Genomic DNA, 230,686 nt, shown 5'->3' on the forward strand with positions numbered 1-230,686 from the left:
TGGAGGTCAAGGCATCACCGACGGAGGCCACCACCATCATGGAGGCCAAGGTCATCACCACGGAGGCCACCATCATGGAGGTCAAGACCATCATCATCAAGGACACAATCATGTACATGGAACATGATGAGCACAACCATCACATGAATCAAGGTCACCAATCTCAAAGCAATGAGTCGATGCAAAAGTGGATGAATGAGCATTATCCGGCACATGCTCATGAAAATATGCGTTTCACTCCAGAAGGATCCCATCAACAAGATGCGAGAATTTTTGGTGGCTTTGGACCAGGTTTTGGATATGGATACGGTCCAGGACCTTATTATGGGGGAGGACGCTTTCGTAGAATCGCGCTTCCTTTAGCAGGTCTTGCAGCTTTGTCTTTAATCTTTTAGTATGTTAACTGAGAACTGTCATTTGACAGTTCTTTCTTGTTTTTACAGCTATAAAAGGCGATAATTGAAATGGATAGGAAGCAATATGAACGTTAATTGCTCGTCTAATTTAAAAATTGAGTACAGAAGTGGGTGGCAATCCATGAGTTATACCGTATTTCTCGTTGAAGATGAACAGAATTTATCAGAGGCACTGAAAGCCTATATGGAAAGAGAAGGTTGGACTGTCCAACTATTCCACGATGGGGATAAAGCGAACGAAGCTGTCGAAGAAACCCCTCATCTCTGGTACTTGATATTATGTTACCAGGTACAGACGGTTATCAAATCTTAAAGAACATTCGTGAGAAGCAAGGCGATATTCCAGTCATTTTTATCTCTGCAAGAGATCAAGACCTCGACCGGGTGTTAGGGCTTGAAATGGGAAGTGACGACTATATCTCAAAGCCGTTTTTGCCTCAAGAGTTAATCATACGAGCGAAAAAATTGTTAACTCGTACTTACGGACAAGAATCCGAAGAGAGCAAGAAGATTGAGCTTAACGATTACACGATCGACGCTGAGGCACGTACAGTTACGGATAATCATCAACCAGAGCAACCGGTTGATTTAACTACAAAGGAGATGGATCTTATTCTCCTTCTAACTGAACAAGTTGGAAAAGCGTTATCGCGTGAAGATATTATTGAAGAAGTATGGGGAGAAAATTACTTCGGCTCTGAACGTGCTGTGGATGATGTTGTCAGACGTGTACGCAAAAAGATGCCGCGCATTCATTTGGAAACATTGTATGGTTTTGGGTATAGGATTCTTTCCTCATGATTCGCATGAATTTAACGAGAAGGATTTGGCTGTCATTTGCAGCTTTGCTCATTCTCGTTGCCGTTTCAATGGCTGTAATTTATCCGATGTACATTCAAGGAACGTTAACGGAAGAAACATATCGAATCATTGAACAAGCACAGAATCGCCAAATTAATCCGTTTAGTGGTCAGTTCGTTGAAATTGATGAAGAAAGTGCATTTATTGATCCGGAGCTTCGTGAAACAGGACATTTACTTATTGAGGATTCTGTCGTTCGGCCGTTAACGTTACATGCCATTCCGCCTGATGCGATTGACACGATTATTAACAATGCGGTCTCTCAAGAAGGTGATACTGAGCGGTATGAGCTAACGTTTGAAGGCAACACATTGTTTTATGTGATTAAACAATTCGATAGCGAAGATAACGAGAATTATCTTATTTCGTTCATGTGGGATTCTTATCGTGATAGCTTAATTAACAGTTTATGGGGGAACTTTGTTTACTTGTTGATTTTAACAACAGCGTTCACCTTGTTACCAGCCATTTGGCTAACACGATATTTGCGCAAACCTTTGCGACTGTTAGGTAATCATTTTGAGCAAATTGCAAAACGAAATTGGAAAGAGCCTTTTCATTGGAAAGGCGATGAAGATTTTCAGAAGCTATCGGACCAATTTGAATTAATGAGACAGAATTTGATCCGTCATGATAAAGCTCAGAAGACGTTTATTCAACACGCTTCACACGAGCTTAAAACGCCAATTATGGTCGTGAAAACGTATGCCCAATCTGTGAAAGATGGGATTTTACCGAAGAATACAGTTGAGGAATCGATGGACGTAATTTTGCAAGAAGCAAATCGGATGGATAAGCGTGTAAAGGATATGCTTTACTTTACGAAGCTTGGGGCGATGAAAACCGAGACGATCAACCGTGAACGAATATCATTTGGTGAATTGGCTTATCGTCTAGAGGAACGATATCGAATCCAACGTCCAGACCTTTCCTTTGTCATCCAAGGAGCAGAAATACAATTCCATGGTGATTTAGAGCAAATACAAATTCTACTCGAGAACCTCATCGAAAATGCGATGAGGTATGCAGAAACTGGTATTTGGATTAGTGCCAAGCAGTCGTTGCACCATGTTACACTGTATGTTGAGAATGATGGAGAGCCTATTCCTGAAGATGAACGACATGAGATTTTTGATCCATTTAGAAAAGGGAATAAAGGTCAATACGGTTTGGGGCTTGCAATTGTGAAGCAAATCGTTGAACTGCATCATGGGGAACATCATGTTGACAATAATAAAGGTAGAGTATCATTTCAAATGACAATCCCTGATCATGAGTAGGAGAGGAGGAGCACAGAGTTTTTGGCTCTGTCACTGACGATGAAAGGTATCTTTTATGCAAAAGTTGGAGATAAAATTGAGCGTTATATGCTCATTAGGCAATCGGTTCGCGGAATTGCAAGTAACGGAAAAGCGTTTTTAACGCTTAGACTTTCAGACGATACAGGTGAGATTGAAGCAAAGCTTTGGGGTGTCTCTCAAGAAGATGAATCAAAGTATGTAGCAAAACCGTTGTGCTCGTTCAAGGAGAAGTGTTTGATTATCGAGGACGCTTGCAACTTAAAATTGGAAGCATTCGCCCAGCGAATGAAAGCGACCAAGTGAATTTAGAAGACCTTGTGCAAAGCGCACCGTTACAAAAAAGAGATATGCAAGAGACGATTAATCAATATATCTTTGATATTCAAAATGCCAATGTGCAAAGGCTAACACGCCACCTCGTCAAAAAATATCAAGAAGAATTTATGGAAGCACCAGCAGCAACGCGTAACCATCATGAATTTATGTCAGGACTTGCTTATCATGTCGTAAGCATGTTACATTTGGCAAAATCAATTTCTAATTTGTACCCGTCGTTAAATACGGATCTATTATATGCTGGGATTATTTTACATGACCTTGGAAAAGTGCGTGAGCTATCGGGACCAATTGATACGGAATACACGATTGAAGGGAAGCTCATTGGGCATATCTCTATTATCGCTTCAGAGATCCATCAAGCAGCAAACGAGCTTGGGATTGAAGGCGAAGAAGTGATGCTCTTAGAACATATCGTTCTTAGTCATCATGGAAAAGGGGAATGGGGAAGTCCGAAACCACCACTACTTCGTGAGGCGGAAATCATTCACTACATTGATAATTTAGATGCGAAGATGAACATGATGGACCGAGCTCTACAAAAGGTTGAACCTGGAACGTTTAGTGAACGCATTATGCCACTTGAGAACCGTACCTTTTATCGACCGAAATCAATGTAAGAAAAGCGATCTGGGCAGTTCGTTGCTCGGATCGCTTTTTAGTTATGTAATTTGGTTGTCATAAGAAACTGTCCTCCTACATAGTTTTATTAGTAAAGACTTGGACAAGTGTTAAGGGGTGGACTTATGCAAATTCGTTCAAAACGAATGTTATTAACGTTAGCGGGCTTGTTTGTCGTACTTGCAATCGTACAACGATTTACTGCTGATACAGCAGTAACATCATTACCTTGGTGGGTATTTGTCGTCGTATTGGCAGCGGTCGCATCTGGATACATGTGGATAAAATCAACATTAGAAGAGAAGAAAGTATCCGATGAATGGATTGAACAAGAAGGACGCGTGTATATTCGAAGAATGGAAGATGAAAAGAAACGTAGGATGGAACATAATCATTAAAAAAAAAGACCACGACGACTCGTCGTGGTCTTTGTACTTACATCATTGGCTCAGGTAGCTGGAACCAGTCTTCATATTCGTCTTCTAAAATGTTAATGTCAGCTTCATTCATAAGCTCTTCAACAACTTCATTTGGACTTCTTGCTTCTTGTTCGTTGAGGATCGCTTCAATATCTTCACGAACGTCTTCAAATGAGTCATGACGATCTAGTACTTCAATAATGTGATATCCGTAATCGAGGCTCGATTCAACCGGCTCACTAATTTCACCAACTTCAAGTTCGAAAGCTGTTTCAGAGAAGTTCTCTTCCATAACATCTTCACGTGGGAAGAAACCAACGTTTCCGCCTGCTGGAATGCTATTTGTATCCTCAGAGTATTCTTCTACAGCTGCTTCAAAGTCTGTACCGCTCTCAAGCTCAGCAATGACATCTTCAGCTGTTTCTTCATCTTCAACGAGAATATGACGAGCTTCCACTTGGTGGAGGCTGTCCTGATTTTCTTCATAATATGCTTCTAGATCTTCTTCGCTAATCTCAACGTCTTGGAAACGAAGTTCATCAATGACAACTTGCGGAATAATAAAGTCTTCTTTAAGTTGATCAAGATCACTTACAGGTACTTGTTGCATTTGCAACATTTCCAAGAGATCTTCTTCGCTTTCCACACCGAACTGTTCTTTTACATCATCTAATTCTGCTTGAATTTCTTCTTCAGAAATACCGAGTTCATCAGCAGCTTGGTTAAAGACGTAACTTTGTATCATTTGATTAAAGGCCATCTCACCAAATTCATTTTTCATGTAGGCAACGAATTCACCTTCTGTAATCGTCTCATCATTAATTGATGCGATTTCGGCACTTTCATCAACGTCTGTAGCGTTGTTTTGCTCATCGTCGTTATTGCATGCGGCAAGCACTAATGTCATCCCTAGTGCAACCATAAGGTGTTTCTTCTTCAAAACAAACACTCCCTCATGTGTAATCATCCATAATTAGATCTATGTTCTTAGGCTACAAGACGCCCCCCAGCGATTCTAAGTAGCGTAAGCATGAATATACAGGTAAGATTTCTCAAGACAACCATAACTATACCATAAAGAAGAATAAGAAAAAATGCTTTTCTAGGTATATCGCCCAATCCAACTCGCCACTTCTACATAAGATAGCTTAAGAATGGGAGAGAGAAACAGACACAAAGACAACGTCGTTTCACTCAAGATTTTGTCCTGTTCAGACCAATATACTTCTAGAAGGGGAGATTTGATCATGAGTTACGGTGGATATGGTTACGGCGGAGGATTTGCATTAGTAGTGGTTCTTTTCATCCTTCTTATTATCATCGGTGCATCTTGGGGAGGATACGGCGGCTGCTAATTGCCGTTATACTAAAAAAAGGAGGGGATCCAAAATCCCTTCCTTTTTTTCGTACATATTAAATAATCAGTAACCTTACATACGTAGAGGCTAGTAAAATAATAATTAATACGTTAATGGTCGTAAATATGCTCGGAATTTTTTCTTCTGCAATTTCTTTTTGAACGACCATGGCATTCGTCATAGAATTAATGACGAGCAAATAACCCGCAGCAAAAAAGATAAATAAAATGACTTCCATCCATAGACCTCCAAACCCTTATCTTCAACAACTGTACCAAAATTTAAGGAAAAAAGATAGCGATACAATTTTTTCGACTCGTTGCCATGAATCGTGTAAAGTAAGGGGTAATTCAATGAAATGAGGTGCACATACATGAAATGGAAGATTGCCTTTTTTGCGTTACTTGCAATCATCATCGGAGGCTTCCTTGTTGTCGTTTTACTACTTACATCATCTTCCGACCAGCAAGCGATTCCAGAAGAACGACAGATTGAAGATGGACTTGTACCTTTATTCACCGTGGAAACAGATTTAGAGCGGGTGAATCGTTACATTGAATCAGAGTTTGATGAACCATTTACCTTGGATAGCGAGGAAGGTCAATTACGTTTACGAAGCACCTATGAAGTACTCGGTATGAATGTGGACATTCAAGTTCAATTTATCCCAGAAATAACGGAGAACGGCAATATCCGTTTAATAGAAGATGGCTTTTCAGTTGGTGCATTATCGTTACCAGCAAGTACAGTTCTTGGGCTCGTCGATGAGGCGGCTGACTTCCCAGACTGGATTTATGTAGATGCTAACGAAGGTGTTATTGATGTTCGTCTTACAGAGATTGAATTAGACAACGATCTAGTAATACAAGCTGAATCGTTTCAAGACGGTCAAATTACGATTCGAGGCAATTATTAAAAAAACGCCTCAATGATTATTGAGGCGCTACGCGTGGAGAAGAGTTTGCTGATACGAGAGGCGCAGGCTCTTCTTCAAGTGTAAGTGTGTTAAATTGATCTGTGAAATCTTCACCGTAAATATGGCGGACAACAGTAGCCACTTCAGAGAACTCCGGGTATTTCCCGTATAAACTCTTCAGTGGAAGTGTGCTTTGGAGCGTATCATGCGATTCAGATGAAAAGGATTCCATCGTCTTTAAGAACAGAGACTTGCCTTGTTCAGTTAATTGAACATAAGTATGCCTACGGTCTTCTTCTTGCTTCCCCATAACAATTAAGTTTCTTTCTTCTAACTTTTTTGAAAAATTGTACGCTGTTGAAACGTGCATTACTCCATATTTAGCAATTTCAGATAATACTGGTGACCCGAATTGATAAGTAATCCAAAGAATTTGATGTTCATTAATGTTTAACCCGTGGGGTTGTAGCCATCGTTGCCAGTCTTTCTCAACTGACTTCCAAAGTGCTTTGCTCAAATACGCAAGACGATGCTTAAAAGCAAGCGATTGTTCCCAATCTTTTCTAGCCTGGTCCATAACAGTCCTCCACAATTTGTGTCATTTCACTACACGATTCAGAAGTTTTTATAAATATTGTAAAAAGATGTCTTAGCTTTAGTATAGGTAAAAAGTATTTAAAATGGAAGAGAAAACCACAATGTCTTTAAAATTCATTGTGGTTTTCTTTAGACATTTCTGTTTTATCGGTGCTTTTTCGCAAATTCGTCCATGAAACTTTGTAAAACTTCACAAGATTCCAGAGGGACAGCGTTGTAAATCGAAGCTCTTACTCCTCCTACAGAGCGGTGCCCATTTAATCCGCTAAAGAGCTTTTCAGAAGCTTCTGTCAAAAATTGCTTTGTTAACTCTTCAGTCGGTAACGTCCATGTGACGTTCATTAATGAACGAGACGCGTTGTCGCTATGTCCTTTATAAAACCCGTTGCTCTCGTCAATCGCATGATAAAGAAGCGCAGCTTTCTGTTCGTTGCGACGTTTCATATCTTCAAGGCCACCTTGATCTTTGATCCAAGTTAATACCGTTTTCATCATGTAGATCGCAAACGTCGGAGGGGTGTTATATAACGAGTTTCCTTCTATATGTGTTTGATAACGCATAATCGCTGGGAGTTGTTCCGCATGTTCTGCAAAGCGCTCGACTAAGTCGCGTTTAACGATTACAACCGTAACACCAGACGGTCCAAGGTTTTTTTGAGCTCCTGCGTAAATCAAGTCAAAATGATCAACCGGAATTGGACGACTGAAGATGTCACTACTCATATCTGCAAAAACTGGAGCATTCCACTCTTTAAGAGGCTCATAATCTGTCCAGGCTGTTCCGTATATCGTATTATTAGACGTCAAATGAATATAAGCGTCATCTTTACTCGTTTTAATCGTATCAAAAGCTGGAATGTAAGTGTAATGATCGGCTTTAGACGAAGCACCGCTGTACGTTTGCCCGATATAATTTGCTTCTTTTTTAGCTTTCTCTGACCATGAACCGGTTAAAACGTAGTTTGCTCTCGTGCCACGCTTTAAGAAGTTGTATGGAATCATCGCAAACTGATGACTAGCACCACCTTGTAAAAAAAGAACTTCATAACGATCGTCAATGTTCATAAGCTCTTTAATAAGCGTCTTTGCTTCTTCATGCACTTGCTCGTAACTGTTCCCGCGATGGCTATGTTCCATAATAGACATGCCTGTTTGTTTATAATTCAGTAGCTCATCTTGAGCCACTCGTAAAACCGATGCAGGTAGAGCGGCAGGTCCAGCATTGAAATTATGTATTCTTTCGCTAGGCATATTCATTCTCCTTCCATTGAGTTAAGAAGGGTGGTCACCCTTCTTAATCAATTACGCCAGTCGTGTTTGTAATTGCGCTGCGATTTTTTGCATGTCGTCTGTGCTTAATTTGTCACCTTGATTTTGATCCCAGTTCGAATAAATTTCATCATCACCGTAACGTGGGATGAAATGAAGGTGATAGTGAAATACCGTTTGAGAGGCAGCTTCACCATTATTGTTGACGAGGTTCATGCCAACGCTGCCAAATTGTTCTTTTAAAGCTCTGGCAATTTTAGGTGCGTTTTTCATGAGTGCTGCAGCCGTTTCTTCTTGTAACTCGAAGATGTTTTCTTCGTGAGTTTTTGGAATAAGGAGCGTGTGACCTTTCGTTACTTGGCTAATATCAAAAAATGCCACACAGTTTTCATCTTCGTATACTTTTGTTGATGGAATGTCTCCTGCAATGATTTTACAAAATACACAGTTTTCTTCGTGTGCAGACAATGTGAGTCCTCCTTTACTACTTGTAAGTCTACTATAGCAAATCTGACGTTAATTCACACTTCAAAACTTACATCCGTTTTCAATTTTGAAGGTTAAGGGTACAATAAACATATTGGCAAGATATGGAGGGACACAATGACACAACTACTACACGTTCAAAGCGTTTCCGGCGGCTATAATCCGAATAAGCCTGTCATTAAGAAGGTTGAGTTTGGCGTTGAGCGCGGTGAGATTGTCGGTCTCATTGGCTTGAATGGCGCGGGGAAAAGTACGACGATCAAGCACATTTTAGGATTGTTAGAGCCGACAGATGGAGCCATTACGCTAAATGGGAAGACGATTGCAGATGATTTAGATACGTACCGTCAAGCGATGAGCTTTATTCCTGAAACCCCGATTTTATATGATGAACTAACGTTATGGGAACACCTTCGCTTAACAGCGATGGCATATGATCTTACCGATTGGGAAGAGCGAGCCGAATCACTATTGAAAACATACCGAATGGCAAAAATGAAACACTGGTTTCCGAGCAACTTCTCGAAAGGGATGCGCCAAAAAGTCATGATCATGTGTGCGTTTTTAGTGAAACCAGAGCTTTACGTTGTTGATGAGCCATTTCTCGGACTTGATCCTGTCGGAATCCAGTCACTACTCGATCAAATGGTCGAAATGAAAAATAGTGGTGCGGGCATTTTGATGTCTACTCACATTTTGACTACGGCAGAAAAGTATTGTGATCGTTTCGTATTGTTACACCACGGCACAGTTTACTTAAAAGGGACGCTTGCTGAACTTCGCACGCAAGCCAATATGCCAAACGCAGGTCTTGATGAGATTTATGTTGAAATGACAAAGGAAGATGATCGATGAGTATTGATCAATTGTGGCAAGAGAGGGCTAGAGAGTTTTGGTCAGTGAGTAGACGCTACATAACGCTCATGGCAAATAGCGGTTTAATGGTTGCCATCGGTGGGATCGTACTCATCATCGGCATTTACTATAATTCGTTTTTGGACTGGCTTCCAAGCACATTTCCAGTCGTACAAGTTCTAGCTGTCTTGTTTGCTTTTATGTTGACGAAGACGTCCGTGCGGACGTTTTTCCAAACGGGCGATCTCGTTTACTTGCTACCTATGGAAGCGAAGATGAATCATTATTTACAAAGCGCTCTCCGTTATAGTTGGTTTATGCAAAGCATCGTGCTTGCGCTCGTGTTGTTTTTACTCGGACCCCTTTATACCGACCGAATTGGTGAATTTAATCAATTACTCATTACATTTCTTATTCTAATTGCAGCGAAAGGATGGAATGTGTTTGCCTATTGGTCGGAGCTAAGGTATCAGTACGTTTCTCAACAGTGGAAGTTGCGATGGCTGCGATTCGCGGTAAACCTCGTATTTGTGTTTTTCGTGTTTATGCTTGAATGGTTGTTCGTGCTTGCTGTAGGGGTGGTCATGATTCTACTCTTATTCGGATATTATCGACCGTTACACGAGAAATACCGTTTGAAATGGGATCAGTTAATTTCATTAGAAGAAGAACGGCTAAACTCGTTTTACACGTTTGCGAATGCTTTCGTTGATGTGCCACACATTAAGGCAAGAGTAAGAAGACGGAGCATCCTCTCGAATCAATGGAATCGCTTAGTGACAAAGCGAAGCAATACGTACGTATTTTTGTACGGTAAAACGTTTGCACGTTCTGGTGATTATTTCGGTATTATGATTCGGTTAGCCATTGTAGGAGCGCTGTTAATTTACGCAACACCAGAAGACCTTCAAGGACTAGCTGTCGTTATTGCGATATTGTTCACGTACATTACAGGTTCACAACTAGTGACGATTTACCACCATCATAAGACGATGGTTTGGCCTGAACTATATCCAGTTCCTGAACAAGTGAGGCAACAATCGGTTCAGTCGCTCGTTCGCAATGTCATGGTCATTCAATCGATATGGTTTACAATCATTACGTTCATCACATCTTGGTCGATCTTCTATAGTATGATTGCATTGTTTATGATGCTTTTAATGGTCATTGCTTATGTTAAAGTTCAACTTCCTAAATGGTTTAAACAATCACTACGCGCGTTATCTTAATGTTGGGGAGGACGTTGTAATGGAAGCATATGAAAAGGAAGCTCTTATGGAGCTAAATGCTTGGAAACGCAAACTGGCAAAAAACCCATCGATGGTCAAAGATTGGACAAAGTCATTTCAATCAAAAATGAACGGGTACGTTCCTGACAAAGTACACGTGACGATCGGGAATGCAATACGGCAGATGATTGATACGACGATGAATACGAGTGAATACGTCCAAAAGAAAGAACCGTTACAACACATGTCATTAGAACAAAGAGACGAAGCTTTACAAAAAGCAATTGTTTCGTACCGAAGAACTGCAAGCTTGGAAGGAGCGGGCACAGGTGCTGGAGGCATACTCCTTGGCATGAGTGACTTCCCAATGTTGCTTGCCATAAAAATGCGCTTTCTATTCACAACCGCTCAGATATATGGTTATGATCCGAAGCATGTCGATGAACGTTTGTTTGTGCTAAACGTTTTTCAAATGGCCTTCTCAAGCCGCAAGACACAACGAGAAACGCTGGCGAGAATGGAGCAATGGCAGACGTTTATTGACGAGTTCGGAGAAGAGCTAACGATTGACCAAGCGATTGACTGGGTAACGTTCCAACTGGAATATCGAGATTTCATCGATGTACCAAAGACATTGCAGCTCATCCCAGGGTTCGGATTGTTTGTCGGTGCAACGATTAATTATCAACTACTCATTCAACTTGGAGAAGCTGCACAATACTGTTACCGCATTCGCTGGTTTCAAGACCAATTGAAACAATAAAGAGGAAGGCTCTGGCTCTAAAAATCAGGGCTTTTTCATTTTGGCATTTGCATGTTTCGTTTGGCTAATCCCAACATAGAGGAGAGCTTGCCGGGGTCAAGAAAGAAAGGCAGTCCATTTGGACTGCCTTTTCATTATGATTCTTTATAATAATCAATTGCTGCTTTTGCGAGTGTCTTTGCTGCGACGAGCATCGCCCGCTCATCGAAGTCAAAGAGGGGATGATGATGAGGCGCATTGTTTCTTCCGTCCATAAATGCTGCACCGGTGAAGAAAAATGAACCTTTCGTTTTTTGTAAGTAGTAAGAGAAATCTTCACTTGCAAGTACTGGTTCTCGTTCATGTACGCCATTGACATCTGTAATGCCAGAAGCGATCTTCGCGATGTAGTTCGTCTCTACTGCATGGTTAAAGACAGGAGGATACCCTCTGCCATAGTCATATTCAACAGTTGCACCGTAAGCTTTTGCTGTGTTTTCAGCTATTTCAAAGATATCTTGTTCTATTTGATTGCGAACATCTTCTTGGAATGTACGAACGGTTCCGACCATCTCGACTGAATCTGCAATGACGTTGTACGGGTTGTCAGCAATGAACTTGCCAATCGAAACCACTGCAGAGTAGAGAGGGTTTACACGTCTGGCGACGATCGTTTGGATGTTATTTACGATTTGTGAACCGATGACAACGGCATCTTTTGTCGTATGTGGAAGAGCACCGTGACCGCCTTTCCCGTTTACTTTGATCGTAAAATGGTCAGCAGATGCCATAAAAGGACCGCTACAATGTTGAACTGTACCGAGGGGATCTTGTGACCATAAATGCGTTCCAAATACAACATCGACACCATCTAAGGCTCCGTCTTTAATCATCGGTGCAGCACCACCAGGTGATAACTCTTCAGCATGTTGGTGCAGGAAAACGACTGTTCCGTGAAGCTCATCTTCGACTTGCCTTAGCGCTTTTGCTAAAACGAGCAATGTCGCCGTGTGACCGTCGTGACCACAAGCATGCATGACTCCATCCACTTTTGATTTATAAGGTACGTCTTTTTGATCTTGGATTGGGAGCGCATCGAAATCGGCACGGAGGGCAACGACAGGACCAGGATTTTTGCCGCTAATTTTCGCCACAACGCCGTTGCCACCGACATGTTCCTGAACTTCATTTCCTAATTTTTTATGATAATCTGCAATGTATTTAGCAGTGTTCGTTTCATGAAATGAAACTTCTGGATTTTCATGAAGATGTCTACGAATTTCGACCATTTCGTCAAAATGCCTGTCTAACAATTGGAACAGTTTATCTTGCATCGTGTATTCCTCCTTAAGTATTTGTCTATTGTAACATAGTAAAAAAATTAGCAATGTCTGAAGCGCAATATTATAATAAATCTGAAACTTAAATGAGCGTTGTTACGTAACTATAGTAGCAACTCATACGGAGGTAAGACATGACGACAAAATGGGCGTTACACATCGTGTTCGTAATGATTTTGTTTAGTAGTATTTTTTTGAATGTAACCTTATTAGGTATAACAGCGTTGGATTTATAGTACCACTTATTAGCGCCATGATTTTTACGTGGTTGTTAATGAGTAAGGAACCGATGAGTGCATATCTTTTCGGTGTGTTGGCTGCAGGGCTTGCGACTAGCCCCTGGGTGCCGATTCCATCATTTCTGTTATTGTTCACACCGCTTCTGTACATTGTTGGTGTGCGCCTTTTCAAAGCAAATACAGAAGAAATTGATGTGGACCGGTTATCAGCAGGCGAGAAGGTTGATCTAAATGAATCAGCTAAATTCAGTCAGGCAAGCCCTGAGTCATTTGATAACAACATTGAACAAATTCCGAATCAACAATGGATTATTTTTGATGAAGAAAAATATAAAAAACAAGCCTTTACGTTAGGTGATGAGACGAACTTCAACGTGATTTTTGGAACGCTACATTTAGATCTTACACGTGCGGACCTTCAGCATGATCATTTGGAGCTATCTATCTTAAATACGTTCGGTGACGTACGGATTATCGTTCCACGCGATTGGTCAATTGAAGTTGAATCGAATATTGTAATGGGGTCGACCCGTGCATTTAATCGATCACTTGAGGGGATGTTTAAACAAAAGACGTTACGCTTTGGTACGGAGCAAGCGTCTTTAGGGCATATTCATATTAAGCTCATTAACGTTCTCGGAAGCTCTCGATTAAAGCTTGAAAAAGAGAAAAAAAGCGCAGGACTTTTCTAGCTTTATTCTACAAAATTTGAGGTCTCCCCCACCAGTTTACATGATTTTGCCAAGTTTATTGTACTATAATAGGGTAAGCATGTAGCGTTTAACTAGTAAATGGCTCCCTGTTTTACGTGTACTGGAGGAAGCGAATGATGAAATCAAAAAAAATGAATAAATACGTTTTTATAAGTATCGTTGCGGTTTTATCAACATTCGTATTAGCGTTCGGAAGTTATGCGAGTGCGTTAATAGCGGGCAACTTATTAACGGATGAAGACAAGTTGAATTTTGCGCAAACAACGACCGTAGTAGATGAGCAAGGGGATCAAATTGCTCGACTATATATTGAAGATCGTGAGAATGTGTCCATCGATGAAATTCCTGAGCATGTTCAACATGCCTTTATCTCTGTGGAAGATCATCGCTTTTACGATCATCAAGGGGTGGATTTTATAGCGATTGGACGAGCGCTTTATCGAGATATTCTAGCGGGTGCAGCAGTAGAAGGTGGGAGTACAATTACCCAGCAACTTGCGAAGAATGTCTACTTAGAAAATGAAAAAACGCTCATGAGAAAAACGAAAGAAGTCTTAATCAGTATGAATCTTGAGCGACAGTTTTCAAAAGATACGCTACTTGAGATGTACTTGAATCAAATTTATTTCGGACACGGAGTATATGGAATAGAGCGAGCGTCTGAACAATACTTTGGAAAAAACGCAAAAGACTTAACAATTGCTGAAGGGGCGCTGCTTGCAGCAATTCCTAAAGCGCCGTATAACTATTCTCCAGCATCCGATGTTGAACGAGCAGAAAAGCGTCGAGGGACGGTACTTGCGCTCATGGAACGACATGGTTACATTAATAGCGAAACGAGAGAAGCGGCGGCTCAAACCGCTATTCAAACCGATTTACACACAGAACCTGACATGCACCCGGCTTGGTTTACGTATGTGGATATGCTCATTACAGAAAGCATTGAAAAGCACAGCATATCAGAACAACAAATACTAACAGGTGGGTACCGAATTGAAGTACCGATTCATAAAGATGTACAAATGGCGGCATATGAAGCTTTTCAAGAGAACGACAACTTTCCTGGTGAGAGTGAGCAAGTACAAGCGTCCTATGTATTGCTAGATAATGACACTGGTGCTGTAAAAGCCGTACAAGGTGGACGGGATTACGTTCGTAAAGGTTTAAACCGTACGACGATTAAGCGACAACCTGGATCATCATTTAAGCCTTTATCAGTTTTTGCACCTGCGCTTGAGAGTGGCGATTACAAACCATATTCAATGCTTAAAGACGAGAAGCTCGAGTACGGGGATTATAGCCCGAGTAACGTAACGAATGAATATCAAGGGAACATTACGATGCGAGATGCGATCGTGCAATCAACAAACACGTCAGCTGTGTGGCTCTTAAATGAAATGGGCATTGATCAAGGTCTTGAATGGGCAAACGAAGCTGTGACGCCGTTTAAAGACGAGGGTTTATCTGTTGCTCTTGGTGGCATGTCTGAAGGCGTGACTCCATTAGATATGGCAACTGCGTATACGTCATTTGCTAACGGTGGTGTGAAGTCAGATCCCTATTTTATTACTTCAATTAGAACGAAGTCTGGAAACAACTTAATTGAACCTGCAATTGAGCAACAACGGCTGCTTAGTGAGCAGAATGCATGGTACATGACGCGGATGTTAGAAGGTGCTGTAGAAGAAGGGACAGGCCGACCGGGTGAGACGAACCATGCACTTGCAGGGAAAACGGGGACAACGAACTTTGAAGGTGTAGAAGGAGCCAATCGTGATGCATGGTTTGTCGGTTACACACCGCAATACACGGGTGCTTTGTGGATGGGTTATGACAGCACAACAGAAGAGCAACATTTGCAAGAAGGCAGTGCATACCCTACGAGACTATTTAAGCAGTTAGTAAATACTGAGCCAGTCACTGAACAAGGCGTTGCGTTTATGAAACCAGATGGGGTACAAGATCTTGAATCACCGGTACAATTAGCGCAAGTCGATGATTTAGATGCGGAACTAACGTTAGAAGGAGAAGGGTTTTTAAATGTTGAACTACGGTGGACAGCAGCTGAAGATGATCGTCTCGTTTACAACATTTATGAAGTTAAAGGTGGAGAAGCAAGTAAGGTCGGAGAAGTCACTGGAAAGGGAACGTACACGGTGAACCGTGCCAATGTGTTTTCTTTAAATGACTATATGGTCGTTCCTTACAATCCACAAACCGGTCAAGAAGGTGAACCGTCTAATATTGTGGGTGTTCAATTTATGTCACTGTTTTAATTAAAGAGACCCGTATCCTTTTCATGGATACGGGTTTTGTGTTGGAGGTACGTTCACTTAATGATTGTGTGCTCAGAATTGTCACGGAGGCTACCTCAGCGTGTAGTAGGTGTAATTAGTGTAATTAGTACAACTCCTATGCTTTTGCATGCTCATTATGAGCGGTACTGCTGCAATTGATCATCAATGTCGATTGAGACTTTTTGTAACTCGTCAGCTGTGATCGTAATAGATTCAACCGTAGACGCTTGTTCTTGAATCGTGTGTGAAATGGATTGGCCGTTCGTCATCGTTGACTCAGATTTTGACTGAATCGTTATAAGCTCAGTAAGAACATTCGTGCTGCTCGTTTGTAACTCTCTAATTAACTTTTCAATATTGGCAGCCATTTCTTTCGTTGATTGAATCGTATGTTCAATGCGATTAAACGTGTCAGATAAGTCAAGTAACGTTTCTTGGCCTTCATCAATCTGCTTTTTACTAATTGTCGTTTGAGTGATCGTATTGTCGATTTTGTCGTTCATTTCTTTTAATGTCTTGCTAATTGATTTCGAAGATCGTTCACTTTCATCAGCAAGGTCACGGATTTGCTTCGCTACCACTAAAAATCCTTCGCCACTCTGTTTCGTTCGAGCCGATTCAATGTTTGCATTTAATGATAGTAGCCTCGTTTGGCTATTTACATCGTAAATGTGATTAATAATTGTAATTACTTGGTCTGAAGATTGTTTTGCAAGTTGGATCGTCTTTTCAGTTTGTTCGTGTTGATTTTTAATGGCTTGCATTTTTTGAAGTGATCGTTCTAAGTTTTCTTTGCCGACCGCAACTTTATTGTTCGATTCATCATTCGTTTGTAAAACGTGTTGCACCTCGGTATACGTGTTTTGTAAGTCGTCGTGAACCGTAGTAAACCGAGTATTGGACTGCTGAATATGTTCGTTAAGCGACGTTTGCACGTCGGAGATTTCTTGCACCGAACTCGCGATGTCTGTTGAACCGGCGTTTACTTGCTGAACAGCAGCGGCTAATTCTTGGCTTGAAGATGATAATGAACGACTTGCAGTCGTCATGTTGCTCATCGTCCCAGCTAAGTGTCGGTTCATTTCATTAAGGTCTTCAGAAAGCTTCGCTAATTCATCGTTACCATCTTCAGGCAATGGCGATCCGTCAAGATTTCCAGCAGCAATGGTCGATGCCCGAGTGGACAGTCGATTAATTTTTGACGTCATTCCAGTGATAAACCGATAGAAAATGCTTCCTGCGATCATTGTCGCAACAATACTAACAATGATTGCGACAACACCGATGGAGTGAATGCTTTCAAAGCTTTCGGTTGATGCATGCTCTGCTTGTACGAGAAAATGATCTTCCAAAATGTTTGCATGATCCATAATTTCTGAACTCAAAAACTCAAATCCTTGCCACGTTTGTTCGCTTGGGATCGTGCCGCTTTCAATATAAGAAGACATTCGCGTGTCAAACATTTGATTAAGCATTTCTAATCGATTTACAGAAGTAACTTCTTCTCGGCCATCGACATGCTCTGAGAGGGTGGAAGTGAGTTCGTTCATTTGTTCAGATAACGTTATGTATTCATTAAAGTTTGGATCTTCTCCTTCGGTGAGTTCTGTAACGATAATGTATTTTTGTTGAAACGTCGTTGTTGTTTCTTGGGCATCACGTGCCAGGTCATTCCAAAAGCCAATTTCATCGGTTTTCGAAGACGCATTTTGTAATAAAACAAAAATAATTAAAAAACCAATTAGGAAACAAAACGTGAGTACTAACAATATGGATAGCAGTTTCGAGCGAATCGTCCGTAAGCGAATAATCTCCACCCCCTTGTTATGATGTAAGCTTAAATTGTGTGAAGAGCTTCTCAAGGTCCTCTACAATTGTTGCCAATTCCTTAGAAGCAAAAGTGATGGCATCCATCGTAGCCGTTTGCTGTTCAATCGTTGCAGCAATCATCGTACTATTTGCGGTTGCATCTTCAGATGATTGTTGGATGGAATGAAGTTCGTTTGAGACGGCAGCACTTTGTTCTTTAACAGCAGTCACAAACCGGTGAATTGTAAGCGACCTTGCTTGTACGGTTTGAAACGCTTCTAAAAATTGAGCATAAGTCGTTGCCAACTCGTCAAGGACGTGAGTTCCTTCTGTAATCAAATCTGTACTTTTTTTCGATTGAACAGTGGAAGATTGAATGTTTTGTGCCATCGAAGAAATCGTTTCCGTAATTTGGTTCGCTGCTTGTTCACTTTCTAATGCGAGTTTACCGACTTCTTCAGCAACGACAGCAAATCCTCTACCAGAACGTCCAGCACGAGAAGCTTCAATGTTGGCATTTAATGCAAGCAAACTCGTTTGGTTTGAAATATTTTTGATGTTGGTAACAACGTGATGAATGTCTTCTACAGCTTGATTTAATTCCACGATTGTTTTTTCGTGGTGGTCGTTTTGGGTTCTAATGTGCAACATATGGTCAACGGACTGTTGTAATTTCTTTTGGCCTAAGAGACTTGGTCATACGATTGCTCATTGTCTGTCACGATTGTTTGTAGTGACGATGCAGCATGTTCAATCTCTTGGTCCATTATCGTAAATGTTTGTTTTGAACGATTGATCGATTCATGCAATTCTGATTGTTGTTCAGCGATATGTTGCACCGAGTATGTCACTGTTTCAGCACCTGAATTGACATCTGTAGTCGTTGCAACGAGCTCTTGTGACGAAGAAGTAATCGTTTGGCTGGCTCCTGATAACTTAACAATCATCGATCGAAGTTGATTCGTCATAAGGTTGATGTTTTGTGCGAGCTGAGACAATTCATCACGCCCTTTGACAGGGAGGTCAGCGCGGGACAAGTCACCACTTGCTACACGTCTTGCGCGATTTGAAATTTTACGAATAATCATCGAGATTCGTTGTGCAACGACCCAGAAGATCACAGAACCGATACTCGTAGCAATAACAAAAACGAGTAAACTTCCAATCACGGCTTGTTGCATCGCTGCTTGCATTTCTTGTTCGGAGCGTTCGGCATTAAGGTTAAAGTAATCTTCTAATTCACTTGCATACGTACGCATCTCAGCATTTAAATAGCTGAAGCCATCAAGGGTGCTGGAACTTGGTACAATTTCTAGCGTCACATACTGCTGTACTCTCGTATTAAACATTTCATTAAAGAACTGCAAACGTTCTAACGCCGATTGTGCTTCTTCATTTTCAATTGCTGCTTCTAAATTGAGCAAAATTGTATCCATGCGCTCATCGAGTGTATGAAAACGTGAATAGTCAGGCTCATCATACAAGTAAATGTTGTTAATAAAGATGTACTTTTCTTGGAATGTGGAAGAGACTTCTTGTGCTTGTAACGCGTAATCGTTCCATTCACTAAGTTGTTCAACTTGTGCATCCATTTGCCGAATTAAGAGAAAGATAAGAAGAAAACCGAGCAAAAAACAAAAAATTATAAACGTGAGTGCAAGGAACATTTTTGATTTCAAGCTAGTTCCATTCCCTTTCATATCCAAATCCCCCCTTTTTAGTTCATTTCAAATGTGACATTCTTCTACGATTTTATGAACGTTTTACCAAGGTTCTACACAAGACAATCATTCTTCTATATGGTAAAAAGGTATAGGACTTTGATTTTCTATCGTAAAACTTTCATTTTGGCGTACGTTTACGTGTAAGAATGGGTATGCTATGGGAATAGGCATACATAGCACTAATACTATTATCGGTAAATCATTTAATGTTTAAAGGGATTGTTTAGAGGAGTGTTTATTTGTGGGAGCTTTTAATGATCGTTTTCTTCGTGCAGCAAATGGTGTAGGAGAGAAGACAAAACCAGTTTGGTACATGAGACAAGCTGGACGTTCACAACCGGAATATCGGGAATTGAAAAAGAAGTACTCATTATTTGGAATTACAAAAGACCCTGAGCTTTGCGCTTATGTAACAAAGCTTCCAGTTGACCAGTACAACAATGACGCGGCAATTCTTTATAAAGATATTATGACTCCACTCCCAGCGATTGGCGTTGATGTGGAAATCAAAAGTGGTATTGGTCCAGTCATTCATAATCCAATTAAAAATAAAGCAGATATTGAACGATTAGGTTCACTTGACCCAGGTGTAGATGTGCCACACGTCATTGAAACGATTAAACTGCTTAGAACGCAATTGGATGTACCGTTGATTACGTTTGCTGGTGCACCATTTACGATGGCAAGTTACATGATTGAAGGCGGTCCATCGAAATCGTATGAAAACACGAAAGCAATGATGTATGGAAGCAAAGAAGAATGGGATCTTCTTATGGATAAGCTTAGTGACCTTACGATTACGTATGCGAAAGCACAAATTGCGGCAGGCGCTCAAGCGTTCCAAATCTTTGATTCTTGGGTAGGTACGTTAAGCGCAAGTGATTACCGTACATTTGTAAAGCCAACGATGGCGAAAATCTTCTCAGAGCTTAAAAAAGAAGACATTCCACTCATTACGTTCGGTGTAGGAACGAGACACTTGCTTAAGGAATGGAATGACTTAGACGTTGACGTTATTGGTCTAGATTGGCGTACTTCTGTAACAGAAGCGAGAGAGATGGGCATCCAAAAGACGTTGCAAGGAAACTTAGATCCGGCTATTTTATTAGCTCCGTGGGATACAATTGAAGCGCGGGCGAAGAAAATACTTGATGAAACGGAAAATGACCCGAGCTTTATTTTTAATCTCGGTCATGGTGTTACGCCTTCAATTTCACCGGATACGTTAAGACGTTTAACGCAATTTGTTCACGAATACAGCGGGAGGAATCAATAATGAGCAAGAAAACGATCGGTTTACTCGTTATGGCTTACGGTACACCTAGAAGCCAAGACGAAATCGAACCATACTACACACACATTCGACACGGAAGAAAACCATCAGACGAAGCATTGCAAGATTTGACTGATCGCTATGAAGCGATTGGTGGTGTTTCTCCTCTCGCTCGTATTACAAATGAGCAAATGCAAGCGCTCGAAGATCGTTTGAATGAAAGAGAAACAGACATTGAATACAAAGCGTATCTTGGATTGAAGCACATTGATCCATTTATTGAAGATGCCGTTGAGAGCATGAAAAAAGACGGCATTGAAGAGGCTGTTAGCATTGTTTTGGCGCCACACTATTCGACGTTTAGTGTGAAGTCATACAATGGACGAGCGGTAAAGAAATCTGAAGAAATTGATGGACCGACGATTCATGCCGTTGAAAGCTGGTATACGGAGCCTAAATTCATAAAATATTGGTCTGATCAATTAAAGGAAACGCTCGATCGTGTTGGTCGTGATAACTCTGTCGTCATTTTCTCTGCTCATAGCCTACCGGAGAAAATTCTTGCGAATAACGATCCTTACGTTGATCAATTGCGAGAAACGAGTCGTCTTGTTGCAGAAGCTGCTGACGTAAAGAACTATGAAATTGGCTGGCAAAGTGAAGGCAACACTGCCGACAAATGGTTGGGGCCAGATGTTCAAGATTTAACACGTGATTTATATGAAGCCCGTGGTTATGAAACGTTTGTTTATTGCCCACTAGGTTTTGTCGCTGATCATTTGGAAGTTCTTTATGACAATGATTATGAGTGCAAAGTTGTCACTGATGATCTCCAAGTGAATTACGAGCGACCACCAATGCCAAATGCTAAATCGTTGTTTATTGACGGACTTGCTGATGCGGTATTAAAACAATTGGAATACAGTCGCTAAGATGAAAGTAGCGATTATCGGCGGAGGGATCACGGGGCTCTCCGCCCTTTATGAGTTGAGCAAACATCCTGAAGTTGATGCTGAACTTTTTGAAGCAAGTCAGATGCTCGGTGGGAAGATCCGGTCTTATCATCGAGAGGATTTTGTCGTTGAGCGAGGAGCGGACTCATTTCTCGCTCGGAAGCCCGAATTAATGGCGCTCGTGTCTGAATTAGGCATTGAAGATCAGCTCGTCACAAATGAAACAGGACAAGCATTTATTTTGTATAACGAAGAGTTGCATCCAATTCCAAAGCCGTCTTCAATGGGGATCCCTTCAAGTTTAAAGCCGTTGCTTTCGACTTCGTTACTTTCAACTAAAGGCAAGATGCGAGCGTCATTGGATCTTGTTAAGCCAAAAGAAAAGTTGGATGAAGATGTAGCGGCAGGGCAGTTGTTTCGTTATCGTTTCGGTGATGAGATGGTTGACCGCTTGTTAGAACCTTTGCTTTCAGGGATTTATGCAGGTTCTTTAAATGAATTAAGTCTTGAATCTACATTGCCTCAATTTAAAGCACTTGCAACAAAGCATCGAAGCTTAATAAAAGCGAGTGAAGCAATTCAGAAGAAACAACCTGCAACGGGGACGAATACTGGACAGTTCCGCACATTTAAAAACGGGCTTATTACGGTCATAGAAGCGTTAGAAGCGAAGCTAGATCAAGCGTCGATTCATAAAGATCATAAGCTCGTTTCAATTGAGCGTGATGGCAATCAACATCGACTCAGTTTTGAGAACGGTCATGTACAGATTGTGGATGCAGTTATTATGACAGTTCCGCAACCGATCGCAGCTCTTACATTTGTTGAAGACGGGCTTTCAGAGCGGTTAGAGCGTCTACGAGGCACATCCGTTGCAACTGTTGCACTCGCGTTTCGTGAGAGTGATGTAAGTGAACGGCAGATGGTACTGGATTTCTCGTGCCAAAAGGGAACGACACCGTCATCAAAGCAGTGACGTTTGTTGATAAGAAATGGCCGACGTCTGTACCTGATGGACACGTCTTACTTCGATCGTTTGTCGGGCGACCAGGGCAAGAGGAAATTGTTAACGAGAACGATGACGTTATCGTTGAACACGTAATTGAAGGTTTGAGCAAGATGCTCAAGATTAATGGCTCACCTCTGTGGTATGATGTTGAACGGTGGCAAGAAGCAATGCCAACGTATACAGTCGGTCATAAACACCGAGTACAACAGTGGAGAGAAGCAGTTAATGGCACGTATCCCTACGTGCTTTTAGCGGGCGCTTCGTACGATGGTGTCGGTTTGCCTGATTGCGTACGACAAGGGACAAATGCGGCGAATCAAATCGTAAATCAAGAGAAAAATAATGACAAACAGTAGGTGGGCTGTCTCATAGCCCTCCTTTTTTCATTGGCAGAGGGGACAGTCCCCCGACGCTTTAACGTGCTGGGGGACTGTCCCCCAGTGCGGTAACGTTGTACTCTAGCGGGGACTGTCCCCGATGGTTTGTGTTACAATAATGACATTAATGAACGAGGTGAACGTGGATGTTTATCGATTATGTAAATATATTTATTAAGTCTGGCGATGGTGGAAACGGGATGGTTGCCTTTCGCCGTGAAAAGTACGTACCAGATGGTGGTCCTGCAGGAGGGGACGGAGGTAAAGGTGGCGATATAATCTTTCGTGTTGATGAAGGATTACGTACACTTATGGATTTCCGTTATCAAAAGCACTTTAAGGCAGATCGTGGAGAGCACGGTCGTTCAAAGAACCAACACGGGAAAAATGCGAATCCGTCGATCGTTCTCGTGCCACCAGGTACAGTCGTAAAAGACAAAGAATCAGGCGCTGTTATTGCTGATTTAACTGAACACAACGAGGAAGCTCTCGTTGCAAAAGGTGGACGTGGGGGACTTGGGAACACTCGTTTTGCCACGCCGAAGAACCCTGCACCTGAACATGCAGAAAACGGTGAACCAGGAATTGAACGAGAATTAATTCTCGAATTGAAATTGCTCGCAGATGTAGGATTAATCGGGTTCCCGAGTGTTGGGAAGTCAACATTCTTATCTGTAGCAACGTCTGCAAAGCCTAAAATTGCAGACTACCCTTTTACGACAATTAAACCTAATCTTGGTGTTGTTCAATCAGAAGACGGACGCAGTTTCGTACTTGCTGATCTTCCAGGATTAATTGAAGGTGCACATGAAGGCGTTGGACTTGGTCACCAGTCTTACGACACATTGAACGTACAAAAGTACTCGTTCACCTTATTGACGTTTCAGGTTTGAGCGGTCGCGATCCTTACGAAGATTACGTAACGATCAACGAAGAAATTAAAGCGTACAATGAGGTGCTCACAAAGCGCCCACAAATTGTCGTAGCAAACAAGACGGATATGCCAGATAGTGAAGAGACACTCAATGCATTTCTTGAGAAGTTGGATGATGACAATGTTACGGTTTATCGACTATCAACACTAAACCGTCAAGGGTTACATGCTCTGATTGAAACGATTGTAAATGAGCTTGAAAATGCGCCTGAAATCGACGCTTTTGAGAAGAGTGAAGAAGAGCAAGAAGGCGTGTTATACAAATACACGAAAAAAGAGCCATTCGTCATTACACGCGATGATGAGGGTACGTATGTGTTATCTGGTGAAGAGCTTGAACGTAAGATTGTCATGCTTGACTTAAACCGTACAGAAAGTGCGAGACGTTTCTCTCGTACGATGAGACAAATGGGTGTTGACCAGGCGCTGCGTGAACGTGGAGCCAAAGATGGCGACCTCGTACGACTTGCCGGAATCGAATTTGAATTTATCGATGAATAAGTAATATTTTGGTGGTGAGGGCTATGGCAGAAGAAATTGATCAATTTTATCTTGTTCGAGAAGATATGTTGACCGAGGCAATGCAAAAGACATTACGAGCCAAAGTATTATTAGAAAACGGTTCTGCTGAAACGATCGGTGAGGCCGTTAAACAAGTGGATTTAAGCCGAAGTGCATTTTATAAATACCGCGATGCAGTTTTTCCATTTCATACGATGATTCAAGAGAAGATCATTACCTTTTCAATTCATCTTGCTGACCGCTCTGGTGCATTGTCGAATTTGCTTAGAATTGTAGCGAATACCGATTCAAATGTTCTAACGATTAACCAGACGATTCCACTCGGCGGTCGAGCGAATATTACGCTCACCGTCGATACGAGCATGGTCAATGTGGAAATTCAACAACTGATGGCAGATATAAAAGCGATGGAAGCAGTAGAAAAAGTAGAAATCATTGGCTCTGGCGCTGCTGGAGTATAGATGAATAGAATAGAATAGAAGAGATGGAGTGGAGTTTGTGACGAATAAAGTAGCTTTTTTAGGACCAGCGGGTACGTTTACAGAAATTGCTGCCCGAGCGTTTTTGCCAGATGCAAAGCGTATGCCTTATAAAGACATTCCGAGTACGTTACATGCACTTGAAAAAAACCAAGTCGATGCAGCTGTCGTTCCTTTAGAAAATACAATTGAAGGATCCGTAAACATATCGCTTGATTATTTAATTCATAAACACGATTTTCCGATTATTGGAGAAGTGGCCATTCCAATTGCACAACATTTACTTGTTCACCCAGCCGTAAACGACTTGCATGATATTGATACCGTTTATTCGCACCCACACGCCATTGCTCAATGCCACGAATTTATTACCGGAGAATTAGATGAAGTTGAACAAAAGTTTGCAACTTCAACGGCTCAGGCGGCAAGAGAAGTGAGTGAAAATGAACATACGAACATAGCTGCGATCGCAAATGAATTAGCAGCTGAAAAATATGGATTAAAAGTAATACAAGAAAACATTCATGACTTTACGAACAATCACACGCGATTTGTTCTCGTATCGCCTAATGATGTGGCACCAAGCTTTTTAAAAGCCAATGAACAGCATAGCAAAACGAAAGTGGTCGTGACATTACCTTCAGATTTTTCTGGGGCATTGCATCAAGTGCTTTCGGCATTTGCTTGGCGTAAACTAAACTTAACAAAAATTGAATCGCGTCCAACAAAAACCGGACTCGGTAACTATTTCTTTATTATTGATGTGGAACATGCGTATGATGAGGTTTTGTTGCCAGGTGCTTTAGAAGAACTAAAAGCGCTCGGATGTGAGACTCGCGTACTCGGCACGTACCCATCACTATTTGTTCAAGTAAAAGAACGCTCGCTCTAACGAAACGAATACTCCTCGTAACTCGTGCATATCTTGTATGGGAAGAACCAATTGGTAACGGATCATACGGGTTACGGGAGGGACATTAGTTGTGAAAATTCATATTGTGCAAAAAGGCGATACGTTATGGAACTTAGCGAAGAAATATGATGTGAACTTTGAGGAACTTAAAGCAGCAAACACGCAAATTGCAAACCCTGATATGGTAATGCCTGGAATGAAAATTAAGGTTCCAGGAAAAGGCATTCAAGCTAAAAAAGAAGTACAGGTAAAGAACAAAAAGGCAGAACCTGCAAAAGACTACACGGCTAAAGAGCAGCCTGCTCCGAAAAAGGAGCAACCAAAAGCGAAAGAAGCCCCTGCAGTGAAGCCGCCGCCGATGAAAATGCCAAAGATGGAAGTACCAAAAAAAGAGTACAAAGTTGAACCGAAAAAAGTTCCTCAAAAAGAAACGAAGAAGCCTGTGCCATCAAAAATGACAAAGCCAGCTCCTGCAAAGGTTGAGAAGAAAGTTGAGAAAAAACCGGTCATGAAAGAACAAGAAAAACCGCAAAAGCCAATGCCGAAACCTCAACACAAATGCACGTTCAGCCTCAGCCGATGCCAATGCAACATCCTTGTATGGAGTCTTATCCGTCTTATGGACACATGAATTATGGTCAACCAGTACCGCCGCATTTAATGCAATATTGTTATCCGTGTGCACCTTCAATGTATCCTGGTGCGATGCCTTATCAGCAAATGGCGCCACCGATGATGCATCACGGTCACGGGTATGAATCATATCCATTTGCAGAAGGCTATAGCTATGAGAACCTTCCATATGAGTTGCAATATCAAGGCTCATATGATGTGCCGAACCATCGAGGACATGAAGGTTCAACGGCACAGATGACATCTCCGTATATGGGTTATGCTCCAGATCCATATGGTTATTATGCACAACCGATGTATCCGCCAAACTACTATCAGCCAACAAGTCCGGATGACGAACACAAAGAGTAAGTTGGAGAGCTTTCCTCTTTATAACAGGTGTATCAATTCCCCCTTTATCACATCCTAGGTGTGAGGGGGATTTTTCTTTTATGAAAAAATTTGCACTGTCAATTACAGCTTGTACAATGCTTGCTGCAGGGCTTGCCGGATGTGGTGGAAATAATAACGCTGCAGAGCAAATTCCTGACCGAACAAATTACGACATGAATTACGTCAATGATTACCGCGGAGCAGATCATGATTATGAAATGACCCGTGCAAATCGTGGAGATCGTGGGGAAGGACCAATTACTGACATGTTAACGGTTGACGATCGCACGACAAGAACGGAGCGCCATGATAGCACTCATAACGTTAATGACGGAATGGGAAGTTCATGGGCTTATGGTAATCCACGAGATGTCGTTGATAAAGACCATTATACGCAAGGTGAACGCGATGCCAATCAAGCACGCTTCCAAAAGTATAATGGTGAAACAGGGGACCATCCTGGAATGGTCAATGAACGTGGTCAATTAAACAATGATCACCATCAAGGTCACACTGCAAAGTACAACAACAGTACTGAACATGATCTTGAAAGAACGATTGACCATGCAGTAGAAAACATGGATCGCATTGGCGATAGTCACGTTGTTGTTGATGGAGACCACGTCGTCATTGCCGTACGCGGGAGTAACATTGATGATGATCTGAAGGCGAAAATTAAAAATACCGTTGAGGATCATACGAATAAAACCGTGTATGTAACCGATGATGACGAGATGTTCGGGAAAGTCCGAAACGTCACACGTGACATCCGTAATGCTGGTGGAGAAATGGTCGATGAAACAAGAGCGACTTTCGAAGATATGCTTGGTGACCTTGGTAATATGGCCGAGCGTCCGTTTGAGCGTAGTCGCTAAGCAATATGCAAAGCGCGAAAGGACTCCAGTCCTTTTGCGCTTTTCTATTTCATGATATATTTACATATTGGGGAGGAATGACAATGGCTGGACATTCTAAATGGAACAACATAAAAAGACGTAAAGAAGCTCAAGATTCTAAACGAGCAAAAGTATTTACAAAAATTACGAAAGAAATTTTTGCGTCTGTTCGTGCAGGTGGCGACGATCCTGCTACCAACCTAAGACTTCGCCTTGCTATACAAAAAGGTAAAGAGGCAAACTTACCAAATGATAATATAGAACGAACGATTAAAAAAGCAGCAGGAAATCAAGATGGGATCACTTATGAAGAAATTACGTACGAAGGGTATGGACCAAGTGGGGCTGCGATCTTTATCGACGTGTTAACGGACAATCGAAACCGGACGGTCGCAGAGCTCCGTTACGCGTTTTCGCGAAATGGGGGAAACCTCGGTGAAGCTGGCTCTGTATCTTTCCTATTCGAAGATGCTGGCATAATTGTTATTCATTTAGGCGATCTTGATGAAGAAGAGATTATGCTAGAAGCGATTGAAGCGGGAGCATCGGAATTTGAAGTTGAAGAACGCACAGCGATGATTACAACAGCTTACGGTGATTTCCATGACGTAAAACAAACACTCGTTGATGCAGGTTACGAAATTGAAACGTCAGAGCTTACAAAGATCCCAACGGTTTTTACCCAACTTAACCGAGAACAAGAGGAGACGATGGTAAAGCTCATTGATAAACTTGAAGACAATGACGATGTTCAAAACGTTTATCACAATGCTGAGCTTTCCTAAGAATACGTGTTCCCATTGAAGTGAGCGTTATGCTACACTGAAGAGAAACGATGGAAAAGGGGACAATCCATGTATGAACGTTTAAGTGGAGCGATCGTTTATCGTGACCACGAGTCTGTCACTGTCGACATTCATGGTGTCGGTTATCACGTCTACTGTGCAAATCCATTTGCGTATGAAATCAATGAGAGTGCAACAGTAAATGTGTTTATTTATACACATATCATTCAAGATGCGATTAAGTTGTTTGGCTTTAAATCAAGAGAAGAACGCGTGCTCTTTAGTCGATTGTTGCAAGTGTCAGGAATTGGTCCGAAAGGCGCTTTAGCGGTGCTTGCTGAGGGGAATTCTAAAGTTGTTATTCAAGCCATTGAAGAAGAGAATGAAGCGATGTTGACGAAGTTCCCTGGAATTGGCAAGAAAACGGCGAGACAAATGATTCTTGATCTTAAAGGCAAGCTTGACTTCGTTATGGATGAAGAACAATTGATGGCTACTGGACCGTTGTTTGCTAAAGAAAGTGACGCCTTAGATGAAGCAATGGATGCTCTAAGAGCGCTCGGTTACGGTGAGCGTGAGATTAAGAAAGCAGAGAAGGCATTACAAGGAAACGATTTGACTGCTGATGAATACGTAAGGCAAGCCCTTCGATTATTTGTTGAACGGTAAAGGGGGGGATTTAATTGGACGACCGCGTCATTTCTAAAGAAGCATTAACGAAGGAAGAAGAACAGTTAGACCAAGGGATTCGACCGCTTAGTTTTGCGGATTATATCGGGCAAGAACAAGTGAAAAAGAATTTACAAGTTTTTATTCAGGCTGCCAAACTTCGAGAAGAAAGCTAGATCACGTGTTGTTGTATGGCCCTCCAGGTCTTGGAAAGACGACTCTTGCTACAATTATCGCACATGAGATGGGCGTTAATATTCGAACGACATCTGGACCAGCAATCGACAGACCCGGTGATTTGGCCGCGATTCTGACGACGCTCGAGCCAGGAGATGTTCTTTTTATTGATGAAATACATCGGTTAAATCGTTCAGTTGAAGAAGTTTTATACCCTGCGATGGAAGACTTTTGTTTAGATATTGTGATTGGCAAAGGAACGGAGGCGAAGTCAATGCGATTGGACCTTCCTCCGTTTACACTCGTTGGAGCAACGACGCGGGCTGGCATGTTGAGCGCACCTTTACGCGATCGTTTTGGTGTGTTGAGTCGGCTTGAATATTACTCTCTTGAGGAACTAGCGTCGATTGTAATACGTAGTAGTAAGTTGCTTTCTTTAGAAATGAAAGAACAAGCAGCACTTGAAATTGCAAGACGTTCTCGTGCTACACCGCGAATTGCAAATCGACTGTTACGACGCGTTAGAGACTTCGCGCAAGTGTCAGACAGTGGAACGGCGGTTGGCTATGAAGCGACGGAAAAGGCGTTAGAGCAACTACAAGTCGATCCGCTAGGGCTTGATCCTAATGACGTGCGCTTACTTTCAATGATCGTTCAGAAGTTCAAAGGTGGTCCAGTTGGGCTAGAGACGATGGCTGCGATGGTTGGAGAGGAATCAGAAACAATTGAAGACGTTTATGAGCCTTATTTGTTACAGATCGGTTTTTTGCAACGAACACCGAGAGGGAGACTCGTGACGCCGCTAGCGTATGAACACTTTAATTTCGATAAGGGAGATGTCTAAACGTTGGCAGAGTTTCCGAAATGGCTCGTAATCATAGGCGTTACGCTCATTGCGATCGGTTTGTTATGGCAAGTTGGCGGGAAGTTTTTGCCTTTAGGTAAACTGCCTGGCGATTTTATTTTTCGCGGTGAAAATACGACGGTGTATTTCCCGATTGTAACGTCGATTATCATTAGCGTTGTTTTATCATTGGTGCTATTTTTGATCGGGCGTTTTCGTTAATCAGATGCAGGAGTGACCACGATGAAAGTAAAAGACTTTGATTTTGATTTACCTGAGGAGCTCATTGCTCAAACTCCTTTAGAAGAACGAGATACATCAAAATTGTTAATGCTGGATGCTAATAACGGTAGTATTCAGCATGAAACTTTCCAGCATATCGTATCTCTATTTGAGCCTGGAGATTGTCTCGTATTGAACGATACGAAAGTAATCCCGGCACGCGTTTTCGGTACGAAAGAACAAGGAGGCGCCAACATTGAGTGCTTGCTTTTGAAAGATGAAGGAAACGATACGTGGGAAGCACTCGTAAAGCCTGCCAAACGTGTAAAAGTCGGAACGACCATTTCATTTGGAGATGGCAGATTAAAAGCATCGTGTACGGAGATTCTTGCTCATGGAGGGCGGAAGTTGTCGTTTTCTTACGAAGGCGTCTTTCTTGAAGTTCTTGAAAGCTTAGGAGAAATGCCATTACCTCCATACATTACAGAGCGCTTGGATGAACAAGATCGTTATCAGACGGTATTTGCTAAGCGATCCGGTGCAGCAGCAGCACCAACTGCAGGTTTGCACTTTACCGAACAACTGCTGGGTGAGTTAAAAGACCGAGGTGTGAACATCTGTTACATTACGCTCCACGTTGGCCTTGGAACGTTTCGCCCGGTAAGTGTAGACACGATTGAAGAGCATGACATGCATGCGGAGTTTTACGAGATGAATGATGCAACAGCGACGGTTTTGAATGAAGCGAAATCAGCTGGACGTTCAATCGTTGCTTGTGGAACAACTTCAGCGAGAACTCTCGAGACGATCGTTAATGAACATGAAGCTTTTACAGCATGTTCTGGCTGGACAGACATTTTCATTTTTCCAGGTTACGAATGGAAAGCGATTAATGGATTGATTACGAATTTCCACTTGCCAAAATCAACTTTAATGATGCTCGTTAGTGCCTTTTCTAGTCGAGAGCACATTATGAATGCGTATAAAGAAGCCATTGCAAAGCGCTACCGCTTCTTTAGTTTTGGCGATGCGATGTTTATGAAGAAAGGAATCAACAACTAATGACAGCCGTGTATTATGAACATATTAAGACATGCAAGCAGTCTGGTGCTAGGCTTGGAAAAGTGCATACGCCTCACGGAAGCTTTGATACGCCAATGTTTATGCCAGTCGGGACGCTCGCAACCGTAAAAATGATGAGTCCTGACGAGCTAAAAGAAATGGATGCACAAATCATTCTTTCAAACACATACCATTTATGGTTACGTCCTGGAGAAGATTTGATTCGCGAAGCTGGCGGATTGCACTCATTTATGAATTGGGATCGTCCAATTTTAACCGATTCTGGTGGATTTCAAGTGTTTAGTTTGAGTAAACTCCGCGACATTGATGAAGAAGGTGTACGTTTTCGTAATCATATTAGCGGAGAGAAGCTTTTCCTATCACCTGAGAAAGCGATGCAAATTCAACATGCACTAGGATCTGACATTATGATGGCATTTGATGAATGCCCGCCATATCCTGCTGAGTACAAGTATATGAAAGATAGCGTAGAACGTACGAGTCGTTGGGCAGAGCGTTGTCTTCGTGAGCACGAAGGCAACACGACCCAAGGGTTGTTTGGAATTGTCCAAGGTGGGGAGTATAAAGACTTGAGACGTCAAAGTGCTGAAGATCTCGTGTCGATGGATTTTCCAGGCTATGCGATCGGTGGTTTATCCGTAGGGGAGCCAAAGCATGTCATGAACAAGGTACTTGAAGAAACGATGCCGCATTTACCTGACAACAAACCAAGGTACTTAATGGGAGTCGGTTCCGCGGACGCCCTTATAGACGGCGCGATACGTGGTGTGGATATGTTTGACTGTGTATTGCCAACAAGAATTGGTCGAAACGGGACGTGCATGACTTCTGAAGGTCGAAAGGTCATTCGTAATGCTGAATTTGCTCGTGATTTCCGTCCAATTGATGAGAACTGTGATTGCTATGCGTGTAAAAATTATTCAAGGGCATACATTCGTCATTTAATTAAGAGCAAAGAAGCGTTCGGTTTTCGTTTAACCTCTTACCATAACTTGTATTTCCTGCTAAACTTAATGGTGAACGTTCGTGAGGCGATTAAAGAAGACCGTCTTCTAGATTTCAAAGAAGAGTTTTTTGAGCAATATGGTTTTAATCGTCCAGATGCAAAGAACTTCTAAATGAGGGTTTGCAGTTTAAAATATTGTACATGAAAAGCAAAAAGTGGTACATGTACAATAAGGAAAGGAGTGAACATAGATGGCATTAGAACCTATTATTATGCTCGTTCTGATGTTTGCAATCGTCTATTTCCTGCTCATTCGTCCGCAGCAAAAGCGTCAGAAGCAGGTACGTGAGATGCATTCGAACTTGCAAAAAGGCGACGACATCATCACAATCGGCGGATTGCATGGAACAATTGATGCAATTGATGAAGAGAAAATAGTTTTGCTTGTTAACGATAATCGTAAGCTAACATATGATCGTTCAGCAGTACGTGAAGTAGTCAACCAAAACTAATTAAAAACCCGAAGCAGTTACTCACTGCTTCGGGTTTTTGCGTTTCTATTAACGTATTGAAGAGCGAATACCAACACCAATCATGCCTCCGACCATCGCAGTGACAAGACATAAAGAAAACAATAGAAGTTGAGAAAGCATGATGGCATTACCATAGCCGAGGTATTGAATCGTAATCGCGAAGATAACGAACATGACACCAGCTAGTAAGCCGAATAACCACCCTTTAGCCCCTGCTTTCATCGCAGCAACCATCCCGCCAATAAACGTAATAATTAACGTAATTGCCATCGTAAGGCCGCCGATTGAGTGCTCAGATATTGAACTTAACCGTAAAATTGTTGCTAAAATTAAACTGCTAGCTAATACGAGACAGAGCATCGTTAGCAATGAACCACCAATTGCTCTCGTAAAAGTGTGATCCATAGTGTTCCTCCTCTAAATTGAAGTTGTCAACGCTTGACCGTGTTCGTCTACTTAAACATATGCAGAAGTTACTTTGATAGAAGAAAAAGTTACATGAGCATACAACAGTTGAGGAATACTACTCGTTAATGAGTTATGAGGAGCGAATACATTGGAAGAGTTATTCTCAATTTTTTGGCGCATTCTTTTTTATTATTTCTTTTTGTTAATTGCAATCCGCGTGATGGGCAAGCGAGAAGTCGGTGAGCTAACACTTCTTGATTTTATTGTTTCCATTATGATTGCAGAATTTGCAGTGAAAGGAATTGAAGAGCGTAATATTGTGATTGGTGCGTTTCCGATCGTCGTTTTAGCATGTACGCAAATTATTTTGGCGTACGTGTCATTGAAAAGTAATCGTATGAGAGATCTATTAGACGGGGTACCTTCATTAATTATCGAGAATGGCAAAGTGAATGAAGCGGAAATGCGCAAACAGCGATACAACTTTGATGACTTGATGCTGCAATTAAGGCAACACGATATTACGGATTTTTCTAGAGTTGCGTATGCGATACTTGAGCCTTCAGGTGATTTGTCGGTGATCGAAATTGAAACGACTGCAGGAGATGTTGTTTTTCCTTTTCCTTTTATTATTGATGGAGAAGTTCAGAAGAAACATTTAAACCACATCGGAAAAAGTAGAGATTGGTTAGTAAAAGAACTGATGAAGCGAGGGTATACCGATCTCAAAAAAATTGCCGTTTGTTCAGGAAGTCGAAATGGTCACTTGATCATCGATGAGAAGCACTGAGTACATAGAAAAGCCTCCAGGTTAAGTGGAGGCCTTTTATCCTAACGAAACAGTGATTGAAGTATCGGCAAACGACTGATATTCTTGAAATGAAGCAATCGAAAGATAAACAGTCCGATCATGTAGACAAAAAGTGAAATGACAATGCTTAAAAGTGTACCTGAAAGCATATGGTCTGCTGTAACAAACGTTTTAAAGCTTATCGTGGCAGCGCCGACGGTGAGGAGAGTGACGATGGCGGTATTCACCCAATCTTTAATGCGTATCGTAAATCCGACAGCTCGTGAGACGCTTATGAAATGAAGCAAAGTTACGAGCACCATACTACAACAGATGGCAAGGGCAACGCCCATCATTCCAAGCTCAGGACGAGATGCTAGAAAAGCAATCGCTGTAATTTTTACGACAGCGCCAATCAAACTGTTGTACATCGCGGATTTGGCAAGGTTGAGTGCTTGTAAAATTGCTTGTAACGGGCCTTGAAAGTATAAGAATATACAAAATGGAGCCATTAGTTTTAAATAGATTGCAGCTTGGGGTGCATGATACATGAGTGTTAAAATCGGGACTGCAAATACATACAGCACAACGATTGAGATCCCACCGGACAATAAGGCCACTTTTGTTGTCTGTTGAAGCCTTCTCTGTATGAGGGTGTGGTCATTTTTGCTATGTGCTTCACTAATGGCAGGTACGAGTGAGACCGATAAGCCATACGTAATGAATGAAGGTAAGAATAGGAGTGGTACGACAAAGCCACTTAGTTCACCGTATTGGCTCGTAGCAAGCACCGTCGCAACGCCTGCAACAGCTAAGCTTTGTGCGACAACGATTGGCTCTAGGAATAAGGAGACACTTCCTACGAGTCGACTGCCAGTCGTTGGCAAGGCAATCTCCATTAAGTCTTTAAACGTTTGTTTCCCGCCTTCGAGGGCGCTCATAAAGTTTTTGCGAACTTTTAATGTTTTTTTTCGTTTAAATACGTAAATGATGTAAAGTAAAGAGGCGAGTTCCCCGAGTACAGCAGAAATCATTGCACCGGCGGCCGCAAATTCAACGCCGTATGGCAGTAAAGCACTCGTACAAATGGCTACAAATGCGATACGTACAACTTGTTCAATCACTTGTGCGATTGCAATCGGACGCATGTTTTGCATGCCTTGGAAATAGCCACGAACAACGGCAGATAATGCCACGATTGGTACAATTGGAATGATGGCAAGGAGCGGGTATAGTGCTCTTGCGTCGGTTAACATCCATTCAGCGAGAAATGGTGCAATCACGATAATGAGTAGGGTGAAGATTACACTTAGTATACCGGTTACTGTGAGTGACACGACGAGAATGCGTTTTTTTCGCACGTGATCGCCATTCGCGTCGGCTTCAGCAATTAATTTTGAGATTGCAACGGGTAAACCGAGTTGTGTTAAGGTGATGACGAGTAAAAATGTCGGAATCGCCATCATATACAAACCCATTCCTTCAGAGCCCATGATTCTAGCAACAACAATCTTATTTACGAAACCGAGTATTCGTGTTACCAACCCGGCGATAATTAAGATTAACGCGCCTGCAAAAAACGATTGCTTGGACATAACCGCCCTCCTCGATGTTAGACATTTAAGGGTTGTCCGTTTTACATATGTATGCCGAAGTTGTCCAAGCATGACTAGTTGATGAACCTGATCACAAAAGAGGTGAAGTGAAGTGAATCCGCAACAGTTTGACGTGTGGAAAGATGATTTAGAGCCTGTTTTAATTTTGAAAGTAGATGAATTTCAATTACTAGGTTACGAAGAAGCGACAAAAGAACTCGTTTGGCAAGCAGGAATCCAGAAACTTCGAAAACAACCGGAATTCGTTCCGTTTTATCAATTTGTTAATTCGTTTATGCGGTTGTCGGTGACAGATTATATGAATCATGTTACGATTTCAGCTTATCGAGGCGAGATGGACGGGATGGATTCGGGTCGTAATGATTTAGAAAGTTTACTCGATGATGTACTACGTCATTGACACTCAATTTTCTACGTCCGTATAATAGAGATATTGTGCCAAATCAACTGTATATGTTTTACATATCAGAACGTGATTGTTTTGTTCACTAAGGAGGACCTCTTATGGGTAAAAAAGGGCTGAGAATTGGTGCGTTTTTCGCCATTGTCATTGCTCTTGGCGTACTCATCGCACAAACAGCGACTGATGTAGCGAGAGATACGAATTTAGGATTAGATTTACAAGGCGGTTTTGAAGTGTTGTACGAGCTTCAGCCTGATGATGGAGAGTTGACACAAGAAGACATCCAATCAACCGCAACCGCTTTGAATCAACGTGTTAACGTACTGGGTGTATCAGAACCTGCAATATCTGTTGAGGGAGAAGACAGAATACGTGTTCAACTCCCAGGTGTTGAAGATCAACAAACGGCTCGAGAAACACTTGGTACTGAAGCTGAATTATCATTCCGTGATATTGATGACAACTTATTAATGACAGGAGAGTCGCTTCAACAAGGGGGATCACAAGCAACATTTAATGAGAACAATGAGCCGATTGTCTCATTAACAATTAGTGATGGAGAATTGTTCGGAGAGATTACGACAGAACTTGCTCAAAAATCATATCCAGAAAACTTACTCGTTATTTGGCTTGATTATGAAGAAGGAATGAGCTTTGAAGAGGAAGCGCAAAAAGAAGACCCGGCATTTATGTCAGCAGCGACGGTACAACAAACGTTAACGACAGATGCAAGTATTACGGGAAACTTTACACTTGAAGAAACAGAATTTCTAGCAGATATTTTGAATGCAGGCTCATTGCCGGTTTCTCTTGAAGAAGTGTACTCGAATGCAGTTGGGGCATCACTTGGTGAGCAAGCATTACAACAAACATTGTTTGCCGGTATGATTGGTGTGGCCTTGATCTTTCTTTATATGATCGGTTACTACCGATTTATGGGTATCATTGCGGCGATTACGCTTTCCGTTTATATTTACCTCGTTATGATTTTCTTTAATGCGATCCAAGGTGTACTGACGTTACCTGGTATTGCTGCACTCATACTTGGTGTCGGTATGGCAGTCGATGCAAACATATTAACGTATGAGCGGATTAAGGAAGAATTGAAAGACGGGAAATCAGTGAAATCTGCTTACAAAGCAGGAAGTCGTAGAGCTTTAGGAACAATTATTGACGCCAACATCACGACAATCATTGCTGCAGCAGTGATGTTTTATTTCGGAACAAGCGCAGTACAAGGATTTGCGGTCATGTTAATTGTTAGTATCCTAACAAGCTTTATTACAGCGGTCTGGGGTGCGAGACTCTTACTTGGATTATGGGTCAATAGTCGTGCGTTGAATCGTAAGTATTGGCTATTCGGTGTGAAGGGACGTGATGTTCGTGGACTTTAATATGGCGAATAAGAACATTGACCTTATTAAACATCGAAAGAAGTATTTTGGTCTTTCCATTATCATTGTATTAATCGGAGCTATTTTACTTTCAACGGTTGGTCTTAACTTAGGGATTGACTTTGAAAGTGGTACTCGTGTAGATGTTGCTTCAAGTGAGACGTTAACAGAAGAAGAAGTTGCAGATCACTTTATACAGGCCGGGGGCTATGAGCCTGATGACATTACACTTGCTGGTGATAATAATGAACAAGCATCCGCACGGTTTATCGGTGCGATGCCTCAAGAAGATGTAACGACCATTCAAAGTTACTTTATCGATGAATTTGGTGAAGAACCAAGTGTAAGTACGGTTTCACCACAAATCGGTCGAGAACTTGCACAAAATGCGATCATCGCAACGCTTATAGCGGCGTTTGGAATTGTCATTTATGTTGCATTTCGGTTTGAATTTTTATATGGTGTTGCAGCCGTCGTTGCGCTTTTATATGATGCGTTTTTCGTCTTGACGATGTTTAGCATCTTCCAACTAGAAGTAAACATTCCATTCATTGCAGCCATATTAACTGTTGTCGGTTATTCGATCAATGATACGATCGTAACATTTGACCGAATAAGAGAGAACATGAAGAAACAAGATGAAATCAAAGGGTTTGATCATCTTGCAAAAGTAGTAAACGATAGTTTACTTCAAACGTTAACGCGCTCGATTAATACGGTATTAACCGTTTTATTCGCAGCGGTTGCGATTTGGTTACTCGGTAGTTCAGCGATTATGTCGTTTGCTTTTGCGATCGTTATTGGTCTGATTGCCGGAACGTATTCTTCATTATTCCTTGCAGCTCAACTTTGGCTCGTTATGAAACATCGATCACTTGAAAGACAAAAGAATAAACCTGTAGAGGCCGAAGAATACTAAGTCAGATACCCCTTCAAGATGAAGGGGTATCTTTACCGTCCATATCTATGAGAAGGGAGTGGGGGAAGACGTGGATACAGCCACAAAGGAGCGCTACAAAAAAATAAATTTTGCTGCTTGGTTAGGAATTGTTATTAATATCGTCTTAGCACTCGTCAAAGGCATTGTTGGGGTTTTTGCAAACAGTCGAGCATTGATTGCTGATGCTGTCCATTCAGCAGCCGATGTGGTGACGTCCTTTGCCGTTTTAATTGGTGTGCGAGCAGCAGAGTTACCTCCAGATAAAGATCATCCATATGGACACGGCAAAGCCGAATCGATTACAGCCATCATCGTGAGTGTGTTACTATTTATGGTCGGTTTAGAAATTGCGATGAGTACGTTCGGGGACATCGGTTCAGAAAACCCAGTTCCTCAAATGATCGCGCTATATGTGATCATCATCTCCATCATCATTAAGGAGCTTTTGTTTCGTTATAAGCTTCATTTGGGGAGAAAGTACAATAGTGAAGCAATCATTACGGATGCATGGCATCACCGTTCAGATGCCTATTCTTCAATCGCAGCAATGGCTGGGATTATTGCTTCGTTACTTGGTGCCCACTTTGGCATTGCGTGGTTGATGTACGGTGACATGTTTGCAGGAATTCTCGTTGCTGTACTCGTTATGGTCATGGCATTTAAACTCGGAAAAGATGCGGTTCACAATGCGCTTGATCACGTTTTGCATGATGAGGATACGGTAGAGATGAAGCAAAATGTACGAAAAGTAGTAGGTGTGTATCATATTGATGAGTTTCATGCAAGAGAGCATGGACATTATGTAATTGTAGATATTAAAATAGGAGTAGATCCGACAATTTCTGTACGTGAAGGTCATGACATTGCTAAGAATGTCAAGGCAGTGCTCATGGAAGAAGAACGAGTGCGCAACGTACTCGTTCATGTAAATCCGTTAGACGAAGTGGAAGATGATGAGACTGGAGTGAACGAACAATGAGAGGGCAATGGACATTAATCTTAGGGTTAGTTGCGGCATTAATGATTTCAATCTTTGCAGTGATCAATGTAGATTCTGTAACGGTAGACTTTATGTTTACAACAGCTCAAGTGCCACTGATCTTAATTATTCTAGGCTCGGTATTAATGGGCGGTGTTATTGTTGGGGCGGTTGGACTACTTAAGGTGTATAAACTCCAACAAGAAATAAAACGTCTAAAGAAAAATCAACAAGAAGGCCGACAAGTAAGCGATCATCCAGATCCCGTTGACAATAACGACGAAAATCAAGAAAACGAAACGACATGAAAAGTTCATTGTCGTTCCGCTGTCTCTTCTGTATAATAGTTACGGTCAGGTGAGGAGGTCGCTACCGATGTTACAACCAACAACAAAGTGGGAACTGAATACTGAATCGGAATCTGCCCAAGTGTTAGCTACACAACTAGAGGTATCGCGCTTAACCGCCCACCTCCTGATCAATCGTGGATGTGATACAAAAGAAAAAGCGGAAGCTTTTTTACATATGAATGAGGATCGTATGCACGATCCTTTTCTTATGAAAGGGATGAAAGAAGCCGTTGATCGTATTCATCAAGCGATTATTGATCAAGAAAAAATTGTCGTTTTTGGCGATTATGATGTTGACGGTGTTTCAAGCACAGCGCTAATGTGTGAGACCCTTTCTAAGCTAGGTTCGAAATATGATTGGTACATTCCGAATCGGTTTACTGAAGGATACGGTCCGAACCGGAATGCCTTTAATAAGTTGTACGATGAAGGTGCAACACTACTGATTACCGTAGATACGGGAATTGCTGCTGTTGATACAGTCGCATATGCGAACGAATTAGGATTAGATGTAATCATTACTGATCATCACGAGGTAGGTCCAGAAATACCTAATGCATTTGCGGTCATTAATCCTAAGCAAAAAGATTGTTTATACCGTTTAGTGACCTTGCAGGTGTTGGTGTTGTGATGAAAGTGGCTCATGCACTTTTAGGTGAAGTTCCTAAAGACGGTCTTGATCTCGTATCATTAGGTACGATTAGTGACTTAGTCCCACTCATCGATGAAAACCGTTATTTTGCCAAACGAGGACTAAGGGTATTATCAAGACTCGATCGCCCAGGTTTGCAGGCACTTTGTGAGTTGAGTGGACTTAGCGATCCACCATTTACAGCAGAGAAAGTTGGTTTCGGCTTTGGTCCGCGTTTAAATGCTGCCGGAAGAATGAGTAGTGCAGATCCTGCTTGCCAGATTTTGCTTACGACGGATCAAGAAGAAGCCTATCATCTCGCAGAACGTATTGAACAATTAAACGTCGAACGACAACGTACCGTTGAAGAGATCACGAAAGAAGCGGTTGCGATGTCTGAGAGGCTGACCGAGCAAGATGCCATTGTCGTCGCAAACGAGAATTGGAATTCTGGGGTAACCGGAATTGTTGCTTCGCGTTTGGTCGAGAAATACCAACGACCGAGCATCGTGATCGCACTTGATTCAGAAGGTGTCGGCAAAGGGTCTGCTAGAAGTATTGAAGGCTTTGATTTGTATGAGTCATTGTCAACGGTCAGGGAGTTGTTCACCCATTTTGGTGGGCATCCGATGGCAGCGGGTTTAACGATTGATCATACGAACATTGATTTGTTACGAGCGCATTTAAACGAAGCTGTAAAACAAACGATGACAGATGAAGATTTCATAAAAACATCTCCTGTAGAATTAGAATTAAAGATGAGTGACGTGACGACGAGCTTGATTAAAGAAATTGAGCAACTAGCTCCATTCGGTGTGAAAAATCCAAAGCCGAGTGTTCTTATTAGAAACGCAGCGATCGCGCAAAAGAAAGCGATAGGCAGCGATCAAACTCACGTAAAGATGCTTCTTGAAAGTGATGGAGTAACGCTTGATTGTATCGGGTTTCGAAAAAGTTACATGAATGATGCTGTTAGCGACGATAGCCTCATCTCAGTCATTGGTGAGTTAGAAAATAATGAGTGGCGAGGGAACGTAAAACCCCAACTGATTATTCGTGATGCTGAGGTTCGTGAAACACAAGTGTTTGATATGAGAGGGAAATCGATTCAAACGATTGAGCGTTTTGATCATGAGACGAGCTATATCGTATTCCAAGATGCAATGAAAAAAACACTTACTAATTTAGGGATTGCAGAACATCAAATCATTGATGGTGAGAGTGAAAGGCTTTCTGAATCGATGACCACTTTTGTGCTCATTGATTTACCAAAGGACCTAGCTTCGCTCGAGAATGTCTTCCGTCATTTTGGAAAGCAGATGGATACACTATACGTGTTGTTACAAGACGAAACGAAAGCTTACTTTACATCGCTTCCGACGCGTGAACAATTTAAGTGGTTGTTTGCGTATATTAAACAAGAAGGTACACTTGATATTCATCGCACGATCGAACAAATTGTTCGTCATAAAGGATGGTCTGTCGATACGGTCCGCTTTATGTTTGTCGTTTTTGAAGAGTTGCAGTTTATTACGAAGCGTGAAGGACGCGTCGAGCTCAATGACACACCTTCTAAAAAAGCCTTAACCGATGCTCCAATTTACGAGCGTCATCGTAAAAAAGTTGAAGTTGAAACAACGTTGTTAATGTCAACAACTGAGCAACTAAAAACATTTTTTCATCCTTTTTTAGTTGAGCAGCCAATTGAAAGCGAGGAAATACGCAGTGGATTACAAAGCACACATTAAAATTATTGATAATTACCCAAAGGAAGGCATTCAGTTTAAGGATATTACGCCACTTTTGCAAAATGGTCCTGCCTACAAAAAGGCAATTGATGAGATGACAGAATACGTAAAGTCCAAAGATGTTGATATCGTAGTTGGTCCTGAAGCACGTGGTTTTGTTGTCGGATGTCCAATTGCATACTCTTTAGAAAAGAGTTTTGTGCCTGTTCGGAAAACAGGTAAGCTTCCACGTGAAGTCGTGACAGAAGATTATGGTCTTGAATATGGTAAGGACACACTTGCGATTCACGCTGACAGCATCAAAGAAGGCGATCGTGTGATTATTACTGACGATTTACTTGCAACGGGTGGTACGATTGAAGCGACGATCAAGCTCGTTGAGAAGCTTGGTGGCGTTGTTGTTGGATGTGCGTTTTTAATCGAGCTTCAGTATATTGATAGCCGAGCTAAGATTAAAGATTACGACGTCTTTTCGTTAATTCGTTACTCATAAACGTGTAGGGTGCCTAATTACAGGCACTCTTTTTCTGTAAGGAACTAAAAGAGCAAGCCGAAGGACTTTACAGGCAATCATTTTTTATTGATAATAGATTAAATAGAGATGTAGAGAGATTGATGAAAGGTGATTCCATGACGATCGAGCAGTTATTAGAGCGGGCAGCAGAATACATGTCACAAGAGCACGTAGATTTTATTCATCGTGCTTATTTATACGCAGAGAAAGAACACGAAGGTCAATATCGGAAGTCCGGCGAACCGTACATTCATCACCCTGTACAAGTGGCTGGAATTTTAATTGAATTGAAGCTAGAGCCTGCAACGATTGCTGGTGCTTTTTTACATGATGTTGTTGAAGATACGGAGACGAGTCTAGAGCAGCTAGAAGAGCATTTCGGTGAAGAAGTGAAAATGCTCGTTGACGGTGTAACAAAGTTAAAGAAGATCAAGTACAAATCCAAAGCTGAGCAACAAGCAGAGAACCACCGTAAGATGGTTGTGGCGATGGCAAGAGACATTCGTGTTATTCTCATTAAATTGGCAGATCGTCTGCACAACATGCGAACGCTTAAGCATCTACCTGCAGAGAAGCAGCGCAGAATCTCTAACGAGACGCTTGAGATTTTTGCACCGCTCGCACATCGACTCGGAATTTCCACGATTAAATGGGAATTAGAAGATATAGCACTTCGCTATTTAGATCCCCAACAATATTACCGCATCGTTAATTTAATGAAGCAAAAGCGTGCGCAACGAGAACAATATATTGATGAAGTCATGACAGACATTCGTTCTAATGTGAAAGAGTTAAATGTGGAAGCAGACATATCAGGTCGTCCGAAACATATTTATAGCATTTACCGAAAAATGACGATTCAGAAAAAACAATTCAACGAGATTTACGATTTGTTAGCGGTTCGAATTATCGTTAAGAACATTAAAGATTGCTATGCAGTGCTAGGAATTATTCATACACAATGGAAGCCAATGCCTGGTCGTTTTAAAGACTACATTGCAATGCCAAAAGCGAATATGTATCAATCACTCCATACGACAGTGATCGGTCCAAAAGGCGAGCCACTTGAAGTGCAAATTCGCTCCGAAGACATGCACAAGATTGCAGAGTACGGGGTAGCGGCACATTGGGCTTATAAAGAAGGTACACCGACCGGTGTGCAATCATTGGACAAGCTCGGTTGGTTTAGAGAAATTCTCGAATGGCAAAACGATACAACAGATGCAGAAGAGTTTATGGAGTCCCTTAAGATCGACCTCTTCTCAGATATGGTGTTCGTATTCACACCAAAAGGGGATGTCATTGAATTACCTCGAGGTTCAGTGCCGATTGATTTTGCTTATCGCATTCACACCGAAATCGGAAACCGAACGATCGGTGCAAAAGTGAACAGCAAGATGGTTCCGCTTGATCATCAACTAAAAACAGGCGATATTGTTGATATTTTGACATCAAAGCATTCATATGGACCTTCCCAAGATTGGCAGAAGATCACCCAAAGTTCCCATGCCAAAAACAAAATTAAGCAGTTCTTTAAGAAAGAACGCCGAGATGAGAACGTTCAAAAAGGCCGGGAGGCAATTGAGCGTGAATTGAAATCACAAGAGTTCAACCCGAAAGAAATTCTCATTGATGAGAACATCAAATCGACAGCAGATAAATTTAGTTTTTCTGGCGAAGAAGATATGTTTGCGGCCGTTGGATACAATGGCATTAGCGCAAAACAAGTCGTGACACGTCTCACTGACAAAAAACGTCAAGAAAATGAGCAACAAGAGAAGAAAACAGTGTCCGATGCTGTAAAAGAAATATCACCACAGACGCCAACAAGAACGAGACGCTCAGGTACGGGTGTAAAAGTAAGAGGCGTTGATAATTTGCTCATTCGTTTATCTCGATGTTGTAATCCTGTACCAGGGGATGACATTATTGGGTTTATTACGAAAGGACGAGGTGTGTCAATTCATCGTACAGATTGTCCGAATATCACAGGTTTAGGTGACGATCGTAGTCGTGTTGTTTCTGTTGAATGGGATGAAGACGACCAGAAAGTAAAGAATTACAACGTTGACATCGAAGTAACAGGGTACGACCGTCGCGGTTTGTTGAATGAAGTGTTAAATGTCGTTGCAGAGTCTAGAACGAACATTCATGCTGTTAATGGACGCTCAGACAAAAACAAAATGGCGACCATTGATATGACGATTGCAATTAACAACATCGATCATTTATATAAAGTCGTAGATAAGATTAAAAAATTGCCAGATGTATACTCTGTTCGAAGAGTCATGCAATAAAGGAGTCGACCATGAGAGTATTACTACAACGTAGCAAAAAGGCTCAAGTCGTCGTTGCAGAAGAAACGGTAGGGCAAATCGATTATGGGTACGTATTACTCGTTGGCGTTACACACGAAGATACGGTGAAAGATATCGAATGGTTAGCCGAGAAGATCGTTCACTTACGTTTGTTTGAAGATGATGAAGGGAAGATGAACCATTCGTTAATTGATGTAGGTGGAAGTGTTTTATCTGTCTCCCAGTTCACGTTGTATGGCGATGCGAAAAAAGGCAGAAGGCCTAGTTTTACGAATGCAGCAAGGCCTGACTTAGCAAATGATCTTTACGAGCAATTTAACGAAGCGATTAAAAGCCGAGGCGTTAACGTTGAAACGGGTGTGTTCGGTGCGATGATGGACGTCTCGTTAACGAACGATGGTCCAGTGACGCTAATGCTTGAGTCTCCGCAATAAAGTTTGTGAAGATAGTTGACAATGTGGAGATAGATATTTATGATAGAAAACATACATGCAGACCGTTGATGAAGAAAAGTACTAGATGATTCATGAACACAGAGAAGAAGAGGCCATGGCTGGAAGCCTTCTGTTCATCCATTTAGGAAAGACACTTCGTAGGGGCTCGTTCGAACGAATTTTTTAGTAGAGCGAGACGTAACACAGGCGTTAACTGTGCTAAGTGGATGTCTTTAATTAGACTTCAAGTTGGGTGGCACCGCGGTATACTCGTCCCTCTGAATTGTTTTTCAGAGGGGCTTTTTTATGCATTAATTTAGAAGGAGTGACGTTTCATGGCATTTAATATTCCTCGTGGCACGCAAGACTTGTTGCCAGGCGTATCAGAGCAGTGGCAATGGGTGGAGTCTGTTGCAAGAGAAGTGAGCCGGAAATATAATTACCAAGAAATTCGTACACCAATTTTTGAGACAACGGAAATTTTCCAACGTAGTGTTGGAGATAGCACAGATATCGTTCAAAAAGAAATGTACACGTTCCAAGATCGTGGTGGGAGACACTTATCGTTACGCCCTGAAGGAACAGCATCCGTTGCTCGTTCATTCGTAGAAAATAAGATGCACGGCAATGTGACGCAGCCAGTAAAGATGTACTACATTGGACCGATGTTTCGTTATGAACGACCAGAATCAGGACGTATGCGTCAGTTCCACCAGTTCGGTGTTGAAGCAATTGGAAGTGACGATCCTGCGATCGATGTAGAAACGATTGCACTTGCGATGGATTTTTACAAAGCGTGTGGCTTAGACAACTTAAAACTTGTACTCAATAGTTTAGGTGACAAAGAAGTACGTAAAAATCACCGCGAAGCGTTAGTTGCGCATTTCTCTGATCGTATTGATGAATTTTGTAGCGACTGCCAAGGGCGACTTGAGACGAACCCACTTAGGATTCTAGATTGTAAAGTTGATCGTAACCACGAACTCGTACAATCTGCACCTTCCATTCAAGAGTATTTGAATGAAACGTCGGTTCAATATTTCGACAAAGTGAAGCAATTGCTTGAAGACATCGGAATTTCGTATGTTGTTGATCCGAATCTAGTGCGCGGTCTTGACTATTATACGAATACAGCATTTGAGATTATGCTTGATGAGCCGGAGTTTGGTGCAATTACGACACTGACTGGTGGCGGACGTTATGAAGGACTTATTGAAGAGTTTGGTGGTCCAAAAACGTCAGGAATAGGCTTTGGGTTAAGCATTGAGCGCGTGTTAATGGCGCTTGAAGCGAGAAACAAACTTCCTGAAGTTGGCTCAAGTTTAGACGTGTTTGTTGTAGCTGTTGGAGAGAAAGAGAATGACAAAGCGACAACATTGCTACATGATTTACGTCAAGCGGGTATTAGTTGCGATAAAGATTATGCAGCAAGAAAATGAAAGCCCAATTTAAAAGCGCAGACCGAGTGAACGCAAGCCGGGTAATCGTCATTGGTGAGCAAGAACTCGAAAGTGGCATCGTCAATGTGAAGAACATGGAATCAGGAGAACAAGAGCAAGTTTCTTTTGAGCACCTTGTTACTCACTTAACGTCTTAATATAGAGAACAGATGAGGAGTGTGTTGAAGTGGTAGGAGTAGGAAGAACGCATTACAGCGAAGAAATTACTGAAGCAATTGTTGGCGAACACGTACAGTTAAAAGGGTGGGCACGTACACGTCGTGACCTCGGACAAGTCATTTTTATTGATTTACGCGACCGCAGTGGTGTCGTACAAGTCGTATTTAGCCCGGAGATTAACGAATCGGCGTTGGCTATTGCAGATTCAATTCGTAACGAATACGTACTTGATGTAAAAGGGAAAGTCGTTTTACGAGATGAAGAAACGATCAACGACAAAATTCCAACTGGAAGAGTCGAAGTACACGTTGATGAAGTGAAGATCTTAAACGTATCAAAACCACTACCGTTTACGATCGATGAAGACGTACAAATATCTGAAGACATTCGTTTAAAGAAACGCTACCTTGATCTTCGTCGCCCGAACATGCAACGCGTGTTCCGTTTACGCCATCAAGTGACAAAAGAAATTCGTAACTTCTTAGATCATCAAGACTTTATGGAAGCTGAAACACCGATGCTTACAAAGAGCACGCCAGAAGGAGCAAGAGATTACCTCGTTCCAAGTCGTGTTCATGAACATGAATTTTACGCATTGCCACAATCCCCACAGTTGTTTAAACAACTACTGATGGTTGCTGGTTTTGAGCGTTATTATCAGATCGTTCGTTGCTTCCGTGATGAAGATTTACGAGCGGATCGTCAACCAGAATTTACACAAGTCGATATTGAGGCATCGTTTATGGATAGCGAAGACTTGTTTAAAATGTCAGAAGCAATGATGGCGCGCATTATGAAGGCTGTACACAATAAAGACATTGTGACACCGTTCCCGCGTATGACTTACAATGAGGCGATGAACCGTTTCGGATCTGACAAGCCAGATACACGCTTTGCAATGGAGCTCGTAGAGCTTTCAGACATTGTGAAAGACAGTGGTTTCAAAGTATTTACGGGTGCTCTTGAAAAAGGTGGCAAAGTAAAAGGACTAAATGCAAAAGGTCAGGGCGACGCAATGAGTCGTAAAGAAATTGATGACTTAGCAGACTTTGCTGCAATTTACGGTGCTAAAGGCTTAGCGTGGTTAAAGGTAGACGAATCATTGGCGCTTAAAGGACCAATCGCTAAGTTCCTATCGGAAGAGATCCAAGAAGAGATGAAACGTGCGATGAATGCTGAAAGTGGAGACTTACTCATGTTCGCAGCTGATGAATCAAAAGTCGTGTACGACGTTCTCGGTGCGCTTCGTATGAAGTTCGGGAAAGAGCTAGGTTTAATTGATACAGATGCGTATAACTTCTTGTGGGTGACAGACTTCCCGCTCGTTGAATACGACAAAGATGAAGATCGTCATGTCGCTTTACACCATCCGTTCACTCGTCCAGTTGCAGAAGATGTTGAAAAGCTTGCATCAGAGCCAGAAAACATCATCGCTCATGCGTATGACCTCGTATTAAATGGCTACGAGCTTGGCGGAGGTTCACAGCGTATTCATGAACCGGAATTGCAAATGCAGATGTTTAAAACGCTCGGTTTTACGGAGAAAGAAGCGACAGATCAATTCGGTTTCTTAATTGACGCGCTTAGCCACGGGGCGCCTCCTCACGGAGGAATTGCACTAGGACTTGACCGTCTCGTCATGCTACTTGCAGGCGTTGATAACTTACGTGAAGTGATCGCATTCCCGAAAACAGCGAGTGCAAGTTGCTTACTCACTGAAGCACCAAGTCAGGTTAGTCCTAGTCAATGGAAAGAGTTGCATTTACGTCCGCGTTAAATAAACTATTTACGTTCGACGGTGCGAAAACTTGTAATAAAGTCGGATGGATCGGTTTTTATGTAAAACGTTCGTACACCTTGTGACGTATGTAAATAAAAAAAGCCAATCTCGCCTTCTTGATAGCGATAAGAAACGTCAAAAACCTTCTCAATAACAAAGGATTCATGATCAATGGTAATGCGATCATCATAAAGCACCATATCTGTATCGTAATGCTCGGTGTGCTTTTCAATTGCCCCGATCTTCTGAATGATATGGGTAATAGGTAGTCTGTTAATTGGTTCACTCATAATTTTCCCTCCTCGTTACAGTATACCCAGTGAGTAGAAAGAGTGAAACCTTTAGGTCGTTATATTCTTTACTCTTTTGTTGCAGAAGAAACACGTTCGTGCTATACTTTTTACAAGTTAAAGTCCTGTAGTGTTCGTAGCGCACTATACGTTTTGAGCCAACATTTTTTACTAGGGAGCTTGACGTTTCAATAGGAAGTAAATGCCTCGGTAGCTGGGGACTTACGGAGTATTGAACAAGGCACCCACCTGCGATTGCAGGCTTCAAAACTTGGTGATTTTATACGGCACAACGGGACTACATAGTCGAACAAGTTAACGATTGATCAAGGACCCCAATATGTGGGTCCTTTTTACGTTGTTTAGAGCAATACTATACTCCTGAAATGTCTAACCGAAGTGACTAAGTCGATTGTTCATGGCAGTAGAGAACCCTCGATTTCTTTATGAATAGAAGTGCGAGGGTTCTTATGAATTGAAAGTAATGTGAAGGTCGTCTGTTTTGCCATTCAATTACGGACGTTTCGCTGCTCTCTGTCCGAATTGTGCGTTAATTTGACCTTTCAACATCTTCTCACGAAGAGTGGCATTTCGCTGCTTGTCCATACGCTTAATTTCAAATGTTTGCATACCGTCTGCCATTTTCTCCGCAATTTCCATGAGTCGTTCAATGTCTAAGAACGAGTATTTCCTTGTGCCGCCTTTGCTACGCTCTGGAAAAACGAGTTGTCGTTCTTCGTAGTAGCGAACTTGTCGTTCGCTAAGGCCTGTTAATTCACAAACGACACCGATGGTGATGACTTTCTTTTTCTTATAGTTCATGACATCCCCGTCCCTTGATGTTATGTATGTTTCCCTAATGATAGCAAAATTCACATACTTCAAGGGGGGCATTGTTAGATTTTCTATCGAAAAATCTAAAAAAGCGACTATAGGAATAGTCGCTAATCGGCTTTTGAAACTTGTTGTAAATTCCCATTCTCATCCATACGAAAGCTTGAACTCATAAATGAATCGGTTAATGTAGATTCATCCAAAAACATCATATTTCGTGCACGATTAATGACTTGCATTAATGAATCGTGGTCTTGTTCAATCTTTTGTAAACGTTCCCGTAAGTGTTGGTTTTCTTCTGTTAGTGCTTTGTTTTGCTCGAGTACGTTAGAATCATCATGCGATTGATGTTTGTATTGCTGTAAAAACGAAATCACATCGTCAATACTCATGGATTCGCTTTGCTCTTTGGCCACGTCTGTCTGAGTGGTCGATGTCGCTTCTCTAAGATTATGATTACCAAATGTATGAGCGACTGCATTGGCCGCGTCTTTTCTTTGGTGGTTTTTACGTTCGCGTTTTGCATCTGCAATTTTGTTATCGTATTGATCACGAACGACCGCATTCCAACGGAATCCACAAGCTGCAGCTGTTCGGTTCAGTTGATCACCAACTTCTTCAAATGCTTTAAGTTGTGTGCTTCCTCGTTTAATGTGATTGAGGACGGTATCTGCAAGCAAAACATCATCTTCGTGTGACCACGCATCTTGTCGAACTTTTGTCATGAAACGTCCCTTCTTCCACTTAAAGATTCTAGTTTTACTATGGACAAACTTCGGAATCTCTATACTTCCATTCATAGAAAGAGGGCGTTTATTTTTATTTTGTGCGAGATTTAATGTTTTGTTGTGCATCGTGAAAGGCTTGTTCGTACTTGCTTTTCCCGGATAATTTCAAGTAGCGGTGATCTTTAATTAAATCTGGTAAATATTGTTGCGTGACCATTGCATGTTCATAGTCATGGGGATACAAATAACCGACGCCTCGGTTCATGCTTGTGCGCCACTATAATGAGCATCGCGCAAATGATCAGGAATCTTTGGTGAGCCGTACTGCCGAATGTCTGCAAGCGCTTTGTCTACTGCTTTATATGCTGAATTGGATTTCGGTGATAAGCACAGTTCAATGACAGCATTGGCAAGCGGGATTCGCGCTTCTGGAAAACCGAGCCGTTCGGACGCTTCAATTGCAGATAACGTCCTTGCGCCAGCTTGCGGGTTTGCAAGTCCAATATCTTCATATGCGATAACGAGTAATCGACGATTAATGCTAACGAGATCGCCTGCTTCAATTAAACGAGCTAAATAATGAAGCGCTGCATCTGCATCACTTCCTCGAATTGACTTCTGAAAAGCAGAAAGCACGTCATAATGACCATCACCATCTTTATCATGGTTAAAGTTCTTTTTTTGTGTACATACTTCGGCAATACGAACGTCAATCTTCACAATGCCGTTGTCATCTTTAGGTGTTGACAATACGGCGAGCTCTAATGCATTTAAAGAAGCCCGTAAGTCTCCATTACAAGAAGTAGCGATATGTTCTAAGGCGTCGGGGTCTACTTCTGTGTTCACATCACCTAAACCTCGTTCGCGTTCCGTCAATGCGAGCTTTAACATCGATGTGATGTCTTCAACTTCAAGAGAATGCAATTCAAAGATGTGACAACGACTACGAATCGCTGGATTAACAGAGTGATAGGGATTCGCGGTTGTGGCTCCGATGACAATTAATGTTCCGCTTTCCAAATGGGGCAGTAAAAAGTCTTGTTTCGCCTTATCCAAACGATGGAACTCATCAAGTATTAAGACGAGTTGCCCGTATAACTTCGCTTCTTCAGCGGCAATTTGCAAATCCTTTTTCGTATGCTCTACCGCGTTTAGTAACTTATACTTGAGGTTCATCGTCCCAGCGATGGCGATGGCAGTTGACGTCTTCCCCGTACCAGGTGGACCGTGGAAAATCATCGGGTGTAAAACACCAGCAGTTACCATTCGCGTGATGAGTCCGCCTTCTTCTAATAAATGCTTCTGGCCGACAACTTCATTAATTGTCCTTGGTCGCATGTTGTATGCAAGTGGGGCATGGTTCAATTGAATCACTCCATCTACTAGCGAATACACGTTCTAGTTGTTCAAAGCTTAGCACAAACATCCAAAAACAGACAAGAAGTACAGCCTTGTGTTCAATGAGTAGCGAACATGCTATAATGTCACGTAAAGCACAATGATGAACGAGCGCGTAACTACTATAGATATAAACGTTTGGTTTCTAACATTAGAGAGGTGTCCATTATGAAGATTTCAACTAAAGGGCGTTACGGATTAACAATTATGATTGCATTAGCGAAAAGACATGGTGAAGGTCCGATTTCATTAAAGTCAATCGCAAAAGATAATAACTTATCAGAGCATTATTTGGAGCAATTAATCGCTCCACTAAGAAATGCCATTTTTGTAAAAAGCGTACGAGGCGCTTATGGTGGTTATATGCTGGCAAAAGAACCGGGTGATATTACCGCAGGTGACATTATCCGAGTTCTAGAAGGTCCAATTACTCCAGTAGAAGTGATGGAAGATGAAGAACCGGCAAAACGAGATTTATGGATTAAAATTCGTGATGCGATTAAAGAAGTGCTTGATTCAACAACGCTTTTAGATCTTGCGAATTATGAAGAGGCAGATACGCAAGAAGATTATATGTTCTACATTTAAGTTAACGATAGAAAGTTGAAGGTGACAAACATGCATGACATTTACCTCGATCATGCGGCAACAACACCCGTTCGTGAAGAAGTTTTTGAAGCGATGAAACCGTACTTTGACGGCACAAAGATTGGAAATGCATCAAGCATTCATCGTTATGGACGTAAAGTACGTGTTGAAATTGATAAAGCAAGAAGAACGGTTGCCAAAAGCATTGGAGCAAAACATGACGAAATTATTTTTACGAGCGGCGGCACTGAGGCAGACAATTTAGCAATTCGAGGAACCGCGGTTGCTAATCGTGCGAACGGTCGACATATTATTTCTACGAATGCTGAACACCATGCCGTTCTTCACGTTTTGGAGCAATTAGAACGGGAAGGATTTGAAGTGACGTATTTGCCTGTGGGTGTTGACGGTGCCGTTACAACCAAAGAAGTAGAAGCGCACTTCAAGACGACACGATTCTCGTAACGATCATGCACGGCAATAATGAGACGGGCATAGTGAACCCGGTTGCTGAGATTGGTGAAATGTTACAAACTCATCAAGCTGTATTTCATACTGATGCGGTTCAATCGTACGCAGTACTTGGACTTAATGTCGAGCAATTACGGATTGATTTATTATCAGCTTCAGCTCACAAACTTAACGGCCCAAAAGGGGCGGGGTTTTTGTATGTCAAAAATCAGACAAACGTATCGCCCCTTTCGTATGGCGGTGAGCAAGAGAAAAAGCTTCGACCAGGGACTGAAAATGCTGCAGCAATTATTGGATTAGAGTCAGCCGTTTTACTAAGAGAAGCAGAAAGAACAGAGCGCTACGAACGTTATTTAACGCTTAAGAAGATGCTTTTAGAGCGACTTGATGCAAACGGCGTGAATTATGAAAGAAATGACTTTGCAGCTGACGTTACGCTTCCTCATATCGTTAACATTAGTTTCCAAGGCGTCCCAACTGAGCCTTTGCTCGCACAATTAGATTTAGCTGGCGTGGCAGTAAGTAGTGGCTCAGCATGTACGGCGGGGAGCTTCCAGCCGTCACATGTTTTACAAGCGATGTTTGGGGACGATGATGAACGTATAAAAACATCCATTCGATTTAGTATCGGATCAACGAATACAGAACAACAAGTAATAGATACGGCGGATACGCTTGCTAAGGTAACAGCGTTAATCCGTTCAAGATTGCAAACGAGGTGAATACGATGACCAAAGAAAAACACAATACTCGCGTCGTCGTCGGAATGAGTGGTGGAGTAGACTCTTCACTTACAGCAGCACTTCTAAAAGAAGAAGGGTACGACGTCGTCGGTGTATTTATGAAAAACTGGGACGATGAAGATGAAATGGGTGTCTGTACGGCAACAGTTGATTATGAAGACGTTGCTAGAGTTGCCGATCAACTCGACATCCCTTATTACAGTGTGAACTTTGAAAAAGAGTATTGGGACCGTGTTTTTGAATACTTTTTAGAAGAACACCGTAAAGGGCGTACGCCAAATCCGGACGTTATGTGTAACAAAGAAATAAAGTTTAAAGCGTTTCTCGATCATGCCATGCTTTTAGGAGCTGATTATGTAGCGACGGGTCATTATGCGCAAATCAACCGATTAGAAGACGGTACGGTACAAATGTTAAGAGGGAAAGATGATAATAAAGACCAAACGTACTTTTTGAGTCAATTAAGCCAAGATCAATTAACGCACGTGCTATTCCCACTTGGAAAGTATGAGAAAAAGGATGTGCGCCAAATGGCGCTCGACCGCGAGCTCGCAACAGCGACGAAAAAAGATAGTACGGGTATTTGCTTCATTGGAGAACGAGATTTCAAATCGTTTTTACAAACGTATTTGCCTGCACAACCCGGTGAAATGAGAACGCCTGATGGAGAAGTAAAAGGACAGCACGAAGGTTAATGTACTATACGCTCGGTCAACGTCAAGGGCTTGGAATTGGTGGCGCGGGAGATCCGTGGTTCGTTGTGGACAAAGATCTTGAGAACAACGTGCTCGTCGTTGGACAAGGGTCTAATCACGAGCGTTTACTCAGTCACGGTTTATACGGGAGTGGTTTGAATTGGATCAGTAGTGATCTTCCAAGTGAGCCAGTTCGATTAACAGCCAAGTTCCGCTATCGCCAAAAAGATCAAGACGTGTTGTTGCACGTGAAAAGTGCGGACTCCTTCTATGTGGAGTTTATTGAAGAACAACGTGCCATTACACCAGGACAGGCTGTCGTTTTTTATGATGGCGATGTGTGCCTTGGTGGGGGAACGATTGAGTCAGCCATTCGCGAAAAGAAAGATGGTATTGCATGAGTAAAAGTGCGTTCCAAAAAGCGACAGATATATGAGCCAAGGTGAAGATGAATTAGCACTCGAACAATTTCATCTTGCACTAGAAAATGAAGAAGGTGATCGTGCTGCGATTTATACAAATCTCGGCACGCTTCTTCTTGCTGCCAATGAATATGAAGATGCTTTAAAATGTTATCAACGTGCGATCCAATTGGATGAACAGCACGCTTCAGCGTATTACGGTGCCGGGAACGTTTGTTATCACGTTGATAAGTTTCAAGAAGCAATTGTGTTTTATAAACAAGCGATTAGTTCAGGACTTAATGACGACCAAAGTGTTCACTTTATGATTGGGCTAAGCTACTATCAAGAAGACCAACATGCGTTTGCACTCGCAAGCATGATGCGTGCGGTTGAGTTAGATCGTGAAGATGCTGAAGCGCATTTTTATTGTGGGCTCACTTACGCAAAGTTAGACATGATTGCTGATGCGATTAGGCATTTTGAACGAGCGGTTTCGTTAAACTCCGAACATGCAGATGCCTTTTATAACTTAGGTGTTGCGCAAATGTACTTGGAACAACATGATCAAGCGAAAGAAAGTTTTCAATCTGCACTACGTATCCAAAAAGATCATATGCTTGCGTCACACGGGTTGAAGCAAGTAATGGGATCGACAGAGTAGATAGAGAGAGGGGGGTGACGGGATGACTGTAGAAGAAATGCCGTATGTTACAGGAACGGTAAGTCAACTTATCTTTCGTAATGATGAAAACGGTTATACAGTAATGATTGTTGATGTCGAACAGTCAGAGCCGAAAGCAGAAACGCACGCAATTACCGTTCTCGGTCACTTCCCGTCTTCACCAGAAGGTGAATTGCTGACGTTTCGAGGGCAGTATACAGAACATCCAAAATACGGACAGCAGTTTAAAAGTGAAACGTATGAAAAGCACATTCCAAGAGAAGGACAGGCGCTCATTCAATACTTATCAAGTGAACGTTTCCCAAAAGTAGGACGCAAGACGGCGGCGATGATTGTTGCCCATTTAGGTGAGGCGGCACTTGATCAAATGTTAAATGACCCGACGTGTTTGCAATCGGTGCCGAGTATAAAAGCAGAACAACGGAAAGTGATTATTGAAACCCTCCAACAAGAACAAGAATCTGCACAGTTTATGAATAAGCTCATGAACTATGGATTTGGAATGGAGTTATCGACAAAAATCATTAGCCATTATGGCAATGATACGTTGCGTATTGTGGAGACTGATCCGTATCGACTCGTTCAAGATATTGATGGGATTGGTTTTTTTAAAGCAGATGAATTAGGCACACAGCTTGGCATTGAGCCACTTGATCAGAAACGTCTAAAGGCGGGACTCATGCATTCTATTGTGGCAACGAGTATGAACTCAGGACATGTCTACTTACCTGAATCAGAATGGGTTGAAGAAGCGAAACAAATATTAAATCATCGTTCACCATTTGCAGAAGAAGAGCAATTACTCCAAGCAATTGTGGACCTCGCTGAAGATGGAAAAGTCGCCGTTGATGAAGATCGCGGTTACGTTCCGTCTCTTTACTTTGCAGAAAAGGGATTATCGACAAACTTAGAGCGATTGACGGTTAATCGTGAAATTGAAAGCTTTTCTGAAGATCTTTTTCTACAAGAGCTTGGCAAAATGGAAGAACGTTACAATATCTCGTATGCCGAGCAACAAAAAGAAGCGGTACGTTTAGCATTATCCTCACCGATGATGATTTTAACTGGGGGACCTGGAACGGGTAAAACGACAGTCATACGGGCGATCGTGGAAATGTTCCAGCGTATTCGTGGCTGGTCAGAAGATGATTCGAAGAAGTCACCTATTTTACTTGCAGCTCCTACTGGTCGCGCAGCGAAGCGAATGAGTGAAACTACAGGGAGAAACGCCGTAACGATTCACAGGTTAATCGGTTGGCGTGGCGATGATTCAGAGTTTACCGAGCGGGATGAAGATTCTCCGTTAAAAGGAGAGCTACTCATCATCGACGAAGCATCGATGATTGACATTTGGTTAGCCAATCAATTGTTTAAAGCGATCCCTGCAAAGATGCAAGTCATCATCGTAGGCGATGAGGATCAACTTCCTTCTGTCGGACCAGGTCAAGTGCTCAGTGATTTACTTTCTTCAGGTAAGATTCCTGCTGTTAGACTGTCACTCGTCTATCGACAAGCAGAAGGTTCTTCAATTACAGACCTTGCACATAGCATTAAAGAAGGGCAGTTGCCGGATGATTTTAAACAACCACTTCATGACCGTGCATTCTTTCCAGGGAGCTCTGCGAACATCGTGCCACTTATTGAGAAAGTTTGCCAAAAAGCAGTTGACCGCGGGTATGCCCCTCGTGATGTACAAGTACTCGTTCCGATGTATCGGGGAGAAGCAGGGATCACTGCGCTCAATGAAAAATTGCAAGACCTGTTTAATCCGAAGAAACCAGGGCAATCCTCAATTACTTATGGCGATTTAACGTTACGTCAAGGTGATATGGTGTTGCAACTCGTTAATAACCCTGAAGAAAATGTCTACAACGGTGACCGTGGAGAAATTGTTGCGATTCGGCGTGCAAAAGACACTGATGATAAAAAAGAAAAAGTAATTATACGTTTTGATCAACTTGAAGTGGAGTATGAACGTCAAGATTTAAAGCAAGTAATGCTTGCGTATTGCTCATCCATTCATAAAGCACAAGGCAGTGAGTTCCCGATTGTGATCGTACCTCTTGTGATGAATTATCGTCGGATGTTAAAGCGTAATTTGTTGTATACTGCGATTACACGTGCTCGTGATTACTTAATTATGGTCGGTGAAGAGCGCGCTTATTCCTTTGCGATTGATCATAATGATCATCATTCCCGTTATTCTTATTTATCCGAAAGAATTGCGCATCTTAAGGAACCGATTACCAATCATAAAACCGATTCTAATCGTTAAAACTACACTCAGTGACAGTCGCCACGTATAGCATCGGCTCTCTTTGACCATTCTTGTGATTAAGAAGGTTCACAAGGAGGTTACATCATGCATTGTCCAAATTGCATGTGGAAAGATATCGGAAAGATCGGTGCAAATCAATACTATTGCTGGAAATGTTGCATTGAGCTCGTCGTGAAAGGTTCAACATTGTCCGTATATCAAGTTGAAGAAGACGGTTCACTCGTATCATTAGACGATGTGTTCTCAGAAGCTGAGCGTGAAAGCTGTATTGAACACGAGCAAAGTATGTAATATACGTTTGGCAGCTGTCCAATTGTAAATCATAGGATGGAGCTGGATGGTTCATGAACAAAACATCGTCATCCCTGCTCGTAGCAGGAATCGGTACAGTAGGAGCGGCCATTTATATGATGAACACGCATGATCGTTCTCATAAACGTTGGATGAACAAGGTGAAAAAGAACAAGCACGTAAAAATGTTGAAAAAGGCTTACAAGAATGCCTTTTAAACATTTGCCAAACCGAAGTGGTTTGGCTTTTTTTCGTTTTGGATAAGGATTCGTTAGTTGCCCATCCTAAGGAAAAGGGGGTGATTAAGTCGGAACGAAAATGGATGTACCGAGTCGCACTCGTGCTAACCGTGTTAGTAAGTTTGTACGTTTTGTATTTACTTACACCTGTGTGGAAACCCGTGCTCGTTAGTCTGTTTAAAATACTTATTCCTTTTATGATCGCTGGATTGTTTGCGTATTTATTGCATCCAGTCATTGATTATTTGGAACGACAAGGTTCTCCACGCTTTTTGTCAGTGTTTATCATTTATACAATTTTTTTCGGAGGCGGTGCTTGGCTTATTGTCGAAATGGCACCGAAAATACTTGAAGAGACGAAAGAGTTGTTGCAAACGCTACCTACTTGGGTTCGTAGTTTTAATGATCAACTGCTGACTATTCACCGTCAAATAGATACATTACCACCGAGTATTCATAATCAAATTGAAAGTGGTGTCGTGCGTTTAGAAAATGAAGGCAGTGAAATGATGAATGGCGTAGTTGATCGATTGCCGCTCATTTTAGAAGGGATCGCGTTTTTATTTTTATTGCCATTCGTCACGTTTTATTTTCTAAAAGACTTGCGGGCCTTAGAGAAAGCAGTTGTATTTATAACTCCGAAAAGGTTTCGAGAAACGGGCGAGAAAGTGGCAAAAGCGGCCGATCATGCGTTTGGAAGTTATATTCGTGGGCAATTGCTCGTTTCGATTTGTGTGGGGGTTCTTTCTGTTATCGGACTTTGGATTGCAGGTGTCCCTTATCCGATAGTACTTGGGATTATATTAGGGGTAATGGATTTAATCCCTTATTTTGGTCCGATTCTCGGTGCAATTCCAGTACTCATCATTGCACTTACCGTATCATGGCAAACGGCACTGTTTGCGTTAGTCGCAATCTTGATCATCCAACAGGTTGAAGGGAATGTCTTGTCACCAATGATTGTTGGCAAGAGTGCACACTTACATCCACTCATTATTCTGTTTGCTTTGTTATTAGGTTATGAATTCGCTGGGGTGATCGGATTGCTTGTTGCTGTACCGTTATTTGTAATCGCATCAGAAATTATTAAAGTGTTTAGACATACAAAAGGATCAGAACAAAGGGTCTGATCCTTTTATTTTGAGAGCATACCTCGAAAGGCGAAAGCTACATTTTGTGGACGTTCTGCTAACCGGCGCATAAAGTAGCCGTACCAATCTTTACCGTAGGCACGTATGTCCGGAAGCGGTAGCCGTCTTTAACGAGTTGAAGTTGAACATCATTGCGAAAACCGTATAACATTTGGAATTCAAACATTTCCCGGGGAATACCATTTTCTAATGCAAATGTTTTAACTTTTTCAATTAGTTCATGATCGTGTGTGGCAATCGCTGTATAACTCTCATTAAGCATGTGGGTTTTAATCATATCTAACATATGCTCATCGATTTTTTTCTTATCTTGAATGGCAACACTTGCGTCTTCTTTGTAAGCCCCTTTGACGAAGCGAATTTTCATTCCTTTAAGGCGGTTTGTGTCTTCCACACCAGAGTGAATGTACGCTTGTAAAACGATACCGATGTTGTCATAGTCTTTACGCAATTCATCAAGCAAATCAAGGGTTTGATCGTAATGAGCGTAATCTTCCATATCAATATTGATCATCGTGTCGTATTGTTTGGCACGTTCAAGTAAGGCACGAATGTGTTTCATACATAAACCTTCGTCTACGTCTAAACCGAGTTTTGTTAACTTTACAGAAAGATAGCAATCAATGTCGTTTTCTTTGATAAAATCTAACGCTTCCATACTTGATTGGAAGGCTTCGATTGCTTCCTCTTCTTCATAAACAAACTCACCTAAATGATCAAGTGTGATCATTCGACCACTTTCGTTTAATTCCTGCAATGGTTGTAATGAATCTTCAATGGTTAAACCAGCGACTACTTTTGAAGCACCTAATTTAAGGCCCCATCGCTTCGCATTTTTGTTTAAGAGTTTATTTTTCGACAAATATAAAAAGAAATCTCGGTTTAATTTATGCATTGCCATACCCCTTTTGAAAAGGAAGTTGACCCTTCATTTAAGAGGGGTCAACAGATCCTAATTAGAATTGATCACAAACCGTTTTCGGCTCCATGAAATGTAGGATGTAGCCAGGTCCACCAGCTTTTGTGTCTGTTCCTGACATTTTAAATCCACCAAACGGTTGATACCCGACGATCGCAGCTGTACACCCACGATTGAAGTAGAGGTTACCGACGTGGAATTCATGGCGAGCTTTCTCTAAATGATCACGGTTGTCAGAGATAATGGCTCCTGTTAAGCCGTAATCAGTGTTGTTCGCAATGTCGATGAGCTCATCGATGTCATTCGCTTTCGTAAAGGCAACGACTGGTCCGAAGATTTCCTCTTGCATGATGCGTGCATTCGGGTCAGCATCTTTGAAGATCGTCGGTTTTACGAAGTAACCTTCTGATTTGTCACCTGTACCACCTGTAACGAGAGTTGCTTCTGATTTCCCGATTTCGATGTACTCAAGAATCTTATCAAATGCAGACTCCTCACATACGGGTCCCATATACGTGCTCGCGTGTTGCGGAGCATCAATTGTTAATTCTTCCGTTTTCGCCTTCACACGCTCAATGAGTTCCTCGTAAACATCAGCGTGCGCAACGACGCGTGAACACGCTGAACATTTTTGACCGCTAAAACCGAAAGCAGATTGCACGATTGCGTCTGTTGCAATGTCGAGGTTCCCTTCGCGATCAACGATGATCGTGTCTTTTCCACCCATTTCAATAGCTGTTTTCTTTAAGAAGTTCTGCCCAGGTTGAATCTTCGCAGCTTTCTCGTAAATGCTCGTACCGACTTCTTTTGAACCTGTGAAGTTAATAAAGCGTGTTTTTGGATGTTCAACGAGGTAGTCACCAATGTCACTGCCGCTTCCTGGGATAAAGTTGACGACGCCTTTAGGCATACCCGCTTCTTCAAGTACTTCCATAAATTTATACGTAATAACCGGTGTTAAGCTTGCAGGCTTTAGAAGGATCGTGTTTCCTGCAACCATCGGACCAACTGTAGTACCCGCCATAATGGCAAATGGTAAGTTCCAAGGAGATACAGTTACACCAACACCAAGTGGTAAATAAGTGAATGCATTGTGCTCGATTGGACGGCTGTTAATTTCCGCTCCGTCTTTGTATTCGAGCATTTGGCGTGCGTAAAATTCTAAGAAATCAATCGCTTCAGCAGAATCTGCATCTGCTTCTTTCCAAGGTTTCCCAATTTCATACACCATCCAAGCAGAAAACTCATGCTTACGACGGCGAGAGATTGCAGCAGCACGGAAGAGAACGTTTGCGCGTGCTTCAGGTGTCCAGCGGCTCCATGTTTTGAACGCTTCTTGCGCTTTTTCCATTGCTTGTTCAGCTAGGTCTTGATTCGCTTTTGAAACGGTACCAATAATTTCAGAATGATTTGCTGGGTTGTACGATGTAATTTTGTCTTCGGTTGTAATACGTTCGCCACCGATGATGAGAGGGTAATCTTTGCCGAGTTGTCCTTTCACATACTGAATTGCTTCTTCAATCGCTTGTTTGTTTTCTTCAACTGTAAAATCTGTAAATGGTTCGTGTGTGTATGGGACGACCATAAGATCACTCCTTAAAGTTTATAGACTCACTGCTAGTTAATTGCAAAAACGATGCCAATTTTAAATTCGCGAAAAATAAGGCTTTTACGAATGTGAAGAACACAAAAAAGCAAAAATATTTGCGTTGAACTGCAAATATTTTTGCTTTTCCCTAACGTACTTGGAATTTTGAGAGTTTATACTGCAAATTTTGGCGACTTAAGCTAGTCGTTTCGCTGCACGTGAAATGTTGTTTTGTTCTATGTCCATGGCTTCGGCAATTAGTTGTTGTTCAACTTTCAGTAAACGTTCGGGTAATGTCTCCGTTTCTTGTAAAGGTGAGTGATGCAACGCATTAATAGGTTGAGTATGATGTGACAAATGATGGGGCAAGTGATGGAGGGTCATCGTTTCTTCGCCATTGACGACATTCAGTGCCCTTCAATGACGTGTTCCAACTCACGAACATTCCCTGGCCAATGATAGTCACGTAACGATTCCATAACTTCGCGTGAGAGTGTGTGCATGGAAACATTAAATCGTTCACGATATTTTTGTAAAAAGAAAGAAGATAAGGGGATAATGTCATCCTTACGTTCTTTCAGAGAGGGGATAAACAAGCTAACGACGCTTAGGCGGTAAAATAAATCTTTGCGTAACCGACCGTCGGATACCGCATCAATGGGATCTTCGTTCATCGTAGCGAGCAGTCTCACATCGATGGTACGTTCTTTACTTTCACCGATGCGTGTAACTTTCTGCTCTTGAATCACACGGAGCAATTTCGGTTGCAAGTGGACAGGTAATGAATTAATTTCATCGAGTAACAATGTTCCTCCATCTGCTTGTTCAAAAAGTCCTGGACGGTCAAGAGCCCCAGTAAATGCACCTTTTGATGTGCCAAATAGAATACCTTCGATAAGGCTCTCAGGGAGGCAGCACAGTTTTGCGTGACAAACGGTTCGTGACTGCGACGACTTGCACTATGAATGCTTTGTGCGAACAGTTCTTTACCTGTGCCTGTTTCACCGATCAGCAATACAGTTGAAGACGTACGTGATGCCCGTTTTGCTTGTTCAATTACTGCTTGAAATGATTGAGAAGAGCCAATCATATCGGCAAATTGATAGTGAGAGGCATGTTCATTCGTCCGTTTATCACGAAGCATCTTTTCCATTCTCGTAATGTCATTAGCAAGTTCAACTGCACCGATAATGTGCTCGTTATGATAGATTGGATATACGTGATTCATCGTCGTAATTTCAAGACCTCGTGAATTGAAATACGTTTGTTTCTGGTTTTTTGTCGATTTACCATGATGTAAGGCACGTAGTAATCGGCTTTCTTGTTCGGATTTAAAATGAAAAACATCAAGCAACGATCGACCAGCAAAGTCAGCAGTCGTCATTTCTTCAATGTTTCTCATTTTACGATTATAAATGACCGGTTCTTCGTCGCGATTAATGATGCGAACGCCGATGTCGATCTTTTCAAAAACTTGTTCATACAGTGTGTGTAGTCGCTCATCCATAGTTGTCACCTGCACTTCGTCTAGTGTAAACGTAGTGTAGCAAAATTTTTTGCATTAAAGAAGTGTGAAGTAAAAAATTTGGCAATCTTTTATCGTTTTATTCCATGAAGAGACGGCGGAATGAAGAATAGGTGTCAAGCGATCGGCAAAACTTGACATGAACCCTATTAGTCGTTGTATTATAAGAAAAGATATGAAAGAACACGATGAAGGAACGAGTAAATGACGTGGCATTGATCGATAGAGACATTCTCCTTAGGCTGAAAGAGAGTGCATGCCCTTCATTGAAGGCTACTCCTGAGTGCAAGTAAACCTTGCCGTTTGCAGCGTTAATGCAGCAGAGTGAGGCACACATCCGGTGTGCTTAACAAGGGTGGTACCGCGAATAGATGCTTCGTCTTTTGGGACGGGGCTTTTCTGTGTTTACAAAACGATTGGAGGTCATATCAATGAAATCTTTAACATCTGCTGAAGTACGCCAAATGTTTATTGACTTTTTTAAGGAAAAAGGACACGACGTTGAACCGAGTGCATCACTCGTTCCTCACGAAGATCCATCGCTTTTATGGATAAATAGTGGTGTAGCAACACTTAAGAAATATTTTGATGGACGAGTGGTCCCTGAGAACCCTCGAATTGTAAATGCACAAAAATCAATTCGTACGAATGACATTGAAAATGTCGGAAAGACGGCAAGACATCATACGTTTTTTGAAATGCTCGGGAATTTTTCAATTGGAGAGTACTTTAAGAAAGAAGCGATTGAGTGGGCTTGGGAGTTTCTAACGAGTGAGAAGTGGATTGGTTTTGACCCTGAAAAACTTAGTGTTACGGTCCATCCTGAGGACATGGAAGCTTATGATTATTGGAAAATAAATATTAAACTCCCTGAAGAGAGAATCATTCGCTTAGAAGAGAACTTCTGGGACATTGGTGAAGGACCAAGTGGTCCGAACTCTGAAATCTTTTATGATCGTGGACCTGCTTATGGCGATGACGAAAGTGACCCAGAGCTATATCCGGGTGGAGAAAATGAACGTTACCTAGAAATTTGGAACCTCGTATTTTCTCAGTTTAATCACAACCCTGATGACACGTACACACCACTTCCGAACCAGAATATCGATACGGGAATGGGTCTAGAGCGAATGGTTTCGGTGATTCAGGATACGAAGACAAACTTTGAAACCGATTTGTTTATGCCAATCATTAAAGAAACTGAGAAAATATCTGGGAAGAATTATGGGAATGATGAGTTGGACGACACAGCATTTAAAGTGATCGCTGACCACGCCCGTACGGTTTCGTTTGCCATTGGCGATCGGGCACTGCCTTCAAATGAAGGAAGAGGCTATGTTCTTCGTAGGTTATTGCGCCGCGCTGTTCGTTACGCTCAAGCGATTGGTATCGATGAGCCATTCATGTACCGCCTCGTTCCAATCATCGGTGACATTATGAAGTCTTACTATCCTGATGTGAAAGAAAACGAAGCTTTCATTCAAAAAGTCATTAAGAATGAAGAAGAGCGTTTTCATGAAACGTTAGCAGAAGGTCTTGCGCTTTTAAACGATGTTATTGAAACGGCGAAGGCTAAAGGTGCTAACCAAATTGATGGACGAGACGTATTTAAACTTTATGATACGTACGGTTTCCCGGTCGATTTAACCGAAGAGTACGTTGAAGAAGCAGGCTTTTTAATTGACATGGATGGGTTTAATGAAGAAATGAAAGCCCAGCGTGCGCGTGCACGTGCTGCTCGTAAAGAAGACGGTTCAATGCAAAGTCAAAATGAAACGCTACGAACGCTTACAAAAACGAGTACGTTTGTCGGTTATGACGAAACAAAAGTTTCAGCCAATGTCATTGCGATTGTCCAAGGGGAAGAATCAAAAGAAGTCATTGAGGCTGGAGAACGTGCAATCGTCTTATTCGACCAAACACCGTTTTATGCTGAGAGTGGTGGACAAGTTGCTGATACTGGAATTATTTCTGGTGACAATTTTGAAGCGACTGTCGAAAATGTATTGCGTGCTCCAAATGGACAACCGATGCACGAGGTGACGGTAACGAGCGGAACGTTGCAACTTGATCAAACAGTGACGGCATCGATTAACGATAAGGCACGTGCAAAAACAGAGAAAAACCACAGTGCGACACACTTGTTGCATCAGGCGTTAAAGGATGTACTAGGTGAACATGTCAACCAAGCAGGATCTTACGTTGGTCCTGACCGTTTGCGGTTTGATTTCTCGCATTTCGGGTCTGTTACAGCTGAAGAATTATCAGAGATTGAGCAAATTGTTAACAACAAGATTGCAGACAATATCACTGTTGTAACTGAGCAAACAAGCATTGAAGACGCAAAAGAAAAAGGTGCAATGGCTCTGTTCGGTGAGAAATATGGTAGTGTCGTTCGTGTTGTTCACATTGGCGATTATAGTATTGAGCTTTGTGGAGGTTGCCACGTTCAAAACTCTTCAGAAATTGGATTGTTAAAGATCGTTACTGAAACAGGGATCGGTGCTGGTGTTCGAAGATAGAAGCGGTAACAGGTACGGGAGCTTACGTCTATATGAACGAGCAACTTTCGTTGTTAGACGAAGCAAAAGAAGCATTAAAAGTAAAAACAACAAAAGATGTGCCTAGAAGAATCGTTCAATTAAACGATGAGTTAAAAACGAAAGATCGTGAGATTGAATCGTTAACCGATAAACTTGGCAACATGGATGCATTAAAGATTTTAGATGATAAGCAAGATGTAGACGGTGTTCCAGTCGTGGCTGCAATTGTTGAAGATCGTGATATGGATGCGCTTCGTTCAATCGCAGATGAATTGAAACAAAAACTAGATTCTGGAATTGTCGTTTTAGGTACGAGTAAAAATGGGAAAGTTAACTTAGTCACAACCGTAAGTAAAGACCTTATTCAAGCAGGTTACAAAGCAGGAGAGATCGTTAAAGAGACAGCGAAACTTTGTGGCGGTGGCGGCGGTGGCCGACCAGATATGGCACAAGCAGGTGGAAAAAACCCTGAAAAACTACAATCAGCGATTGAAGCTGTGCCTAGTATCGTGCGTTCCATTTCATAAATCTTGTAAATCATGTACAATAGGGTCAAGTTATGTTGGAAAATCGAGAAACGAGGTGGCCTTCTATGAGCTCGAAGGATAACACAGTCAAGTTTAATGTCCAAGATGAACAGGCGGAAGTAAACGTACAAGAAATATTATTTAACGTTTATAATGCGTTGGAAGAAAAAGGATACAACCCTATCAACCAAATTGTCGGATATTTACTATCGGGTGATCCAGCGTATATTCCTAGGCATAATGATGCCCGCTCATTAATTCGCCGCCTCGAACGAGATGAGCTTATTGAGGAGCTTGTGAGACATTATTTGAAAGGTACCGATTAAACCGAATGAGAACAATGGCTTTTGATATTGGAGATAAGCGAATTGGTGTTGCCGTTAGTGATTTACTCGGACTAACGGCACAAGGACTCGACACAATTCAAGTTCGGTCCATAAACTCTTCATTAGATGAGATGGAGCAACTCATTCATGATAATGAAGTGACAACGGTTGTGGTCGGTTATCCGAAGAACATGGATGGTACGATTGGTCCTCGTGCCGAAAAATCAATAAGGTACAAAGAAGCTCTAGAAGAGCGACTAAATGTTACGGTGAAGCTGTGGGACGAACGTTTGACAACAATGTCTGCACAACGTACTCTCTTAGAAGCAGACGTTAGTCGCTCTAAACGAAAAAAAGTCGTAGATAAAATAGCGGCTGTCCTTATACTTCAAGGATTTTTAGACAATACTGCACACAAAACAAGCCTTTAAAGGATAAAAGGAGTAATTATCATGTTAGAAGAAAATGAGCGTATCGTATTACCAGACCCGGATGGTGAAGGGGAACATGTATTTGAAGTTATGTTCACGTTTGAAGTCGATGATAGCGAAAAGCAATACGTTGTCGTAACGCCTGTCGTCGAAGACGATCAGGAAGAAGATGAAGAAGTTGAGATTTTCGCATTTGAATACGAAGAAAGTGCTGAGGATCCGGAAGGATATACGTTGCACCAAATTGAGTCTGATGAAGAGTGGGAAATGGTTGAAGAAATGATCAACACACTTCTAGAAGACGATGAAACGTTGCTTGTTGATGGTGAAGCCGAAGACAAGGAATAATGAACGGATCGTCCCGGCCCAGGAATTTTTCTGGGACCGGGATTTCTGTTCGTATTGCAGTAGAACTATAGAAGCTTAGGTGGGGGAGGGGACCCTCTTGACAGAAGAATCGAAGGAACCAGTAGATGAGGTGTCAAGGCAGGTGGAGACTGCGCGTAAAGTACGTAAAATCGTAGTTATTGCATTAATTTCTATTGTTTTACTCGTAGCAGTCGTAATTTTATCGGGATATGTTTATTTGCAATCAGCCGTCTCAGCGATGGATGAAGAGGACGAGTCGACGGTAGAAGTTGAGATACCGATCGGATCATCAACAATGGGGATTGGCCAGATTCTTGAAGAAGAAGGCTTAATTACGAACGCAACTTTTTTTAGATATTACGCTCGTTATCAGAACTATTCTGGATTTCAAGCAGGGAATTATGAGTTAAACCGCGCCATGGATCTTGAAGAGATTATGACGTCACTTCAAGACGGGGTATATATGGAAGAGTACGCGTTTACGTTTGTGATTCCAGAAGGACTCCAGTTAGAACAAATTGGTGAACGAATTGCTGCCGAAACGGATTACGATGAAGAAGAAGTTTTAGACGTATTAATGGATGAAGACTTTAGCGAACAGTTAATGGAAGAATATCCGTTATTAACTGAAGAAGTGCAAGACGATGATGTGCGTTATGCGTTGGAAGGTTATTTGTTTCCTGCATCGTATGACTTTCTAAGTGAAGATACACCGGTCGAAGAGATCATTGAAGCGATGGTCGCTCGGATGGCTCAAATTTATGAAACAATTGTACAAGACTATAGTGAGGAAGAAGGAATTGAAGGTCCAGCTGCTGAATTAAGTGTTCATGAAGTTTTGACACTGGCTTCAATTATTGAAAGAGAAGCGGCAACTGCAGAAGACCGGAGGTTGATTTCAGGAGTTCTTCATAATCGCTTAGAAGAGGGTATGCGTCTAGAAGTCGATCCAACCGTTGCTTATGCGATTGGTGAACATCGTTACATGACGAGTTACGACGATCTAGAGACAGACAATCCTTACAATACGTATCGTTTTAGTGGTTTGCCTCCAGGACCGATTGCCAGTCCTGGTGAGGACTCTATTCGAGCGGTATTTGAGCCTACTGACAGTGAGTATTTGTTCTTCTATGCACGTTTTGGTGGAGAGGTCATTTACTCAGAAACGTATGAAGAGCATAATGAAGTACACCAACAATACCGTGATGAATGGATTGAAGGTCAAGCTGATGATGAGGAAGACGACGAATGACGATGGATCGGTTACAATCGTATTTACACGAAGTTCATCCCCGTTTAAACGAGGATGAACTTCTACAAGAAATGGAACAACATGCTTTTGAACACCACGTTCCCATTATTGATTTAGAAAGTGCTCGTTTTTTACAACAGCTTATCGCATTAAAGGGTGTTACACGGATTCTAGAATTAGGGTCTGCGATAGGTTATTCAGCAATTACGATGGCACATGCGACTGCTCAAGCACAGTAACGACATTTGAGCGAGATGAAACCCGCATACAAGATGCACGTGCATTCCTTCAAAAAAGCGTTACAAAAGATCAGATTCAACTTATTGAAGGAGATGCTTTTGAGCGGATTGAAGAATTACAAGGCTCCTATGATTTTTTGTTTGTGGATGCATCAAAAGGTCATAACATACGCTTTGTAGAAACGTTCTCGCCGTATTTAAAGCCAGGTGGTCTGATGGTTGTCGACAACGTCTTGTTTAAAGGGTGGACGTATGAACCGTCAGAGGCTCCGAAACGACTACAACCACTCGCCAAAAAAATGGCGTCGTTTAACGAATGGTTACTCAAGCACTCACAGTTTAAGACGACAATTCACCCGATCGGTGATGGTATGGCAGTCGCAATTAAACAGTAAGTATGTATTTTTATTACTGATTAATGGTAAATTATTGCAAAGCAATTGTATTTTCGTAATAGAATGCGTATGATGAAATTCATATAAAATAAGAGAAGAGTCACGTTCTTCTTAAAGATTTAGAGGAGTGAAAGGCATGGCAGAGGATAAGAAGTATTATATGACAGAAGAAGGTTTACAAAAGTTAGAAGAAGAACTTGAGCACCTTAAGACGACGAGACGTCAAGAAGTTGTCGAACGTATTAAATTGGCACGTGATTTTGGCGATTTATCGGAGAACTCCGAGTATGATACAGCCAAAGAAGACCAAGCTTTATCGAAGGTAGAATTAACCAAATTGAGAATATGATTCGCAACTCTGTCATCATTGAAGACGATGGCAACAACGATGAGGTAAGTCTAGGAAAGTCTGTAACGTTTAAAGAACTTCCTGATGGTGATGAAGAAGTGTATACGATCGTAGGGAGCGCAGAATCCGATCCTTTAGAAGGAAAGATTTCGAACGACTCACCGATGGCACAAAGCCTTCTCGGTAAGCGTGTTGGCGATGTAGCGAACGTATCGACGCCTGGTGGCGACATGGAAGTCGAGATTATTAACATCCAATAGTTGAAATTCCGACAAATGGCTCTATCATCTGATTGACAAATCCTTTATAGTAGAAGAGAACATGAATTGCTTTTCTTAATCAAAGAAACATTGTAATGAAGGTGATTGCTCAATGGATGAACAAAACGAGTACCGTAGTAGTCGAAACGATTTAAGAAAGAAACGTACGATGAACCGGATTATGAACGTATCAATCGGTGTAGTTGTTGTCCTTATTGGCTTTTTCATGTATCATTTGCTCTTTTCTAGTAGCGACGAAGTCGCAGACGAAGAAGAACCAGCACCTGAACAGATTGAAACCGACGATGAGGTTGATGAGAACGACGATGCAATAGAAGAGAGTGACTCTGAAGAGGAGCTTTCTGAAGAAGAGTTAACAGAGCCGATCGAAGAAGATGAGGTTAATGAAGACGGTGAAGGCAATGATGGTGACAACGATGCACCGCTTGGACCTCCTGAAGATGGCAACTTTGAACCAGTAGGCACAGAACAAGAATCGCTTGATTTTACGTTTACTGAGGGTACACAAAACCGTTATGAAATGATGCGTGCCATTGAGTATGCAACAGGAATTCCTGAATCAGATTGGGATTACCTCGATCGAATTGAGAATAATGGTGGCGTTGGTCAAGCTCTCGGTCGTATTTTCTATGAAGGGGTTCAATATGAGATTGAAATGGAATGGGTTGAAGGTGAAGGTTGGATGCCGTTGAACGTTTCAATCGGATAATAGAGATGCCTGGAATTGCTCATACAATTCCAGGCAATTTTAAGGTATACATACATGTTCTTACTAAGAGAGGATGGAAAGTGTGAAAATCGGTATTATTGGAGCTATGGAAGAAGAAGTTCGTACAATCGCCGCGAATTTAGAGAATCGTAAGGAACAAGAAATTGCTGGTTGTTATTTTTATGAGGGTAATTTATACGGCAAAGAAGTTATTCTTATGCAATCAGGAATCGGAAAGGTAAACGCTGCCATCGGTACGACATTGATGATTGAGTTGTATAAGCCTGATGTTGTCGTGAACAGTGGGGTTGCTGGTGGGTTGGATCGCACGATGAGTGTTGGCGATTTAGTGATTTCGACAGAAGTTCGTTACAATGACGTTGATGCGACAGTCTTTGGATACGAGTTCGGCCAAGTGCCAGCCATGCCAGCTGCTTATAAGGCAGATGAGAAGACGCACGAAGCGGTTCTTGCTGCTGCAAAGAAAAACCGAATTGACGTGAAATCAGGCCTCGTCTTATCTGGAGATTCGTTTATGAATGATGAAGAGCGAATTGCGATGATTAAAGAAGCGTTTCCTGATGCATTATGTACGGAGATGGAAGCAGGGGCTATTGCACAAGTGGCGCATCGTTTCGGGTGTCCATTCCTCATTATCCGCGCTTTAAGTGACATCGCAGGGGACGAGGCAATTCACTCGTATGAATCGTTCTTAGATACGACGGCCAAAATTTCTGCAGACCTTGTACAAACGATCATTCAAGATTTGCAATAATTACCTGCTAAAACGCGACTCTTTGCATGCTAGAATGATAGTGACATGCAAGGAGGGCTAATCGATGAAGCAAACGGATCGTAAAACAGTTCGAATTAAAGACTATCAACGATTTGCGATGATTTTTCTGATGCTTGCATTGTTTTTATCGGTTGGGTTTTTGTTGCCTGAACCGTCAGAGCAAATGCGAACGTTGCCAGGAATAACCTTATGGATGACTGCACTCATAGGAGCAATACTTTGTATGGTCGTGAGCCATCGCTTTCAAAGCCAATTAGATAAAGAAAATCAGCAATAAAGATATATTCTTATACATTAAGACCTAATCCATTTACGTGGGTTAGGTCTTACGTTATTTTCAAGAAGTGTTGAAGAATTCGAGCGGTTAACCCCCAAATATGTCGACCTTCATATTCATAAAAAAGTTCCGGTATGGATGATTTACGAAATTGATAGTCTCGTCCGCCGGCGATTTTTTCGTAAGGGAAGTCGTCCGGTGGATCAGGTGTAATTGGAATGATAATTTGATCTGGATGTTGATTTCGAAGGCTTGCAATTGGAACTGTGAACAATTCTGCCACTTCTTCGTTAGGGGCTAACGTGACATCATCAATCATAAACACGTGGGGATAGACCACAATTCCGTATGCGGTTAACCATCGGTCTAATTCGCCGATATGTGCGGCTTTCGCTCTTGGGATACCTGTTTCTTCACTTAGCTCACGCACGGCCGCTTCACGTGACGTTAAATCTGACAGCTCCATCTTTCCTCCAGGAAAACAGATGTCTCCAGGTTGTTGGCGCATTTTTTGGCTACGAACTTGGAAGAGAAGATTAGGCTCACCATTCATGTGCATAATCGGCAAGGCAACCGCAAACTTACGTGCGGTGTCTTCTCCAATAACACCAGGTAGGCGCTTTCGAAGTGCATTGTAATTGATCATTTCGTCCACTAAAGTCAGCCCTTTCATCGGAATAGTTCTGCAAGAAAGTCGTGCAAATAAAGACGATGCGTCATGCAACATGCATGCGCACCGTACTTCTATGTTATGCGTTTTATACGTATTTTTCAAACCACATGATGATTTCTTCAAGTCTTTTTTTACGTAACGTAGGAGGACCACTACGACTTAATTCGTGATTGGCGTTAGGGAAGCGAACAAATTCCGTTTCCTTACCGAGATGTTTAAGCGTAATAAACCATTGCTCGGCTTGTTCAATTGGACAGCGATAATCAAGTTCTCCGTGTAAGATCAGAAGCGGTGTTTCCACGTCTTTAGCAAACTTTAACGGTGAATGATTCCACAGTTTTTCTGGATCTTCATGTAAGTGAGCACCAATTTCCCACTCTGTAAAGTAAAATCCGATATCACTAACACCGTAGAAGCTAAGCCAGTTCGAGATTGAGCGCTGAGTAACGGCTGCTTTAAAGCGATTCGTCTTCGTGACAATCCAGTTCGTCATAAAGCCACCATAGCTTCCTCCTGTAACGCCGAGGCGGTCGACATCAATCCAATCGACGGATTCAATCGTTTGATCGACAGCAGACATAATGTCCCGGTAGTCATCACCACCGTAATCTCCTCGTACAAGATCAACAAAGGTTTGGCCATAGCCATAACTTCCTCGAGGGTTCGTATACAATACACCGTATCCTTTTCCTGCAAGAGCTTGTAACTCATGAAAAAAGGCATATCCGTACATCGCATGCGGGCCACCGTGGATTTCTGTAATGAGTGGGTATTTTTCTCCTTCTTTGAAATCATATGGCTTTAAAAGCCAGCCTTCAATGGTTGTTCCATCATGGGCAGTAAAGGAGAGTGTGGTCGGTTCTATAAGCTTTACATCTTCTAGTAATGATTGATTAATCTCAGTTAATCGCTTTGGTGCTTCTTCACTGAGAAGGTAATAATCACCTGGTTCAGTTGGAAAACTAATACCTGCAATGACTTCGTCTTGTACGTGATTGTAATGAAAATCAAAGACGTGAGCATCTTCTAAAAATACGGGTTGCAACGATTGATTTAAGTCGATCGTGTATAGCCCAGTTCGACCGTTACTACTCGCTGTAATGTACAGAGTGTCGTTTGTTTTCCATAGAAAGCCTGGGCTACTGCTGCCGCTATTAAAATCAGAAATCATACTATCTGGAAACTGCATGTCATAGTCTTTTGTCAGATTTATGGTATTGCCATCTTTAACGACATATAATTCGTTTTGAGTCGCACCTGCATGCGTTTTTGTATTGCCGACGTAAGCAAACGATTGCCCATCTTGTGACCACGCAGGGAGGCCGTAGGTTCCTTTTCCGTCTGTCACTTGTTTGCTCTTATGTGTCTCTAAATCAAGCTGATAGACGTCACTAACGAGCTCATAGTCGCTGTAACGATTGGCAGTGTAGCTAATGACGTTTCCGTTTGGGTGCCAGCTACTTGCATTGCGGTCGTAATCTTCTTTCGTTAGTTGCGTAGTTTCTCTCGTATCAATGGTGTATAAGAACAATTGCAGAACCGTATCATCATGAAAGCCTTTTGCATCGGATTTGTATTTTAGTCTTGTTACGCGAAGAGGTTCTTTTGCCTTCTTTTCCTGTGCTTCTTTTTTTCTCTTCTCGTGTGCGTTCGCCTTCGTTATAGACGATTGTGCCTGTAGCGACAGGTGCACTAAATAAAAGCTGTTGACCGTCGGGAGACCAAATTGGTGCACCAGCACCGTGACGTAAAAAGGTTAATTGTTGAGGCTCCCCACCTGTTGTCGGCATCATCCACAGCTGGGACGTACCACTACGATTTGATAGGAAAACGACAGATTTTCCATCTGGTGAGTAATGAGGGTTATGATCTTTTACATCACCAAATGTCCACGCATGGCTAATCGCTTGTTCTTGCAATTGTCCAACGTATAAATGACTATTGTAAGACTCTTGTTCGTTAACAGAGGTTTGTACATATATGTATTGATTGCCATCTGGATGAATTTGGATGTCAGAAATACGTTTTAATTCTGACAAATCATTAATCGTAAGTGCTCGCTTTTCCATTTATCATGTCCCCTTCAAAAATAAAGTCAATTCACACTAGTTCTCATTTTAAAAGAAGAGATGTCTCATGACAACGGTTATTTAGAAAGTCGAAATAAAATTTTCGTTCATTTACACGAAAAACTCTTCACATCGATTTGTTCGTGCTCGAATATCCTCCAGTCGTGATTGCATAAGTTTATACACGATAGGTCGAGGAGGCAGAGGATGAATTCATATTGTAATGAAGTTTTATTACACGATATTTCATTAGAACATCAGATGCGTTCACAGGTGGATATAGAGACGCTAGTTGAAAGCATTCAGCTAACAGGGATTGTAACACCATTAATCGTTGAAAAAGCAAGTGAACATGATTATATCCTCATAGATGGTCATCGCCGTTACGAAGCATTGCAGCTGCTCGGAATAACGAGCGTCCAATGCTTAATCTATCCAATCACAAGTGCAGGAAATCGATTGTTACGCCAGTTACTGCTTGGCCTCAATTCAAAGTCGCTAACGAAAAACACGATGATTCAATTGATTGTCAATTGGTTAGATGCGGCTCAAGAAGAAAAGGACGCTCAGTTGAAGAGGTTGTATTTAACGAACAAGGTGAAAGGCAAACCGTCCGATCAATGGATCCGCAATTTGAACGTACATCAAGATTTGAAGAATTTCCTGATCCATAATTACCGAGAAAACAAAATTGAAGTTGAAACATTGCAAGTCGTTGCGACAGTCAGTGCGTTACCAGGATTTCGTGAGCTCGATAATCGCGTGAAATTGAAAGTCGTCGAAATTCTTGTGAATGAATTCTAACGCATACGATTTCTTAAGGACTTAATGATATTGTAAAGAGGATATGTAAATAATTACAAAATACCCATTAAAAGAGAATGGTTTAAGGGGCGGTCTATTTTAGGAGTAACCGCAATGTTTACCACCGTTCAATTTCGTGGTCAACACCAACACCAGAACCGCCAATACCATCTATTTGTGGGAAGGTGTACGTGGCGAATCAGTTCGGTAGATCAGTTAGTGTTATGGATACAGTTACGGGTCAGGTGATGACAACGATTGACTTGAATGGGATTCCTCTATATTGGTTATGATTCCAATACAAACTGAATTTTTGTCTCTTTAGCATGTATCATTGAACTCGTCATTATTGATCCTGACACACATACAATTACGGATCAAATTCAGGTAAATGTAACAACACTTAGCGAGGTACTATTTAATTCGAGTTTATATTTTTATTATGTTGTGTCTCCAGGAAATAATGAAATTTTCGTTTATGATGGAACGACGTTTGAGGAAGTTGGGCGAGTTAATGTAGCAGTTCCTGTCTCTTTAGCGATTGATAATAACATGGGTCTAGTTTATGCGCCAGCTACCCGGTCAACTTATGTGTCTGTGATAAACGGAAGTGCAGAAATTGCACAAATCGTTGTCGGGGCAGCTGGGAATGACCCAGTAGAAATTGCTTTAAATTCAACGACGAGACGCGCCTATGTATCGTTACGAGGAAATAACAGCATTGCCGTCATAGACACAGTTACGAATACAATTATTACAACGATCCCTTTGGGATTGATATTAATCCGGTTACGATTAAAGTGTATGTGACTTTAACGAATGGTGAGTTTGTCGAAACTGATTGGGTTACAAACACGGTCACGAATCGAATTCAGGTGAGTAATTATTCTAGATCAGTTGTCATTGACTATGAACGAAACATTGCCTATGTTGCAACATCGATGAAAATACTGTTCGACAATTGATCTAACAACATTTTCCGTAATTCAAACGACTGAAGTGGGTAGAGCGCCAAGGAGACTAGCGCTATATCATTACGAATGCTAGTAAAAACAGAGAGACACCGATCAGGAAAGGGGCTTTTTGTGATGAGGAGGTTTTATGTTTCCTCACAATACATCTCTGTACATGAGTGTATAAGTTCACACAATTTTACGTTTATCGAGGTATTTATGAAGTCGTAAAAACATCTTTCCCAAATGTGTCACCACCCAAGCTGTGTGTCGCATAGGATGAGTTGAGGTGACTTGGGGAGGGATTACTATGTCTGGAATTCTTGCAGGCGCTGCATTGCTTATTAAGCAATTGATGATGTTCGTATCGTACGTGAAGAATCACGCGTTCCCGCAGCCGCTTTCTAAAGAAGAAGAGAAAGAATGTCTTGAGAAGATGAAAGAAGGGGATGAAGAAGCCCGTAACAAGTTAATTGAACATAATTTACGACTAGTAGCGCACATCGTAAAGAAATTTGAAAGTACGAAAGAAGACACAGAAGACTTAATCTCCATTGGAACGATCGGACTGATAAAAGGAATTGAAAGCTATTCCCCGAACAAAGGGACGAAGCTTGCGACATATGCAGCACGTTGTATTGAGAATGAGATCCTCATGCACTTACGTTCGTTGAAAAAGGTACGTAAAGATGTTTCCATTAATGAACCCATCGGAGCGGATAAAGAAGGTAATGAATTAAGTTTACTCGAAATCCTTCAAGACGACGCCCCTGATGTTGTTGAAGCGCTGCAGCTTAAAATGGAGAAAAAACAAATTTATGAGTGTATACATGTATTAACCGATCGAGAAAAAGAAGTCGTCATAGGTAGGTTTGGTCTTGGGGAAGACGAGGAACGAACGCAAAGGGAGATTGCGAAGGATTTAGGCATATCAAGGAGCTATGTATCCCGAATTGAAAAACGAGCCTTATTAAAGCTATTCCAAGCGTTCTATAAGAAACAAAAGGGAGAGCAAGTCTAAAGAAAGAGAAAAGGACAGAGCCGAGTCATCGGCCTGTCCTTTTTTAACGCTATAAGTAAACTATTCGTTAACAGCGTCTTTAAGTTGCTTTCCTGGGCGGAATGCAGGGTTCTTAGTTGCTGGGATTTCAATCTCATCACCAGTTTGTGGGTTACGTCCCTTGCGAGAAGCACGCTCACGTACTTCAAAGCTTCCGAAACCAACTAGTTGAACTTTGTCACCAGTTTTAAGCGTGTCAGTAATGTTGTCGAATACTGCGTCTACAGCTTTTGAAGCTTCTTTTTTGGAAAGATCTGCGTGTTCTGCAACAGCATTGATCAAATCAGTCTTATTCATTGAAATAACTCCCTTTCATTACAGTTTAATCCGGGTACACTACAAATTTACTCATGAAACCTTGCTATGTCAAGTGTTCAAGGGATATTTAAGCCAATTGAAGTGATTAAAACCAGTATTGCCGAGTTTGAATCATTTCAATCGTATGCCCGATAACTCTCTAAATACTTATCGCGTAGAGATTTCTTCAGCCTTTGAATTGTCTCGCTCTGGCTTAAGTTCCTCCGGATAGCTATCGTGTAGTTCGTCGAATTGTGTGTTCTCCCATAATTCAACACCGATGCGGTGTGCGGACCTTGAAATAATCATTGCGGCAACAGGTGCCGTCAAAAAAACGAATAAAATCGTGAAAAAGAGTGAAAAGAGGAGCGTTCCTCTGCCCATAAACGTAATAAATGTTCCTATGATGATTAAGATTACACCGAGTGTAGCACTTTTTGTAGCTGCGTGCATACGCCCGTAAATGTCTTTGAGGCGTATGATCCCAAGCGAACCTATTAAGCTTAGTAGCAACCGCCAATGATGAATATACTAATGAGAATCTCGATCAATGACGACACCTCTTTCTAAGAATTTTGCAAGAGCTACGGAACCGATAAATGCTAGAATTCCGATAATCATCGTAACTTCTACATAGGCAGTTGAATCTTGTTGGATCATAATAATGCATATCAAACCAATTAAATTGAGACCAAATGAGTCAAGTGCAACAATTCGGTCTGAAGTTGTGGGACCGATTAACGCACGAATTAAACAAAGACCGATTGAGATGGACAAGATCACGAGACCAATATCCATAACTAGCTCAAACATCACTCGCCCACCTCCCTTATGGCACGTTCAAAACTATTCGTGATGTCGTCAATTACTTTCTGTCTGTCATCGACGTGCATGCTATGGATATATAGCGTCCTTGCATCGGATGAATAGTCCATTGTTAATGTTCCTGGAGTTAATGTGACGAGCATAGAGAGGACAGTAATTTCCCAATCATACTTTAACGTCGTTGGTACAGCTATAATTCCAGGCTTGATGTCTTTATTTAGCCGAGGATTTAGTACAATCTTGATCATGTCGTAATTAGCTGTGACGAGCTCTTTAATAAACAAGCCGACTAATTTAGTGAGTGCCCATACTTTTCTCATGTAGAAGGTTTGATTGAGTGCACCTCTTAAAAAGTATACAATGATCGCTCCAATTACAAAGCCGATGAGTAAATCGGAACTATGATAACTTTGTTGTAAAGAAGCCCAAAGTAGCATGATTAAGATGTTAATTAGAAATTGAAATCCCATATGATCTACTCTCCTAACACCGAAGTGATATAAATCGTTGGATCTAGAATCTCATCGGCAATTTCCGTTGTGAACTGTAAAACAGGTTCTGCACCAAAGCCAATGACGACTGTTAAGATGACGAGTGGAGCAACGGAGTAAAGGAGTTTACGTACTGAGACTTTTTGTCTTTCTTCATCGTGTTTTGCTTTGCCCCAATACACAAATTTCATGATTTTAATCATCGAATAGAGTGTGAGGAGACCGACAAAGAGTGCAACCGCAACTACGATATAATTTCCTTCCTCAAGACCACCTAACACGAGCGGGTATTTTGCAAAGAAACCAGCAAGAGGCGGAATGCCAGCAAGAGACATCGCTGCGATGAAGAACAACCAAGCGAGCCATGGGTGACTGGAAAGAATACCGCCCATCTTTTTCAAATCGGACGTTCCAGTTATTTTTTCAGTAACACCTGCAAATTGGAATAAAGCAGTTTTTACTATGCTGTGATGTGCAATGAAATAAATCGCACCGGCAATTGCAATCGGTGAAAAGATGCTAAAGCCCATCATAATATAGCCATACTGACTAATGCAGTGATATGCAAGAATGCTCTTATAGTTATAACTAGCAACGGCACCAAGAACTCCAAGGATCATTGTAAATGCAGCCATAACGAGAAGTACAGTGTGCGTAAAGTCAGGGTCGTGATTAAACACGACCGTGAACATACGGATGATCGCGTACAGTCCAACTTTCGTCAGCAAGCCGCCAAATAGTGCTGCAATCGCTGTTGGAGGTCCTGTATATGCTCGTGGTAGCCAGAAGTAAAGAGGGAACAAACCACCTTTAATACCGAATACAACGATAAAGAGAACGGCGATAACGTTAAGTATGTTATCTTGTCCAAGCTCAGCGACACGAACTCCGAGGTGTGCAAAGTTTAGCGTTCCAGTCGCTGCATAAATATAAGCGACTCCTGCAAGAAAGAGCATCGATGCAAACAAGTTAATGACAAAGTACTTAAATGTTTCTCGTAGCTGAAAGTTTGTTGAACCATGTGCCATCAAAATGTAAGAAGAGATGAGCATCACTTCAAAGAACACGAACAAGTTAAATAAGTCACCTGTCATGAAAGACCCGTTAATTCCTGTTAGTAGGAAAAAGAAAAACGGGTAGAAGAAATATCGAGATCGAATCGGGCTAATCGTTTTAAAAGCAAAGAACAACGTAGATGTTGCAACGATTGCTGATACGAGCAACATAAATGCTGCTAAGCGATCGATGACTAGGGGAATGCCATAAGGTGGCTGCCAGTCACCAAGCTCCATAACGAGCGTACCGTTTACAGCAACTGCAATAAATAAAGTTATACTGCCAATTAATAATGCAATCATCGTTATTCCACTAATGATCTTTTGTGCTTTTTCATTTTTAGAGAAAAAGATCAACACGGCACCCATGATGACAGGGATTAACAGTGGCAGGAGGACGAGATTAGTCATCGTTTGACCCCCTTAATTCGTCAAGGTTATCGGTTTTATGGAATTTATACGTACGATAGGCAATAGCAAGTGAAAACGAAGTCATACCGAAACTAATAACGATCGCTGTCAAAATTAATGCCTGAGGTAGTGGGTCGGTAAATGCTTGATCATAACGGTCAACAAGAGCTGGCATTCCTTGTTTTAACCCAGCCATCGTCAATAATAACAAGTGCGCTCCGTGAGAAAGAAGTAGCAGACCCATTACAACACGTATAATACTTTTAGATAATAATAGATAGGTTCCTACCATAAATAGAACCCAATGCTTATTGACATGAGTAGTTCCATATTATGTGTCCTCCGCTATCGCCAAAATAATGATTAGAGCAGAACCACCAACACCTAAATAGATTCCAAAGTCAAATAAAACTGCAGTAGTAAGCTCAAATTCTCCGAAAAAAGGTAATGTGAAATAATCAAAGAACTGGGTGAGATAAGGTTTACCGACGATCGTTCCTATCAGTCCTGTAAGCAAAGATATTAAGATACCTGCACCGATCCAATTTGCATAATTCATCGGTAGCATTTTATTGATTTTGCGTCGGTCAAAGGTGAGGTAGAGGAGTAAGATGCTTGTCGCGAGCATCAATCCTCCGATAAAACCACCACCGGGATCATTATGGCCTGCAAAGAATAAATAAATGGAAAGTGCAAGAATTAGAAATGCCGTTACACGAGTGACATGGATAAAAAGTAAATTATTTGTTTTCCATTTCATGCTCATAAATCTTCACCCTCCTTCATTCGAAGTTTTACGAGCGTTACTACAGCTAGTGCTGCTATACCAAGAACTAATAACTCAAGTACTGTATCAAGACCACGGTAGTCGACGAGAACGACGTTAACAACGTTGTAACCACCGGCAAGATCTGCAGAATTTTCGACTTGATAGTTTGAGATTGGAATTAAGTCATGTCCTTGCTGATAAGCGTTAGCGCCGAGAGCAACTGCAGTAACTGTAATACCAACAGCAACTGAAATTATTACTCTTGGGAATGCAAAGGTTGGTTTGTCTTTTTCTTTCCTGAGACCAGGAAGGTGGTAAAACGCAAGCATAAATAAAATGACAACGACAGTTTCAACGAGCAATTGAGTCATCGCAACGTCCGGAGCTCGGAAGATAACGAAAAACAAAGCAATATAGAAACCGACAAAGCGAGAACAGCAACAGCAGCAACACGTTGTTGGATAAATGGAATGGCTAATACAGATACGATAAAGAACAGCACTAAAATTGCTTCATAAACCGTAATTTCACTCATTCCTGCAAGATTGAGCCCGAAAGCATCAAACTTAAACATTGTGTACATGACAAGAAAGATTAAAAATACAGAGATAAAGGATAGGTAGTCCCGTAATCTTCCGGTCATTTGTAGCTTTGTAACGCCTGTTGAACTTGACACAAGCCCTTTTAATCCATAGTCATAGAGACCGTTGACTGGATCGCGCTCTCGCTGATAAATAGAAAGGTTCTGCCATTTTCTCATCGTGGCATACAACAGTGAACCTAGAACAACAACGGCAATCGTCATAAACAGTTCAAGTTCCCATCCGTGCCAATGGTAAATGTCAACATTAAATGCTGGATGATCTTGAGGGACACCTTGCATAATTGATGCGATAGCTGGTTCTAATAACACTGGTGAAATGATATTTGGGAAGATCCCAACGATCACTACAATGGTTACGAGAATAATTGGACTGATAAGCATCCCGATTGGTGCTTCATGAACGTGCTTTGAGAAGTTCTCGGGTTTAAATTTGCCACCAAACGTACGGAAAACGAATATGGCACAATATAAGAATGTAAATATACTCGCGACCCACCCGACGATAGGGAACCAAATGGCTGCACTTTCAATCGAGAAGATGCTGTACTCGGTCACATCGGTGAGTGCCATAAAGAATTTTTCTTTACTTAGAAAACCATTAAAAGGTGGCAATCCAGCCATTGAAGCCGCACCAATTACAGAAATCGTGAACGTCGCAGGCATGATCGTCATAAGCCCGCCGAGCTTTCGGATGTCTCTTGTACCGGTTTCATGGTCAACGATTCCAGCGGCCATAAAGAGGCTACCTTTAAATGTTGCATGGTTAAAGAGATGGAAGACGGCAGCTAATACTGCACCAGTGTAGATTTCATTAGGAACATCAAAATAAAGTGCTGCAGACCCGATGCCTAGTAAACTCATGATCATTCCGAGCTGACTGATCGTAGAGAAGGCGAGTATGCTTTTAAGATCTTTCTGACGAACGGCCGATAGTGAACCGTACAATAACGTAATCAAACCGAAGCTAGATAGAATCCAGAACCATTCTGCTGTTCCACCGAAAAATGGTGTAAACCGCGCAACGAGGTAGATTCCTGCTTTTACCATCGTGGCTGAATGTAAGTACGCACTAACGGGTGTCGGCGCTTCCATGGCGTCAGGTAGCCAAATATGGAATGGAAACTGTGCAGACTTCGTAAATGCTCCTACGAGAATTAAAATCATTGCAGCCAAGAAATACGGATGGTTAACTGCTGTATCCGCTTGAGCAATCATCTCTTGAATACTAAGTGTACCGGTAATAATGGATAGCAAAGCAATACCACCGAGCATTGTGAAGCCACCAAAAACCGTAATAAGTGTAGATTTTTGTGCGCCTTCAATTGATGCTTCGCGTTTATACCAATAACTAATGAGAAGCATTGAAGAAAGACTCGTGATCTCCCAGAAAACATATAAAACGAGGATGTTATCACTTAAAACAACCCCGAGCATTGCACCCATGAATAATAGGAGATATACATAAAAGTTATGTAATGCCTCTCGTTTCTTATTAAGGTAGTAAATGGAATAAAGAACGACTAAAAAGCCGATTCCGGTTATTAAGAGAGCAAATAAAAGCCCCCATCCATCTATAAAAACGGAAAAGTCCATTCCGAGCGTTGGGACCCATGAAATAGAATGATAATAGTAGTTGCCATTCATTACATCAGAAATGAATGTTAAAAAGTATCCAAACAACACGAGAGGAACAACAAATACGAACCAACCCGTGTGAACGGAGCGTAACCATTTGTAGAGCAGTGGGATGAAAATCGCTGCAACAAATGGTAGAAGTACTGCGAAAAGCGTTAGCGACATGGACTCCGCCCCTCCTTATTCATCATAAGATAACTAATTATTAGCTTGCGCCAATTTAAAAAAAGTATAACCTATGCTCTACCTCCCTTGCATTAGTAAACATTCGCTTTCTATCTGTGCCATTAAATAGGAACAAAACGATTCACTTTCGTGGATTTAGTTCTAATTTCCTATAATGGGTATATTTCCAGCATTATACAAGTAGAAAGCAATCGAATTAAAAATAAGTAGTGCACCTTGTGCACTACTCAAGAAGGTATACCCCTATTATCTTCAATTCAAACTAATGGTTAAGAGCGGGTGTAAGCGATCGCCGTTCTACTTCAGAACGAATAATTGCGATAAAGTCATCACTTAGCCTTAAATAGAGTGCCTTTTCATATGCTTCAAGTAACATTTCATCTGAAAGGTTTCGCATCGTTAAGCCGCGATGAGCGGGTACACCTCCTCTTACATCATTGCCTCTCTTATAATCTATTATGATCCTATCACGAACCGTGAAAGCGAACAACTTCACGGTTATCCACATAATAGAGTGGATAACATGTGTGTAGAATGTTGAAATTGTAGTTTATCCCTTATAAATATTAGCGAGAATAAGTGGATAACATTATCCACAGATTTCAGAATGCAAGAATTGTCGAAAAGTAATTCTAGTTTTTCTTAAAAGTTGAGCGAAAGAGACGGTAAAGATTGAAATAACAAGGGAAAGGCGGTATACTTTCAGTTTAGTGATAACGTTGAGGAGGCGCTCTATTGTTAGGTTTTATGGTTCCTGATCAGTTTGCGGAAAGCATTTATGACATAGATTTTGAAGAGTTAAAACAACAAGGCATTAAAGGGGTTATTACAGACCTTGATAACACGCTTGTCGAATGGGATCGAGCGGATGCAACGCCAGAGCTTCTTGAATGGATCGAAATGGTACAAAGTGAAGGCTTTAAGATCACGATTGTATCGAACAACAAGAAAAAGCGAGTCGGTACATTCTCTGAACCGACGGGTGTTTCTTGGATTCACTCCGCAAAAAAGCCATTAACACGAGCTTTTCGCCGTGCTACAAAAGAAATGAATTTGACGAAAGATCAAGTCGTTGTCGTTGGAGATCAATTGCTTACTGATGTATTTGGTGGAAATCGGGGAGGCTATCATACAATTCTCGTTGTCCCAGTATCAAAGACAGACGGTTGGTTTACAAAAGCAAATCGAAGAGTAGAACGTATGGTCATGAAGCGACTTGAAAAACACAAAGAATAAAGGAGTTTTTACTTTTGAACCAGCAAATCATCTGTTCTGGATGCGGGATTCCAGTTCAAACGAAAGACAGTGACAATCCGGGGTACGCTCCTAAAGCGGCATTAGAACGGGACGTTATTGTGTGCCAGCGTTGTTATCGGCTTACCCACTATAATGAAGTGCCTGACGTTCCACTTACGGACAAAGACTTTGATAAGCTTCTAGATGATGTATCAAAAAGTGATGCATTAGTTGTAATGATTGTCGATCTCTTTGATGTTGAAGGTAGCTGGATGATGAAACGTAAAGACCTTAATCATTTACCGTTAGTGATCGTTGGCAACAAATTCGACTTGCTTCCACATTCTGTAAATGAGAATAAAATCAAGTTGTGGCTTAAGAAGGAAGCGATGAAGCGAGGGTATAAACCTGAGAAGATCGACTTGATGAGTGCGAATAAAAAGGCTGACGTTATGCGTATTGCAGCTATGATTGATCAAGTTCGTAATGGGAAAGATGTTTATATCATCGGCAGTGCAAACGTAGGAAAGTCAACGTTTATTAACCAAATTATCCGTGCGTTTGATGGGGATGAAGATCAGTTGATTACAACGTCGATTTATCCAGGTACGACACTTGCGTTCATTGACTTACCACTGGATGACGGAAGCAAAATGTACGATACGCCAGGCATCATTAACCCAAATCAAATGTACCGTTCTATTCCTCAAAAAGAAATGAAGTTGCTACAACCGAAACGTGAAATTAAACCGATTGTGTTTCAATTGAAAGAAGAACAAACACTGTTTATTGGTAGTTTAGCAAGGTTTGATTTCGTGTCAGGTGAGGCGAATCATTTCGTTTGTTACTTCCCGGAGAAATTCACACCTCATCGAACGAAATTGTCACAAGCAGATGATTTGTATGCACGTCATAAAGGTGAAACAATCCTTTCACCCCCTTCTAAGGAAGCATTAGAAGAAGTACCACCTTTAAAAGCAGAGACATTTACGATTGCCCACGACAAAACAGATATCGTCATTCCTGGTCTTGGCTGGGTAACTGTTGGTCATAAAGGAGCTGTCGTTACCGTTCATGCACCTGAGAATATTAAGGTTACCTTAAGAGAAGCAATCATTTAAGGAGGATCATATGGACAATTATGCAGTAATCGGAAAACCGATTCATCATTCCATGTCGCCATTTCTACACAATGCCCATTTTGAACAACAAAACGATGCTGCATATTATACGGCCTATGAAGTGGACTTGAGTGAGTTAGAACAAACGGTTGCAGCCTTCAAGACGTTAAAGGTTCGAGGCTGGAATGTCACGGTTCCACATAAAATCGCGATTATGCCTTTTTTAGACGAGTTAAGTGAAGAAGCGGCTCGAATCGGTGCAGTGAACACCGTCGTTCAAGTTGATGGAAAGCTGATTGGATACAATACCGATTCAAGGGGGTACCTAAACGCCCTCCTCTCCATGACTGGAGAGTCGTTAAAAGAGATGAATGTGCTCGTTGTCGGAGCGGGTGGTGCCTCGCGGGCGGTCGTTTACGGACTCCTGGATTATGGTGTTACAAAGCTTTCAGTGACAAACCGTACCGCCTTAAAGATTGAAGAGATGCAGCGTGACTTTATTGAAGTAGGAACGGTAAACAGCTTAAAGTTAGAAGAAGCCAATGAATGTCTTGAGCAGTTTGATCTTGTCATTAATACAACGTCAATCGGTTTAAACGGAGAAGACTTGCATTTTTTATCATCGAACAAGTTAAAAGAAGGCGTGTATTTAAGCGATTTAATTTATAATCCTGAAGTGACAACTTGGCTGAGTACGAACAAACATAAAGCACGTGCGATTCAAAACGGACTCGGGATGTTTGTTGAGCAAGCGGCACTTGCCTATGAATATTGGACAGGCAAACGTGCAGATCGACCTGTTATGGAAAACTTAGTAAAAAGAAAGCTGGGAATTGAACATGAAGTTAACAAATAAGCAGTTAAAATACCTTGCGGAGAAGCGAATGCATTGAAGCCGATCTTTCAAGTCGGCAAAGCAGGAGTGAATCCGAATCTTATTGACCAAGTAAAAGATGCTCTTGAAGTAAGGGAATTAATTAAAGTTAGTGTGTTGCAAAACTGCCCTGAAGACAAATCTGTTGTCGCTACGAAAGTATCGGAGAGAAGTGGAGCAGCGCTCGTACAAGTGATTGGGTATACGATTGTGCTCTACAAACCTTCAAAAGAGAACAAGCAAATTCAGTTACCGCAATAAGGAGCTACTTTATGCGCAAAAAGGTTGGCATTCTTGGAGGTACATTTGATCCTCCACATTACGGCCATCTTGTCTTGGCAGAACAAGTCCTCGATCAAACGGAAGTCAATGAGATTTGGTTTATGCCGACGAACGTACCGCCACACAAGAAAAATGAAGGAATGGCTACAAAAGAACAGCGACTTAAGATGGCTGAGCTTGCAATTAAAGACCAGGAGCGTTTTATTGTGAGTGATGTTGAGTTTGAACGTTCAGGTCCTTCTTACACGATCGATACGATTGCAAAACTTCATCGTGCTTATCCAGACGATACGTTTTTCTTTATTATTGGCGGGGATATGGTCAATCAACTAGAAGATTGGTATAAGATTGAACAATTAAAGAAGCTCGTGACGTTTATCGTTGCAGAACGACCCAATGACCCTTTATCACATGAACAAAAGATGAACCTGAGTTCATTTATGTGTCGATCCCTCAATTGGATTTGTCATCATCAACGATTCGTGAGCGGGTTAAATTGAATCAGAGCATTCGTTACTTGTTGCCAGAAAACGTTCGAGTGTTTGTAAAGGAGCATGGCCTTTATGAATAACGAAGAAATTCGAAAAATAGTCGCAGAGTTTTACCAGAACAAAGATATAAACATACGCTTGGTGTCGCTGAAACGGCAATAGAGTTAGGTGCTAGATTTGCACCAACGTTATGTGAAGCTTCGTTAGAACGTGCGAGTTTAGTGCATGACTATAAAAAGCCTTTCGGTAGAGTAGAGCTTACAGAGCTATTACAGCAGTATGAACCGAATGAGGATTTTTCCAGCTACGGTGGTGTCTTATTACACGGTCCTGTAGCTGCGTATTTATTAAAGGAAGATTTTGGGATTGAGGATGAGGAAATCTTTCATGCCGTTTACTACCATACGACTGGCAGAGCGAAGATGTCCTTGTTTGAGAAGATTATCTTCCTAGCTGATTTTATCGAGCCAGGACGTCATTTCCCTGGTGTGCATGAAGTACGTAAATTAGCAGAAAAAGACCTTGATTTAGCTGTCTTAGAAAGCTTACGTAGCACGATTCAACATTTGTCTTCAAAGCATGTATTAATTCATCCATTAACATTATCAGCATATAACGATCAAGTGAGAACAGCAAAGTAAAGGAGCGTTTACGAACGTATGAATAATAAAGAATTGTTAAAGGTTGCTGTCCAAGCAGCGGACGGTAAAAACGCACAGAACCTCATGGCATTGGACATGAAAGGAATTTCCATCCTTGCCGACTATTTTATCATTGGTCACGGAGGATCAGTAAAGCAAGTCCAGGCGATTGCCAATGAAGTGAAATCGATGGCTGAAAAAGCTGGAGCTGAAGTGAAGCGCATGGAAGGATATCAAGAAGGTCGTTGGGTACTCGTTGATCTTGGTGATGTTGTTGCGCATATTTTCCATGAGGAAGACCGCTTATACTACAACATTGAAAAACTATGGGGCGAAGCTGATCAAGTCGAGATTAGTCAAATGCTCGCATAAGGAGTGGTCACCGGTGTACCGTGAAGGTGCGAGTTATTATGATTTTCTAATGAATGAAGCGCCATATGAGCGTTGGAAAATGTGGGTCGATGAGCGATTACACATGACAAACAAAACGGGACCGCAGTCGATTCTAGACGTTGGCTGTGGCACTGGAACATTTATGTCACTTATAATGCGTGACGGTCACGATGCGACGGGGGTAGATGTGTCAGAAGACATGTTAGCAATTGCTGATTCGAAGATTCGTCGTGAGACGAATCAAGTGCCGCAATTATCTTGTCAGAACATGGCTGAGCTCTCATTGCCACAAACCTATGATGTCATTACGGTTTTATGTGATTCTTTGAATTACGTGATTGAAGAGAAAGACGTACAACAGGCGTTAATGAAGTTTTATGAGCACCTTAATCACGATGGAATGTTACTGTTTGATGTTCATTCCATTCAAAAAATGACAGAAGAGTTTCCTGGCTTTTCTTATGGTGATAATGATTCTGCACAAAGTTTAATTTGGAACAGTTACGCCATTGAAGATGTTCATGGGGCTGTAGAGCATGAACTATCATTTTTTGAAGAAACTTCATCAGGACTATACAAGCGTTATGATGAACTTCATACACAACGGAGCTTCGCTATTGATACATATGTATCTTGGTTAGAAGAAGCTGGGTTTGCAGAAATTAGTGTCGTTAAAGATTCACACATGAACGTGCAAGTGATCAAGATGAGCGGATCTTCTTCATAGCTAAAAAACAAATTGATCAATAAAATGAGACTGTAGTATACTTTTACCAAGTAACTACAGTCTTTTCCTCGTATGTCCCTTCCTTATTCTTTATTCCAACTATTGCTCACAATTTGTATCTGGAGGTGATTTCATTCGAACTTTTAAAAGAAAATTGGAAATGGTTTGTCGCCACACCGATTGTAATTGGTTTATTTGGTAGTGTTTTGTTATGGCAATTTTTATCTGAACCGGCTGTTCAAAGTAATGACGAGGAGATGCTCTTCACATCTTTAGAACAAATTGAGGGAAAAGAAGAGCTGGAACCGGAAGAAGATCTGGTGTTGCCTACAACATTATTTGTGGATGTGAAAGGAGAAGTCAGAAAACCTGGCGTCTATGAACTACAACACGATGATCGCGTAGTAGATGCTATATACATTGCCGGAGGGCTTTCGGAAAATGGGAGCGATCTTGCGATTAATTATGCGCAAAAGCTTGTTGATGAAATGGTTATTTACGTTCCTCACATTGACGATGATCTTGAACAAGGAGAAATTTGGGAAGCAAATGTAGGACAATCTGAAGAATCAACGCGAGTAAATCTGAATCAAAGCAATGAAGTAGAGCTGCAAACATTACCAGGAATCGGACCGTCAAAAGCAGCTGCAATTATTTCGTATCGCGAAGAAAATGGACCGTTTCAAACGATTGAAGAATTAACAAATGTTCCTGGATTTGGAAGTAAAACGTTTACAAATCTAGAATTGTTAATAGAAGTGTAATAATTATTTGACGAATCCATAAATAGTCATTGTTTTTCGAGATTTACTATATTACAATCAGAACATCGCATTGAAGGGGGATATAGATATGAAACAGTTTAAGCGATCTTTCGTACCACTTGCTATTGCAAGTATTGCACTTGTTGCATGTAGTTCAGATCCAACTGAAGGAGAAAGTGAAGGAACTGAAGGAACTGATACGGATTCTGGATCGGCAGAAGATTCAGAAGAGGCTGAAGAAGGTGGAGAGGCTGCAGGTGGAGAAGGGGGTAACTTTGTTTTGGCGATGCGTCTGACGCTGTTACGCTTGACCCACACCAAATTACAGACGTGCCATCTCACATCGTAACGCTTAATTTGTACGAAAATTTAATCATGTTCGATGAGGATATGGAACTTCAACCAGTCCTTGCTGAATCATATGAGCAAATTGATGATTTAACGTGGGAATTTTACTTAAGAGAAGAAATTACGTTCCATGACGGCGCGGAATTTAATGCCGATGCAGTTGTCACAAATTTCGATCGATTTTTAGATCCTGAGACAGCGTCACCACGTGCATCGTTGTTTGAGCCTATTGAATCGGTAGAGGCGATTGATGAATTTACCGTACAGATTACAACTGATGAACCTTTTGCTCCGTTAATTCCTCACTTGGCTCACGGCTCTGCTGGAATTATTAGTCCCGATGCAATTGAAGCAGATGAGAATATTACGGTAAATCCTGTTGGGACAGGCCCTTTTGAGCTTGAGAATTGGGAGCAAGGCAATGAAATCGTACTTGCTCGCTATGAAGACTATTGGGGTGACAGTGCTATTTTAGACAGCGTTACACTTAAAGTTGTTCCTGAGCAATCAACGAGAATGGCGATGATTGAGCAAGGTGAAGCACATTTTATGCAACAAATTGAACCGGCGAATGTTGGTAGAATTGATTCGTTAGACAACGTTGAAGTTGTCACGCAAGAAGGTTTTGGAATTGACTATATCGGCTTTAATACGTCGGTAGAACCGTTTGATGATCCTTTAGTTCGTCAAGCATTGTCGATGGCTCTTGATAGTGAAGCAATTGTGAATGGATTATATGAAGGTTATGGACAAGTCGCAACGAATCCATTGAATGATATCGTTAACGGTGCAAGCGCAGACGTAGAAGGTCTTGAGTATGATCCTGAGCAAGCAGCAGAATTATTAGCTGAAGCCGGCTATGAAGATGGATTCTCTGCAACGTTAATTACAAATGATGCGAACCCAATGCGCGTTCAGATCGCAGAGCTAGCACAAGATCAGTTTGGTGAGTTAGGCATTGACATTTCCATTGAGCAAATGGAATGGGGCGCGTACTTAGATCGCGTTGACAGTGGTGATACTGAAATGTTCATTCTTGGATGGTCAATCTCCTCAGGGGATGCTGATAACGGCTTGCACCCATTGTTCCACTCAGATAACGTAGGTGCTAACGGAAACCAGACGTTCTTTGAAAACGATGAACTGGATGAGCTTTTAGATGCTGCTCGTGAAGAGATGGATGAAGATGCTAGACAAGAACTTTATCAACAAGCGCAACAAATTTTAGCTGATGAAGCTCCAATGATTTACACGTTGCACACTGACTATGTGGTTGGGGTTGCAGATTCAGTGAATGACTTTATTCATTATCCGAATGGCCAATTCCCATTCTGGCAAATTTCGATTAGTGAAGAAGCTGGAGACAGCTCGTATTAATAAAAACTTTCCTTTTGGATCTAGTTCATTCTAGGTCCTTTAGGTACTTATTGGAGTGAAGTAGAATGAGCGAAACATGGAAGCTTGAAACGAAGGCGATTCATTCTGGTCAAGAGATCGATCAATCAACTGGTGCTAGAGCAGTACCGATCTATCAAACGACATCTTACGGTTTTGACAACGCTGACCATGCTGCAAACTTATTTTCACTACAAGAAAATGGAAACATCTATACGAGGATTATGAACCCGACACAAGCTGTATTTGAGGATCGAATTGCTGATCTTGAAGGAGGAGTCGCCGCTTTAGCGACGGCAAGTGGAAGTTCAGCGATTCATCTTGCCATCTTGAACATTTGCCGTAGTGGCGATGAAGTGGTGGCATCTAGCTCTTTATACGGTGGAACATACAATTTATTTAAGCATACGTTGCCTGAAATGGGTATTAATGTACGCTTTGTTGACATTGATGATCCTAACGCATACAAAGCTGCAATCACTGATAAAACAAAAGCGGTGTATGGCGAGCTAATCGGAAACCCAGATGGCAAAATCTTAGACATCGAGGCGGTTGCTAATGTCGCTCATGAAGCAGGGCTGCCACTCATCGTTGATGCCACGCTCGCAACTCCATATTTATGTCGCCCCATTGAACACGGAGCAGACATTGTTGTTCACTCTGCAACAAAGTTTATCGGTGGTCATGGAACGTCCATTGCAGGTGTGATCGTAGATAGTGGTCGTTTTGATTGGACGCATGGGAACTTCCCGATGTTTACTGAGCCCGACCCGAGTTATCACGGTGTCGTCTTTAGTGAGGCAGTAGGAGAGCTTGCGTATATTATTCGAGCGAGAGTGCGTCTGCTACGTGATCTGGGACCTGCAATTTCACCACAAAATGCATTTTTGATGTTGCAAGGCCTTGAAACATTGCATTTACGAATGGAACGACACGTTGAAAACGCAAAGAAAGTTACAGAGTATTTGGAGAAGCACTCATCCGTAGATTGGGTGAGTTATGCGGGCTCTGCAAAACATGAAAGCTACTCATTAGCTGAGAAGTATTTCTCTTACGGTCCTGGTGCTGTTCTTACGTTCGGAATAAAAGGTGGACATGAAGCTGGTAAAGCGTTCATCAATCAAGTGAAACTACACTCACACGTTGCGAATGTAGGCGATGCAAAGTCGCTTATTATCCACCCAGCAAGTACAACTCATCAGCAACTAACCGAAGACGAACAGAAGCAAGCGGGAGTTAGTCCTGAATTGATTCGTTTATCAGTTGGGATTGAACATGCAGATGATATTATTGCGGACCTTGAGCAAGCGTTTCGTGAGGTGTAATTGTTAACGACAATTCTTCGCCACACATTTCCGTGTAGCATTGCGATCATTATTGCTATACTCCTCGTTTTTATGAGTGCACAAAGCGCAATTGTCTTGTTGCTAGGTGCACTCCTTTTATTATTCTACTACTTACCTAAGCTAACCCCTCCATTAATTATCTCAACAGTTAGTAGCTTCTTGTTTATGTACATGTATACTCTCTATTTTGATGAACAAAATGAGACGCAATTACATGAAGATATGCAACAATTTCATGTTGAGTTGAACTCTCTCATTCAAGTGGACGGTAACCTTGCGACTTTTCAAGTGAAAACGCTAGAAGAGAACGAACGGGTTGCAGTGCGTTTGCGAATTGATTCGGAGGAAGATCAACACTTACTTAAGACTACAAAAGTAGGTGAGATTTGTCATATTACCGGAAAACTTATAAGTCCGGGTCCTTCACGCAACTTTCATGGGTTTGACTATGAGGAGTATCTTTATTTGCAGCGTATACACTGGACCTTATCGACAACGAGTACAGAAATGAGTTGTGAGGAACGTGCAAATCTCCTTAGTTGGGACCGTATTCATGAATGGCGACTCTATGCACTTACTGTTATTGATGAACGATTTAGTGAGCATGTGAGTGGTGTCATGACCGCCCTTTTATTCGGTGATCGCTCATTCATCGGCGTAGACGTACTAACTGCGTATCAAGACCTCGGTATTATACATTTACTCGCCATTTCTGGTCTACACGTAGGGATCGTAAGTGGGATGGCTTACTATGTGCTAAAACGAAGTGGCATTACGAAAGAGCGATCAGCTGAAATGTTACTTGTATTATTACCGGTATATGCCGTGCTTGCTGGAGGGGCACCTTCGGTAATACGGGCAGTCACGATGACCATGATCGTTTTTGCAGCGATTCGTATGCATTGGCGAGCATTTTCTGTTCATAATTTGAGCTTCGCGGCTTGTGTAATGTTAATCGTTAATCCTTACTACCTTTTTCATATTGGATTTCAGCTATCGTTTAGTTTAACGTTCTCAATTATTCTCTCCATACATTACATGCAACAACTTCGAACGAAACTTCTGCAGTCACTTTTTATTTGTGTTCTTACGCAACTCTTTTCGTTTCCAATCATCGTTTACTATTTCCATACGTATTCCCTATGGAGTTTAGTGCTCAATATCATGTATGTTCCGTTTGTATCGGTGTTTCTACTGCCTGTTTTGTGGGGCTTGTTTTTCGTATCCTTTTTTTCAATGTCATTAATGAAGTTTGGTGATCGCTTACTAGAGCATGTGCTTCAGTTTATTCATCATTTTTTTGTCTCGGTGCAACAGTGGCCTACAGGATGGACGGCATTTGGCGAGACATCAATGTTTTGGGTAGGTTTACTACTTCTATTGACGACAATGATGTTGATTTTACTAGTACGTAGAAAGCGAAAGCTACTTATGATCGTAACGGTTGGTTATGTAAGTAGTCTGCTTTATCCACTGTATTCTCCGTACTTTAGCAATGAAACCGTCATTACGTTTATTGACGTTGGACAAGGGGATAGCATTCTTATTGAACTTCCTAGGCGGGAAGGGACGATGTTAATTGATGCGGGTGGCTACTTACCGATTCCAATAGAAGATTGGGAGAGGAGGAAAGTTGCACCTGACCCAGGTAGGCAAAGCGTAGCTCCTTATTTAAAGGCGAGGGGAATCAAGACAGTTGATTATGTCGTTGCATCACATGCTGATTACGACCATGTTGGAGGTCTATTTGAAATCATAGAACAGTTCAATGTTAAGACAATCTTATACCTCATATAGAGCTTGAAGGGGAAGTTGAACAACGGTTACTTACTCGTGCATTGGAGCGAGGAGCAACTGTAAAGCTGCAAGCAAGGGGGGATGTAATTGCCACATCTAATGCGAACTTCCAGGTGCTGCACCCGAAGAAAACAACAGGCACGATTGACAATAAGAATGATCATTCGCTCGTTTTATTCGTTGAAATTGGTGGACTAACCTGGTTGTTTACTGGTGACTTAGAAGAAGAGGGTGAACGACAGCTTATAGGGGAGTACCCAACTTTGGAAGTGGATGTTCTAAAGGCTGGGCATCATGGTAGTCGAACATCATCAACAGATGCCTTTATTGAGCACATTAAACCAAGTGTAGCGGTAATCACAGCAGGTGAAGACAATCGCTTTAATCACCCTCATGCTGACGTTGTTGAAACGTTGCGAAGGCACAACGTTCAAGTCGTTGGTACTCATGAAAACGGAGCCATTCGCTTTATACACGATGGTCACTCGTGGAGTGTGGAAGTGAATATAAGTTCAGTACATTAAAAAAAGACCTTCTTAATAATAGGAAGGTCTTTCTTACGTGCTACATTCTACTTGCAAACTCAATGATAACCCCAATGACAAAAATCGTCGCGAAAAAGCCGAAGGAAACAGCCACTCCAACGATCGCATCGTTGAAATCGTTACGTTTACTTTGAACTTCTTTTTCAAAATCGTTATGCATTCGTGACCCTCCTCATTCATCGTCAAGTATAAGACAAGCATGAAAAAAAATCTACTCTTGTCATAAAAATACCTTAGTTTTTTAAGGGATGTGAAGTGTGATTTCTCACTTTTGTTAAGAGTTGTCACCCATAAAGAACGATGGCATAGGATACGATAAAAGCAGAAGCTCTTCATGATTACCGTTTGCCGGACAGTTCCTAGGTCTCTCTGGCAAGCGTTCATATAAATTGGGGCAGTGTAGAGAAATCTAGACTGCTTCTCCCATTTCTTATCATACATAATTGGTGATACAATAGATATGATGAAACGAATAAGCAAAGTGTATGCATGAAAGAGTGAGATCATGACTTCTTACATAGAAGCAAAAAAGGACATTAATCGAGGCAAGTTAAGTCGTGTCTACCTTATTTATGGAATGGAAACGTATATGATTGACGATCTTACACAATCGATTGTCAAACAGGTGTTACGTGAAGACGATGCAGAATTTAACTTGTCACAATATGATTTACGTGACACAGCCATTCAAGTCGGATTAGAAGATATTGAAACACCATCTTTTTTCGGTACGGAAAAGTCATCGTTATGAAACATGCCTTCTTGTTAACTGGCCAGAAACGTAAAGATAGTGCTGAACATGATTTACGCCAATTTGAGCGGTATTTGGACAAAGAAAATCAAGAGAATGATTATGTCATTTTTACAGTTGAAGCTGAAAAGTTAGATGAACGAAAGAAAATCGTAAAAAAGCTAAAAAAGCATGCAACAGTGGTGCAAGCAGCACCACTTGCCGGTACAGAGCTTGAACGATTCGTCAATTCACAAGCGAAGCAATACGACGTGACGTTTTTGGATGAGGCGATTACGTTATTTCTTGAAGTAACGACAGCAGATTTGCAAGCGAGAAAAACCGAAATTGAGAAATTAGCATTGTACGTAGGCCCAGGTGGGACAATTACGAAAGATACCGTCAATGAACTTGTCTCAAAAAGCTTGGAAGATAACGTGTTTACATTAATCGATGCGATTTCAAGTGGACAAGCAGAACGAGCGCTTATGATGTATCAAGATCTTGTTTTTCAAGGTGAAGAGCCGATTAAGCTCGTTGCGTTAATTGGAAGACAACTACGGATGATGAGTCTTATTATTGATATGGAAGAACGAGGGTATTCTCAACAAAAGATGGCGCAAGGTTTAGGTGTGCCACCATTTGTTGTCGGTAAGATTCGCAAGAAAACGACAGGGCTTAATCCTCGTGCGCTTAATGAGGCGCTGGCTACTCTAGCAGAAGTCGACTATAAGATGAAAACAGGTTACGCTGATAAGGAGACCGCTATGGTTACTTATATTGCGAGGCTTAGTCAACAATTACATGAAGTTTAAAAAAGACCTCTGAACAAAGTTCAGGGGTCTTTTAAGTAATAAAACGACTCGCTAGAGTCGTTTTATTATTTAGCAACAGCGTTTAGTTTACGCTCCATTTGAGACTTTTTGCGAGCAGCTTTGTTCTTATGAATAAGCCCTTTGTTCGCAGCTTTGTCTACTTTTTGCTCAGCGAGTAAAAATACTGCTTTTGCACCTTCAACATCGTTAGAATCGATTTTCTTATCAAATTCTTTGATTGTTGTACGCATCGCAGACTTAAACGCTTGGTTCTTAACGCGTTTTTGTTCGTTAACAAGAATACGTTTCTTTGCTGATTTAATGTTAGCCAAATCATTCACCTCCCCAACTTACTTCATGCTACAGATTAATACGTTTATATAAAATCATCGCATGTATCCAATGTATGACAGATGAATTGTACCAAATCCAACCGACTGATGCAAGCTGATCTTCGGATAAAAATGGTGACTAGGAAAGCCTAAAATTACATTTGATGAAGTTGAGGTGGATAACGACATGTCTGAGCAAGAATTTGATAATAGCAAAGTCACATTTTTTCGTAGAACGGATTTGGCGGTTGAAGATGAAAACGTCTTACCGAATCGTCATCGAGATGGAATCCACGTGGAAGAACATGAAGAAGATGAAATCACCATCACGAATGTAACAATCGATGAAAAAGCAGCGGAGATGACAGGGAAACAAGCGGACGGTATTTGACGTTAGAAGCATTAGGGATCAGGCAAAAAGATCCGAAGCTACAAGGAGATTTTATTAAAGTATTTAGTAGAGAGTTGATGAAATTTCTAGATGAAACAGGAATTAAGAAGACGAGTACTTGTTTAATCGTTGGCCTTGGTAACCGTGATGTCACGCCAGATGCATTAGGTCCAAGAACGGTTGATCAATTGTTAATCACAAGACACTTGCTAGAGCTTGGTCATAAAGAAGCAAATGACGGTTATCGTTCGGTTGCAGCAATTGCACCAGGGGTAATGGGTGTGACTGGGATTGAAACATCAGAAATTATTTACGGGACGGTCGAAAAGGTAAAGCCAGACTTTGTCATTGCGATCGATGCCTTAGCGGCGCGCTCCATTGAACGTGTAAATGCGACTGTGCAAATTTCAGATACAGGTATTCATCCAGGTTCAGGTGTTCAAAATGCTCGAAAAAAAATTAATGAGGAAACAATTCACGTACCCGTCATTGCCATTGGAATTCCAACCGTGGTAGATGCCGTTTCGATTACGAGTGATACGATTGATTTCCTATTCAAACACTTTGGTAGAGAAATTAAAGACCAAGATAAGCCGTCCTCTTCACTTGTGCCGAGTGGTATGACTTTTGGTGAGCGAAAGAAACTAACCGATGAAGACCAACTCGGTGATGAAGAACGAGAACAATACTTTGGCATTGTCGGGAAACTACCAGAAGCTGATAAACGCCAGCTTATTGAAGAGGTGCTAAATCCACTAGGTCACAATCTGATGGTAACCCCAAAAGAGGTCGATACATTTATGGATGATATGGCTAACGTGCTTGCTGAAGGATTAAATATCGCCTTACACGATGCCGTAACTGACGAGAACAGTGGCCACTATACTCACAATTAATTCTAGTAAATGTACAAGTTTTGGTTCTGTTCGTTCGACACGCTCATAGAATGGTAGCGTAAGGGGGAGTGCTCTTGCGTTACCAACAGTCACACGTTATTACAGTTTCAAAAAAACACATCCAGTCACTCGTCATTACAGTGATCGCGTTTGTCATCGTTTCCTTTGTTGTAATTGCCATGTTAACAACGGCAGGGAACTATAGTCGTTTTGCTTCAACGGCGGTTCACGATTTTACGTCAACGCTGCAAAGCGAATTGTTTATTCATGTGATTGGCACAGAGAATCGACATTACCTTGAAGCTGCACCAGAGATGAGTACACCGAGCCTATCAAGCGTCGCATTAGAACTAGCAACGCAAGTGAATCTAGAGGACCCGAGAACCTTTCTAGGACGTGAACTCCCCGGTTTTGAAGTGTTTGATGACACGATTGTCGTAGCAGGGGAAGGGACGGATTTAACTACGATGTCTATAGAATCTTCGCCACCTCCTGATGCTTTTATAGATCAAGAAGATGATAAGGGAGAACAAAAAGAAGTAAGACCTTCGCTCTCTCATGAAGATGCGCTCGTGCACATCGTCCATACACACAACCGAGAAGCCTTTCATCCATATAGTGGTGGTGAGAACTACGCCACCGAACAAAACATTGTTGAAGTTGGAAAAGAAATCGGAAGACATTTAGATGAAGCGGGAATTCCAGTGGATGTAAATGAAGATGACATTCACGGGATGCTCATTGATCGAGGTTTGCATTTTAGTAGGTCGTATGATGTTTCAAGAGACGTTGTTGTAGATGCGAAAAATAAAAATGACAACTTGGAGTTTTTCATCGATGTTCATCGTGACTCTCAGCCACACGATATTACGACCGCAACAATCAATGGCGAAGCATGGCAAGAACGTTTTTTGTTGTAGGAACCGACCATCCTGACTACGAACGTAACAAGGCGCTTGCAACGGAACTTCATTATCGCCTTGAAGACGAGTATCCAGGTTTAAGTCGTGGGGTGTTGGAACGTGGCGGAGCAGGAACAAATGGGGTGTTCAATCAAGACCTCTCCCCAAATGCGATGCTCATTGAAATGGGTGGCATTGATAATACATTTGATGAATTAAACCGTAGTGCAGAAGCGTTCGCAACGATTGTAGAAACGTATATTTATGAACAGTTAGAAGAGGAGGAAGGCGAATGAGGCTAAAGCGTGGCGCATCATTGCTAATGTTTGGACTCGTGCTGTTTTTAAGTGGCGTTTTAAGTGGTCATTATTATGCATATTATCAATGGGGAGAAGTGTACCATGATGAACGAGTCGTCGATGAAGAAGTGCTAAAAGAAAAATCTGAAAGCATGGAAGAACAAGGTATGAACCTTTCAGAACGTCAAGAACAGCTTCGTCAAAATGACTCGTCGAACTTCTTTTCAGATCTCGGTAAAACACTCGGAGGTTCGCCTCGCTGAGTGTTTTTTCTTGCTTTATAATTGCTGTATGTGTGTCGTATTGCTATAATGTAGGGTAGTTTTCAATTGAGGACGAGGTTCTTTAAGATCAGGAGTGATGGAATGAACAATCAAGAAAGACGAGAGCGACAAAAGAGAATACGTAACTTCTCTATCATTGCTCATATTGACCATGGTAAATCTAGCTTGCCGATCGGATCTTAGAACAAACAAAAACCGTATCAGCGCGTGAGATGCAAGATCAGTTGCTAGATGCAATGGATCTAGAGCGTGAACGAGGCATTACGATCAAACTGAATTCTGTACAGTTGAAATATGTTGCAAAAGATGGCGAGGAATATATCTTTCATTTAATTGATACACCAGGCCACGTCGACTTTTCATACGAAGTGTCGAGAAGTTTGGCTGCTTGTGAAGGCGCCTTGCTCGTTGTGGATGCTTCTCAAGGGATTGAAGCACAAACGCTTGCGAATGTGTACTTAGCGCTAGATAACGACTTAGAAATTCTGCCTGTCATTAACAAAGTCGACTTACCGAGTGCTGAACCTGAGCGCGTGAAGCAAGAGATCGAAGATGTCATTGGACTTGAAGCAGGAGATGCGGTTCATGCTTCTGGAAAAAGTGGCATTGGAATCGGCGATATTCTAGAACAAGTCGTCGAGAAAGTTCCTGCACCAACGGGTGATCCTGAAGCGCCACTAAAAGCGTTGATTTTTGATTCTCTCTATGACTCTTACCGAGGCGTGATTGCGTACATACGAATCGTAGAAGGGACTGTCAAAAAAGGCGATAAGATTCGCATGATGGCGACGGGTAAAGAATTTGAAGTCAATGAAGTAGGGATTATGACACCAAAACCAATCGCAACGCAAGAGTTGACGGTTGGAGACGTTGGCTTTTTAACAGCATCAATCAAAAACGTTGGAGATTCGCGTGTCGGGGATACGATTACGTCAGTCGTCAACCCTGCAGACGAGCCGTTACCAGGTTACAAGCGCATGAACCCGATGGTGTACTGTGGGTTGTACCCAATTGATGCAAGTGACTATAACGCATTACGAGACGCACTAGAGCGTCTTGAGTTAAATGATAGTGCCCTTCAGTATGAAGCGGAAACGTCACAAGCACTTGGATTTGGTTTTCGTTGTGGGTTCCTCGGTCTTCTTCATATGGAGATCGTTCAAGAGCGAATTGAACGAGAGTATAACATCGATCTTATTACGACGGCACCGAGTGTTATTTATGATGTGACGCTATTAGACGGATCAAAAGTTCAAATTGATAACCCGTCCAACATGCCAGATGCACAATCAGTGGATTTTGTTGAAGAACCGTATGTGAAAAGTACAGTGATGGTACCAAATGATTACGTTGGAGCTGTCATGGATCTTTGTCAGAAGAAGCGAGGCAACTTCATCGATATGACGTATATGGATGCTAATCGTGTGAACTTGATTTATGAGCTACCATTAACTGAAATTGTCTACGATTTCTTTGATCAATTGAAATCAAATACAAAAGGATATGCGTCATTCGATTATGAAATGATCGGCTATCGAACGTCTAAGCTTGTGAAGATGGACATCTTGTTAAACAGCGAAAAAGTCGATGCCTTATCGATTATCGTACACCGTGACATGGCGTATGATCGTGGGAAGATTATCGTAGATAAATTAAAAGAACTCATTCCGAGGCAGCAATTTGAAGTGCCTGTACAAGCGAGTATTGGAAACAAAGTGATCGCGAGATCCACGATTAAAGCGCTCCGTAAAAACGTCCTTTCAAAATGTTACGGAGGAGACATCACGAGAAAGCGTAAACTTCTTGAGAAGCAAAAAGAAGGTAAAAAGCGCATGAAGAACGTCGGAAGTGTCGAAGTTCCTCAAGAAGCATTCATGAGTGTACTAAAAATGGACGACCAAAAATAAGAGGTTGATTGCGATGAAACAAGGGTTATATGTTCATATCCCATTTTGTAAACAAATCTGTCATTATTGTGATTTTAATAAAGTGCTCGTCAAAAACCAACCGTAGATGCGTATGTAAGTGCTCTTCTGACTGAAGCTCATACGGCTTCGCGGGAATACGTATCAGTCCAATACGATTTATATTGGAGGGGGAACACCGACGGCACTTTCAGCTAACCAATTGGATCAGTTGTTTACAAACTTGCGTAAAGCAGGGATTAGCTGGGATGAAGCGAGTGAAGTCACGTTAGAAGTAAATCCTGATGGTGTAACTACAGAACAGCTTAAAGTTGTTCGTGCGCACGGCATTAATCGATTAAGTGTAGGTGTGCAAACCTTTGACCCAACATTGCTTGAGACAATTGGTCGGACGCATAGTGTTGCTGACGTTCATGCATTGCTTGAGAAGGCACGTGGTCTAGGGTTTAACAACATTTCCATTGATTTGATGTATGCTTTACCGGGACAAACAGAAGACAGCTGGCTTCAAACCGTTGATCGAGCGATAGAACTACAACCCGATCATATTTCTGCGTACGGGTTAAAAATTGAGCCAAAAACGCAATTTCATAACTGGCAAAAATCTGGTCAAATTGTCGCAATGGATCAAGATGATGAAGCAGATCTGTATGAGTTGCTCATTAACAAGTTGGAGAAAGCTGGCTACTTCCAATATGAAATTAGCAATTTTGCTAAGTTAGGAAAAGAGAGCCGTCACAATCTCTTGTATTGGGAGAATGAATCGTATTTAGCGCTCGGCGCTGGTGCTCACGGTTATGTTGAGCACCAGCGTTACCAAAACATCGGTCCGATTCCCCATTATTTAAAAGCGATCGAAAACGAAGAATTACCAACGAGAAAAGTAGATCGCATTTCAAAAAATGAACAGATGGAAGAAGAGATGTTTTTAGGATTACGTCTTCGAAAAGGAGTAAGCCAATCGAACTTCAATCGTAAATATGAAGTGACGATGCAATCTGTTTATGGTGAAGCCATTGAACGTTTGTTACGAGATGAACTCGTTGAGTGGGACGATGATTGCCTTCGTTTAACGGAGCGAGGTCAACTACTTGGCAATGAAGTCTTTGCCCAATTTTTACTACCAAAAGATGAAGAAGCGATTCGTTGACAAACCGAATCGCTTTTGATAAATTATTGAGTAGATTTAGCACTCAAGATATTCGAGTGCTAACAGGGGTGATAGGCGTATGTTAAGTCGTCGTCAACTATACATTTTACAAGCAATTGTAGATGATTACGTTCAAACAGCTGAACCAGTCGGCTCAAGAAGCATCTCCAAACGTGAAGATGTGGATTTTAGCGCAGCTACGATTCGAAATGAGATGGCGGATTTAGAAGAAATGGGTTTTTTAATGAAACCTCATAGTTCTTCTGGACGTATTCCTTCTCATAAAGCTATCGCCTGTACGTAGATCAACTGTTAAATGTAACAGAGAACAATCATTTAGGATTGATCACTTCTGTGCAACAACTATTTGATTCAAGAGTTTCTGAAGTGGAAGCAGTCATGAGAAAAACGGCTGCGGTGCTTTCAGAGATGACGAATTATGTATCTGTCGTATTAGGTCCAGCAATGTCAAATACGAAATTGAAACAACTTCAAATCATCCCATTATCTACGACTCAAGCTGTAGCAATTCTCGTTACGGACTCTGGTCATGTTGAGAATCGTACGTTTGATATTCCTCTTAATATGTCGTTAAGCGACTTGGAGAAATTCGTAAATATATTAAACGAACAGCTTGCTGATAGTCCGATTAAACAATGGGAAGCTTTAATGTCGAATGAAATTGAGCGTCTCCTTAGACAGCATGTAGATCATTATGAGAAGATCCATCAAGATTTGTCTGCTGCTTTTAAACCAAAAGTAAATGAACAGATTTTCTATAATGGTATGTTGAATTTGCTTGCTCAACCAGAGTTTAAAGACGTTGAGAAGATCAGGCAAATGCTAGAGTGGCTTGAAGATAAGAAAGAAGTCTATTCATTGTTAAATGCAATGAATTCAAAAGGACTTACCGTCAAAATTGGTGAAGAGAATCGCTTTGAACTGTTCGATGACATCAGTATGATTACTGCGACGTATGCCATTGATGGTGATACGGTCGGTAGTATTGGGCTTATCGGTCCTACTCGCATGCAATATGAACGAGCGATTCAAATTATTACTCAGATGGCAGACGGTTTATCCACATCATTGACGAGACTGTATCGTCACGATGCATAACATGATTAAGTTACAATAAGAGACGTGGATACGTTTGGAGGTGCCTCGCATGACTGAAGATAAGAACAACGAACAACGAGAAGAAGAGACGGTCATCGATGAACAAGTTGAAGACTCTACGGATGAGAACGTAGAAATCTTAGACGGTGACACAGAGGTAGAAGAATCAGATAGTGACGACCCTAAAGAAGTTGAGATTACGGAGCTTCGTAACAAGCTTCTACGTCAACAAGCAGATTACGATAACTTCCGTCGTCGTACGAGACAAGAGAAGGAAGCGGATGCGAAATACCGCTCTCAACGCTTAATCGAATCTGTTCTACCTGTTATGGACAATTTCTCTCGTGCTTTGAAGCACGAAGCTGAAACAGAGGAAGGTCAGAACATCCATAAAGGGATGGCGATGGTATACGACCAACTTGTTGAGGCACTGAAGTCTGAGGGCTTAGAAGAAATTCCAACTGAAGGTGAAGCATTTGACCCAACTATTCATCAAGCAGTGATGCAAGTAGAAGAAGAAGGGTTTGAAAGCAATCAAATAGTGGAAGAACTTCAAAAGGGTTATCTACTAAAAGACCGGGTCGTGCGACCTGCAATGGTGAAAGTCAACGCGTAAGCGTTTTGGCGATAGATGAATTTGATTATGATGTAATGGAGATTCAAGGAGGACATTTGCGATGAGTAAAGTAATTGGTATTGACTTAGGAACAACAAACTCCTGTGTGGCAGTTATGGAGGGTGGCGAAGCGGTCGTTATTCCTAACCCAGAAGGTAACCGTACAACACCTTCAGTTGTTGCATTTAAAGATGGAGAGCGCCAAGTAGGGGAAGTCGCTAAACGTCAAGCGATCACGAACCTAACACGATTTTATCAATCAAGCGTCATATGGGTACAGACCACAAAGAAGAAGTAGAGGGTAAAGATTATTCACCACAAGAAATCTCTGCCATTATCCTTCAAAAGCTTAAGTCTGATGCGGAAGCATACCTCGGTGAAACGGTTTCTAAAGCAGTTATTACCGTACCAGCTTACTTCAATGACTCTCAACGTCAAGCTACAAAAGACGCTGGTAAAATTGCAGGTCTTGAAGTTGAGCGAATTGTAAACGAGCCAACAGCAGCGGCACTTGCATATGGCCTTGAGAAAGACGAAGATCAAACGATTCTCGTATATGACCTCGGTGGTGGTACGTTTGACGTATCCATTCTAGAGCTTGGCGATGGATTCTTCGAAGTTAAGTCAACATCTGGTGATAATGAGCTAGGTGGAGATGACTTTGACGAAGTAATCATTGATCATATGGTAGAAGAATTCAAGAAAGAAAACGGCATCGACTTAAAGCAAGACAAAATGGCGATGCAACGCCTTAAAGATACAGCTGAGAAAGCGAAGAAAGATCTTTCAGGTGTAACGAATACTCAACTTTCACTACCATTTATTACAGCAGATGCATCAGGTCCTAAGCACCTTGAGATGAACCTTACACGTGCGAAGTTTGATGAGCTTTCTTCACACCTCGTTGAGCGTACGATGGAACCAACACGCCGTGCGATTCAAGATTCTGGTCTTTCTGCATCTGAGATCGACAAAATCATTCTTGTAGGTGGTTCGACTCGTATTCCAGCTGTACAAGATGGAATTAAGAAACTTACAGGGAAAGATCCTCACAAAGGTGTAAACCTGATGAAGTCGTTGCACTTGGTGCTGCGGTTCAAGCAGGTGTACTTGCAGGTGACGTAAAAGACGTTGTTCTTTTAGACGTTACACCACTTTCACTAGGGATTGAGACGATGGGTGGTGTATTCACTCGTTTAATCGAGCGTAATACAACAATCCCTACGAGCCAGTCTCAAGTATTCTCAACGGCTGCTGATAACCAACCGTCAGTAGACATCCATGTTCTTCAAGGAGAGCGTGAAATGGCTGGTGACAACAAAACACTCGGTCGTTTCCAATTGAATGAGATTCCACCAGCACCACGTGGTGTTCCTCAAATCGAAGTAAGCTTTGATATTGATGCGAACGGAATCGTTAACGTTCGTGCGAAAGACAAAGGCACGAACAAAGAACAATCCATTACGATCACGTCTTCTTCAGGTCTTTCTGATGATGAGATCGAAAACATGGTTAAACAAGCTGAAGAAAATGCTGAAGCCGACAAAGCTCGTAAAGAAGAAGCAGAGCTTCGCAATGAATCAGACAGCCTAATTTTCACTGTTGATAAAACGATCAAAGATCTTGGTGAAAACGTAGAAGAAGCAGACAAAGAAAAAGCAGAAGCTGCGAAAACAAAGCTTCAAGAAGCATTGCAAGGAACGGATTTAGAAGCGATCCGTACTGCAAAAGATGAGCTCCAAGAAAGTGTCCACGCTCTTTCTCAAAAAATGTATGAGCAAATGGCACAAGAGCAACAAGCACAAGGTGCTGAAGGTGAAGAGCAAGGCACAAAGCAAGAAGATGACGTCGTTGACACAGAGTTTGAAGAAGTAAAAGACGACGAAGACAATAAAGAGAACAAGTAACACTACGTAAAAAGTCAAAGTCAGGTTCGCTTGACTTTGGCTTTTTTACTTAGTGTCAACACCTTGCGGGTTTTTGTAATTCCCTGTAAGATAATCGTCATGTGAGAAGGAACGGGAGTGAAACGGAGAATGAGTAAACGAGACTTCTATGAAGTGCTCGGTGTAAGTGAAGGTGCATCAGGTGATGAGATTAAGAAAGCGTACCGTAAATTGGCGCGTAAATATCATCCAGATGTGAACAAAGAAAGCGATGCCGAGGATAAATTTAAAGAAGTAAAAGAAGCCTATGATACGTTGAGCGATCCACAAAAGAAAGCCCACTATGATCAATTCGGTCATACTGATCCAAACCAAGGATTTGCGGTGGTGGTGCTGACTTTGGTGGCAGTGGTTTTGGTGATATTTTCGATATGTTCTTTGGTGGCGGTGGCGGAAGACGCGATCCGAACGCTCCACGCCAAGGCGCTGACTTACAGTACACGATGACGCTTGAATTTAAAGAAGCGATTTTCGGTAAAGAAGAAGAAATTGAAATTCCGCGAGAAGAAAGCTGTAATACGTGTTCAGGTTCAGGTGCGAAACCAGGAACATCACCTGACACGTGTAACCGATGTGGCGGTAGCGGTCAGTTAAACGTAGAGCAAAACACTCCGTTTGGGCGTGTAGTTAACCGTCGAGTGTGTGATACGTGTGAAGGTAAAGGACAAACGATTAAAGACAAGTGTACAACGTGTGGTGGCGATGGTCGTGTGCAAAAACGCAAAAAAGTGCGCGTAAACATTCCAGCAGGAATCGATCACGGTCAACAAATGCGTCAAGCAGGACAAGGTGAAGCTGGTGTTAACGGTGGACCTCCAGGAGATCTGTATATTGTCATTAACGTAAAGCCTCACGAATTCTTCGAACGTGATGGTGATGATATTCGTTGTGAAATGCCACTGACGTTTACTCAAGCGGCACTCGGGGACGAGATTGAAGTGCCTGCCTTAAGTGGTAAAGTGAAAATCAAAGTGCCTGCAGGAACACAGTCTGGGCGTCAATTTAGACTTCGTGGTAAAGGTGCAAGAAATGTACATGGACGTGGTACTGGAGATCAAATTATTACGGTGCGTGTCATTACGCCAACGAAGCTTACAGACAAACAACGAACATTGCTTAAAGAGTTTGCTGAGGACAGTGGAGAAACCGTTGATGAGCATAGCGACAGCTTCTTCGATAAAGTAAAACGAGCATTTCGTGGTGATTGATGAATGAAGAACGAGGCTTCCTTTTAGGAAGCCCGTTCTATTTTTTAAGTGAAGAAACGAGGGATTGTTGATGCAATGGATTGAATGTCGTGTACATACAACGCATGCAGCGCATGAATTAATCGCACAACTGTTTATTACGCATGGAGCGAATGGAACCGTATTAGAAGATAGTCGCGGGAAAGATTTTACTCCGGAGCCGTGGACCGATATTATTGGAAAGCCAAAGACAGAACATTTACCGACCGATGGTGTCGTTGTAAAAGCTTATTTCCCTGATGACGGTACGCTCGAAGCGACATTAAGCGCTGTAAAAAAAGATCTCGTCCAATTAGAAGCGACAACAAATCAACCGGTCGCACAGACTGAAATTCTGCTTACGACAGTGCATGAAGAAGATTGGGCTGAGGCGTGGAAAGCGTATTACAAACCTGTGCAAGTGAGTGAGACGATGAGCATTGTACCGACTTGGGAAAGTTATGAGAAACGTCGAGAAGATGAACACGTGATTACAATGGACCCTGGTATGGCATTTGGGACAGGTACACATGAAACAACCTTACTTTGCTTACAAGCTTTAGAACATATTGTGAACGATGGGGATACAGTCATTGATGTCGGTACAGGTTCTGGTATACTTAGCATCGCAGCGGCTAAACTAGGGGCAAAGGCTGTTCATGCCGTTGATCTTGATCCACTAGCGGTTCAAGTAGCAAAGGAAAATAGTGAAGCGAACAACGTAAGTGAACGTATTACGATTGAACAACGTGATTTGTTAAGTGAATCATCAAACGAACAAAAAGCAGACATTGTCGTAGCCAATCTTCTCGCACACCTCGTCATCGCGCTTGCTCCTGATATTCACCGTCATTTGAAAGTCGATGGAAAGCTTGTAGTTAGTGGAATTATAAAGCAAAAAGAACAAGAAGTCATTGACGTGTTAAAGCAGGAAACTTTCAAATTGATGACGTGTTAGAGCAAAAAGATTGGGTCGCTATTCGTTGTAGACGAACAGAAGTTGGAGGCGAATAATGCAGCGATATTTCATTGAGCAAAACGAGTGGACGAAACAAACGGTGACGCTCACTGGTGAGCAAGCAAAGCATATTGCAAAAGTGATGCGGATGCGTGAAGGTGACAACGTCGTTTGTGTTAATAAAGAAGACCAACTTGCAGGTGTATTTCGGATACAGTCACTCGCTGAACAACACGTCATTGCCGAATTTGAAGAAGAATTGTTATCTGACGTTGAACTTGGAATTCATGTTACAATAGCTCAAGCTGATATTAAAGGTGACAAGTTTGAATATGTCCTCCAAAAAGGCACAGAACTTGGTGCAAGTCGTTTTCACGGCTTCTCTGCAAAGCATTCGGTCGTTAAATGGGATCACAAAAAAGAAGATAAGAAGCTTTCTCGATATCAGAAGATCGTTCAAGAAGCTGCCGAGCAATCGGAACGCTTAGTGCTTCCTTCAGTTATGCATTTTCCAAACGTCAATTCACTCTTAAATGATGCATATGATCATCGTTGGATTATTTCTGAAGTCGCAGCAAGAGACGGTAAGCATGATGCTTTACATGGAGCAATGCAACAGTTGCAACACGGAGACCGTTTGCTCGCAGTGTTTGGTCCAGAAGGCGGCTTTAGCGTAGAAGAGCATGAGCGACTCGTTAAGGAAGGCTTTCAGCAGGTGAGTTTAGGTCCGAGAATTTTGCGTGCCGAAACGGCATCTCCTGCATTGCTTAGCATGATCAGTTATCAATTTGAATTAATGAGGTGAAGTTTTATGCCAAGTGTGGCATTCCATACACTCGGTTGTAAGGTCAACCATTACGAAACAGAAGCGATTTGGCAGCTATTCAAAGAAGCGGGTTACGCGCAACGTGAAGGTGAAGATGAAGCGGATGTTTACGTAATTAATACATGTACAGTAACGAACACAGGTGATAAGAAGAGTCGCCAAGTCATTCGACGTGCGATTCGTAACAACCCTGAAGCTGTTATTTGTGTAACTGGGTGTTATGCACAAACATCTTCAGCAGAAATTATGGATATTCCTGGCGTCGATATCGTCGTCGGTACACAGGATCGTAAGAAAATGATTGGATACATCGATGAGTTCAGGAAAACACGTGAGCCGATGAATGCAGTCGGCAACATTATGAAAACACGTACGTATGAAGAGCTTGGTGTTCCAGCATTTCGTGATCGTACGCGTGCGAGTTTGAAAATCCAAGAAGGTTGCAATAACTTCTGCACATTCTGTATTATTCCATGGGCAAAAGGTTTACTTCGTTCGCGCGAACCAGAACAAGTGTTATCTCAAGCGAAACAACTCGTAGAAGCAGGGTACAAAGAGATTGTACTTACAGGCATTCATACTGCGGGTTACGGCGAAGACTTTAAAGACTATAACTTTGCGGCACTCCTTCGAGAACTTGAGCAAGTTGATGGGATCGAGCGCCTACGGATCTCGTCAATTGAAGCGAGTCAAATTACTGACGAAGTCGTTGAGGTCGTTAAGAAATCTGATAAGATCGTTAACCATTTCCACATTCCTTTACAAGCGGGCTCTGATACGGTGTTAAAGCGAATGAGAAGGAAATATACTACTGAATTCTATCGTGAACGCGTTGCGCGTTTGAAGCGTATCTTCCCAGATCTAGCGATTACAACGGACGTCATTGTCGGTTTTCCTGGTGAAACGGAAGAAGAATTCCAAGAAACGTATGCATTTATTCAAGAGATTGGTTACTCTGAGCTTCACGTGTTTCCGTACTCCAAGCGTACAGGCACGCCTGCAGCGAGACATCAAAACCAAGTAGACGATGAAACGAAGAACGAACGTGTGCATAAACTCATTGCTCTATCTGAGCAAATGGCAAAAGAATATGCATCAAGGTTTGAAGATGAAGTCGTTGAGGTCATCCCAGAAGAAGAAGACAAAGAACAACCTGGAAAAGGCATTTACGTAGGCTATACGACAAACTACTTGAAAGTTAAAGTACAGGCGACCGAAGAAATGGTCGGTCAAATCGTAAAAGCAAAAATTACGAAAGCCGGATATCCTCATAACGAAGCGGAATTTGTTCGTGTGATGGACGTGAAAGCGACAGCTTCAATCTAACTACTTGTATTCATTAAGAAACCTTTTGATAAAGGAGCAACTAAGCGCTCCGAGCATCAAAAGGTTTTTTGTATGAAACATTGAGATAGGTGTTTGTTGGATATAGTAATTTTCTATACTCTACCGCCTGTGATTCGCTCAATAAGCGTTGCAAAAGGGTGAATGAACGGCAACAGTACTAGAGAACAAACTAAATTGAAAATCACAGATGCGTGTGCGACTTGGGCAGCGGGATCACTCGTTAAGTGCATAACAATGTCAGAGAAGAAGCTAACAAAAGGCAAAAACAACAGTGCCCCACCAAGATTTAGCACGACATTTGCCATCGCTGTTTGCATCGCGCCTCGTCCAGCTCCGATTGCGGCAATGACTGCCGTTAAACAAGTTCCAACGTTTGAACCCATCATAATTGAGATGGCTTCATTTAAGTTTAACAAGTCATTCGCATACAATTGAATGGCGATGGCAATGGTTGCCGTGCTTGATTGAATAATAGAAGCGATTACAGTACCACCAAGTAACGAAGATAAATTACTAAAATCTTGGTTTAGAAATGCTTGGAGAATTGAGGTTGTTGCCAAGTTTTGACCCCAATTGCCCATACCATCCATCGCTAGAAACATACAACCGACTCCGCTGAAAATCATCCCGCATAAAAAGAGACTTTTATAGCGAGAAAGTAAACAAACAAAGCCGAGTGCCAGTGCAATAATACCGAGTGTTTCTCCAGATAGTACGAGGATTTCTAGCGTAATCGTCGTACCGACATTTGCGCCGAGTATAATAGCAATTGTTTGCCTAAATGGAATCAGACCAGCTGCGACGAGACTAACTGCGAGAACCATGACAGCAGTAGAGCTTTGTAATGTTGCAGTTACAGCGAAGCCGACGATAAATCCGAGCAATGGATGGCTCGTACTCGAATAAATCATCGTCTTCACTCGTGCGGGTGTGGCTCTTTCTAATCCTAAGCGAATTAGTGCAATCCCAAATAAGAAAATAAAAATGTAAACGACAATCATCATAAACGAAGATTCCATAGCCCGTCCTCCATAGTTCATCTATATGAGGACAAGAAGAGAATATTCAAAAACTGAAATAACTCTTGCAAACTGACTAAGTATGCAGTACAATTTAGTAAAATGACTTCACTAGTACAAGATCTTTATACGAAGAGGTCATGATTGTGAGCGGTACTGCGGAGGGAGGGATTCAAAATGGCTGAAACACGTATTAGAAAGAATGAGTCGCTCGATTCAGCGTTGCGCCGTTTTAAGAAAAATGTTTCGAAAGACGGTACTCTAGCTGAGGTCCGCAAGCGTAAACATTATGAGAAGCCAAGCGTTAAACGAAAGAAAAAATCAGAAGCTGCGCGTAAGCGTAAGTTCTAAGCTTTTCTAAACGAGCGTATGAAACCCTCGGTACAATTGTATCGAGGGTTTTTCACATTTTAGTACGATTTTTTGAAACCCTTAAGGGTGTTATTACGTAAATAGTGTAAAGCAACAAGTGGAAGCGCTTGTCTTCGTGCTTCTTCGTTGTGTAAAATGGTGATAACGGTTACGTAAGCGATAGAAGGGTGGGAACAAATGAGTAAGGTGCACCGAATTTCTCTGTTTTTGTTGCTGCTCGTTGCAGGAATGTTTTTGCCGTTTTTATCAAGTGCGCAAAGTGATCAAACCGTGCATGTGATCCCTGTTGAACAGACGGTAGAGCGGGGGCTTGAAGCCTTTTTAGATCGAGCGATTGACACTGCCGTAGAACAAGGCGCGGACCATATTCTACTAGAAATGGATACGCCGGGCGGCGCTGTGAACGCAGCAACGAATATCGTAGGGAAAATACAAGAGACAGAAGTTCCGATTACTACATTTGTGCTAGGTGAAAATTACGGTGCGATTTCAGCGGGTGCTTATATTGCATTGTACACAGACAATATCTTTATGCAGCCAGGTGCTCAAATTGGAAACGCGAGTGTGATTGACGGTGCTGGTAATGCAGCAGATCAAAAGGTTGCTCAAAACTGGGCAACAGAGATGCGGACAGCAGCGCAAAGTAGTGATCATGACCGACCACCAGATATTGCAGAGGAAATGGTGAATCCAGATAAACCCATTTCTTTATCTGCTGATGAAGCTGTTAACAATGGCTACGCTGAAGGAAAAGTCGACAATCGGGAAGAAGTGCTTGCGAAATTAGATCTTGCTGATGCGGAAATCGTAGAGCAAGAGATTACATTTTTTGAGACGCTAACGAGGTGGATTACTCATCCAGCGATGATTTCGGTTCTACTCGCAGTAGGTGCAGTCGCTTAATTGCCGAGTTTTTCACTCCTGGATTTGGCATTGCCGGTTTAATTGGTCTTTCATCCTTAGGGTTATTTTTCTTTGGTCATTTGTTTGCAGGATTTGCAGGATGGGAAAGTTTAATCCTTCTCATAGTCGGATTAATTCTTATAGTTATTGAAATAGTGTTTACAGGCTTTGGATTGTTTGGTTTACTAGGTGTTGGAGCTATTATCGGCAGTATTTCCCTTGCCTCCTTTGATACGTCGCAGATTTTTGTTTCGATCGGAATTGCAGTAGCAGCTGCAGCAGCGGCGGCTTTCGTGTTATTTAAGTACTTCGGTCGAATTGGTTTGATGAAACGATTCGTCTTGGCCGATCAGTTGTCAACGAAAGAATCTGAAGAGCGACACCTGACCCAAAAGCAACTCGTTGGAGAAGTTGGCGTTGCTTTAACCCCACTACGTCCAGGTGGAATCGGTGAATTTAACGGTCAGAATATTGACGTTGTCACAGAGGGAAGCTTTGTAGAGCAGGGAATAGAAATTCAAGTCGTTCGGACGAACGGGGCAAGTATTGTTGTACGAGAAAAGCTGTAAACTACAATTAAGGGGGATTTAGTAACATGGATGAACTATTCAACACAGGTAACATTATGATTATTGTAGTTGTTGCAATTGTAATCATTTTGTTCGCGATTTTGTTTACTTTCGTTCCAGTTCGTTTATGGATTGCAGCGGTTGCTGCCAATGTAAAAGTAGGGATCTTCACGTTAGTCGGGATGCGACTACGTAATGTTGTTCCAAAACGAGTTGTAGAACCTTTGATCAAAGCAAAGAAAGCAGGCCTTGATGTAACGATTAACATGCTTGAAGGGCACTATTTAGCTGGTGGTAATGTGGACCGCGTAATTAACGCTTTAATCGCAGCTCACCGAGCAAATATTGAACTTACATTTGAGCGTGCAGCAGCAATTGACTTAGCGGGTCGTGACGTACTTGAAGCGGTTCAAATGAGTGTAAACCCGAAAGTAATTGAAACACCATTTATTGCAGGTGTGGCGATGGACGGGATTGAAATTAAAGCGAAATCACGTATTACGGTACGTGCGAACATCGACCGCCTCGTCGGTGGTGCTGGTGAAGATACAGTAATTGCCCGTGTAGGTGAAGGTATTGTATCAACGATCGGTTCAAACCACGATCATAAGAAAGTTCTAGAGAATCCTGACATGATCTCGCAAACGGTTCTTAGTAAAGGATTGGATTCTGGTACAGCATTCGAGATTCTATCCATTGATATTGCGGATATTGATATCGGTAAGAACATTGGTGCAGAACTTCAAACAGATCAAGCTGAGGCAGATAAGAACATTGCACAAGCAAAAGCAGAAGAGCGTCGTGCGATGGCCGTTGCCAAAGAACAAGAAATGAAAGCTCGTGTTGAAGAAATGCGTGCGAAAGTTGTTGAAGCAGAAGCTGAAGTACCAATGGCGATGGCTGAAGCATTCCGAGCTGGTAACTTAGGTGTTATGGACTACGTTAATTTCCAAAACGTGCAAGCTGATACAGACATGCGCGAGAGCATCGGTAAAGCAACACATGATGAAACCGATCAAGATCCTCACCAAAATCGGTAACCGCAACTAACGTAGCGGCTCTCGAATAAAAGGAGGGGTCACCTGTGGATTTTATATGGATTGTGTTGATTATGTTCATCGTATCTAGTTTGATTAACATGTTCACGCAAAAACAACAAAAGCAACAACAAGAACGTCAAAAGCCTGGTACAGTTGGTCAACCACAAGATGTAAACAGGCAACCATCGCAAGGTAATCAACGGGAGCAACAACCAACACAAGAGCAGGACAATCCGTTTGGTGACCTAGGCAAACAACTTGAAGAAATGTTTGGTGGTGGACAACAACAGCGTACAGACCGCCCTACAGAGCGTCAACCCGAAGCGAATACAGAGATGTATTCTGAAGCGAGACAAAATGACGAAGTTGTTGTTAGTGATGAAATGAAAGAATATGAACGTAAACGTGAAGAAGCGAGAAAACGTCGTCTTGAAGCTGAACAACAGTTAAAAGATAAAGTTGTCAATCTCGAATCTAAGCGTCGAGTGGCTGATGCGTCTCAAGCGGTCTCCTTTAAAAACATTACGTCAAAAGACGTCGTTCAAGGTATGATTTGGTCTGAGATTTTAACCGAGCCGCGTGGTACAAAACCACATCGCATAAGAAGAACACGTTCAAGATAAGTGTCATAAGATAAAGCATCCTCATCGTAGAGGGTGCTTTTTCTTTTGTTTACAAACGAAGTGGTAAACAGCCAGTTACATACATACGAATAGATATAGGAGGGAATGTTTGTGAGCGCTATCTCAAAGAAGTTTCGCAAGCTAATTAGCAAAGGGATGCAAATTCCTATTGATGTTACGTTAGGATTGCCGAGGGTGACAATGATCGGTCAATTGCATGTCTATATTGAGAATCATCAAGGCATTCTTTCCTTTACACCAGAGCGCGTACACTTGCGTCTTACTGACGGCGAGTTAATCGTTGTCGGGCAAAACATCATCATTAAAGCAATTTTACCAGAGGAGCTCATCCTCGAAGGAACGATTGATGAAATAAAACATGTGTAATGAAAGAAGGAGGACGTGTTGATCATGAGCAAAAAAACGTGGCTCGGCACGGTTGTTACGACGGTTGAAGGAGAGGGAGTTGAATCGTTTATTAACGCATGTACGTCTCAAAACATTCAATTTATGAATGTTGAAAGGACGAGCATGACAAGCGTGCGCGCAGTTATCCTCATCGAAGACGTAAGAAAGTTAAGAAAAATCGCGCGTAAACGTGGACTCGTTATTCGTTTTTTAGAGAGAGACGGCATGTACGTGATCAAAGAGCGGAGTAAGAAGCGATTTGGGTTCATCATTGGAATTGTTGCTTTTTGTGTTGCGCTAGGTTTGCTTTCACAGCTCGTGTGGAAGGTTGATATTGAGGGCGCTTCTCCTCTCGTTGAACAAGACGTTCGGGAGTGGGCTGCACAAGAAGGCTTAAGAATTGGACAGCCTCAATGGCGATTAGCTCCAGAAGCAGACATTCAACAACGTGTAACAGAGGAAGTGCCTGGTGCTACTTGGATTGGCGTTGAAAAGATTGGGACAAAATATCAATTCAGAGTCGTTGAACAACATCTTGCTGAAGAACAAGAACAGCTTACCCCGCGTCATCTAATTGCGAATAAAAATGGTGTTATTCAACAGATGTATGTCGAAAATGGTCGTGCCGTCGTAAAGAGCAATGACGTCGTTCAAAAAGGAGAATTGCTCGTATCTGGATTGATCGGAAGAGAAGGAGAAGAAACTGCAATTGCTGCAAAGGGTGAAGTGATGGCTGAGACGTGGTATCAAGGAACAGTAGAAGCTCCTCTTCAATTAAACGGCATTGCATCAACAGGTGAAACGAAAAATCAATACACGTTTACTTGGAACGATTATTCATTTGTGTTTTGGAACAAAGATGCTGAAGGGGAATATGAAGAGTTTCATACAGAGACCGATCAGTTAACGTTACCGCTCGGGTTTGTAACGGTTCCATTACCGATCGAAAAAACGACGTATGAACAACGAGACACGATGACAATTGAGTACAGTGAAGAAGAAGCGATTGAGCATGCGGTATCAATTGGGAAGAATCATTTAGAGCAGCAATTGGACAACGATGCGAAGATCATCGCTGAAAATATTTTACAGACACAAACAGACAATGGTAAAGTTAAGCTATCCATACATTATCAAGTCGTTGAAAATATTGTACAAGTTGCGCCTATACAACAAGGAGATTGAGTAATTTGACAGAACGAAAAGTCATTGATTTGCACGTAGAAGATTCCACAGAATTGCAAACTTTGTTCGGTCCGAATGACACACATCTTAAACGGGCAGAAGAGCTTCTTGGCGTTTCCATTGTTACTAGGGGCGAAGCGCTCGTTGTGACTGGCAAGGAAGAATATATCAATCGGATTGAACGTGTCTTTTTAAAGCTGCTATCACTGCTTCGACAAGGTACGCTCATTAGTGAGCGGGATGTTATTTATGCATTGCAGTTGGACGAAGATAAGCAGCTCGATAAGTTAAACCATATGTATCAGGAAACGATTGCAATTAATGCAAAAGGCAAACCAATCGTTGTGAAAACACTCGGACAACAAAAGTATGTTCGTGCGATTCGTAACCACGACCTGATCTTTGGTATCGGTCCTGCGGGTACTGGGAAAACGTATTTGGCAGTCGTTATGGCTGTAAGTGCCTTGAAAGCTGGACAAGTAGAACGCATCGTTTTAACGAGACCAGCTGTTGAAGCGGGTGAGAACTTAGGATTTTTACCTGGTGACTTGAAAGAGAAAGTTGATCCATATTTACGCCCGCTTTATGATGCGCTTCATGACATTTTTGGTACAGAGCATACGGCAAGGTTAATGGAAAGAGGGACGATTGAAGTTGCACCTCTTGCTTATATGCGTGGTCGTACGTTGGATGATGCGTTTGTGATCTTAGATGAAGCTCAAAATACGACTCCTGAGCAGATGAAGATGTTCCTCACTCGTCTAGGCTTTGGTTCCAAAATGATCGTTAATGGCGACCTTACTCAAATTGATTTACCAAAAGGTAAGAAATCTGGTTTAGGAATTGCGAAAGACATTCTTAGTCATGTGAATGGAATTAGCTTTATTTACCTCGAAGGTGCTGACGTCGTTCGTCATACACTAGTTAAGCGGATTCTTGAAGCCTATGACACGAACGAAGAATCGTCACTATAGGGCGAATGGAGGAGAATCGCCGTGTCACAGAAAACCAACAAAAAGCAGACTGCTCTTAACAATCGTTACATTCGACTAGGGTTGTTTCTGTTACTCGGGGTTCTTCTTTACGTATCAACATTTAACAATGTTGTACCTGAGCAATTGGACATCTCATTGTCTGAACCAGCTCCACAAGACATCCGTTCTCCTATTACAATTGAACATGAAGAACAAACAGCAGAACGAAGGCGAGAAGCTGTCGCGACGATCGATCCTGTCTATACACTTCAAACGCATTATGCAACAACGCAAACAGATAAAGTGAACGCAATCTTTGATTTGGCAATCACACTTCAATCAGAGATGGAAGAAGAATCTGAAGAAGCTGACGAGCCTCCTAGTACCGATGAACAAGTCGAATATATGCAAGAAGCACTAAGTGAAAACGTTGATCAATCCATTTCTAGCGCAACGATTGAGACGCTTTTAACATCTTCAAGTCAAGAGTTAAGAACAGCAAGAGATGTGGCTAGAAATGCGATCTTTGAAGTTATGAACGATGGCATTTCTGTTGATCAAGTTCCGACGGCGCGTGAAGAAGCAGAAGAGCGGGTGTCTCGTTCTATTACAAGCAGTAGAATGCAAAGTGCTGTGTCTGAAATAACGACGTCTCTTGTAACCGCGAATTATATTTATGATGATGAAGCGACAAACGAGCAAGTCGAACTTGCGGTTAGTGAAGTCGATCCAGTATTGATTCGAGAAGGGCAACTTCTTGCGCAAGAAGGAGAAGTCATTGGTCCGGAAGCTTATGAACAAATGCGACTCGTCGGGCTTCTTGATGATAGTACGTCTTTGTATCCATACATAGGGTTGTTAATCTTTGTAGGTCTTCTTTTGCTTTTATTGCAATTGTACATGATGCAAACGAGTGCTCCGATTCATAACAGTAATAAATATTTACTTTTGTATGTTATTGTATTTGTCGTGATGCTCGTAATCATGAATTTGCAAAGCTTAATCATTCAATTCGACTTAACAGGTGTCATGTGGTTAACGCCGATGGCACTTGGACCGATGTTGCTTGCACAAATGATTGATTACCGTGTCGCGCTCTTTTCTGCAACGTTGTTTGCGATTACTGGTAGTATTATTTTTAGTCATGCAGCTGCAAGTTCGTTCCATTCTTCATTCTTAATTTATGCGATTTTAAGCGGATTTGCGGGTGTGTTTTTTATCGGTAAGCAACCGCGGATCTCAAAAGTGCTCCAAGCAGGGATCTTTGTGGCGCTAATTAACGGTTTAGCGGTTACGTTGCTCCACATGCTGAACAATCAGCAAGTTGTTTTTCAAACGTACGGCAATGAAGTAAGCTTTGCGGTGCTCTCTGGCTTTTTATCAGCGATTTTGTCTCTAGGCCTCTTGCGTTTTTTGAAACAGGTTTTAATATATTATCGAAAACGAAACTCATTGAATTAACGAATGCGAACCAACCGCTACTTCGAAAGATCTTGCTTGAAGCTCCGGGAACGTATCACCATAGTGTAATGGTTGCTAACCTTTCTGAAGCAGCATCTGAAGCAATTGGTGCAAATGGTCTACTTGCTCGTGTAGGTGCTTATTATCATGACTTAGGTAAAACGAAAAATCCGATGTACTTTATTGAAAACCAAATGCAAATTGAGAATCCGCACGATCGATTACCGCCAGAGCGAAGCAAGCAAATTATTATTGATCATCCGTATGACGGGGCAGCGATCCTTGAAAAACACAACTTTCCGAAAGAGATTGTCGATATCGCAAAGGAACATCACGGTACTACTTTATTGAAGTTCTTCTACTATAAGGCGAAAGAACAAGGCAAAGAACCTGTAGAGTCAGAGTATCGATATCCTGGACCACGGGCACAATTTAAAGAATCGGCGATTATCGGAATTGCAGATAGCGTTGAAGCTGCAGTCCGTTCAATGCCTAATCCAACAGAAGAGAAAATTCGAAACCTCGTCGATGCGATCATTCGTGATCGTCTTGTTGACCAGCAATTTAACGAATGTGATATTACATTAAAAGAGTTAGCGACTGTCGCAGATTCAATGTGTGAAACGTTGAAAGGGACGTTTCATTCTAGAATTGAATATCCAGACGATGAGCAAGGAGAAGTAAAGGAAAATGAGTGAAAACATTGATGTGATTGATGAAACAAATACGTTAACTGACGAAAGAATAGAGCTCGTCAAAAATGTAATCTTATTCTCGTACAAGCATCTTGAGCTTGATGAAACGACGGAATGTTCCCTGGTGTTCGTGCATGAAGATCGAATCCAAGAACTTAATCGTGATTACCGGAATAAAGATGCGGTTACAGACGTATTGTCGTTTGCATTGAATGACGATGAACAAATGCCAGGAGACGAGCATGTACTTGGAGATATCGTTATTTGTGTGGAACGAATGAAAGAACAGGCTGAAGAATATGAGCATTCAATTGAGCGTGAACTAGCGTTCTTAAGCGTGCACGGTCTATTGCATTTACTCGGATATGACCATATGGATGAAGAAGAAGAACGTGAAATGTTTACGTTGCAGGAGGAACTTTTAAGCGCTTATGGGTTGGGGAGAGAAGCGTAAACGTAAAGGCTTTCGCAGGTTACTACATTCTTTTGTATACGCCTTTCAAGGATTATACTATGTACTTCGTTACGAACAGAACATGCAAATCCACTTGGGCGTATCGCTTTTGATTATTGTCTTCGGCCTTATGGTCGAATTATCACCATTAAGATGGGCGATTTTAATGATTGTCATCGGTGGAGTGATTGCTCTTGAAATGGTCAATACAGCAATTGAACGAATCGTTGACCTCGTGTCGAGTGACTATCATCCACTTGCAGGAATCGCAAAAGACGTGGCAGCATCAGCGGTCCTTATCTTTAGTATGATTGCTGTCGTCGTTGGTATTATTATATTTTTTGAACCACTATTGCAATGGATCTCATAGAGGAGGAGCATACATTGACGAACCAATTACAACAATTAGCAGAAAACGCACGATCACACGCATACGTTCCTTATTCCACATTTCAAGTAGGTGCAAGTCTTGAGACGGAAGATGGTACATTATACAGCGGGTGTAACATTGAAAATGCGTCTTATGGATTGACGAATTGTGCTGAAAGAACAGCCATTTTTAAAGCGATGTCAGAAGGGCATCGAAAAATCAAAAAGCTTTATGTAACAGCAGATACGAAAGGGCCGGTTTCGCCGTGCGGGGCTTGTCGTCAAGTGATTGCTGAATTTATGGACCAAGACGGAGAGGTAATTCTCGCCAACGTAAACGGAGAGAAGCACTCGGTTACGATCCAACAATTATTGCCAGGTGCATTTGGAGCAGGAGATATGATGAACAAAAATAATCAATTTAAATCGGGATTTGTCTCATTAATCGGTAGACCGAATGCAGGTAAGTCGACATTATTAAATCAAGTTATCGGCCAAAAGATTGCGATTATGAGCGATAAACCCCAAACGACACGTAATAAAATTCAAGCGGTTTACACGACAGAAAACGAACAGCTCGTATTTTTAGATACACCAGGCGTTCATAAGCCAAAACATAAGCTTGGTGAGTTTATGGTCAATCAAGCGCTAGACACGTTAAAAGAAGTTGACGTCGTCTTATTCTTTATCGATGTCGCCGAACCATTTGGAAAAGGCGAAGAGTTTATTCTTGAATCGCTTAAAAAGATTCAGACGCCAGTATTTCTCGTTATGAACAAAATCGATAAAGTTCACCCAGAGCAATTGCTAGAGAGAATTGAAGAATATCGTCATCATTATGATTTCAAAGAAATCATTCCGATCTCAGCATTAGAAGGACAAAATGTTCCTGTCTTAGTGGAGAATCTCGTAAAGTACATGCCAGAGGGGCCGCAATATTATCCTGATGAGCAAATTACTGACCATCCTGAACGGTTTATTATTGCTGAGCTCATTCGTGAGAAGGTGCTTTATCATACTCGTGATGAAATCCCTCACAGTGTTGCGGTTGTCATTGATCAAGTGAAGGAACGCCCTGATCGCAAAACGTATGTACAAGCAACAATTGTTGTTGAGCGGAATTCTCAAAAAGGAATTGTCATCGGAAAACGTGGGGCGATGTTAAAACAAGTCGGACAAGAAGCGCGAAAGGATATTCGCAAATTACTTGGAACAGACGTGTTTCTTGAACTATGGGTGAAAGTGCAAAAAGATTGGCGAAACAAAGCGCGATTTTTGAATGAACAAGGCTATTCGAATCGAGAATAAGTAAATGTCGTGCAAAAACAATAAGATTTACTCGAAACAATGGTGATCTACTCGAAGCCATTGTTTTTTTTCGTTGGACAACTTATAGTCAACATAACGATTATGAAGGTCAGATAGAGGGTAATAACCCAAGTATTACTACTTATGAAGAATTGCACTTATGCTCATTCTAAACATATGTTACTTTAAAAGGGGTGCTTTCTTATGTTGAGTTATTGGAAGTTATTTTCTTTAACCGGGAATTTGGATTCGTACCTATTGCATAAGGAAAATGAATGCGTTGATGATGGGGAAGAAAGCTTACACGAAATAGAAGAACAAGATAGTGAATGATTACTGAGGAAGAAGCGACGACATGTTAGACAAAAGCGAAGGGATCGTCATACGGACTATTCCATATGGCGAGTCCCATATCATTGTAAAAGTGTACACGAAAGAGCGTGGCAAAATTGCTTTAATGGCGAAAGGCGCAAAGAAACCAAAGAGCCAATTTGCTGCAATTGCTCAACCGTATGCACATGCATATTTCACGTTTTATTATCGGCAAAGCATGAGCACGTTGTCACAAGGAGAAATGTTACATTCGTTCCGTCATTTGCGTGAGAATTTGGATAAAGGTGCTTATGCTGCATATTTACTCGAGTTGCTCGATGCAGCGACAGAGGAGCACGTGCCAAGTCCAGCTACGTTTTCGCTTATCCTATCGATGCTCGGTCGATTAAGAGACGGTGATGACCCTGACGTAATTAAGATGTTATTTGAACTGAAGATGACGCATTTGTTAGGGATACGCCCGCAGTTAGACGCTTGTGTAAACTGTGGCAGAACGTCAGGTGTGTTCTCGTTTTCAGTTCGAGAAGCAGGATTTTTATGTCATCATTGCATTGAGATTGATCCGTATCGTTATACGCTGGATGATAAACAAGTCAAGTTGTTACGAATGTTGTATTACGTAAAGCCAGACCAACTCGGTCAACTCGCATTAAACGACCAGAATAAGAGTGCGTTAAAGACAGTGATCGACGGCTACTATGAGTCGTATGCTGGATTAAATTTAAAAACGAAACGTTTTTTAGATCAGTGGGTGAATTGGAACCCTGAACTACCTAAGTAGCTTGTTCTTTAAAGTTGACAGTCTTAAATTTTTTATGTATGATAATTTTTACGACTAACTACATAATTCACGATGAGAAAGAGGAGTACACAGAGACTTGTCGTTTTTAGCGAGTGTGGGAAAGTGCAAGCCACGTAACGATAACTGTGGAAGGAACTTTTGAGTGAATAGAACTTAAGTGGTGCGATTTGCACAATTAGGGTGGAACCGCGGTTATTAATCGTCCCTAGCTCATTTTTTGAGCTAGGGGCGTTTTTTTGCTTTTACGTAGATGAAGAAAGGGTAGGGATTAAACACATGAATGTTCAACAAGTCATTCTTAAATTACAATCGTTTTGGGCTGAACAAAACTGTTTTATTATGCAACCGTACGATGTAGAAAAAGGCGCAGGTACGATGAACCCAATGACATTTTTACGAAGCATAGGGCCAGAACCGTGGAATGCGGCGTATGTCGAGCCTTCAAGAAGACCATCAGACGGCAGATACGGAGACAACCCAAATCGTCTGTATCAGCATCATCAATTTCAAGTCATTATGAAACCATCGCCTCCAAACATTCAAGAGTTGTATCTTGAAAGCTTAAAGGCGCTTGGCATTGATCCTTTAGAACATGATATTCGGTTTGTTGAAGACAATTGGGAAGATGCCACGCTAAATGCATGGGGTCTCGGTTGGGAAGTTTGGCTTGACGGCATGGAGATTACACAATTCACGTACTTCCAGCAAGTAGGGGGACTTGATGCGGATCCAGTCGCGGTTGAATTAACGTACGGTTTAGAACGACTCTGCTCTTACATTCAAGACAAAGAAAATGTGTTTGATCTAGAATGGGAAGCAGGCTATACGTATCGTGATATCTTCTATCAACCAGAATTTGAGCATTCGACGTACACGTTTGAAGTGGCCGACCATGATATGCTTCAGAAGTTGTTTGTGACGTACGAAAAAGAAGCAGGGATTGCACTTGATAAAAACCTCGTCTTTCCGGCTTATGACTATATTTTAAAGTGTTCACATACGTTTAACCTGCTTGATGCAGGTGGTGCAATTTCAGTAACAGAAAGAACGGGATACATTCGAAGAGTGAGAAACCTTGCTAGAAAATGTGCATCCATTCATTATGCTGAACGTGAACGTTTAGGATTCCCACTACTAAAAGCAGAGAAAAAGGGGGAAGCGTAACGATGGGTAAGGCATTAGTACTTGAATTAGGTTTTGAAGAAATACCAGCACAATTTGTTGATCTCGCACAGAATACATTTGAAGCAAACATTCGAACTTGGCTAAAAGAAAATCGCTTAGATTACGATCAGTTACAAGGATTCTCTACTCCGAGGCGTTTTGGCGTTATAGTTTCCAATTTAAAAGAAGAGCAACCAGATGCAATCGAAAAGTCTAGAGGTCCTGCAGTATCCATTGCTAAAGACGAAAACGGTGAGTGGACGAAAGCTGCAATCGGCTTTGCTAAAGGAAAAGGCTTAGATGTTGATGACCTTACAGTAGAAGAAACAGAACAAGGCACATACGTGTATGCGGTTAAAAAAGTAAGTGGTGTAAAAACGATTGATTTGTTAAAAGAAACATTTCCGTTGTTTTTAAACATTCCATTCCCTAAAAGCATGCGTTGGGGCTCAAATAAAACGAGATATGTACGACCAATTCATTGGCTCGTTGCATTATATGGGGACGCGGTCGTTGATGGCAGTGTTGCAGGCATTAAAGCTGGAAGAACGACGAGAGGACACCGCTTTTTAGGGGAAACAATTGACGTTTTGCACGCCGATGAGTTTGAAGAGAAACTTTTGAGCGAGTATGTGATCGTTGACCCAACGAAGCGGCAAGATGCAATTCGTCAACAGATCGGTTTACTAGAAGAAGAGCACAATTGGAACGTTGATGTTGAAGAAGGCTTACTTCAAGAAGTCACGAACCTAGTTGAATACCCAACAGCATTGTTTGGCTCATTCTCTGAGGAGTTTTTGCAACTTCCAGATGAAGTGTTAATTACATCAATGCGTGAGCATCAACGTTATTTTGCAGTACACAGTCAAGCAGGTGAGTTGCTGCCTTACTTTATTACGGTTCGTAATGGCGATCATCGTCATTTGGAGAACATTCGCCGAGGCAATGAAAAAGTGCTGCGTGCGCGACTTTCAGATGGTGTGTTTTTCTACAAAGAAGATCAAAAGCACTCTCTTGACACGTTAGTTTCCCGTATGGACGTTATTGTTGAACACGAGAAAATTGGAACGATTAAAGAGAAAAGTGAACGCACGAAGCAATTGGTTGAGAAGTTATCAAGTGCAATTAGTGAAAGTGGCGATGTGTCATCAAACGCGGCGCGTGCTGCTGAGCTTTTAAAGATCGACCTATCTACGAATATGGTTGATGAATTTCCAGAGTTGCAAGGCTTAATGGGTAGTGATTATGCGAATCGACTTGGGGAAAATGAAAAGGTAGCAACGGCAATTCGAGAGCATTATTTGCCAAGATTTGTAGGTGATGACTTGCCAACAGCCGTTGAAAGTGCGTTAGTTAGTGTATCTGATAAGCTTGATACGATTACGAGTTCGTTCGCAATTGGACTCAAACCAACGGGCTCACAAGACCCTTACGGCTTAAGAAGGCAAGCAGCGGCAATTGTTAACGTAACACGCCACTTTAAGCTTTCCTTTACGTACGAAGCTTTACGTGATTATGCAATTGAGATTTCTAATGCCGCTGCATATCCATCAGAAACCGAGTCGTTAAAGGATGACTTGGATGAGTTTTTCAAACTTCGCTTAAAAGCAGCACTTGAGGAGCGAGGCATTTCTTACGATATTATTGAAGCGATTCTCGTATCGCCATTCGGACGAATTGATGTACTATTTGATAAAGCTGACGTATTACAAGAGCTTCATGACACAAAGCGTCTTAAAGACGTAACTGAAGCATTAAGTCGTGTGAATAACATTGCAAAGAAGCAAGAAGGACCAGCCGATGTTCAAGTTGCTTTGTTTGAAAAAGACGAGGAACGAGAACTGTACGATGCTTACGTTTCATTGAAAGATGCACTCGGCGTGAAGCTTTTGAATGGTGAAGTATCAAGTTCATTTGAAGAACTAGAAAAACTTGCACCAGTCATTCACCGTTACTTTGAAGGTATTATGGTTATGAGCGACAATGATCAATTGAAGCAGAATCGTTTAGCACAAATGCAAGTTCTCTCATTGGAGATCAGTCGCTTTGCGCAGTTCCAAGCCCTCGTTTTACCTTCTTGATGAATACACTAAGCGGTAAAGGCGGTGATGAGCCATCGAATTGACGAGTCGACAAGAAAAGATACTAGAAATTGTAAAGCAAGAAGGTCCGATTACTGGTGAGAAAATTGCTGAAAAGTTGTCGCTTACCCGTGCTACATTACGTCCAGACTTAGCCATTTTAACGATGGTCGGGTTTCTTGGTGCAAGACCTCGTGTCGGTTATTACTACACAGGTAAAGCTGGTGCGGAAATCCCTTTAGAACAGCTAAAAAATATCCGTGTAAAAGATTATCAATCCATTCCAGTCGTCGTTAAGGAGTCAGATTCGGTTTATGATGCCATTAGCACGATGTTCCTTGAAGACGTTGGGACCATTTTTGTGTTAGATGCGAAGTCAAACCTTGCAGGAGTGCTTTCTAGAAAAGACTTGCTTCGAGCAAGTCTTGGTAATCAAGAATTAGAATCGATGCCAGTAAGCATTATTATGACGAGAATGCCTAATATTACGGTTTGTTATAAAGATGATTTAATGATTGAAGTATGTAAGCGACTCATTGAAAAACAAATCGATGCCTTGCCTGTCGTTAATCGTAAAAGTCCTAGGGAGTTTGAAGTTATCGGCCGTATTACAAAAACGACGACGACCAAGCTTCTCGTGGATCTAGTGAATCGAGATCTGCCGCTAAAGGAGGAGAAATATGACTAAATTTCAGGCGCACCCGATCGTTTATGTTGTCTCAGATTCTGTAGGAGAGACTGCGGAATTAGTCATCCGAGCGGCTGCGAGTCAATTTGGAGAGACGTCAATTGAAGTTCGGAGAATTCCTTATGTTGAAGATGAGGCAACCATTAATGAAGTAATCTCACTTGCAAAAGATGTAGGCGCAATGATTGCGTACACGCTCGTCGTTCCTGAGATTAAAGCGTACATGCAAATGTCTGCAGAACGTGAGAAAGTAGAAGCGGTTGATTTACTCGGTCCGATCCTTGATAAATTAACGACGTTGCTTCAGTTGCAGCCAAAGTATGAGCCAGGTCTCGTCTATCGTTTAGATGAAGATTATTTTCAAAAGGTCGAGGCGATTGAGTTTGCCGTGAAGTATGATGATGGTCGTGATCCACGTGGTGTATTGCATGCAGATATCGTCTTAATCGGGGTGTCAAGAACTTCGAAAACGCCGTTATCCCAATATCTTGCACATAAACGATTAAAAGTGGCGAACGTACCGATCGTACCAGAACTCGATCCCCCTGAAGAACTTTTTAAGATTTCACCAGAAAAATGTATCGGCTTGAAGATTTCACCAGAAAAACTCATTGAGATTCGTTCAGAACGTTTAAAGTCACTTGGCTTAAAGGCAGAAGCGAACTATGCAAGCCTAGAGCGAATTAAGAGTGAATTAGAGTATTCAGAAGCGATTATGGAACGCATCGGATGTCGTGTCATCGATGTATCTAATAAAGCAGTTGAAGAAACTGCCAATATCATATCGAGCTACTTTAAAGCTTAAAATAAAATCGATGCGGGAAACGAACCATTCACTTTCCGCATCTTTTCACTTGAAATCGACGAAATTCGAGCTTTTTTTAAGACAAGTATAGTCAACGAAATAAAATTCAATTATAATAGTGTAATGCGTAGAAGTGACGTCTATTATATTTTTTACGAATAGACGTTTTTTATAGAGGTATAATGCAGTTTTTGTAGAAATGGTTTGCAATGTAGGCAAGTTTGGGTAAAGAATACGAGTTAGCGATTCGTCATCCTTAGCTATTATTGTCAAAACTTATTTGCAAACTTTATTCATTTTTTGATGTGCCAAACAATAAAATCGAACGATGTGGTGGTGATCGTTGATTGTCTCATCCAATACCGGAATCGCTCATCCAAGAAGTTCGTGAACGAGCGGAGATCGTCGATGTAATTGGTGAAGTCGTTCAACTGAAGAAGCAAGGGCAAGGGCGTTACGTCGGACTATGTCCTTTCCACGGTGAGAACACACCTTCTTTTTCAGTTTCAAAAGATCGACAGCTGTATTATTGTTTTGGTTGTGGGGCGGCTGGGAATGTCATTTCATTTATGACAGATTACGAAAAGCTGTCTTTTCGTGATGCCATTATCCGCTTAGCTGAAATGACAAATGTTGATGTATCTGAAGTGGCTACAGATGAAGGGAATTCGGACGTTCATGATCCGCTTAGGCGCGCTCATGAGTTAGCTGCCCGGTTTTATCACCATTTGTTTATGAATACAGAACAAGGTCGCAATGCTTTTCAATATATGGAAAACCGTGGTCTTACTGAACAAGCGTTACTTCATTTCCAAATCGGTTACGCGCCAAATGAACGTTCGTCACTAACAACGTTACTCGAAAAGCGTGAGTTTGATGTTCAGTCACTAGAATCTGGTGGACTGTTACAGTTTCCTGAAGACGGACGAAAAGCGTATGATCGTTTTCACAACCGGGTAATGTTTCCTTTGCATGACCTTCAAGGTCGAGTTATTGGCTTTAATGGGCGAGCGCTTCACAAAGAATCGAAGCCAAGTATTTAAATAGCCTGAAACCGAACTGTTCAAGAAAAATGAAATCTTATACGGGTTTCATTTGGCGAAACAAACGGTTCGAAAGAAAGATCAACTCGTATTGTTTGAAGGTTGCATGGATGTGATTTCTGCCTGGATGGCAGGTGTTGATCACGGCATGGCAGCGCTTGGGACTTCACTCACAACACGGCAAGCGAAATTGATTCGCAAGTTAACAGAGAACGTCGTTCTCTGTTATGACGGTGATCATGCCGGGCGCGAGGCGGCTTTTAAGAACGCACAAAGCTTACAGAGCGTCGGTTGCAACGTTTTAATTTGTCCAATTCCAGATGGTAGCGATCCTGATGAATATATTCAGACACAAGGTCATGAAGCATTTCGAACACTCGTCTACGAACGTTCTCAATCGGTAACTTCGTTTAAAATCCAATCGTTAAGACGTGAGAAAAACTTACAGCGAGAAGGAGAACAACGCTTATATATCGAACAGGTATTAGAGATACTTTTAGACATCGAAAGTGCCATTGATCGAGAATATTATTTAAAGGAGCTTTCTTTTGAATTTAACCTTTCGATGGAGGCGTTGCACACTGAATTAAATGATCTTTCCAGGAAACAACACGTTCACGAACGGAGCAACCATCAGAATCGATTTGTAACGACTGAGCAGCGACCAGCTCCAATGAAATCGAAGCCTAAGCCCGAAACCGGTTAATGCCTGCGTTTCATAACGCAGAACGCATGTTATTAAAAGCGATGATTGAAGAAGAGGAATGGGCGCAAGCGGTTGAAGAAGCAATCGGTGGTAACTTCAATGTTGATCAGTACGCAGCCATCTCGGCTTATCTGTATGCCTATTATGCAGAAGGTCGTCAAGAAGGCGGTAATGAGTTTGTTATGTATGTAAAAGACCCTGACTTGGCAAGAATTGCAACAGAAATTGTTTTTGAGCCAAGTGTAGAAATGACTAAAGAAGCCTTTGAAGATATATCAACTTGGTTAAGAACTATCCAACTTGGGTAGAAATAGAAGGAAAAGAACAAGAACTTAAGAATGCTGAACAACGAAAAGATATAGAAGCCGCGGTACAAATTGGGAATCAATTGATTGCTCTTAAGAAGAAATTCGGGAGCAAACTCCCATTTAAGCGTACGAGAGTACGCTAAAATACACGCATTTTTGTAAAGTGTTTTCGTTTGGAATTGGAAGGAGGGAGATCGAATGGCAGAGAAACCATCTCGCTTAGCTGAAGGTGAATTGTCGATCGATCAAGTCAAAGAGCAGCTCGTTGAAATTGGAAAGAAACGTGGTGTACTATCCTACACCGAGGTTACCGAGAAATTAGCACCGTATGATCAAGACTCAGACCAAATGGATGAATTTTTTGAGTATCTTGGTGAGCAAGGTGTCGATTTGCTCAACGAAGGCGAAGAAGTCCCTAGTATGGATCAAGTGGCAAAAGAGACAGATCTTGATCTAAATGATTTAAGTGTACCACCAGGTATTAAGATTAACGACCCTGTTCGTATGTACCTTAAAGAAATTGGACGTGTTCCATTGCTTTCTGCTGAAGAAGAAATCAATCTTGCCAAGCGGATTGAAGAAGATGACGAAGAAGCAAAGCGTCGTCTAGCAGAAGCAAACTTGCGTCTCGTCGTTTCTATTGCCAAACGTTATGTAGGGCGGGGAATGTTATTCCTTGACCTCATTCAAGAAGGTAATATGGGTCTTATTAAAGCGGTAGAGAAGTTTGACTATAATAAAGGGTTTAAGTTCAGTACGTATGCAACTTGGTGGATTCGTCAAGCGATTACGCGTGCCATTGCTGACCAGGCGCGAACAATCCGAATCCCAGTTCACATGGTAGAAACAATTAATAAGTTGATTCGTGTGCAACGTCAATTGTTGCAAGATCTTGGACGCGAACCAACTCCAGAAGAAGTATCTGAGGAAATGGACCTTACTCCAGATAAAGTGCGTGAGATCTTAAAGATTGCACAAGAGCCAGTGTCATTAGAAACACCAATTGGTGAAGAAGATGATTCTCATCTTGGTGACTTTATTGAAGACCAAGAAGCGCTAGCACCATCTGATGCTGCAGCTTATGAGCTTCTTAAAGAGCAACTTGAAGACGTCCTAGATACACTTACTGACCGTGAAGAGAACGTACTGCGTCTACGCTTCGGTCTAGATGACGGTCGTACGCGTACACTTGAGGAAGTAGGTAAAGTGTTCGGCGTTACGCGTGAGCGAATTCGTCAAATTGAAGCGAAAGCCTTGCGTAAGTTGCGCCATCCTAGTCGTAGTAAGCGTTTGAAAGACTTTATGGAGTAGAAAGTTCGTTATGCGGGTTGCACTCCTAATACTGCAACCCGTTTTTTTCATATTACCGAGCTTTCAATCGAAATGCAAATTACGTCAAAGTAAAAATGACAATTTACGAAAACAAACGGCGGAAGACTTTTCTTTCATCTAGTTTTCGTATAAAATAAAAACCGAATCGTTTTTCTACGTATACATAAAGTTATGTTTGAGGAGGAAGGCTCGTGAAGGGACAACCATTAATACCATTCGCTATTATTGCGGGGGTTGGTATCTTGTTAATCATTACGTTTTCGTTCATCGGTTTAGGTGCTGGTGGCGACGATGCTGAAGATGGAGATTCAGGATCTGGCGATCCAGTCGAGATGGCGGATTCACTGTTTGAAGATAACTGTCTAAGCTGTCACGGTGATAATGGAGCTGGAGGTTCTGCACCAGCGATCGCTGGTATGGATGCAGAAGCTGTACTTCAAGCGATTGAAGAAGGACCAGGTATGATGCCTGCAGATTTAGTAACTGGTGAAGAAGCTGAAGCTGTAGCTGAGTACGTTGCAAATCAATAACAATGAAAAAAGGAGCCCTGTAAGGCTCCTTTTTCTATGATTGGCGTTTTTTCGTCAGGGAAAGAGGGTACAAACATGATGCACGTTAAACAGCTATCTGAGCGTTTACGTTTTATTGCCTTGAACACTCCGAGGAATACGACAGTTGCAGATATCGGAACTGATCACGCGCAACTACCCGTTGCACTAGCACTAGACGGATTGATAAATAAAGCAGTAGCAAGTGATGTCAATGGTGGACCGTTCCAAAATGCACTCCGCAATGTAAGCAACCATCAATTAACAGAACGTATTGAAGTTCGCCACGGTAATGGGTTAACAACGCTTAAAGAAAGTGATGAAGTGGATGTCATTACGATCGCTGGTATGGGTGGTGGTCTCATTTGTGACATCTTAACGAAAGGAAAACAGCACCTGTTTAATGCAAAGACGTTAATTTTACAAGCAAACGTTGCAGCAGAGCTCGTTCGATCATGGTTAAGTAACCACGGTTTCACGATTCAAAATGAAACGATGATTCAAGAAGGAGAGCACTTCTATGAAGTGATCGTTGCTGTGAAGAGTGACGATATCGCAGATCCTTATGATGGTGGTAACAAATCATTAGCGATGCGTTTTGGACCGTTATTAATGAAAGAGCAGTCGGATGCTTTTATGCAAAAATGGCACAATGAATACGCGCATTTACAACGAATTAAAGAGCAGATTGCGATTGCGAATTATCAAGATTTAAATAGCAACGAAGCGTACGTTAGAATTCAAAAGCAAATCGATCAAATTGAGGAGGTTATTCCGAATGTCAACTACAGTGCAAGAGGTCATTAACATCGTTGAAGGCTTTGCGCCAAAGTCATTGGCGGTGGAAGGGGATCCGATTGGACTTACAGTTGGGGATGCCAATGCAATCGTTACACGAGTAATGACTACGCTTGATGTGACCGAGCAAGTCGTCGATGAGGCAGTAGAAAACGGAGTGAACATGATTGTCGCTCATCACCCACTTCTATTTATCCCTTTACAAGCCATCGATGTGAACACACCTAAAGGAAAGATTGTGCACAAATGTTTAACGAATAACATTAGTGTTTATTCAGCTCATACGAACCTTGATATCGCTAAAGGTGGCGTGAACGATTGGTTAGCAGAGAAGTTAGGAATTGAAGACACAGAAGTACTCGTACCAACGGAAAGTGAAAAGCTATACAAGCTCGTAGCGTTTGTGCCGAGTGAAGATGCAGAGAAGGTGCGGGACGCGATTGGTGATGCTGGCGCTGGTCATATCGGCAACTATTCACATTGTTCATTTTCTACCGCGGGTACAGGCGCGTTTTTGCCAGGGGATGAGACAAACCCACATATTGGACAGCAAGGTGTAAAGACGAAAGTCGATGAAGAACGAATTGAAACGATTCTGCCTGAGTCGTTACGTCAAGCTGTTATTCAAGCTCTTCATAAAGCTCATCCTTATGAGGAAGTTGCCTACGATCTTTATCCACTATCACTTGCTGGCAAGACTCTCGGTTTAGGTCGATTTGGCAAGCTACGTGAAAAAACGACGCTTAAACGATTTCTAGAAGAAATGAAAGAAACGTTTAAGATAGATGGACTTCGTTATGTTGGTGAGTTGGACCAACCGATAGAAACGGTCGCTGTGCTAGGCGGCGATGGCAACAACTATTGGAAGAATGCCAAACAAAAAGGAGCAGATGTGTACGTGACTGGAGATTTAAAGTTCCATAACGCACAAGATGCTCAGAACGAAGGACTTGCACTCGTAGATCCAGGTCATCACGTTGAAGAAGTGATGAAACGTGGGCTTTTAGAAGTACTTCAAAACGAAGCAGAGAAGCGTGGACTAGTGATCGAAGTGATTGATTCTAAACTGAATACGGACCCATTTTCATTTCTATAAAAAAACACCCCGGTTGTGTCTAAAAAAGACAACTGGGGTGTTTTTCGTTATTCGTATTCTTTTTCAAACGTGATCGTGCTTCGAGTCGTATCAATGTGGCGTACGGACTGTTCAATACTTTCTCGTTTCGGTTCTAAGAAAGGAGGCAATGACAGTTTTTCGCCAAGTGTTTCGTACGGCTCATCACCCATAAATCCAGGACCGTCTGTTGCAAATTCAAATAAAATGCCTTGCGTGACACGAGCATAGAGGGAAGCAAAGAAGTGACGATCAACAAAGCCTGAGTTTGGAATTTTATGGTTGTTGAGACGATCAATCCATTCTTTTAAGACGGTTTGATCTTCAACGCGAAAGGCAGCGTGGTGTACAGTCCCATAGCCTTGTCTTCCAGAAGGCAAAACAGTATTGTGTTCGACGATTACTTGTGCGCCGTTTCCTCCTTCACCGACCTCAAATAACGTGTGTGGGGATTCTTCTTTTACTTCATTGAATTGAAGTACTTGCTCTAGAAATGCGTTCATGCCTTCTTTTTGAGACGTTCGTATATGAACTGGTCCAAGGCCAGTAATCGCGTACTCTAATGGAATCGGACCATCTTGCCACGGTGTACCGCTTAAGACGCCTTCGTTAAACTCATCTGAGATGAGTTGATACAATTGTCCGTCAAAGTCTGTGAAATCAAGTACACGTTTGCCAAACTGGAGTGCGATTGCCTTATGCTCAACGCCTAAGCGAGCGAAGCGTTTCTCCCAGTAGCGTAACGCATCATCGCTTGGAACGCGGAAGGAAGTCTTGTGAATTTCATCATTTCCGTGTTGTCCTTTAGGAATTCCAGGAAAATCAAAGAATGTCATATCGGTACCTGCTTGACCACGATCGTCAGCAAAGAAGAGGTGATACGTTTGAATATCGTCTTGGTTGACCGTTTTCTTTACGAGTCGCATTCCAAGTGTATACGTAAAAAACTCATAGTTTTTCTCAGCACTGCTCGTTATTGCTGTAACATGGTGGACGCCTTTAAGAGAATTCACGTCTAATCACACCTTTCAGGTTATCAGTTTAATTATAAACTAACAAATTGAATAAAAAAAAGCAAGTCAGAAGACTCGCCTTTTATCGTGCTCTAGATTTCATGTTTTTACGTAATGGTGGTAAAATCTTTGCACCAGAAATCTTACGTTCTCTCGTCCACGTCGATTCATCGTTAGGATCGTATTGGTCTAAGAAAAGAACAACTTCACGCGCAATACCTGTTGGGGTAGAAGCCCTGCTGTAACCGCAACTTTGTTCACGCCTTCTAACCACTCAAGCTTTAATTCACTAATATCTGCAATACGATAAGCATTCGTTTCTGCAATGTCTTTTGATACTTGAGCGAGTCGGTTCGAGTTGTTACTCATCGGATCACCAACAACGATAAGAAGATCAGCGTCTTTCGCTTGATCACCGACAGCTTCTTGTCTCACTTGTGTTGCAAGACAAATCTCATTGTGAACTTCTGCATGTGGGTACTTCTCTAACGTACGTTCCATGATGTTCTTAACATCCCATTGACTCATTGTCGTCTGGTTTGTGATGATCACATTGCCTCGTGTAAGTGCAAGGTTCTCAACGTCTTCTAACGTTTCAATGAGGTGTACGTGTTCTGGAGCGACACCAATTGCACCTTCAGGTTCTGGATGACCGCGCTTTCCGATATAGACGATATCGTATTCAAGCGCTTTTTTCTCAAGGATTAAGTCGTGGGTAACGGTAACGTCAGGGCAAGTCGCATCAATGGTCGTTAACCCTTTTTCGTCAGCAAGTTTGCGAACTTCTGGTGAAACGCCGTGAGCTGTAAAGATCACAGTACCTGTATCGACTTGCTTTAATATTTCAAGACGGTTTGGCCCATCTAAAGAGATGACCCCTTCTTCCTCAAAGGCATCCGTTACGTGTTGATTGTGAACGATCATGCCAAGAATATAGATTGGTCTTGGTAAACTTTCATCATTTGCTGCTTGGCGAGCAATAACCATAGCGTCTACAACACCGTAGCAGTACCCTCTCGGGGTGATTTTCATAACTTCCATCGCCAAGTCCTCCAATGCTTTTAGGCTACATGTAATTATACAGGTAGATGGAGAGATTGAAAAGGAAACTGACTGCTAAATGTACAGTTTTGGAGGAGGATCATCACCGGTATACCACTGATTGGCGCGTGTTTGTGACAAATCAATGTCAGAAGTCTCATTTACGTGTTCATGCGAGTCTACAAACGGAGTGTGCTCACTCTCTATTCGATCGTCTTGTAATGGTGGTTCAAATTGCTGCTGCGACTCTTCAATCATTAATTCTTGTTCATTGTTTGCTAAGGGAGTTTGTCGTGAATTTCTTCGCATCTGATTTACTTGACGAACGACACCAGGAATTTGACGCACCATCGGACCGTATCGTCGAATAACAGGGATCCATTTGGCACCACCTTGAATAATTGGCATAAAGCGACTAATTGAAGCTAAAGCGCCACCACCTGAGGCGAGTGCTGACCCTCCAAGTCCAGAAGACAAGGCGCCGCCCATTGCAGCGGGAGCAGCTCCTCCGGCAAACGGAAATGCACTTGCCATAGGTAGCGCCGAGCGTGCAGCTAACGCACTCATCGGTGGTCCCATAGGCAAAGGCATGGGAGGATATCCATACATTTTTATAAGCCCCTTTCATTACAGAGTTATCTTCAATTAGGATATGCAACGAAGAGGCGTCGGTTCTTCTTTGGGGCGTGCTATTCTTTTTAAGTTCATCTATGGTAAAATAAAATGATGTGTCGAACGTATACAAGACACGAGAACTTTGAGGTGAACACACAATGAGTGCATGGAAACGATTAAACATTCACGAGGAATTAGCAGAAAAGCTTGAAGCAGATCGGATTACCCGTCCAACTGAAATTCAAGAACGCTTAATTCCGGCTATTATAAATGGGAAAGATGCGATTGGACAATCGCAAACTGGGACTGGAAAAACGTTGTCTTTTGTTCTACCAATTTTAAGCAAACTTGAAATGAATATGGATGAATTACAAGTCGTCATAGCTGCACCAACGCGGGAGTTGGCGGAGCAAATTTACAAAGTGACGAGAGATTTAATCCAAACGGATGCTTACGCTGGTGTAAGAATTCAGCGTGTAATTGGCGGTACAGATAAAGATCGTTCGATTGACAAGCTAAAACGTCCACCACATATCGTTGTAGCAACACCTGGACGACTAAATGATCTTGTTTGTAAAGAGCGTGCCTTAAGCGTTCATCAAGTACGAACGTTAATCATTGATGAAGCCGATCAAATGCTTGATATGGGCTTTATTAAAGAAGTGGATCAAGTGGCGTCGTACATGCCTGATGGTCTACAAATGCTCGTATTCTCTGCCACGATTCCAGAGAAATTACAGCCGTTTTTGAAGAAATATATGAACAATCCTCGCCACGTACATGTGCAACCAAATACACCGTCTCCAAAAGGCTTAAAGCATTACTTAATGCCACTAAAGAGTCGTAATCGCGAGAAGTTCGCTGTAGAGATTGCACAAACGCTTCGACCATTTCTTTGTTTAGTATTCGTAAATACGAAGAAAGAAGCAGACAGCTTAACGGAACTGTTCATTGAAAACGGAATTGAGACGGAGACGTTACACGGGGATTTAAGTGCTAGAGAACGAAAACAAGCGATGCGTAAAATCGTCAAGGCATCGGTACCGTATGTCGTTTGTACGGATCTCGCAGCAAGAGGCATGGATATTGAAGGTGTGTCTCACGTCATCAATGTGCGTATTCCTAAAGAATTGGAGTACTATCAACACCGCGCTGGTCGTACTGCAAGGAAAGATTTAAGTGGGGACGTTTATACAATTGTTGATAAAGAAGATTACCCTGCACTACACAAACTACAACAACAACGGTTTTTCTTCCATTACCTCGACTTAAAGAACGGAGAATGGAAAGAAATTGACCAACTCGGAAGCGGTTATGCTCCTGGTAAAACGAAGCGGAGAACGCGCACAGACCAAGCGCCACTCCCAACAGTTAAGAAAAAAGACATCAAACCGGGATACAAGAAAAAGTTACGAGAAAAGAGTAATAGCAGGAGGAGAAAGTAAATGGCGTTACAAAAAATTGGGTCTCACGTCTCAATGAACGGCAAGAAAATGTTGCTCGGTTCAAGCGAAGAAGCAACAAGTTATGGCGCAAGTGCTATGATGATCTATACCGGTGCACCTCAGAATACACGTCGTAAAGCGATTGAAGAGCTAAACATCGAAGCAGGACGAGCGCATATGAAAGAAAACGGGATCGAGGAATTGGTCGTTCACGCGCCATACATCATTAACATCGGCAATTCTGTTAAGCCAGAAACGTTTGATCTTGGCGTACGGTTTTTACGATCAGAGATCGAACGAACAGATGCACTAGGTGGAAAACAAATCGTATTGCACCCAGGGGCGCATGTCGGCGAAGGTGCTGACAAAGGGATTGCTAAGATCATTGAAGGTCTAAACGAAGTGATTGATCCAACTCAAAACGTCAACATTGCACTTGAAACGATGGCAGGCAAAGGCTCAGAATGTGAAGAAGCTTTGATGAGTTAGCCCAAATCATCGACGGGGTAACGCACAATGAGAAGCTAACGATTTGTTTTGATACGTGCCACGTTCACGATGCAGGTTATGATCTTGTCCACAATTTTGATGGAGTCATGGAACAGTTCGACTCCATTATCGGCCTCGATCGCCTTGCAGTTTTACATGTGAATGACAGTAAAAATCCGCAAGGCGCTCGTAAAGACCGTCATGAGAACTTAGGCTTTGGGCACATCGGTTTTGATGCCTTAAATTACATCGTCCATCATGAGGTTGTTAAAGACATTCCTAAAATCCTTGAGACACCGTATGTTGGTGAAGAGAAGAAGGACAAGCGTCCCCCGTACCGTTTTGAAATCAATATGCTTAAAGAAGCGTCGTTTGATGAGCAAGTGAAAGATAAAATCTTGGGTGTGTAAAACCCTACAAACGATGACCAAATTGCGCATATAAGTCATGAAGCAGCATCGCATGTTCTTTCGATGTTGCTTTTTCGACTTTATTAATGAAGGCATAAACAGAAGCTTGGTCTTTAAGGTTAACTTTTTCAGTACGTGCTAAGTGTAACAACTTACTAGCCTCATCAATCGTAATGTCAATTCCTCGCTCGTGTGCCATGCTCACTAGTTGCTGAGGTGACATGTTTTTAATGTATTGTTGAATGATACCCATCCACAAATCGATCACATCCTTTCAAGTTAGTGTATGCAAGAATGGGCTTGGTTAGTGACAAAGAATTCCAGAAAATCGCATAATTTAGCAAATACGCTATTCATAAAATTGAAGATTTAGTATACTTACAATATACAGATTCAGGAATTGTTCATATGAGGAGAGAATAAGCATATGAAAAGTCCAGCACAACTACAAGTGATCGATGAAGAAAAGGATATTTTTCAAGCATTAAGTAGAGAATTACGCGTCATTGTAGAACAAAATGGAAGCATTAATTATAAGAATCATGATGCTCGTAATTTTTTTAATGAAACAGAGCCGTTTTTTCATTCACTAATTGGTGATGAGTGGGTAAAGGCGATGACTTTTCTTAAGCGCATGTTTGAGGATGGTAAGTCCCATGAAGCAACACTCGTTCATCGGTTTCATGGCGAAGAGTATCGTGTTTTTTATCGTGGTCAATATGCTTCTGGTCGTTTTTATTTAGTTGGACAAAGTCAACCGAGAGAACAATTAGAAGAAGCAAATGCGTTTACGCAATTAATGAAGCAACTTCCGTGTGGGATTATACGGGTGAATCACCAGTTAGCAATTACCGATTTAAATCATCAATTTGAGAACTTAGTCTTTTCTCAAAATACGTATTTACTACCAGAGTTGCCAATTGCATCATTACAATCAGAATCGGAATATGGTCGAATTATGTATGAATGCATTATGGAGACGTTTTGGACGCGTAAAGATAGTACAAAAAGGTTTGTATATGGTGAAGATGTAAGAATAGTTGCACATAGTGTGTATTTGGCTGGACATCAAGAAGTGGTCGGTTTTATCTTTGATGAAAGTGCAGAGTTAAAGTATGAAAGTTTACTCGCATATCGCCAACAGATGGAATCGGTTTCACATTTAGCAGCGGGAGTGGCTCATGAGCTGAGAAACCCTTTGTCTGTCATTCGTGGGTTTTTGCAACTGTCAGAGCTTACGGACAGTTTTCACAAGTACAGTCATACGATATTCTCAGAAGTTGATCGTATGAATGTAATTATTGAGAACTTCTTATCCATGTCTAGACGGAAGTTTGAAAGGAAATTGCAAGCGCCAATGGGGGTCATGCGCTCAGTAGAAGACATCATACGTTCAGAATGTCTTTTGAAAGATGTCGTCTTTGAAGCGAAGTTCGAAGAAACAGAACGGAAAATTCTAATGAATGAGACGATGATTAAACAGGTAATCTTAAACTTACTTCGTAATTCAATAGAAGCTTATTCTGAAGAGGCTTTGAACAAGCGTTTTAACATTCATTCTGACATCGTTAGTAACCATTATCGAATTAAAGCAGCAGACAATGGTTCTGGAATTCCAGCCGAGATCCTCAATAAGCTCGGAGAGCCGTTCACAACGACAAAAGACAAAGGAACAGGCATCGGGATATCGTTATCGAAGAAGCTTATTGAAGATCATGGCGGAACATTTAAGATTGAGAGTGAAGTAAATGTTGGTACGGTCGTAACATTAATGTTACCGTTTTACGATTGATCTTCTTCGATGAAGATCATCCGGTATTTTGTTTTTGTTGCCCGCTCTAACTGTCGTAACGAAAGGGTGGCATGTTGTTGCTCGAAGTAATAACTTTCCCCTTTTTTCACATGAAAGACGAATTGCAAGTAACGACTACGACCGACATTTTTAAGTTCTACTTTCGCGATGATTTCTCGTCCAGTAACGTAAAGTGAAGCGGCCATTCGTATAATAGCACCGAGAATCTCGAGTTTCCTAATCCAACGCCCGTGTAGAATGCGCTTATACTGTAGCGCTTTTTTTCTTAGTCGTTTGATCGATGTGAAAGAACTTAAAAGCGCTAAAGAAATTCGTTCTTCGTGAGTGAAGCCATCAAGTGACCGATTAATGAGGACATTCAACGTATGGGCATGGGCATGCTCTTCATCGATGTAATGCCCGAGCATCCGCAGATGAGAACTAAATAAAAGCAATTGCTCAATTTGCGCTCGTTCTTCATCAGTGTCATTAGGGAACAACAAGTGGTAGTAGGAACGAGCAAGTGAGTATACCGCTTTCCCATACGTGTCCGATAAGTTGAATTCTCTCATCAGTTGATAGATGGTTTCTCTTTTTACGTTAACGAAGCGCCTCGTTTGTCGGTCTTGCAAGAGCTTGTCATAGAGGATTCCGTCACGTAACCCTTTACGACTAATAATGAGGTTTTTGCCTTCTGTGTGCCTCATCAACTCTGCAATAAAGAGTCCAGCAGGGACGATATTTCCTGCTCGCTCTTGTGATAGTCCGGCAATTTCACTACGTTTTATCGGTGGAATTTTGCGTAAGTAGTGAAACGTATCATGAAGTTGAGTGTCCGTCATTTCATATTGGTGTAACCCCGACACGGGGTACTGTTGGCGTTTGCGGTGAACCGCCGCTAATTGACGAACACTTCCGCCGACACCGATTAAAGGGACACCCAGTTTCTTTAACCATGAAAGTTGCCTGAAGTGTTCATGAGCAACGTGCCGGATCCGCTTCATTGATGCTTGATCTTCGTTCCACATTTTTGCAAGTGTTAGCGCACCAATCGGGAAACTATATGATTCGACAATTTCACGATTTTTAAAATAGACAACTTCTGTGCTACTTCCTCCCATGTCAAACATGAGTCCGTCCTTAATATTTGTACTGTTAATTGTGGCTAAATACCCGTAATAAGCTTCCTCTTCCCCCGAAAGGACACGGATTGTAATCCCCATTGATTGATTAATATGTTGCAATATATCTTGTTGGTTCGTTGCTCGTCGAATGGCAGCAGTTGCGACAGCTTCCACATGATTTACATTCTGAGCATCCAAAACCGCTTTAAATTGTGTAAACACTTGTGTTAATACGATAAAACCCTCGCGTTTTAATGCATCTTCTTCATTTAAATACTCGCTTAGACGTGCAGCAATTTTTAAATTGTATAACGATCGATAACGTCGTTTTGCATCAATTCCATAAATAACGAGGCGAATGGAGTTAGAACCAACATCAATAATGGCCATTCGCTCTTGTTCAATCATACTTAAACCTCCAATCAACCATTCCGTTTACAAAGATGGCGATGTACGTTATACTACTAAAAGTAAATCGTAATGATTACGTTTGTAGTTCTTTGCTTTTTTGAATCTAGGGGGAAATAATGATGGCAAAAGCATCAACCATCGTTGAAGTAAACAATTTAACTTACCAATATACAGATCGACCCGTATTACAAAACCTGAACTTATCGATCGAAGAGGGGTCGTTTTTAGGACTCGTCGGTCCAAACGGTTCCGGAAAATCTACATTAATCAAGTGTATACTGGGCTTAATAAAACCGCAAGCTGGAAAACTTTCGTTATTTGGTTCAGAACTTCATCGTTTTGATGATTGGTCAAAAGTCGGCTACGTTTCTCAACGCGCGAATCGATTTAATGCAGGCTTTCCAGCAACTGTTTTTGAAGTTGTTTCAATGGGGTTGTTTGGCCAACTTGGTTTATTTCGTTTTATGAAACGCAATGACCGGATTAAAGTCATGCAAGCACTAAAAACAGTTGAGATGGATGCATACGCAAAACAACCGATTGGGAAGCTTTCTGGCGGACAACAACAACGGGTTCTAATTGCGCGTGCGCTCGTTAGCGATCCAACGTTACTCATCTTAGATGAGCCGACAGTTGGGATTGACGCAACTTCTGCGAGACGATTTTATGATTTGCTTCGTAAATTAAATCAAGATCAAGGACTAACACTTTTACTCGTTAGCCATGATGTTGGGACGATGACAAAGTACGTCACAAATGTTGCGTGTTTGAATAAGTCCATTCATTTTCACGGTACTGCGCATGAATTTGAAACGAATCCTAATTTATCTTCTCTTTACGGTTATGATGTCCAACATATCATTCATGAACACGAGGAAATTGCGAAATGATCGATGTTTTTTTTCAATATGACTTTTTACGAAATGCTTTAATTGCTGGAGTATTAATTGGCTTATTGCACCAATGCTCGGTGTGTTTCTCGTTGTAAAACGGATGTCACTCGTAGCTGACGCACTCTCACACATTACGTTAACGGGGATTGCCTTCCACTTATTATTAGCGAACTTCTTTGCTATCTTTTCGTTATACGATCCGATTTATATGGGAATGGTGTTCGCAGTAATTGGCTCTCTCTTTATTAATCAGTTACGCACCGTTTATGGGCACTTTAAAGAGTTAGCGATCCCAATTATATTGTCTGCTGGCGTTGGACTTGCTGTTATTTTTATTTCTTTAGCAGATGGATTTAACACGGACTTATATTCTTATTTATTCGGTAGCGTTGCGGCAGTAGGTAACAATGACTTGATGACGATTATTATCATAGCGGTTATCGTATTAGTGTTATTGTTCGTCTTCTATAAAGAATGGTTTTTCTTATCGTTCGATGAAGAGCAAGCAGCCATTTCAGGACTTAAAGGTAAATGGTTGGAGTTATTGTTTTCGATTTTAGTAGCGCTCGTCATTGCAGCGTCAATCCGTATCGTCGGAATTCTACTCGTATCGGCATTAATGACATTACCTGTCGCAAGTGCGATGCAGTGGGCGAAGAGCTTTAAGCAAATGTTCGTGTACGCGGCCATATTCGGTCAAATCTCGGTTTTAAGCGGAATCTTTCTCGGTTTTCACTTAGATTTAGCTCCAGGTGGGGTCATTGTCGTCTTTGCAGTGATCATCTTGCTTCTAAGTTTACTCAAAAATAAAATCGTAAAAGCATCATTAAATCGAAACGTTCAAAATCGATAAAGTTTGCATCATTTGCTATAATTATGATGAAATGTTTGATCTTGGAGGTACAAAATGAATGTAACTAAAGCAATTCACTCGTTGAAGTCTTCCGGATACAAGTATACTGACAAACGTAAAGATATCATTGAGTTTTTAAGTGAACGTGATGGGTATACGCCAGCTAAAGAAGTGCTCGTGTTTATGCAAGAAAAATATAACGGTTTAAGCTTTGATACAGTTTATCGCAATTTATCTCTATTCGCTGAAATTGGCATATTAGAAGCTAGTGAATGGGAAGGGGAGAAGCGTTTTCGATTAAGCTGTATCGGAAGCCATCACCACCATATGATTTGTTTAACTTGTGGAAAGACGAAGCACATTGATGCATGTCCGATGGAGCAGATGAGGTTGTCTCAAGATGATTTCTCTGTAACGAGTCACAAATTTGAAGTGTTCGGCTATTGCAAGACATGTCAATAAAGACCAATCAAGCAGAGTAGCTTGATTGGTCTTTATTTTTTGTTGAAACCAAAAATTTCCTAGAAGGTTGTCAGCATAAATCTTCATGATCCTCACATAATAGTAATGCCCGCTTGAGCCGGGTAGGGAGGGAATGTAGGTGGCAGATGATGAACGTTACAATGAGCGTCCAGAAGAAAGACGTGAAATGACGGACCCACTCATCGATAACTACAACCAAGGTTATATGGAAGAAACCTCCGCGGAAGTCAGCTCACCGAATCTAGATTACCGCATGGACCGGACAGGTCCAGGTGACAGCGATTTGGAGACAGATGAAGAAAAGGGTCGTAGCTCTGTGGGAGCTGGATTAGGTACAGCAGCGATTATTATGTCGATTGTTTCCCTCTTTTTTCTTCCTGTCATATTAGGTGCCGCTGGGATCGTAACTGGTTTCTTTGCTCGCCAGCAAGGAGCTGTCGGTCTAGGATGGTGGGCGATCGGGATCGGTGCACTCTCGATTCTCATGACATTTCTGTTTGCACCGTTTATGTAAAACAAAAGAAACCCCGTACGGGGTTTCTTTTGTTATGTCGTAGAATTCGCTGCTTCTTGATCTCGTAATTTTTGGTAATGCTCTTCAGCGAGTTTATCGACTTCTTTCTTTAATTCGTCAACCATAATTTCTTCTGGTACTTTACGGATGATTTCTCCGTGTCTAAAGAGAAGACCTTCGCCTTTTGCTCCAGCAATTCCAATGTCAGCTTCTCGAGCTTCACCTGGTCCGTTTACCGCACAGCCAAGGACAGCTACTTTAAGCGGTGCTTTTACGTGGGAAATATACTCCTCAACTTCGTTAGCGATGCTAATTAAGTCAATCTCAATACGCCCGCAAGTTGGACAAGAAATTAACGTAGCCGCATTAGATGCGAGACCGAATGTTTTCAGAAGTTCACGAGCTACCTTTATTTCTTCAACTGGATCAGCGCTTAAAGAGATGCGCATCGTGTTACCGATTCCTTTACTTAGAATCGTTCCAAGTCCAGCGGCACTTTTAATTGTACCTGCAAAAAGTGTCCCAGATTCAGTGATTCCTAAGTGAAGAGGGTAGTCAAACGCTTGTGCTGCTTTTTCGTAGGCTTCAACTGCAAGATCAACGTTTGAGCCTTCATCGAGACGATAATGTCATGAAAATCAAGTTCTTCCAAAATCGAAATATGGTGAAGAGCACTTTCAACCATCGCATCTGCTGTCGGATAGCCATATTTCTCAAGTAAGTGACGTTCTAATGAGCCAGCATTAACGCCGATTCGAATTGGAATCCCTTTTTCTTTCGCAGCTTTTACGACAAGTTCAACTTTGTCACGCTTCCCAATATTTCCTGGTTAATACGAATTTTATCTGCACCGGCTTCAATGGCCTTTAATGCAAGTCGATAATCAAAATGAATATCGACAACGAGCGGAATGTTAATGCGAGATTTAATCTCAGCAAGTGCATCTGCTGCTCGTTGGTCAGGGCATGCAACACGAACAACTTGACAACCAGCTTCTTCTAGACGGCTGATTTCAGCGACGGTCGCTTCCACATCATGTGTTTTTGTTGTCGTCATACTTTGGATGATGACTTCATCGTTACCACCGATTACAAGGTTACCGACGTTAACTGGCCTCGTTTTCGTACGATGGGTTAGTTCACTCATTATTCCTTCGCCCCTTTAATGACGCTATTCTTTATAACAGGAAGTCCTGCTTAAAAGTTTAACATATCATAAAGAAGTCAAACGGCAGTCGATGTCGATGACTTCTTGCTCTACTCATTGTAGCAACGCCTCGTGTGTATTGGCAAGCTAAGAGCGTCAACCTTAATATCTCGTTCACAATTATTGTCCATAGATAGGAAATGTATAAATCTTTCCAGCTTTTAATTGTTCATATTCAGTGCCATCATTTAACGTTTCAAAGTCTTGTTTAATGTCTTCAATAGAAATAACAATCGCTTCTTCATGGAGTTGTTCAAGTATGGTGAGTAGCGTTTGTCCACTTTCAACTTCAATGGCTACAGTATCAATAATTCGATCAGGCAGTGGAGCTATTTCTTCAACATGATCTGCCTCATCTTGTTCTACAGAATCTGCTGTAGCGGGTTCTTCATTTATAAATGAACCTTCTACTGGCAAACTCCCACGCGACAAATCATAATAGACGGCAACAGCAACGAGTAGAATTGACGCAACCCAAATCCATTTTTTCATCGTGTAACCTCTCCATTCGAATAACGACTATATAAATAACTTATCTATGTATAAGTATATGCTTGTCTTGTGGAAAAATGCTGTGAAAATATAAAAAAGCTTCAGATTTTCTTTTCATTTCACAAGACGTATGGTAGAACCGAAAAGAAGAATAGAACGGAATTTGACAGGGGGAAAACACTCCAATGAAAAAACTTTCAATTTTGGGGATGGCTGCTTTATTAATCGGATCGAGTTTCGCAGTTCCACAAACCGCGAGCGCGGATGCTGGTCCAGGAGATGTCATTGTAACGCTCGGTGAAGACTTAACACCTACTCAACGAGAGAGTTTATTAGCAGAAATGGGCAGTGATGAAAACGCCAATATTGTGACGGTCTCAAACGCAGAAGAACATGATTATTTAGGTGAATACATTCCAGCTGGAAAAATTGGGAGCAACGCTTTATCATCTGCACGCATTACGATTGAAGAGTCTGGATCAGGTGTTAATGTAGAGACGAATAACATTAACTGGGTGTCTGAAGGGATGTATGCAAATGCACTTGTAACAGCAGGTGTAGAGGATGCAGACATTTACGTTACTGCACCGTCATCTATTTCAGGTACGGGTGCATTAACGGGTATTCTAAAGGCGTATGATTCAGAAGCGGATGGTCTTTCAGAAGAACGCATGCGTATTGCGAATGAAGAAATGGTAGAGACGGGTGAACTTGGTGATCGGATTGGTATGGAGGAAGCAACAGAACTAGTCACACAAATTAAAGAAACCATTGCAGAAGAAAATGTAGAAAATGAAGATGATTTACGAGCACTCATTCAACGTATTGCTTCAGATTTAGGCATTGAATTAACAGATGAAGAACTAGACGGTCTTGTCTCTTTGTTTATGAGAATGCAAGATTTAAACATTGACTGGAACCAATTAGGAGAACAAGTGAATCAGATTCGCGATAATATTGGCGACTGGTTAAGCAAGAAGAAACGCAGAATTTCTTCCAATCAGTAATGGATTTCTTTAGTGAATTAATCGATTCGATTGCTGATTGGTTCAACTCAAATGAGAGTGAATCTTCGAGTGGTTCTTAAATAATATAATGTATAAAACCCCGCAGCGTTATGCGATTCGCATAACGGCTGCGGGGTTTTATCGTTACATGAGAAGCCAATGAATAATAATAAACGATATTCGAACAAAGGAACGTCTATTTGATGATGTGATTGTGCAGAATAAAGCATTTTTTGCTATAATAGACTTAGATATGAAACCGTTTTAGCCTTCTTTACGTATAGAAAAGAAAGCAACGTTTTGGGAGGGGTGTATAAAGATGGCTTGGTTGGATTATAGTTTTGTCGGTTTTCTCGTTGTTGTACTTGCCACGATGTTTCTAATTGGAGAATTGCTCGTGAAGTCACGAGGGATTTTTGGTGTGGTTGGTGTCGTATTAATTACCCTTTATTTTGCTCATCATTTAGACGGATTAGGCAATGCATGGGTCGTTGGGGCGTATTTGATCGGTTTAACGTTAATTCTTATAGATGGTAAGTTATTTGGAGATGGGATGGTTTCTGCACTCGGTGTAGGGCTAATGATCGTCGGTTTAGCGATTCCAGCACCAGACTTGTTGTATTCTGTTCTCGTCGGTTTTGGCGTGTTAATCGGTGGCTCTGGAGCGTTTTTATTTATGAAAGTGTTCCCTAGACGTGAACTGTGGACGAAGATGACATTTAAAGATACGTTATCTAGTGAAGAAGGCTATAATTCGATGAATGAATCGTATCGTGATCTCGTTGGAAAAACAGGGAAGACACTTAGTGATTTCAGACCTACAGGAACTGTGGAAATTGAAGGACAACCGTACAGCGCAACGACAGGTGCCAGTTGGTTGAAAGCGAACGTTGACGTTGAAGTGAAGTCTGTTGATGGTACACGGATTTTAATTGCGGAGATTCAAAAAGAAAATAAAGAAGAAGTGTAAAGAACCCTCAGTGTTGAGGGTTCTTTTTTTAAGTAAAAGAGGTGAGATTGTATGCGGAAAAAAGAATCGTATGATAATCTTTACATAATCTTTACAAACCTTTGATGATACATTAATAATTGACACGTATGATCGATTTTGGGTAAACGATCTAATACTAGGTTTTGAAGGGATGAGGAGTTTGGACGTAATGGATCTCCTGTTTCTATTTCTCGGGGGTATAGGAATCTTTTTATTTGGTATGAAGTTTATGAGCGACGGCTTAACGAAAATTGCCGGCGATCGCTTACGAGATCTTTTGGATCGCTTCACATCAAATCCATTAAAAGGAGTCCTTGTCGGGATTGTTGTAACAGTTTTACTACAATCAAGTACGGCAACAATTGTATTAACCGTTGGACTTGTTAATGCAGGTTTTATGACACTGACGCAAGCGATTGGTGTTATTATGGGTGCGAACGTTGGTACCACAACGACAGCATTCATTATCGGGATTAACATTTCTGCTTACGCACTACCGATTATTTTCTTAGGTACATTTTTTATTTTCTTCTTTAAGAACAAAAAATTGAACAACATAGGACAAGTTATATTCGGTTTTGGTGCACTATTCCTAGGGCTTGAATTTATGGGTGATGGTGTAGAACCATTAAAAGACAACGCCTTTTTTGCGGAGTTAACACTTAGCATGAGTGACAACCCAATTCTCGGTGTTATTGTCGGTACTGTGTTTACAGCTATTATTCAAAGTTCTACAGCGGCAATTGGTTTACTTCAAAGCTTCTACGATTCAGGAGCGATGGACTTAAATGCAGCGTTGCCAGTATTATTCGGTGATAATATTGGTACGACAATCACAGCTGTCATTGCTTCAATTGGAGCAAGTGTTGCTGCAAAGCGTACAGCACTCAGTCACGTTATATTTAACTTAATTGGTGCTACCGTCATTATGATTCTACTCGTACCGTTTACAAACCTTATCGTTTGGTTTGAAGAAACGTTAAACTTATCACCGCCAATGACGATTGCTTTTGCTCACGGTACGTATAACGTTGCCAATCTATTGCTACAAGTTGCCTTTATTGGTGTACTTGCAACGATTGTAACGAAATTAATACCAGGTAAGAGTGAAGAGATTGAGTACAAAGCGAAACACCTCGATCCGACGTTCATACAACGAGCGCCATCGATTGCACTTGGTCAAGCACGTGCAGAAACACTACGTATGGCGAACTTCGCTGAATTAGGATTAGAAGAAGTGCTCAAGTATCTGCATACGAACAATCGTAAAAATGCGGAGCGAACAATCCAATATGAAGAAGCGATTAACAATCTTGATCGCACGATTACAGATTATTTAATGCAGATTTCTAATCGATCACTTTCAAGTGATGATTCATTCACGCATACGATGTTACTCGATACCGTACGTGACATTGAACGAATCGGTGATCATATGGAAAACATTATGGAACTCGTTGACTATCAAATCAAAAACAAAGTAATATTATCTGAAGATGCAAAAGCAGATTTAGAAGAAATGTTTACTCTTACACGTAAAACGTTGAAAGATGCTGTTTATGCATTAGAGCATCATGATGTGGAAGCTGCTCGTGCAACCGAACAACAAGAAGATGAAATCGACAAGATGGAACGCAAAATGCGTAAGAAGCACATTATGCGTATGAACGAAGGTCGTTGTTCTGGTTCAGCAGGAATCGTATTCGTCGATATCGTAAGTAACTTAGAGCGAATTGGTGACCACTCGGTGAACATTGCTGAAGCGGTTTTAAATGAAGAGAAGTAATAGAAGGAGATGAGTGAGATGGATATCGTATGGATTGTACTTTCAATTGTTTGCTTTGCGTTAGCATGATCGGTGTGGTATACCCAATCATACCGAGTGCACCAGCGTATATCCTTTCACTTGTTTTTCTAGCTCTTTATACAGGCTTTGATTATTTTGGTTGGTTTTTCTATACAGCGCAAGGTATTCTCGTCGTTTTAATGCTCGTCATTGACTTTTTAACGAGTTATTACGGCATTACGAAAATCGGCGGATCAAAAGCTGCGGTATGGGGAAGTGTCGTCGGGTTACTTCTCGGCCCACTTCTTATTCCTTTACCGTTATTCAATTTGTTGATCGGTGCCTTTATCGGTGCGATTGTTGGAGAACTAATCGCAGGTGGCCGTAATCTTAAGAAGCTATCACAAATTGGACTTGGGTCATTGCTCGGATTTATCGGAGGAGTGATCGGTAAGTTTGTACTAATTTTTGTCGGCATGATTCTAGTAGCCGCTGCATTAATTTGGTAGATTATTAGAATTTAGCTTGCGGCATATAGTTTTGTGTGGTATATTAGCAAATGTCCAATTCATGGCGGTGTAGCTCAGCTGGCTAGAGCGTACGGTTCATACCCGTGAGGTCGGGGGTTCGACTCCCTCCGCCGCTACCAATTACATAATGACGAATATGGCGGCTGTGGCGAAGTGGTTAACGCACCGGATTGTGGTTCCGGCACTCGTGAGTTCGATTCTCATCAGCCGCCCCATGTTTGGACCCTTAGCTCAGTTGGTTAGAGCAGACGGCTCATAACCGTCCGGTCGTAGGTTCGAGTCCTACAGGGTCCACCATATCGTAATCATTCCAAATCATTAACGATTGTTAATGGTTTTTTTTATTTTATAGTAGTGTTATAAAATAACGATACTAGATTCATGAAAAAAATGTTTAGTAAATAAAGATGCAGGGAAGCAAACCTATAAGCGCACGAAGTTAATTTACTTGCCAAAAGTTAGGTGCTTTGCTAATGTAAAATTGAGGTAAGTTGAATGGCGATGACGAATGTTATTGCTACCATACTCAAATTTAACATTACAATCGATTCGTAGGAGGAGATTTATTATGACTAATTATCAACTTCCCGATCTTCCATATGCAGCAAATGCGTTGGAACCACACATTGATGAGACAACAATGAATATTCATCATGGGAAACACCACAACACGTACGTAACGAAGCTTAACGATGCGCTTAAAGGACACGAAAGTCTTGCAAGCCAATCTGTTGAGGATCTTGTAACGAACCTTGATAAGGTTCCAGAAGAGATTCGTACAGCTGTACGTAACAACGGTGGTGGCCATGCTAACCACAAGTTGTTCTGGACAATCCTTAGCCCAGAAGGTGGCGGCAAGCCATCTGGAGACCTACTTGCTGCAATTGAGAACAAATGGGGCACTTTCGATGCATTCCAAGAAGAGTTCACAAACACAGCACTCGGTCGCTTCGGATCTGGTTGGGCTTGGCTCGTTGTTAAAGGCGGCAACCTTGAAATCCAAAACACACTAAACCAAGATTCGCCACTTACAGAAGGTAAAACACCTGTACTCGGTCTTGACGTTTGGGAGCACGCATACTACCTTAACTATCAAAACCGTCGTCCAGACTATGTAGCTGCATTCTGGAACGTTGTAAACTGGCAAGAAGTTGCTCGTCGCTTTGACGAAGCAAAGTAATGGATTAATATAAGACGAAGACCAATCGGTCTTCGTCTTTTTTGTGTAGAAGCAAGAGAAGCGGTGCGCGTAGCAAGAGAAGCGGTGCGCGTAGCAAGAGAAGCGGTGCGCGTAGCAAGAGAAGCGGTGCGCGGTGCAAGAAAACCAATCAATGTAGCAATAGAAGCATGCAGGAATAATCCTCATCCGTTTTTTACACTCTCATCTATAGGGATTACATTAACGCTTACCCATGAAAATTTTCGGTGTCTGATTTGAGGGTAGATTATATCATTTCGAGAAGTCTTTTTTTGGAAAATCATGTATGATTGACCTTGCATCTGCACACGCTACTTTCGAGGTGAGGTGGCGGATGCGGTTGTGGTTAAAGAATTTAATTCCAGATTTCGTTTATCATAATAAAGACTTTAAGTTGTTACTACTTACAGGGGGCTTGTATGCATTAAGTACAGCGCTCTCTAATACGTTTGTGAACGTTTACTTATGGAAGCAATCTGAAGATATTTTAGCGATAGCTTTGTACAATTTAGCTTCGGTACTATTCCAGCCGCTGGCGTTTTTTTTAGCGGGGCGCTTGACGAAACGCCTTGATCGTACGACGGTACTACGGATTGGGGTTGGAATGCTAGCAGTATTTTATTTAGTTGTGCTACTAGCTGGAACACATGCTAGTCAAATGCTTATCATCCTCGGAGCGATTTTAGGTCTTGGTTTTGGGGTGTATTGGCTTGCGTTTAACGTGTTAACATTTGAAATTACTGAGCCTGAGACGAGAGATGTCTTTAACGGGTTTTTAGGGTTATTTTCGTCGTTTGCTGGGATGATTGGTCCGTTTACAGCCGGTATGATCATTCACTATTTTCCTGGTTTTGTTGGGTACCAAACGATTTTTGCAATTTCATTATTGTTGTTTGCGGTTGCGGTCGTGTTGTCGTTTTACTTTAAACGTAGAAATTCATCAGGTATTTTTAGGATAAGTAGTGTGTGGCAACGACGCCATGAAGATGATGATTGGAGAAGGATTCTCTTTGCCCATTTTTTTCAAGGGTTACGAGAAGGTGTCTTTGTTTTTATTATCGTGATTTGGATCTATACGACGACCGGAAGTGAGATGGCGCTTGGGACGTATGGATTAATTACGTCAGCGATTTCGTTTTTCGCATACTTTCTTGTGGGTCGCTATTTAAAAGCAAGATACCGTAAAAATGGTATTTTAATTGGTGCGCTGATGCTTTACCTCGCACTGTTTATTATTATCGGTGATCAGACATTTACCCGTTTGCTTATTTATGGATGATCATCTCATTTGCATATCCACTCGTGTTCGTTCCATATGTGTCAATGACGTATGACATTATCGGTAAAGCGTACAAAGCCGCTTCGATGCGTGTTGAATACCTTGTGATGCGTGAATGGTTTTTGAATGCTGGACGTGCGTTTTCAATTGTTGGTTTTATGGTTGCCGTTCATTATATGGGTGAAGAGCGTGGCATTATGTTTACCTTGCTTCTCTTTGGCGCTGGCCACTTGTTTTTATATATGGCCATCCGTCCGATTGCATTTGGACGAGCTGCGAAAAAACAACAAGAGTTCTCATCAAAAGGGATGGAAGATGCAGAGCGACAGTCGTAGTCACAAAATCGTCGTTTATCGCTAAAGACCCTCATGATACAATAAGAACGATTATGTTGAACACACAAGAGGGGAGCTTACATAATGGTGAATGATCGACGAAAAAATCACATCCCTTTTCGATTAAATGTGCTATTTTTCGGTGTGTTTATTTTATTTTCTGTGTTGATTTTAAGGCTAGGCTATATTCAAATTGTTGAAGGCGAGTCTTACGATTTAATGCTAAGTCAACAAGAAGAGCAAACAGCAAATGTGGATGCACCGCGGGGGTTAATGATTGATCGCTATGACAATGTTGTTGTAGATAACGATTTGCAACTATCCTTGACGTATACAAATACACCGCGTAATGATCTTGAGCGTTATGAAATTGCGCATCAACTCGTGGACTATTTAAACATTGAAGATGAGCAAATTGAATCTGTGAATGCAAGAGAATGGAAAGATTATTATCTTTACAAAGGTTCTATGGAAGAAGACGGACCGATTTCGACACACGTTTCTAGTCTAACGACAGATGGAGAAGCGAACGAATTGGATGATGATGAGTTTTATCAATTGCAATTAAATCGATTAGACGAAGAAGAGATTGCAGATAGCTTTTCATATGAAGAGCAACAAGCAGTTGTCATTTGGGCTGAGATGCTTAGCGGATACAACTATTCTCCGAATCGAATTGCAAGGAATTTAAGTGAAGAAGAAGCGCATCGACTCGGTGAAGTTTTGCATGATATGCCAGGGACGGATATTTTACGAGATTCTGAACGGATTTATCCTTACGGTAATTCATTTAGACGCCTATTTGGTGGGACAGGTAGCATTCCAGCAGAACAGTTGGATGGTTATGTTGGTCGTGGATATGAACGAAGCGACACGGTCGGCACATCGTTTTTAGAGTCGCAGTATGAAAATGTGTTACGTGGCGAAAAAGCAGTTATGCGAACGGATGCACAAGGAAATGTAACGACAGATCCTGGTCGTCGTGGCAATGATTTAATCTTAACGATTGATATGGCATTGCAACAAGAAGTAGAAGAGATTATCAATCAAGAAATGACAGGATCATTTATTGCCGATCGAGAAGCGTATGTCATTATGATGGAACCTGACACAGGAGAAATTTTAACGATTGCAGGATATGATGGTGAAAACCTGGGTGCGACGACGAGTACCTTTGAAATGGGTTCAACTGTGAAGATGGCGACGATGTTAGCTGGCTATCATCACGGAGTTGTTGATCACGGCACGGTCGTACGAGATGCACCGATTACAATTCCAAGCTCACCGACCATTCGTTCTTGGCAGACGATGGGATACATTAACGATATCGATGCCATCCGAAGATCCTCGAACATTTATATGACAGAAATCGCAATGAGGCTTGCAGATTATAACATGTCTACGAATAGTTGGGGCGCATTATCAGAGTCTTATCAAGCATTGCGAGATCATTACCGACAGTTTGGCTTAGGTACAGAAACGGGTATTGATTTACCGAATGAGTCAACGGGATTAATTGGAAACAACCAACAAGGTGAGGTATTGTTTTTAAGCTTTGGACAATATGATACGTACACACCGATGCAACTTGCGCAGTTTTCCGCAACGATGGCAAACGGAGGAAAACGTATGAAGCCTCAACTCGTTCGTGAGATTCATGAACCGAGCAACGGGGAAGAAAACTCAGGAGCGATCGTAAGGCAAAGTCAACCAGAAGTATTAAATACCGTGGACAATACAGATGCTGATTTTGAGCGTATGCAAACGGCAATGAGACAAGTGATTAGCGTCGGTGGCCAAGGAGGCGGAACGGCGAGTAGTTACTTTAATTCTGCTACGTATGAAGCGGCTGGTAAGACGGGAACAGCTCAAATTATGACGAATGGTATGAACGGAAACAACCAATCGTTCGTAGGGTATGCTCCTTTTGATGACCCAGAAGTAGCGATTGCTGTTGTTGTACCAAATGTAGCACTCGAACGTGCGGGTGGAAGACAAGGGATTGCGAACCATATTGCACGCGAATCGCTTCAAGCGTATTTCGATTTACAAGAAGATCGAAGTAATCCAGAGCAAGAAGAAGATGAAGAAGAAATATACGGAGATCCAGAAGCATAAAGGAAATAAAAATGCCATCAAAGTAGGTAAACTTTGATGGCATTTTCTAATTCGGTTAAGGTGTTGTGAATGTCTCGATAATCTCATCGATCGAATACTCATTGGTAACGTTATGAAGACCGGTTTGAATTTGCGTTTGTCGTTCTCGTTCATAAATCGGTTCAATAAATTCATTTGTTGTGCTGATGAAGCCGCTATCAACGAGTAGTTGTGCAACGTCGTCACTCGTCATCCCTTCATGTATAACGACATAAAGTACCGTTTCTTCGTTTCGTTCATCAACAATCCGTTCAGTTTCTGAGACAGGGAAATCATAGTCTCGCTCGAGCAATGCATTGTATAGTGTTTCATCGGTATAGTCATCAATTGAACTCGTCGGAGCAGTAGGACGGGTGGTTTCTGCGTTCGCGTCACTTTCGTTGTCATCTTGGAAGAAGTATTGAAACGAAATGACAACAACTGCTGCAATGAATAAGCCAGACGCAAGTCTCGTAATGTGTGAGATGTCATCGTTACGACCCTTTTAGCGATGAAGGAAGCAGATGCAGCACTTCATCTTCACTTAGCTGAAGTTGTTTTGAAATTTCTAATACTGAATGACCGTGTGAGATTTTTTCAGCGATCGTCTGTTTTAGTTGATGCAATGAGCTCGTTTGTTTGTCTTCTTTTGTTGTCGTGACTAATAATTCCTCTTCGAGTCGCTCTATTTTCGTTTGTAACGTATACACATCACCCATAAGTTGCAACGTATGCTGCTCAAACGATTGATCTTGTTTGACGTCTTGTTTTTGCTTTATTATAGACAAAATAAAGCAGAGGACGCTTAGACTTAATAAGATAATAACGACAATGTCCAACAAGATTCCCCCTTTTTTTAACGATAGTGCCATTATACTACGTGATGTGTACAACTTCATCTTGATTTATTGCCTAAAAACTGTTAGTATATGTTGGTATGATTGCGATGATAGGAGGGATACGGATGCGCGTTCAAGTAACACTTGCATGCACGGAAACGGGTGACCGCAACTATATAACAACAAAAAACAAACGTACGAATCCAGAGCGTATTGAATTTAAGAAATATAGTCCAAGACTACAAAAGCATACGCTCCACCGTGAAACGAAGTAAGCAGCAGATTTTTTGCTGCTTCTTTTTATATGGAAAAAAGGTGAGGATACGGTGAATGAAAAAGAAATTCTTCGTAAATCGATACTAAATGCTCTTAAAACAATGACAGACGATGAGTTAGAACAAAGAGCTGAACCATTATATGAGCGCTTCATGCAGCAACCAATTATTCAAGATGCGAAGACAGTGGCGCTAACAATAAGCATGGCACATGAGTTGCCGACAAGGCCACTCATCGAGAAGCTTTGGTCGTTGTCTAAAACGATTGTCGTACCGAGGGTCTCGTGCTCTAAAGCAAGACTGATGGACTTTTACATACTTTCATCCTTTGAAACTTAGTCACATCTTCGTTCGGGGTGTTAGAGCCGGACCTAACGACAGCAAAACAGATTGACAAAGCGTTAATTGATGTTACTGTCGTGCCAGGTGTTGCCTTCAACAATAAAGGATATAGAATTGGCTATGGCGGTGGCTATTACGATACATTTCTAGAGAAGTATCCTAGCATTGCGACGATTAGCTTGCTATATGATTTTCAATTACATCAGAAGGTTCATGAAGAGCCTCATGACCAACGTGTGGATTACTTAATCATTGAAGGTGATAATGGATGATAATATATAGTAGTGCAATTGCTTTGATTGCCATCGTTGCGTACCGTCTTAAGTCGTTAACGGGTTTGGGCGCGCTGACTGCGTTTTTGATCGGTGTATTAATTGCTTATTTCTTTGAAATTCAAGGATTAATCATATTAGCGTTATTTTTTATTACGAGTACGGTGTTAGGGAGGTTAAAAGCTTCCTCATTTACTCGTGAAAAGGAACAACGAACTTCGCTTCAAGTGCTCGCTAATGGCGGAGTTGCAGCTGTCGCAGCCTTACTCGTGCCTTTTTTTGGCGACATTGCGGTGTACCTTTTTCTAGCATCACTTGCTGCTGCGACAAGTGATACGTGGGCTACAGAAATTGGAAGACGTTATGGTGGTAAACCCTTTCACTTAAGACAAATTTCTAAAGATGAAATCGGACGTTCAGGTGCGATGACATTTATTGGAACGGTGGCTAGTCTAGCTGGCAGTTTTCTCATTGCGATCGCAGGATTTGCATTGTTTTCGTTACCTGCTATTTCAATTGTGATTATTACGTTGGCTGGATTTATCGGTGCGTTTATTGATACGGTCGTTGGTGCTTTTATTCAAGAAGAACGTCGTTGTGTCGTTTGCGGTGAATTAACCGAGGATAAGTATCATTGTGAAATGCAAACGGTGTTGGACCGTGGTGTACCAAAAATCACTAATAATGTCGTCAACTTTATATGTACGAGTTCGGCGGCGCTCATCACTCTGCTATTTGTATAGTGTTTTTCTTTTTAAAGCAAACTAAAAAGAAAAAGGTGATGAGCAATGAAAAGACTACTATGTTTTCTACTCGTAATGATCGTGACAGCTATTCTGTATCAATACCGCCACGTATTTATTAACAAATTACTTATGAATGAAGCGAGAAGACGTTTTATCATTTCTACGATGATGAACATTAAACCAATTCGAAGAAGAATGTTAGCACGTTATTCACCATTTCAATAGGAGATATTGTTCGCAACTATTCGTCAACTGCCTTAGTATTAGAGATAAGGGAATGAATAGATAAAGGATGAATGCAATGGAGGTTAGAGATCAAGACGTTCTCTTTTGGGAACTCGCCCATCATCTCGTTACTAAGAATAACTTTAAAGCCCTACACGTGAGTGGCGATCGTAAGCAACTATGGCTTGAAAGAGAGACCGACCACGACGTTACGGTGATCAGTATGTCTAAGATTGATATGGCGTACAGTCGTGGTCTAGAAGACCACATGAAAGAAGTGGCCAATCAATTTCAAGTGCTAAAGAAACCACCTAGAAAAAAAGAAGTGAATTACTATCATCTCTACGTAACGTCAATTGCACCAGTAGACAATTGGCAACAGAAAACGAATGAAATTCTTTATACAGATGCAAGCAAGAAGCGGCCTGTTGTCACAAAATTGTTTGCCGCTTCAATTGGAGCGCATCATGGGGATGACATCAATCGCTTTTTAGAAACCGTTCAAGCGAGTGAGGGCTTTCCGACAAAAGAGCAAATGTTGCCTGATCACGAGCAAGTAAAACAACATCAAGTGACGAGAAAGCGCATTGAAGTTCTCGATGAGTTGGAACGTGAGCAAAAAGAAATTCAAAAAGTTTTCGCCTACGGAAAGCCTAGGTTTACAATGGTGCTACTCGTACTCATCGCAACCGTCTTTATTCTGATTGAAACGCTTGCTAGTTCTCAAGATGTGTTAGCATTGATTGATTTTGGTGCAAAATACAACCCAGCGATTGATGATGGTGAAGTTTGGCGTTTTGTCACATCGATGTTTTTGCATATCGGCATTTTTCACTTGTTAATGAACGCATTAGCGCTGTTTTACTTAGGGAATGCGGTTGAGCGAATTTATGGGACCGGACGGTTTGTGTTTATTTATTTCGCGGCTGGAATTGTCGGTTCAATTGCGAGTTATGCGTTCACATCACAAGTATCAGCAGGTGCAAGTGGAGCAATCTTTGGTTGTTTTGGGGCGTTGTTATACTTTGGTCTCGTGTATCGTGACCTGTTCTTTAAGACGATGGGAAAAAGCTTGCTTATCATCTTAGCGATTAATATTGTCTTTGGAACCGTTGTTCCGATGGTTGATAACGGTGCGCACATGGGCGGATTACTTGGCGGATTTTTAGCCGCGTCCATCGTTCAGTTGCCACACGTTAAACACGGTTTACGAAGAGTCATTGGAGCGGTCTCATTGTTGGTCGTTGCAGCAGGTATATTTACATACGGGTACGTTAGTGAAGCTTCGGTTAGTTCGCTACCACTTGTTGAAATGCAAATCAGCCAAGAGTTAATGGAAGAAGAGCGTTTTGATGAGGCGTATGAAGTGATGTCTGAAGTGATTGATCATACAGAGGCTCCTGAAGCGTACTTCGTCATTGGCAACAGTGAAGTAGGGCGACATAATTACGAAGAAGCATTGCACTATTATGAGCAAGCCGTTGAAGGGAATCCAGACTTTCATGAAGCGGTGTACAATTTAGGGTATACGTACTATCAACTCGGTGATGAAGAACAAGGTCGTGAGTACGTGGAGCAAGCGATGGAGATGGACCCGGACAATTCTCATTATGAGGATTTCTATGAGCGGATGGAAGGGTAAATGAAGGAAGGCTAATAAGATGTTCTTAGGCTACTGAGAATGTCTGCGCACGTAACAGAAAAAATATGCACACACTTTAGTATGTGGTTTCTGTGGCTGCGCTTGCCGCGGGCGTTGCTTAAGCTAACTTTACTTCCGTAAGCGTCTTCGCCACGGCAGCCACTTTTTTCTTCTGCGAAGTGTATATACGAAATTACACGTAGTGTATTTCGCCAATAATTTAGATTTAAAAGCTTATGCTTAGAACGTCTCTAGAGACGTTCTTTTTTGTTGAATCAACTAACGATTAGATTATAGATCGTTATTGTTAGCCCTAAAACGGCTAAAATAATTGCGAGCCAACAGAATGCTCTGCCAATCCTGATGAACCGGTCTTCTGGAGGAAAGTATAAGAGACCGACGATTGCAAGCAGAGCACCTAATGGTAAAAACATAACGCTCCCTATGCCTAATACCAGACTGAGTACCCGGTCTCTCGTTAATGAATGAACCATATTGTCACCACCTTAACTTCTACAAGGTTTTCCCTTAAGAAACACATAGTAAACGGAAATTTAGAAAAAACAAAAAACAAGGTAGAACCTACCATAAAAAGGGAATAGGAATCAGTGAATACACTGATTGAGGTGGTTGTTAATGCAGTGGAATAAAGGTACGTTAGGATGGAAGATTTTCTTGCCGATTGGTGTTTTAGCAGTTGTTGTAATTGTTTCTGCAATGATTGTTTCCTCTCATTCAGAAGCTCATGTTTACCTAGATGAGGAACAACAAGAAGATGGTCAAAGCTCAATTTTAGGTATCGAACAAATTTCTTCGAGTAATCCACAGATGGATACGTACAGAGCGTATCGTAATGTTGGGACGTACCAAGTTGAATATTATGTTGATGTATCTACAGAAGATCATGTAATTGTTGATGCGTATGATCTATCGTTTAGAGTAATTGGTGGGACGTTTAACGGCGTACCGGAAGTACAGCATAATGATGAACGTGCGACGTTTAATGAGAGTCTAACAGCTAGCGGTGGAATTAGTAGTTATATGATTACTTTATTTGTAGACATTGAAGATGATCGTTTAGTCGTGACGTATTAAAGAAGTGTTTGTGATCTTATTAAAGTTACGACGTTTAGTAAACGTCGTAGCTTTTTTTGATCGAAATTATGTGAAGTTGCCATTCACGACCGATCTCTTCCGAACCTGCAATCTTGCTTTGGTATTCAAAACGTAGCAGTCTTAAAACAAATGACAAGTCTTCGTTTTTCTGTGCATACACATGTACGACCTAAACAAAAAGGAGCCCATAATTATGATTGCTGCGTTTATGGTTGCTGTTGCCTTTGGGGCAATGCTCGTACATCAACGTGTCACGGATGTCGAAAAATGGATGCTATTAATCGTCCTCTTGTTTGGAGGTTGTGGTTATTTAGGGTTAGTACTTGCGAACTCTTACTTTGCGTTTTTGTCGCCATCTTGGTTAAGCGGATTTTGGTCAACGTGTACGATCATCTTTATCACTGCAGCTGTCGTTGGTTATCATCCGTATTACGGTTTTTTTGGACGGAAAGATGTACGGATTTGGGCGAGTATGCTCGGGTTATTTTTCTTAACAGGGGCGCTTGTGAACGTCTGGTTCTCGCAAATCCTCACGTTTATTTTACTTCTTATTATATTTGTCATTGGATTGTTTGCAGGATTTTATTTACAAAATCTACTCTCCTTACAATGGTCGCGTTTTCGGTATTTACCTTTTGTTCCTCTCGTATTTCTAGTTTTCGCGACCGCGGGAAAGTTGCTATAATGTAGCTATGGAAGATTTTAAAAATGTGTATGATATACGTCAATTCTTAATGAAATACAACAGTGTCATTTATACGAGAGATCCAATTACCGATCTATACTTAATGGAGGAAGAACTACGAGCGCTCTACGATGTCAAACTGATTGACCCAAAGCGCTACATGCATGGCAAGTTATTGCTCGGTCGTGAAGCAGAGCGCCTTCAAGCCGAACACAACAAAAAAACAAACGACATGGAGGAGTTATGAACGTCGTAATTGGGGTGGATATTGGCGCGAGTACCATAAAGTTAGGCGCATTTACGACCTTGGGTCAATTGCAATACAAATGGTCGATCAAACAAATGTTGCATATAACGGTGAGTCAATTGCAAGTGATATTGCAACGAGTATAAAAAGTCAAATGCGCACGAGCGACAAGCTTTTAAGCATTGGTGTCGGTGTTCCAGGTTTTGTTCCTGCAAAAAGTGGCGTTGTTCACGGTGCAGTAAACGTTGGTTGGAAAGAGTACAACCTCAAGGCAAGGATTGAGCGACTGCTGGATGTTTCGGTCTTTGTGAACAACGATGCGAACCTAGCAGCGCTCGGGGAATATTGGCAAGGAGCAGGCCAACAAAGTGAAACACTCTTACTCGTAACGCTCGGTACTGGTGTTGGTGGTGGCATTATTCATCGTGGAGAAATAATAAATGGCCCAAATGGTACAGGTGGAGAGATTGGACATGTTACAATAGAGCCAGGAGGTAGACTTTGCGCGTGTAATCGACGTGGCTGTCTAGAAGAATACATAGGAACAAAAGGATTTGCGAATACGTTGCATGACAAATTAAGTGAAAAACGTAACGTTACAACCGAGCTTGAGTGGGATGACTCTGTCGAGTCCATTGTAAAAGCTGCAAAATCTGGTGATCACGTCGCACTTAAGATTATTGAAGAGTGTACGTATTATTTAGCCCTTGCTCTTGCAAACGCTGTCACGCTGATCAATCCGAACAAAGTACTGATTGGTGGAGGGATTTCAGCTGCTCGCGATTCGCTCTTTCAGCCACTTCATAAGCACTTTTCTCGTTTTGCACTGCTTGAAACAGACCCTAAGACGTTAATTGTGCCTGCAAAACTGGGTAATGAAGCCGGGATTTACGGTGCAGCAAAGCTGGCACTAGATCGTCACAGCGTAGAGACTAATCATCTGAGAGGAGAATGAATCAAATGAATAAAGCGATATCAATTGTAGGCGTACCGATGGACCTAGGACAAAGTCGAAGAGGAGTGGACATGGTCCAAGCGCAATTCGGTATGCAGGCGCAGTCGAACGAATTGAGAATTTATCGTACTCGATTGAAGACCGTGGAGATATTTTGATTGAACGTCCTACTGAGAAAGAAGCAACTCCTTCCAATTTAAAGCATTTAAATACTGTTGTTAATGCAAGTCATGTATTAAGACGTACAGTTTCTGAAATTGTAGAAAATGGCAAATTTCCACTCGTTTTTGGCGGAGATCATAGCATCGCGATCGGATCACTCGCAGGAATTACGCCACATTATGAACAACTCGGCGTTATATGGTATGATGCTCACGGAGACCTTAACACTGAAGAAACATCCCCATCAGGGAATATCCACGGCATGCCACTTTCGGTAGCGCTCGGTCGGGGAAACAAGCAGTTAACTGAACTTTTTCAAGATCATCCTTTAAAAGAAGAAAACATCGTATTAATTGGTGTTCGTGCATTAGACGAAGCTGAGAAAGAATTTATTAGAACGTCTAATATTACCGTTTTTACGATGCATGAAGTGGATCGCCTCGGAATGACTGAGGTGATGTCACGTGCGCTTAAACATCTTGAACATTGTGATGGCATCCACCTAAGCTTAGATTTAGATGGCCTAGATCCACTTGATGCTCCTGGGGTAGGGACGCCTGTTGTAGGCGGACTTTCTTATCGCGAAAGTCATCTTGCGATGGAAATGTTGCACGAGTCAAAACGCATCACGTCTTGTGAATTTGTTGAAGTAAATCCGATACTTGATGAGAAGAATAAAACAGCAGAAGCTGCCGTTGCTCTGATGGGTTCATTATTTGGTGAGAAGTTAAAATAACTGGAGGGGACAATTGTCTCATGGAAGCAAAAGAATACCGCATTGAACGAGATTTTTTAGGGGAAAAACACGTTCCGGTTGATGCTTATTACGGCATTCAAACGGTACGAGCTATGGAGAACTTTCCAATTACTGGCTATCCGCCACATCCTGCACTAATTCAAGCTTTTGGTTACGTGAAGAAAGCTGCAGCAATGGCGAACCGTGACGTTGGAAACCTGAACGAGTCACTTGCAAGTGCAATTATCCGCGCATCAGAAGAAGTCATTGAAGGACAACATAACGGTGAATTTGTCGTTGATGCTATTCAAGGTGGTGCAGGAACTTCATTTAACATGAACGCAAATGAAGTGATTGCCAATCGAGCAATTGAAATTTTAGGATACGAGAAAGGCGATTACATGAGGTTGAGTCCAAACACGCACGTGAACATGGCTCAATCGACGAATGACGCGTTTCCAACGGCAATCCATATTTCAGCTCTAAAGCTTTCCAAAGGCTTGCAAAACGCGTTAGATGCGGTCATTGATACATTAGAGAAAAAAGAAGCAGCATTTGATGATGTCATTAAAATGGGACGTACACATCTGCAAGATGCTGTGCCAATTCGTCTCGGTCAAGAGATGGGTGCATATCGTCGTATGTTAGAGCGCGATCGTGGACGGGTTCGTCGTGCACTTGATAACTTGTATGAAATTAACATGGGAGCTACAGCCGTTGGGACAGGCTTAAATGCTCAGCCAGAGTACATTAAAACAGTTTCTGAGTATTTAGCGCAACTGACGGGTCTTCCACTCGTAAGTGCGAAGCATCTCGTTGATGCAACGCAGAATACAGACGCTTACACAGAGCTATCTGGCTCGTTGAAAGTCCTTGCCATTAACCTTTCAAAAATGGCAAATGACTTGCGTTTAATGAGTTCTGGACCGAAGACAGGCATTAATGAAATTAACTTGCCTGCACGTCAACCAGGCTCTTCAATCATGCCAGGTAAAGTGAATCCGGTCATGTGTGAAGTTGTGAACCAAATTTCGTTCCAAGTCATCGGAAACGACCAGACAATCTCGCTTGCATCCGAAGCAGGGCAACTTGAATTAAACGTAATGGAACCAGTGCTCGTATTTAACTTGTTGCAATCTTTATCCATTCTTGATAATGGATTAACCGTCTTCCGAAAGTATGCACTTGAAGGCATGACTGCAAATGTGGAACATAGTAAAGAACAAGTTCATCGTAGTGTCGGTATTGTAACGGCAATTAACCCTCACGTCGGTTATGAAGTCGCTTCGAGAGTCGCAAAAGAAGCACTTTCAACCGGACGTTCAGTGAAAGAGATTTGCCTTGAGCGTGGCATTCTTTCTGAAGAAGAACTCGATGAAATTCTAGATGCACAAGAAATGACAAACCCAGGTATTGCTGGGAAACGTTTCATGGAATAATACATGACAGAGCTGTCTCGTAAATTACTTACGGGTCAGCTCTTTTTTTAGTTATTTTATGTCGGTGGTACTGTATGTTTAGAAAAGTAGGAATTCCCCATCGAGAAATTCTCCAACAATCCCTATACTAAGAGTTCATTATAGTTTATTAAGGTGGTGAAGAAGTGAAGCAATTAAAACGATTCGTCTCGTTCGTTTTTCTAATTATACTTGTTCCAGAACTAGCTAATGCAGAAGATTCAAACGATCGAGTAACTAATCTCGCTCTTGAGATGGTTGGAGAAAATCAACAAGAGTTTTTAACGTCTGAGTTTGTCCAGTATGTGTACGAAGAAGCGAACGGTATTCATCTACCAAGATTCGCAAGAGAACAACAACAAATGGGACAAGCCATCGAGCGACGTGACTTACAGTCTGGAGATATCGTATTTTTCCAAGGCTCTTCTTTGATGTCTGGGATTTACATTAACGATGGACGCTTTGTTATTGTCACGAGTGAAGGCATTTCAGAGCGCAATTTTAATCAGAGCGATTATTGGTCAGACGCCTATCATGGCGCGGTGAGATTTAGTCAAGACGAGGAGATTGATCCTGCTGCGGAACTGGCTTTAGAAAACGTTGGTGAAAACGATCAAAGCTTCATTACCTCAGAGTTTGTTCAGTTTATTTATGAAGAAGCGAGAGGGATTTCGTTGCCTCGCGCAGCAAGTGATCAATGGATTGAAGGCCGTGACGTTAACCAATTACAATCGGGAGATGTCGTGTTTTTTCAAGGTAGCTTCTTAATGTCTGGCATCTATATTGGCAATGGACAGTTTGTAATCGTAACGACTGAAGGTATTGTCCAACGAAACATGGAGACGAGTAGTTATTATCAAGATCGATACGTGGGGGCTAAACGATATGATGGTGATTCATCCACACCTACGGATCATGACATTGTGCAGTTGGCACGTGAACTCATAGGTACACCGTATAATCGCTCTGGATCAAGTCCAGAGGAAGGATTTAATTCAGGTTCATTTGTGTATTACGTGTATAAAGAAATAACCGGAAGTTGGCTTTCAAAGCGAACTCCAGCCTTGTACGAAGCTGGTATAGAAGTTGAACGGGAAAAATTACAATCAGGGGACCTCGTCTTTTTCGAAAATGATGATGGGGAGTTGATCGCGGGAATCTATTCAGAAGACGATCAATTTGTCATTGCAACGTCATCAGGTGTTGAAGAACGGCATTTGGATTACAATACGTATTACTCGGATCGTTATGTCGGTGCTGCACGCTATACCGATGATCGTTTGGAAAAATCAAATCCACTGACCTATGAGGAGCATGAGAACCCGATTGTCAGGGAGGCGATGAACCATATCGGAACGCCTTATTTAATGACCGGTAGTACGTTGGATGCATTTGATTGCTCCTTTTTTGTACAAATGGTTTTTAGGGAAGCGATGGATGTTCATTTACCCCGAATCAGTTATAAGCAATGGGAAGTCGGAGAAACGATGCTTCCTGAAAATACGGACATTAATGACGTTGAATTAGACGAAGAGTTGCGTCCTGGAGATGTCTTATATTTCTCAGGAACGTGGCAAGAAGACATTTCTCACACTGCCATCTATTTAGGAGAAGATTACATCATTCACGCAACAGGAGAAGAAGGACAGACAACGATTTCTTATATGAGTGAGTATTGGCGAGATCATTTCACCGGAGCAAAACGGTTTGATGATTTGACGATCCAGTACGACAATGAGGCGATTTTTGAGGCTTATCAATTGCTAGGCACGGATTATAAACAAGGTGGTACTGCCCCAGATGATGGTTTTGATACAGGAGGGTTTGTACAGTACGTATACAACGAAGCTTATCATTACGAGCTTCCTCGTTTTGGGAGAGAACAGTGGGAAGAAGGAACAGAAGTTTCAATCGAAGTAGCTGAACCAGGAGATCTTCTGTTTTTCCAAGGTTCGAGCATTATTCCCGCTCTGTATATCGGAAACAATCAAATGATCGTGACGACCGTTTCAAACGGTGTAACGGTGATCGATTTGACAACGAGTGAATACTGGCCACCTCGTTTGATCGGTGCAAGAACGTATGATACAGACCGACGTGACCTTGAAGTCGTTCAAATTGCAAGAAGTTATATTGATGAATCGTTTGTTGATACGTCTGCAGCATTTATTCAACAGCTCTTTCACGAAGCGTCAGGCATTGAATTACCAGATAACATCGATGATTTACAACAAACGGGTGAGAGTATCCATGTTGAAGAACTAAATGAAGGCGACCTTCTGTTTTTTGAGAATCCGAATTTAGTTGGAATTTACACTGGTGATGGTCAATTCATTACGATTGTACAAGATCAAGTATCTGAACAATCATTAGACGGAGAACAGCGATGGATTGATCGATTTGTAGAAGGAAGAACGATGAATGACGTGTGAAACGTTAGCTAATTAAACGTTCTGAATACACTAAAACGAGCTCATCGAAGCATTCGATGAGCTCGTTTTATTAAATTGCCTGATTACTGTTTGAGAGATTAGCTAGCAAAAACTTCGTTAAGTTTCGCAATCGCAAAATCAAGATCTTCTTTCGATATCGTAAGTGGTGGTGCAAGGCGCAGTACATTTTCGTGTGTTTCTTTACAGAGCATGCCTTTTTCCATTAAGCTTTCACAATATTTTCTTGCGGGTTCATGCAATTCGATACCGATAAACAACCCTTTTCCGCGTACTTCTTTAATGGCAGGGTGCTTAATTTTTTTGCACTCATCCATAAAATAATTGCCTAATTTTTCGGCACGTTGAGCAAGATCTTCTTCAATAATAACGTCCATCGCAGCGATGGATACGGCACATGCAAGCGGATTTCCACCAAACGTTGAGCCGTGCGAACCAGGTTCAAAGAGGTTGAGTACGTCTTCGTCTCCACAAACCGCAGAAATTGGCATAACTCCACCGCCAAGTGCCTTCCCGAGAATGTAGAGGTCAGGCGTAACATTTTCATGTTCGCAAGCGAACATTTTCCCGGTGCGGGCGAGACCGCATTGAATTTCATCAGCAATCATGAGCACATTTTCCTTTGTACATAACTCACGAACGTCTTGCAAAAAGCCAGTCGATGGAATGAGAATTCCCGCTTCGCCTTGAACTGGTTCAAACATAAATGCAGCCGTATTTTCTGTGATGGCAGCTTTTAACGCATCGATATCACCGTAGGGAATGACTTTAATCCCTGGAAGAAGAGGGCCAAAGTCTTTTTGGTATTCTTCATTTGATGATAATGACACGGCAGCGAGCGTACGGCCATGGAAATTATCTGTACAAACGATAATTTCAGCTTGGTTGTTGGCAATACCTTTTACACGGTAACCCCATCGACGTGCCGCTTTAATTGCTGTTTCTACGGCTTCTGCTCCAGTGTTCATCGGTAGAATTTTATTTTTACCTGTAAGGTTCGATAGCTTCTCATAAAATGGGCCAATTTGGTCGTTATGGAAAGCGCGAGAGGATAAGGTTAATCGATCGGCTTGTGCTTTTAATGCATCAATAATTTTAGGGTGACGGTGACCTTGGTTGACTGCAGAATAAGCGCTTAGCATATCAAGAAATTCGTTACCATCCGCGTCTTTCACCCAAGAGCCAGTTCCTTCAGAGATCACGACAGGAAGTGGGTGATAATTTGGTGCTCCGTAGTGATCGTGTTGTGAAATTAATTTTTTAGAATTCGACATGTATAGTCACTCCTTTTCTCACCTTTATTCTTATGCAATTTTCAAGCCAACTATAGAAGAGGTGTGTCAAAAAATGTTGGATTTGCTATAATAAAAGAATCAATTAGGAAAGGGGAACGTCCTATGGTTATGAGCCGGGAAAGTGTGTGTCATTTATTATCTTTACTTGACGTTGGCGTCCATATTATTGATCAACATGGAGTGACGATGTACTACAACGATCAGATGGCAACGATTGAAGGCATGGACCCACAAGACGTCATTAACCGGCCAGTCCAAGAGGTTTTCTCTTTCAAACGCGTTGAAGACAGCACATTGCTCACGGCGATTCATACAAAACAGAGTTCACGATCTAGAAAACAATCCTATAAAAATGCTTATGGTCATGATGTGACGACGATTAATCGGACGAGCCCATTATATGATGCAGAACGATGTATCGGTGCGGTCGAGTTGTCTCGAGATGTGACACGGTTAGAGCATTATATGGAGCAAAGTGCAACGAAGCGGCAGAGTGAACGGTTTACGTTTGCTGATATTATCGGACATTCGAAAGCGTTGCTTCGTGTAATTGAAGAAGCAAAGCGGGCTACTCGAACGACGTCTTCGGTTCTAGTTATCGGTGAAACGGGGACTGGAAAAGAGTTGTTTGCTGAAAGTATTCATACTGGAAGTGAACGACAAAACGGTCCATACGTGACCCAAAACTGTGCAGCCATCCCAGAAACGTTGCTTGAGAGTATTTTGTTTGGAACCGCTACGGGAGCTTTTACTGGCGCAAAAGAAAAGGCTGGCTTGTTTGAACAAGCGAATGGGGGCACGTTGCTTTTAGATGAGCTCAATTCCTTGCCGATGGTGCTTCAAGCGAAACTGCTACGCGTCTTGCAAGATAAGCGCGTACGGCGTGTCGGTGCAATTCAAGATCAAAAAGTCGATGTAAGGGTCGTTGCAACGATGAACGAAGACCCAATCGTGGCAATTGATGAAGGAAGACTTCGTCGTGATTTGTATTACCGTCTAAACGTCGTTAGTCTTCACGTACCGCCTCTGCGGGAACGAAAAGAAGACATTGAGCCGCTCGTTTTCTCGTTCGTTAATAAATTTAACAAGCGATTCAATTTAAAGATTCGAGAAATGAGTGAAGGTTTATGCGCCAGTTGCTCGATCATGATTACCCAGGCAATGTAAGAGAACTGGAGCATGTTATAGAAGGAGCAATGAATTTTATCGACGACGAAGATGTTTGTTTACGACAAGAGCACCTGCCAAATTATTTTGCAGTAGTAGCAGACCGTTCTGAATCAGTGACAACATCACAAACCTTTCATGATTACATGTATGAACAAGAACGACAATACTTACAACGTGCTTTACAAGAACATCATGGAAACATTTCGCAAACAGCAAAATCCATTGGTATGAGTCGGCAGACACTTCAATACCGAATCAAAAAACTAAACATAAAGGAAGATACATGATGCTTCAAAACGGTCTTTACGCAATCACAGCAGAAGAGTTGCATCCTGGACGCCCTCTTCTGGAAGTAATGGAAGAAACGCTTCAAGGCGGCGCCAAAATGATTCAATATCGCGACAAAAAGGGTTCTAAGAAACAAGTCATTGAAAATGCAAGAGCGCTTTCTGCATTAGCCAAAAGCTACGATGTTCCGTTTATTATGAACGATCATTTAGATGTGGCACTGATTATTGATGCTGACGGGGTTCATTTTGGTCAAGATGACGTTCCGCTCACCGAAGCAAGAAAGCTACTCGGACCGAACAAGCTCATCGGAATCTCTACACATTCTCTTGAAGAAGCAGTACGTGCAGAACGTGGTGGGGCGGATTATATCGGTGTAGGTCCAGTGTTTGCTACGGCTACGAAAAAAGATGCGCAACAAGAAATTGGTCTTACGTTGCTACAAGAAGTTGTCGAAGGTGTTGCCATTCCTACAGTTGCTATTGGTGGAATAAATCGGCAAAATGCATTGTCAGTCATTGAAACAGGCGTAACACAAGTTGCTGTAATTAGTGATGTGTTACAAGCAACAGCGGTAAAACAAACAGCGCAAACGTTTCAAACTTTATATGATCAGGGGAGAAAAAATGTTTAAAGGTAGCAACAAATGGATGTTAATTATACCAGGGGCGTTAATGGTTTTCCTTTTCGTCGGGGGATACTTTTATGTTTCAAGTGCAGATCGTATTGATCATGAACAATTAAAAGACACACTAACGTTAGAAGGGCACATTGAAGAAGAAACGGTATCTGTTCATTGGGACTGGGGAATGCTTCCAGATGGAGAGATTGAAGGCGAAGAGTATGTTGGTGTGATGTTTTATGATGACAACGATGAACAAATTCACGGATCAGAAGTCGTGGATGCATCGGTCACGTTATACCAAAGCGGCAACGAAACGAATGAACTTGAAGGAGATATTGTTGACGATGGTGTTATCTTCTCATTTCCAAACCGTCTAGATGCCTATACTGTATACGGGGTTGAAGGAGAAGCAACAATTGAACTTGAAACAACGGTCGATCGTGCAGAAGTGTATTACTTGCACACGTGGGAAAACCATGCAGGACAACGTGGAGACGACCCATCTTTTGAAGACCCACCGTTCCCTGGTATGGACGCTTATGATTATTTCTACTGGGTGAAAGAAATAGAGATCACGAACTAAATTGAACAGCTTAAAAAAGACTGCAGCAAATGCATTTTGCTGCAGTCTTTTTGCTGTTTCGTAAGTGCTTATAAATGATGTAAGTCTAAAGTCTTGTTTCGATTGAATGATGATTGGGTAAAGTTACCTACTTAATTGAAATTGGAGGGCTTTTTAAATGTATCGAATTACCATTGTAAACGTTGAGCATAAAGTTATTGGCATTCATTGGACGAGTGAATTAACTTCAGAAGGAGTTGAAGAAGCTAATCGTGACATTGAACGACTCATTCAACAATTCTCTACACCAGGATTTGATGTGCTCGTTTATATGCAGGATGTCACTGCGTTCAAACCAGAAACACAAAAAGCGATCGTAGCTCATCAGGAATGGCTGTTAGATGTTGGCATGCAGCGAGCAGCAGTAATTGTAAAAAGTCAAGTTGCTAAATTACAGTTAAAGCGAACGACAAGGCAATCCAAGCATAAACGAGAATTGCATTTTTTGAATGAAGACGAAGCGTTGTCATTTTTAATAGAAAACCCTGTGCATGAGCAAGTACTATAATTGAACGAATAGGTGATCGATAACATGTACTTGATCAACTTTTAGGGCGATTAAAAATTCTCCAATGATGAAGTCGGTAAACATCAAGGCAGAGTTCACACCATTCAACGTGTTGAATCTTAGAAATTAAGTTTTTTTAGGTCATCAACAAAAAATATGCAAAAATTGAGAAAGTGGATTACTATTATAAAAGAAAGAAATAAAACGATATTGAGGTCTAGATATGTGGGTAATCTTAGGGGTTATTGCAATCGTTGCAACTTTTATAAATCTTTATCTGTATAAAGCAGGTAAGGATTATAAGCTTGCTATGGCATTGGGATTGTCATTTACAGCATTAACACTTTGTGCAGAATATAGTCTCGTATCTCAGTGGGTGAAAGTCGAAGATTGGGCTGCATTATTGGATGTGGTACCGAGCATGGAACGGGCTTTATGGTTTTTGACAATGGTCTCCATCACGCTGAATATAGCACCGATCATTTTAGAGCTAAAAGGTAAGAGATAAAAACTCATGGTTACTCTATCAATCGTTTAAAAGACAAAAAACAGATCTTCCATTTTTGTGGAATTTCTGTTTTTTCTATGAATGTGATTAGTAAACGTCACTACCTTTTCGTAAAAAATAACAAAATAAAAGAAGGAATCTGTAGTTCATTGTCGAATTTGTACGATTGAGAGAGTTGACACGAAGCAAGAAAGGAAGGTGAAGCATTGGGTGGAATCGTGTATGAAGATGTTCATTCATTGTTCCAAGCGGCATTTTTAGAACGTGCGACAGATGTGCATTTTCATCCGCTTAAAGAGCAAACACTCGTCTATTTTCGGAAACAAGGGGTTTTATTGGAACATAGTCGCCTTCCACGCAAACTTAGCGACAAGCTTATTGCACATTTGAAGTTCCAGTCAGGCATGGATATTGGGGAGCGAAGGATGCCTCAAGACGGTTCGCTATCGTTTCAGTTTGGTGAAGAACACGTTGCGATTCGGCTTTCAACGATGCCCATTACCTTTGGTGAACGCTTAGCTGCTCGATTACTTCCGCTTTCAAATCAATATCAAATCGAGACCCTAACGACGGACGTTAGCGCTAAGAATCAACTGCAGCAATTTTGTACACTTACCCACGGATTAATTCTACTCACAGGGCCAACGGGTTCTGGTAAGACAACAACGATGTATGCCCTTCTTGAAGAAGTATCAAACGATCAACTCCGCCACATCATTTCTGTAGAAGACCCTATTGAAAAACCCAATCCACTTTATACCCAATTGCAAGTGAATGAACAAGCTGGATTAAGTTATGCGAACGCATTAAAGGCGGCGCTTCGTCACGATCCGGATGTGCTTATGATCGGAGAGGTTCGAGATGAAATAACCGCCAAAATTGCAGTGAGAGCCGCAATGACAGGTCATCTCGTACTCACGTCGTTACACACGAGACATCCTGCAGGTGCACTCGTTAGGTTAATGGAATTTGGCCTTAGCACAAATTATTTGTATGAAAGTGTCGTTGCTGTTGTATCACAAACACTTGTTGCTGATCCGTCAGGTAGGATGGCTTCTTATCAATTTTTAAGTGGTGAGCCTTTGCAGACGCAACTCGCACGTTGCCAAGAGCAGAATTTACTGGACCATGAATTGCCACTCGGTACGTATGTATGAAGAAAAAGTGGAAAGCAAGTGACAAAGCGAACTTTTTCTTGAATTTAAGTCGTCTGCTTGAACGCGGGTACACGTTGCATCACGGTGCCTCGTTATTAGGGATACAAGACGGTCCTTATGCGAAATCAATCATTGCGAATTGGTTGAAGGCACTCGGGGAAGGAAAGTCTTGGGGAGAGGCGTTGGAGCGATTAGAATTGCCTAACGATATTCAAGCTTATTTATTTTTTTCAGAACGATATGGACGACTAAATCGAGGGTTTTATTATGCAGGACGGATGTTAAAAGAGCGTGAAAAAATCAAACAACAATTCATGACAATTGCAAGGTATCCAATTTTGTTAATTTGGATCATCGCAATGTTATTTTCCTTTATGGTTTTCTTCGTGTTTCCTCAATTCGAAGCGTTATTTCAAACGATGGATATTGAATACCCCGCAATTACAACGATGACCTTCCTATTTTTTCAATCGATTCCTTATGGTTTTCTTCTGCTTTTGATCGTGTTCACAATCGGTGTGATCTATTATTATGGGTCATTTAAGAACAAAACGAGCCTAGAACAATATAAGTTCATACTAAAAATTCCCCTCATTAATCGACTGCTTCGTATGTATGTGACGTATTCTTTTAGCCTCCAGTTCGGGCAATTGTTAAAAGGGGGATTGCACGTTTTAGATGTGCTTACTGTGTTTGTCGACCAAAGCCGCCTGTCTATTCTTAAAGAAGAAGGAGAACGAATGAAAGAAGAATTAAACGAAGGGTTGCAGTTTTCAGACGTTGTCGTGAACAGTGGTTGCTACACAGCAGAATTTAAAGAAATTATTCAACACGGTCAGCAAACGGGAAAACTTGCAGATGATTTGATCCACTATAGTGAAATGCTTTGGAATGATTTATTACAACGTGTGCAGCAAATCACGATGACAATTCAGCCGATATTATTTCTCGTTATTGGACTGTTTATGTTGTTGCTCTTTCTGTCTATATTCTTACCGATTTTTCAATTGATAACGTCGATCGACGCCTATTAAAGGAGGGTAATATGTTAATCAATGAACAAAAGCGAAGCGAAGTGGAGCATGCACTTGAACGACTTGAACAGCGGATGCATCGACTTGAAATTCAGCAATGTTTAGACATAGAGCTGCTGCTGAAACGCATGTATGAGAGGGAACAGCGATGATGAATCTAATCCGGCGTTTTTACCATGATCAAAAAGGGTTTACGCTTATTGAAATGATGATCGTGTTGCTGATTATTTCAATTTTGTTGCTCGTCGCGGTTCCCAATATGGTGAAAAATAGCGATGTTGCACATTCAAAAAGTTGTGAAGCAACGGTCGATCTCATTCAATCTCAAGTCGGTAGTTTTTCAGTGGAATCAGGGAAGAGGGCCGAAGACATTACATTGAATGATCTATCAGGCTATATCGAGCGAACAACGTGTTCAGACGGGACAGAGTTAGAAATTGTAAACGGTATTGTGCGTGCAAAAACGTCTAATTCGTAAAGAAGGCTTTACACTCATTGAAATGGCGATTGTCTTGTTGATCGTAAGTATTTGTGCGTTCGTCTCAGTTGCTATTTCAACGGAGTTAATGAAACAACGAGCAACAGATGCTTTTATCGAGCAATTCGTCACGGATTTGTATTTTGCTCAGCAACAGGCGATGGCGAACAGTCAGACGGTGCATGTACACGTTCAGACAGAAGCGTTACTGTACGAAGTGAAGATGGATGATCGTGTGCTCCGTTCTCATCCATTTCCTGAAGACATGCGGGCAGCGGGATTAACGATGGCTCCGGATCAAATCATGTTTCGAACGAATGGTAATTTACGGTATTCAGGCTCATTTCAATTTGAAGGAAAACGTCACAATTATCGATTTGTGTTTTTGATCGGTTCAGGGAGATTTTATTATGTTAAATCAAAGTCAAGGGTTCACACTCATTGAAGTTGTCTCGGCGTTGTTGTTGCTGTCAATTTTAAGTGCCAGTATCGTACCAGTTTTGCATGCGATTTATGAAGAGAGAGCCGACGTGTCTCATGAATTTAAAGCCATATCCATGCTCATTAGTGATGAAAAGGCGACCGGAACGATGTATCAATCGTTTACCGATGGTGAAGTACAGTGTCTTTCTTGGGAGCATTGGCGTAAAAGGGAGCGATCCGTTTGTCTCGAACTTCCATGAATAATCAAGGGTTTACACTGCTTGAAACGGTGATCGCGATGATGATTTTCTTTTCAATTCTGTATGTCGTCCCTCTACTTTATGGCGCGATCCATCCTCCGCAAAGTGAACGAGGTGAGCAACGTCAAGAGCTACTCGTATTATTTCAACAACTACAAAAAGAAAGTCTTTATAGTGTGTCTTATGACATTCCAAACCCGCATCGTTTAGAAATGACGGATGTTGAAGGGACGGTGCGAACGATCCAAATGCAAAATAACCAACTGATTATGAGAGTGAACAATCAAGGTCATACGATTATGTTGAACGCTTTAGAGCGCTTTGAAGTTCGCAGAGTAAATAGAGGAGTTGTCATTACAATTACCCTTCAGAATGAGCGTCATTCGCTTTCACTTTCAGACGTGATCATCGAGAAAGGAGAATGGCTATCGGTGAAAAGGGAGCTATAATGCCGTTGATCCTCGTGTTGTGTTTTGTGTTCAGCGCGCTCGTTGCAACGCAAGCGCTTCTTTTTTTAACAGAAAAACAAATGGTTACGTCGTATCAGCATTATATGCAAGCCTCACTGCTCATCGAGAAGTCAAAAAAAGAGTGGTGGCGGCAGTTTGAACGTGGTGATGACAAGCGAGCGGGCACGTATCGCTATGATTCTGGAACAGTGAGTTATACACAAAAAGCGGCGAGTAGTGATTACGATGAAGTCGTGTTCACATCGAAAACGACTGCCGACACGACATTTGTTCATCGGTTTTACATTATGCGAATCGACGTTGAAGAAGATGAAGCGAATGAAGACGATTATGAACCTTCCAACCACGAGTTGGAAGGTCTTTTAGGTTTAACAATCGTTTCGTTTGCATAAAATAAGAACAAATGTTCTTTAAAAGGTGGTGGAGGTCTTTGCAAACCATTCTCGAGACATCGTGTGTAAAACGTCAGAAGCTTTGTATGATCTACAAAAGTGAAGGTGGTAATTTCACGAAGCGAGTCGTACGTATTCAAACGTATGACGACCGTTTAATAAATGCGTGGTGCTTTAAGAGTCAAGCGTATCGACGATTTTTACGGAAAAATATTTTGGCAATCGAACCTGTAAATACGTATGGATAAATCGTCACAAAACCGTCAATGATAAGGAAAAGGAGTTGATCTAGATGAACCCGAATCCTTATTTGAAATATCTAGTTGAATCATTTCTAAAAGGGCTAGAGAACTTTTTTTCGCATGAAACAAGTTATTGGGAGCGCAGAAAGACGCGAAAGAAAAGGAAAGTAAAGCTGTTTACAATGTTTGGAATGGTGCCGACTGCAATGAAAATTTCGTACCGTCAAGCAAGAAAAAAACAGCCGACACGTTTTATCTTGGCAAACCGCAGGGAAAAGTAATTTACAACGACACAAAAATTCATATATAATGTGAGTATCGAGATGGACAATCTTTTGAGTTTCGCAGCAAGGAGGGAACAATATGAACAACGAAATGGGCCGGATGTTCCGTGTTATGGGGTTCTGGACAGGGATCTTTGCTGTCTTGTTCTTCGTCGGGAACATGTATGAAATGGCACTTATTTTCTTTGCGAATACGGCAGCTTTTGTTGGATTAGGCTTTATGAACTTGTCAGAGCGTAATTACATTTACATCTTTGGCGCTTACTTAACACTGTTTATGGTTGTGTTTTCCGTATACTCGATTTTCATTATGGAACCGTCATTTGGCCACTAAACAAAATGAACATACATAAAAGGCGGTTTTGGCCGCCTTTTCGAATGTTCTATAGACCGTTTAAAAACGGGTTTTGTTCCGTTTCTTGTTGAATTGTTGTAGTTGGTCCGTGACCTGGAGCTACTTCTGTCGTTTCGGGAAGTTCTAGCAACTTCTCGTGAATACTTAAAAGGAGCTCTTCGTGATTTCCACCTGGAAGATCGGTTCTGCCGATCCCTCCTTGGAAAAGCACGTCTCCAGAGAACACAGTACCTGACGATGCATGATAATAAGAGACACTCCCTGGTGAATGCCCTGGAGTATGGTAAACGTCAAATGCGAAATTACCGACTTGAAGGTTTCCTTCATCTGTGATCAGCTTCTCAGCTGCCTTTACGGTGAACCCTTGTCCGTTTAGGAAGTTACTTGAACGGTTCAGTTCATCGTCTGTTAGCCAATCTGCTTCGATTTCGTGAATATAAACGGGAATGTTAAACGCTTCTCGGATATGATCGACCGCACCGATATGATCAAAGTGTGCGTGTGTAAGCAAGATGGCAACCGGTTGTAACGAAGCGTTTCGTATTGCCGTTTCAAATGCTTCACCGTCCCCACCAGGATCGAAGATGATAGCTTCTAGGTTTTCATTGTAAAGCACATAAGCATTGGTTTGCAGGGGCCCTAAGGGCACTTGAGACCATTTCATTTAATGAATCCACTCCTTTTCCTATTTCAATGCTATTGTACACAGTCGCATTGTTTTTGAAAAGGAATGGCGCTCTTACGTGTTGAACTTTACGATAACTTCTTTGTAAGGAGAGAATGAATTATGGCAATGGGTTCAATTACATTAGCGGTTGCGATTCTTTCAGCGATTGCATTAGTTAGAGAATTAAAGCGTCGTAACTTCCTTGGAGTTGCGGTTTCACTAGCGAGTATTCTCGTTTTCGGATTCTTTGGGATCATGACGCTAATTACAGGTGCTCCAGAAGCATAACGAACAAAAAGGCTGTTCACAATGTCAATGACGTTGTGAACAGCCTTTTTTATTTTTACGAACTTTGAAGGTAAAACACCCCGCCATTAATAAAGTTGAGTTCAATGGCTGGTTGGTATTGTTCTTTGATTGCCATTTGCTCTAACTGATAGGCTTCTTGATCACTTGCTTCTTGATCTTGGTAGAAACGATCAAGAAGCAATAAATCCTCTTCCATACGCCGTACAGCTTCGTCTGCCCACGCATGCTTTGTTGAAGAAAGTTCCTTTAGAACGTATTGTTTAATGCGAGCGACGGCACTTTTCGGTTGGATGAGTCCAGCCATTTTAAATGCCATTTCTGGGATGCTCGATTGAACATTACGCTTACGCAAGACGTCCATAAAGTTATCTACCGTTTCACCATTAATAAGTTGGACGCCAAATGAGCGTAATTCATCTCTTCTACGGTGACATGTGTACGAAATACGAACGTTTAAACAGAGCCAAGGATATAGTGCTGTCCGAGAATGAGGAGCAGTCTGCTCGTAAAGTCTCGTAAACCTTCCTTTATTTAAAGCAGAAGAGAAAAACTGATGCAATCTTGGTGAGCCGAAGTGAATTTTCTCAAATCCAGTTGTGCTCTCGACGTTTGTTGTCATTCGCATTTGCATCGGTTGCGGAGTTGCTCCGGTTTTATCAAGGTAATGCCAATAAAACGGTCGATTCATTAACTCTTCATCAAGTTCACGTGTCAGTTGTACTTCAATGTCTTCGGGACTTCGTGATAAAAATTGTGCACCTGACGTTGTTAAGTAGCGCTCAATGTAACGATGGACTTTCGCTTGATTCACCTTATGCACCTCCTTTTTTCATATACGTTGACAATTGTTGAAGCTTTTCTTGCGCGATCACTTCGGAGTCTTCGGAGAGCGCATCTTGAACGTAGTCTTCAAGCTTAGTGGATTGTGAGCGTTCTAAGATGTCATCGAGGTGTCCGATGACGCCTTCAAACATTTCAATTTTCTCGTAAAGAAGTCTTAGAATCCGCTCTTCGATCGTATTGCCGACGGCATAGTTTGTAATGTGTACTTCGTGAACTTGACCGAGTCGATGGATTCGACCAATTCGTTGCTCGACACGCATCGGATTCCACGGCAGGTCGTAGTTAATCATATGGTGACAAAACTGCAAGTTAAGCCCTTCACCGCCAGCTTCCGTTGCGATCATTACTTGTGCATAGTCGCGGAATAGTTGGCGCATCCAATCTTTTTTGCTTCGTTTAAAGCCTCCTCTAAAAGGAACGGACTTAATGCCGTTCTGTTGAAGAAACCACTGCAAATACGCTTGAGTAGCACGGTACTCGGTGAAGATAATCGTTTTTTCTTTGCTTTCGTGAAGTTGCTTTAGTACGTGCTCTGCTTTTGCATTTCGATTCGCTTGTTGCATCTTTGTAATTAACGGTTGTACGAGTTCCTCACTAAGAAACCCTTTTTTTAACATGTTAGACAGTGTGACGCCTAACGCTTGTTTACTTGAACACGTTTCACGTAGAAGTGTCGTCAGTGATAAACCGTGCATGTTCGTGTCTTTCAGTCGTTTCACTTCTTCATACAAGTCAATTTCCTCGTTCGTAAATGTGACCATGTAGTTTTCTACGTTGCGCTTTTTCCAGTCGATTTTCGTATCTGCTCTGCGGTTGCGGACCATCACGTGTTGAACGAGTGTTTTAATGTCGTCGTTACTCAAGTCTTTTTGGTCTTCTTTGTATTGGCGTTTGAATGATTGTTCATCGCTAAATGACCAGGCTTTAAGATTGAGACGAGATGAAACAGTTCTTCAATGCGATTTTGAACAGGCGTGGCTGTGAGTAGGAGGCAGAATCGTTTTTTTAGTTGTCGGATAAATTCATAGTTTTTTGTGCTTGCGTTTTTAAGTTTGTGTGCTTCATCGATAATAATCATGTCGTAAGGTTGTTGTAGTACGATGTCACGGTGAGGTTGTCTTTTGGCCGTTTCCATCGATGCGACAACAACATCTGCTTGTTCCCAAACATACGATTTTTTTTGTGGGATGGCAGGGATGTGGAATTTCTCGTTTAACTCGCTCGACCATTGATTTACTAGTGACGCGGGTGCTAGGATTAATACTTTTTTTACGAGACCACGAATCATATATTCTTTCAGCACGAGTCCGGCTTCGATCGTTTTTCCAAGACCAACTTCGTCTGCTAATATAGCCTTGCCATTCATGTCTTCCACAACCCGGCGAGCGGTTTCTAATTGATGCTCGTACGGGGTTAAGTTCGGTAAGTATGATGGAGCAACGAGTCCATCAAACGATGGCACAGCACGATGTTCTTCTGCTTCGAACGCTAAATTAAACATTTCCCAAGAAGCGAATGGACCGTCGTTGTCGAGGCGCTTTTGAAATTCTTGTTCCCAATCAGTAGAAAAGTCAATATCGATATACATGTACTCTCCTCATTTACGATAAAATCATTGGCAGTCGGTTAGCATGATGCTAAACTAGCAATATAGTACGTACGAGTAGTAAAGATTTCGTAGTCGCAACATACTTCATAGTATGTAATTTTCCTAAGCTTTCTATACAACTGAATCATTGGCGGATGATGACAGAGGGAGAGTTCGCAAGTTTCAAAGCGGCGCCGAAGGAGCAAGCACGACATGTGTGAATCTCTCAGGCAAAAGTACTTCTGTTTGACGCAACTCTGGAGAGTGCTCATGTAATGAGCCACCCACGAAGACACACCGATGATTGAATCATCGGAAGAAACTTTCTGGTCAACGGACAGAGCTTTTCAACGATTGTTGGAGAGTTCTGTCTTTTTTTATCAAAGAATTGTGGAGGCGATGACAAACGTGACGAATTTGCGTACAGCTTTATACGATGCACACGTAGACTTAGGCGCAAAAATGGTGCCATTTGGTGGATGGGAGATGCCCGTTCAGTATACATCGATTAAAGAAGAGCACTATGCCGTTCGAAATCATGTAGGGCTCTTTGATGTCTCTCATATGGGCGAAGCTTTTGTTGAAGGAGAGGGCGCACTAGAGACGTTACAAACGGTCATGACAAATGATGTATCAAAGCTAACACCGGGAAAAGCTCAATACTCACTCATGTGTACAGAACAAGGTGGAACGGTTGACGATTTACTCGTTTATTGTTTTGATAACGAACGTTACCTCGTGATCCCGAATGCAGCAAATCGAAACAAAGACATTGAGTGGATCAAAAAACATCAAAAACCGAATACGACGATTACAGACGTTTCTGATGACTATGCACTATTAGCGTTGCAAGGTCCGAAATCTGAAGAGGTATTACAATCACTCGTTTCTGAACCTTTGAACGAGCTTGGATTTTTTCAATTTTTAGCTGAATCGAAGCTTCTCAATACATCTGCGATCATTTCAAGAAGTGGGTATACCGGAGAAGATGGATTTGAAATTTATTGCAAATCAGAAGATGCGAAAACGATTTGGGATGCACTCCTTAAACAAGAAGTGACTCCTTGTGGTCTCGGGGCAAGAGATACACTTCGACTAGAGGCGCGTTTGCATTATACGGTCAAGAATTGTCAGACTCAATTAGCCCACTTGAAGCAAAGCTAGGGTTTGCTGTTAAAACGAAAAAGACTCAGCCGTTTATTGGTCAAAAAGTCTTGCAAGAAGAAAAGGAACAAGGTGCTAAGCGCAACTCGTTGGCATTGAAATGATTGGCAAAGGCATACCGAGAACCGATTATCCTGTGTACAACGAACGAGAAGAAATGATCGGTCATGTGACAAGTGGTACTCAATCGCCAACACTTGGTACGAATGTAGGACTTGCACTACTTGATGAAGCTTACGCTGCCATTGACACGACTGTCCGTGTTGGCATAAGAAAGCGAATTGTTGAAGCGAAAGTCATCCAAACACCGTTTTATAAACGCTAGGAGGGAAAGCATGTCAAACCATCGTTATTTACCAATGACTGAAGAAGATCGTAAAGAAATGTTGCAAGTAGTTGGGGCAAACGACGTCGCCGATTTATTTGCGGATATTCCAACAAAAGTACGTCCGGCAGCACCTATGACTATTAAACCAGCATTAAAAGAGCGTGATTTACTTAAGCACTTTACAGAGTTAAGCAATCGAAATGTGTCAACGAAGGATTTCCCGTCGTTTTTAGGAGCGGGTGTCTACGATCACCATATCCCAGCAACCGTTGATGCCGTTATTTCTCGTTCGGAATTCTACACTGCTTATACGCCATACCAACCGGAAATTTCTCAAGGTGAATTGCAAGCAATTTTTGAATTCCAGACGATGATTGCAGAGATTACAGGAATGGACCTTGCGAATTCCTCTATGTATGACGGTCATACGGCTCTTGCTGAAGCGGTCGTAATGGTTGCAGGTCATCTCAAAATGAAAAAACAACGCGTGCTCGTCTCTGACACTGTACATCCAGAAGCACGTGATGTGATTGATACGTATGTATTAGGCCCAAGATTGAATGTCGCTTCTGTGAATGAATCGAAAGGTAAGACAGACGTAAGTGACCTAAAAGAAAAGCTTGATGATGACGTGTGCGCGGTCGTCGTACAATACCCGAACTTCTACGGTGGAATTGAAGATTTAAAAGCGATTCGCGAGGCGTGTGATGAATCGGGTGCGATGATGATTGTAAAAAGCAACCCTCTCGCATTAGGTGTGTTAACACCACCAGGAGCGTTTGGAGCAGACGTTGTAGTTGGGGATACACAGCCATTTGGTATTCCTAGTCAGTACGGCGGACCTCACTGTGGCTACTTTGCAACGAAAAAAGCGTTAATGCGAAAAGTACCTGGTCGTCTTGTAGGGCAAACAGTTGATGAAGATGGAACGCGTGGGTTTGTGCTCACGTTACAAGCGAGAGAACAACATATTCGAAGAGACAAAGCAACATCGAATATTTGTTCAAACCAAGCGTTAAATGCCCTTGGTAGTTCAGTTGCGATGACGGCACTTGGAAAGAGCGGATTAAAGGAACTTGCTGTTCACAATTTGAAAAAGGCGCATTATGCAAAACAACAAATTGAAAATGCTGGATTTACGATCGTCAACGAAGGCCCTCATTTCAATGAATTTGTTGTTGATGTCGGAAGTAACGTTGTTGATGTAAACAAAAAGCTCATCGATAAAGGATTTATTGGAGGCTTAGATCTTGGTCGATTTGATCAAGCAAATGTCAATCATATGCTCGTTTGTGTAACAGAGATGCGAACTAAAGAAGAGATTGATCGATTCGTTAAAGCATTGGAGGAGAGCAAATGAGAACGAAAGAGCAACCGCTTATTTTTGAACTAAGTCGTAAAGGTCGTAAAGGCGATTCCCTTCCAGAACTAGATGTACCTGAAGTGTCAGTCGAAGAATTGCTTGAGGATTCCTACATTCGAAAAGAAGAAGCAAAGTTACCAGAAGTGTCTGAGCTTCAACTCGTTCGCCATTATACGGCGCTTTCTAACCGGAATTTTGGTGTTGATTCTGGGTTTTATCCTCTCGGTTCTTGTACGATGAAATACAACCCGAAAGTCAATGAAGTCGTCGCAAGAATGCCAGGTTTGTCTCACATTCATCCGTATCAGCCTGAAGAGCAAGTGCAAGGGGCATTAGAATTGATGCACGAATTGCAAGAGTCATTAGCTGAAATGACTGGGATGAAAGAAGTGACGTTGCAATCAGCAGCAGGTGCTCAAGGAGAATGGACTGGATTAATGATGATCCGGGCGTTCCATGAAGCTAATGGTGATGTTGAGCGTACAAAAGTGATTGTACCTGACTCGGCTCACGGTACGAACCCAGCATCGGCGAGTGTCGCTGGTTTTGATTCTGTGACGGTGCGTACGGATGAGCGAGGTCTCGTTGACTTAGAACATTTACGTGAAGTTGTTGGTAAGGATACGGCAGCACTCATGCTCACGAATCCAAATACACTCGGATTATTTGAAGAAGACATCGTGCAAATGGCTGAAATTATTCACAGTGCCGGTGGTAAATTGTATTATGATGGAGCGAATTCTAACGCTATTTTAGATAAAGCACGTCCTGGTGATATGGGCTTTGACGTTGTGCATTTGAACTTGCATAAAACGTTCACCGGCCCTCACGGAGGCGGTGGGCCTGGGAGTGGACCAGTCGGAGTTAAAGAAGATTTAGTGCCATTTTTACCAAAGCCACTCCTTATTAAAAAAGAAGATCAATATACGTGGGATTACGATCGTCCACAGTCAATCGGCCGTGTCAAGCCGTTTTATGGAAACTTCGGTATCAACGTACGTGCATATTCTTATATTCGTACAATGGGTCCAGAAGGCTTAAAGCAAGTATCTGAAGATGCGGTTTTAAACGCGAACTATTTAATGAAGCTTCTTGAGCCGTATTATGATGTACCGTACCCGCAATATTGCAAGCATGAATTTGTCGTGTCAGCAAAACGCCAAAAAGATCAAGGCGTACGTGCATTGGATATTGCAAAACGCCTGCTTGATTATGGGTATCATCCACCGACGATGTACTTCCCATTAAATGTAGAAGAGTGCATGATGATTGAACCGACGGAGACAGAGTCGAAAGAAACGTTGGATGAATTTGCTGACGCCTTGATTGCCATTAGTAAAGAAGTAGAAGAGAACCCTGATTATGTATTAGAAGCGCCGCATCACACTGTTATTTCAAGACTCGATGAAACGACAGCGGCACGAAAGCCAATTTTAAAACATGAGCAATAATAAAAACGAAGCACAAACTCACAGTTTGAGTTTGTGCTTCGTTTTAATGAGAACGTCGACGTTCTTGTTCATTTTTTAATTTTTCAGGAGTTACATCTGTACCTTCTTCGTCAACGACGGTCACATTAGAGATCGTGTCTTTTACTTGGCCACGAATATAGCGAGGTATTCTTGTCTAAGTTTCGCTTGCTCGTTCTGCTCATCCTCAGTTAAGCCAATTTCTTTGGACTTTTTGGCAAGTTCGTTAATGCGTTCAATAATTGGAATCATCGTGTGCTCCTTCCATTGATCTTTCATTTATACGTAACGATTGTAATTACATGCATACTTAAAGAGATAATTTTATCATTTGTTTGTAACGTTTGCAATAAAATGCCCTTTCTAATGAATGAAAGGGCATTGGCTTATTTCTTCTTCACTTTTCCTGTCCATTTACGAAAGCCACCCTTTAAGTAGAAAAGACGATCGTTGTTCGTCTTTTTCTTAATCATACGAGCAGCTTGACGGCTTCTTGCTCCAGAGTGGTCATACAAATACACGTCTTGGTCAGGACGAACTTCAGACAAACGTTGTTTTAATTGGGAAAGTGGAATATTCCGGGCGCCTAAAATGTGGCCGCCATCGAATTCCCTTTGTTCACGCACGTCAATTAATTGGGATTTACGGTATCCTTGAATAAATTGATCTTGCGTTAATGGGCTTAAGAATTTCGGTGTTGATAGTCTTCTAAACAAAAAAACAATCAAGAAACCAATTAATAGCCCCCATAAAATATAACTGATCACGTTCATAACATCCATGTATGTTCCCCCTACGAAAAGCTAGTACATCCTTTTCTATTATAAGTCGGAACTGCACGTTACGCAAAGGTTGTCTTCGCCGATGCAAACAAGTGTTACTTTTGCTACACTTAATAAGATTGGAGAGGTGAAATGTATGCAAAAAGAAACATGGCTTTTTCTAGAGTCAGGTGCGTGTTCCCCGTCTTACAACATGGCTTTAGATGAAAAATTGTTGCAGTGGCATAGCGAAGGGAAAATTCCACCAGTGATTCGCTTTTATGAATGGAATCCAGCATCTCTTTCTCTTGGCTACTTTCAGAAGATACATAAAGAAATCAATATTACCGCAGTAGAAGAACATGAACTAGGGATTGTGCGCCGTCCTACTGGAGGACGTGCAGTGTTGCATGACAAAGAATTGACGTATAGCGTCATCGTCAATGAAGACCATCCTAAGATGCCTGAGACAGTAACTGAAGCATACCGTGTCATTTCAGAAGGATTGCTGGAAGGGTTCAGACAATTAGGATTAGAAGCGAATCTATCGATTCCGAAAACGAAAGAAGATACCGATGCATTGAAAAACCCAACATCTGCCGTTTGTTTTGATGCTCCTTCTTGGTACGAGCTTGTTGTTGAAGGGAAAAAAATAGCAGGAAGCGCGCAAACGCGTCAAAAAGGCGTCATCTTACAACACGGCGCAATTGTGCTTGCGTTTGACGTCGATCAACTATTTAGTGTGTTCAAGTTCAAAGATGACCGCATGCGAGAACAGATGCAAAAGCGTTTCCTTCAAAAAGCCGTTAGCATTCAAGACCTAACAAGCACTGACGTAACCATCCCTCAATTGAGAGAAGCTTTTAAAGTCGGCTTTGAGCAAGGCCTTGACGTTCATTTAGAACCAATGACGTTAACGGAAGAACAAAAGCAAGAGGTAGAATCGTTAGCGATTGAGCGCTATCAATCAGACGACTGGACGTATCGTAGATAATAAAAATAAGGTTAGTACGACTCTGAAGTGATTTCAGAAAGCGTTTAGCTGCATGTAGTATTTTGAAAGCAGAATAACATTTCCAGAGCAGGTTTATGCCTTAACTAAGGACCGTACTATGGCAATCAAAGCTTAATGGTTTATCAAAAAAGAACGAGCACCCGTTTAAGTTTGGGCGTTCGTTCTTTGATTTTGTCTTGTTCAGTGCATGTATATTACGTTACTCGCCTTGTTCAGTCTTGACTACGTCTTCGTTAAAACGCTTTTGTAACGATTTCGTTAATGGTCCGACCGTTAATTTGTGATGCACGGTACCTCTAAACTCAACGATCGGAGTAATCTCACTTGTCGTACTCGTAATAAAGGCTTCATCAATGTTCTTCATATCTTCGACTTGAATGGGTTCAAAGACTACGGATTTTCCGTGTTCTTCAATATAGTCGAGAACGAGTTGGCGAGTAATGCCATTTAAGATGTAATTGTTTGCAGGGTGAGTTTGTACAACATCGCCTTTAATGATGAATAAATTCGATGAAGAGCCTTCAGTCATTAAGTCACCACGGTGCAATAAGGCTTCTTGGCAGTCGTGATCAGCGGCTTTGCGTTTGGCCATGACATTGCTAGTAAGTTTACCGTTTTAATGTCACAACGTAGCCAGCGTTCATCTTCGGTTAAGTACGTAGCAATTCCTTCAGACATCGCTTGTTGTGGTCGCTCCATTGGCTTTGTGAATGCAAAGATCAAAGGTTCAGTATGGCGCTCATATAGATGGTTACGATCAGCGGAGCCTCGCGAAAGTTGGACGTAAATGATTCCTTCGTTTAATTCGTTTTCTTTAAGCAGCTCTAGAAGGGAGTTCGTTAAGCTTTGCTTAACATCGTAATCAAACGGGATGTCCAATTCTTCAGCGCTTCGTTGAAAGCGTTGCATGTGCATTTCCATTTGGAACGGAAATCCTCCATAAATTCGAATTACCTCGTAAATACCATCACCAAAATACATGCTGCGATCATCAAATGAAAACGAAGCTTCTTCTCGATTAATGAGTTGTTCATTTATTAATACTTTCTCACTCAACTGATTCCACGCCTTTCATATGTGCTCTAATGAAGAACACATCACGATTATTCTGACTTCTATCATACCACGATTTGCTTTCTTTTCGAAGTGATGCTTTTCTTGAATCTGTCGTTGTTTGTCATGCGCCAATTCGGTACAATAAAGAATGTGATAAAAGAGTTGTGCCCAGAACGCAATTGAATGGGGGAACACACGATGGCAACAGCTAGCATGGAAGACTATTTAGAACGAATCTATCAATTGATTGAAGATAAAGGGTATGCTCGGGTGTCTGATATCGCAGATACACTAGAAGTGCATCCATCTTCTGTAACGAAAATGGTACAAAAACTTGATAAAAGTGGTTACGTCGTTTATGAAAAATATCGAGGACTGATCCTAACATCAAAAGGCAATAAAATTGGAAAGCGGCTCGTCTACCGTCATGAGTTGTTAGAAGAATTTTTACAGTTGATTGGTGTCGATGAATCGTTTATTTATCAAGACGTTGAAGGGATTGAGCATCATATTAGTTGGGATGCGATTGACCGCATAGGAGATCTTGTTCAGTACTTCAAAGACGATCCGGCGCGTCTAAACGCACTAAACAACTATCATAAAGAAGAAGAATAGATAAGGGGTGGAAGAGGTGCAGACTTACACGATGATCGTAGCCGGCGTGACGAGGCACCTGCCGATCGTCCCGATCTCAGAACATACAGCGATTGCCAGTTTCGTGATGCTTGGAGATACAGCGCTCACTAAAGCAACAGCAAAGGCGCTCGTCGATCAATTGCCAGAAGCTGATGTTTTAGTTACGGCAGAAGCCAAAGGCATTCCGTTGGCTCAAGAACTCTCGAGTTTGTTGAATCAAGATCAGTATGTTGTTGCACGTAAAACAGTGAAGCCTTACATGAGCGAGCCACTCGTACTAACGGTAAAATCCATTACGACCGATGTAGAGCAGACACTCGTATTGGATGAACGAGATGCTCAAAAGCTTAAAAACAGGCGGATTGTGCTCGTAGACGATGTTGTATCAACAGGTGAATCGATTGCGGCACTGCAAGAACTCGTTGAAAGGCAGGGGGCAACGTCGTTGCCAAAACCGCTGTACTTGCAGAAGGCAGTGCAAATGATCAACAAGATCTCATTTATCTAGAAGAACTTCCTTTGTTTCCAATTGAAAAAAAGCCGATTTAGCGGTTTGCTCCAAAAGTTCGTAAAAACAATTTTTGGGCAAACGATGCTAAATCGGCTTTTTTTATTCTTTTTGTGCAGGTGTTGGTTCTTCTTTTGGTTGGTCCTCTTTCAAGTTGATTTGAAAAAGTCCTGCTTCTTTCGCACTTAAGATTGCCATATAAACAAATGGACCTAAGATTAATCCCATTACACCAAAGAATACAAAACCGAAGTACATTGATAATACGGTCGGCAAAGCATTCATGCCAATTGAGTCTCCGAGTACTTTAGGTTCTAAAATACGACGAATGATGAGGAGAACGAGCGCTAAAATGTTCAGTTGAATCCCCATCGTGACATCACCTAAGATCATCGCTAACAATCCCCATGGGACGAGTACGAGGGCGGGGCCTACGTAAAGTGGAATAATGTCTACGACCCAAATGATGAGTGAGAGTATAAAAGCAGAGCCTGGTGATATGTAAAGAAGACTTATGTACGTGAGAATAAAGACTCCTAAGCTAAGAATAAATTGCGCTTTCCACCAGCCTAAGAATACTCGACCCATCCGGTGAAAGACGAATCGTAATTTCTCGGATGTTTCCGTTTTGAAGAAGTTAAAGAAATTCCCAAGAAGTCGAGGTAAATCCAAACTAAATAGAAACAACGTAATTAAGTAAATAAGCACTACGAAGAGCATATTTGGAATCGCAGACAAAAACGAACCGAGTAGCCCGACAAGATTGGTTGTAATGCTGAGCGCGAAATCAATCGCATCTTCTGAAAGACGCTCAAGTTCACGGGCGATTTGATACCCTTGTGGTAAATCTCTCAACAATTGATTAAATTGAATAATCAAGTCGTTCGCAAACCGTTGCAGTTCAAGTGCGTATTGTGGGAGTTGTTGTGACCAACTTACAATACTTCTCATTAGACTTGTCACTGCAAAGTACAGCCCGATTGCACTAATGGCTACAAATAACAAAAATACAATTGTAACAGGCAGAAGGCGCTTTTCAGTTTTTAACTGCTTTTTAAAGAAACGAACAAAAGGTTCAAAAATCATGGCAGTTAATAACGCTAATAGCAGCGGCATAAATGCCGAAAAATTGTAATAAACAAATAGCCCAATCAAGATCAGGGCAATAATGATTAAAATCCGTTTGACTAACGTTTTAGTTAACAACAGGTGCCTCCTTCGCTTCGTTGAAGCGCTATAATGCAAAAATCCTTATCTCTATATTATACGGCAAATTTTAGGATGTAAAATGGAATCGGAAGTTTTTTTACATAAACGTAGAAAAGCAACAAACTTTTCGTTTGTTGCTTACGTAAAGTATTCAATTTTGGAGTTGGGAAAATAATGGTCTACGTAGCGATATAGCGTATCTTTCATCACTTCTTCTTGATCTTTTTCGTACACGTATTTGTGAATTCCGTAGCGACCCCATTTTTTTCGGCGTTTCGTTTCATCAAGTTCTAATTTTGTCATCGGATAGTTTTTCTCGATGACGCGTTTGGCAGGTTGTGTAAACCGGTGTTGAATGAATTCAAAGGTAATGTTGTCGCGTCCATTACTCGGAAGTTGATTGGATAGCTTTTTAAATAAGGTCTCATAGCCTTCTTCCCAACCGTCATGTACATAAATCGGAGCGACGATGAAACCGAGTGGATAGCCTGCCTCTTGAACTTTAGCGGCGGCTTCAATCCGTTTATCAAGCGTTGATGTTCCAGGTTCGAAGTACTTTATAACAAAGTCGGCATTCACACTGAAGCGAAATCGTGTTTTGCCTCGATGATCTGCATCTAATAAATGATCAACATGTTCAAATTTCGTAACGAAGCGAAGCTTTCCTAATTCACTTTTGGCCATATGTTCAATTGCGTGCTTAAGAGAGTGAGTAATATGATCAATGCCGACAATATCTGACGTACAAGATGCTTCAAATCTTGTCTGTTCAGGCGCTCTTTCTAACATATAGTCGTCCGCTTGTTGTAAGATTTCTTCTGTGTTCACATACGTTCGAATGTACGGCTTACTTCCCATCGTCGTTTGCAAATAACAATAATGGCAATGACCCATACATCCAGTAGCTAAAGGGATCGCATATTCAGCCGACGGTTTAGACGTATCAAACTTTAATGTTTTTCGAACGCCAACGACGAGTGTTGATTTTGCGTTTCGATATTTTTGAAAATGATTGTCACCAGGCAAATTGCGGATTTGGTTGTGTGACGTAGTCTCATGTATTTCAGTTCCTAATTCTTTGAAATAATCATAGAGTTTCTTGCCTAATGGGTAGTCAAAAGCTTTCGGTTCTATATATATTCGCTCAGGCATAAATGGTTTCATGGTGTTCCCCCCTACATCGGTTCTGTCGGTGCCAAAGTAATAAGAATATGCTTCTTCTGCCTCTTCATAACTATTGAAAACCGCAAGTTCTTCAGTGATCGGATAAAACTCGTCCATTAAATAAATGGTTTGTGAAAGAGGGTCATGTGGGTCGTTTACGACGGTAGCTTCACGGATGTTTGCAACGTCTTGCGTGTGGGGATTACGGTGAATTACATAAAGCGTTTCACCTGCTTTGTAGTCCATCAGACGCTCTCCTCCTTTCTCTTTACCTAATTTGTGCGTATCTTTTATGTCGTACGCTAGGAGTGAACTGGCGATCAATCCTTACATTTCCTATAAGGACAACACGCAACTTCTTCTTTGTGCGCATAGTGTGTAGGTGTGGGGAGTTGGTGTTTCAATGCTGATTGACGGTGTCTTTGCAGGTGGTGGTGTAAAAGCCTTTGCCTTCATTGGCGCATTGCAGGCGATGGAAGAAAAGAACTTTACGTTTTCTAGAATCGCAGGTACGAGTGCAGGAGCCATTATGGGGAGCTTAATGGCTGCAGGATATACGAGCAAGGAAATTCGCGAGATGTTCGATGAAGTTGAACTCAAGATGTTCCTCGATCCTACAGCTTGGGCGAAAACATTTCCACATTTACTCAAATGGGTTGGCGTCTACTTTGGGCTTGGATTATATAAAGGCAATAAATTAGAAGAGTGGTTAGCGAATAAGCTTGAGGCAAAAGGAGTTCGAACGTTTGGTGATTTGCCAAATGATCAACTAAGAGTTGTGGCAGCAGATATTTCAAAGAGCCGAATGCTCGTTTTACCAGATGACCTTGAGCATTATGGAATCATTCCAGACTCGTTCCCGGTCGCTCGTGCGGTACGAATGAGTTGTAGTTTACCATTTTTCTTCCAGCCTGTTCGCTTGTTCGATAAAGGTGGAGCGTCATCTTTAGTCGTTGATGGTGGGATTTTAAGTAATTTTCCGATGTGGTTATTTCGAAAGCATCGTTCAAAGCGACCATTACTCGGTTTTCAATTAAATCCAGAACCGGCGGATCATGATAAAAACTCGATTACAAATGCGCTTGAGTTGTACGGTTCGATTTTTGAGACGATGCAAAAAAGCCACGATTCTAAATATATTGATTCTGTGCATGAAAACAACGTCGTGTTTATTCCGATTGAAACAGTAAGAACGACGAGTTTTTCTTTAACAGATGAAGATCGAGAAAAGTTAGTTTCCCTCGGTTATGAGACGACAAAACAGTATTTGAAAACGTGGAGTCGCTAAAAAATGCGCTGACGAAAATTATCGTCGCGCATTTTTTTCTTGCCATTAACGACCTTTAAGTGGGTCGGATTTCGCCTTTTCTTTACACTAACCGCATCGGGATTTTTATTGTTTGTTTTTCGTCGTTGTTTGTCTTGTTTGAGTGCACGCTTGTAATTCGGGTCCACCCGTTGACCTTGAACGCGTGGAAGAATAAAGCGAGTGAGAACGAAATAGAGAATGACCCCGATTACAGCAGTGATGACGAGCATTAAGAGCAGCCCAGATGGATTGAAGATCAGTTGAGAACCGAGTCCAATCACTGCAAGGAAGCTAATAATCAAAACGAAAGGGTTTTTTAGAAACGACTGCAAACGCTCATCTCCTTTTAAACGATGTTACTGCCGGCTTTTTCTGCCTTTAGTTGCTCATCGCGTTCGAGCAGTTTTTCAAAAGAAGCAATTGATACTTCAACTTGGTCGTCTTTCGGTTGTTTCGTTGTGAGAAGTTGCAACCATAAACCAGGGAGTCCGAGCCATTTTAACACAGGGATGTCTCGTAACTTGTTCGTAAACTGCAATACTTCATAAGAAACACCGAGAACGACTGGAATAAGTAACAAACGATGTACAATTCGCTCGAACAAATTATCAAATGGTACGAGCAAATAAATCATCACACCGATAATGACGGTAAATAGCATAAAGCTACTACCACAACGGTAATGCAAGCGAGAGTGTTCTTGTACATTTTCGACCGTCAATGGTTTATTCGATTCATACGTGTTGATCACTTTATGTTCGGCACCGTGATATTGAAATACTCGTTTAATGAGTGGGGTTAATGAAATCAAATAAATGTACCCGACGAGAATAATGGTCTTAAATAGACCTTCAAGTAGGTTCTGAGCGACGTGACCGGGGAATGGCCCGGATAAGAGCTCAGCTAAAAAGACTGGGACGAGCGTAAAGATGACAGTTCCGATTAAAAATGCAAACACTGCCATGGCAGCGACACCTATAAAGCTGACGATCTTAGAACGCTGCTCCTCAGTAACGATATTCTCATCATCATCGGGATGAACATCATAACGATCAGAGGCAAAGTTCATATGTTTACTTCCCATCGCTGCCGCTTCTATTAGAGCGACTGTTCCTCGAACGAAAGGAATTTTCTTTAGCTTCTGAAGTGTAGGCATTGGCTTTCGTACGTTTTCGAAGTATTCGATATCACCGGTGTTTCGCCGTATAGCTGAAACGGTTGTTTCTTTACCTGCAAACATTACCCCTTCAATCAGTGCTTGACCACCATAGGCGGGCTTTTCTTTAGAAGGAGACGTTTGTTCGTGCTTTTGTTCTTCGCTCATGTTGGCACCTATCTTTCAACTCTTTGGTTTGCTATGGTTTCTATTCTACAACAAGATGCAACTCACCTCCACGACACAGTTTTAAAAGAGAGAAAATCTACTGTGAAGAGAATGAGCACACCTCATTTGTACCATACTATGGATCAATGAGGTGAGTAAATAATGCCAACAAAACAAAATCAAAAAACAGATACGAAAGATTTGCCGTATAGCGTAAAGGTTCTCTTAATTGGAGCAGTAGGAGGTCTTTTGTGGAGTTGTATTTGGTACGGGGCTTATTTTTTTAATTTTACAGATGTCGGTCCGAATTTATTTTGGATGGCATGGTCACTCGGAGATTGGACAGAAGAGAAAACAGGTCAGTGGCTTGCTATTCTTATGATTACGATTAGCTCGATTGCAATCGCCTTTCTTTATCGTTATAGTCTTGCGAAGATTAGTAGCATGTGGATGGGAATTGGCTTTGGAGCCGTACTATGGGTGCTGATTTTTTACATTGCTAATCCGTTATTTGTCGGGTTAGATTCAGTGCAAGAGTTAAGTAATATTACAATTACGAGTACCATTTGTTTGTTTATTAGTTACGGTCTATTTGTCGGCTATTCCATTGCTTATGAAGAAGAGTTGCAAAAATACGGAGGAACATAATGGCTAGATTTCCTAAACATGTGCTAAGATAGAGGTGATGTAATCGTAAGTTTTGCGAGGAGGAACGAAAGCGAATGAAACGAGTTGACAATGTTAGAAAACAGTTTCAATCATTAGGCATCGATGCGTTTATCGTTGAGAGCGAGGCCAATCGTAGATACCTTTCGCATTTTACTGGGAGTGCAGGGGTCGTTTTTTTAACGGAAAGTGAATCATATTTTATTACCGATTTTCGTTACGTCGAACAAGCAACGAGTCAATGTGTTGGTTACACGATTGTTGAGCACAAAGGTTCGGTTGCTACGGAAATACAAGAACTTGTAAAGAAGCATAACGTGAAGGCAGTCGGCTTTGAGAAATCGTATACAACCTTTGAGAAGTATGAGTTGTATAAGCACGAATATTCGATTCCACTGGTTCCTTTAAGTGGGGTTGTGGAATCATTGCGTCAGTTCAAAGACGAAGAAGAAATTGTGACGATGAAGAAGGCTGCAGCTATTGCAGATGAAGCTTACACGCACATTTTAAATTACATAAAGCCTGGAATGCGAGAAAAAGAAGTTCGTGATGAGCTAGAGTTTAAAATGCGACAACTTGGTGCTGATGGATCATCGTTTGATATGATCGTTGCTTCAGGAGCACGAGGTGCATTGCCTCACGGTGTTGCAAGTGACAAAGTCATCGAAGAAGGTGAACTTGTTACTCTTGATTTTGGTGCAATTTATGAAGGGTATTGCTCAGACATTACACGTACTCTCGCTGTCGGAGAACCTAGTGAACAAATGAAAAAGGTCTTTGACACGGTGTTACAAGCACAGTTAAAAGGTGTAGAGCAAATTAAACCTGGAATGACAGGGCAAGAAGCAGACGATATTTGTCGTTCGTACATTTATGAACAAGGGTATGAAGGCAAGTTCGGTCACGGTTTAGGGCACGGGCTTGGCATTGAAGTTCATGAAGAACCGAGACTTTCTCCGAAAGGTAACGTCGTATTGCAACCAGGAATGGTCGTAACCGTTGAACCTGGGGTTTATTTACCAGGGATCGGTGGCGTACGGATTGAAGATGACATCGTCATTACAGAAACCGGGAATGAGCGTTTAACGACGTCTGATAAAACGCTTAAGTATGCTGGGCAAAACTAGAAAAAGGTGGATATACGAAGATGATTTCAGTAAACGATTTTAAAACAGGTCTTACGATCGAAGTAGATAACGATTTATTTTCAGTGTTAGAATTCCAACATGTAAAACCAGGTAAAGGCGCTGCTTTTGTTCGTTCAAAATTAAAGAATTTACGTACTGGTAACATCGCAGAGAAAACATTCCGCGGTGGGGAAAAAGTAAATAAAGCTCATATCGACCGTGATAAGATGCAATACCTCTACTCAAATGGAGATGAGCATTCTTTTATGAACATGGAGTCATTTGAGCAAATTGAGTTGCAAACGGAACAAATTAAGTATGAACTAAACTTCTTGAAAGAAAATATGGAAGTTCACATTACGCAATACGGCTCAGAAACACTTGGGGTTGAGCTACCTAACTCTGTAGAGCTAACGGTAACTGAAACAGATCCAGGAATTAAAGGGGATACAGCTTCAGGTGGTCACAAGCCAGCAACCCTTGAAACTGGATTCCGTGTAAACGTGCCGTTCTTTGTTAACGAAGGTGACGTTCTTGTTGTTGATACACGTAAAGGGGAATACGTTTCCCGCGCATAGTAAAGCAAAAAGCACTTTAAACGTTTCTGTTTAAAGTGCTTTTTTTGTTGCAATAAACCACATGAAGGGACAAGAGTCGTTATATATAGGCGCATACTAATTCTTAACGTTCTCTACCTTTCACAAAAAGCGGATGTCTAGATTCTTTTTACATGGAATCTGGACATCCGTTTTTTTATAGAGGGTCTTTCGTTACGCCAGTTTATTATTTGATGATTGGTTTACGTGGACACCAAGCAACGTGTAGGGAGGGTTTTGAAATAGATCGTGTGAATAATGTTTCACGATTCCCCAGCGATCGGTTTTGACAGCGACGATCAAATCGGCATTCAATTCGTTAATGCGTTTTGACGGTTTGTCGAAGGTTAGGTCAATGTTAATGACTTCAATCCCTTCATCGAGAAGATAAGCTTTGTAATCATTTAACCAAGCGGTTCGCTGTTGTATTAATTGTTGTTTTGATTGAATGTCATTTCGATCTGTGACTGAATCTTTGCGTTGATCAATTGAGTGGGCGAGGATTACGTCTTTGTTTCGTTGCTTTGCGATTGTTGCACCTTTTTTGACAGCAGCAAAGGAATGATTACCATAATCAACGTAAATGATGAGCGGTAGATTAGGCATATTTCACACCTGCTTTAATGTCTCTAGGCTTTACGACTAAACAATCGACTTGGCTTTTTTTAATCAGCCTTTTGAAATGCTGCCTTCTAACGCTTTTTCAATTTTATTGCCCCCGGTGGCTCCATGAATAATTAAATCAATGTTGTAACGAGGCACGACAGATTTAACAATTTTCTGTACAGGAAGTCCTGTATCAACAATTAGTTTAGCGTTGACACCGGCTGTTGTTGCTTTTTGGTGAAGGTGTGATAAATAGTCTGTTGCCATTTGCTTAACTTGTGGTACGAGGTTTTTATCGTACCGAGACATTGCACCATAAGCTTTCGTATTAATGATGCTACATAAATAAAGTGTCGCAGATTCATTTTTCGCAAATGAGATCGCTTCATTGTAAGCATGAAAGGTCGGTTCATTTTCACTATCTAGGCAAACTAAAATGTTCTGATACGCCATGAATTAGCGCTCCTTTCAAAATAACTAAGCGCGACAACGACTGGAATATACTAACTTGCTTTTAAGCTAACACCGCCATACACGCGCGTCAACGCTTCTTATCCGCTTTCACTCGATTTGCATGGATTTGACGACGGACTTCGACAAGGTTACTTAAAAATGGTGTTTGAATACTCGTCATCTTAGTTCTATTTACGAGTTGTACGAATAAAGTGTACAAGCAAGATCCATTTTTGAAATCATGTTAACGAGCTTATTAAAGGGTTTATTCACTATTGTGATGTTTCAGCACAAAAAATGAATGTTCCTTTTGAAACGGAGTTGAAGATTGGTGTCACTCATGATTAAGCAAAGCTTAGAATTACAGTCCATTAAAAACATCGTCGCCTTGCTTCCATACCAGTATCACCAAGAATTAACATCTGTACTCATGAACCATTTCGTTCAAGAGATTCGCCTCCGTCCAAATCAATCAATTGAGGTCGTGTTGGCTGGAGAAAGCTTTTTTTTGAGGAATACGTTATTCAATGAAGCGGATGCGACATTTGTTTTAAATCAATTAAGTCAACATTCCATTTACGCATTCGAAGAAGAATTGCGTCATGGCTTTTTAACGTTACGAGGCGGGCACAGAGTTGGGATTGCTGGAGAAGCGGTTGTGGAGAAAGGCGTTGTAAAGACAATTAAACATATTCGCACATTTAACATTCGAATTAGTCGAGCGCTGGAAAAGGTTAGTGTCCCATATCTTCAAGGCCTATATGAAGGCAGGTGGAAAACATCAATTATTGCAGGTCCTCCTCAATCTGGGAAAACGACGATTCTTCGTGACCTTGCAAAAATAATGAGCAATGGATATGAGCGTCTTAACATTCCGCCGCAGAAGGTTGCGATCGTTGATGAACGAAGTGAAATTGCCGCTTCATTTGAAGGTACACCGCAACATGATGTTGGCAAACGCACGGATGTACTGGATCGTTGTCCGAAAGCAGAAGGAATGATGATGCTTATACGCTCGATGAGTCCGAACGTCATCATCGTTGATGAGGTAGGAAGTGAAGCTGATATAAGGGCAATTGAGGAAGCTGCGAGCGCAGGTGTTGCTGTTCTTTGTAGTGCACATGCAAAATCGATGAATGACTTAGAAGCGAGAGGGATAATCAATTCAGATACGTTTGAAGGAATCCTTTTGCTCAACGATAAAAAGGAAGGTCACTTTGTGTATAAGAAAAGAGGCAAGTTGTGAGGTGGATCGGCGCCATCATTTTGTTAGTAGGCATGACTACGATTGGATTTGAATGGGCAAGACGCTTGTCACAACGATCGAAGCAAATTCGTGAATTAACGACTGCATTGCAACATTTTGAGGCAGAAGTCATGTACGGTCACACACCGCTCATTCATGTTGCTAATCGGATATCCTCAACCGTTTCAAGTCCACTTTCGCAGTTTTTTAAAGACTTTGGAACCCGATTAAAAGAAGGAAATCATGACGTTCAAAGTGCTTGGCAAGAAAGCATAGCAATCAATTGGGATAAAACAGCCATGAAAATAAAAGAAAAAGAAGCGCTCCTGCAATTTGGTCAAACGCTCGGCCAGCATGGCCGTTATGAGCAACAAAAATACATTCAATTAACACTTACACATTTACGGGCTGAAGAAATAAATGCACGAGAAGAGCAACTAAGATATGAGCGCATGGCGAAGTCTCTCGGGTTTTTAGGAGGCTTGCTTGCAATTATCGTCATGATCTAGGCAAAAGGAGGGATCGCGGTGGGATACGATGTGGATACAATATTCCAGATTGCTGGAATTGGGATCGTCGTTGCGATGATTCACACCGTTTTAAAGCAGATGGGCAAAGAAGATTGGGCACATTGGGTGACGTTAATCGGGTTTATTGTCGTTTTGTATATGGTCGCGACAATCGTCGATGATTTATTTACAAAAATCAGAAGTGTCTTTTTATTTATAGGGTCGTAATTTTATGTCTATAGACATGATTCAGATCGTTGGCTTTGGCCTAATCTCTGCGTTTTTAGCAATGATTTTAAAAGAGCAAAAGCCAGCTTTCGCTTTTTTATTGACGCTCTTTGTTGGCGCAATGATTTTCTTGTTTCTGTTGGATCATATTGTCATGGCATTCCAACTCGTTGAAACGTTAGCAACGCATGCAAACATCAATATGGTTTATTTGCAAACGATGTTAAAAATTATCGGGATTGCTTACATTGCCGAGTTCGGTGCACAGATTGCAAGAGACGCTGATCAAGGAGCGATTGCCCAAAAAATTGAACTTGCCGGAAAGGTGCTAATCGTCGTCATGGCCATCCCGATTTTTAATGTGCTCATTGAAACGGTGATTTCCTTAATTCCAGGGTAAGAAAGAGTGATGCAAGTGAAACGATTCATCACACTACTCGTTGCCACAACCGTCTTTTTTCTTTTTCCAACCACGAGCTTTGCAGAAGACGATTCACTGACGTTTCCAAATGACTCGTCAACCTATACGGAAGAGGAGCATCAAGTAGAAGCGAGAGATGAGATTACTGAACAAATGGACGAGCAACTCGATCGTCTCGGATTTTCGGAAATAGAAACGTTTTGGGAAGACATTCGACGTGATTACGAGTCATTTCTTCCAGAAAGCCAAAAAGCACCATTTACAGAATTTCTTCAAGGCGAGCATACATTTAATCCGATGGACTGGTTAAAAGCGTTGCTCAGCTACTTGTTCCATGAACTTACCGCAAACATTGCACTACTCGGTACGCTCATTTTATTAGCTGTATTTAGCATGGTGTTACGAGCGTTGCAAAATGCCTTTGAGCATGACGCGGTTAGTAAAGTTGCTTACGGCGTAACGTTTACTGTGCTCATCGTTATTAGCATGAACAGTTTTTATATTGCAATGAGTTATGCGCAAGAAGCGGTTGCAAACATGGTTCACTTTATGATCTCACTGTTGCCGATGGTACTCGCGCTTTTAGCGATGACTGGAGCGGCTACATCAGCAGCGCTCTTTCATCCGCTAATTATCGTTCTTGTTAATACGAGTGGTCTTTTAATTGAACGGTTTGTATTGCCATTGTTGTTTGTTTCCGCAATCGTTAGCGTCGTCAGTAGTATGAGTGAGAAGTTTCAATTAACGAGACTTGCTACACTCATTCGAAATGTTGCAATGGGAACACTCGGTGCGTTCCTGACGATCTTTTTAGCAACGATTTCTGTTCAAGGTGCAACATCAGCGGTTCATGATGGGGTGACACTTCGTACTGCAAAGTACATTGCCGGTAATTTCGTGCCCGTTGTAGGCGGATGTTTACCGATGCTACGGACACCGTCATTGGTGCATCGCTCTTACTAAAAAATACTATTGGACTAGCTGGTCTTGCGATTTTGTTCGTTATTACTGTTTTTCCGGCGCTGAAGATTTTAGCCTTGCGATTACGTTTCAAATTACGAGCGCGATCATGCAACCACTTGGCGGAGGTGCGCTAGGGTCAGTGATGAGTTTGTTTGCGAAAACGGTCATGTTCATGTTTGCTGCCGTTTCGGTCGTCTGTTTAATGTTTTTCTTAGCTGTAACGATCATAATATCATCAGGCAATTTAGCGTTGATGGTGAGGTGATACGAAAATGGAATATTTTCATGATTGGGTAACAACACTCATCGTATTTTTATTGTTAGCAATTATTTTGGAATTGCTATTACCAACGTCAACGATGAAGCGTTATGCGGACCTTGTTCTTGGTCTTATGATGATCGTACTTCTTTTGCAACCGGTCTTTGACCTCGTTCATACAGACCCTTCAGAGTGGTTTGATTTAAATGGATTTTCATTTTACGAAGGAGCAACTGAAATGGAAAATAAAATAAATCAAGAGAAAAGAGAAATACAAGCCGCACATGATGCATATATCTCAGAACAAGTAGCTGCTCGTCTTAGCAGTGAAGCACAAGCAGAACTTGAAGGAGAGTTCGACCTGTCCTTTCGCGCAATTTCTGTACATGAAGGAGGGATCAACGTCTTAGTAAGTGATGCGGATGACCAAAGAAATGCGTCCGTTGCAGCAATCGAACCGGTAAAAGAAGTAACAGTCAATGCGCATGAAACTGTAGAAGAGACAGTAGATGAGGATTCAATACTAAGCGAAGTGCGTGCTCGCCTTGCAGAAATTTGGGAGGTTGATGAGCAAATGATACAAATCAGCCTTGAGGAGGAGGGGCTGAATGGCTAATAAGGACACTTCAAAATTCAAAGAATTGCTCAGCCAATCATCAAATGGCCCGAAAAAAATCCGGTGGTATTACATCGTAGGACTTATCGTTCTTGGGCTATTGCTTATGATGATCGGGACAAGTGGTGACGATGAAGATGATGGAATGATGCAAAGTGATGAAGTTCAAAATGAACCGGTTGCAAAAAATACTGAACAATCCAAACCGTCAGCGAATGCTGCGACCGAATTTCAACTCATTGAACAAGCTTATGGGGAACAGTTGCAACAAGCACTAGAAACCATTGACGGAATCTCAAACGTAGACGTCGTCGTTAATGTGAAAGAAACCGAGAGCAAAGTGTATGAGAAGGATCGCAGCATCCGTCAACAAACGACGGATGAAGCAGATACAGAAGGTGGAAACCGTACGCTTGATGAAGGAACAGAAGAAGAAACGCTCGTTCTCGTTCAACAAGGGGGAAGTGAAGAACCGCTTCTGATCCGTGTAGATAAGCCAGATGTTACTGGAGTTCTAGTCGTTGCTAACGGGGTTGAGAGCATGCAAAGAAAAGAATGGGTAATAGAGGCGGTTACAAGAACGTTAGACGTTCCTGCTCACCGCGTATCTGTAATGCCTAAACAACTTGGAAAGGATGAGTGATTTGGTTTTGAAAAAACAAACAGTTTGGTTGTTAACGATGTTAAGTTTAGTTGCAGTGCTAGGAGTTTACTTCTTTGGGCCACAAAGCCCAACGACGCAAGAAGCGTCACTGATTAACGATAATCAATCGTTAGAGGATTTCGAAGGTGAACTTTGGGAGCAATATTTAGAAGAAAACCCAGATCAAGCTGTCGTCGTTGAAGAGTGGAATGGTGAAATCGAAGGTGTAAATGAAGATGAGCAGCTGACGATGAAGGAAATGAAGAAGGAAACGAAGAAACGGACAGTGTCGATGTTGCGGCAGGATTAGATGGAAGTGAAACGTTTAGTGCTTTACGAATCGAACGTGAAGAAGCGCGTAGCGAAGCACGTGAAGCGAATACGAATACCATTGCTTCAAGTGACACGACTACTGAGCAAAAAAATAGTGCTCATGAACAAAACGAAGCGCTTCAAAAAATTAGCGAGCAAGAATCAAACCTTGAACAACGCATTGCAGCACAAGGATATGAAGATGTACTCGTAATGAGTGACACGGAGGAAGTGAAAGTTTTTGTTCAAACAGAAGAACTTTCTAAAGCTGAAGTTGTAGAAATTAATCGCATTGCACAAGAGCAAATCGGTAATCGTTCTGTAGCAGTTTCTTACCATATGAATCAATAATAGAAAAGGGGAATCATTCGATCAATGATCGATGATTCCCTTTTCTTGTGATCGTTTTTCCCTAACAGGTGAAATCGCTCATCTATCGTGATATAATCAACTGATGACAAACCCTTGTAATGGTTAGAAGTTAGGAGATGGCACTTCATGGAATGGAACGACTTAACAGAAGGTGCAAAGTCAATACTAGAACAAACACGAAATTTAAAAAACGACAACATTCAAATCGTAGAATTTGAAGTTGGTTATGTGGAAGAGGCAACAGAGGAAAACCCTCACCCTGTTTCGATTCAAGAAGAAGATTATGATAGCTTAAAGCGATATACAAAAGAAAACGAATATGATGAGAGTTATCATATGGCAAGAAACAAAAACATCGTGAAGATCATTTTACTTGAAACGAAGAAGATTCCAGACAATCTCTCGGAATACCCAGTGTTCAGACATTATCGAATGGACCGTTTGCGTGAAGAGCAAGAGAAACAGCTTGAAGAACAGTCTAGTGAACAAGAGTAATGATTAGGAGGGCGACACGATGAATGAATATCAACTACTTGACCTTGAAGAACAAGAGAACGATTTAGGCAAGGTAGAAATTTCACCAGAAGTTATTGAAGTCATTGCCGGATTAGCTGCATCAGAAATTGAAGGTGTATCAACGTTAAGAGGCAACTTTGCATCGGACGTTGCCGAGCGTTTTGGTAAGAAGATGCACGGTAAGGGTGTAAAAGTAGAGCTTGGAGAAGAAGGTGTAACGATTGATGTTACCGTTGTAGCATATTATGGAATTTCTGTTCCAGATGTTGCAATTAAAGTTCAAAAGAACATTCAGCAAGCGCTTGAGACGATGACAGCCATTGCGCTTGAGAGCATCAATGTGCATGTCGTTGGCATTCACTTTGAGAAAGAAGAAGAAGCGAATGAAGCATTTGTACCCGAGCGTCTATCAGAATAATACGCTCGCAAATAAAGGAGTAAAGCATGAATCGTAGATGGGCAAGAGTTCGAGCTGTACAAGCTCTTTTTCAAGTTGAAATGACAGGCGTAAACTGGAAGGAAGCTCTCCGGTTTGCGCTTGATGAAGATGAAATTAGTGATGAGTATTTAGACGACGTGATTCCAGGCACGTTAGATAATCTTGACGTCATTGATGCACAAATCAAAGAACAGCTGCAGCATTGGACAGTTGAACGATTAAACAATGTCGACTTCGCCGTGCTTCGCTTAGCAGTGTACGAATTGATGCATCGAGATGATATTCCACCTCACGTAACGCTAAACGAAGCGATTAACACTGCGAAAGCATTCGGTGAGGAAGAAGCAGGCCGATTCGTAAACGGAGTGCTTGCGACGATCTTAAAGAACTATCCAAAAGAGGCGGGAAGTCAAAATGACAGCGAACCTGATCGACGGTAAAGAGATAGCTAAAACAACAAGATCTCGTATTAAAGAAGAAGTTGAGCAATTGATTGAGCAAGGAACAACACCTTCTTTGACAGTAATTCTTATTGGAGACGATCCCGCGTCTCATAGTTACGTTAAAGGCAAAGAGCGGGCATGTGAACAAGCCGGCATTACGTCTGTCGTTAAAAGACACCCGGAGTCATATACAGAAGCCGAGCTCGTGGAAGAAATTCGTACGCTAAACGAGGACTCCTCTGTACATGGCATTCTCGTGCAGTTACCGTTACCTAAACACATCGATGAGACTGTCGTACTCGATGAGATTTCCCCTCATAAAGATGTTGACGGTTTTCATCCTGAAAATGTCGGACAACTTCTTTCTGGTGGCGAAGGATTCGTGCCGTGCACACCCCTTGGTATTATTGAAATGCTCAAGTTAACAGGTGTTGAAATTGAAGGCAAACATGCGGTCATTGTTGGACGAAGTAACCTTGTAGGTAAGCCTGTAGGGCAGCTTTTGCTCAATGAAAACGCAACGGTCACGTATTGCCATTCAAAAACGAAAGACTTGTACAAACATACACGAGATGCAGATATTCTTATTGCAGCTGTAGGTAGACCACAAATGATCGGTGTTGAAGGAATTAAACCAGGAGCATGTGTCATTGATGTTGGTGTTAACCGCGTTGATGGAAAGTTAATCGGTGATGTGCAATTCGATGAAGCGAAAGAAATTGCTGGCTGGATTACACCCGTACCAGGTGGTGTCGGCCCAATGACAATCACGATGCTTCTACACAACACAGTGCTTGCAGCTAAAAGGTTGGGTCGCTGTAATGACAGAACATAAGCATCAATCCGTCTCACAAGTTACTAGACAAATCAAGACGTTACTTGAAACGAGTCCTTCATTGGAGCACGTATTCATTTACGGTGAGATTTCAAACTTTAAACATCATAGTCGTGGGCATATGTACTTCACGTTAAAAGACGATCGAGCGCGAATTTCTGCTGTTATGTTTGCAGGAAATAATCGCGCTTTACGTTTTCAGCCAGAAAATGGCATGAAAGTGTTCATTACAGGCAATATATCGGTGTATGAACGTACGGTCAGTATCAATTATATGTGAAGCAGATGGAGCCAGATGGAATTGGTCAACTTTATCTTGCTTATGAACAATTAAAAGGCAAATTGGAGCGAGAGGGTTATTTTGATCCCATGTTAAAAAAGCCATTGCCTCGTTTTCCTAAAGAAATTGCCGTTGTAACTTCGAAAACGGGCGCGGTTATTAGAGACATTTACACGACGATCAAACGCCGTTATCCAATTGCTTCCATTACACTTTATCCTGTAGCTGTTCAAGGACCTAATGCGGTTCCATCCATTATTCGTGCGTTAATACAAGCAGACCAAAGTCAAGCAGATGTTATTATCGCTGGTCGTGGAGGAGGTTCCATCGAGGAGCTTTGGGCATTTAATGATGAAGAGCTTGTGAAGACAACGCATTCATTAAACACGCCGATTATCTCAGCCGTTGGCCATGAAACCGATGTGACATTGCACGATTTTGTGGCGGACGTTCGTGCCGCTACGCCGACAGCAGCTGCTGAGCTTGCCGTTCCTTCTTTACAAGAATGGAACGATAAATTACTCGTTAACCATCGACGGTTACAAAAAGCCATGGACCAACAACTCGTTAGTAAAAGAGATCGGTTACGTCGTTTTCAATCTTCATATGCCTTTAAATACCCTGCGCAACTTTTACGTCAGAAAGAACAAGAGCTTGATCGTTCGTTAGAACAGTTAAATCGCGCAACAAAGCGACTTGTAACAGAACGTAAACAGTACGAAGAACAGTTACTTAATCGCCTTAAACGGGTAAACCCATATGAGCTGTATCAACAAAAATCAGAAGCGTTACAACACTTAGATGACAAACTGCACCGTGCCTTAAAACATCAGTACTCTGACAAAGCAAATCGATATGATCAATTGATTGCAAAGTTAACGATTCTTAATCCGTTAGGTACGCTCAAGCGTGGGTATTCAGCGACGTATTCTAACGAAGAACTCGTTACAAAAGCAGCCGATGTGAGTGTTGGCGACTCGATCACCGTTCATGTGCAAGACGGTCAGATTGAAGGTGTTGTCAAAGAAATACGAAACAACCCTGACGGGATGTTGAAAGGAGTAGAACACCGTGACGAATCAAACAACCAATGATGAGAAGCTGACATTTGAACAAGCAATGACGTCTCTTGAAGAGATCATTAATCAATTAGAAGCAGGCGATGTCCCGCTTGAAAAAGCGATTGATATGTACCAACAAGGCATGACACTGTCAAAACAATGCCATGAACAACTCCAACATGTTGAAAAGAAGATGGACCAAATCGTCAATGAGGATGGGGAAGTAGAGGCTTTTCAAATGAGTGAGGAGGATCGCACGTGACCAATACTGCGGTTGAGCGCTTACTACAGGAGCATGTGCCTGTTATAACGAAAACGATGATTGATCACATTGAAAGTATTGATTGCCCAAAGCAAATTAAAGAAGCGATGCTTTATTCGTTAAACGCAGGAGGAAAGAGGATCCGCCCAATTCTGCTCGTTGCCACTGCAAAAAGTTATGGCAATGTATCACAAGCGGCATACAACGTCGGAGCAGCACTGGAAATGATTCACACCTATTCACTTATCCATGACGACTTGCCGAGTATGGATGATGATGATTATCGTAGAGGCAAACCGACGAACCATCGTGTGTATGGTGAAGCGTTTGCGATTCTAGCAGGTGACGCTCTTCTAACAGAAAGCTTTGCACTCATTAGTTCAATCGCTGAAGATGAAATGACTCCTCGTGACTTATTATGGCTCACGAAGCGCTTATCTGAAGCGAGTGGAGCTCGTGGAATGGTTGGCGGTCAGGTTGAAGACATTGAGGGTGAAGACCGCTCATTAACTCTTTTAGAACTTGAATGGATTCATCGCCACAAAACCGGTGCACTCCTAGAATTTGCAGTGGAAGCTGGAGGAGTGATCGGTCAAGCACCAGAAAGAGACCTTGAATACCTTCGTTCATTTGCGAAACATTTAGGTCTTGCTTTCCAAATTAAAGATGATATTTTGGACATTGAAGGTGATGAAGCACTGATCGGTAAGCCAACGGGTAGTGACACCTCTAATAAAAAGAGTACGTATCCGAGCTTGTTAACACTAGAAGGTGCAAAAGAGAAACTCAATCAACATATCACCACTGCAGAAGATGCGCTAGAGCGGTTGTCGATTGAGGCAGATGATCTATTACAAATTCTTCATTACGTTGCAAAACGTGACCGATAAACGTGTAAACTCTTTTCGTTGGCTTTTTCGATTAAGAAAAAGTACAATAAAGGACAACACATGGATTGTTAAGGATTGAAGAATACTAACAAATCATCGCTGATTTTATAAAGAAAGTGGGGATAAGGCATGAATTTAGAAGCCATTCAAGATCCCGAGTTTTTAAGAAGTTATTCGACGAAACAATTAAAAGAACTTGCAACTGAGATACGTTCATTTCTCGTGAACAAATTATCCGTTACTGGTGGACATTTAGGTCCAAACCTTGGAGTTGTCGAACTGACGTTAATGCTCCATAAAATGTACGAAAGTCCAAAGGATAAATTTCTGTTTGATGTCGGTCATCAAGCATACGTTCATAAGATTTTAACGGGTAGAGCCGATCGTTTTGACACGCTAAAACAATACCAAGGCTTATGCGGGTACCCAAAAATGACTGAAAGTGAGCATGACGTTTGGGAAGCTGGTCATAGCTCGACATCACTTTCCGCTGCAATGGGAATGGCACTTGCACGTGATCTTAAAAAAGAACAGTTCCATGTCGTTCCTGTCATTGGTGATGGTGCGTTAACTGGTGGAATGGCCCTTGAGGCGCTTAACCATATCGGTCATGAACAAGTGGATTTGACAGTCGTTCTTAACGACAATGAAATGTCCATTGCTCCAAATGTCGGTGCGCTTCACAACATTTTAGGACGACTCCGTTCAAATGGTGGATACAAACGTACGAAAGAAGACTTGGAGTACTTAATCAAGAAGATTCCAGCACTTGGTGGTCCAATCTCGTCTACTGCAGAGCGTCTTAAAGATAGTTTAAAGTACTTGCTATCAAAGGGAATGTTCTTTGAAGAAATGGGCTTTACGTATTACGGACCAATTGATGGCCATGACTTTGATGACCTTCATCGCCATATTCAATACGCTAAGAAGACAAAAGGCCCCGTCATTTTGCATGTGCTCACGAAAAAAGGAAAAGGTTACGAACCAGCGGAACTCGACGCTAGTGGTGCGTGGCATGGACCTGGTCCTTACGCCATTGAATCTGGAGATATGCAAAAGAAGTCAGGACCTCCAGCTTATAGTGCAGTATTTAGCGATACGGTCGCAAAGATTGCAGAAACAGACGAGCGTGTTGTTGCAATTACAGCAGCAATGCCAGGTGGTACGAAATTAGACCGATTTGCGAGCAAATTCCCTGACCGTATGTTTGACGTAGGAATTGCGGAACAGCATGCAACGACGATGGCTGCAGGTATTGCAACGCAAGGGTTAAAGCCGGTGTTTGGTGTGTACTCTACGTTTTTACAACGGGGCTATGATCAGCTCGTACACGATGTATGTAGACAAAATTTAAATGTCATTTTCGGAATCGATCGCTCAGGTCTTGTTGGTGGTGACGGAGAGACACATCAAGGTGTATTTGATATCAACTATATGCGCCACCTCCCGAACATGAAGATTCTAATGCCTAAAGACGAAAATGAATTGCAGCATATGATCTACACGGCGTATAAGAACGATGATGGTCCAATGGCTGTTCGTTACCCTCGTGGTAATGGATATGGTGTTCATATGGACGAAGAGTTACAAGCTGTACCGGTTGGGCAATGGCCAGTCGTTAAAGAAGGTAGCGATGCTGTCATTTTAGCTTTTGGAACGATGCTTCCATTAGCAGAAGAAGCAGCAGAGTACATGGAACAAAACGGTGTTTCAGTGCGTGTTGTGAATGCAAACTCTGCAAAGCCGCTTGATGAAAAGCAACTCCGTGAAATTGGGGAAGAAGGCTTACCGATTTTAACGATTGAAGAAGCAGCTTTACTTGGAGGCTTTGGAAGTGCTGTGCTTGAGTTTTTACATGACGAGCAACTTGCATCGATGCCAGTGAAGCGAATGGGAATTCCAGATCGTTACATTGAGCATGGCAGTGTCGGCTTAATCTATGAAGAACTTGGGTTAACGACTTCTGAAGTGATTAATGAATTGAAACAGTTAATCCCTAGCAAAATGAAAAGAGCGTAACCATGGCGAATAAAAAAGAACGTGTAGACGTGCTGCTCGTCGAACGAGACTCGTCGATACACGGGAAAAAGCGAGACGGTCAATTATGGCTGGTCTCGTTTATTCTGATTTTGAACGAATTGATAAGCCCGGCACGAAAATGGACACGTCAACGACGCTTTATGTAAAAGGCGAAGAATGTGCATATGTAAGTCGCGGTGGACTAAAACTAGAAAAAGCCATCCAATCATTTAATCTTAATCTAACGGATCAGTTAATATTAGATGTTGGGGCATCAACGGGTGGATTTACCGATTGCGCCTTACAAAATGGTGCAAAAGAAGTCTATGCCGTTGATGTAGGATATAACCAGCTTCATTGGAAACTCCGTTCTGATGAGCGGGTGCATGTGATGGAACGAATGAACTTTCGGTATGCGGATGCGGAAGATTTCACGAGTGGCCAACCTGATTTTGCGGTTTGTGATGTTTCCTTTATCTCGCTAAAACATATTTTTCAGCCGATGGCGCGCATTCTAAAAGAGACCGGTCAAGCAGTCGTTCTCATTAAGCCACAATTTGAAGCTGGTCGTGAAGAGGTTGGTAAGAAGGGGATTGTTCGTGATGCGAAAATCCATAAACGTGTTATTCAAGAAGTGATTGATTTTGCTTTTTCGAATCAACTGTATGCGAAAGGTCTAGACGTCTCTCCGATTACAGGTGCAGGTGGGAATGTAGAATTCTTACTTTACCTGTCTAAAGTGCCAACTTCTAACCAAATAACGGATCAATTGATCAATCAAGTAGTACAAGATGCGCATAAATGATGTTCATTGTTGACGATTGTTGTTTAATTATACAATAATCGGTATAATCATCAATGAAAGTCAAACATGAAGGTGCAACTTGTACTTTCTTGTGTCAAGGAGGAAGGCAATCGTGACTAAAGGACAACGACACGTTAAAATTAGAGAGTTAATAAATACAAAACCAATTGATACGCAAGAGGAACTTGTGGATGAATTAAAAGCAGCGGGCTTTAACGTTACACAAGCGACCGTTTCAAGAGACATTAAAGAATTGCATCTTGTAAAAGTGCCAACGCTTGAGGGGCATTACAAATATAGCTTACCAGCAGACCAACGATTTAACCCAGAACAGAAGCTACGCCGGAATTTGTTCGATAGTTTTGTCAGCATCGACCAAGCGAGTCATTTCATTATCATGAAGACGTTACCTGGGAATGCGCAAGCGATTGGTTCCCTTATTGATCATTTAGATTGGGACGAGATTATGGGGACTGTTTGTGGGGACGATACGATCTTAATGATCTGCAAAGATCCCGAACAAGCACCTGTCGTATCATCCAAGTTTTTAGAGATGTTGTAAAAGGAAGTAGGTGTAGTCATGATTGAGGAGTTGACGATCCGTAATTTTGCGATTATCGATGAACTTTCTTTGTCTTTTTCGACTGGACTGACCGTATTAACAGGAGAAACGGGTGCTGGTAAATCGATTATTATCGATGCACTAGGTCTGTTAGCAGGTGGACGTTCATCTGTAGACTTTGTCCGATATGGTAGTCAAAAAGCCGAAATTGAAGGGCTGTTTCGAGTGACAAAGCACCATCCAGTTATCGACATATTAGATGAAGCCGGCATTTCAATCGAAGATGAAATGGTCATTATCAAGCGAGAGATTAATGATAAGGGCAAAAGTACGTGTCGAGTGAATGGTCAACTTGTGACACTAACAATGCAAAGAGCCGTTGGTCAGACACTAATTGACATTCACGGTCAACATGAACATCAAGAGCTGTTACAAATGGACAAGCATAGTCACATGATTGATACGTATGCCGGAGGCGATTTGCAAGCGACGAAGGATCTCTATCAACAATCATTTCGCGAGTTGCAAGAGATTCAAGCTGATTTAAAACGACTAAGAGATAATGATCGGGAAAATGTTCAGAGACTCGATTTAATTCAGTACCAGTTAGAAGAAATTCAAAACGCGAACGTCAATGGATCTGAAGATGAAGAACTAGAACGAGAGCGTTTTAAATTGGCGAATATGGAGAAGCTTTTTTCTCAATTACAACAGGCATTTGAATCTTTATACGGCGAGAGTAGTGGGCTTGAGAGTATTCGAGAAGCGATGATCTCTCTTAATGAAGCTGCTGCAATAGACAAAGAATTAAGTGATCTTGATGAGTCACTCTCTTCGAATTTTTATTTATTAGAAGAAGTGACGTTTGCTCTTCGAGATCATTTGGAGCAGCTCGACTTTGATCCTGAACGACTCAATGAAATCACAATTCGTCTTGATGAATTAAACCAACTAAAGCGTAAATACGGTTCAACATTGCAAGACGTTATAGAGTACGCAAAAAACATTGAGGATGAATCACAAGAGCTTATGCATCTTGACGAACGTATTTCTCAGTATGAAACGCGTTTAAACGAAGTTGGTATTCAAGCGGTACATTTAGCGAAAGAATTATCAACGAAGCGCAAAAACGCGGCGACACAATTATCGTCTGCGATCGAGAAAGAACTTCAAGATTTGTATATGGAAAAAACGACATTTTCAGTTCAATTCAAAAATCATTCACGAGGCTTGACGGTTCAAGCAGATGATCAAGAAGTGGTTCTCTCAGAAGATGGTGCTGAGCGTTTAGAGTTTTATCTATCACCGAATCCGGGGGAACCAGAAAAATCATTAGCCAAAGTTGCTTCTGGTGGTGAGATTTCAAGAATTATGCTTGCGTTAAAGCGTATTCTAACAAATCAAAGCGAGCGAACGTCCCTCATATTTGATGAAGTTGATACGGGCGTGAGTGGTCGAGTTGCTCAAGCGATTGGCGAAAAGATTTATGCGATCTCTTCACAATCACAAGTGCTCTGTATTACACATTTGCCTCAAGTTGCTGCCTTAGCAACAACGCACCTCTACATTCAAAAGCAAGAAGATGAAGGGCGTGTTTCAACATCTGTGACGGAGCTTAACAATCGTTCACGTGTCAATGAAATTGCCAGAATGTTATCAGGAGCAGAAGTGACGAAGAAAACGAAGGAAAGTGCAGAAGAATTGTTACAATTTGCTCGCACACATTAGGTATCATAGGTTTATTCACAACGTGAAGAACTTTTCTTTTTGTAAAACCGACCAATAAAGGTCGGTTTTTTTGTTGTTTGGCAGTTATATAAACGTCTCGTCACGGCAACATTATAAGTACGTACAAAACGTACGCGGGAGTAAGGAGTGTGAGACGATGTGTTGAATGATTGGGTAAGAAAAACAGTAGGTATCCTACTTTTAATAGCCCTTGTTGCTGTTTTATTTATAGAACCTGTTCAACAATGGACAGAACTGCCGGATGAAGTCGTTTCTGTATCTACAGGTGAGACAAAGCTTGAGATCGAGGGAACGATTCCTGCAAGCTTCGCTGTACAAGGGGAAGATGAAGAAGCAGTTACGGTCTCTACTGGTACCGTACCAATAAAGAAAATCACAAAGCTTGATCGACCTCATATTGACGTCGTACCAGGGGGACAGTCAATTGGAGTACGATTAAGCGCAAAAGGTGTTCTCGTCGTTGGTTTTCACCTTATTGAAACTGGGGAAGGTGAATCTTCACCTGCGGAAGCTGCAGGCATCAAAAAAGGAGATATCATCGTAAAATTAAATGAGCAACCAGTTGAAGATATGAGAGAAGTGACGTCCATTTTGCGTAACCCAGACCCAGCGACGTCGATTCAAGTAGAACTCATTCGAAATGGTAAAGTTATAACCAAAACGATCGATCGAGCGATGGAAGCATCTGAAGGGCATAAGCAATTAGGCATGTACATTCGTGATTCAGCAGCAGGAGTTGGAACGATGACGTTCTATGAACCTGTTACAGGACGATACGGGGCCCTTGGACATGTAATTTCAGACATTGATACCAAAGAGCCTGTGGCCATACATGAAGGTGAGATCGTTCGATCTTCTGTCCGCTCAATTTCAAAAGGGAAAAATGGTGTTCCTGGCGAAAAACAAGCTTCGTTAACGACGACAAATGATGTCCTCGGTACGATTACGAAAAACAATGCTTTCGGTATTTACGGATTGTTGCACGACTATCATGATTTAACGAATGAAGGTCAGAATGCAGTTCCTGTTGGTTATGCTGAAGAAGTTGAAGAAGGACCAGCAAAAATATTAACGGTCGTAGAAAACGAGCAAGTAGAAGAGTTTGATATTGAAATCATTCGATCATCACCACAAAACACGCAGCAACAAAGATGATCATCCGAATTACTGATGAAGAGTTACTAGAACGTACGGGTGGAATCGTTCAAGGCATGAGTGGTAGCCCGATCATCCAAAACGGCAAATTAATAGGGGCAGTTACCCACGTATTCGTAAATGATTCGACTTCTGGATATGGTTCCCATATTGAATGGATGCTTCAAGAAGCAGGCGTTACGCTTGAAGAGATTGAAGAAAAGGCTAGCTAAATAGCAGCCTTTCCATTCTACATAAGATTATTCGACAGTATACGTCATTTCATGCGCATTACCATGAAACGTGTAGCTATTTGCAAAATATAAAAGGAATTTACTAAATATCATTGATTTTCTGTATTTTTGAAGGATAATCGCACTTAAGGGAGAAATTTACAACTACCAAACGAATATTAGATGTCATAGAGGAGGCATAATGTTGGATACAATTAAAGTGTGTATTGCCGACGACAATCGTGAACTCGTACAAATGCTTGAGGAATATGTGAACAACCAAGCAGATATGGAAATTGTGGGGGTCAGTTATAACGGACAAGAATGTATTGAATCCGTTGTTGAACATCAACCTGATGTTTTAATATTAGATATTATTATGCCTTATCTTGATGGGCTTGCTGTGCTAGAAAGGTTGCAACAGAAGTCTTTAAGTAAAAGACCGAAAATTATGATGCTTACCGCTTTTGGGCAAGAAGAAGTAACGAAAAAAGCAGTCAATTTAGGCGCATCCTATTATATCCTCAAGCCATTTGATATGGAAGTCTTAATTGATAAAATCCGCGACCTTAGTGGACAAGCAACACCACAAATGGGCATGTCACACGGTGGTCGTACACATACGGCAATAAAGCAACCGACGGTTAATTTAGATCAACGCATTACGAACATCATACATGAAATTGGCGTGCCTGCTCATATAAAAGGGTATATGTATATGCGTGAAGCGATTACGATGGTGTATAACGATATCGAATTATTAGGGTCAATTACGAAGGAACTGTATCCTGATATTGCTAAGAAGTTCAATACGACGGCTAGTCGAGTTGAACGAGCGATTCGTCATGCCATTGAAGTGGCCTGGAGTCGAGGAAATATTGATTCCATCTCTCACTACTTCGGGTATACGGTTAGCATGTCTAAAGCGAAACCTACTAACAGTGAATTCATCGCGATGGTCGCTGACAAGCTTCGGATTGAACATAAAGTAAGCTAAAGAACATGAATATTTATGAAAGTTGCATACTAGATTCTTGGTATGCAACTTTTTTTTGGATGATAAACGTCATTTGCCTCTTCTCTCTAATTGCTCCTACTATGAATCGACAATTTGATTCCGGGAATAGTAACCGTAAGAAGTGAGATAAGGGGGACTTGGTGATGAGAGTTGGAGCGTTAGAAGGAATTGCTTGTTGTGTAACGACGAATCGAAGAGACGACATTCGTGAACGGGCAATTATTATAATTAATGAGCGGAATTTCACTGAAAAAAGAGCCGGGGATTTTTGTCGCGACAAGTGAAAGCAGTTATTAATATGAAAACGTCTCACACTGGTGAAAAAGTAACGAGTGGTGTCGAGCGACTAGTAAACAACGGCATTCCTGTTTTCGACGTGTCACAACCAACGAACATTGAACAACTTAAAAGCAACCATAAAATACGCATTGTCAGTAAACAGCTTTACGTGCGACAAATTGGGAAGTGGGAAAACGTCGCAAGTGTAAAAACGTACGACATTGAAATGGTTGATCAATTAAATGAACTTGCCGAGAAAAAGGCGAATGAGTCCTACCATAAACGAATGGTTAATGAAATTGATAAGATGAAATCTCAAGTTGAGCGAGTAGCAGCATTTTTTGCGGATGAAAATGTTCGTCATGACCAGGGATATCGCCCGATTTGGATCGTCGAACGTTATAGCAAGCTTAATGAAGACCTTGCCATACTTAAGCGGTTTATGAAAAGACAAAATCCTTACATTGTCGCGATTAATGATAGCTATGAGGATTTAATCAAACGAGGATTAAAACCGGACGCCTTATTCGGCACAGAGTCACAAATGGATCAAAGCATGATTCAAGACGTTTTAGAGAAACAGCGGAAGTTATGTTTTACAAAAGGGGTCTCCCGAAATAAAGAGTGTGACCAAATGATAAATCTCGGTTCTGACCTTATTTCAGCAATTGCTTACGGCTTGAAACGTACAAAAGGAGCAGTGTTCTATTTAGGGGAAGTGGAAGAAGAAGAGCGTGCTCAGTATGTGCTCGTTGAAGCGTGGAATAAAAACCGAGTTTTTCATCTCCAAGCAGCGGCTGCGATGTTTCGAAGCCGCTTGGAAGAAGATCCGTTGCATTGGATGATGACGAGGCATTCGATGCTAGGAGCAGACGGATGGATTTAATCATTCGTCGCTTCTTTGTTTTTTAGGAAACGGTCGGCAACTTTTCCGTTTTTCTTGTCACGGTGAAAAATGAAGCCACCAATAAAGCCAAGACCTAGTATAAATAAAAGTAACCCGCTTATAAATTGCAACGTTAAATTTGGAAACGGGAATAGTTGAACATTAAAGATAACATCTCTCATCCATTTAATCCCAACACCAGCTAAAAATACAGGAATGAGAAGAACGATTAAAGCGACAAAACGCAAGAAAGGCACCTACTTTCACGTTTATTCCGTTATTAGTTTAGCATACATCCAACCGTTTATGTTGACGAGGGTGCATGACTTCTGACATTTTAAAGAACTTAAACAGTTTTTGAAATCTACTACTTAATCCTACCAAATGTGAGAGAATTTATCGATTTTAGAAGGAATAGCTGGCAAACTTGAAGAAGCTCACTAAAAGAACAAAATATTTTATTGTTAGATTTTCTAACGAATGTTTGTAAGATACTTACAAGTGGAATGAGTTCTACAAAGATTGTAGCGCGTCAACGCATTATTACAAGCGCTTGGCATGGTGAGTAATAACTTATATGATGAAGAAGAACAAAGATGCGTTGGAAAGATCGTGCAATCTGAGCAAGAATATGCAATAATTTCCCAATGGAATCTCATCTCCGTGTTAACGTTTAAGACGTTTGAAAGTACACGTGTAGTAGAGGTGAAGAGGAGGATGAATGATGGAATTGTTTCACGAGATGTTTCAAGATAATTACGAGCAGGTTATTTTTTGCCAAGAGAAAACATCTGGCTTAAAGCGATTATCGCGATCCACGATACAACACTTGGGCCGGCACTTGGCGGTACGAGAATGTGGAATTATGATAACGAAGAAGATGCACTTCGTGACGTCTTGCGCCTTTCCAAAGGAATGACGTATAAAAACGCTGCCGCAGGATTGAATCTTGGTGGTGGAAAAGCAGTCATTATTGGTGATGCAAGAACCGATAAAAACGAAGGCATGTTTCGTGCATTTGGTCGTTACATTGAAGGGCTTAGCGGTCGTTACATTACTGCTGAAGATGTAGGAACAACAGAAGCAGACATGGATACAATTTATCAAGAAACTTCATATGTCACTGGGAAATCAAAAGCATTTGGTTCAGGTGGTAATCCTTCGCCTGTGACGGCTTATGGCGTGTATGTAGGGATGAAAGCGGCTGCCAAAGAAGCGTTCGGTACAGATTCATTAGAGAACAAACGAGTGGCTGTTCAAGGCGTAGGGAATGTATCGTTTGAGTTGTGCAGATACTTACATAAAGAAGGTGCACAATTAATCGTAAGCGATATTTATGAGCCTTCTGTTAAGCGTGCAGTCGATGCTTTTGGAGCTGAAGTTGTAAATGTTAATGACATTTATGATGTGGAATGTGATATATTTGCACCATGTGCACTTGGAGCTGTCATTAATGATGACACGATTGGTCGTTTGCGTAGTAAAGTAATTGCAGGTGCTGCAAACAATCAATTAAAAGAACAACGACACGGTGACCTGCTTCATGAAAAAGGTTTTGTTTACGCACCAGATTACGTCATTAATGCTGGTGGAGTCATTAACGTATACGATGAATTACTCGGTTATGATCGCGATCGCGTCATGAAAAAGGTAGAAGGTCTATTTGATTCCATGACGAAAGTGTTTGATGTGTCAAAACGAGACAAGACCCCATCTTATAAAGCTGCGGATCGTATGGCAGAAGAGCGTATTGCGAGTATCGGAGCAGTTCAAAAATCCTATCTAAAGTAAGGGAGGAGGATTTTTATGTCTTTAAATTATGACCTGGTCATTATAGGTGCTGGTACAGGGGGTACGTAGCTGCAATTAAAGCAGCTCAACTCGGAAAAAAAGTAGCGATCGTTGAAGCGAAAGAGCTTGGTGGTACGTGTTTACATCGTGGCTGTATTCCGAGCAAGTCCCTCCTAAAAAGTGCAGAAATCTATCGTACTGTGAAACACTCTGAGACATTTGGTGTGATAAGTGAACGTGCTACGGTTGATTTCGCTAAAGTCCAGTTACGCAAAGAAGCGGTCGTTCAACAACTACACAAAGGTATACAGTCATTACTTAAGAAGCATAAGATTTCAATTTATGAAGGGTACGGAAGAATGTTAGGTCCGTCAATCTTTTCACCGAGTGCTGGAACCGTATCAGTTGAAATGAACGATCGCTCAGATAATATCATCTTAATCCCGAAACAAGTACTTCTTGCGACAGGTTCAAAACCAAGAATGTTGGATGGGTTACCTAAGCAAGACGAAAATGTTTTGACGAGTGATGAAGCATTGCAATTAGAAGAGTTGCCAGCTTCTGTAGTCATTATCGGTGGCGGAGTGATTGGTGTAGAGTGGGCATCGATGCTTGCTGACTTTGGTGTAGAAGTTACGATTGTTGAAAATGCCAAACAAATTCTCATCAATGAAGATGAAGACATCTCAAAAGAGATGACAAAGCAACTGCAAAAAAAGGGGATTGTCATTCATACGAGTGCATCACTAGATGTTGACTCTTTTGAAAGTGATCCGTCTAACGTTCGGATCGACGTGACGAAAGAGGGGGAAACGTTCACGCTTCAAGCGAATAAATTGTTTGTAAGCATTGGGCGAACGGCAAATATCGACGACATTGGGTTAAAAAACACAGACATTGAAGTTGACAAAGGAAAGATTGTTGTTAACGAGTATTTACAAACAAAAGAAGAACATATATACGCCATCGGTGACTTGATCAAAAGTCCAGAGCTAGCCCATGCAGCGTCACATGAAGGAATCACAGCGGTACGGCACATGGATGAACAAGAAAACGTCCAACCGATCAGTGAGAATCACATTCCACGTTGCATCTATAGCGCACCAGAAGTCGCTTCTATTGGCTTAACCGAAAGAGAAGCGGATGCGAAAGGCTATACCGTTGCTGTTGGAAAAGTTCCGTTCCAAGCGATCGGTAAAGCACTGATTAACGGTAACCATGAAGGATTTTGTAAGGTCATAGTAGACCGTACAAGCCGGGACGTATTAGGAGTACACATCATCGGTTCACAAGCGACAGAATTGATTAGTGAAGCGGCTCTAGCTATGGTTGTTCAAGCAGCTGACATTGAAATTGGGGAGACCATTCACCCCCACCCGACTTCATCAGAGGTGTTAAAAGAAGCCGCTCTTCAAGCGATCGATGGTGCAATTCACGTTTAATGAAAGGGTGAAGGAAATGCACAAACATGAACGAGCAGGACTACAAAAAGATGATTTACTTTACATGTATCGCACGATGCTTACCGCCCGAAAAATTGATGAACGGTTATGGCTATTAAACCGAGCAGGGAAAATTCCCTTCGTCATCTCTTGTCAAGGACATGAAGCGATGCAAGTAGGGGCTGGTATGGCACTTGAACGTGGGAAAGACTATTTACTGCCGTATTACCGGGATCTTGCGATGGTTGTTCATTTCGGGATGACGATTGAAGATATTATGATGAGTAATTTTGCAAAAGAACAAGACATTAACTCTGGTGGTCGACAAATGCCAGGTCATTATGGCAGTAAAAAACTAGGGATCGTAACAGGGTCTTCTCCTGTAACAACGCAAGTCGTTCACGCTGCAGGTTACGCGCTTGCAGGCAAGATGGAAGGCAAAGATTTTGTCTGTTTGACGTCATTTGGCGAAGGATCATCAAACCAAGGTGATTTCCATGAAGCAGCTAACTTTGCGGGCGTTCACCGTCTACCTGTTATTTTCTTTTGTGAAAACAACCATTACGCCATCTCTACTCCACTAGATCGTCAACTTTCGTGTGCAAACGTGTCAGATCGTGCTAAAGGGTATGGCATGCACGGGGAGACGATTGATGGAAATGATCCAATTGCCGTTTATACAGCAGTGAAAGCCGCAGTTGAACGAGGAAGAAATGGCGAAGGACCTTCATTGATTGAAGCTGTGTCGTATCGATTAACCCCGCACTCAAGTGATGACAATGAATCGACGTATCGGGAAGCTGATGAAGTCACTGAAGCAAAAGGAAGAGACTCGATCACGACATTTGCCCAGTATTTAAAAGAACTCGGTTTCTTCACAGATGAAGACGAACAAGCGATGCATGATGAAATCCAAGCAGCTATTGATGAAGCGACAGATGCTGCTGAAGCAGCTAAATATGCGAGTCCAGAGTCGGCATTGCTTCACGTCTACGATCAGTAAAGGAGGGGACAATGATGGGTACGATGAATTTTTTACAAGCAATTAACCTTGCGCTGAAAGAAGAAATGCATCGAGACGAAAAAGTATTTATTCTTGGAGAAGATGTCGGTAGACGTGGCGGTGTATTTCTTGCAACAGAAGGGTTATATGAAGAGTTCGGAGACCGTGTGCTCGATACACCGTTAACAGAGTCAGCGATTGCTGGTGTCGGAATTGGTGCAGCGATGTATGGGATGAGGCCTGTCGCTGAAATGCAATTTGCTGATTTTATGTTGCCGGCTGTGAATCAAATCGTTTCAGAAGCGGCGAAAATTCGCTACCGCTCAAACAATGACTTTCACGTGCCGATGACGATCCGAGCTCCGTACGGTGGTGGAGTACATGGGGCGTTGTATCATTCTCAATCGCTCGAAGCGATGTTTAACAGCATTCCTGGGTTAAAAGTCGTCATTCCTTCATCTCCGTACGATGCGAAGGGACTTTTAAAGGCTGCCATCCGAGATGAAGACCCTGTGTTGTTTTTTGAACATAAACGAGCGTATCGTCTTTTAAAAGGAGACGTTCCAGAAGAAGACTACGTCATTCCGATTGGAAAAGCGAACGTTGTACGAGAAGGCGATGACGTAACGGTTATTACGTACGGGTTGTGCACACATTACGCTCAGCAAGCAGCAGCCGCTTTAGAAAAAGAAGATATCTCAACGCACGTGCTTGACTTGCGCACAGTCTATCCGATGGACCGGGAAGCAATTGTAGAGGCAGCCAAGAAAACAGGCAAAGTGCTACTCGTGACCGATGATAATAAAGAAGGCAGCGTATTAAGTGAAGTGGCAGCGATTATCGCGGAAGAATGTTTGTTTGATTTGGATTCACCCATTCAACGTCTAGCTGCGCCTGATGTGCCTGCAATGCCTTATGCATCACCACTTGAGAAATATTACATGGTTACAAAAGACAAAGTTGAGTCTGCAATTCGTGATCTGGCACAATTTTAGGAGGTCATTATGGCAAAAGAGATCTTAATGCCGCAACTTGGTGAAAGTGTGACTGAGGGTACAATTGATCGCTGGCTCGTTAAACCAGGAGACACGGTCAAAAAATATGACCCTCTTGCAGAAGTGACTACGGATAAAGTAAACGCAGAAGTTCCGTCGTCTTATAGCGGGACGGTTAAAGAGCTCGTTGTTGAAGAGAATGTAACGGTTGCAGTTGGCGATTTAATTGCGTACATCGACAGTGACGATGAAGATCGTTCTGATAAAGAGGCCGACTCGTCACAAAAAGAAGAACAGCAAGGTCAAAAAGAAGAACCTTCAGACGCTGAACCTTCTATGAAGGCTCGTTATTCACCTGCTGTCCTTTTGCTCGCGAATGAACATAACGTTGACTTGAAACAGGTCAAAGGTACAGGACGAGCAAATCGGATCACGAAAAAAGACGTCGAGCAATTTGTTGCAAACAAACCAGCGTCAAACGCTGAACCAGAACAGGCGATTGAAAACGAAACAAAGCCGTCTGTACAATCGTCTCAACCAGAAACATCGGTTACTGCAGGGGAGAAAGTACCTGTGACAGGTGTTCGTAAAGCAATTGCAAAGAACATGGTACAAAGTGTACAAGAAATTCCGCACGCCTGGACGATGGTTGAAGTGGATGTAACAAATCTCGTTCGCTATCGTAATGAAGTAAAGGACGCTTGGAAAGAAAAAGAAGGGTACACGTTAACGTACATGCCGTTCTTTATGGAAGCAGTCACACAGTCACTTCAATCGTTCCCGCAGCTTAATTCTTCATGGGAGAATGACTATATTGTCTATAAGAAAGATATTAATCTATCGGTTGCGATTGCTCATGATGAAGCACTTTATGTTCCGGTCATCCACAAAGCGGATGAATTAAATCTAAAAGGCTTGGCGAAAAACTTACAGCAACTCTCACAAAAAACAAAATCAAAGCGCTTAGAAAGTCGTGACATGCAAAACGGTACGTTTACAATCAACAATACGGGATCATTCGGTTCAGTTCAGTCGGTGCCAATTATCAATCGCCCCCAAGCAGCTATTCTATCGGTAGAGTCGATTGTGAAGCGTCCTGTTGTGAAAGACGACGATAGCATTGCCATACGTTCGATGGTAAATTTATGTTTGTCAATTGACCACCGCGTTCTTGATGGACTCATTGCAGGTCGCTTCCTTCAAGACGTAAAATCACGTTTAGAAGGATTCTCAAAAAAAGATTTGAGCTAGGCGTTTGAGTTTTTCCCTCGAAATCGTTACAATTATAGTTGAATTTAAAGCTAGGGTGACAATTCCCGTTGAGTTGAATGGACTTAAGCTTTGAAACCATGGAGAAGGGGGCACAACTTAATGGAATTCCAATATTTTATGAATGATGTTGTCAACGCAGCACGTGAAGAAATGTCTGAAGCAGGCTATGAACATTTACGTTCTGTAGAAGATGTAGACCAGACGTTACAAGAAGAGGGTACAACGCTCGTAATGGTAAACTCTGTTTGTGGATGTGCAGGAGGCATTGCTCGTCCGGCAGCCGCATACATGAGAAATTACGAAACGAGACCAACTCGTTTCGCTACAGTATTTGCAGGTCAAGATCGTGAAGCAACAGAACACGCACGTTCTTACTTCAAAGGATACGGTCCGTCATCACCATCTTTTGCACTCGTTAAAGATGGCGAAGTGAAAATGATGGTAGAGCGTCATGAGATTGAAGCCACGAGCCGATTGAAGTCGTTCAAAAGCTAGAAAAAGCCTTTGACGAGTATTGTAAATAATCTTCTGGAAGCCGCTTCCTAAACAAGCGGCTTCCGCTATGTATGAACATTGTTTAATGAGGAGTAGAGATCATGATTGATGAATTGTATGAAAAAGTTCAAGATTACTTAAACATGGAAGAAGAAATTGATTTTAAAGAGTTCCAAGCTTACTACAAAAAGGTTACGGATTATCTTCAAGCTGAAGGGCAGAACTTCGATGAAGACAAGCTTTGGAAAGGCTTATTAATCGTTGAAAGCATTGCCTCAAACGCATCGAACCGTGCGAAAGAAATTCGCAAAGGTCCTGAAGTGAAAAAGTACAAGCGTATGAACGAACGTATGAAGCTTTGGGCTCAAAACTTCACCAAGCGTCTTGCTGAACTTGGATACACAGACGAAGACATTAACGAACGCTTTCACAAAATGCTTGAAGAGCGTGAAGAAGCAAATAAAGATTCATAATGTCGTTGACAGACTTTCTTATATTGCCATATAATATAAGTTGTCTGTTCAACATGCGCCTATGGTGAAAGGGATATCACGCGAGATTCCGGTTCTCGTATTCCAGGTTCGAATCCTGGTAGCGCGCCAATCATAACCGTTCACCTTTCCTGGTTGGAAAGGTTTTTTTTATTTATGAGTTCATCGTAATTGTGGAATGCTAATGGTGAGGAGGTGTGTTCGTGTTTTTTGGATATCGTACGTTTAAGACGGCAGTTGGGGCAGGGCTTGCAATCTTTATCGCGCAATGGTTAGAGTTAGAGTTTTTTACAGCGGCAGGGATTATTACTGTCCTTTGTATTCGAGCGACGAAAAAGGGCTCTTTAGAAAAGGCATGGAAGTTGTTACTAGCTTCTGTTACCGGGTTACTCTTCGCGATGGTGATCTTTGAACTGTTCGGTTATCATCCGCTGTCTTTAACAGTATTGTTACTCTTATTTATTCCTACGCTATTAAAGATCAAGGCGATTGACGGTATTGTAACGAGCATTGTTATTTTACTACATATTTATACGATTGGTACGGTAACGTGGGAACTGTTTCTAAACGAATTATCCCTCATCCTGATCGGTATTACCGTTGGTCTTGTCATGAACTTGTATATGCCGAGCATTGACCATCAAATCTATGATGATCAAATTGAACTTGAATACCAATTTCAACGAATATTACAAGAGTATTCTAGGTACTTGCGTGATCATTTGGACGATTGGGATGGTAAGGAAATTACAAAAGCAAGTGCACTTATTGAAGAAGGAAAAGCAAAAGCGATGCGAACGATTGATAATCATTTTTTACGGCATGATGATTACTTTTATAATTATTTTGCAATGCGAGAGAAACAATTTATCATACTAGAGCGTATACTTCCGTTCATATCAGGTGTTACTCCTACGGATGAGAGTAAGAAACTTGCAAGCTTTCTTGATCGCTTAAGTGCCGCTGTGAATCCAGGGAATACGGCGCAGCAGTTTATGAATGAATTAGACGATTTAAATGAGCAGTTTCGTTCACATGAATTGCCGAAAACTCACGATGAGTTTGTGACGCGGGCGGGCCTTTTCTATATTATTCATGAGTTAGAGCAATATTTAGAGATAAAACAGAACTTTCTTCCCGACGATCAAAGAACGAAGATGATAAAGTTTAAGAAAAAAGCGTATAGACGAAAGTAATCAGAGAAAAGTAAAGAAGAAGACAAATAAGGTTGTGATCACATGTTAACTTCTTTCATTCTCCTGATTTTAAGCATTCAATCACCACTTTGGCCGATGGATATTGAGCCTGAACGTGGAGATCCCTTTATTATTATGAACAAGGCGACAAACGAATTGGCGTTTTTTCAATACGGAGATTTACTTGAGTTGTATGATGTTGCAAGTGGTAAAGAACCCGAATTAACGCCAGAGGGAACGTTTACGGTCGTCGTGAAAGCAGAAAACCCTTATTACCGAAAATCAGACATTATCGGTGGTGCTCCTACGAACCCACTCGGGACGAGGTGGATCGGTTTTGATGCACTAGAGACCGATGGACGGATCTTTGGAATGCATGGCACCAATGAACCAGAGAGCATTAAACAGTATGTTTCTAATGGCTGTATTCGTATGCAGAATGAGCAAGTGGAGCAATTATATGATGATGTGCCACTCGGAACGAAGATTTGGATTACATCTAAGGTTGATAAAACGATTCTAGAGCTAGGTGCTGAAGTTGGCATTGTGCGTAGTAGTTCAGCAAAAAGCGGACAGTGACGTTTGGTCACTGTCCGCTTTTGTTACTTCGTATTCATTAGATGAAAGAGGCTGCTCCTGCAAGGAATGTTCCGACTACAAGAACGAAAATCATCGTATAAATAATGATCTTTTGGAAAATACGTTTGCGAGGCATTACTTGATCCCTCCACCAAAAAAGTTTCGCTAACTCTATTGTATCTCGAACAGCGTATTCCAACAAGTTGATTTTTTAAAAAGAACAGATATAGTTAGACTATGAGATGTAAAGGGAGCGGTAATTGTGGAGATCGATCAACTAAACCGGAAAACACAAATTGATTATCCGAGAAATAAAAAAGCAAAAGTAGCGTCAGATGGGAGGGCGACAAACTTCAAACAGATGCTTGAAGTAAAACATAACAATCATTCAAGAGAACAGTTAAAAGAACAATTACGAGAAATTGAACGGCAAGGATACAGACTGCATGAGCAACAAACGTTACAACAATTGAAACGTTACCAAAAACTAGTACAATCATACATAAGCGTAGTCGTGCAAGATGGGTATGAGCTCCAGCAACGATTTGGACTTAGCCACAATGGACATTCTAAGCAGTATACGATCGTCTCACAGATTAATGATGCCGTAACATTACTCGGAGAGGAAGTATTGCACCAAGAAGATCGTAGACTGCATATACTAGAACAAGTCGATTACATTCGCGGTCTATTGCTAGATTTACACGGGTAGAGAGGGGTTTCAATTTATGGTATCGGTTTTATTCCTTTGTTTAGGAAACATCTGCCGCTCACCAATGGCAGAAGCCGTGTTTCGTCACAAAGTTGAACATGCAGGTTTACGTGATAAAGTAACGATTGACTCTGCTGGAACGGGTCATTGGCATATTGGAGACGGAGCTCACGAAGGCACAATGAAAATATTGAAAGAGAACGATGTTGATTCTACGAACTTGATCGCAAGGCAATTAAAAGAGCAAGATCTTTACGATTATGATCTTGTCATTGCAATGGATGAAAAAAACGAAGCAGACGTCAAGAAACTCCGTAAAGTTGAACATGAAGTAGAGATAAGTAAGTTGCTTGATTACAAAGTAGACCGTAGTGATAAAAACGTCCCGGATCCTTACTTCACGGACAATTTCGAAGAAGTGTATGAATTAATCGATGAGTGTTGTGACGCACTTTTAGCAGACGTTAGAAATCGCTTTTTGCAACAATAGATGAAGTGCACCGACGAATTTGGTTAGAATTCGCCGGTGTATTTCTTATCTTAATGGTTTGTTGCAGGTTAACCTGACGCTTTATATAAAATATCACGTAAAAATTTTGGCTCGACTGCAACGTGCAGTCGAGTTTTTGTTTATCGTTATGAGATTGAGGGTAACTTTTAACAGGTGATAAAAGATGAAAACGACCCAAGTCTTTGTATCAGGTGGAGGGGTAGGTGGTCTTACACTTGCTCTGAAGCTTGGAATGTGTGGAATATCGGTTGTCGTCATTGAACGCAATAAAAGCAAAAGCCTCTGTACAAAGGCGAATTGTTGCAGCCAAAGAGCATTGAATTGCTATCTAAACTTGGGCTTGGCGATGAGTTGTATGACGCCTCATTCCCGATTGAAAATTTGCATTCTGAAGAGTGGAAGTGGAAAGGAAATGATGGTTATCTTCGTACCAAAAGCGTTCTTAGTTATCGAACACTAGATCATGAATTTAACTTGGCAAGAATGTTGCCTCATGAAACACTACGAGAATTGCTCGTCAAAAAAATTGAGCAATTGCCGTCCGTTGAACTGATCAGACCAGCAAAGTTTAAAGGCTTTGAAGACGATGTTGCCATCATTGACCAAAAAGGAGAAAAAAAACGAATTCAAGCTTACTATTACGTAGGTGCTGAAGGCCGCTCTTCAAAAATGCGTAAGGAAATGGGAATTACGTGTGATGAGAAGAAGTACGATCATCACTTTTTAACCGCCTCATTTCCTAGACCAAAGACGTTTACCGATGGACTTGTCGTCGGCGCTCCACATACGTTTTTAGGATTGTTTCCACTGCCAAATGATTACGTTCGTTCTGTGTATCGAATTCCTCCAGGAAGTTATCGGGAGTATAAAGAGCAACCGATTACTTCGTATTATGACCTCCATACGACTTATGTACCTGAATTAAAAGACACGATGACGACAATTGCATCGTGGCGAGATGTGCAGTTAATGATCCCATATCAATTTCAATCTCCCCATTACGTAGTTGATAACAAAGCGATTCTTGGAGATGCAGCACATTCAGTGCATCCAATGGCAGGAGAAGGGATGAATCTTGCCATTCAAGACGCAGACGTTCTTAGTGATTTATTCTGTTGGATGGACGAGAAGGGAAAATGGCGTGATCAGAAATTATTAAAATGGTACGAACGTGTTCGGAAACCACGAGTTGATCAAATGATTGCTTTAAGTCATCGATCACAACTGGCGTACTCATTCCATGATCCGATTTTTAGAAAGCTTCGCACGCGTGCACTTATTGCTATGGAAGAACGGCCGTTGCTTCATTTCAAGCAAATGTTAAACGTATCTGGTTTGGGGTATTACAAAGCAAATTTGTTTGATTGGTTCAATCATTTAGATGTACTACCTACAAATAACCGATCAACGATATATCCAAAACAAAAGCGACATTTCTACACTGAGCAAGACGACTATCCTTGGAGATTCAAGTAGGAGGAAAACGACAATGCTATTATCGGAATTATCTCGCATGAACTACGCTAGAAAGTGGATGAAATCAAATGAAGCGTTCTTACCGACGTGGCACGCGTTTATCGGCTATCGTCATGGACTTTTTGATACGTTAAAAAAACCGATGAAAGCAAGTGACCTTGCCGAGCAAGAGGGTTTAAATGAAGAACTATTAAACGCCTGGATCGATACAGGACTTGCTGTTGGTCATTTAA

General features: G+C 41.7%; 232 protein-coding genes, 4 tRNA genes, 1 other RNA gene, 43 pseudogenes, 1 riboswitch and 1 other annotated feature (1 of these 282 cut by a window edge). Of the genes and pseudogenes, 220 read left to right on the forward strand and 60 right to left on the reverse strand.

Features of this window, described 5'->3' with window-relative positions:
- Window positions 1–110 precede the first annotated feature (110 nt).
- From JCM19038_RS00005 to JCM19038_RS00025, 5 genes and pseudogenes are all read left to right on the forward strand, one after another.
- Window positions 111–395: a hypothetical protein gene (locus JCM19038_RS00005; RefSeq protein WP_152549286.1), complete on the forward strand. Its 285-nt coding sequence runs from the start codon at window positions 111–113 to the stop codon at window positions 393–395.
- Between the two features lie 142 nt (window positions 396–537).
- Window positions 538–1,217: pseudogene (locus JCM19038_RS00010) on the forward strand (response regulator transcription factor).
- On the forward strand, window positions 1,214–2,557 hold the full coding sequence (locus JCM19038_RS00015; protein WP_042413309.1) for a HAMP domain-containing sensor histidine kinase: 1,344 nt from the start codon (window positions 1,214–1,216) through the stop codon (window positions 2,555–2,557). Before JCM19038_RS00010 ends, JCM19038_RS00015 begins: the two are co-directional and overlap by 4 nt.
- A gap of 39 nt (window positions 2,558–2,596) precedes the next feature.
- Window positions 2,597–3,534 (forward strand): annotated as a pseudogene (yhaM, locus tag JCM19038_RS00020) (3'-5' exoribonuclease YhaM).
- A gap of 126 nt (window positions 3,535–3,660) precedes the next feature.
- On the forward strand, window positions 3,661–3,933 hold the full coding sequence (locus tag JCM19038_RS00025; protein ID WP_042359411.1) for a sporulation YhaL family protein: 273 nt from the start codon (window positions 3,661–3,663) through the stop codon (window positions 3,931–3,933).
- Between the two features lie 37 nt (window positions 3,934–3,970).
- On the opposite strand, the gene JCM19038_RS00030 is transcribed toward JCM19038_RS00025, so the two are convergent.
- On the reverse strand, window positions 3,971–4,894 hold the full coding sequence (locus tag JCM19038_RS00030; protein WP_052360841.1) for a peptidylprolyl isomerase: 924 nt from the start codon (window positions 4,892–4,894) through the stop codon (window positions 3,971–3,973).
- A gap of 307 nt (window positions 4,895–5,201) precedes the next feature.
- On the opposite strand from JCM19038_RS00030, the gene JCM19038_RS21440 reads away from it, so the two are divergent.
- On the forward strand, window positions 5,202–5,309 hold the full coding sequence (locus JCM19038_RS21440) for a YjcZ family sporulation protein (RefSeq protein ID WP_081831493.1): 108 nt from the start codon (window positions 5,202–5,204) through the stop codon (window positions 5,307–5,309).
- A 58-nt stretch (window positions 5,310–5,367) separates the two neighbouring features.
- Here the strand turns inward: JCM19038_RS21440 and JCM19038_RS00035 are convergent, their stop codons facing one another.
- On the reverse strand, window positions 5,368–5,550 hold the full coding sequence (locus JCM19038_RS00035) for a hypothetical protein (RefSeq protein WP_042413314.1): 183 nt from the start codon (window positions 5,548–5,550) through the stop codon (window positions 5,368–5,370).
- A 135-nt stretch (window positions 5,551–5,685) separates the two neighbouring features.
- Between JCM19038_RS00035 and JCM19038_RS00040 the strand changes: the two genes are divergently transcribed.
- The gene (locus tag JCM19038_RS00040; RefSeq protein WP_042413317.1) at window positions 5,686–6,228 is read left to right on the forward strand and encodes a YpmS family protein; all 543 of its coding nucleotides are present in this window, start codon (window positions 5,686–5,688) and stop codon (window positions 6,226–6,228) included.
- 16 nt (window positions 6,229–6,244) lie between these two features.
- Here the strand turns inward: JCM19038_RS00040 and JCM19038_RS00045 are convergent, their stop codons facing one another.
- The 3 genes from JCM19038_RS00045 to JCM19038_RS00055 all read right to left on the reverse strand — a co-directional run bounded on the left by JCM19038_RS00045 (window position 6,245) and on the right by JCM19038_RS00055 (window position 8,562).
- Window positions 6,245–6,805 (reverse strand): HTH-type transcriptional regulator Hpr, encoded by a 561-nt coding sequence (locus tag JCM19038_RS00045; protein ID WP_042413320.1) that lies wholly within the window; start codon window positions 6,803–6,805, stop codon window positions 6,245–6,247.
- Window positions 6,806–6,969: 164 nt separating this feature from the next.
- Window positions 6,970–8,076, reverse strand: a complete 1,107-nt coding sequence (gene serC, locus JCM19038_RS00050) for a 3-phosphoserine/phosphohydroxythreonine transaminase (RefSeq protein WP_042413323.1) — start codon at window positions 8,074–8,076, stop codon at window positions 6,970–6,972.
- Between the two features lie 51 nt (window positions 8,077–8,127).
- Window positions 8,128–8,562 carry an HIT family protein gene (locus tag JCM19038_RS00055; RefSeq protein WP_042413325.1) on the reverse strand — a complete coding sequence of 145 codons (435 nt, stop codon included), beginning with the start codon at window positions 8,560–8,562 and terminating at the stop codon, window positions 8,128–8,130.
- A gap of 135 nt (window positions 8,563–8,697) precedes the next feature.
- On the opposite strand from JCM19038_RS00055, the gene JCM19038_RS00060 reads away from it, so the two are divergent.
- Genes JCM19038_RS00060 through JCM19038_RS00070 form a run of 3 tightly spaced genes read left to right on the forward strand, consistent with a single transcriptional unit; the run spans window position 8,698 to window position 11,427 of the window.
- Window positions 8,698–9,435 carry an ABC transporter ATP-binding protein gene (locus JCM19038_RS00060; protein WP_042359414.1) on the forward strand — a complete coding sequence of 246 codons (738 nt, stop codon included), beginning with the start codon at window positions 8,698–8,700 and terminating at the stop codon, window positions 9,433–9,435.
- Entirely contained in the window at window positions 9,432–10,664 is a 1,233-nt protein-coding gene (locus JCM19038_RS00065) for an ABC transporter permease (RefSeq protein ID WP_042413328.1), read from the forward strand. Before JCM19038_RS00060 ends, JCM19038_RS00065 begins: the two co-directional genes overlap by 4 nt.
- A 19-nt stretch (window positions 10,665–10,683) precedes the next feature.
- A complete protein-coding gene (locus tag JCM19038_RS00070) occupies window positions 10,684–11,427 on the forward strand; it encodes an EcsC family protein (RefSeq protein ID WP_042413331.1) in 744 nt (247 codons plus the stop codon).
- A gap of 134 nt (window positions 11,428–11,561) precedes the next feature.
- On the opposite strand, the gene JCM19038_RS00075 is transcribed toward JCM19038_RS00070, so the two are convergent.
- Window positions 11,562–12,740, reverse strand: a complete 1,179-nt coding sequence (locus JCM19038_RS00075) for a M20 family metallopeptidase (protein ID WP_042413333.1) — start codon at window positions 12,738–12,740, stop codon at window positions 11,562–11,564.
- Between the two features lie 280 nt (window positions 12,741–13,020).
- Between JCM19038_RS00075 and JCM19038_RS00080 the strand changes: the two genes are divergently transcribed.
- Both JCM19038_RS00080 and JCM19038_RS00085 read left to right on the forward strand, forming a co-directional pair.
- Window positions 13,021–13,677 (forward strand): LiaF domain-containing protein, encoded by a 657-nt coding sequence (locus JCM19038_RS00080; protein ID WP_193745001.1) that lies wholly within the window; start codon window positions 13,021–13,023, stop codon window positions 13,675–13,677.
- A 134-nt stretch (window positions 13,678–13,811) separates the two neighbouring features.
- Window positions 13,812–15,974, forward strand: coding sequence for a transglycosylase domain-containing protein (locus JCM19038_RS00085; protein WP_238554228.1), 2,163 nt, complete (start codon window positions 13,812–13,814; stop codon window positions 15,972–15,974).
- Between the two features lie 155 nt (window positions 15,975–16,129).
- Here the strand turns inward: JCM19038_RS00085 and JCM19038_RS00090 are convergent, their stop codons facing one another.
- From JCM19038_RS00090 to JCM19038_RS00100, 3 genes and pseudogenes are all read right to left on the reverse strand, one after another.
- Window positions 16,130–17,812, reverse strand: a complete 1,683-nt coding sequence (locus tag JCM19038_RS00090) for a methyl-accepting chemotaxis protein (RefSeq protein WP_042413337.1) — start codon at window positions 17,810–17,812, stop codon at window positions 16,130–16,132.
- 7 nt (window positions 17,813–17,819) lie between these two features.
- Window positions 17,820–18,476: pseudogene (locus JCM19038_RS00095) on the reverse strand (methyl-accepting chemotaxis protein); the annotation flags it as partial.
- Window positions 18,477–18,487: 11 nt separating this feature from the next.
- On the reverse strand, window positions 18,488–19,504 hold the full coding sequence (locus tag JCM19038_RS00100) for a methyl-accepting chemotaxis protein (protein ID WP_042413342.1): 1,017 nt from the start codon (window positions 19,502–19,504) through the stop codon (window positions 18,488–18,490).
- 265 nt (window positions 19,505–19,769) lie between these two features.
- Here JCM19038_RS00100 and hemE point away from each other — a divergent pair, with 265 nt between their 5' ends.
- From hemE to yajC, 18 genes and pseudogenes are all read left to right on the forward strand, one after another.
- Window positions 19,770–20,804, forward strand: coding sequence for a uroporphyrinogen decarboxylase (gene hemE, locus JCM19038_RS00105; protein ID WP_042413345.1), 1,035 nt, complete (start codon window positions 19,770–19,772; stop codon window positions 20,802–20,804).
- Window positions 20,804–21,733 (forward strand): ferrochelatase, encoded by a 930-nt coding sequence (gene hemH, locus JCM19038_RS00110; RefSeq protein ID WP_042413347.1) that lies wholly within the window; start codon window positions 20,804–20,806, stop codon window positions 21,731–21,733. The genes hemE and hemH overlap by 1 nt, the downstream gene beginning before the upstream one ends.
- A 1-nt stretch (window position 21,734) precedes the next feature.
- Entirely contained in the window at window positions 21,735–22,730 is a 996-nt protein-coding gene (gene hemG, locus JCM19038_RS00115) for a protoporphyrinogen oxidase (protein ID WP_052360842.1), read from the forward strand.
- Window positions 22,694–23,119 carry a protoporphyrinogen oxidase gene (gene hemG / locus JCM19038_RS24115; protein ID WP_081831496.1) on the forward strand — a complete coding sequence of 142 codons (426 nt, stop codon included), beginning with the start codon at window positions 22,694–22,696 and terminating at the stop codon, window positions 23,117–23,119. Before hemG (JCM19038_RS00115) ends, hemG (JCM19038_RS24115) begins: the two co-directional genes overlap by 37 nt.
- Window positions 23,120–23,286: 167 nt before the next feature.
- Window positions 23,287–24,575, forward strand: a pseudogene (gene obgE / locus JCM19038_RS00120) (GTPase ObgE).
- Window positions 24,576–24,598: 23 nt separating this feature from the next.
- On the forward strand, window positions 24,599–25,057 hold the full coding sequence (locus JCM19038_RS00125; protein ID WP_042359425.1) for an ACT domain-containing protein: 459 nt from the start codon (window positions 24,599–24,601) through the stop codon (window positions 25,055–25,057).
- 37 nt (window positions 25,058–25,094) lie between these two features.
- The gene (gene pheA / locus JCM19038_RS00130; protein ID WP_042413350.1) at window positions 25,095–25,967 is read left to right on the forward strand and encodes a prephenate dehydratase; all 873 of its coding nucleotides are present in this window, start codon (window positions 25,095–25,097) and stop codon (window positions 25,965–25,967) included.
- A gap of 91 nt (window positions 25,968–26,058) precedes the next feature.
- A complete protein-coding gene (gene safA, locus JCM19038_RS24675) occupies window positions 26,059–26,619 on the forward strand; it encodes a SafA/ExsA family spore coat assembly protein (protein ID WP_042413351.1) in 561 nt (186 codons plus the stop codon).
- Window positions 26,616–26,972 carry a hypothetical protein gene (locus JCM19038_RS00140; RefSeq protein WP_042413354.1) on the forward strand — a complete coding sequence of 119 codons (357 nt, stop codon included), beginning with the start codon at window positions 26,616–26,618 and terminating at the stop codon, window positions 26,970–26,972. Before safA ends, JCM19038_RS00140 begins: the two co-directional genes overlap by 4 nt.
- Before the next feature lie 80 nt (window positions 26,973–27,052).
- Complete coding sequence (locus JCM19038_RS00145) at window positions 27,053–27,868, forward strand: YhcN/YlaJ family sporulation lipoprotein (protein WP_042413355.1); 816 nt, start codon at window positions 27,053–27,055, stop codon at window positions 27,866–27,868.
- Between the two features lie 83 nt (window positions 27,869–27,951).
- Complete coding sequence (locus JCM19038_RS00150; protein ID WP_042413357.1) at window positions 27,952–28,674, forward strand: YebC/PmpR family DNA-binding transcriptional regulator; 723 nt, start codon at window positions 27,952–27,954, stop codon at window positions 28,672–28,674.
- Window positions 28,675–28,743: 69 nt separating this feature from the next.
- Window positions 28,744–29,343 carry a Holliday junction branch migration protein RuvA gene (ruvA, locus tag JCM19038_RS00155; RefSeq protein WP_042413360.1) on the forward strand — a complete coding sequence of 200 codons (600 nt, stop codon included), beginning with the start codon at window positions 28,744–28,746 and terminating at the stop codon, window positions 29,341–29,343.
- Between the two features lie 14 nt (window positions 29,344–29,357).
- Entirely contained in the window at window positions 29,358–29,519 is a 162-nt protein-coding gene (locus JCM19038_RS23180) for a hypothetical protein (RefSeq protein WP_238554229.1), read from the forward strand.
- Window positions 29,481–30,364 (forward strand): annotated as a pseudogene (gene ruvB, locus JCM19038_RS00160) (Holliday junction branch migration DNA helicase RuvB); the annotation flags it as partial. The gene JCM19038_RS23180 and the pseudogene ruvB, both read left to right, overlap by 39 nt.
- Before the next feature lie 3 nt (window positions 30,365–30,367).
- A complete protein-coding gene (locus JCM19038_RS00165; RefSeq protein WP_042413361.1) occupies window positions 30,368–30,586 on the forward strand; it encodes a DUF2905 domain-containing protein in 219 nt (72 codons plus the stop codon).
- A gap of 21 nt (window positions 30,587–30,607) precedes the next feature.
- Window positions 30,608–31,648, forward strand: coding sequence for a tRNA preQ1(34) S-adenosylmethionine ribosyltransferase-isomerase QueA (queA, locus tag JCM19038_RS00170; protein ID WP_042413365.1), 1,041 nt, complete (start codon window positions 30,608–30,610; stop codon window positions 31,646–31,648).
- Window positions 31,648–32,787: a tRNA guanosine(34) transglycosylase Tgt gene (gene tgt / locus JCM19038_RS00175; RefSeq protein WP_042413368.1), complete on the forward strand. Its 1,140-nt coding sequence runs from the start codon at window positions 31,648–31,650 to the stop codon at window positions 32,785–32,787. The genes queA and tgt overlap by 1 nt, the downstream gene beginning before the upstream one ends.
- Before the next feature lie 79 nt (window positions 32,788–32,866).
- A complete protein-coding gene (yajC, locus tag JCM19038_RS00180) occupies window positions 32,867–33,127 on the forward strand; it encodes a preprotein translocase subunit YajC (RefSeq protein WP_042359433.1) in 261 nt (86 codons plus the stop codon).
- A 48-nt stretch (window positions 33,128–33,175) separates the two neighbouring features.
- Here yajC and JCM19038_RS00185 read toward each other — a convergent pair whose 3' ends face one another.
- Window positions 33,176–33,553 (reverse strand): TIGR04086 family membrane protein, encoded by a 378-nt coding sequence (locus JCM19038_RS00185; RefSeq protein ID WP_042413371.1) that lies wholly within the window; start codon window positions 33,551–33,553, stop codon window positions 33,176–33,178.
- Between the two features lie 151 nt (window positions 33,554–33,704).
- Here JCM19038_RS00185 and JCM19038_RS00190 point away from each other — a divergent pair, with 151 nt between their 5' ends.
- Window positions 33,705–34,346, forward strand: coding sequence for a DUF421 domain-containing protein (locus JCM19038_RS00190; RefSeq protein ID WP_042413374.1), 642 nt, complete (start codon window positions 33,705–33,707; stop codon window positions 34,344–34,346).
- A 41-nt stretch (window positions 34,347–34,387) separates the two neighbouring features.
- Here JCM19038_RS00190 and spoVB read toward each other — a convergent pair whose 3' ends face one another.
- Complete coding sequence (gene spoVB / locus JCM19038_RS00195) at window positions 34,388–35,941, reverse strand: stage V sporulation protein B (protein WP_042413377.1); 1,554 nt, start codon at window positions 35,939–35,941, stop codon at window positions 34,388–34,390.
- Window positions 35,942–36,053: 112 nt separating this feature from the next.
- Between spoVB and JCM19038_RS00200 the strand changes: the two genes are divergently transcribed.
- From JCM19038_RS00200 to aspS, 12 genes and pseudogenes are all read left to right on the forward strand, one after another.
- Window positions 36,054–36,362 (forward strand): post-transcriptional regulator, encoded by a 309-nt coding sequence (locus tag JCM19038_RS00200; RefSeq protein WP_042359436.1) that lies wholly within the window; start codon window positions 36,054–36,056, stop codon window positions 36,360–36,362.
- Window positions 36,363–36,466: 104 nt separating this feature from the next.
- Window positions 36,467–37,759, forward strand: coding sequence for a protein translocase subunit SecD (gene secD / locus JCM19038_RS21445; RefSeq protein ID WP_081831498.1), 1,293 nt, complete (start codon window positions 36,467–36,469; stop codon window positions 37,757–37,759).
- On the forward strand, window positions 37,743–38,678 hold the full coding sequence (secF, locus tag JCM19038_RS21450; protein WP_152549321.1) for a protein translocase subunit SecF: 936 nt from the start codon (window positions 37,743–37,745) through the stop codon (window positions 38,676–38,678). The genes secD and secF overlap by 17 nt, the downstream gene beginning before the upstream one ends.
- Window positions 38,679–38,748: 70 nt before the next feature.
- Window positions 38,749–39,678, forward strand: coding sequence for a cation diffusion facilitator family transporter (locus tag JCM19038_RS00210; RefSeq protein ID WP_042414233.1), 930 nt, complete (start codon window positions 38,749–38,751; stop codon window positions 39,676–39,678).
- Window positions 39,675–39,986 (forward strand): lipopolysaccharide assembly LapA domain-containing protein, encoded by a 312-nt coding sequence (locus JCM19038_RS00215; protein WP_042413381.1) that lies wholly within the window; start codon window positions 39,675–39,677, stop codon window positions 39,984–39,986. The genes JCM19038_RS00210 and JCM19038_RS00215 overlap by 4 nt, the downstream gene beginning before the upstream one ends.
- Window positions 39,987–40,053: 67 nt before the next feature.
- Window positions 40,054–40,659, forward strand: coding sequence for a DHH family phosphoesterase (locus JCM19038_RS20170; protein ID WP_052360847.1), 606 nt, complete (start codon window positions 40,054–40,056; stop codon window positions 40,657–40,659).
- The gene (locus JCM19038_RS00220; RefSeq protein WP_238554251.1) at window positions 40,659–42,407 is read left to right on the forward strand and encodes a single-stranded-DNA-specific exonuclease C-terminal domain-containing protein; all 1,749 of its coding nucleotides are present in this window, start codon (window positions 40,659–40,661) and stop codon (window positions 42,405–42,407) included. The genes JCM19038_RS20170 and JCM19038_RS00220 overlap by 1 nt, the downstream gene beginning before the upstream one ends.
- Window positions 42,385–42,900 (forward strand): adenine phosphoribosyltransferase, encoded by a 516-nt coding sequence (locus JCM19038_RS00225; RefSeq protein WP_042359438.1) that lies wholly within the window; start codon window positions 42,385–42,387, stop codon window positions 42,898–42,900. Before JCM19038_RS00220 ends, JCM19038_RS00225 begins: the two co-directional genes overlap by 23 nt.
- A 137-nt stretch (window positions 42,901–43,037) precedes the next feature.
- Complete coding sequence (locus JCM19038_RS00230; RefSeq protein WP_042413385.1) at window positions 43,038–45,218, forward strand: bifunctional (p)ppGpp synthetase/guanosine-3',5'-bis(diphosphate) 3'-pyrophosphohydrolase; 2,181 nt, start codon at window positions 43,038–43,040, stop codon at window positions 45,216–45,218.
- An 11-nt stretch (window positions 45,219–45,229) separates the two neighbouring features.
- The gene (gene dtd, locus JCM19038_RS00235; RefSeq protein ID WP_042413388.1) at window positions 45,230–45,673 is read left to right on the forward strand and encodes a D-aminoacyl-tRNA deacylase; all 444 of its coding nucleotides are present in this window, start codon (window positions 45,230–45,232) and stop codon (window positions 45,671–45,673) included.
- 56 nt (window positions 45,674–45,729) lie between these two features.
- Window positions 45,730–45,954: a binding site (T-box leader), on the forward strand.
- A gap of 54 nt (window positions 45,955–46,008) precedes the next feature.
- Window positions 46,009–47,270, forward strand: a pseudogene (gene hisS / locus JCM19038_RS00240) (histidine--tRNA ligase).
- Window positions 47,271–47,299: 29 nt separating this feature from the next.
- Window positions 47,300–49,069: an aspartate--tRNA ligase gene (gene aspS / locus JCM19038_RS00245; protein WP_042413391.1), complete on the forward strand. Its 1,770-nt coding sequence runs from the start codon at window positions 47,300–47,302 to the stop codon at window positions 49,067–49,069.
- A gap of 5 nt (window positions 49,070–49,074) precedes the next feature.
- Here aspS and JCM19038_RS00250 read toward each other — a convergent pair whose 3' ends face one another.
- A complete protein-coding gene (locus JCM19038_RS00250) occupies window positions 49,075–49,362 on the reverse strand; it encodes a hypothetical protein (RefSeq protein ID WP_042413393.1) in 288 nt (95 codons plus the stop codon).
- Between the two features lie 119 nt (window positions 49,363–49,481).
- Here JCM19038_RS00250 and ssrS point away from each other — a divergent pair.
- A non-coding RNA gene (ssrS, locus tag JCM19038_RS21455) (6S RNA) lies at window positions 49,482–49,665 on the forward strand.
- A gap of 210 nt (window positions 49,666–49,875) precedes the next feature.
- Here ssrS and JCM19038_RS00255 read toward each other — a convergent pair.
- The 3 genes and pseudogenes from JCM19038_RS00255 to JCM19038_RS00265 form a co-directional block, all read right to left on the reverse strand.
- Entirely contained in the window at window positions 49,876–50,184 is a 309-nt protein-coding gene (locus JCM19038_RS00255) for a MerR family transcriptional regulator (RefSeq protein ID WP_042359440.1), read from the reverse strand.
- 122 nt (window positions 50,185–50,306) lie between these two features.
- Window positions 50,307–50,921: an RsfA family transcriptional regulator gene (locus tag JCM19038_RS24120; protein ID WP_042413395.1), complete on the reverse strand. Its 615-nt coding sequence runs from the start codon at window positions 50,919–50,921 to the stop codon at window positions 50,307–50,309.
- Window positions 50,922–51,015: 94 nt separating this feature from the next.
- Window positions 51,016–52,262, reverse strand: a pseudogene (locus tag JCM19038_RS00265) (replication-associated recombination protein A).
- Between the two features lie 228 nt (window positions 52,263–52,490).
- Here JCM19038_RS00265 and cymR point away from each other — a divergent pair.
- From cymR to JCM19038_RS00300, 8 genes and pseudogenes are all read left to right on the forward strand, one after another.
- On the forward strand, window positions 52,491–52,910 hold the full coding sequence (gene cymR / locus JCM19038_RS00270; RefSeq protein ID WP_042359442.1) for a cysteine metabolism transcriptional regulator CymR: 420 nt from the start codon (window positions 52,491–52,493) through the stop codon (window positions 52,908–52,910).
- A 30-nt stretch (window positions 52,911–52,940) separates the two neighbouring features.
- Window positions 52,941–54,103: pseudogene (locus JCM19038_RS00275) on the forward strand (cysteine desulfurase family protein).
- 5 nt (window positions 54,104–54,108) lie between these two features.
- Window positions 54,109–55,220: pseudogene (gene mnmA, locus JCM19038_RS00280) on the forward strand (tRNA 2-thiouridine(34) synthase MnmA).
- Window positions 55,221–55,251: 31 nt separating this feature from the next.
- The gene (locus JCM19038_RS00285) at window positions 55,252–55,884 is read left to right on the forward strand and encodes a tetratricopeptide repeat protein (RefSeq protein WP_042413396.1); all 633 of its coding nucleotides are present in this window, start codon (window positions 55,252–55,254) and stop codon (window positions 55,882–55,884) included.
- Window positions 55,885–55,906: 22 nt separating this feature from the next.
- Window positions 55,907–58,180 carry an ATP-dependent RecD-like DNA helicase gene (locus JCM19038_RS00290; RefSeq protein ID WP_042413397.1) on the forward strand — a complete coding sequence of 758 codons (2,274 nt, stop codon included), beginning with the start codon at window positions 55,907–55,909 and terminating at the stop codon, window positions 58,178–58,180.
- Window positions 58,181–58,264: 84 nt separating this feature from the next.
- Window positions 58,265–58,474 carry a hypothetical protein gene (locus JCM19038_RS00295; protein WP_042413399.1) on the forward strand — a complete coding sequence of 70 codons (210 nt, stop codon included), beginning with the start codon at window positions 58,265–58,267 and terminating at the stop codon, window positions 58,472–58,474.
- 53 nt (window positions 58,475–58,527) lie between these two features.
- Window positions 58,528–58,692 carry a DUF3918 family protein gene (locus tag JCM19038_RS22130; protein WP_152549287.1) on the forward strand — a complete coding sequence of 55 codons (165 nt, stop codon included), beginning with the start codon at window positions 58,528–58,530 and terminating at the stop codon, window positions 58,690–58,692.
- A gap of 80 nt (window positions 58,693–58,772) precedes the next feature.
- Entirely contained in the window at window positions 58,773–59,843 is a 1,071-nt protein-coding gene (locus tag JCM19038_RS00300; protein WP_152549288.1) for an AI-2E family transporter, read from the forward strand.
- Between the two features lie 5 nt (window positions 59,844–59,848).
- On the opposite strand, the pseudogene JCM19038_RS00305 reads toward JCM19038_RS00300, so the two are convergent.
- The 4 genes and pseudogenes from JCM19038_RS00305 to JCM19038_RS24135 form a co-directional block, all read right to left on the reverse strand.
- Window positions 59,849–60,759, reverse strand: a pseudogene (locus tag JCM19038_RS00305) (proline dehydrogenase family protein).
- 61 nt (window positions 60,760–60,820) lie between these two features.
- A complete protein-coding gene (gene pruA / locus JCM19038_RS00310) occupies window positions 60,821–62,368 on the reverse strand; it encodes an L-glutamate gamma-semialdehyde dehydrogenase (protein ID WP_042413403.1) in 1,548 nt (515 codons plus the stop codon).
- 198 nt (window positions 62,369–62,566) lie between these two features.
- A complete protein-coding gene (locus JCM19038_RS24125; protein ID WP_255343316.1) occupies window positions 62,567–62,755 on the reverse strand; it encodes a hypothetical protein in 189 nt (62 codons plus the stop codon).
- 226 nt (window positions 62,756–62,981) lie between these two features.
- Window positions 62,982–63,878: pseudogene (locus JCM19038_RS24135) on the reverse strand (sigma 54-interacting transcriptional regulator); the annotation flags it as partial.
- Window positions 63,879–64,327: 449 nt separating this feature from the next.
- Between JCM19038_RS24135 and alaS the strand changes: the two are divergent.
- The 11 genes and pseudogenes from alaS (at window position 64,328) to JCM19038_RS00365 (ending at window position 72,390) form a co-directional block, all read left to right on the forward strand.
- A pseudogene (gene alaS / locus JCM19038_RS00320) lies at window positions 64,328–66,966 on the forward strand (alanine--tRNA ligase).
- 65 nt (window positions 66,967–67,031) lie between these two features.
- Window positions 67,032–67,292, forward strand: coding sequence for an IreB family regulatory phosphoprotein (locus JCM19038_RS00325; RefSeq protein WP_042359446.1), 261 nt, complete (start codon window positions 67,032–67,034; stop codon window positions 67,290–67,292).
- 5 nt (window positions 67,293–67,297) lie between these two features.
- Window positions 67,298–67,723 (forward strand): Holliday junction resolvase RuvX, encoded by a 426-nt coding sequence (ruvX, locus tag JCM19038_RS00330; protein ID WP_042413405.1) that lies wholly within the window; start codon window positions 67,298–67,300, stop codon window positions 67,721–67,723.
- A 21-nt stretch (window positions 67,724–67,744) separates the two neighbouring features.
- A complete protein-coding gene (locus tag JCM19038_RS00335) occupies window positions 67,745–68,071 on the forward strand; it encodes a DUF1292 domain-containing protein (RefSeq protein ID WP_239575558.1) in 327 nt (108 codons plus the stop codon).
- 97 nt (window positions 68,072–68,168) lie between these two features.
- Window positions 68,169–69,344 carry an endolytic transglycosylase MltG gene (gene mltG / locus JCM19038_RS00340; protein ID WP_042413407.1) on the forward strand — a complete coding sequence of 392 codons (1,176 nt, stop codon included), beginning with the start codon at window positions 68,169–68,171 and terminating at the stop codon, window positions 69,342–69,344.
- Window positions 69,341–69,583, forward strand: a complete 243-nt coding sequence (locus JCM19038_RS24140) for a hypothetical protein (protein ID WP_052360851.1) — start codon at window positions 69,341–69,343, stop codon at window positions 69,581–69,583. Before mltG ends, JCM19038_RS24140 begins: the two co-directional genes overlap by 4 nt.
- Before the next feature lie 26 nt (window positions 69,584–69,609).
- Window positions 69,610–69,978 (forward strand): O-methyltransferase, encoded by a 369-nt coding sequence (locus tag JCM19038_RS21460; RefSeq protein WP_255343329.1) that lies wholly within the window; start codon window positions 69,610–69,612, stop codon window positions 69,976–69,978.
- A 136-nt stretch (window positions 69,979–70,114) separates the two neighbouring features.
- Window positions 70,115–70,587, forward strand: a pseudogene (gene greA / locus JCM19038_RS00350) (transcription elongation factor GreA).
- 112 nt (window positions 70,588–70,699) lie between these two features.
- Entirely contained in the window at window positions 70,700–71,317 is a 618-nt protein-coding gene (locus JCM19038_RS00355; protein WP_042413409.1) for a YrrS family protein, read from the forward strand.
- 73 nt (window positions 71,318–71,390) lie between these two features.
- The gene (gene mtnN, locus JCM19038_RS00360; protein ID WP_239575557.1) at window positions 71,391–72,092 is read left to right on the forward strand and encodes a 5'-methylthioadenosine/S-adenosylhomocysteine nucleosidase; all 702 of its coding nucleotides are present in this window, start codon (window positions 71,391–71,393) and stop codon (window positions 72,090–72,092) included.
- 64 nt (window positions 72,093–72,156) lie between these two features.
- On the forward strand, window positions 72,157–72,390 hold the full coding sequence (locus JCM19038_RS00365; RefSeq protein WP_042413410.1) for a YrhC family protein: 234 nt from the start codon (window positions 72,157–72,159) through the stop codon (window positions 72,388–72,390).
- A gap of 49 nt (window positions 72,391–72,439) precedes the next feature.
- Here JCM19038_RS00365 and JCM19038_RS00370 read toward each other — a convergent pair whose 3' ends face one another.
- The 3 genes from JCM19038_RS00370 to JCM19038_RS23190 all read right to left on the reverse strand — a co-directional run bounded on the left by JCM19038_RS00370 (window position 72,440) and on the right by JCM19038_RS23190 (window position 75,132).
- On the reverse strand, window positions 72,440–73,036 hold the full coding sequence (locus JCM19038_RS00370; protein WP_042414235.1) for a CoA pyrophosphatase: 597 nt from the start codon (window positions 73,034–73,036) through the stop codon (window positions 72,440–72,442).
- A 112-nt stretch (window positions 73,037–73,148) separates the two neighbouring features.
- On the reverse strand, window positions 73,149–74,594 hold the full coding sequence (locus tag JCM19038_RS00375) for a S9 family peptidase (protein WP_238554231.1): 1,446 nt from the start codon (window positions 74,592–74,594) through the stop codon (window positions 73,149–73,151).
- A 16-nt stretch (window positions 74,595–74,610) separates the two neighbouring features.
- Window positions 74,611–75,132: a hypothetical protein gene (locus JCM19038_RS23190; protein WP_238554232.1), complete on the reverse strand. Its 522-nt coding sequence runs from the start codon at window positions 75,130–75,132 to the stop codon at window positions 74,611–74,613.
- Window positions 75,133–75,339: 207 nt separating this feature from the next.
- Between JCM19038_RS23190 and JCM19038_RS00380 the strand changes: the two genes are divergently transcribed.
- The 4 genes from JCM19038_RS00380 to sigK all read left to right on the forward strand — a co-directional run bounded on the left by JCM19038_RS00380 (window position 75,340) and on the right by sigK (window position 77,910).
- Entirely contained in the window at window positions 75,340–75,936 is a 597-nt protein-coding gene (locus JCM19038_RS00380; protein WP_042413411.1) for a ParB/Srx family N-terminal domain-containing protein, read from the forward strand.
- 191 nt (window positions 75,937–76,127) lie between these two features.
- Window positions 76,128–76,229, forward strand: a complete 102-nt coding sequence (locus tag JCM19038_RS25265) for a hypothetical protein (protein WP_193745003.1) — start codon at window positions 76,128–76,130, stop codon at window positions 76,227–76,229.
- A gap of 154 nt (window positions 76,230–76,383) precedes the next feature.
- A complete protein-coding gene (locus JCM19038_RS00385; RefSeq protein ID WP_042413413.1) occupies window positions 76,384–76,746 on the forward strand; it encodes a YncE family protein in 363 nt (120 codons plus the stop codon).
- A 453-nt stretch (window positions 76,747–77,199) separates the two neighbouring features.
- Entirely contained in the window at window positions 77,200–77,910 is a 711-nt protein-coding gene (gene sigK, locus JCM19038_RS00390) for an RNA polymerase sporulation sigma factor SigK (RefSeq protein WP_042413415.1), read from the forward strand.
- Between the two features lie 60 nt (window positions 77,911–77,970).
- On the opposite strand, the gene JCM19038_RS00395 is transcribed toward sigK, so the two are convergent.
- From JCM19038_RS00395 to JCM19038_RS21465, 10 genes and pseudogenes are all read right to left on the reverse strand, one after another.
- Window positions 77,971–78,246, reverse strand: a complete 276-nt coding sequence (locus JCM19038_RS00395) for an HU family DNA-binding protein (protein WP_042359455.1) — start codon at window positions 78,244–78,246, stop codon at window positions 77,971–77,973.
- Window positions 78,247–78,414: 168 nt separating this feature from the next.
- Window positions 78,415–78,759 (reverse strand): monovalent cation/H(+) antiporter subunit G, encoded by a 345-nt coding sequence (gene mnhG / locus JCM19038_RS00400; protein WP_307189917.1) that lies wholly within the window; start codon window positions 78,757–78,759, stop codon window positions 78,415–78,417.
- 18 nt (window positions 78,760–78,777) lie between these two features.
- Window positions 78,778–79,059, reverse strand: a complete 282-nt coding sequence (locus JCM19038_RS00405) for a Na(+)/H(+) antiporter subunit F1 (RefSeq protein ID WP_042359456.1) — start codon at window positions 79,057–79,059, stop codon at window positions 78,778–78,780.
- On the reverse strand, window positions 79,059–79,541 hold the full coding sequence (locus JCM19038_RS00410; RefSeq protein WP_042413417.1) for a Na+/H+ antiporter subunit E: 483 nt from the start codon (window positions 79,539–79,541) through the stop codon (window positions 79,059–79,061). The genes JCM19038_RS00405 and JCM19038_RS00410 overlap by 1 nt, the downstream gene beginning before the upstream one ends.
- Window positions 79,542–79,546: 5 nt before the next feature.
- The gene (locus JCM19038_RS00415) at window positions 79,547–81,028 is read right to left on the reverse strand and encodes a Na+/H+ antiporter subunit D (RefSeq protein WP_042413419.1); all 1,482 of its coding nucleotides are present in this window, start codon (window positions 81,026–81,028) and stop codon (window positions 79,547–79,549) included.
- A pseudogene (locus JCM19038_RS00420) lies at window positions 81,021–81,358 on the reverse strand (Na(+)/H(+) antiporter subunit C). The gene JCM19038_RS00415 and the pseudogene JCM19038_RS00420 overlap by 8 nt, the downstream one beginning before the upstream one ends.
- Before the next feature lies 1 nt (window position 81,359).
- Window positions 81,360–81,794, reverse strand: a complete 435-nt coding sequence (locus JCM19038_RS00425; protein ID WP_307189918.1) for a Na(+)/H(+) antiporter subunit B — start codon at window positions 81,792–81,794, stop codon at window positions 81,360–81,362.
- On the reverse strand, window positions 81,791–82,168 hold the full coding sequence (gene mbhE / locus JCM19038_RS25270) for a hydrogen gas-evolving membrane-bound hydrogenase subunit E (protein WP_373902125.1): 378 nt from the start codon (window positions 82,166–82,168) through the stop codon (window positions 81,791–81,793). Before mbhE ends, JCM19038_RS00425 begins: the two co-directional genes overlap by 4 nt.
- Window positions 82,165–84,201 (reverse strand): monovalent cation:proton antiporter subunit A, encoded by a 2,037-nt coding sequence (locus tag JCM19038_RS00430; protein WP_373902127.1) that lies wholly within the window; start codon window positions 84,199–84,201, stop codon window positions 82,165–82,167. Before JCM19038_RS00430 ends, mbhE begins: the two co-directional genes overlap by 4 nt.
- 283 nt (window positions 84,202–84,484) lie before the next feature.
- Entirely contained in the window at window positions 84,485–84,619 is a 135-nt protein-coding gene (locus tag JCM19038_RS21465) for a sporulation histidine kinase inhibitor Sda (RefSeq protein WP_081831501.1), read from the reverse strand.
- 338 nt (window positions 84,620–84,957) lie between these two features.
- On the opposite strand from JCM19038_RS21465, the gene JCM19038_RS00435 reads away from it, so the two are divergent.
- The 14 genes and pseudogenes from JCM19038_RS00435 to JCM19038_RS00495 all read left to right on the forward strand — a co-directional run bounded on the left by JCM19038_RS00435 (window position 84,958) and on the right by JCM19038_RS00495 (window position 96,161).
- The gene (locus JCM19038_RS00435) at window positions 84,958–85,458 is read left to right on the forward strand and encodes a YqeG family HAD IIIA-type phosphatase (RefSeq protein WP_042413422.1); all 501 of its coding nucleotides are present in this window, start codon (window positions 84,958–84,960) and stop codon (window positions 85,456–85,458) included.
- A 14-nt stretch (window positions 85,459–85,472) separates the two neighbouring features.
- Entirely contained in the window at window positions 85,473–86,579 is a 1,107-nt protein-coding gene (gene yqeH / locus JCM19038_RS00440; RefSeq protein ID WP_042413425.1) for a ribosome biogenesis GTPase YqeH, read from the forward strand.
- Window positions 86,580–86,589: 10 nt separating this feature from the next.
- On the forward strand, window positions 86,590–87,435 hold the full coding sequence (gene aroE, locus JCM19038_RS00445) for a shikimate dehydrogenase (RefSeq protein ID WP_042413427.1): 846 nt from the start codon (window positions 86,590–86,592) through the stop codon (window positions 87,433–87,435).
- Window positions 87,419–87,714, forward strand: a pseudogene (gene yhbY, locus JCM19038_RS00450) (ribosome assembly RNA-binding protein YhbY). Before aroE ends, yhbY begins: the two are co-directional and overlap by 17 nt.
- Before the next feature lie 11 nt (window positions 87,715–87,725).
- Window positions 87,726–88,235, forward strand: coding sequence for a nicotinate-nucleotide adenylyltransferase (gene nadD, locus JCM19038_RS00455; RefSeq protein WP_238554233.1), 510 nt, complete (start codon window positions 87,726–87,728; stop codon window positions 88,233–88,235).
- Between the two features lie 110 nt (window positions 88,236–88,345).
- A pseudogene (gene yqeK, locus JCM19038_RS00460) lies at window positions 88,346–88,867 on the forward strand (bis(5'-nucleosyl)-tetraphosphatase (symmetrical) YqeK); the annotation flags it as partial.
- 18 nt (window positions 88,868–88,885) lie between these two features.
- Window positions 88,886–89,239 (forward strand): ribosome silencing factor, encoded by a 354-nt coding sequence (rsfS, locus tag JCM19038_RS00465; RefSeq protein WP_042359460.1) that lies wholly within the window; start codon window positions 88,886–88,888, stop codon window positions 89,237–89,239.
- A 13-nt stretch (window positions 89,240–89,252) separates the two neighbouring features.
- Window positions 89,253–89,987 carry a class I SAM-dependent methyltransferase gene (locus JCM19038_RS00470; protein ID WP_052360857.1) on the forward strand — a complete coding sequence of 245 codons (735 nt, stop codon included), beginning with the start codon at window positions 89,253–89,255 and terminating at the stop codon, window positions 89,985–89,987.
- Between the two features lie 125 nt (window positions 89,988–90,112).
- Window positions 90,113–90,751, forward strand: a complete 639-nt coding sequence (locus tag JCM19038_RS00475) for a helix-hairpin-helix domain-containing protein (protein WP_052360859.1) — start codon at window positions 90,113–90,115, stop codon at window positions 90,749–90,751.
- Between the two features lie 88 nt (window positions 90,752–90,839).
- Window positions 90,840–91,100: a hypothetical protein gene (locus JCM19038_RS22140; protein ID WP_152549290.1), complete on the forward strand. Its 261-nt coding sequence runs from the start codon at window positions 90,840–90,842 to the stop codon at window positions 91,098–91,100.
- Window positions 91,101–91,126: 26 nt separating this feature from the next.
- Complete coding sequence (locus JCM19038_RS00480) at window positions 91,127–92,476, forward strand: glutathione ABC transporter substrate-binding protein (protein ID WP_152549291.1); 1,350 nt, start codon at window positions 91,127–91,129, stop codon at window positions 92,474–92,476.
- Between the two features lie 65 nt (window positions 92,477–92,541).
- Window positions 92,542–93,819, forward strand: coding sequence for a homocysteine synthase (locus JCM19038_RS00485; protein WP_042413429.1), 1,278 nt, complete (start codon window positions 92,542–92,544; stop codon window positions 93,817–93,819).
- Window positions 93,820–95,637 carry a DNA internalization-related competence protein ComEC/Rec2 gene (locus tag JCM19038_RS00490; RefSeq protein ID WP_042413430.1) on the forward strand — a complete coding sequence of 606 codons (1,818 nt, stop codon included), beginning with the start codon at window positions 93,820–93,822 and terminating at the stop codon, window positions 95,635–95,637. It abuts the gene before it with no gap.
- A 41-nt stretch (window positions 95,638–95,678) separates the two neighbouring features.
- A complete protein-coding gene (locus JCM19038_RS00495) occupies window positions 95,679–96,161 on the forward strand; it encodes a ComEC/Rec2 family competence protein (protein WP_042413432.1) in 483 nt (160 codons plus the stop codon).
- A 40-nt stretch (window positions 96,162–96,201) separates the two neighbouring features.
- On the opposite strand, the gene JCM19038_RS21470 is transcribed toward JCM19038_RS00495, so the two are convergent.
- Window positions 96,202–96,342 carry a YqzM family protein gene (locus JCM19038_RS21470; protein ID WP_042413435.1) on the reverse strand — a complete coding sequence of 47 codons (141 nt, stop codon included), beginning with the start codon at window positions 96,340–96,342 and terminating at the stop codon, window positions 96,202–96,204.
- 429 nt (window positions 96,343–96,771) lie between these two features.
- Between JCM19038_RS21470 and holA the strand changes: the two are divergent.
- Window positions 96,772–97,727 (forward strand): annotated as a pseudogene (holA, locus tag JCM19038_RS00510) (DNA polymerase III subunit delta).
- A 65-nt stretch (window positions 97,728–97,792) separates the two neighbouring features.
- On the opposite strand, the gene rpsT reads toward holA, so the two are convergent.
- The gene (gene rpsT / locus JCM19038_RS00515; RefSeq protein WP_042413442.1) at window positions 97,793–98,059 is read right to left on the reverse strand and encodes a 30S ribosomal protein S20; all 267 of its coding nucleotides are present in this window, start codon (window positions 98,057–98,059) and stop codon (window positions 97,793–97,795) included.
- A 187-nt stretch (window positions 98,060–98,246) separates the two neighbouring features.
- On the opposite strand from rpsT, the pseudogene gpr reads away from it, so the two are divergent.
- The 14 genes and pseudogenes from gpr (at window position 98,247) to mtaB (ending at window position 111,923) form a co-directional block, all read left to right on the forward strand.
- Window positions 98,247–99,346 (forward strand): annotated as a pseudogene (gpr, locus tag JCM19038_RS00520) (GPR endopeptidase).
- A 314-nt stretch (window positions 99,347–99,660) separates the two neighbouring features.
- Window positions 99,661–100,544 (forward strand): annotated as a pseudogene (spoIIP, locus tag JCM19038_RS23195) (stage II sporulation protein P).
- Window positions 100,541–100,810, forward strand: a complete 270-nt coding sequence (locus tag JCM19038_RS00530) for a hypothetical protein (protein WP_042413446.1) — start codon at window positions 100,541–100,543, stop codon at window positions 100,808–100,810. The pseudogene spoIIP and the gene JCM19038_RS00530 overlap by 4 nt, the downstream one beginning before the upstream one ends.
- A gap of 102 nt (window positions 100,811–100,912) precedes the next feature.
- Window positions 100,913–102,738 (forward strand): annotated as a pseudogene (gene lepA / locus JCM19038_RS00535) (translation elongation factor 4).
- A 139-nt stretch (window positions 102,739–102,877) separates the two neighbouring features.
- Window positions 102,878–103,906: a radical SAM family heme chaperone HemW gene (gene hemW / locus JCM19038_RS00540; protein ID WP_373902275.1), complete on the forward strand. Its 1,029-nt coding sequence runs from the start codon at window positions 102,878–102,880 to the stop codon at window positions 103,904–103,906.
- Window positions 103,907–103,985: 79 nt separating this feature from the next.
- Complete coding sequence (locus JCM19038_RS24780; protein WP_307189919.1) at window positions 103,986–104,210, forward strand: hypothetical protein; 225 nt, start codon at window positions 103,986–103,988, stop codon at window positions 104,208–104,210.
- 38 nt (window positions 104,211–104,248) lie between these two features.
- On the forward strand, window positions 104,249–105,025 hold the full coding sequence (gene hrcA / locus JCM19038_RS00545) for a heat-inducible transcriptional repressor HrcA (RefSeq protein WP_307189920.1): 777 nt from the start codon (window positions 104,249–104,251) through the stop codon (window positions 105,023–105,025).
- 49 nt (window positions 105,026–105,074) lie between these two features.
- Window positions 105,075–105,641 (forward strand): nucleotide exchange factor GrpE, encoded by a 567-nt coding sequence (gene grpE / locus JCM19038_RS00550; RefSeq protein ID WP_042413449.1) that lies wholly within the window; start codon window positions 105,075–105,077, stop codon window positions 105,639–105,641.
- A gap of 61 nt (window positions 105,642–105,702) precedes the next feature.
- Window positions 105,703–105,939, forward strand: coding sequence for an Hsp70 family protein (locus JCM19038_RS24145; RefSeq protein ID WP_255343317.1), 237 nt, complete (start codon window positions 105,703–105,705; stop codon window positions 105,937–105,939).
- Window positions 105,912–107,548, forward strand: a pseudogene (gene dnaK / locus JCM19038_RS00555) (molecular chaperone DnaK). The gene JCM19038_RS24145 and the pseudogene dnaK overlap by 28 nt, the downstream one beginning before the upstream one ends.
- 129 nt (window positions 107,549–107,677) lie before the next feature.
- Window positions 107,678–108,795 (forward strand): annotated as a pseudogene (gene dnaJ / locus JCM19038_RS00560) (molecular chaperone DnaJ).
- A 70-nt stretch (window positions 108,796–108,865) separates the two neighbouring features.
- Window positions 108,866–109,771 carry a 50S ribosomal protein L11 methyltransferase gene (gene prmA / locus JCM19038_RS00565; RefSeq protein ID WP_052360867.1) on the forward strand — a complete coding sequence of 302 codons (906 nt, stop codon included), beginning with the start codon at window positions 108,866–108,868 and terminating at the stop codon, window positions 109,769–109,771.
- 55 nt (window positions 109,772–109,826) lie between these two features.
- Window positions 109,827–110,576 carry a 16S rRNA (uracil(1498)-N(3))-methyltransferase gene (locus JCM19038_RS00570; RefSeq protein WP_042413453.1) on the forward strand — a complete coding sequence of 250 codons (750 nt, stop codon included), beginning with the start codon at window positions 109,827–109,829 and terminating at the stop codon, window positions 110,574–110,576.
- A 6-nt stretch (window positions 110,577–110,582) separates the two neighbouring features.
- Window positions 110,583–111,923, forward strand: a complete 1,341-nt coding sequence (mtaB, locus tag JCM19038_RS00575) for a tRNA (N(6)-L-threonylcarbamoyladenosine(37)-C(2))-methylthiotransferase MtaB (protein WP_042413454.1) — start codon at window positions 110,583–110,585, stop codon at window positions 111,921–111,923.
- Between the two features lie 113 nt (window positions 111,924–112,036).
- Here mtaB and JCM19038_RS00580 read toward each other — a convergent pair whose 3' ends face one another.
- Window positions 112,037–112,963: a Na/Pi symporter gene (locus tag JCM19038_RS00580; protein WP_042413457.1), complete on the reverse strand. Its 927-nt coding sequence runs from the start codon at window positions 112,961–112,963 to the stop codon at window positions 112,037–112,039.
- A 177-nt stretch (window positions 112,964–113,140) separates the two neighbouring features.
- On the opposite strand from JCM19038_RS00580, the gene rpsU reads away from it, so the two are divergent.
- The 28 genes and pseudogenes from rpsU (at window position 113,141) to JCM19038_RS00695 (ending at window position 135,028) form a co-directional block, all read left to right on the forward strand.
- Window positions 113,141–113,314, forward strand: a complete 174-nt coding sequence (rpsU, locus tag JCM19038_RS00585; RefSeq protein ID WP_042413460.1) for a 30S ribosomal protein S21 — start codon at window positions 113,141–113,143, stop codon at window positions 113,312–113,314.
- A 198-nt stretch (window positions 113,315–113,512) separates the two neighbouring features.
- Window positions 113,513–114,238: a nodulation protein NfeD gene (locus JCM19038_RS20190; RefSeq protein ID WP_052360869.1), complete on the forward strand. Its 726-nt coding sequence runs from the start codon at window positions 113,513–113,515 to the stop codon at window positions 114,236–114,238.
- Window positions 114,181–114,807 (forward strand): NfeD family protein, encoded by a 627-nt coding sequence (locus tag JCM19038_RS20195; protein WP_081831505.1) that lies wholly within the window; start codon window positions 114,181–114,183, stop codon window positions 114,805–114,807. Before JCM19038_RS20190 ends, JCM19038_RS20195 begins: the two co-directional genes overlap by 58 nt.
- Before the next feature lie 56 nt (window positions 114,808–114,863).
- The gene (gene floA, locus JCM19038_RS00595) at window positions 114,864–115,847 is read left to right on the forward strand and encodes a flotillin-like protein FloA (RefSeq protein ID WP_370543064.1); all 984 of its coding nucleotides are present in this window, start codon (window positions 114,864–114,866) and stop codon (window positions 115,845–115,847) included.
- Between the two features lie 44 nt (window positions 115,848–115,891).
- On the forward strand, window positions 115,892–116,470 hold the full coding sequence (locus JCM19038_RS00600; protein WP_042413463.1) for a hypothetical protein: 579 nt from the start codon (window positions 115,892–115,894) through the stop codon (window positions 116,468–116,470).
- Between the two features lie 156 nt (window positions 116,471–116,626).
- Window positions 116,627–116,857, forward strand: a complete 231-nt coding sequence (gene yqfC, locus JCM19038_RS00605; protein ID WP_238554253.1) for a sporulation protein YqfC — start codon at window positions 116,627–116,629, stop codon at window positions 116,855–116,857.
- Between the two features lie 24 nt (window positions 116,858–116,881).
- Window positions 116,882–118,063 carry a sporulation protein YqfD gene (gene yqfD / locus JCM19038_RS00610; RefSeq protein WP_042413465.1) on the forward strand — a complete coding sequence of 394 codons (1,182 nt, stop codon included), beginning with the start codon at window positions 116,882–116,884 and terminating at the stop codon, window positions 118,061–118,063.
- 5 nt (window positions 118,064–118,068) lie between these two features.
- Entirely contained in the window at window positions 118,069–119,037 is a 969-nt protein-coding gene (locus JCM19038_RS00615) for a PhoH family protein (protein WP_042413469.1), read from the forward strand.
- Between the two features lie 21 nt (window positions 119,038–119,058).
- Window positions 119,059–120,498, forward strand: coding sequence for a hypothetical protein (locus JCM19038_RS00620; protein ID WP_052360873.1), 1,440 nt, complete (start codon window positions 119,059–119,061; stop codon window positions 120,496–120,498).
- Window positions 120,499–120,530: 32 nt separating this feature from the next.
- Window positions 120,531–121,196, forward strand: coding sequence for an HDIG domain-containing metalloprotein (locus JCM19038_RS23200; RefSeq protein WP_052360875.1), 666 nt, complete (start codon window positions 120,531–120,533; stop codon window positions 121,194–121,196).
- Window positions 121,189–121,647, forward strand: a complete 459-nt coding sequence (ybeY, locus tag JCM19038_RS00625) for an rRNA maturation RNase YbeY (RefSeq protein WP_042413471.1) — start codon at window positions 121,189–121,191, stop codon at window positions 121,645–121,647. The genes JCM19038_RS23200 and ybeY overlap by 8 nt, the downstream gene beginning before the upstream one ends.
- Window positions 121,625–122,017: a diacylglycerol kinase family protein gene (locus JCM19038_RS00630; protein WP_042413473.1), complete on the forward strand. Its 393-nt coding sequence runs from the start codon at window positions 121,625–121,627 to the stop codon at window positions 122,015–122,017. The genes ybeY and JCM19038_RS00630 overlap by 23 nt, the downstream gene beginning before the upstream one ends.
- A pseudogene (locus tag JCM19038_RS23205) lies at window positions 122,005–122,403 on the forward strand (cytidine deaminase); the annotation flags it as partial. The gene JCM19038_RS00630 and the pseudogene JCM19038_RS23205, both read left to right, overlap by 13 nt.
- 15 nt (window positions 122,404–122,418) lie before the next feature.
- Complete coding sequence (gene era / locus JCM19038_RS00635; protein WP_042359479.1) at window positions 122,419–123,324, forward strand: GTPase Era; 906 nt, start codon at window positions 122,419–122,421, stop codon at window positions 123,322–123,324.
- A 204-nt stretch (window positions 123,325–123,528) separates the two neighbouring features.
- Window positions 123,529–123,657 carry a YqzL family protein gene (locus tag JCM19038_RS21475; protein WP_081831508.1) on the forward strand — a complete coding sequence of 43 codons (129 nt, stop codon included), beginning with the start codon at window positions 123,529–123,531 and terminating at the stop codon, window positions 123,655–123,657.
- A gap of 22 nt (window positions 123,658–123,679) precedes the next feature.
- Window positions 123,680–124,438: a DNA repair protein RecO gene (gene recO / locus JCM19038_RS00640; protein ID WP_042413474.1), complete on the forward strand. Its 759-nt coding sequence runs from the start codon at window positions 123,680–123,682 to the stop codon at window positions 124,436–124,438.
- A 297-nt stretch (window positions 124,439–124,735) separates the two neighbouring features.
- A complete protein-coding gene (glyQ, locus tag JCM19038_RS00645) occupies window positions 124,736–125,623 on the forward strand; it encodes a glycine--tRNA ligase subunit alpha (protein WP_042359481.1) in 888 nt (295 codons plus the stop codon).
- 2 nt (window positions 125,624–125,625) lie between these two features.
- Entirely contained in the window at window positions 125,626–127,704 is a 2,079-nt protein-coding gene (gene glyS / locus JCM19038_RS00650) for a glycine--tRNA ligase subunit beta (RefSeq protein WP_042413475.1), read from the forward strand.
- Between the two features lie 34 nt (window positions 127,705–127,738).
- On the forward strand, window positions 127,739–128,392 hold the full coding sequence (locus JCM19038_RS00655) for a helix-turn-helix transcriptional regulator (RefSeq protein ID WP_042413476.1): 654 nt from the start codon (window positions 127,739–127,741) through the stop codon (window positions 128,390–128,392).
- Complete coding sequence (locus JCM19038_RS00660) at window positions 128,385–129,197, forward strand: pyruvate, water dikinase regulatory protein (RefSeq protein WP_042359482.1); 813 nt, start codon at window positions 128,385–128,387, stop codon at window positions 129,195–129,197. Before JCM19038_RS00655 ends, JCM19038_RS00660 begins: the two co-directional genes overlap by 8 nt.
- Before the next feature lie 347 nt (window positions 129,198–129,544).
- The gene (locus JCM19038_RS20205) at window positions 129,545–130,240 is read left to right on the forward strand and encodes a DNA primase (RefSeq protein WP_052360877.1); all 696 of its coding nucleotides are present in this window, start codon (window positions 129,545–129,547) and stop codon (window positions 130,238–130,240) included.
- Window positions 130,241–130,292: 52 nt separating this feature from the next.
- Window positions 130,293–130,946, forward strand: a complete 654-nt coding sequence (locus JCM19038_RS00670) for a toprim domain-containing protein (RefSeq protein ID WP_042413478.1) — start codon at window positions 130,293–130,295, stop codon at window positions 130,944–130,946.
- Window positions 130,946–131,254: a hypothetical protein gene (locus JCM19038_RS00675; protein WP_042413481.1), complete on the forward strand. Its 309-nt coding sequence runs from the start codon at window positions 130,946–130,948 to the stop codon at window positions 131,252–131,254. Before JCM19038_RS00670 ends, JCM19038_RS00675 begins: the two co-directional genes overlap by 1 nt.
- The gene (locus JCM19038_RS22540) at window positions 131,227–131,397 is read left to right on the forward strand and encodes a hypothetical protein (protein ID WP_193745006.1); all 171 of its coding nucleotides are present in this window, start codon (window positions 131,227–131,229) and stop codon (window positions 131,395–131,397) included. Before JCM19038_RS00675 ends, JCM19038_RS22540 begins: the two co-directional genes overlap by 28 nt.
- Window positions 131,398–131,452: 55 nt before the next feature.
- Window positions 131,453–132,565, forward strand: a complete 1,113-nt coding sequence (rpoD, locus tag JCM19038_RS00680; RefSeq protein ID WP_042413484.1) for an RNA polymerase sigma factor RpoD — start codon at window positions 131,453–131,455, stop codon at window positions 132,563–132,565.
- 212 nt (window positions 132,566–132,777) lie between these two features.
- Complete coding sequence (locus JCM19038_RS00685) at window positions 132,778–133,116, forward strand: cytochrome c (RefSeq protein WP_042413487.1); 339 nt, start codon at window positions 132,778–132,780, stop codon at window positions 133,114–133,116.
- A 75-nt stretch (window positions 133,117–133,191) separates the two neighbouring features.
- The gene (locus tag JCM19038_RS00690) at window positions 133,192–133,941 is read left to right on the forward strand and encodes a class I SAM-dependent methyltransferase (RefSeq protein ID WP_193745007.1); all 750 of its coding nucleotides are present in this window, start codon (window positions 133,192–133,194) and stop codon (window positions 133,939–133,941) included.
- Complete coding sequence (locus JCM19038_RS00695; RefSeq protein WP_042413489.1) at window positions 133,913–135,028, forward strand: Nif3-like dinuclear metal center hexameric protein; 1,116 nt, start codon at window positions 133,913–133,915, stop codon at window positions 135,026–135,028. The genes JCM19038_RS00690 and JCM19038_RS00695 overlap by 29 nt, the downstream gene beginning before the upstream one ends.
- Window positions 135,029–135,075: 47 nt before the next feature.
- Here the strand turns inward: JCM19038_RS00695 and JCM19038_RS00700 are convergent, their stop codons facing one another.
- The 3 genes and pseudogenes from JCM19038_RS00700 to vrrA form a co-directional block, all read right to left on the reverse strand.
- Window positions 135,076–136,059, reverse strand: coding sequence for a ring-cleaving dioxygenase (locus tag JCM19038_RS00700; protein WP_042413491.1), 984 nt, complete (start codon window positions 136,057–136,059; stop codon window positions 135,076–135,078).
- Window positions 136,060–136,141: 82 nt separating this feature from the next.
- Window positions 136,142–137,100 (reverse strand): annotated as a pseudogene (locus JCM19038_RS00705) (4-hydroxy-3-methylbut-2-enyl diphosphate reductase).
- A 75-nt stretch (window positions 137,101–137,175) separates the two neighbouring features.
- The gene (vrrA, locus tag JCM19038_RS00710; protein ID WP_042413494.1) at window positions 137,176–137,709 is read right to left on the reverse strand and encodes a VrrA/YqfQ family protein; all 534 of its coding nucleotides are present in this window, start codon (window positions 137,707–137,709) and stop codon (window positions 137,176–137,178) included.
- A gap of 164 nt (window positions 137,710–137,873) precedes the next feature.
- On the opposite strand from vrrA, the gene JCM19038_RS00715 reads away from it, so the two are divergent.
- Window positions 137,874–139,160: a DEAD/DEAH box helicase gene (locus tag JCM19038_RS00715; protein WP_042413497.1), complete on the forward strand. Its 1,287-nt coding sequence runs from the start codon at window positions 137,874–137,876 to the stop codon at window positions 139,158–139,160.
- Window positions 139,161–140,059: pseudogene (locus tag JCM19038_RS00720) on the forward strand (deoxyribonuclease IV).
- 4 nt (window positions 140,060–140,063) lie between these two features.
- Here the strand turns inward: JCM19038_RS00720 and JCM19038_RS00725 are convergent.
- Window positions 140,064–140,312 (reverse strand): DUF2624 family protein, encoded by a 249-nt coding sequence (locus tag JCM19038_RS00725; protein ID WP_152549820.1) that lies wholly within the window; start codon window positions 140,310–140,312, stop codon window positions 140,064–140,066.
- A gap of 174 nt (window positions 140,313–140,486) precedes the next feature.
- Between JCM19038_RS00725 and JCM19038_RS00730 the strand changes: the two genes are divergently transcribed.
- Window positions 140,487–141,851: a nitrogen regulation protein NR(II) gene (locus JCM19038_RS00730; protein ID WP_052360881.1), complete on the forward strand. Its 1,365-nt coding sequence runs from the start codon at window positions 140,487–140,489 to the stop codon at window positions 141,849–141,851.
- On the opposite strand, the gene JCM19038_RS00735 is transcribed toward JCM19038_RS00730, so the two are convergent.
- Window positions 141,842–143,383 (reverse strand): Ppx/GppA family phosphatase, encoded by a 1,542-nt coding sequence (locus JCM19038_RS00735; RefSeq protein WP_042413499.1) that lies wholly within the window; start codon window positions 143,381–143,383, stop codon window positions 141,842–141,844. The two genes, JCM19038_RS00730 and JCM19038_RS00735, sit on opposite strands and share 10 nt — an antisense overlap.
- A 122-nt stretch (window positions 143,384–143,505) precedes the next feature.
- Here JCM19038_RS00735 and JCM19038_RS00740 point away from each other — a divergent pair, with 122 nt between their 5' ends.
- The 4 genes and pseudogenes from JCM19038_RS00740 to JCM19038_RS00755 all read left to right on the forward strand — a co-directional run bounded on the left by JCM19038_RS00740 (window position 143,506) and on the right by JCM19038_RS00755 (window position 146,129).
- Entirely contained in the window at window positions 143,506–144,276 is a 771-nt protein-coding gene (locus JCM19038_RS00740; protein WP_042413501.1) for a metal ABC transporter ATP-binding protein, read from the forward strand.
- Window positions 144,273–145,132 (forward strand): annotated as a pseudogene (locus JCM19038_RS00745) (metal ABC transporter permease). The gene JCM19038_RS00740 and the pseudogene JCM19038_RS00745 overlap by 4 nt, the downstream one beginning before the upstream one ends.
- Before the next feature lie 54 nt (window positions 145,133–145,186).
- Complete coding sequence (locus tag JCM19038_RS00750) at window positions 145,187–145,594, forward strand: Fur family transcriptional regulator (RefSeq protein WP_042359492.1); 408 nt, start codon at window positions 145,187–145,189, stop codon at window positions 145,592–145,594.
- Between the two features lie 139 nt (window positions 145,595–145,733).
- Window positions 145,734–146,129 (forward strand): hypothetical protein, encoded by a 396-nt coding sequence (locus JCM19038_RS00755; protein ID WP_052360883.1) that lies wholly within the window; start codon window positions 145,734–145,736, stop codon window positions 146,127–146,129.
- Between the two features lie 32 nt (window positions 146,130–146,161).
- Here JCM19038_RS00755 and ispG read toward each other — a convergent pair.
- Both ispG and JCM19038_RS00765 read right to left on the reverse strand, forming a co-directional pair.
- Window positions 146,162–147,275, reverse strand: a pseudogene (gene ispG / locus JCM19038_RS00760) (flavodoxin-dependent (E)-4-hydroxy-3-methylbut-2-enyl-diphosphate synthase).
- 180 nt (window positions 147,276–147,455) lie between these two features.
- Complete coding sequence (locus JCM19038_RS00765) at window positions 147,456–147,827, reverse strand: hypothetical protein (protein WP_042413504.1); 372 nt, start codon at window positions 147,825–147,827, stop codon at window positions 147,456–147,458.
- 185 nt (window positions 147,828–148,012) lie between these two features.
- On the opposite strand from JCM19038_RS00765, the gene JCM19038_RS00770 reads away from it, so the two are divergent.
- From JCM19038_RS00770 to JCM19038_RS00815, 11 genes and pseudogenes are all read left to right on the forward strand, one after another.
- Window positions 148,013–148,834: a DUF1002 domain-containing protein gene (locus JCM19038_RS00770; protein ID WP_307189921.1), complete on the forward strand. Its 822-nt coding sequence runs from the start codon at window positions 148,013–148,015 to the stop codon at window positions 148,832–148,834.
- Window positions 148,835–149,153: 319 nt separating this feature from the next.
- On the forward strand, window positions 149,154–149,804 hold the full coding sequence (locus JCM19038_RS00775) for an NfeD family protein (protein WP_042359496.1): 651 nt from the start codon (window positions 149,154–149,156) through the stop codon (window positions 149,802–149,804).
- 190 nt (window positions 149,805–149,994) lie between these two features.
- The gene (locus JCM19038_RS00780; protein WP_238554235.1) at window positions 149,995–151,611 is read left to right on the forward strand and encodes a Na/Pi cotransporter family protein; all 1,617 of its coding nucleotides are present in this window, start codon (window positions 149,995–149,997) and stop codon (window positions 151,609–151,611) included.
- A gap of 29 nt (window positions 151,612–151,640) precedes the next feature.
- Entirely contained in the window at window positions 151,641–152,120 is a 480-nt protein-coding gene (locus tag JCM19038_RS00785; protein WP_052360885.1) for a DUF456 domain-containing protein, read from the forward strand.
- Window positions 152,121–152,183: 63 nt separating this feature from the next.
- Window positions 152,184–152,260, forward strand: a tRNA-Met gene (locus JCM19038_RS00790).
- Window positions 152,261–152,280: 20 nt separating this feature from the next.
- Window positions 152,281–152,356, forward strand: a tRNA-His gene (locus JCM19038_RS00795).
- 5 nt (window positions 152,357–152,361) lie between these two features.
- Window positions 152,362–152,438: transfer RNA gene (locus tag JCM19038_RS00800), tRNA-Ile, on the forward strand.
- A gap of 271 nt (window positions 152,439–152,709) precedes the next feature.
- Window positions 152,710–153,321 (forward strand): superoxide dismutase, encoded by a 612-nt coding sequence (locus tag JCM19038_RS00805; protein ID WP_042413510.1) that lies wholly within the window; start codon window positions 152,710–152,712, stop codon window positions 153,319–153,321.
- Between the two features lie 63 nt (window positions 153,322–153,384).
- Window positions 153,385–153,579, forward strand: a complete 195-nt coding sequence (locus tag JCM19038_RS22150; protein ID WP_152549293.1) for a hypothetical protein — start codon at window positions 153,385–153,387, stop codon at window positions 153,577–153,579.
- Window positions 153,580–153,673: 94 nt separating this feature from the next.
- Window positions 153,674–154,953 (forward strand): annotated as a pseudogene (locus JCM19038_RS00810) (MFS transporter).
- An 84-nt stretch (window positions 154,954–155,037) separates the two neighbouring features.
- Window positions 155,038–157,071, forward strand: a complete 2,034-nt coding sequence (locus tag JCM19038_RS00815) for a penicillin-binding protein 2 (RefSeq protein WP_042413513.1) — start codon at window positions 155,038–155,040, stop codon at window positions 157,069–157,071.
- Window positions 157,072–157,126: 55 nt separating this feature from the next.
- On the opposite strand, the gene JCM19038_RS00820 is transcribed toward JCM19038_RS00815, so the two are convergent.
- Both JCM19038_RS00820 and JCM19038_RS00825 read right to left on the reverse strand, forming a co-directional pair.
- The gene (locus tag JCM19038_RS00820) at window positions 157,127–157,402 is read right to left on the reverse strand and encodes a hypothetical protein (RefSeq protein ID WP_042413515.1); all 276 of its coding nucleotides are present in this window, start codon (window positions 157,400–157,402) and stop codon (window positions 157,127–157,129) included.
- A gap of 181 nt (window positions 157,403–157,583) precedes the next feature.
- Entirely contained in the window at window positions 157,584–157,928 is a 345-nt protein-coding gene (locus tag JCM19038_RS00825) for a hypothetical protein (protein ID WP_042413519.1), read from the reverse strand.
- A gap of 125 nt (window positions 157,929–158,053) precedes the next feature.
- Here JCM19038_RS00825 and rpmG point away from each other — a divergent pair, with 125 nt between their 5' ends.
- The 6 genes from rpmG to JCM19038_RS00855 all read left to right on the forward strand — a co-directional run bounded on the left by rpmG (window position 158,054) and on the right by JCM19038_RS00855 (window position 161,430).
- Window positions 158,054–158,203 carry a 50S ribosomal protein L33 gene (gene rpmG, locus JCM19038_RS00830; protein ID WP_042413522.1) on the forward strand — a complete coding sequence of 50 codons (150 nt, stop codon included), beginning with the start codon at window positions 158,054–158,056 and terminating at the stop codon, window positions 158,201–158,203.
- A 51-nt stretch (window positions 158,204–158,254) separates the two neighbouring features.
- Window positions 158,255–158,542, forward strand: a complete 288-nt coding sequence (locus JCM19038_RS24150) for a 5-formyltetrahydrofolate cyclo-ligase (protein WP_042413525.1) — start codon at window positions 158,255–158,257, stop codon at window positions 158,540–158,542.
- A gap of 17 nt (window positions 158,543–158,559) precedes the next feature.
- A complete protein-coding gene (locus JCM19038_RS24155; protein ID WP_052360887.1) occupies window positions 158,560–158,817 on the forward strand; it encodes a 5-formyltetrahydrofolate cyclo-ligase in 258 nt (85 codons plus the stop codon).
- Window positions 158,814–159,560, forward strand: a complete 747-nt coding sequence (locus JCM19038_RS00845; protein WP_042413527.1) for a DUF92 domain-containing protein — start codon at window positions 158,814–158,816, stop codon at window positions 159,558–159,560. The genes JCM19038_RS24155 and JCM19038_RS00845 overlap by 4 nt, the downstream gene beginning before the upstream one ends.
- Window positions 159,561–159,605: 45 nt before the next feature.
- Window positions 159,606–159,788 (forward strand): hypothetical protein, encoded by a 183-nt coding sequence (locus JCM19038_RS00850; RefSeq protein WP_042413531.1) that lies wholly within the window; start codon window positions 159,606–159,608, stop codon window positions 159,786–159,788.
- Between the two features lie 76 nt (window positions 159,789–159,864).
- Window positions 159,865–161,430: a rhomboid family intramembrane serine protease gene (locus tag JCM19038_RS00855; RefSeq protein WP_042413534.1), complete on the forward strand. Its 1,566-nt coding sequence runs from the start codon at window positions 159,865–159,867 to the stop codon at window positions 161,428–161,430.
- A gap of 275 nt (window positions 161,431–161,705) precedes the next feature.
- On the opposite strand, the gene JCM19038_RS00860 is transcribed toward JCM19038_RS00855, so the two are convergent.
- Window positions 161,706–161,924, reverse strand: coding sequence for a hypothetical protein (locus JCM19038_RS00860; RefSeq protein ID WP_042361368.1), 219 nt, complete (start codon window positions 161,922–161,924; stop codon window positions 161,706–161,708).
- 142 nt (window positions 161,925–162,066) lie between these two features.
- On the opposite strand from JCM19038_RS00860, the gene JCM19038_RS00865 reads away from it, so the two are divergent.
- The 7 genes and pseudogenes from JCM19038_RS00865 to JCM19038_RS00895 all read left to right on the forward strand — a co-directional run bounded on the left by JCM19038_RS00865 (window position 162,067) and on the right by JCM19038_RS00895 (window position 169,220).
- Window positions 162,067–162,525 (forward strand): DUF5626 family protein, encoded by a 459-nt coding sequence (locus JCM19038_RS00865; protein WP_042413537.1) that lies wholly within the window; start codon window positions 162,067–162,069, stop codon window positions 162,523–162,525.
- A gap of 214 nt (window positions 162,526–162,739) precedes the next feature.
- Complete coding sequence (locus tag JCM19038_RS00870; protein ID WP_042413540.1) at window positions 162,740–163,231, forward strand: hypothetical protein; 492 nt, start codon at window positions 162,740–162,742, stop codon at window positions 163,229–163,231.
- A 7-nt stretch (window positions 163,232–163,238) separates the two neighbouring features.
- Window positions 163,239–163,478, forward strand: a complete 240-nt coding sequence (locus tag JCM19038_RS00875; RefSeq protein ID WP_042413542.1) for a YqgQ family protein — start codon at window positions 163,239–163,241, stop codon at window positions 163,476–163,478.
- Between the two features lie 79 nt (window positions 163,479–163,557).
- Window positions 163,558–164,433, forward strand: coding sequence for an ROK family protein (locus JCM19038_RS00880; protein WP_052360889.1), 876 nt, complete (start codon window positions 163,558–163,560; stop codon window positions 164,431–164,433).
- Between the two features lie 5 nt (window positions 164,434–164,438).
- Window positions 164,439–165,331: pseudogene (gene rocF / locus JCM19038_RS00885) on the forward strand (arginase).
- 20 nt (window positions 165,332–165,351) lie between these two features.
- The gene (gene aspA / locus JCM19038_RS00890; RefSeq protein ID WP_042413545.1) at window positions 165,352–166,770 is read left to right on the forward strand and encodes an aspartate ammonia-lyase; all 1,419 of its coding nucleotides are present in this window, start codon (window positions 165,352–165,354) and stop codon (window positions 166,768–166,770) included.
- A 164-nt stretch (window positions 166,771–166,934) separates the two neighbouring features.
- A complete protein-coding gene (locus tag JCM19038_RS00895; RefSeq protein ID WP_052360891.1) occupies window positions 166,935–169,220 on the forward strand; it encodes a C40 family peptidase in 2,286 nt (761 codons plus the stop codon).
- Window positions 169,221–169,318: 98 nt separating this feature from the next.
- Here JCM19038_RS00895 and JCM19038_RS00900 read toward each other — a convergent pair whose 3' ends face one another.
- Window positions 169,319–170,512, reverse strand: a complete 1,194-nt coding sequence (locus JCM19038_RS00900) for an ornithine--oxo-acid transaminase (protein ID WP_042413548.1) — start codon at window positions 170,510–170,512, stop codon at window positions 169,319–169,321.
- A gap of 123 nt (window positions 170,513–170,635) precedes the next feature.
- Here JCM19038_RS00900 and JCM19038_RS00905 point away from each other — a divergent pair.
- From JCM19038_RS00905 to JCM19038_RS00975, 16 genes and pseudogenes are all read left to right on the forward strand, one after another.
- Window positions 170,636–171,990 (forward strand): annotated as a pseudogene (locus tag JCM19038_RS00905) (sigma-54 interaction domain-containing protein).
- Entirely contained in the window at window positions 171,990–172,625 is a 636-nt protein-coding gene (thiE, locus tag JCM19038_RS00910; RefSeq protein WP_042413550.1) for a thiamine phosphate synthase, read from the forward strand. Before JCM19038_RS00905 ends, thiE begins: the two are co-directional and overlap by 1 nt.
- Window positions 172,618–173,199 carry a hypothetical protein gene (locus tag JCM19038_RS00915; protein WP_042413552.1) on the forward strand — a complete coding sequence of 194 codons (582 nt, stop codon included), beginning with the start codon at window positions 172,618–172,620 and terminating at the stop codon, window positions 173,197–173,199. Before thiE ends, JCM19038_RS00915 begins: the two co-directional genes overlap by 8 nt.
- A 157-nt stretch (window positions 173,200–173,356) precedes the next feature.
- Window positions 173,357–173,746: a hypothetical protein gene (locus JCM19038_RS00920; protein WP_042413554.1), complete on the forward strand. Its 390-nt coding sequence runs from the start codon at window positions 173,357–173,359 to the stop codon at window positions 173,744–173,746.
- A 223-nt stretch (window positions 173,747–173,969) separates the two neighbouring features.
- Window positions 173,970–174,254, forward strand: coding sequence for a hypothetical protein (locus JCM19038_RS00925; RefSeq protein WP_042413557.1), 285 nt, complete (start codon window positions 173,970–173,972; stop codon window positions 174,252–174,254).
- A 206-nt stretch (window positions 174,255–174,460) separates the two neighbouring features.
- The gene (comGA, locus tag JCM19038_RS00930) at window positions 174,461–175,411 is read left to right on the forward strand and encodes a competence type IV pilus ATPase ComGA (RefSeq protein ID WP_052360893.1); all 951 of its coding nucleotides are present in this window, start codon (window positions 174,461–174,463) and stop codon (window positions 175,409–175,411) included.
- Window positions 175,408–176,445 (forward strand): competence type IV pilus assembly protein ComGB, encoded by a 1,038-nt coding sequence (comGB, locus tag JCM19038_RS00935; protein WP_042413560.1) that lies wholly within the window; start codon window positions 175,408–175,410, stop codon window positions 176,443–176,445. Before comGA ends, comGB begins: the two co-directional genes overlap by 4 nt.
- Window positions 176,446–176,456: 11 nt before the next feature.
- A complete protein-coding gene (locus JCM19038_RS22545) occupies window positions 176,457–176,597 on the forward strand; it encodes a hypothetical protein (RefSeq protein ID WP_193745009.1) in 141 nt (46 codons plus the stop codon).
- Window positions 176,594–176,923: a competence type IV pilus major pilin ComGC gene (comGC, locus tag JCM19038_RS00940; RefSeq protein WP_042413562.1), complete on the forward strand. Its 330-nt coding sequence runs from the start codon at window positions 176,594–176,596 to the stop codon at window positions 176,921–176,923. Before JCM19038_RS22545 ends, comGC begins: the two co-directional genes overlap by 4 nt.
- Window positions 176,901–177,368, forward strand: a complete 468-nt coding sequence (gene comGD, locus JCM19038_RS00945; protein WP_042413566.1) for a competence type IV pilus minor pilin ComGD — start codon at window positions 176,901–176,903, stop codon at window positions 177,366–177,368. Before comGC ends, comGD begins: the two co-directional genes overlap by 23 nt.
- Window positions 177,334–177,606, forward strand: coding sequence for a prepilin-type N-terminal cleavage/methylation domain-containing protein (locus tag JCM19038_RS00950; RefSeq protein WP_042413569.1), 273 nt, complete (start codon window positions 177,334–177,336; stop codon window positions 177,604–177,606). Before comGD ends, JCM19038_RS00950 begins: the two co-directional genes overlap by 35 nt.
- On the forward strand, window positions 177,588–178,055 hold the full coding sequence (locus JCM19038_RS00955; RefSeq protein ID WP_152549295.1) for a competence type IV pilus minor pilin ComGF: 468 nt from the start codon (window positions 177,588–177,590) through the stop codon (window positions 178,053–178,055). Before JCM19038_RS00950 ends, JCM19038_RS00955 begins: the two co-directional genes overlap by 19 nt.
- On the forward strand, window positions 178,028–178,468 hold the full coding sequence (gene comGG / locus JCM19038_RS00960) for a competence type IV pilus minor pilin ComGG (protein ID WP_081831511.1): 441 nt from the start codon (window positions 178,028–178,030) through the stop codon (window positions 178,466–178,468). Before JCM19038_RS00955 ends, comGG begins: the two co-directional genes overlap by 28 nt.
- 38 nt (window positions 178,469–178,506) lie before the next feature.
- A complete protein-coding gene (locus JCM19038_RS00965) occupies window positions 178,507–178,716 on the forward strand; it encodes a hypothetical protein (protein WP_042413578.1) in 210 nt (69 codons plus the stop codon).
- A gap of 44 nt (window positions 178,717–178,760) precedes the next feature.
- A complete protein-coding gene (locus JCM19038_RS00970) occupies window positions 178,761–178,991 on the forward strand; it encodes a hypothetical protein (RefSeq protein ID WP_042413581.1) in 231 nt (76 codons plus the stop codon).
- A 94-nt stretch (window positions 178,992–179,085) separates the two neighbouring features.
- Complete coding sequence (locus JCM19038_RS00975) at window positions 179,086–179,328, forward strand: DUF2626 domain-containing protein (RefSeq protein WP_042359225.1); 243 nt, start codon at window positions 179,086–179,088, stop codon at window positions 179,326–179,328.
- A 49-nt stretch (window positions 179,329–179,377) separates the two neighbouring features.
- Here JCM19038_RS00975 and JCM19038_RS00980 read toward each other — a convergent pair whose 3' ends face one another.
- On the reverse strand, window positions 179,378–180,013 hold the full coding sequence (locus JCM19038_RS00980) for an MBL fold metallo-hydrolase (RefSeq protein WP_042413584.1): 636 nt from the start codon (window positions 180,011–180,013) through the stop codon (window positions 179,378–179,380).
- 123 nt (window positions 180,014–180,136) lie between these two features.
- Here JCM19038_RS00980 and JCM19038_RS21480 point away from each other — a divergent pair, with 123 nt between their 5' ends.
- Window positions 180,137–180,304 carry a DUF2759 domain-containing protein gene (locus JCM19038_RS21480; protein WP_081831512.1) on the forward strand — a complete coding sequence of 56 codons (168 nt, stop codon included), beginning with the start codon at window positions 180,137–180,139 and terminating at the stop codon, window positions 180,302–180,304.
- Window positions 180,305–180,359: 55 nt separating this feature from the next.
- Here the strand turns inward: JCM19038_RS21480 and JCM19038_RS00985 are convergent, their stop codons facing one another.
- A complete protein-coding gene (locus tag JCM19038_RS00985) occupies window positions 180,360–181,136 on the reverse strand; it encodes a YqhG family protein (RefSeq protein WP_042413587.1) in 777 nt (258 codons plus the stop codon).
- A 1-nt stretch (window position 181,137) separates the two neighbouring features.
- Window positions 181,138–182,756: pseudogene (locus tag JCM19038_RS00990) on the reverse strand (DEAD/DEAH box helicase).
- 155 nt (window positions 182,757–182,911) lie between these two features.
- Window positions 182,912–183,008: riboswitch (glycine riboswitch) on the forward strand.
- 147 nt (window positions 183,009–183,155) lie between these two features.
- On the opposite strand from JCM19038_RS00990, the pseudogene gcvT reads away from it, so the two are divergent.
- The 3 genes and pseudogenes from gcvT (at window position 183,156) to gcvPB (ending at window position 187,062) form a co-directional block, all read left to right on the forward strand.
- A pseudogene (gcvT, locus tag JCM19038_RS00995) lies at window positions 183,156–184,245 on the forward strand (glycine cleavage system aminomethyltransferase GcvT).
- Between the two features lie 10 nt (window positions 184,246–184,255).
- Window positions 184,256–185,608, forward strand: a complete 1,353-nt coding sequence (gene gcvPA, locus JCM19038_RS01000) for an aminomethyl-transferring glycine dehydrogenase subunit GcvPA (RefSeq protein ID WP_042413591.1) — start codon at window positions 184,256–184,258, stop codon at window positions 185,606–185,608.
- The gene (gcvPB, locus tag JCM19038_RS01005) at window positions 185,605–187,062 is read left to right on the forward strand and encodes an aminomethyl-transferring glycine dehydrogenase subunit GcvPB (RefSeq protein WP_042413594.1); all 1,458 of its coding nucleotides are present in this window, start codon (window positions 185,605–185,607) and stop codon (window positions 187,060–187,062) included. Before gcvPA ends, gcvPB begins: the two co-directional genes overlap by 4 nt.
- A 43-nt stretch (window positions 187,063–187,105) precedes the next feature.
- On the opposite strand, the pseudogene JCM19038_RS01010 reads toward gcvPB, so the two are convergent.
- Window positions 187,106–187,332: pseudogene (locus tag JCM19038_RS01010) on the reverse strand (DUF896 domain-containing protein).
- Window positions 187,333–187,466: 134 nt separating this feature from the next.
- On the reverse strand, window positions 187,467–187,862 hold the full coding sequence (locus tag JCM19038_RS01015) for a rhodanese-like domain-containing protein (protein ID WP_370543026.1): 396 nt from the start codon (window positions 187,860–187,862) through the stop codon (window positions 187,467–187,469).
- A 136-nt stretch (window positions 187,863–187,998) separates the two neighbouring features.
- Here JCM19038_RS01015 and JCM19038_RS01020 point away from each other — a divergent pair, with 136 nt between their 5' ends.
- Window positions 187,999–188,835: a biotin/lipoate A/B protein ligase family protein gene (locus JCM19038_RS01020; RefSeq protein ID WP_042413597.1), complete on the forward strand. Its 837-nt coding sequence runs from the start codon at window positions 187,999–188,001 to the stop codon at window positions 188,833–188,835.
- Between the two features lie 220 nt (window positions 188,836–189,055).
- On the opposite strand, the pseudogene dat reads toward JCM19038_RS01020, so the two are convergent.
- Window positions 189,056–189,837 (reverse strand): annotated as a pseudogene (gene dat / locus JCM19038_RS25275) (D-amino-acid transaminase).
- Between the two features lie 273 nt (window positions 189,838–190,110).
- On the opposite strand from dat, the gene mntR reads away from it, so the two are divergent.
- Together mntR and JCM19038_RS01035 are read left to right on the forward strand one after the other, a co-directional pair.
- A complete protein-coding gene (gene mntR, locus JCM19038_RS01030) occupies window positions 190,111–190,527 on the forward strand; it encodes a transcriptional regulator MntR (protein ID WP_042413600.1) in 417 nt (138 codons plus the stop codon).
- A 16-nt stretch (window positions 190,528–190,543) separates the two neighbouring features.
- Window positions 190,544–191,056, forward strand: a complete 513-nt coding sequence (locus JCM19038_RS01035) for a phosphoribosyltransferase family protein (protein ID WP_307189924.1) — start codon at window positions 190,544–190,546, stop codon at window positions 191,054–191,056.
- Between the two features lie 102 nt (window positions 191,057–191,158).
- Here JCM19038_RS01035 and ytvI read toward each other — a convergent pair whose 3' ends face one another.
- Window positions 191,159–192,262 carry a sporulation integral membrane protein YtvI gene (ytvI, locus tag JCM19038_RS01040; protein WP_042413603.1) on the reverse strand — a complete coding sequence of 368 codons (1,104 nt, stop codon included), beginning with the start codon at window positions 192,260–192,262 and terminating at the stop codon, window positions 191,159–191,161.
- A 141-nt stretch (window positions 192,263–192,403) separates the two neighbouring features.
- A complete protein-coding gene (gene splB / locus JCM19038_RS01045) occupies window positions 192,404–193,675 on the reverse strand; it encodes a spore photoproduct lyase (RefSeq protein WP_081831514.1) in 1,272 nt (423 codons plus the stop codon).
- Between the two features lie 157 nt (window positions 193,676–193,832).
- Between splB and JCM19038_RS01050 the strand changes: the two genes are divergently transcribed.
- Window positions 193,833–194,717, forward strand: a complete 885-nt coding sequence (locus tag JCM19038_RS01050) for a patatin-like phospholipase family protein (RefSeq protein ID WP_042413607.1) — start codon at window positions 193,833–193,835, stop codon at window positions 194,715–194,717.
- Here the strand turns inward: JCM19038_RS01050 and JCM19038_RS01055 are convergent.
- Window positions 194,714–195,070, reverse strand: a complete 357-nt coding sequence (locus JCM19038_RS01055; RefSeq protein ID WP_042413610.1) for an SA1362 family protein — start codon at window positions 195,068–195,070, stop codon at window positions 194,714–194,716. The two genes, JCM19038_RS01050 and JCM19038_RS01055, sit on opposite strands and share 4 nt — an antisense overlap.
- 14 nt (window positions 195,071–195,084) lie before the next feature.
- On the reverse strand, window positions 195,085–196,062 hold the full coding sequence (locus tag JCM19038_RS01060; RefSeq protein WP_042413613.1) for a DUF1385 domain-containing protein: 978 nt from the start codon (window positions 196,060–196,062) through the stop codon (window positions 195,085–195,087).
- A gap of 162 nt (window positions 196,063–196,224) precedes the next feature.
- Between JCM19038_RS01060 and JCM19038_RS01065 the strand changes: the two genes are divergently transcribed.
- The 3 genes from JCM19038_RS01065 to efp all read left to right on the forward strand — a co-directional run bounded on the left by JCM19038_RS01065 (window position 196,225) and on the right by efp (window position 198,433).
- Window positions 196,225–196,710, forward strand: a complete 486-nt coding sequence (locus JCM19038_RS01065) for a YqhR family membrane protein (protein ID WP_042413616.1) — start codon at window positions 196,225–196,227, stop codon at window positions 196,708–196,710.
- Window positions 196,711–196,784: 74 nt separating this feature from the next.
- A complete protein-coding gene (locus tag JCM19038_RS01070) occupies window positions 196,785–197,855 on the forward strand; it encodes a Xaa-Pro peptidase family protein (protein WP_042413619.1) in 1,071 nt (356 codons plus the stop codon).
- 20 nt (window positions 197,856–197,875) lie between these two features.
- Complete coding sequence (gene efp / locus JCM19038_RS01075) at window positions 197,876–198,433, forward strand: elongation factor P (protein WP_042413621.1); 558 nt, start codon at window positions 197,876–197,878, stop codon at window positions 198,431–198,433.
- Window positions 198,434–198,625: 192 nt separating this feature from the next.
- Here the strand turns inward: efp and JCM19038_RS01080 are convergent, their stop codons facing one another.
- A complete protein-coding gene (locus JCM19038_RS01080; RefSeq protein ID WP_042413625.1) occupies window positions 198,626–199,057 on the reverse strand; it encodes a universal stress protein in 432 nt (143 codons plus the stop codon).
- Between the two features lie 63 nt (window positions 199,058–199,120).
- Window positions 199,121–199,510 (reverse strand): universal stress protein, encoded by a 390-nt coding sequence (locus tag JCM19038_RS01085; RefSeq protein ID WP_042413628.1) that lies wholly within the window; start codon window positions 199,508–199,510, stop codon window positions 199,121–199,123.
- 340 nt (window positions 199,511–199,850) lie between these two features.
- Here JCM19038_RS01085 and spoIIIAA point away from each other — a divergent pair, with 340 nt between their 5' ends.
- The 24 genes and pseudogenes from spoIIIAA (at window position 199,851) to JCM19038_RS01200 (ending at window position 218,490) form a co-directional block, all read left to right on the forward strand.
- Window positions 199,851–200,756: a stage III sporulation protein AA gene (spoIIIAA, locus tag JCM19038_RS01090; RefSeq protein ID WP_152549296.1), complete on the forward strand. Its 906-nt coding sequence runs from the start codon at window positions 199,851–199,853 to the stop codon at window positions 200,754–200,756.
- Complete coding sequence (gene spoIIIAB / locus JCM19038_RS01095) at window positions 200,753–201,265, forward strand: stage III sporulation protein SpoIIIAB (protein WP_238554237.1); 513 nt, start codon at window positions 200,753–200,755, stop codon at window positions 201,263–201,265. Before spoIIIAA ends, spoIIIAB begins: the two co-directional genes overlap by 4 nt.
- Window positions 201,266–201,283: 18 nt before the next feature.
- Window positions 201,284–201,493 carry a stage III sporulation protein AC gene (gene spoIIIAC, locus JCM19038_RS01100; RefSeq protein ID WP_081831515.1) on the forward strand — a complete coding sequence of 70 codons (210 nt, stop codon included), beginning with the start codon at window positions 201,284–201,286 and terminating at the stop codon, window positions 201,491–201,493.
- Window positions 201,494–201,497: 4 nt separating this feature from the next.
- A complete protein-coding gene (spoIIIAD, locus tag JCM19038_RS01105; protein ID WP_042359090.1) occupies window positions 201,498–201,893 on the forward strand; it encodes a stage III sporulation protein AD in 396 nt (131 codons plus the stop codon).
- A 9-nt stretch (window positions 201,894–201,902) separates the two neighbouring features.
- A pseudogene (spoIIIAE, locus tag JCM19038_RS01110) lies at window positions 201,903–203,142 on the forward strand (stage III sporulation protein AE).
- A 7-nt stretch (window positions 203,143–203,149) separates the two neighbouring features.
- The gene (gene spoIIIAF / locus JCM19038_RS20220) at window positions 203,150–203,752 is read left to right on the forward strand and encodes a stage III sporulation protein AF (protein WP_052360901.1); all 603 of its coding nucleotides are present in this window, start codon (window positions 203,150–203,152) and stop codon (window positions 203,750–203,752) included.
- The gene (spoIIIAG, locus tag JCM19038_RS01120; protein ID WP_042413631.1) at window positions 203,745–204,395 is read left to right on the forward strand and encodes a stage III sporulation protein AG; all 651 of its coding nucleotides are present in this window, start codon (window positions 203,745–203,747) and stop codon (window positions 204,393–204,395) included. Before spoIIIAF ends, spoIIIAG begins: the two co-directional genes overlap by 8 nt.
- Window positions 204,396–204,402: 7 nt before the next feature.
- Window positions 204,403–204,705: a hypothetical protein gene (locus tag JCM19038_RS23225; RefSeq protein ID WP_238554238.1), complete on the forward strand. Its 303-nt coding sequence runs from the start codon at window positions 204,403–204,405 to the stop codon at window positions 204,703–204,705.
- Window positions 204,706–204,716: 11 nt separating this feature from the next.
- A pseudogene (locus JCM19038_RS22550) lies at window positions 204,717–205,058 on the forward strand (SpoIIIAH-like family protein); the annotation flags it as partial.
- 147 nt (window positions 205,059–205,205) lie between these two features.
- Window positions 205,206–205,574, forward strand: a complete 369-nt coding sequence (locus JCM19038_RS01135; RefSeq protein WP_042413637.1) for a hypothetical protein — start codon at window positions 205,206–205,208, stop codon at window positions 205,572–205,574.
- Between the two features lie 19 nt (window positions 205,575–205,593).
- Entirely contained in the window at window positions 205,594–206,013 is a 420-nt protein-coding gene (locus JCM19038_RS01140) for an Asp23/Gls24 family envelope stress response protein (RefSeq protein WP_042413639.1), read from the forward strand.
- A 26-nt stretch (window positions 206,014–206,039) separates the two neighbouring features.
- Complete coding sequence (gene nusB / locus JCM19038_RS01145; RefSeq protein WP_042359094.1) at window positions 206,040–206,474, forward strand: transcription antitermination factor NusB; 435 nt, start codon at window positions 206,040–206,042, stop codon at window positions 206,472–206,474.
- Window positions 206,449–207,312, forward strand: coding sequence for a bifunctional methylenetetrahydrofolate dehydrogenase/methenyltetrahydrofolate cyclohydrolase FolD (gene folD / locus JCM19038_RS01150; protein ID WP_042413642.1), 864 nt, complete (start codon window positions 206,449–206,451; stop codon window positions 207,310–207,312). The genes nusB and folD overlap by 26 nt, the downstream gene beginning before the upstream one ends.
- Window positions 207,299–208,686: pseudogene (xseA, locus tag JCM19038_RS01155) on the forward strand (exodeoxyribonuclease VII large subunit). Before folD ends, xseA begins: the two are co-directional and overlap by 14 nt.
- Window positions 208,664–208,915, forward strand: a complete 252-nt coding sequence (gene xseB, locus JCM19038_RS01160) for an exodeoxyribonuclease VII small subunit (protein ID WP_255343319.1) — start codon at window positions 208,664–208,666, stop codon at window positions 208,913–208,915. The pseudogene xseA and the gene xseB overlap by 23 nt, the downstream one beginning before the upstream one ends.
- Complete coding sequence (locus JCM19038_RS01165) at window positions 208,912–209,805, forward strand: polyprenyl synthetase family protein (protein WP_042413646.1); 894 nt, start codon at window positions 208,912–208,914, stop codon at window positions 209,803–209,805. Before xseB ends, JCM19038_RS01165 begins: the two co-directional genes overlap by 4 nt.
- Window positions 209,806–209,934: 129 nt before the next feature.
- A complete protein-coding gene (gene dxs, locus JCM19038_RS01170; protein WP_042413647.1) occupies window positions 209,935–211,824 on the forward strand; it encodes a 1-deoxy-D-xylulose-5-phosphate synthase in 1,890 nt (629 codons plus the stop codon).
- A 2-nt stretch (window positions 211,825–211,826) separates the two neighbouring features.
- Window positions 211,827–212,629, forward strand: a pseudogene (locus JCM19038_RS01175) (TlyA family RNA methyltransferase).
- A gap of 112 nt (window positions 212,630–212,741) precedes the next feature.
- Window positions 212,742–213,191, forward strand: coding sequence for a transcriptional regulator AhrC/ArgR (gene ahrC, locus JCM19038_RS01180; RefSeq protein WP_042413650.1), 450 nt, complete (start codon window positions 212,742–212,744; stop codon window positions 213,189–213,191).
- 18 nt (window positions 213,192–213,209) lie between these two features.
- On the forward strand, window positions 213,210–214,919 hold the full coding sequence (recN, locus tag JCM19038_RS01185) for a DNA repair protein RecN (RefSeq protein ID WP_042413653.1): 1,710 nt from the start codon (window positions 213,210–213,212) through the stop codon (window positions 214,917–214,919).
- 159 nt (window positions 214,920–215,078) lie between these two features.
- Window positions 215,079–216,307, forward strand: a pseudogene (gene spoIVB / locus JCM19038_RS01190) (SpoIVB peptidase).
- A 205-nt stretch (window positions 216,308–216,512) separates the two neighbouring features.
- Window positions 216,513–217,304, forward strand: coding sequence for a sporulation transcription factor Spo0A (gene spo0A, locus JCM19038_RS01195; protein ID WP_042414274.1), 792 nt, complete (start codon window positions 216,513–216,515; stop codon window positions 217,302–217,304).
- Between the two features lie 164 nt (window positions 217,305–217,468).
- Entirely contained in the window at window positions 217,469–217,609 is a 141-nt protein-coding gene (locus JCM19038_RS22555) for a hypothetical protein (protein WP_193745010.1), read from the forward strand.
- Window positions 217,610–217,623: 14 nt separating this feature from the next.
- Window positions 217,624–218,490 (forward strand): hypothetical protein, encoded by an 867-nt coding sequence (locus JCM19038_RS01200; RefSeq protein WP_042413657.1) that lies wholly within the window; start codon window positions 217,624–217,626, stop codon window positions 218,488–218,490.
- Here the strand turns inward: JCM19038_RS01200 and JCM19038_RS01205 are convergent.
- Window positions 218,487–218,738, reverse strand: coding sequence for a DUF2627 family protein (locus JCM19038_RS01205; RefSeq protein WP_042413659.1), 252 nt, complete (start codon window positions 218,736–218,738; stop codon window positions 218,487–218,489). The genes JCM19038_RS01200 and JCM19038_RS01205 overlap by 4 nt on opposite strands.
- A gap of 476 nt (window positions 218,739–219,214) precedes the next feature.
- Here JCM19038_RS01205 and JCM19038_RS01215 point away from each other — a divergent pair.
- From JCM19038_RS01215 to JCM19038_RS01260, 10 genes and pseudogenes are all read left to right on the forward strand, one after another.
- Window positions 219,215–220,281: pseudogene (locus tag JCM19038_RS01215) on the forward strand (Leu/Phe/Val dehydrogenase).
- Between the two features lie 15 nt (window positions 220,282–220,296).
- Window positions 220,297–221,723, forward strand: a pseudogene (lpdA, locus tag JCM19038_RS01220) (dihydrolipoyl dehydrogenase).
- Window positions 221,704–222,726 carry a thiamine pyrophosphate-dependent dehydrogenase E1 component subunit alpha gene (locus tag JCM19038_RS01225; protein ID WP_042413666.1) on the forward strand — a complete coding sequence of 341 codons (1,023 nt, stop codon included), beginning with the start codon at window positions 221,704–221,706 and terminating at the stop codon, window positions 222,724–222,726. Before lpdA ends, JCM19038_RS01225 begins: the two are co-directional and overlap by 20 nt.
- Before the next feature lie 14 nt (window positions 222,727–222,740).
- A complete protein-coding gene (locus JCM19038_RS01230) occupies window positions 222,741–223,721 on the forward strand; it encodes an alpha-ketoacid dehydrogenase subunit beta (protein WP_042413669.1) in 981 nt (326 codons plus the stop codon).
- Between the two features lie 9 nt (window positions 223,722–223,730).
- Window positions 223,731–224,972 (forward strand): dihydrolipoamide acetyltransferase family protein, encoded by a 1,242-nt coding sequence (locus tag JCM19038_RS01235; RefSeq protein ID WP_042413672.1) that lies wholly within the window; start codon window positions 223,731–223,733, stop codon window positions 224,970–224,972.
- A gap of 120 nt (window positions 224,973–225,092) precedes the next feature.
- Window positions 225,093–225,517: pseudogene (locus tag JCM19038_RS01240) on the forward strand (BrxA/BrxB family bacilliredoxin).
- A gap of 72 nt (window positions 225,518–225,589) precedes the next feature.
- Entirely contained in the window at window positions 225,590–225,961 is a 372-nt protein-coding gene (locus JCM19038_RS01245) for a hypothetical protein (RefSeq protein WP_052360907.1), read from the forward strand.
- A gap of 55 nt (window positions 225,962–226,016) precedes the next feature.
- Window positions 226,017–226,090: transfer RNA gene (locus tag JCM19038_RS01250), tRNA-Arg, on the forward strand.
- A gap of 92 nt (window positions 226,091–226,182) precedes the next feature.
- Window positions 226,183–227,175, forward strand: coding sequence for an aromatic acid exporter family protein (locus JCM19038_RS01255; protein WP_052360908.1), 993 nt, complete (start codon window positions 226,183–226,185; stop codon window positions 227,173–227,175).
- A gap of 42 nt (window positions 227,176–227,217) precedes the next feature.
- On the forward strand, window positions 227,218–227,754 hold the full coding sequence (locus JCM19038_RS01260) for a L,D-transpeptidase (RefSeq protein WP_042413678.1): 537 nt from the start codon (window positions 227,218–227,220) through the stop codon (window positions 227,752–227,754).
- A gap of 37 nt (window positions 227,755–227,791) precedes the next feature.
- On the opposite strand, the gene prli42 is transcribed toward JCM19038_RS01260, so the two are convergent.
- Window positions 227,792–227,890: a stressosome-associated protein Prli42 gene (prli42, locus tag JCM19038_RS22170; protein ID WP_152549301.1), complete on the reverse strand. Its 99-nt coding sequence runs from the start codon at window positions 227,888–227,890 to the stop codon at window positions 227,792–227,794.
- Window positions 227,891–228,016: 126 nt separating this feature from the next.
- Here prli42 and JCM19038_RS01265 point away from each other — a divergent pair, with 126 nt between their 5' ends.
- The 4 genes and pseudogenes from JCM19038_RS01265 to JCM19038_RS01280 form a co-directional block, all read left to right on the forward strand.
- Window positions 228,017–228,466 carry a YaaR family protein gene (locus JCM19038_RS01265; RefSeq protein WP_042413681.1) on the forward strand — a complete coding sequence of 150 codons (450 nt, stop codon included), beginning with the start codon at window positions 228,017–228,019 and terminating at the stop codon, window positions 228,464–228,466.
- A 16-nt stretch (window positions 228,467–228,482) separates the two neighbouring features.
- A complete protein-coding gene (locus JCM19038_RS01270; protein WP_042413684.1) occupies window positions 228,483–228,956 on the forward strand; it encodes a low molecular weight protein-tyrosine-phosphatase in 474 nt (157 codons plus the stop codon).
- Between the two features lie 253 nt (window positions 228,957–229,209).
- Window positions 229,210–230,453: pseudogene (locus JCM19038_RS01275) on the forward strand (FAD-dependent oxidoreductase).
- A 13-nt stretch (window positions 230,454–230,466) separates the two neighbouring features.
- Window positions 230,467–230,686, forward strand: partial view of a class I SAM-dependent methyltransferase gene (locus JCM19038_RS01280; RefSeq protein ID WP_042413688.1) — the 5' portion only. It continues 764 nt past the right edge of the window; 220 of the gene's 984 nt are visible here — the first part of the coding sequence; its start codon is at window positions 230,467–230,469; the stop codon falls past the right edge of the window.

It is taken from the genome of Geomicrobium sp. JCM 19038 (assembly GCF_000698125.1).
Taxonomy (GTDB): Bacteria; Bacillota; Bacilli; order Bacillales; family Marinococcaceae; genus Geomicrobium_A.

What these genes read in the sequence shown, in the direction of transcription:
- JCM19038_RS00920 (WP_042413554.1), top strand. Translation starts at nt 173,357, where the DNA reads ATGTATCGAATTACCATTGTAAACGTTGAGCATAAAGTTATTGGCATT.
- JCM19038_RS00215 (WP_042413381.1), top strand. Translation starts at nt 39,675, where the DNA reads ATGAGAGGGCAATGGACATTAATCTTAGGGTTAGTTGCGGCATTAATG.
- JCM19038_RS00425 (WP_307189918.1), bottom strand. Translation starts at nt 81,794, where the DNA reads ATGAGCATGAAATGGAAAACAAATAATTTACTTTTTATCCATGTCACT.
- JCM19038_RS00065 (WP_042413328.1), top strand. Translation starts at nt 9,432, where the DNA reads ATGAGTATTGATCAATTGTGGCAAGAGAGGGCTAGAGAGTTTTGGTCA.
- JCM19038_RS22140 (WP_152549290.1), top strand. Translation starts at nt 90,840, where the DNA reads ATGAAACAGTTTAAGCGATCTTTCGTACCACTTGCTATTGCAAGTATT.
- JCM19038_RS00005 (WP_152549286.1), top strand. Translation starts at nt 111, where the DNA reads ATGTACATGGAACATGATGAGCACAACCATCACATGAATCAAGGTCAC.
- spoVB (WP_042413377.1), bottom strand. Translation starts at nt 35,941, where the DNA reads ATGTCCAAGCAATCGTTTTTTGCAGGCGCGTTAATCTTAATTATCGCC.
- prmA (WP_052360867.1), top strand. Translation starts at nt 108,866, where the DNA reads ATGCAATGGATTGAATGTCGTGTACATACAACGCATGCAGCGCATGAA.
- comGB (WP_042413560.1), top strand. Translation starts at nt 175,408, where the DNA reads ATGAAGAAAAAGTGGAAAGCAAGTGACAAAGCGAACTTTTTCTTGAAT.
- JCM19038_RS01015 (WP_370543026.1), bottom strand. Translation starts at nt 187,862, where the DNA reads ATGGATGTTATGAACGTGATCAGTTATATTTTATGGGGGCTATTAATT.
- JCM19038_RS00725 (WP_152549820.1), bottom strand. Translation starts at nt 140,312, where the DNA reads ATGGGTATCATTCAACAATACATTAAAAACATGTCACCTCAGCAACTA.
- JCM19038_RS00775 (WP_042359496.1), top strand. Translation starts at nt 149,154, where the DNA reads ATGGCTTGGTTGGATTATAGTTTTGTCGGTTTTCTCGTTGTTGTACTT.
- JCM19038_RS00785 (WP_052360885.1), top strand. Translation starts at nt 151,641, where the DNA reads ATGGATTGTACTTTCAATTGTTTGCTTTGCGTTAGCATGATCGGTGTG.
- gcvPB (WP_042413594.1), top strand. Translation starts at nt 185,605, where the DNA reads ATGAGAACGAAAGAGCAACCGCTTATTTTTGAACTAAGTCGTAAAGGT.
- recO (WP_042413474.1), top strand. Translation starts at nt 123,680, where the DNA reads ATGTTAGACAAAAGCGAAGGGATCGTCATACGGACTATTCCATATGGC.
- JCM19038_RS00410 (WP_042413417.1), bottom strand. Translation starts at nt 79,541, where the DNA reads ATGGGATTTCAATTTCTAATTAACATCTTAATCATGCTACTTTGGGCT.
- JCM19038_RS00370 (WP_042414235.1), bottom strand. Translation starts at nt 73,036, where the DNA reads ATGATCAATTACAATGCACTTCGAAAGCGCCTACCTGGTGTTATTGGA.
- JCM19038_RS00060 (WP_042359414.1), top strand. Translation starts at nt 8,698, where the DNA reads ATGACACAACTACTACACGTTCAAAGCGTTTCCGGCGGCTATAATCCG.
- JCM19038_RS24125 (WP_255343316.1), bottom strand. Translation starts at nt 62,755, where the DNA reads ATGACCCTCCATCACTTGCCCCATCATTTGTCACATCATACTCAACCT.
- JCM19038_RS23190 (WP_238554232.1), bottom strand. Translation starts at nt 75,132, where the DNA reads ATGGAAAAGCGAGCACTTACGATTAATGATTTGTCAGAATTAAAACGT.
- spoIIIAA (WP_152549296.1), top strand. Translation starts at nt 199,851, where the DNA reads ATGATTAAGCAAAGCTTAGAATTACAGTCCATTAAAAACATCGTCGCC.
- JCM19038_RS21480 (WP_081831512.1), top strand. Translation starts at nt 180,137, where the DNA reads ATGGCAATGGGTTCAATTACATTAGCGGTTGCGATTCTTTCAGCGATT.
- ybeY (WP_042413471.1), top strand. Translation starts at nt 121,189, where the DNA reads ATGAGTGAAAACATTGATGTGATTGATGAAACAAATACGTTAACTGAC.
- thiE (WP_042413550.1), top strand. Translation starts at nt 171,990, where the DNA reads ATGCTTCAAAACGGTCTTTACGCAATCACAGCAGAAGAGTTGCATCCT.
- yqfD (WP_042413465.1), top strand. Translation starts at nt 116,882, where the DNA reads ATGAGCAAAAAAACGTGGCTCGGCACGGTTGTTACGACGGTTGAAGGA.
- JCM19038_RS00815 (WP_042413513.1), top strand. Translation starts at nt 155,038, where the DNA reads ATGGTGAATGATCGACGAAAAAATCACATCCCTTTTCGATTAAATGTG.
- efp (WP_042413621.1), top strand. Translation starts at nt 197,876, where the DNA reads ATGATTTCAGTAAACGATTTTAAAACAGGTCTTACGATCGAAGTAGAT.
- spoIIIAD (WP_042359090.1), top strand. Translation starts at nt 201,498, where the DNA reads ATGTCTATAGACATGATTCAGATCGTTGGCTTTGGCCTAATCTCTGCG.
- JCM19038_RS00220 (WP_238554251.1), top strand. Translation starts at nt 40,659, where the DNA reads ATGAAAGTGGCTCATGCACTTTTAGGTGAAGTTCCTAAAGACGGTCTT.
- JCM19038_RS24120 (WP_042413395.1), bottom strand. Translation starts at nt 50,921, where the DNA reads ATGACAAAAGTTCGACAAGATGCGTGGTCACACGAAGATGATGTTTTG.
- mntR (WP_042413600.1), top strand. Translation starts at nt 190,111, where the DNA reads ATGGCAACAGCTAGCATGGAAGACTATTTAGAACGAATCTATCAATTG.
- JCM19038_RS00230 (WP_042413385.1), top strand. Translation starts at nt 43,038, where the DNA reads ATGACGATCGAGCAGTTATTAGAGCGGGCAGCAGAATACATGTCACAA.
- JCM19038_RS21475 (WP_081831508.1), top strand. Translation starts at nt 123,529, where the DNA reads ATGTTGAGTTATTGGAAGTTATTTTCTTTAACCGGGAATTTGGATTCG.
- JCM19038_RS01235 (WP_042413672.1), top strand. Translation starts at nt 223,731, where the DNA reads ATGGCAAAAGAGATCTTAATGCCGCAACTTGGTGAAAGTGTGACTGAG.
- JCM19038_RS00150 (WP_042413357.1), top strand. Translation starts at nt 27,952, where the DNA reads ATGGCTGGACATTCTAAATGGAACAACATAAAAAGACGTAAAGAAGCT.
- nadD (WP_238554233.1), top strand. Translation starts at nt 87,726, where the DNA reads ATGCGCAAAAAGGTTGGCATTCTTGGAGGTACATTTGATCCTCCACAT.
- secD (WP_081831498.1), top strand. Translation starts at nt 36,467, where the DNA reads ATGGGTAAAAAAGGGCTGAGAATTGGTGCGTTTTTCGCCATTGTCATT.
- JCM19038_RS00875 (WP_042413542.1), top strand. Translation starts at nt 163,239, where the DNA reads ATGGAAGATTTTAAAAATGTGTATGATATACGTCAATTCTTAATGAAA.
- tgt (WP_042413368.1), top strand. Translation starts at nt 31,648, where the DNA reads ATGACAGCCGTGTATTATGAACATATTAAGACATGCAAGCAGTCTGGT.
- rpoD (WP_042413484.1), top strand. Translation starts at nt 131,453, where the DNA reads ATGGCAGAGAAACCATCTCGCTTAGCTGAAGGTGAATTGTCGATCGAT.
- JCM19038_RS00100 (WP_042413342.1), bottom strand. Translation starts at nt 19,504, where the DNA reads ATGAAAGGGAATGGAACTAGCTTGAAATCAAAAATGTTCCTTGCACTC.
- JCM19038_RS00860 (WP_042361368.1), bottom strand. Translation starts at nt 161,924, where the DNA reads ATGGTTCATTCATTAACGAGAGACCGGGTACTCAGTCTGGTATTAGGC.
- gcvPA (WP_042413591.1), top strand. Translation starts at nt 184,256, where the DNA reads ATGTCAAACCATCGTTATTTACCAATGACTGAAGAAGATCGTAAAGAA.
- JCM19038_RS00735 (WP_042413499.1), bottom strand. Translation starts at nt 143,383, where the DNA reads ATGATTGAACAAGAGCGAATGGCCATTATTGATGTTGGTTCTAACTCC.
- aspA (WP_042413545.1), top strand. Translation starts at nt 165,352, where the DNA reads ATGGAAGCAAAAGAATACCGCATTGAACGAGATTTTTTAGGGGAAAAA.
- JCM19038_RS00750 (WP_042359492.1), top strand. Translation starts at nt 145,187, where the DNA reads ATGAATGTAACTAAAGCAATTCACTCGTTGAAGTCTTCCGGATACAAG.
- spoIIIAF (WP_052360901.1), top strand. Translation starts at nt 203,150, where the DNA reads ATGGAATATTTTCATGATTGGGTAACAACACTCATCGTATTTTTATTG.
- JCM19038_RS21440 (WP_081831493.1), top strand. Translation starts at nt 5,202, where the DNA reads ATGAGTTACGGTGGATATGGTTACGGCGGAGGATTTGCATTAGTAGTG.
- recN (WP_042413653.1), top strand. Translation starts at nt 213,210, where the DNA reads ATGATTGAGGAGTTGACGATCCGTAATTTTGCGATTATCGATGAACTT.
- JCM19038_RS00730 (WP_052360881.1), top strand. Translation starts at nt 140,487, where the DNA reads ATGAAAAGTCCAGCACAACTACAAGTGATCGATGAAGAAAAGGATATT.
- prli42 (WP_152549301.1), bottom strand. Translation starts at nt 227,890, where the DNA reads ATGCCTCGCAAACGTATTTTCCAAAAGATCATTATTTATACGATGATT.
- JCM19038_RS01230 (WP_042413669.1), top strand. Translation starts at nt 222,741, where the DNA reads ATGGGTACGATGAATTTTTTACAAGCAATTAACCTTGCGCTGAAAGAA.
- JCM19038_RS01270 (WP_042413684.1), top strand. Translation starts at nt 228,483, where the DNA reads ATGGTATCGGTTTTATTCCTTTGTTTAGGAAACATCTGCCGCTCACCA.
- JCM19038_RS22130 (WP_152549287.1), top strand. Translation starts at nt 58,528, where the DNA reads ATGAACAAAACATCGTCATCCCTGCTCGTAGCAGGAATCGGTACAGTA.
- vrrA (WP_042413494.1), bottom strand. Translation starts at nt 137,709, where the DNA reads ATGTATGGATATCCTCCCATGCCTTTGCCTATGGGACCACCGATGAGT.
- yajC (WP_042359433.1), top strand. Translation starts at nt 32,867, where the DNA reads ATGGCATTAGAACCTATTATTATGCTCGTTCTGATGTTTGCAATCGTC.
- JCM19038_RS00950 (WP_042413569.1), top strand. Translation starts at nt 177,334, where the DNA reads ATGTTAAATCAAAGTCAAGGGTTCACACTCATTGAAGTTGTCTCGGCG.
- nusB (WP_042359094.1), top strand. Translation starts at nt 206,040, where the DNA reads ATGAATCGTAGATGGGCAAGAGTTCGAGCTGTACAAGCTCTTTTTCAA.
- JCM19038_RS00355 (WP_042413409.1), top strand. Translation starts at nt 70,700, where the DNA reads ATGGATGAACAAAACGAGTACCGTAGTAGTCGAAACGATTTAAGAAAG.
- glyQ (WP_042359481.1), top strand. Translation starts at nt 124,736, where the DNA reads ATGAATGTTCAACAAGTCATTCTTAAATTACAATCGTTTTGGGCTGAA.
- cymR (WP_042359442.1), top strand. Translation starts at nt 52,491, where the DNA reads ATGAAGATTTCAACTAAAGGGCGTTACGGATTAACAATTATGATTGCA.
- JCM19038_RS00715 (WP_042413497.1), top strand. Translation starts at nt 137,874, where the DNA reads ATGAGTGCATGGAAACGATTAAACATTCACGAGGAATTAGCAGAAAAG.
- JCM19038_RS00660 (WP_042359482.1), top strand. Translation starts at nt 128,385, where the DNA reads ATGACTAAATTTCAGGCGCACCCGATCGTTTATGTTGTCTCAGATTCT.
- JCM19038_RS00335 (WP_239575558.1), top strand. Translation starts at nt 67,745, where the DNA reads ATGTTAGAAGAAAATGAGCGTATCGTATTACCAGACCCGGATGGTGAA.
- JCM19038_RS00325 (WP_042359446.1), top strand. Translation starts at nt 67,032, where the DNA reads ATGAGCTCGAAGGATAACACAGTCAAGTTTAATGTCCAAGATGAACAG.
- rpmG (WP_042413522.1), top strand. Translation starts at nt 158,054, where the DNA reads ATGCGCGTTCAAGTAACACTTGCATGCACGGAAACGGGTGACCGCAAC.
- JCM19038_RS01225 (WP_042413666.1), top strand. Translation starts at nt 221,704, where the DNA reads ATGGTGCAATTCACGTTTAATGAAAGGGTGAAGGAAATGCACAAACAT.
- JCM19038_RS00805 (WP_042413510.1), top strand. Translation starts at nt 152,710, where the DNA reads ATGACTAATTATCAACTTCCCGATCTTCCATATGCAGCAAATGCGTTG.
- ruvA (WP_042413360.1), top strand. Translation starts at nt 28,744, where the DNA reads ATGTATGAACGTTTAAGTGGAGCGATCGTTTATCGTGACCACGAGTCT.
- JCM19038_RS01260 (WP_042413678.1), top strand. Translation starts at nt 227,218, where the DNA reads ATGTTAACTTCTTTCATTCTCCTGATTTTAAGCATTCAATCACCACTT.
- JCM19038_RS00765 (WP_042413504.1), bottom strand. Translation starts at nt 147,827, where the DNA reads ATGAAAAAATGGATTTGGGTTGCGTCAATTCTACTCGTTGCTGTTGCC.
- JCM19038_RS01050 (WP_042413607.1), top strand. Translation starts at nt 193,833, where the DNA reads ATGCTGATTGACGGTGTCTTTGCAGGTGGTGGTGTAAAAGCCTTTGCC.
- JCM19038_RS00250 (WP_042413393.1), bottom strand. Translation starts at nt 49,362, where the DNA reads ATGAGTGAACCAATTAACAGACTACCTATTACCCATATCATTCAGAAG.
- JCM19038_RS00630 (WP_042413473.1), top strand. Translation starts at nt 121,625, where the DNA reads ATGGGTTGGGGAGAGAAGCGTAAACGTAAAGGCTTTCGCAGGTTACTA.
- floA (WP_370543064.1), top strand. Translation starts at nt 114,864, where the DNA reads ATGATTATTGTAGTTGTTGCAATTGTAATCATTTTGTTCGCGATTTTG.
- JCM19038_RS00140 (WP_042413354.1), top strand. Translation starts at nt 26,616, where the DNA reads ATGAATTATGGTCAACCAGTACCGCCGCATTTAATGCAATATTGTTAT.
- mbhE (WP_373902125.1), bottom strand. Translation starts at nt 82,168, where the DNA reads ATGACTCAATTGCTCGTTGAAACTGTCGTTGTCATTTTATTTATGCTT.
- serC (WP_042413323.1), bottom strand. Translation starts at nt 8,076, where the DNA reads ATGCCTAGCGAAAGAATACATAATTTCAATGCTGGACCTGCCGCTCTA.
- JCM19038_RS00845 (WP_042413527.1), top strand. Translation starts at nt 158,814, where the DNA reads ATGATAATATATAGTAGTGCAATTGCTTTGATTGCCATCGTTGCGTAC.
- JCM19038_RS00025 (WP_042359411.1), top strand. Translation starts at nt 3,661, where the DNA reads ATGCAAATTCGTTCAAAACGAATGTTATTAACGTTAGCGGGCTTGTTT.
- JCM19038_RS22555 (WP_193745010.1), top strand. Translation starts at nt 217,469, where the DNA reads ATGAGAGTTGGAGCGTTAGAAGGAATTGCTTGTTGTGTAACGACGAAT.
- JCM19038_RS00900 (WP_042413548.1), bottom strand. Translation starts at nt 170,512, where the DNA reads ATGTCGAATTCTAAAAAATTAATTTCACAACACGATCACTACGGAGCA.
- comGG (WP_081831511.1), top strand. Translation starts at nt 178,028, where the DNA reads ATGGCTATCGGTGAAAAGGGAGCTATAATGCCGTTGATCCTCGTGTTG.
- JCM19038_RS00780 (WP_238554235.1), top strand. Translation starts at nt 149,995, where the DNA reads ATGGATCTCCTGTTTCTATTTCTCGGGGGTATAGGAATCTTTTTATTT.
- era (WP_042359479.1), top strand. Translation starts at nt 122,419, where the DNA reads ATGAACAAAAATAATCAATTTAAATCGGGATTTGTCTCATTAATCGGT.
- mtaB (WP_042413454.1), top strand. Translation starts at nt 110,583, where the DNA reads ATGCCAAGTGTGGCATTCCATACACTCGGTTGTAAGGTCAACCATTAC.
- JCM19038_RS00430 (WP_373902127.1), bottom strand. Translation starts at nt 84,201, where the DNA reads ATGTCGCTAACGCTTTTCGCAGTACTTCTACCATTTGTTGCAGCGATT.
- JCM19038_RS00080 (WP_193745001.1), top strand. Translation starts at nt 13,021, where the DNA reads ATGAGTAAGGAACCGATGAGTGCATATCTTTTCGGTGTGTTGGCTGCA.
- JCM19038_RS01020 (WP_042413597.1), top strand. Translation starts at nt 187,999, where the DNA reads ATGCAAAAAGAAACATGGCTTTTTCTAGAGTCAGGTGCGTGTTCCCCG.
- JCM19038_RS00035 (WP_042413314.1), bottom strand. Translation starts at nt 5,550, where the DNA reads ATGGAAGTCATTTTATTTATCTTTTTTGCTGCGGGTTATTTGCTCGTC.
- JCM19038_RS24145 (WP_255343317.1), top strand. Translation starts at nt 105,703, where the DNA reads ATGAGTAAAGTAATTGGTATTGACTTAGGAACAACAAACTCCTGTGTG.
- secF (WP_152549321.1), top strand. Translation starts at nt 37,743, where the DNA reads ATGTTCGTGGACTTTAATATGGCGAATAAGAACATTGACCTTATTAAA.
- JCM19038_RS00880 (WP_052360889.1), top strand. Translation starts at nt 163,558, where the DNA reads ATGGTCGATCAAACAAATGTTGCATATAACGGTGAGTCAATTGCAAGT.
- JCM19038_RS01140 (WP_042413639.1), top strand. Translation starts at nt 205,594, where the DNA reads ATGAATGAATATCAACTACTTGACCTTGAAGAACAAGAGAACGATTTA.
- JCM19038_RS01060 (WP_042413613.1), bottom strand. Translation starts at nt 196,062, where the DNA reads ATGAGCGAAGAACAAAAGCACGAACAAACGTCTCCTTCTAAAGAAAAG.
- JCM19038_RS01080 (WP_042413625.1), bottom strand. Translation starts at nt 199,057, where the DNA reads ATGCCTAATCTACCGCTCATCATTTACGTTGATTATGGTAATCATTCC.
- JCM19038_RS20190 (WP_052360869.1), top strand. Translation starts at nt 113,513, where the DNA reads ATGAGTAAGGTGCACCGAATTTCTCTGTTTTTGTTGCTGCTCGTTGCA.
- JCM19038_RS00185 (WP_042413371.1), bottom strand. Translation starts at nt 33,553, where the DNA reads ATGGATCACACTTTTACGAGAGCAATTGGTGGTTCATTGCTAACGATG.
- JCM19038_RS01065 (WP_042413616.1), top strand. Translation starts at nt 196,225, where the DNA reads ATGCCAACAAAACAAAATCAAAAAACAGATACGAAAGATTTGCCGTAT.
- yqfC (WP_238554253.1), top strand. Translation starts at nt 116,627, where the DNA reads ATGCAAATTCCTATTGATGTTACGTTAGGATTGCCGAGGGTGACAATG.
- JCM19038_RS00125 (WP_042359425.1), top strand. Translation starts at nt 24,599, where the DNA reads ATGGCAGAAGAAATTGATCAATTTTATCTTGTTCGAGAAGATATGTTG.
- JCM19038_RS01070 (WP_042413619.1), top strand. Translation starts at nt 196,785, where the DNA reads ATGAAACGAGTTGACAATGTTAGAAAACAGTTTCAATCATTAGGCATC.
- JCM19038_RS01135 (WP_042413637.1), top strand. Translation starts at nt 205,206, where the DNA reads ATGGAATGGAACGACTTAACAGAAGGTGCAAAGTCAATACTAGAACAA.
- JCM19038_RS00530 (WP_042413446.1), top strand. Translation starts at nt 100,541, where the DNA reads ATGAGGCTAAAGCGTGGCGCATCATTGCTAATGTTTGGACTCGTGCTG.
- JCM19038_RS00770 (WP_307189921.1), top strand. Translation starts at nt 148,013, where the DNA reads ATGAAAAAACTTTCAATTTTGGGGATGGCTGCTTTATTAATCGGATCG.
- JCM19038_RS00675 (WP_042413481.1), top strand. Translation starts at nt 130,946, where the DNA reads ATGCCTGCGTTTCATAACGCAGAACGCATGTTATTAAAAGCGATGATT.
- JCM19038_RS21465 (WP_081831501.1), bottom strand. Translation starts at nt 84,619, where the DNA reads ATGCGAAACCTTTCAGATGAAATGTTACTTGAAGCATATGAAAAGGCA.
- hemH (WP_042413347.1), top strand. Translation starts at nt 20,804, where the DNA reads ATGAGCAAGAAAACGATCGGTTTACTCGTTATGGCTTACGGTACACCT.
- JCM19038_RS00980 (WP_042413584.1), bottom strand. Translation starts at nt 180,013, where the DNA reads ATGAAATGGTCTCAAGTGCCCTTAGGGCCCCTGCAAACCAATGCTTAT.
- comGC (WP_042413562.1), top strand. Translation starts at nt 176,594, where the DNA reads ATGATGAATCTAATCCGGCGTTTTTACCATGATCAAAAAGGGTTTACG.
- rpsU (WP_042413460.1), top strand. Translation starts at nt 113,141, where the DNA reads ATGGCTGAAACACGTATTAGAAAGAATGAGTCGCTCGATTCAGCGTTG.
- folD (WP_042413642.1), top strand. Translation starts at nt 206,449, where the DNA reads ATGACAGCGAACCTGATCGACGGTAAAGAGATAGCTAAAACAACAAGA.
- JCM19038_RS00085 (WP_238554228.1), top strand. Translation starts at nt 13,812, where the DNA reads ATGATGAAATCAAAAAAAATGAATAAATACGTTTTTATAAGTATCGTT.
- JCM19038_RS00045 (WP_042413320.1), bottom strand. Translation starts at nt 6,805, where the DNA reads ATGGACCAGGCTAGAAAAGATTGGGAACAATCGCTTGCTTTTAAGCAT.
- JCM19038_RS00255 (WP_042359440.1), bottom strand. Translation starts at nt 50,184, where the DNA reads ATGAACTATAAGAAAAAGAAAGTCATCACCATCGGTGTCGTTTGTGAA.
- JCM19038_RS01200 (WP_042413657.1), top strand. Translation starts at nt 217,624, where the DNA reads ATGAAAACGTCTCACACTGGTGAAAAAGTAACGAGTGGTGTCGAGCGA.
- aroE (WP_042413427.1), top strand. Translation starts at nt 86,590, where the DNA reads ATGGACAATTATGCAGTAATCGGAAAACCGATTCATCATTCCATGTCG.
- JCM19038_RS00285 (WP_042413396.1), top strand. Translation starts at nt 55,252, where the DNA reads ATGAGCCAAGGTGAAGATGAATTAGCACTCGAACAATTTCATCTTGCA.
- JCM19038_RS21470 (WP_042413435.1), bottom strand. Translation starts at nt 96,342, where the DNA reads ATGCATAACGATTTTGAAAAAGAAGTTCAAAGTAAACGTAACGATTTC.
- JCM19038_RS00415 (WP_042413419.1), bottom strand. Translation starts at nt 81,028, where the DNA reads ATGACTAATCTCGTCCTCCTGCCACTGTTAATCCCTGTCATCATGGGT.
- grpE (WP_042413449.1), top strand. Translation starts at nt 105,075, where the DNA reads ATGACTGAAGATAAGAACAACGAACAACGAGAAGAAGAGACGGTCATC.
- hemG (WP_052360842.1), top strand. Translation starts at nt 21,735, where the DNA reads ATGAAAGTAGCGATTATCGGCGGAGGGATCACGGGGCTCTCCGCCCTT.
- JCM19038_RS00855 (WP_042413534.1), top strand. Translation starts at nt 159,865, where the DNA reads ATGGAGGTTAGAGATCAAGACGTTCTCTTTTGGGAACTCGCCCATCAT.
- JCM19038_RS20170 (WP_052360847.1), top strand. Translation starts at nt 40,054, where the DNA reads ATGTTACAACCAACAACAAAGTGGGAACTGAATACTGAATCGGAATCT.
- JCM19038_RS00485 (WP_042413429.1), top strand. Translation starts at nt 92,542, where the DNA reads ATGAGCGAAACATGGAAGCTTGAAACGAAGGCGATTCATTCTGGTCAA.
- JCM19038_RS00865 (WP_042413537.1), top strand. Translation starts at nt 162,067, where the DNA reads ATGCAGTGGAATAAAGGTACGTTAGGATGGAAGATTTTCTTGCCGATT.
- JCM19038_RS00015 (WP_042413309.1), top strand. Translation starts at nt 1,214, where the DNA reads ATGATTCGCATGAATTTAACGAGAAGGATTTGGCTGTCATTTGCAGCT.
- rsfS (WP_042359460.1), top strand. Translation starts at nt 88,886, where the DNA reads ATGAATAATAAAGAATTGTTAAAGGTTGCTGTCCAAGCAGCGGACGGT.
- queA (WP_042413365.1), top strand. Translation starts at nt 30,608, where the DNA reads ATGAAAGTAAAAGACTTTGATTTTGATTTACCTGAGGAGCTCATTGCT.
- JCM19038_RS00040 (WP_042413317.1), top strand. Translation starts at nt 5,686, where the DNA reads ATGAAATGGAAGATTGCCTTTTTTGCGTTACTTGCAATCATCATCGGA.
- JCM19038_RS00070 (WP_042413331.1), top strand. Translation starts at nt 10,684, where the DNA reads ATGGAAGCATATGAAAAGGAAGCTCTTATGGAGCTAAATGCTTGGAAA.
- JCM19038_RS01245 (WP_052360907.1), top strand. Translation starts at nt 225,590, where the DNA reads ATGATTGATGAATTGTATGAAAAAGTTCAAGATTACTTAAACATGGAA.
- JCM19038_RS00365 (WP_042413410.1), top strand. Translation starts at nt 72,157, where the DNA reads ATGAAGCAAACGGATCGTAAAACAGTTCGAATTAAAGACTATCAACGA.
- JCM19038_RS00695 (WP_042413489.1), top strand. Translation starts at nt 133,913, where the DNA reads ATGTCAACTACAGTGCAAGAGGTCATTAACATCGTTGAAGGCTTTGCG.
- ruvX (WP_042413405.1), top strand. Translation starts at nt 67,298, where the DNA reads ATGAGAACAATGGCTTTTGATATTGGAGATAAGCGAATTGGTGTTGCC.
- glyS (WP_042413475.1), top strand. Translation starts at nt 125,626, where the DNA reads ATGGGTAAGGCATTAGTACTTGAATTAGGTTTTGAAGAAATACCAGCA.
- JCM19038_RS00690 (WP_193745007.1), top strand. Translation starts at nt 133,192, where the DNA reads ATGATGCACGTTAAACAGCTATCTGAGCGTTTACGTTTTATTGCCTTG.
- JCM19038_RS00850 (WP_042413531.1), top strand. Translation starts at nt 159,606, where the DNA reads ATGAAAAGACTACTATGTTTTCTACTCGTAATGATCGTGACAGCTATT.
- JCM19038_RS00480 (WP_152549291.1), top strand. Translation starts at nt 91,127, where the DNA reads ATGTTCGATGAGGATATGGAACTTCAACCAGTCCTTGCTGAATCATAT.
- JCM19038_RS00405 (WP_042359456.1), bottom strand. Translation starts at nt 79,059, where the DNA reads ATGTTTGAGCTAGTTATGGATATTGGTCTCGTGATCTTGTCCATCTCA.
- JCM19038_RS00740 (WP_042413501.1), top strand. Translation starts at nt 143,506, where the DNA reads ATGGCAAAAGCATCAACCATCGTTGAAGTAAACAATTTAACTTACCAA.
- sigK (WP_042413415.1), top strand. Translation starts at nt 77,200, where the DNA reads ATGTCTGGAATTCTTGCAGGCGCTGCATTGCTTATTAAGCAATTGATG.
- JCM19038_RS00145 (WP_042413355.1), top strand. Translation starts at nt 27,053, where the DNA reads ATGAAAAAATTTGCACTGTCAATTACAGCTTGTACAATGCTTGCTGCA.
- JCM19038_RS00870 (WP_042413540.1), top strand. Translation starts at nt 162,740, where the DNA reads ATGATTGCTGCGTTTATGGTTGCTGTTGCCTTTGGGGCAATGCTCGTA.
- JCM19038_RS00925 (WP_042413557.1), top strand. Translation starts at nt 173,970, where the DNA reads ATGTGGGTAATCTTAGGGGTTATTGCAATCGTTGCAACTTTTATAAAT.
- JCM19038_RS22545 (WP_193745009.1), top strand. Translation starts at nt 176,457, where the DNA reads ATGTTAATCAATGAACAAAAGCGAAGCGAAGTGGAGCATGCACTTGAA.
- JCM19038_RS00570 (WP_042413453.1), top strand. Translation starts at nt 109,827, where the DNA reads ATGCAGCGATATTTCATTGAGCAAAACGAGTGGACGAAACAAACGGTG.
- JCM19038_RS00970 (WP_042413581.1), top strand. Translation starts at nt 178,761, where the DNA reads ATGAACCCGAATCCTTATTTGAAATATCTAGTTGAATCATTTCTAAAA.
- mtnN (WP_239575557.1), top strand. Translation starts at nt 71,391, where the DNA reads ATGGAAAGTGTGAAAATCGGTATTATTGGAGCTATGGAAGAAGAAGTT.
- splB (WP_081831514.1), bottom strand. Translation starts at nt 193,675, where the DNA reads ATGGACTACAAAGCAGGTGAAACGCTTTATGTAATTCACCGTAATCCC.
- JCM19038_RS24140 (WP_052360851.1), top strand. Translation starts at nt 69,341, where the DNA reads ATGACGATGGATCGGTTACAATCGTATTTACACGAAGTTCATCCCCGT.
- pruA (WP_042413403.1), bottom strand. Translation starts at nt 62,368, where the DNA reads ATGGTCGTCCCATACACACACGAACCATTTACAGATTTTACAGTTGAA.
- dtd (WP_042413388.1), top strand. Translation starts at nt 45,230, where the DNA reads ATGAGAGTATTACTACAACGTAGCAAAAAGGCTCAAGTCGTCGTTGCA.
- JCM19038_RS00395 (WP_042359455.1), bottom strand. Translation starts at nt 78,246, where the DNA reads ATGAATAAGACTGATTTGATCAATGCTGTTGCAGAACACGCAGATCTT.
- JCM19038_RS01085 (WP_042413628.1), bottom strand. Translation starts at nt 199,510, where the DNA reads ATGGCGTATCAGAACATTTTAGTTTGCCTAGATAGTGAAAATGAACCG.
- dxs (WP_042413647.1), top strand. Translation starts at nt 209,935, where the DNA reads ATGAATTTAGAAGCCATTCAAGATCCCGAGTTTTTAAGAAGTTATTCG.
- spoIIIAG (WP_042413631.1), top strand. Translation starts at nt 203,745, where the DNA reads ATGGCTAATAAGGACACTTCAAAATTCAAAGAATTGCTCAGCCAATCA.
- JCM19038_RS00290 (WP_042413397.1), top strand. Translation starts at nt 55,907, where the DNA reads ATGACTGTAGAAGAAATGCCGTATGTTACAGGAACGGTAAGTCAACTT.
- JCM19038_RS00580 (WP_042413457.1), bottom strand. Translation starts at nt 112,963, where the DNA reads ATGGAATCTTCGTTTATGATGATTGTCGTTTACATTTTTATTTTCTTA.
- JCM19038_RS00380 (WP_042413411.1), top strand. Translation starts at nt 75,340, where the DNA reads ATGAATTCATATTGTAATGAAGTTTTATTACACGATATTTCATTAGAA.
- JCM19038_RS00975 (WP_042359225.1), top strand. Translation starts at nt 179,086, where the DNA reads ATGGGCCGGATGTTCCGTGTTATGGGGTTCTGGACAGGGATCTTTGCT.
- JCM19038_RS00075 (WP_042413333.1), bottom strand. Translation starts at nt 12,740, where the DNA reads ATGCAAGATAAACTGTTCCAATTGTTAGACAGGCATTTTGACGAAATG.
- JCM19038_RS24780 (WP_307189919.1), top strand. Translation starts at nt 103,986, where the DNA reads ATGTTAAGTCGTCGTCAACTATACATTTTACAAGCAATTGTAGATGAT.
- JCM19038_RS00915 (WP_042413552.1), top strand. Translation starts at nt 172,618, where the DNA reads ATGTTTAAAGGTAGCAACAAATGGATGTTAATTATACCAGGGGCGTTA.